234 protein-coding genes and 6 tRNA genes (2 of these 240 only partly in view) are annotated in these 218,078 nt (G+C 62.1%); 128 read left to right on the top strand and 112 right to left on the bottom strand.

Annotated elements, in window-relative coordinates:
* A protein-coding gene (locus tag MJ205_RS13495; protein WP_446715085.1) for a PA0069 family radical SAM protein crosses the window boundary here: on the top strand, window positions 1–580 show its final stretch. The gene continues 611 nt to the left of window position 1, outside the view; 580 of the gene's 1,191 nt are visible here — the last part of the coding sequence; its start codon lies beyond the left edge, outside the window; it ends in the stop codon at window positions 578–580.
* Here the strand turns inward: MJ205_RS13495 and MJ205_RS13490 are convergent.
* From MJ205_RS13490 to MJ205_RS13455, 8 genes are all read right to left on the bottom strand, one after another.
* Window positions 577–2,433: a phosphoethanolamine transferase gene (locus tag MJ205_RS13490; RefSeq protein WP_239808942.1), complete on the bottom strand. Its 1,857-nt coding sequence runs from the start codon at window positions 2,431–2,433 to the stop codon at window positions 577–579. The two genes, MJ205_RS13495 and MJ205_RS13490, sit on opposite strands and share 4 nt — an antisense overlap.
* Window positions 2,434–2,564: 131 nt before the next feature.
* Window positions 2,565–3,875, bottom strand: coding sequence for a citrate synthase (locus tag MJ205_RS13485; protein WP_239808941.1), 1,311 nt, complete (start codon window positions 3,873–3,875; stop codon window positions 2,565–2,567).
* Window positions 3,876–3,895: 20 nt separating this feature from the next.
* Window positions 3,896–4,189, bottom strand: a complete 294-nt coding sequence (locus MJ205_RS13480; RefSeq protein WP_239808940.1) for a succinate dehydrogenase assembly factor 2 — start codon at window positions 4,187–4,189, stop codon at window positions 3,896–3,898.
* A 15-nt stretch (window positions 4,190–4,204) separates the two neighbouring features.
* A complete protein-coding gene (locus MJ205_RS13475; protein WP_239808939.1) occupies window positions 4,205–4,909 on the bottom strand; it encodes a succinate dehydrogenase iron-sulfur subunit in 705 nt (234 codons plus the stop codon).
* A gap of 31 nt (window positions 4,910–4,940) precedes the next feature.
* Window positions 4,941–6,746: a succinate dehydrogenase flavoprotein subunit gene (gene sdhA, locus MJ205_RS13470; RefSeq protein WP_239808938.1), complete on the bottom strand. Its 1,806-nt coding sequence runs from the start codon at window positions 6,744–6,746 to the stop codon at window positions 4,941–4,943.
* Window positions 6,747–6,768: 22 nt separating this feature from the next.
* Entirely contained in the window at window positions 6,769–7,134 is a 366-nt protein-coding gene (sdhD, locus tag MJ205_RS13465) for a succinate dehydrogenase, hydrophobic membrane anchor protein (protein WP_239808937.1), read from the bottom strand.
* A gap of 42 nt (window positions 7,135–7,176) precedes the next feature.
* On the bottom strand, window positions 7,177–7,611 hold the full coding sequence (gene sdhC / locus MJ205_RS13460; RefSeq protein ID WP_239808936.1) for a succinate dehydrogenase, cytochrome b556 subunit: 435 nt from the start codon (window positions 7,609–7,611) through the stop codon (window positions 7,177–7,179).
* Between the two features lie 135 nt (window positions 7,612–7,746).
* On the bottom strand, window positions 7,747–8,541 hold the full coding sequence (locus MJ205_RS13455) for a GntR family transcriptional regulator (RefSeq protein WP_239808935.1): 795 nt from the start codon (window positions 8,539–8,541) through the stop codon (window positions 7,747–7,749).
* 277 nt (window positions 8,542–8,818) lie between these two features.
* Here MJ205_RS13455 and MJ205_RS13450 point away from each other — a divergent pair, with 277 nt between their 5' ends.
* From MJ205_RS13450 to MJ205_RS13425, 6 genes are all read left to right on the top strand, one after another.
* Window positions 8,819–9,805, top strand: coding sequence for a malate dehydrogenase (locus MJ205_RS13450; protein ID WP_230774505.1), 987 nt, complete (start codon window positions 8,819–8,821; stop codon window positions 9,803–9,805).
* A gap of 16 nt (window positions 9,806–9,821) precedes the next feature.
* Window positions 9,822–10,610 carry a trans-aconitate 2-methyltransferase gene (tam, locus tag MJ205_RS13445; protein ID WP_239808934.1) on the top strand — a complete coding sequence of 263 codons (789 nt, stop codon included), beginning with the start codon at window positions 9,822–9,824 and terminating at the stop codon, window positions 10,608–10,610.
* A gap of 12 nt (window positions 10,611–10,622) precedes the next feature.
* On the top strand, window positions 10,623–11,609 hold the full coding sequence (locus MJ205_RS13440; RefSeq protein ID WP_239808933.1) for an HpcH/HpaI aldolase/citrate lyase family protein: 987 nt from the start codon (window positions 10,623–10,625) through the stop codon (window positions 11,607–11,609).
* 53 nt (window positions 11,610–11,662) lie between these two features.
* Window positions 11,663–12,256, top strand: a complete 594-nt coding sequence (locus tag MJ205_RS13435) for a hypothetical protein (protein WP_239808932.1) — start codon at window positions 11,663–11,665, stop codon at window positions 12,254–12,256.
* Between the two features lie 70 nt (window positions 12,257–12,326).
* Window positions 12,327–14,912: a bifunctional aconitate hydratase 2/2-methylisocitrate dehydratase gene (gene acnB / locus MJ205_RS13430; protein ID WP_239808931.1), complete on the top strand. Its 2,586-nt coding sequence runs from the start codon at window positions 12,327–12,329 to the stop codon at window positions 14,910–14,912.
* Between the two features lie 226 nt (window positions 14,913–15,138).
* Window positions 15,139–15,588, top strand: a complete 450-nt coding sequence (locus MJ205_RS13425) for a hypothetical protein (protein ID WP_239808930.1) — start codon at window positions 15,139–15,141, stop codon at window positions 15,586–15,588.
* Window positions 15,589–15,663: 75 nt separating this feature from the next.
* On the opposite strand, the gene MJ205_RS13420 is transcribed toward MJ205_RS13425, so the two are convergent.
* Window positions 15,664–15,957 (bottom strand): hypothetical protein, encoded by a 294-nt coding sequence (locus MJ205_RS13420; protein ID WP_239808929.1) that lies wholly within the window; start codon window positions 15,955–15,957, stop codon window positions 15,664–15,666.
* A gap of 265 nt (window positions 15,958–16,222) precedes the next feature.
* Between MJ205_RS13420 and MJ205_RS13415 the strand changes: the two genes are divergently transcribed.
* A complete protein-coding gene (locus MJ205_RS13415) occupies window positions 16,223–16,900 on the top strand; it encodes a 7-cyano-7-deazaguanine/7-aminomethyl-7-deazaguanine transporter (protein ID WP_239808928.1) in 678 nt (225 codons plus the stop codon).
* A 109-nt stretch (window positions 16,901–17,009) separates the two neighbouring features.
* On the opposite strand, the gene bfr is transcribed toward MJ205_RS13415, so the two are convergent.
* Window positions 17,010–17,474 (bottom strand): bacterioferritin, encoded by a 465-nt coding sequence (gene bfr / locus MJ205_RS13410; protein WP_239808927.1) that lies wholly within the window; start codon window positions 17,472–17,474, stop codon window positions 17,010–17,012.
* Between the two features lie 210 nt (window positions 17,475–17,684).
* Between bfr and MJ205_RS13405 the strand changes: the two genes are divergently transcribed.
* Window positions 17,685–18,503, top strand: a complete 819-nt coding sequence (locus tag MJ205_RS13405) for a nucleotidyltransferase domain-containing protein (RefSeq protein ID WP_239808926.1) — start codon at window positions 17,685–17,687, stop codon at window positions 18,501–18,503.
* Here the strand turns inward: MJ205_RS13405 and MJ205_RS13400 are convergent, their stop codons facing one another.
* The gene (locus MJ205_RS13400) at window positions 18,504–19,403 is read right to left on the bottom strand and encodes a LysR family transcriptional regulator (protein WP_239808925.1); all 900 of its coding nucleotides are present in this window, start codon (window positions 19,401–19,403) and stop codon (window positions 18,504–18,506) included.
* A gap of 196 nt (window positions 19,404–19,599) precedes the next feature.
* Between MJ205_RS13400 and MJ205_RS13395 the strand changes: the two genes are divergently transcribed.
* From MJ205_RS13395 to MJ205_RS13385, 3 genes are all read left to right on the top strand, one after another.
* Window positions 19,600–21,306 (top strand): acyl-CoA dehydrogenase family protein, encoded by a 1,707-nt coding sequence (locus tag MJ205_RS13395; protein WP_239808924.1) that lies wholly within the window; start codon window positions 19,600–19,602, stop codon window positions 21,304–21,306.
* 150 nt (window positions 21,307–21,456) lie between these two features.
* Window positions 21,457–22,383 carry a Bug family tripartite tricarboxylate transporter substrate binding protein gene (locus tag MJ205_RS13390; protein ID WP_239812746.1) on the top strand — a complete coding sequence of 309 codons (927 nt, stop codon included), beginning with the start codon at window positions 21,457–21,459 and terminating at the stop codon, window positions 22,381–22,383.
* Between the two features lie 17 nt (window positions 22,384–22,400).
* Window positions 22,401–23,543 (top strand): CaiB/BaiF CoA transferase family protein, encoded by a 1,143-nt coding sequence (locus tag MJ205_RS13385; protein WP_239808923.1) that lies wholly within the window; start codon window positions 22,401–22,403, stop codon window positions 23,541–23,543.
* A 78-nt stretch (window positions 23,544–23,621) separates the two neighbouring features.
* Here MJ205_RS13385 and MJ205_RS13380 read toward each other — a convergent pair whose 3' ends face one another.
* A complete protein-coding gene (locus MJ205_RS13380) occupies window positions 23,622–24,332 on the bottom strand; it encodes a DNA/RNA non-specific endonuclease (RefSeq protein ID WP_312415103.1) in 711 nt (236 codons plus the stop codon).
* 107 nt (window positions 24,333–24,439) lie between these two features.
* Window positions 24,440–25,375, bottom strand: coding sequence for a LysR family transcriptional regulator (locus tag MJ205_RS13375; protein ID WP_239808922.1), 936 nt, complete (start codon window positions 25,373–25,375; stop codon window positions 24,440–24,442).
* 230 nt (window positions 25,376–25,605) lie between these two features.
* On the opposite strand from MJ205_RS13375, the gene MJ205_RS13370 reads away from it, so the two are divergent.
* Window positions 25,606–26,406 (top strand): IclR family transcriptional regulator, encoded by an 801-nt coding sequence (locus MJ205_RS13370; RefSeq protein ID WP_239808921.1) that lies wholly within the window; start codon window positions 25,606–25,608, stop codon window positions 26,404–26,406.
* A 44-nt stretch (window positions 26,407–26,450) separates the two neighbouring features.
* Here the strand turns inward: MJ205_RS13370 and MJ205_RS13365 are convergent, their stop codons facing one another.
* Window positions 26,451–27,275: a proteasome-type protease gene (locus MJ205_RS13365; RefSeq protein ID WP_239808920.1), complete on the bottom strand. Its 825-nt coding sequence runs from the start codon at window positions 27,273–27,275 to the stop codon at window positions 26,451–26,453.
* Window positions 27,272–29,863: a DNA mismatch repair protein MutS gene (gene mutS / locus MJ205_RS13360; protein WP_239808919.1), complete on the bottom strand. Its 2,592-nt coding sequence runs from the start codon at window positions 29,861–29,863 to the stop codon at window positions 27,272–27,274. The genes MJ205_RS13365 and mutS overlap by 4 nt, the downstream gene beginning before the upstream one ends.
* A 249-nt stretch (window positions 29,864–30,112) precedes the next feature.
* Here mutS and MJ205_RS13355 point away from each other — a divergent pair, with 249 nt between their 5' ends.
* Window positions 30,113–31,396 carry a tyrosine-type recombinase/integrase gene (locus MJ205_RS13355; protein ID WP_239808918.1) on the top strand — a complete coding sequence of 428 codons (1,284 nt, stop codon included), beginning with the start codon at window positions 30,113–30,115 and terminating at the stop codon, window positions 31,394–31,396.
* Here the strand turns inward: MJ205_RS13355 and MJ205_RS13350 are convergent.
* From MJ205_RS13350 to MJ205_RS13315, 8 genes are all read right to left on the bottom strand, one after another.
* Complete coding sequence (locus MJ205_RS13350) at window positions 31,353–31,625, bottom strand: helix-turn-helix transcriptional regulator (RefSeq protein WP_239808917.1); 273 nt, start codon at window positions 31,623–31,625, stop codon at window positions 31,353–31,355. The two genes, MJ205_RS13355 and MJ205_RS13350, sit on opposite strands and share 44 nt — an antisense overlap.
* A gap of 77 nt (window positions 31,626–31,702) precedes the next feature.
* Complete coding sequence (locus tag MJ205_RS13345; protein ID WP_239808916.1) at window positions 31,703–32,026, bottom strand: hypothetical protein; 324 nt, start codon at window positions 32,024–32,026, stop codon at window positions 31,703–31,705.
* Window positions 32,013–32,768, bottom strand: a complete 756-nt coding sequence (locus MJ205_RS13340; protein ID WP_239808915.1) for a hypothetical protein — start codon at window positions 32,766–32,768, stop codon at window positions 32,013–32,015. Before MJ205_RS13340 ends, MJ205_RS13345 begins: the two co-directional genes overlap by 14 nt.
* A complete protein-coding gene (locus tag MJ205_RS13335; RefSeq protein WP_239808914.1) occupies window positions 32,765–32,965 on the bottom strand; it encodes a hypothetical protein in 201 nt (66 codons plus the stop codon). Before MJ205_RS13335 ends, MJ205_RS13340 begins: the two co-directional genes overlap by 4 nt.
* Window positions 32,962–33,426 (bottom strand): class I SAM-dependent methyltransferase, encoded by a 465-nt coding sequence (locus MJ205_RS13330; RefSeq protein WP_239812745.1) that lies wholly within the window; start codon window positions 33,424–33,426, stop codon window positions 32,962–32,964. The genes MJ205_RS13335 and MJ205_RS13330 overlap by 4 nt, the downstream gene beginning before the upstream one ends.
* 274 nt (window positions 33,427–33,700) lie before the next feature.
* Window positions 33,701–33,910: a hypothetical protein gene (locus MJ205_RS13325; RefSeq protein WP_239808913.1), complete on the bottom strand. Its 210-nt coding sequence runs from the start codon at window positions 33,908–33,910 to the stop codon at window positions 33,701–33,703.
* A 2-nt stretch (window positions 33,911–33,912) separates the two neighbouring features.
* The gene (locus MJ205_RS13320) at window positions 33,913–34,248 is read right to left on the bottom strand and encodes a hypothetical protein (protein WP_239808912.1); all 336 of its coding nucleotides are present in this window, start codon (window positions 34,246–34,248) and stop codon (window positions 33,913–33,915) included.
* The gene (locus MJ205_RS13315) at window positions 34,245–35,072 is read right to left on the bottom strand and encodes a hypothetical protein (RefSeq protein ID WP_239808911.1); all 828 of its coding nucleotides are present in this window, start codon (window positions 35,070–35,072) and stop codon (window positions 34,245–34,247) included. Before MJ205_RS13315 ends, MJ205_RS13320 begins: the two co-directional genes overlap by 4 nt.
* A gap of 78 nt (window positions 35,073–35,150) precedes the next feature.
* On the opposite strand from MJ205_RS13315, the gene MJ205_RS13310 reads away from it, so the two are divergent.
* On the top strand, window positions 35,151–35,402 hold the full coding sequence (locus tag MJ205_RS13310; protein ID WP_239808910.1) for a hypothetical protein: 252 nt from the start codon (window positions 35,151–35,153) through the stop codon (window positions 35,400–35,402).
* A 659-nt stretch (window positions 35,403–36,061) separates the two neighbouring features.
* Here MJ205_RS13310 and MJ205_RS13305 read toward each other — a convergent pair.
* From MJ205_RS13305 to MJ205_RS13225, 17 genes are all read right to left on the bottom strand, one after another.
* Window positions 36,062–36,352 (bottom strand): hypothetical protein, encoded by a 291-nt coding sequence (locus MJ205_RS13305; protein ID WP_239808909.1) that lies wholly within the window; start codon window positions 36,350–36,352, stop codon window positions 36,062–36,064.
* 546 nt (window positions 36,353–36,898) lie between these two features.
* Window positions 36,899–37,438 (bottom strand): single-stranded DNA-binding protein, encoded by a 540-nt coding sequence (gene ssb / locus MJ205_RS13300; RefSeq protein ID WP_239808908.1) that lies wholly within the window; start codon window positions 37,436–37,438, stop codon window positions 36,899–36,901.
* Window positions 37,439–37,478: 40 nt separating this feature from the next.
* Window positions 37,479–38,099 carry a lambda exonuclease family protein gene (locus MJ205_RS13295; protein ID WP_239808907.1) on the bottom strand — a complete coding sequence of 207 codons (621 nt, stop codon included), beginning with the start codon at window positions 38,097–38,099 and terminating at the stop codon, window positions 37,479–37,481.
* On the bottom strand, window positions 38,065–38,835 hold the full coding sequence (bet, locus tag MJ205_RS13290) for a phage recombination protein Bet (RefSeq protein WP_116924404.1): 771 nt from the start codon (window positions 38,833–38,835) through the stop codon (window positions 38,065–38,067). The genes MJ205_RS13295 and bet overlap by 35 nt, the downstream gene beginning before the upstream one ends.
* A 103-nt stretch (window positions 38,836–38,938) precedes the next feature.
* Window positions 38,939–39,091 (bottom strand): hypothetical protein, encoded by a 153-nt coding sequence (locus tag MJ205_RS13285; protein ID WP_239808906.1) that lies wholly within the window; start codon window positions 39,089–39,091, stop codon window positions 38,939–38,941.
* Window positions 39,088–39,291 carry a hypothetical protein gene (locus tag MJ205_RS13280; RefSeq protein WP_239808905.1) on the bottom strand — a complete coding sequence of 68 codons (204 nt, stop codon included), beginning with the start codon at window positions 39,289–39,291 and terminating at the stop codon, window positions 39,088–39,090. Before MJ205_RS13280 ends, MJ205_RS13285 begins: the two co-directional genes overlap by 4 nt.
* 120 nt (window positions 39,292–39,411) lie before the next feature.
* Entirely contained in the window at window positions 39,412–39,756 is a 345-nt protein-coding gene (locus tag MJ205_RS13275; protein ID WP_239808904.1) for a hypothetical protein, read from the bottom strand.
* The gene (locus MJ205_RS13270) at window positions 39,746–40,006 is read right to left on the bottom strand and encodes a hypothetical protein (protein WP_239808903.1); all 261 of its coding nucleotides are present in this window, start codon (window positions 40,004–40,006) and stop codon (window positions 39,746–39,748) included. Before MJ205_RS13270 ends, MJ205_RS13275 begins: the two co-directional genes overlap by 11 nt.
* A 67-nt stretch (window positions 40,007–40,073) precedes the next feature.
* Window positions 40,074–40,150 (bottom strand) — tRNA-Arg (locus tag MJ205_RS13265).
* Between the two features lie 56 nt (window positions 40,151–40,206).
* Entirely contained in the window at window positions 40,207–40,647 is a 441-nt protein-coding gene (locus MJ205_RS13260) for a hypothetical protein (RefSeq protein WP_239808902.1), read from the bottom strand.
* Between the two features lie 276 nt (window positions 40,648–40,923).
* Window positions 40,924–41,205, bottom strand: a complete 282-nt coding sequence (locus MJ205_RS13255) for a hypothetical protein (RefSeq protein WP_239808901.1) — start codon at window positions 41,203–41,205, stop codon at window positions 40,924–40,926.
* A 60-nt stretch (window positions 41,206–41,265) separates the two neighbouring features.
* Window positions 41,266–41,469, bottom strand: a complete 204-nt coding sequence (locus MJ205_RS13250; protein ID WP_239808900.1) for a hypothetical protein — start codon at window positions 41,467–41,469, stop codon at window positions 41,266–41,268.
* Window positions 41,470–41,555: 86 nt separating this feature from the next.
* The gene (locus MJ205_RS13245; RefSeq protein WP_239808899.1) at window positions 41,556–41,846 is read right to left on the bottom strand and encodes a hypothetical protein; all 291 of its coding nucleotides are present in this window, start codon (window positions 41,844–41,846) and stop codon (window positions 41,556–41,558) included.
* A 311-nt stretch (window positions 41,847–42,157) separates the two neighbouring features.
* Window positions 42,158–42,382 carry a hypothetical protein gene (locus tag MJ205_RS13240; protein ID WP_239808898.1) on the bottom strand — a complete coding sequence of 75 codons (225 nt, stop codon included), beginning with the start codon at window positions 42,380–42,382 and terminating at the stop codon, window positions 42,158–42,160.
* Window positions 42,383–43,560: 1,178 nt separating this feature from the next.
* The gene (locus tag MJ205_RS13235; protein WP_239808897.1) at window positions 43,561–43,887 is read right to left on the bottom strand and encodes a hypothetical protein; all 327 of its coding nucleotides are present in this window, start codon (window positions 43,885–43,887) and stop codon (window positions 43,561–43,563) included.
* Between the two features lie 470 nt (window positions 43,888–44,357).
* Window positions 44,358–44,549, bottom strand: coding sequence for a hypothetical protein (locus MJ205_RS13230; protein WP_239808896.1), 192 nt, complete (start codon window positions 44,547–44,549; stop codon window positions 44,358–44,360).
* 131 nt (window positions 44,550–44,680) lie between these two features.
* A complete protein-coding gene (locus MJ205_RS13225; RefSeq protein WP_239808895.1) occupies window positions 44,681–45,352 on the bottom strand; it encodes a S24 family peptidase in 672 nt (223 codons plus the stop codon).
* Here MJ205_RS13225 and MJ205_RS13220 point away from each other — a divergent pair.
* From MJ205_RS13220 to MJ205_RS13150, 15 genes are all read left to right on the top strand, one after another.
* Window positions 45,351–45,680 carry a transcriptional regulator gene (locus MJ205_RS13220; RefSeq protein WP_239808894.1) on the top strand — a complete coding sequence of 110 codons (330 nt, stop codon included), beginning with the start codon at window positions 45,351–45,353 and terminating at the stop codon, window positions 45,678–45,680. The genes MJ205_RS13225 and MJ205_RS13220 overlap by 2 nt on opposite strands.
* Window positions 45,677–45,931 carry a hypothetical protein gene (locus MJ205_RS13215; RefSeq protein ID WP_239808893.1) on the top strand — a complete coding sequence of 85 codons (255 nt, stop codon included), beginning with the start codon at window positions 45,677–45,679 and terminating at the stop codon, window positions 45,929–45,931. Before MJ205_RS13220 ends, MJ205_RS13215 begins: the two co-directional genes overlap by 4 nt.
* 45 nt (window positions 45,932–45,976) lie before the next feature.
* On the top strand, window positions 45,977–46,183 hold the full coding sequence (locus MJ205_RS13210; RefSeq protein WP_116924389.1) for a hypothetical protein: 207 nt from the start codon (window positions 45,977–45,979) through the stop codon (window positions 46,181–46,183).
* An 18-nt stretch (window positions 46,184–46,201) separates the two neighbouring features.
* On the top strand, window positions 46,202–46,408 hold the full coding sequence (locus tag MJ205_RS13205; protein WP_133248025.1) for a hypothetical protein: 207 nt from the start codon (window positions 46,202–46,204) through the stop codon (window positions 46,406–46,408).
* Between the two features lie 10 nt (window positions 46,409–46,418).
* Window positions 46,419–46,592 (top strand): hypothetical protein, encoded by a 174-nt coding sequence (locus MJ205_RS13200; RefSeq protein ID WP_239808892.1) that lies wholly within the window; start codon window positions 46,419–46,421, stop codon window positions 46,590–46,592.
* Window positions 46,589–46,879 (top strand): winged helix-turn-helix domain-containing protein, encoded by a 291-nt coding sequence (locus tag MJ205_RS13195; protein ID WP_239808891.1) that lies wholly within the window; start codon window positions 46,589–46,591, stop codon window positions 46,877–46,879. The genes MJ205_RS13200 and MJ205_RS13195 overlap by 4 nt, the downstream gene beginning before the upstream one ends.
* Before the next feature lie 120 nt (window positions 46,880–46,999).
* Window positions 47,000–47,776 carry an HNH endonuclease gene (locus MJ205_RS13190; RefSeq protein WP_239808890.1) on the top strand — a complete coding sequence of 259 codons (777 nt, stop codon included), beginning with the start codon at window positions 47,000–47,002 and terminating at the stop codon, window positions 47,774–47,776.
* Window positions 47,777–47,888: 112 nt separating this feature from the next.
* Window positions 47,889–48,626: a hypothetical protein gene (locus tag MJ205_RS13185; protein WP_239808889.1), complete on the top strand. Its 738-nt coding sequence runs from the start codon at window positions 47,889–47,891 to the stop codon at window positions 48,624–48,626.
* Entirely contained in the window at window positions 48,623–49,279 is a 657-nt protein-coding gene (locus tag MJ205_RS13180; protein ID WP_239808888.1) for a DUF6475 domain-containing protein, read from the top strand. The genes MJ205_RS13185 and MJ205_RS13180 overlap by 4 nt, the downstream gene beginning before the upstream one ends.
* Before the next feature lie 214 nt (window positions 49,280–49,493).
* On the top strand, window positions 49,494–49,832 hold the full coding sequence (locus tag MJ205_RS13175; protein WP_239808887.1) for a hypothetical protein: 339 nt from the start codon (window positions 49,494–49,496) through the stop codon (window positions 49,830–49,832).
* The gene (locus tag MJ205_RS13170; protein ID WP_239808886.1) at window positions 49,829–50,152 is read left to right on the top strand and encodes a hypothetical protein; all 324 of its coding nucleotides are present in this window, start codon (window positions 49,829–49,831) and stop codon (window positions 50,150–50,152) included. Before MJ205_RS13175 ends, MJ205_RS13170 begins: the two co-directional genes overlap by 4 nt.
* Window positions 50,145–50,555, top strand: coding sequence for a recombination protein NinB (locus MJ205_RS13165; RefSeq protein ID WP_239808885.1), 411 nt, complete (start codon window positions 50,145–50,147; stop codon window positions 50,553–50,555). Before MJ205_RS13170 ends, MJ205_RS13165 begins: the two co-directional genes overlap by 8 nt.
* Window positions 50,552–51,136, top strand: a complete 585-nt coding sequence (locus MJ205_RS13160; RefSeq protein ID WP_239808884.1) for a recombination protein NinG — start codon at window positions 50,552–50,554, stop codon at window positions 51,134–51,136. The genes MJ205_RS13165 and MJ205_RS13160 overlap by 4 nt, the downstream gene beginning before the upstream one ends.
* Complete coding sequence (locus MJ205_RS13155; RefSeq protein WP_239808883.1) at window positions 51,136–51,579, top strand: hypothetical protein; 444 nt, start codon at window positions 51,136–51,138, stop codon at window positions 51,577–51,579. The genes MJ205_RS13160 and MJ205_RS13155 overlap by 1 nt, the downstream gene beginning before the upstream one ends.
* A 178-nt stretch (window positions 51,580–51,757) precedes the next feature.
* The gene (locus tag MJ205_RS13150) at window positions 51,758–52,246 is read left to right on the top strand and encodes an HNH endonuclease (RefSeq protein ID WP_239808882.1); all 489 of its coding nucleotides are present in this window, start codon (window positions 51,758–51,760) and stop codon (window positions 52,244–52,246) included.
* A 260-nt stretch (window positions 52,247–52,506) separates the two neighbouring features.
* Here MJ205_RS13150 and MJ205_RS13145 read toward each other — a convergent pair whose 3' ends face one another.
* Entirely contained in the window at window positions 52,507–53,151 is a 645-nt protein-coding gene (locus tag MJ205_RS13145) for a hypothetical protein (protein WP_239808881.1), read from the bottom strand.
* 211 nt (window positions 53,152–53,362) lie between these two features.
* Here MJ205_RS13145 and MJ205_RS13140 point away from each other — a divergent pair, with 211 nt between their 5' ends.
* From MJ205_RS13140 to MJ205_RS13100, 9 genes are all read left to right on the top strand, one after another.
* Window positions 53,363–53,605 carry a hypothetical protein gene (locus tag MJ205_RS13140; RefSeq protein WP_239808880.1) on the top strand — a complete coding sequence of 81 codons (243 nt, stop codon included), beginning with the start codon at window positions 53,363–53,365 and terminating at the stop codon, window positions 53,603–53,605.
* Window positions 53,602–53,988 carry a hypothetical protein gene (locus tag MJ205_RS13135; RefSeq protein WP_239808879.1) on the top strand — a complete coding sequence of 129 codons (387 nt, stop codon included), beginning with the start codon at window positions 53,602–53,604 and terminating at the stop codon, window positions 53,986–53,988. Before MJ205_RS13140 ends, MJ205_RS13135 begins: the two co-directional genes overlap by 4 nt.
* A gap of 505 nt (window positions 53,989–54,493) precedes the next feature.
* The gene (locus MJ205_RS13130) at window positions 54,494–54,988 is read left to right on the top strand and encodes a Rha family transcriptional regulator (RefSeq protein WP_239808878.1); all 495 of its coding nucleotides are present in this window, start codon (window positions 54,494–54,496) and stop codon (window positions 54,986–54,988) included.
* Between the two features lie 99 nt (window positions 54,989–55,087).
* Window positions 55,088–55,426, top strand: coding sequence for a hypothetical protein (locus MJ205_RS13125; protein WP_239808877.1), 339 nt, complete (start codon window positions 55,088–55,090; stop codon window positions 55,424–55,426).
* A gap of 15 nt (window positions 55,427–55,441) precedes the next feature.
* Entirely contained in the window at window positions 55,442–55,654 is a 213-nt protein-coding gene (locus tag MJ205_RS13120) for a hypothetical protein (RefSeq protein ID WP_239808876.1), read from the top strand.
* Between the two features lie 39 nt (window positions 55,655–55,693).
* Window positions 55,694–56,251, top strand: a complete 558-nt coding sequence (locus MJ205_RS13115) for a terminase small subunit-like protein (RefSeq protein ID WP_239808875.1) — start codon at window positions 55,694–55,696, stop codon at window positions 56,249–56,251.
* Window positions 56,202–57,476, top strand: coding sequence for a terminase large subunit domain-containing protein (locus MJ205_RS13110; protein ID WP_239808874.1), 1,275 nt, complete (start codon window positions 56,202–56,204; stop codon window positions 57,474–57,476). The genes MJ205_RS13115 and MJ205_RS13110 overlap by 50 nt, the downstream gene beginning before the upstream one ends.
* Before the next feature lie 7 nt (window positions 57,477–57,483).
* Window positions 57,484–58,863 carry a DUF4055 domain-containing protein gene (locus tag MJ205_RS13105; RefSeq protein WP_239808873.1) on the top strand — a complete coding sequence of 460 codons (1,380 nt, stop codon included), beginning with the start codon at window positions 57,484–57,486 and terminating at the stop codon, window positions 58,861–58,863.
* Window positions 58,847–59,956, top strand: coding sequence for a minor capsid protein (locus MJ205_RS13100; RefSeq protein ID WP_239808872.1), 1,110 nt, complete (start codon window positions 58,847–58,849; stop codon window positions 59,954–59,956). Before MJ205_RS13105 ends, MJ205_RS13100 begins: the two co-directional genes overlap by 17 nt.
* Window positions 59,957–60,311: 355 nt before the next feature.
* On the opposite strand, the gene MJ205_RS13095 is transcribed toward MJ205_RS13100, so the two are convergent.
* Window positions 60,312–60,656, bottom strand: coding sequence for a zinc ribbon domain-containing protein YjdM (locus MJ205_RS13095; protein WP_239808871.1), 345 nt, complete (start codon window positions 60,654–60,656; stop codon window positions 60,312–60,314).
* Between the two features lie 217 nt (window positions 60,657–60,873).
* Here MJ205_RS13095 and MJ205_RS13090 point away from each other — a divergent pair, with 217 nt between their 5' ends.
* Genes MJ205_RS13090 through MJ205_RS13080 form a run of 3 tightly spaced genes read left to right on the top strand, consistent with a single transcriptional unit; the run spans window position 60,874 to window position 62,866 of the window.
* Entirely contained in the window at window positions 60,874–61,659 is a 786-nt protein-coding gene (locus MJ205_RS13090) for a DUF6651 domain-containing protein (protein WP_239808870.1), read from the top strand.
* A 2-nt stretch (window positions 61,660–61,661) separates the two neighbouring features.
* Window positions 61,662–62,639, top strand: a complete 978-nt coding sequence (locus tag MJ205_RS13085; protein ID WP_239808869.1) for a major capsid protein — start codon at window positions 61,662–61,664, stop codon at window positions 62,637–62,639.
* A 38-nt stretch (window positions 62,640–62,677) separates the two neighbouring features.
* Window positions 62,678–62,866, top strand: a complete 189-nt coding sequence (locus MJ205_RS13080) for a hypothetical protein (RefSeq protein ID WP_239808868.1) — start codon at window positions 62,678–62,680, stop codon at window positions 62,864–62,866.
* Between the two features lie 7 nt (window positions 62,867–62,873).
* Here MJ205_RS13080 and MJ205_RS13075 read toward each other — a convergent pair whose 3' ends face one another.
* Together MJ205_RS13075 and MJ205_RS13070 are read right to left on the bottom strand one after the other, a co-directional pair.
* The gene (locus MJ205_RS13075) at window positions 62,874–63,299 is read right to left on the bottom strand and encodes a hypothetical protein (RefSeq protein ID WP_239808867.1); all 426 of its coding nucleotides are present in this window, start codon (window positions 63,297–63,299) and stop codon (window positions 62,874–62,876) included.
* The gene (locus MJ205_RS13070) at window positions 63,296–63,685 is read right to left on the bottom strand and encodes a hypothetical protein (RefSeq protein WP_239808866.1); all 390 of its coding nucleotides are present in this window, start codon (window positions 63,683–63,685) and stop codon (window positions 63,296–63,298) included. The genes MJ205_RS13075 and MJ205_RS13070 overlap by 4 nt, the downstream gene beginning before the upstream one ends.
* Before the next feature lie 28 nt (window positions 63,686–63,713).
* Here MJ205_RS13070 and MJ205_RS13065 point away from each other — a divergent pair, with 28 nt between their 5' ends.
* The 8 genes from MJ205_RS13065 (at window position 63,714) to MJ205_RS13030 (ending at window position 67,756) form a co-directional block, all read left to right on the top strand.
* Window positions 63,714–64,130 carry a DnaT-like ssDNA-binding protein gene (locus MJ205_RS13065; protein ID WP_239808865.1) on the top strand — a complete coding sequence of 139 codons (417 nt, stop codon included), beginning with the start codon at window positions 63,714–63,716 and terminating at the stop codon, window positions 64,128–64,130.
* Window positions 64,131–64,410: 280 nt separating this feature from the next.
* Complete coding sequence (locus tag MJ205_RS13060) at window positions 64,411–64,776, top strand: hypothetical protein (RefSeq protein WP_239808864.1); 366 nt, start codon at window positions 64,411–64,413, stop codon at window positions 64,774–64,776.
* Window positions 64,773–65,330 (top strand): hypothetical protein, encoded by a 558-nt coding sequence (locus tag MJ205_RS13055; protein ID WP_239808863.1) that lies wholly within the window; start codon window positions 64,773–64,775, stop codon window positions 65,328–65,330. Before MJ205_RS13060 ends, MJ205_RS13055 begins: the two co-directional genes overlap by 4 nt.
* Window positions 65,327–65,728, top strand: coding sequence for a phage tail terminator-like protein (locus tag MJ205_RS13050; RefSeq protein WP_239808862.1), 402 nt, complete (start codon window positions 65,327–65,329; stop codon window positions 65,726–65,728). Before MJ205_RS13055 ends, MJ205_RS13050 begins: the two co-directional genes overlap by 4 nt.
* 115 nt (window positions 65,729–65,843) lie before the next feature.
* On the top strand, window positions 65,844–66,491 hold the full coding sequence (locus MJ205_RS13045; protein WP_239808861.1) for a phage tail protein: 648 nt from the start codon (window positions 65,844–65,846) through the stop codon (window positions 66,489–66,491).
* 106 nt (window positions 66,492–66,597) lie between these two features.
* Window positions 66,598–67,011, top strand: a complete 414-nt coding sequence (locus tag MJ205_RS13040; protein ID WP_239808860.1) for a phage tail assembly chaperone — start codon at window positions 66,598–66,600, stop codon at window positions 67,009–67,011.
* Window positions 67,012–67,016: 5 nt separating this feature from the next.
* The gene (locus MJ205_RS13035) at window positions 67,017–67,352 is read left to right on the top strand and encodes a DUF1799 domain-containing protein (RefSeq protein WP_342395184.1); all 336 of its coding nucleotides are present in this window, start codon (window positions 67,017–67,019) and stop codon (window positions 67,350–67,352) included.
* 203 nt (window positions 67,353–67,555) lie between these two features.
* A complete protein-coding gene (locus MJ205_RS13030) occupies window positions 67,556–67,756 on the top strand; it encodes a hypothetical protein (RefSeq protein WP_239808859.1) in 201 nt (66 codons plus the stop codon).
* On the opposite strand, the gene MJ205_RS13025 is transcribed toward MJ205_RS13030, so the two are convergent.
* From MJ205_RS13025 to MJ205_RS12995, 7 genes are all read right to left on the bottom strand, one after another.
* Window positions 67,745–68,050: a hypothetical protein gene (locus tag MJ205_RS13025; RefSeq protein ID WP_239808858.1), complete on the bottom strand. Its 306-nt coding sequence runs from the start codon at window positions 68,048–68,050 to the stop codon at window positions 67,745–67,747. The genes MJ205_RS13030 and MJ205_RS13025 overlap by 12 nt on opposite strands.
* 328 nt (window positions 68,051–68,378) lie before the next feature.
* Entirely contained in the window at window positions 68,379–68,591 is a 213-nt protein-coding gene (locus MJ205_RS13020) for a hypothetical protein (protein ID WP_239808857.1), read from the bottom strand.
* A gap of 165 nt (window positions 68,592–68,756) precedes the next feature.
* Complete coding sequence (locus MJ205_RS13015; protein ID WP_239808856.1) at window positions 68,757–69,170, bottom strand: hypothetical protein; 414 nt, start codon at window positions 69,168–69,170, stop codon at window positions 68,757–68,759.
* Complete coding sequence (locus MJ205_RS13010) at window positions 69,167–69,382, bottom strand: hypothetical protein (RefSeq protein WP_239808855.1); 216 nt, start codon at window positions 69,380–69,382, stop codon at window positions 69,167–69,169. Before MJ205_RS13010 ends, MJ205_RS13015 begins: the two co-directional genes overlap by 4 nt.
* Before the next feature lie 410 nt (window positions 69,383–69,792).
* Window positions 69,793–70,254, bottom strand: coding sequence for a DNA-directed RNA polymerase subunit alpha C-terminal domain-containing protein (locus MJ205_RS13005; RefSeq protein WP_239808854.1), 462 nt, complete (start codon window positions 70,252–70,254; stop codon window positions 69,793–69,795).
* A gap of 35 nt (window positions 70,255–70,289) precedes the next feature.
* A complete protein-coding gene (locus MJ205_RS13000) occupies window positions 70,290–70,637 on the bottom strand; it encodes a hypothetical protein (protein WP_239808853.1) in 348 nt (115 codons plus the stop codon).
* Between the two features lie 129 nt (window positions 70,638–70,766).
* On the bottom strand, window positions 70,767–71,267 hold the full coding sequence (locus MJ205_RS12995) for an Arc family DNA-binding protein (protein WP_239808852.1): 501 nt from the start codon (window positions 71,265–71,267) through the stop codon (window positions 70,767–70,769).
* A 127-nt stretch (window positions 71,268–71,394) separates the two neighbouring features.
* On the opposite strand from MJ205_RS12995, the gene MJ205_RS12990 reads away from it, so the two are divergent.
* The 16 genes from MJ205_RS12990 (at window position 71,395) to MJ205_RS12915 (ending at window position 87,637) form a co-directional block, all read left to right on the top strand.
* Window positions 71,395–71,577, top strand: coding sequence for an Arc family DNA-binding protein (locus MJ205_RS12990; RefSeq protein ID WP_239808851.1), 183 nt, complete (start codon window positions 71,395–71,397; stop codon window positions 71,575–71,577).
* Entirely contained in the window at window positions 71,574–72,314 is a 741-nt protein-coding gene (locus MJ205_RS12985; protein WP_239808850.1) for a phage antirepressor KilAC domain-containing protein, read from the top strand. The genes MJ205_RS12990 and MJ205_RS12985 overlap by 4 nt, the downstream gene beginning before the upstream one ends.
* Before the next feature lie 82 nt (window positions 72,315–72,396).
* Complete coding sequence (locus MJ205_RS12980; RefSeq protein WP_239808849.1) at window positions 72,397–72,780, top strand: hypothetical protein; 384 nt, start codon at window positions 72,397–72,399, stop codon at window positions 72,778–72,780.
* A gap of 158 nt (window positions 72,781–72,938) precedes the next feature.
* Window positions 72,939–73,187, top strand: a complete 249-nt coding sequence (locus tag MJ205_RS12975; protein ID WP_239808848.1) for a hypothetical protein — start codon at window positions 72,939–72,941, stop codon at window positions 73,185–73,187.
* On the top strand, window positions 73,187–73,756 hold the full coding sequence (locus MJ205_RS12970) for a hypothetical protein (protein WP_239808847.1): 570 nt from the start codon (window positions 73,187–73,189) through the stop codon (window positions 73,754–73,756). The genes MJ205_RS12975 and MJ205_RS12970 overlap by 1 nt, the downstream gene beginning before the upstream one ends.
* Window positions 73,749–74,201, top strand: coding sequence for a hypothetical protein (locus MJ205_RS12965; protein ID WP_239808846.1), 453 nt, complete (start codon window positions 73,749–73,751; stop codon window positions 74,199–74,201). The genes MJ205_RS12970 and MJ205_RS12965 overlap by 8 nt, the downstream gene beginning before the upstream one ends.
* Window positions 74,202–75,130: 929 nt before the next feature.
* On the top strand, window positions 75,131–75,487 hold the full coding sequence (locus tag MJ205_RS12960) for a hypothetical protein (protein ID WP_239808845.1): 357 nt from the start codon (window positions 75,131–75,133) through the stop codon (window positions 75,485–75,487).
* 125 nt (window positions 75,488–75,612) lie between these two features.
* Window positions 75,613–81,654 (top strand): tape measure protein, encoded by a 6,042-nt coding sequence (locus MJ205_RS12955; RefSeq protein WP_239808844.1) that lies wholly within the window; start codon window positions 75,613–75,615, stop codon window positions 81,652–81,654.
* Between the two features lie 11 nt (window positions 81,655–81,665).
* Complete coding sequence (locus MJ205_RS12950; RefSeq protein ID WP_239808843.1) at window positions 81,666–82,598, top strand: hypothetical protein; 933 nt, start codon at window positions 81,666–81,668, stop codon at window positions 82,596–82,598.
* A 56-nt stretch (window positions 82,599–82,654) separates the two neighbouring features.
* On the top strand, window positions 82,655–83,743 hold the full coding sequence (locus tag MJ205_RS12945; RefSeq protein WP_239808842.1) for a hypothetical protein: 1,089 nt from the start codon (window positions 82,655–82,657) through the stop codon (window positions 83,741–83,743).
* Between the two features lie 232 nt (window positions 83,744–83,975).
* Complete coding sequence (locus MJ205_RS12940) at window positions 83,976–84,782, top strand: hypothetical protein (protein ID WP_239808841.1); 807 nt, start codon at window positions 83,976–83,978, stop codon at window positions 84,780–84,782.
* Window positions 84,783–84,791: 9 nt separating this feature from the next.
* Complete coding sequence (locus MJ205_RS12935; protein ID WP_239808840.1) at window positions 84,792–85,334, top strand: hypothetical protein; 543 nt, start codon at window positions 84,792–84,794, stop codon at window positions 85,332–85,334.
* Between the two features lie 62 nt (window positions 85,335–85,396).
* Window positions 85,397–85,699 carry a holin gene (locus MJ205_RS12930; RefSeq protein ID WP_239808839.1) on the top strand — a complete coding sequence of 101 codons (303 nt, stop codon included), beginning with the start codon at window positions 85,397–85,399 and terminating at the stop codon, window positions 85,697–85,699.
* Window positions 85,696–86,328 (top strand): lysozyme, encoded by a 633-nt coding sequence (locus MJ205_RS12925; RefSeq protein WP_239808838.1) that lies wholly within the window; start codon window positions 85,696–85,698, stop codon window positions 86,326–86,328. Before MJ205_RS12930 ends, MJ205_RS12925 begins: the two co-directional genes overlap by 4 nt.
* A complete protein-coding gene (locus MJ205_RS12920; RefSeq protein ID WP_239808837.1) occupies window positions 86,325–86,864 on the top strand; it encodes a hypothetical protein in 540 nt (179 codons plus the stop codon). Before MJ205_RS12925 ends, MJ205_RS12920 begins: the two co-directional genes overlap by 4 nt.
* Window positions 86,865–86,980: 116 nt before the next feature.
* Window positions 86,981–87,637 (top strand): SOS response-associated peptidase, encoded by a 657-nt coding sequence (locus MJ205_RS12915; protein ID WP_239808836.1) that lies wholly within the window; start codon window positions 86,981–86,983, stop codon window positions 87,635–87,637.
* Here MJ205_RS12915 and MJ205_RS12910 read toward each other — a convergent pair.
* On the bottom strand, window positions 87,634–87,834 hold the full coding sequence (locus MJ205_RS12910) for a hypothetical protein (protein WP_165841105.1): 201 nt from the start codon (window positions 87,832–87,834) through the stop codon (window positions 87,634–87,636). The two genes, MJ205_RS12915 and MJ205_RS12910, sit on opposite strands and share 4 nt — an antisense overlap.
* 47 nt (window positions 87,835–87,881) lie before the next feature.
* Between MJ205_RS12910 and MJ205_RS12905 the strand changes: the two genes are divergently transcribed.
* Both MJ205_RS12905 and MJ205_RS12900 read left to right on the top strand, forming a co-directional pair.
* Complete coding sequence (locus tag MJ205_RS12905) at window positions 87,882–88,376, top strand: hypothetical protein (RefSeq protein WP_239808835.1); 495 nt, start codon at window positions 87,882–87,884, stop codon at window positions 88,374–88,376.
* Between the two features lie 732 nt (window positions 88,377–89,108).
* Window positions 89,109–89,489: an RcnB family protein gene (locus MJ205_RS12900; protein ID WP_239808834.1), complete on the top strand. Its 381-nt coding sequence runs from the start codon at window positions 89,109–89,111 to the stop codon at window positions 89,487–89,489.
* 81 nt (window positions 89,490–89,570) lie between these two features.
* On the opposite strand, the gene MJ205_RS12895 is transcribed toward MJ205_RS12900, so the two are convergent.
* Window positions 89,571–90,482, bottom strand: a complete 912-nt coding sequence (locus MJ205_RS12895) for an inositol monophosphatase family protein (RefSeq protein WP_239808833.1) — start codon at window positions 90,480–90,482, stop codon at window positions 89,571–89,573.
* 162 nt (window positions 90,483–90,644) lie between these two features.
* Between MJ205_RS12895 and MJ205_RS12890 the strand changes: the two genes are divergently transcribed.
* Both MJ205_RS12890 and cysE read left to right on the top strand, forming a co-directional pair.
* Entirely contained in the window at window positions 90,645–91,469 is an 825-nt protein-coding gene (locus MJ205_RS12890; RefSeq protein WP_239808832.1) for an RNA methyltransferase, read from the top strand.
* A gap of 39 nt (window positions 91,470–91,508) precedes the next feature.
* Window positions 91,509–92,288: a serine O-acetyltransferase gene (gene cysE, locus MJ205_RS12885; RefSeq protein WP_239808831.1), complete on the top strand. Its 780-nt coding sequence runs from the start codon at window positions 91,509–91,511 to the stop codon at window positions 92,286–92,288.
* A gap of 80 nt (window positions 92,289–92,368) precedes the next feature.
* On the opposite strand, the gene MJ205_RS12880 is transcribed toward cysE, so the two are convergent.
* The 4 genes from MJ205_RS12880 to gdhA all read right to left on the bottom strand — a co-directional run bounded on the left by MJ205_RS12880 (window position 92,369) and on the right by gdhA (window position 96,631).
* Window positions 92,369–93,472, bottom strand: coding sequence for a PLP-dependent cysteine synthase family protein (locus MJ205_RS12880; protein ID WP_239808830.1), 1,104 nt, complete (start codon window positions 93,470–93,472; stop codon window positions 92,369–92,371).
* A 90-nt stretch (window positions 93,473–93,562) separates the two neighbouring features.
* Window positions 93,563–94,105 (bottom strand): DUF2867 domain-containing protein, encoded by a 543-nt coding sequence (locus tag MJ205_RS12875; RefSeq protein ID WP_239808829.1) that lies wholly within the window; start codon window positions 94,103–94,105, stop codon window positions 93,563–93,565.
* A gap of 18 nt (window positions 94,106–94,123) precedes the next feature.
* Complete coding sequence (gene miaA, locus MJ205_RS12870; RefSeq protein WP_239808828.1) at window positions 94,124–95,143, bottom strand: tRNA (adenosine(37)-N6)-dimethylallyltransferase MiaA; 1,020 nt, start codon at window positions 95,141–95,143, stop codon at window positions 94,124–94,126.
* Window positions 95,144–95,284: 141 nt separating this feature from the next.
* On the bottom strand, window positions 95,285–96,631 hold the full coding sequence (gdhA, locus tag MJ205_RS12865) for an NADP-specific glutamate dehydrogenase (RefSeq protein WP_239808827.1): 1,347 nt from the start codon (window positions 96,629–96,631) through the stop codon (window positions 95,285–95,287).
* 383 nt (window positions 96,632–97,014) lie between these two features.
* On the opposite strand from gdhA, the gene MJ205_RS12860 reads away from it, so the two are divergent.
* From MJ205_RS12860 to MJ205_RS12845, 4 genes are all read left to right on the top strand, one after another.
* Window positions 97,015–97,632, top strand: a complete 618-nt coding sequence (locus tag MJ205_RS12860) for a MarR family winged helix-turn-helix transcriptional regulator (protein ID WP_239808826.1) — start codon at window positions 97,015–97,017, stop codon at window positions 97,630–97,632.
* The gene (locus tag MJ205_RS12855; protein ID WP_239808825.1) at window positions 97,629–99,173 is read left to right on the top strand and encodes an efflux transporter outer membrane subunit; all 1,545 of its coding nucleotides are present in this window, start codon (window positions 97,629–97,631) and stop codon (window positions 99,171–99,173) included. The genes MJ205_RS12860 and MJ205_RS12855 overlap by 4 nt, the downstream gene beginning before the upstream one ends.
* Before the next feature lie 80 nt (window positions 99,174–99,253).
* Window positions 99,254–100,492, top strand: a complete 1,239-nt coding sequence (locus tag MJ205_RS12850) for an HlyD family secretion protein (RefSeq protein WP_239808824.1) — start codon at window positions 99,254–99,256, stop codon at window positions 100,490–100,492.
* A gap of 52 nt (window positions 100,493–100,544) precedes the next feature.
* On the top strand, window positions 100,545–102,113 hold the full coding sequence (locus tag MJ205_RS12845) for a DHA2 family efflux MFS transporter permease subunit (protein WP_239808823.1): 1,569 nt from the start codon (window positions 100,545–100,547) through the stop codon (window positions 102,111–102,113).
* 73 nt (window positions 102,114–102,186) lie between these two features.
* On the opposite strand, the gene mutL is transcribed toward MJ205_RS12845, so the two are convergent.
* Window positions 102,187–104,313: a DNA mismatch repair endonuclease MutL gene (gene mutL, locus MJ205_RS12840; RefSeq protein ID WP_239808822.1), complete on the bottom strand. Its 2,127-nt coding sequence runs from the start codon at window positions 104,311–104,313 to the stop codon at window positions 102,187–102,189.
* A gap of 185 nt (window positions 104,314–104,498) precedes the next feature.
* Between mutL and MJ205_RS12835 the strand changes: the two genes are divergently transcribed.
* On the top strand, window positions 104,499–105,143 hold the full coding sequence (locus MJ205_RS12835; RefSeq protein WP_239812743.1) for a VTT domain-containing protein: 645 nt from the start codon (window positions 104,499–104,501) through the stop codon (window positions 105,141–105,143).
* A 73-nt stretch (window positions 105,144–105,216) separates the two neighbouring features.
* On the opposite strand, the gene MJ205_RS12830 is transcribed toward MJ205_RS12835, so the two are convergent.
* Together MJ205_RS12830 and tsaE are read right to left on the bottom strand one after the other, a co-directional pair.
* A complete protein-coding gene (locus MJ205_RS12830; RefSeq protein WP_446715027.1) occupies window positions 105,217–106,818 on the bottom strand; it encodes an N-acetylmuramoyl-L-alanine amidase in 1,602 nt (533 codons plus the stop codon).
* Window positions 106,815–107,306 (bottom strand): tRNA (adenosine(37)-N6)-threonylcarbamoyltransferase complex ATPase subunit type 1 TsaE, encoded by a 492-nt coding sequence (gene tsaE / locus MJ205_RS12825; RefSeq protein ID WP_239808821.1) that lies wholly within the window; start codon window positions 107,304–107,306, stop codon window positions 106,815–106,817. The genes MJ205_RS12830 and tsaE overlap by 4 nt, the downstream gene beginning before the upstream one ends.
* Window positions 107,307–107,390: 84 nt before the next feature.
* Between tsaE and queG the strand changes: the two genes are divergently transcribed.
* Window positions 107,391–108,440 carry a tRNA epoxyqueuosine(34) reductase QueG gene (gene queG, locus MJ205_RS12820; protein ID WP_239812741.1) on the top strand — a complete coding sequence of 350 codons (1,050 nt, stop codon included), beginning with the start codon at window positions 107,391–107,393 and terminating at the stop codon, window positions 108,438–108,440.
* 15 nt (window positions 108,441–108,455) lie between these two features.
* On the opposite strand, the gene MJ205_RS12815 is transcribed toward queG, so the two are convergent.
* Both MJ205_RS12815 and MJ205_RS12810 read right to left on the bottom strand, forming a co-directional pair.
* Window positions 108,456–109,130, bottom strand: coding sequence for a DUF459 domain-containing protein (locus MJ205_RS12815; protein WP_239808820.1), 675 nt, complete (start codon window positions 109,128–109,130; stop codon window positions 108,456–108,458).
* A gap of 40 nt (window positions 109,131–109,170) precedes the next feature.
* Entirely contained in the window at window positions 109,171–110,100 is a 930-nt protein-coding gene (locus tag MJ205_RS12810; RefSeq protein ID WP_239808819.1) for an AEC family transporter, read from the bottom strand.
* Between the two features lie 259 nt (window positions 110,101–110,359).
* Between MJ205_RS12810 and MJ205_RS12805 the strand changes: the two genes are divergently transcribed.
* The 3 genes from MJ205_RS12805 to xerD all read left to right on the top strand — a co-directional run bounded on the left by MJ205_RS12805 (window position 110,360) and on the right by xerD (window position 113,522).
* Entirely contained in the window at window positions 110,360–111,325 is a 966-nt protein-coding gene (locus tag MJ205_RS12805) for a tripartite tricarboxylate transporter substrate binding protein BugE (RefSeq protein ID WP_239812740.1), read from the top strand.
* 204 nt (window positions 111,326–111,529) lie between these two features.
* A complete protein-coding gene (locus tag MJ205_RS12800) occupies window positions 111,530–112,510 on the top strand; it encodes a tripartite tricarboxylate transporter substrate binding protein BugE (RefSeq protein ID WP_027011016.1) in 981 nt (326 codons plus the stop codon).
* 67 nt (window positions 112,511–112,577) lie between these two features.
* Entirely contained in the window at window positions 112,578–113,522 is a 945-nt protein-coding gene (gene xerD, locus MJ205_RS12795; RefSeq protein ID WP_239808818.1) for a site-specific tyrosine recombinase XerD, read from the top strand.
* 18 nt (window positions 113,523–113,540) lie between these two features.
* On the opposite strand, the gene MJ205_RS12790 is transcribed toward xerD, so the two are convergent.
* The 4 genes from MJ205_RS12790 to mfd all read right to left on the bottom strand — a co-directional run bounded on the left by MJ205_RS12790 (window position 113,541) and on the right by mfd (window position 120,045).
* Window positions 113,541–114,329 (bottom strand): SOS response-associated peptidase, encoded by a 789-nt coding sequence (locus MJ205_RS12790; RefSeq protein ID WP_239808817.1) that lies wholly within the window; start codon window positions 114,327–114,329, stop codon window positions 113,541–113,543.
* Between the two features lie 127 nt (window positions 114,330–114,456).
* Window positions 114,457–115,608: an acetylornithine deacetylase gene (gene argE, locus MJ205_RS12785; protein WP_239808816.1), complete on the bottom strand. Its 1,152-nt coding sequence runs from the start codon at window positions 115,606–115,608 to the stop codon at window positions 114,457–114,459.
* A gap of 183 nt (window positions 115,609–115,791) precedes the next feature.
* On the bottom strand, window positions 115,792–116,505 hold the full coding sequence (gene serB / locus MJ205_RS12780; protein ID WP_239808815.1) for a phosphoserine phosphatase SerB: 714 nt from the start codon (window positions 116,503–116,505) through the stop codon (window positions 115,792–115,794).
* Window positions 116,506–116,565: 60 nt separating this feature from the next.
* Complete coding sequence (gene mfd / locus MJ205_RS12775) at window positions 116,566–120,045, bottom strand: transcription-repair coupling factor (RefSeq protein WP_239808814.1); 3,480 nt, start codon at window positions 120,043–120,045, stop codon at window positions 116,566–116,568.
* A 258-nt stretch (window positions 120,046–120,303) separates the two neighbouring features.
* Here mfd and MJ205_RS12770 point away from each other — a divergent pair, with 258 nt between their 5' ends.
* The gene (locus MJ205_RS12770) at window positions 120,304–121,200 is read left to right on the top strand and encodes an IspD/TarI family cytidylyltransferase (RefSeq protein ID WP_373450682.1); all 897 of its coding nucleotides are present in this window, start codon (window positions 120,304–120,306) and stop codon (window positions 121,198–121,200) included.
* An 85-nt stretch (window positions 121,201–121,285) separates the two neighbouring features.
* Window positions 121,286–121,789 (top strand): 2-C-methyl-D-erythritol 2,4-cyclodiphosphate synthase, encoded by a 504-nt coding sequence (gene ispF, locus MJ205_RS12765; protein ID WP_239808813.1) that lies wholly within the window; start codon window positions 121,286–121,288, stop codon window positions 121,787–121,789.
* 71 nt (window positions 121,790–121,860) lie between these two features.
* Here ispF and MJ205_RS12760 read toward each other — a convergent pair whose 3' ends face one another.
* The 4 genes from MJ205_RS12760 to MJ205_RS12745 all read right to left on the bottom strand — a co-directional run bounded on the left by MJ205_RS12760 (window position 121,861) and on the right by MJ205_RS12745 (window position 125,883).
* The gene (locus MJ205_RS12760; protein ID WP_256460932.1) at window positions 121,861–122,256 is read right to left on the bottom strand and encodes a GFA family protein; all 396 of its coding nucleotides are present in this window, start codon (window positions 122,254–122,256) and stop codon (window positions 121,861–121,863) included.
* Window positions 122,257–122,364: 108 nt separating this feature from the next.
* The gene (locus MJ205_RS12755) at window positions 122,365–123,882 is read right to left on the bottom strand and encodes a sensor histidine kinase (RefSeq protein ID WP_239808811.1); all 1,518 of its coding nucleotides are present in this window, start codon (window positions 123,880–123,882) and stop codon (window positions 122,365–122,367) included.
* Window positions 123,883–124,049: 167 nt separating this feature from the next.
* Entirely contained in the window at window positions 124,050–124,781 is a 732-nt protein-coding gene (gene ompR / locus MJ205_RS12750; RefSeq protein ID WP_021027409.1) for an osmolarity response regulator transcription factor OmpR, read from the bottom strand.
* A 313-nt stretch (window positions 124,782–125,094) separates the two neighbouring features.
* Window positions 125,095–125,883, bottom strand: coding sequence for a 3-hydroxybutyrate dehydrogenase (locus MJ205_RS12745; protein WP_239808810.1), 789 nt, complete (start codon window positions 125,881–125,883; stop codon window positions 125,095–125,097).
* A 113-nt stretch (window positions 125,884–125,996) separates the two neighbouring features.
* On the opposite strand from MJ205_RS12745, the gene MJ205_RS12740 reads away from it, so the two are divergent.
* The 4 genes from MJ205_RS12740 to MJ205_RS12725 all read left to right on the top strand — a co-directional run bounded on the left by MJ205_RS12740 (window position 125,997) and on the right by MJ205_RS12725 (window position 130,218).
* Window positions 125,997–126,932, top strand: a complete 936-nt coding sequence (locus MJ205_RS12740) for an alpha/beta fold hydrolase (protein ID WP_239808809.1) — start codon at window positions 125,997–125,999, stop codon at window positions 126,930–126,932.
* Between the two features lie 36 nt (window positions 126,933–126,968).
* On the top strand, window positions 126,969–129,209 hold the full coding sequence (locus tag MJ205_RS12735; protein WP_394680727.1) for a RelA/SpoT family protein: 2,241 nt from the start codon (window positions 126,969–126,971) through the stop codon (window positions 129,207–129,209).
* An 83-nt stretch (window positions 129,210–129,292) separates the two neighbouring features.
* Window positions 129,293–129,369, top strand: a tRNA-Val gene (locus tag MJ205_RS12730).
* A 621-nt stretch (window positions 129,370–129,990) separates the two neighbouring features.
* Window positions 129,991–130,218: a hypothetical protein gene (locus MJ205_RS12725; RefSeq protein WP_239808807.1), complete on the top strand. Its 228-nt coding sequence runs from the start codon at window positions 129,991–129,993 to the stop codon at window positions 130,216–130,218.
* Window positions 130,219–130,536: 318 nt separating this feature from the next.
* On the opposite strand, the gene MJ205_RS12720 is transcribed toward MJ205_RS12725, so the two are convergent.
* On the bottom strand, window positions 130,537–130,872 hold the full coding sequence (locus MJ205_RS12720; protein WP_239808806.1) for a Rap1a/Tai family immunity protein: 336 nt from the start codon (window positions 130,870–130,872) through the stop codon (window positions 130,537–130,539).
* A gap of 163 nt (window positions 130,873–131,035) precedes the next feature.
* Here MJ205_RS12720 and MJ205_RS12715 point away from each other — a divergent pair, with 163 nt between their 5' ends.
* Window positions 131,036–131,725 carry a hypothetical protein gene (locus MJ205_RS12715; RefSeq protein WP_239808805.1) on the top strand — a complete coding sequence of 230 codons (690 nt, stop codon included), beginning with the start codon at window positions 131,036–131,038 and terminating at the stop codon, window positions 131,723–131,725.
* Window positions 131,726–131,782: 57 nt separating this feature from the next.
* On the opposite strand, the gene MJ205_RS12710 is transcribed toward MJ205_RS12715, so the two are convergent.
* The 3 genes from MJ205_RS12710 to MJ205_RS12700 form a co-directional block, all read right to left on the bottom strand.
* Window positions 131,783–133,054: a serine hydrolase domain-containing protein gene (locus MJ205_RS12710; protein ID WP_239812738.1), complete on the bottom strand. Its 1,272-nt coding sequence runs from the start codon at window positions 133,052–133,054 to the stop codon at window positions 131,783–131,785.
* 280 nt (window positions 133,055–133,334) lie between these two features.
* On the bottom strand, window positions 133,335–133,631 hold the full coding sequence (locus MJ205_RS12705) for a DNA-directed RNA polymerase subunit alpha C-terminal domain-containing protein (RefSeq protein ID WP_239808804.1): 297 nt from the start codon (window positions 133,629–133,631) through the stop codon (window positions 133,335–133,337).
* A gap of 205 nt (window positions 133,632–133,836) precedes the next feature.
* Window positions 133,837–134,061: a hypothetical protein gene (locus tag MJ205_RS12700; RefSeq protein ID WP_239808803.1), complete on the bottom strand. Its 225-nt coding sequence runs from the start codon at window positions 134,059–134,061 to the stop codon at window positions 133,837–133,839.
* Window positions 134,062–134,339: 278 nt separating this feature from the next.
* Here MJ205_RS12700 and MJ205_RS12695 point away from each other — a divergent pair, with 278 nt between their 5' ends.
* From MJ205_RS12695 to MJ205_RS12675, 5 genes are all read left to right on the top strand, one after another.
* Entirely contained in the window at window positions 134,340–134,549 is a 210-nt protein-coding gene (locus tag MJ205_RS12695; protein WP_133859091.1) for a CsbD family protein, read from the top strand.
* A 103-nt stretch (window positions 134,550–134,652) separates the two neighbouring features.
* On the top strand, window positions 134,653–135,180 hold the full coding sequence (locus tag MJ205_RS12690) for an MgtC/SapB family protein (protein WP_239808802.1): 528 nt from the start codon (window positions 134,653–134,655) through the stop codon (window positions 135,178–135,180).
* A 124-nt stretch (window positions 135,181–135,304) separates the two neighbouring features.
* Window positions 135,305–135,910: a lipocalin family protein gene (locus tag MJ205_RS12685; RefSeq protein WP_239808801.1), complete on the top strand. Its 606-nt coding sequence runs from the start codon at window positions 135,305–135,307 to the stop codon at window positions 135,908–135,910.
* 243 nt (window positions 135,911–136,153) lie between these two features.
* Window positions 136,154–137,011, top strand: coding sequence for a siderophore-interacting protein (locus tag MJ205_RS12680; protein ID WP_239808800.1), 858 nt, complete (start codon window positions 136,154–136,156; stop codon window positions 137,009–137,011).
* A gap of 215 nt (window positions 137,012–137,226) precedes the next feature.
* A complete protein-coding gene (locus MJ205_RS12675) occupies window positions 137,227–137,874 on the top strand; it encodes a LysE family translocator (protein ID WP_239808799.1) in 648 nt (215 codons plus the stop codon).
* A 99-nt stretch (window positions 137,875–137,973) separates the two neighbouring features.
* Here MJ205_RS12675 and MJ205_RS12670 read toward each other — a convergent pair whose 3' ends face one another.
* The 4 genes from MJ205_RS12670 to MJ205_RS12655 form a co-directional block, all read right to left on the bottom strand.
* Window positions 137,974–138,894: a hypothetical protein gene (locus MJ205_RS12670; protein WP_239808798.1), complete on the bottom strand. Its 921-nt coding sequence runs from the start codon at window positions 138,892–138,894 to the stop codon at window positions 137,974–137,976.
* Window positions 138,891–139,451 (bottom strand): sigma-70 family RNA polymerase sigma factor, encoded by a 561-nt coding sequence (locus MJ205_RS12665; protein WP_239808797.1) that lies wholly within the window; start codon window positions 139,449–139,451, stop codon window positions 138,891–138,893. Before MJ205_RS12665 ends, MJ205_RS12670 begins: the two co-directional genes overlap by 4 nt.
* A gap of 103 nt (window positions 139,452–139,554) precedes the next feature.
* The gene (locus MJ205_RS12660) at window positions 139,555–140,490 is read right to left on the bottom strand and encodes a hypothetical protein (protein WP_239808796.1); all 936 of its coding nucleotides are present in this window, start codon (window positions 140,488–140,490) and stop codon (window positions 139,555–139,557) included.
* Window positions 140,491–140,629: 139 nt separating this feature from the next.
* A complete protein-coding gene (locus MJ205_RS12655) occupies window positions 140,630–141,841 on the bottom strand; it encodes an ABC transporter substrate-binding protein (RefSeq protein WP_239808795.1) in 1,212 nt (403 codons plus the stop codon).
* Between the two features lie 213 nt (window positions 141,842–142,054).
* Here MJ205_RS12655 and MJ205_RS12650 point away from each other — a divergent pair, with 213 nt between their 5' ends.
* Entirely contained in the window at window positions 142,055–142,333 is a 279-nt protein-coding gene (locus MJ205_RS12650) for a hypothetical protein (protein ID WP_239808794.1), read from the top strand.
* The gene (locus MJ205_RS12645) at window positions 142,317–144,353 is read left to right on the top strand and encodes a VC_2705 family sodium/solute symporter (RefSeq protein WP_239808793.1); all 2,037 of its coding nucleotides are present in this window, start codon (window positions 142,317–142,319) and stop codon (window positions 144,351–144,353) included. Before MJ205_RS12650 ends, MJ205_RS12645 begins: the two co-directional genes overlap by 17 nt.
* A 98-nt stretch (window positions 144,354–144,451) precedes the next feature.
* On the opposite strand, the gene MJ205_RS12640 is transcribed toward MJ205_RS12645, so the two are convergent.
* The 5 genes from MJ205_RS12640 to dnaG form a co-directional block, all read right to left on the bottom strand.
* Entirely contained in the window at window positions 144,452–144,805 is a 354-nt protein-coding gene (locus MJ205_RS12640; protein WP_133858562.1) for an FKBP-type peptidyl-prolyl cis-trans isomerase, read from the bottom strand.
* A 111-nt stretch (window positions 144,806–144,916) separates the two neighbouring features.
* Window positions 144,917–145,222, bottom strand: a complete 306-nt coding sequence (locus MJ205_RS12635) for a winged helix-turn-helix transcriptional regulator (protein WP_027010615.1) — start codon at window positions 145,220–145,222, stop codon at window positions 144,917–144,919.
* Window positions 145,223–145,508: 286 nt separating this feature from the next.
* Window positions 145,509–146,339, bottom strand: a complete 831-nt coding sequence (gene fdhD / locus MJ205_RS12630) for a formate dehydrogenase accessory sulfurtransferase FdhD (protein ID WP_239808792.1) — start codon at window positions 146,337–146,339, stop codon at window positions 145,509–145,511.
* A 117-nt stretch (window positions 146,340–146,456) separates the two neighbouring features.
* Window positions 146,457–148,925, bottom strand: a complete 2,469-nt coding sequence (gene rpoD / locus MJ205_RS12625; protein ID WP_239808791.1) for an RNA polymerase sigma factor RpoD — start codon at window positions 148,923–148,925, stop codon at window positions 146,457–146,459.
* 347 nt (window positions 148,926–149,272) lie between these two features.
* A complete protein-coding gene (dnaG, locus tag MJ205_RS12620; RefSeq protein WP_239808790.1) occupies window positions 149,273–151,336 on the bottom strand; it encodes a DNA primase in 2,064 nt (687 codons plus the stop codon).
* 134 nt (window positions 151,337–151,470) lie between these two features.
* Here dnaG and MJ205_RS12615 point away from each other — a divergent pair, with 134 nt between their 5' ends.
* A complete protein-coding gene (locus tag MJ205_RS12615) occupies window positions 151,471–153,117 on the top strand; it encodes an acyl-CoA synthetase (RefSeq protein ID WP_239808789.1) in 1,647 nt (548 codons plus the stop codon).
* 65 nt (window positions 153,118–153,182) lie between these two features.
* Here the strand turns inward: MJ205_RS12615 and MJ205_RS12610 are convergent, their stop codons facing one another.
* The gene (locus MJ205_RS12610; protein ID WP_239808788.1) at window positions 153,183–155,000 is read right to left on the bottom strand and encodes a glutamine--tRNA ligase/YqeY domain fusion protein; all 1,818 of its coding nucleotides are present in this window, start codon (window positions 154,998–155,000) and stop codon (window positions 153,183–153,185) included.
* A 207-nt stretch (window positions 155,001–155,207) separates the two neighbouring features.
* Here MJ205_RS12610 and MJ205_RS12605 point away from each other — a divergent pair, with 207 nt between their 5' ends.
* The 8 genes from MJ205_RS12605 to gsiD all read left to right on the top strand — a co-directional run bounded on the left by MJ205_RS12605 (window position 155,208) and on the right by gsiD (window position 163,888).
* A complete protein-coding gene (locus MJ205_RS12605; RefSeq protein WP_239808787.1) occupies window positions 155,208–155,555 on the top strand; it encodes a hypothetical protein in 348 nt (115 codons plus the stop codon).
* 157 nt (window positions 155,556–155,712) lie between these two features.
* Window positions 155,713–156,174, top strand: a complete 462-nt coding sequence (gene aroQ, locus MJ205_RS12600; RefSeq protein WP_239808786.1) for a type II 3-dehydroquinate dehydratase — start codon at window positions 155,713–155,715, stop codon at window positions 156,172–156,174.
* An 8-nt stretch (window positions 156,175–156,182) separates the two neighbouring features.
* A complete protein-coding gene (locus tag MJ205_RS12595) occupies window positions 156,183–157,064 on the top strand; it encodes an alpha/beta fold hydrolase (protein WP_239808785.1) in 882 nt (293 codons plus the stop codon).
* A gap of 52 nt (window positions 157,065–157,116) precedes the next feature.
* Complete coding sequence (locus MJ205_RS12590) at window positions 157,117–158,127, top strand: isoaspartyl peptidase/L-asparaginase family protein (RefSeq protein WP_239808784.1); 1,011 nt, start codon at window positions 157,117–157,119, stop codon at window positions 158,125–158,127.
* A gap of 321 nt (window positions 158,128–158,448) precedes the next feature.
* Entirely contained in the window at window positions 158,449–160,353 is a 1,905-nt protein-coding gene (locus MJ205_RS12585; RefSeq protein WP_239808783.1) for a dipeptide ABC transporter ATP-binding protein, read from the top strand.
* A 100-nt stretch (window positions 160,354–160,453) separates the two neighbouring features.
* Complete coding sequence (gsiB, locus tag MJ205_RS12580) at window positions 160,454–161,986, top strand: glutathione ABC transporter substrate-binding protein GsiB (protein ID WP_239808782.1); 1,533 nt, start codon at window positions 160,454–160,456, stop codon at window positions 161,984–161,986.
* A gap of 3 nt (window positions 161,987–161,989) precedes the next feature.
* Window positions 161,990–162,910, top strand: coding sequence for a glutathione ABC transporter permease GsiC (gene gsiC / locus MJ205_RS12575; protein ID WP_239808781.1), 921 nt, complete (start codon window positions 161,990–161,992; stop codon window positions 162,908–162,910).
* A 15-nt stretch (window positions 162,911–162,925) separates the two neighbouring features.
* Entirely contained in the window at window positions 162,926–163,888 is a 963-nt protein-coding gene (gene gsiD / locus MJ205_RS12570; RefSeq protein WP_256460931.1) for a glutathione ABC transporter permease GsiD, read from the top strand.
* A 92-nt stretch (window positions 163,889–163,980) separates the two neighbouring features.
* Here gsiD and MJ205_RS12565 read toward each other — a convergent pair whose 3' ends face one another.
* The 3 genes from MJ205_RS12565 to gloB all read right to left on the bottom strand — a co-directional run bounded on the left by MJ205_RS12565 (window position 163,981) and on the right by gloB (window position 166,749).
* Window positions 163,981–164,313, bottom strand: coding sequence for a tetratricopeptide repeat protein (locus MJ205_RS12565; protein WP_239808780.1), 333 nt, complete (start codon window positions 164,311–164,313; stop codon window positions 163,981–163,983).
* Between the two features lie 112 nt (window positions 164,314–164,425).
* On the bottom strand, window positions 164,426–165,976 hold the full coding sequence (locus tag MJ205_RS12560; RefSeq protein ID WP_239808779.1) for a transglycosylase SLT domain-containing protein: 1,551 nt from the start codon (window positions 165,974–165,976) through the stop codon (window positions 164,426–164,428).
* Complete coding sequence (gene gloB, locus MJ205_RS12555) at window positions 165,976–166,749, bottom strand: hydroxyacylglutathione hydrolase (RefSeq protein ID WP_239808778.1); 774 nt, start codon at window positions 166,747–166,749, stop codon at window positions 165,976–165,978. The genes MJ205_RS12560 and gloB overlap by 1 nt, the downstream gene beginning before the upstream one ends.
* Between gloB and MJ205_RS12550 the strand changes: the two genes are divergently transcribed.
* Entirely contained in the window at window positions 166,748–167,653 is a 906-nt protein-coding gene (locus MJ205_RS12550) for a class I SAM-dependent methyltransferase (protein ID WP_239808777.1), read from the top strand. The genes gloB and MJ205_RS12550 overlap by 2 nt on opposite strands.
* A gap of 97 nt (window positions 167,654–167,750) precedes the next feature.
* On the top strand, window positions 167,751–168,200 hold the full coding sequence (gene rnhA / locus MJ205_RS12545; protein ID WP_027010474.1) for a ribonuclease HI: 450 nt from the start codon (window positions 167,751–167,753) through the stop codon (window positions 168,198–168,200).
* A 187-nt stretch (window positions 168,201–168,387) separates the two neighbouring features.
* Here rnhA and MJ205_RS12540 read toward each other — a convergent pair whose 3' ends face one another.
* The 3 genes from MJ205_RS12540 to MJ205_RS12530 all read right to left on the bottom strand — a co-directional run bounded on the left by MJ205_RS12540 (window position 168,388) and on the right by MJ205_RS12530 (window position 171,271).
* Entirely contained in the window at window positions 168,388–169,101 is a 714-nt protein-coding gene (locus MJ205_RS12540; protein ID WP_021025131.1) for a Crp/Fnr family transcriptional regulator, read from the bottom strand.
* 321 nt (window positions 169,102–169,422) lie between these two features.
* Window positions 169,423–170,301: a DMT family transporter gene (locus MJ205_RS12535; RefSeq protein ID WP_239808776.1), complete on the bottom strand. Its 879-nt coding sequence runs from the start codon at window positions 170,299–170,301 to the stop codon at window positions 169,423–169,425.
* A 334-nt stretch (window positions 170,302–170,635) separates the two neighbouring features.
* A complete protein-coding gene (locus MJ205_RS12530; protein ID WP_239808775.1) occupies window positions 170,636–171,271 on the bottom strand; it encodes an FMN-dependent NADH-azoreductase in 636 nt (211 codons plus the stop codon).
* A 193-nt stretch (window positions 171,272–171,464) separates the two neighbouring features.
* Between MJ205_RS12530 and MJ205_RS12525 the strand changes: the two genes are divergently transcribed.
* Window positions 171,465–172,391: a LysR family transcriptional regulator gene (locus MJ205_RS12525; protein WP_239808774.1), complete on the top strand. Its 927-nt coding sequence runs from the start codon at window positions 171,465–171,467 to the stop codon at window positions 172,389–172,391.
* Between the two features lie 181 nt (window positions 172,392–172,572).
* The gene (locus MJ205_RS12520) at window positions 172,573–173,259 is read left to right on the top strand and encodes an RBBP9/YdeN family alpha/beta hydrolase (RefSeq protein ID WP_239808773.1); all 687 of its coding nucleotides are present in this window, start codon (window positions 172,573–172,575) and stop codon (window positions 173,257–173,259) included.
* Between the two features lie 251 nt (window positions 173,260–173,510).
* On the opposite strand, the gene MJ205_RS12515 is transcribed toward MJ205_RS12520, so the two are convergent.
* From MJ205_RS12515 to MJ205_RS12505, 3 genes are all read right to left on the bottom strand, one after another.
* Window positions 173,511–173,708 (bottom strand): CsbD family protein, encoded by a 198-nt coding sequence (locus tag MJ205_RS12515; RefSeq protein ID WP_239808772.1) that lies wholly within the window; start codon window positions 173,706–173,708, stop codon window positions 173,511–173,513.
* A gap of 173 nt (window positions 173,709–173,881) precedes the next feature.
* Window positions 173,882–175,099, bottom strand: coding sequence for a GNAT family N-acetyltransferase (locus MJ205_RS12510; protein WP_239808771.1), 1,218 nt, complete (start codon window positions 175,097–175,099; stop codon window positions 173,882–173,884).
* 43 nt (window positions 175,100–175,142) lie between these two features.
* A complete protein-coding gene (locus MJ205_RS12505) occupies window positions 175,143–176,216 on the bottom strand; it encodes a threonine aldolase family protein (protein WP_239808770.1) in 1,074 nt (357 codons plus the stop codon).
* Window positions 176,217–176,412: 196 nt separating this feature from the next.
* On the opposite strand from MJ205_RS12505, the gene MJ205_RS12500 reads away from it, so the two are divergent.
* The 4 genes from MJ205_RS12500 to glnK all read left to right on the top strand — a co-directional run bounded on the left by MJ205_RS12500 (window position 176,413) and on the right by glnK (window position 180,290).
* Window positions 176,413–178,068 (top strand): NAD+ synthase, encoded by a 1,656-nt coding sequence (locus MJ205_RS12500; protein WP_239808769.1) that lies wholly within the window; start codon window positions 176,413–176,415, stop codon window positions 178,066–178,068.
* Between the two features lie 29 nt (window positions 178,069–178,097).
* The gene (locus MJ205_RS12495) at window positions 178,098–178,244 is read left to right on the top strand and encodes a hypothetical protein (RefSeq protein WP_239808768.1); all 147 of its coding nucleotides are present in this window, start codon (window positions 178,098–178,100) and stop codon (window positions 178,242–178,244) included.
* A 117-nt stretch (window positions 178,245–178,361) separates the two neighbouring features.
* A complete protein-coding gene (locus tag MJ205_RS12490; RefSeq protein ID WP_239808767.1) occupies window positions 178,362–179,819 on the top strand; it encodes a SulP family inorganic anion transporter in 1,458 nt (485 codons plus the stop codon).
* Between the two features lie 132 nt (window positions 179,820–179,951).
* Window positions 179,952–180,290 carry a P-II family nitrogen regulator gene (gene glnK / locus MJ205_RS12485; protein ID WP_116925027.1) on the top strand — a complete coding sequence of 113 codons (339 nt, stop codon included), beginning with the start codon at window positions 179,952–179,954 and terminating at the stop codon, window positions 180,288–180,290.
* A gap of 85 nt (window positions 180,291–180,375) precedes the next feature.
* Here glnK and MJ205_RS12480 read toward each other — a convergent pair whose 3' ends face one another.
* Window positions 180,376–180,990: a helix-turn-helix domain-containing protein gene (locus MJ205_RS12480; RefSeq protein ID WP_239808766.1), complete on the bottom strand. Its 615-nt coding sequence runs from the start codon at window positions 180,988–180,990 to the stop codon at window positions 180,376–180,378.
* A 199-nt stretch (window positions 180,991–181,189) separates the two neighbouring features.
* Between MJ205_RS12480 and MJ205_RS12475 the strand changes: the two genes are divergently transcribed.
* Together MJ205_RS12475 and MJ205_RS12470 are read left to right on the top strand one after the other, a co-directional pair.
* Complete coding sequence (locus tag MJ205_RS12475; RefSeq protein WP_239808765.1) at window positions 181,190–182,140, top strand: ornithine cyclodeaminase family protein; 951 nt, start codon at window positions 181,190–181,192, stop codon at window positions 182,138–182,140.
* Between the two features lie 68 nt (window positions 182,141–182,208).
* Window positions 182,209–183,504, top strand: a complete 1,296-nt coding sequence (locus MJ205_RS12470; RefSeq protein WP_239808764.1) for an MFS transporter — start codon at window positions 182,209–182,211, stop codon at window positions 183,502–183,504.
* A 111-nt stretch (window positions 183,505–183,615) separates the two neighbouring features.
* Here the strand turns inward: MJ205_RS12470 and MJ205_RS12465 are convergent, their stop codons facing one another.
* The 6 genes from MJ205_RS12465 to MJ205_RS12440 all read right to left on the bottom strand — a co-directional run bounded on the left by MJ205_RS12465 (window position 183,616) and on the right by MJ205_RS12440 (window position 187,289).
* A complete protein-coding gene (locus MJ205_RS12465; protein ID WP_239808763.1) occupies window positions 183,616–184,212 on the bottom strand; it encodes an LOG family protein in 597 nt (198 codons plus the stop codon).
* A complete protein-coding gene (locus tag MJ205_RS12460) occupies window positions 184,209–184,655 on the bottom strand; it encodes a diacylglycerol kinase (protein ID WP_239808762.1) in 447 nt (148 codons plus the stop codon). Before MJ205_RS12460 ends, MJ205_RS12465 begins: the two co-directional genes overlap by 4 nt.
* Window positions 184,656–184,788: 133 nt before the next feature.
* On the bottom strand, window positions 184,789–185,358 hold the full coding sequence (locus MJ205_RS12455) for an RDD family protein (RefSeq protein ID WP_256460930.1): 570 nt from the start codon (window positions 185,356–185,358) through the stop codon (window positions 184,789–184,791).
* Window positions 185,359–185,368: 10 nt separating this feature from the next.
* Window positions 185,369–186,295 (bottom strand): DUF3106 domain-containing protein, encoded by a 927-nt coding sequence (locus MJ205_RS12450; protein WP_239808761.1) that lies wholly within the window; start codon window positions 186,293–186,295, stop codon window positions 185,369–185,371.
* On the bottom strand, window positions 186,292–186,729 hold the full coding sequence (locus tag MJ205_RS12445; protein ID WP_239808760.1) for a DUF3619 family protein: 438 nt from the start codon (window positions 186,727–186,729) through the stop codon (window positions 186,292–186,294). The genes MJ205_RS12450 and MJ205_RS12445 overlap by 4 nt, the downstream gene beginning before the upstream one ends.
* Window positions 186,726–187,289 carry an RNA polymerase sigma factor gene (locus tag MJ205_RS12440; RefSeq protein ID WP_239812735.1) on the bottom strand — a complete coding sequence of 188 codons (564 nt, stop codon included), beginning with the start codon at window positions 187,287–187,289 and terminating at the stop codon, window positions 186,726–186,728. The genes MJ205_RS12445 and MJ205_RS12440 overlap by 4 nt, the downstream gene beginning before the upstream one ends.
* Before the next feature lie 305 nt (window positions 187,290–187,594).
* Between MJ205_RS12440 and MJ205_RS12435 the strand changes: the two genes are divergently transcribed.
* The 7 genes from MJ205_RS12435 to MJ205_RS12405 all read left to right on the top strand — a co-directional run bounded on the left by MJ205_RS12435 (window position 187,595) and on the right by MJ205_RS12405 (window position 197,360).
* Window positions 187,595–189,385 (top strand): acetolactate synthase 3 catalytic subunit, encoded by a 1,791-nt coding sequence (locus tag MJ205_RS12435; protein ID WP_239808759.1) that lies wholly within the window; start codon window positions 187,595–187,597, stop codon window positions 189,383–189,385.
* A 143-nt stretch (window positions 189,386–189,528) separates the two neighbouring features.
* A complete protein-coding gene (ilvN, locus tag MJ205_RS12430) occupies window positions 189,529–190,020 on the top strand; it encodes an acetolactate synthase small subunit (protein ID WP_021024891.1) in 492 nt (163 codons plus the stop codon).
* 347 nt (window positions 190,021–190,367) lie between these two features.
* Window positions 190,368–191,384, top strand: a complete 1,017-nt coding sequence (ilvC, locus tag MJ205_RS12425) for a ketol-acid reductoisomerase (protein WP_230773062.1) — start codon at window positions 190,368–190,370, stop codon at window positions 191,382–191,384.
* A gap of 204 nt (window positions 191,385–191,588) precedes the next feature.
* Window positions 191,589–192,476, top strand: a complete 888-nt coding sequence (gene pssA / locus MJ205_RS12420) for a CDP-diacylglycerol--serine O-phosphatidyltransferase (protein ID WP_239808758.1) — start codon at window positions 191,589–191,591, stop codon at window positions 192,474–192,476.
* A gap of 221 nt (window positions 192,477–192,697) precedes the next feature.
* A complete protein-coding gene (gene leuA / locus MJ205_RS12415) occupies window positions 192,698–194,422 on the top strand; it encodes a 2-isopropylmalate synthase (protein WP_239808757.1) in 1,725 nt (574 codons plus the stop codon).
* Window positions 194,423–194,576: 154 nt separating this feature from the next.
* Window positions 194,577–196,115 carry a 2-isopropylmalate synthase gene (locus tag MJ205_RS12410; protein ID WP_239808756.1) on the top strand — a complete coding sequence of 513 codons (1,539 nt, stop codon included), beginning with the start codon at window positions 194,577–194,579 and terminating at the stop codon, window positions 196,113–196,115.
* Window positions 196,116–196,232: 117 nt separating this feature from the next.
* Entirely contained in the window at window positions 196,233–197,360 is a 1,128-nt protein-coding gene (locus MJ205_RS12405) for a serine hydrolase (protein ID WP_239808755.1), read from the top strand.
* Between the two features lie 72 nt (window positions 197,361–197,432).
* Here the strand turns inward: MJ205_RS12405 and MJ205_RS12400 are convergent, their stop codons facing one another.
* The 8 genes from MJ205_RS12400 to MJ205_RS12365 all read right to left on the bottom strand — a co-directional run bounded on the left by MJ205_RS12400 (window position 197,433) and on the right by MJ205_RS12365 (window position 200,954).
* The gene (locus MJ205_RS12400) at window positions 197,433–198,230 is read right to left on the bottom strand and encodes an IclR family transcriptional regulator (protein ID WP_239808754.1); all 798 of its coding nucleotides are present in this window, start codon (window positions 198,228–198,230) and stop codon (window positions 197,433–197,435) included.
* Between the two features lie 54 nt (window positions 198,231–198,284).
* Complete coding sequence (locus MJ205_RS12395; protein WP_239808753.1) at window positions 198,285–199,043, bottom strand: arginyltransferase; 759 nt, start codon at window positions 199,041–199,043, stop codon at window positions 198,285–198,287.
* A complete protein-coding gene (gene aat, locus MJ205_RS12390) occupies window positions 199,036–199,836 on the bottom strand; it encodes a leucyl/phenylalanyl-tRNA--protein transferase (protein ID WP_239808752.1) in 801 nt (266 codons plus the stop codon). Before aat ends, MJ205_RS12395 begins: the two co-directional genes overlap by 8 nt.
* 131 nt (window positions 199,837–199,967) lie before the next feature.
* A tRNA-Asn gene (locus MJ205_RS12385) sits at window positions 199,968–200,043 on the bottom strand.
* Between the two features lie 46 nt (window positions 200,044–200,089).
* A tRNA-Asn gene (locus MJ205_RS12380) sits at window positions 200,090–200,165 on the bottom strand.
* Between the two features lie 46 nt (window positions 200,166–200,211).
* A tRNA-Asn gene (locus MJ205_RS12375) sits at window positions 200,212–200,287 on the bottom strand.
* Between the two features lie 46 nt (window positions 200,288–200,333).
* Window positions 200,334–200,409: transfer RNA gene (locus MJ205_RS12370), tRNA-Asn, on the bottom strand.
* A gap of 101 nt (window positions 200,410–200,510) precedes the next feature.
* Complete coding sequence (locus tag MJ205_RS12365) at window positions 200,511–200,954, bottom strand: YbaN family protein (protein WP_239808751.1); 444 nt, start codon at window positions 200,952–200,954, stop codon at window positions 200,511–200,513.
* 127 nt (window positions 200,955–201,081) lie between these two features.
* On the opposite strand from MJ205_RS12365, the gene def reads away from it, so the two are divergent.
* A complete protein-coding gene (gene def / locus MJ205_RS12360) occupies window positions 201,082–201,621 on the top strand; it encodes a peptide deformylase (protein WP_239808750.1) in 540 nt (179 codons plus the stop codon).
* A 13-nt stretch (window positions 201,622–201,634) separates the two neighbouring features.
* Here def and MJ205_RS12355 read toward each other — a convergent pair whose 3' ends face one another.
* Window positions 201,635–204,253 (bottom strand): [protein-PII] uridylyltransferase, encoded by a 2,619-nt coding sequence (locus MJ205_RS12355; protein WP_239808749.1) that lies wholly within the window; start codon window positions 204,251–204,253, stop codon window positions 201,635–201,637.
* Window positions 204,254–204,469: 216 nt separating this feature from the next.
* On the bottom strand, window positions 204,470–205,285 hold the full coding sequence (gene map, locus MJ205_RS12350) for a type I methionyl aminopeptidase (protein WP_239808748.1): 816 nt from the start codon (window positions 205,283–205,285) through the stop codon (window positions 204,470–204,472).
* A 182-nt stretch (window positions 205,286–205,467) separates the two neighbouring features.
* Between map and purL the strand changes: the two genes are divergently transcribed.
* A complete protein-coding gene (gene purL / locus MJ205_RS12345; RefSeq protein WP_239808747.1) occupies window positions 205,468–209,478 on the top strand; it encodes a phosphoribosylformylglycinamidine synthase in 4,011 nt (1,336 codons plus the stop codon).
* 67 nt (window positions 209,479–209,545) lie between these two features.
* Here purL and MJ205_RS12340 read toward each other — a convergent pair whose 3' ends face one another.
* Both MJ205_RS12340 and MJ205_RS12335 read right to left on the bottom strand, forming a co-directional pair.
* On the bottom strand, window positions 209,546–210,247 hold the full coding sequence (locus MJ205_RS12340; RefSeq protein ID WP_239808746.1) for a glutathione S-transferase family protein: 702 nt from the start codon (window positions 210,245–210,247) through the stop codon (window positions 209,546–209,548).
* Between the two features lie 3 nt (window positions 210,248–210,250).
* The gene (locus MJ205_RS12335) at window positions 210,251–211,036 is read right to left on the bottom strand and encodes an SDR family NAD(P)-dependent oxidoreductase (protein ID WP_239808745.1); all 786 of its coding nucleotides are present in this window, start codon (window positions 211,034–211,036) and stop codon (window positions 210,251–210,253) included.
* A gap of 337 nt (window positions 211,037–211,373) precedes the next feature.
* On the opposite strand from MJ205_RS12335, the gene MJ205_RS12330 reads away from it, so the two are divergent.
* From MJ205_RS12330 to MJ205_RS12300, 7 genes are all read left to right on the top strand, one after another.
* Entirely contained in the window at window positions 211,374–211,949 is a 576-nt protein-coding gene (locus MJ205_RS12330) for a sigma-70 family RNA polymerase sigma factor (protein WP_239808744.1), read from the top strand.
* An 18-nt stretch (window positions 211,950–211,967) separates the two neighbouring features.
* On the top strand, window positions 211,968–212,768 hold the full coding sequence (locus tag MJ205_RS12325) for an anti-sigma factor (protein WP_239808743.1): 801 nt from the start codon (window positions 211,968–211,970) through the stop codon (window positions 212,766–212,768).
* 218 nt (window positions 212,769–212,986) lie between these two features.
* Complete coding sequence (locus MJ205_RS12320; RefSeq protein WP_239808742.1) at window positions 212,987–214,300, top strand: sigma-70 family RNA polymerase sigma factor; 1,314 nt, start codon at window positions 212,987–212,989, stop codon at window positions 214,298–214,300.
* Window positions 214,301–214,426: 126 nt separating this feature from the next.
* Window positions 214,427–216,772: a TonB-dependent receptor gene (locus tag MJ205_RS12315; protein ID WP_239808741.1), complete on the top strand. Its 2,346-nt coding sequence runs from the start codon at window positions 214,427–214,429 to the stop codon at window positions 216,770–216,772.
* A gap of 120 nt (window positions 216,773–216,892) precedes the next feature.
* Complete coding sequence (locus tag MJ205_RS12310) at window positions 216,893–217,618, top strand: cobalt ABC transporter substrate-binding protein (protein WP_409450127.1); 726 nt, start codon at window positions 216,893–216,895, stop codon at window positions 217,616–217,618.
* Window positions 217,615–217,941, top strand: a complete 327-nt coding sequence (locus MJ205_RS12305) for a DUF3649 domain-containing protein (protein ID WP_239808739.1) — start codon at window positions 217,615–217,617, stop codon at window positions 217,939–217,941. The genes MJ205_RS12310 and MJ205_RS12305 overlap by 4 nt, the downstream gene beginning before the upstream one ends.
* Window positions 217,938–218,078, top strand: partial view of a PepSY-associated TM helix domain-containing protein gene (locus MJ205_RS12300; RefSeq protein WP_239808738.1) — the 5' end (the start) only. Its footprint extends 1,566 nt past the window's final position; only the first 141 of its 1,707 coding nucleotides appear in the window; it begins with the start codon at window positions 217,938–217,940; its stop codon lies off the right edge, out of view. Before MJ205_RS12305 ends, MJ205_RS12300 begins: the two co-directional genes overlap by 4 nt.

Genomic DNA, 218,078 nt, shown 5'->3' with positions numbered 1-218,078 from the left:
GGTCTACATCACCATCACCAGCCTGGATCCGCAGCTCACCCGCCTGCTCGAGCCACGGGCAGCGGCCCCCCACCGGCGGCTGCGCACGATACGCCGGCTGACCGAGGCGGGCATCCCGGTGGGCGTGAGTGTGGCGCCGCACATTCCGTTTTTGACCGAGGACATGGAGGAGGTGCTGGCAGCGGCGCGCGAGGCCGGTGCCAGCACCGCCTTCTACACCGTGCTGCGCCTGCCCTGGGAGCTCAATGGCGTTTTCCAGCAGTGGCTGCAGGCCCACTACCCGCAGCGCGCCGCCCGGGTGATGCAGCGGGTGCGCGACCTGCACCAGATCAGCGAGGCCGACCGGCTGCGCGGCAAGAGCTATGACAGCCAGTCGTTCAGCCGCTTGAAGGGCCAGGGCCTGTGGGCCGACCTGGTGCGGCAGCGCTTTGTGCGTGCCTGCGTGCAGCTGGGCTATGGGCGCGAGCGGCTGGAGATGGATTGGCGCGGTTTTGAGGCCTGGCGGGCCCGGCAGTTGCTGGTGCCCCGGCAAGCGGGCGCCGCGCAGGCACCACACCCGGGGCAGGGAAACCTGTTTTAGCCGCGCTTTCGTGCAGCAGCGACATGGACTGGCTGCGCTGTCGCAAAGCTTGCAGGCGCAGAGGCTGACGCCAGGTGCGCGAGGGTCGCGGGCGGCGCAGAGCCCTTGCAGCTGGCAAAAATGTCCAGATCGGGCTGGTGCAGCGCGGTCTGCACATCGGTCAGGCCCAGCATCGAGTGGAACAGGTTGTCGTGGCTGATGCGGGCGGTGGCCACCGCTTGCTGCAGGCAGCTGGTGCGCATGCCCATGCGCTGCTGCATCGCGGGCGACAGCCAGGTGATCCATGGCACATGCTTTTGCACATCGGGCGCGACAGAGTAGGGCAGGCCATGCAGATAGAGGTTGTTCTCGCCCAGCGATTCGCCATGGTCGGCCACATACATCATCGCGGTGGGCTGGCGCTGGCCCTTGCTGGCGAGCCAGCCGATCAGGCTGCCCAGCATGCGGTCGGTGGCGACGACGCTGTTGTCATAGGCGTTGACCAGCGATGCGCGGTCGCAGGACTGCAGATTGACGTTATTGCACTCGGGGCTGAAGCGCTTGTCCTCGCCCAGCGAGCGCTTGAAGTAGGCTGGGCCATGGCTGCCCATCTGGTGCAGCACCAGGACGACGCCCTTGGCGCGTTGCTCGGCGGGCAGCGCATTGATGCGCTCGTCCAGTCCTTCTAGCAAGGCCATGTCCACGCACTCGCCGTCCTGGCAGAGCGCCTTGCGGGCGGCGGCAGGCAGGTCGGTCTCGGTGTTGGCGTTGTGCACGCGGGTGCAGACGCCCTTGCAGCCCGATTGGTTCTCCACCCACAGCACGGCCAGGCCGGCGCGCTGCAAGACATCGAGCAGGTTTTCATAGGACTTGTCGCTGTTCTGGCTGCTGCGCCCCAGGTGGGAGAACATGCAGGGCACCGACACGGCGGTGCTGGTGCCACAGGACCAGGCATTGGTGGCGACTGCCAGATCGTCGCGCGCAGACAGCAAAGGCGTGGTGGGCCGGTCATAGCCATTGACGGCAAAATTGCCCGCGCGCCCTGTCTCGCCGACCACCAGTGCATAGATCGGAAACGCGGTCTGGCCCGCATAGCTGGCGCCGAGCTTGGCGTCTTCGCCAATCGGGTAGAGGGTCGTGTCGCGGTGGTGGATTTGCTGGGCCACCAGGTTGCCTGCGGCATAGACGGTCGACAGCGGGTTCATCATGTAGCGCAGATTGGTGTGGTTGCGCATGGCCGACGAGATGGGTCTGAAGCCTGCCATCACGACGACGACCATCGCCAGCACGGCCAGCAGCACCATGCCCAGCTGCTGGAGCACCGGGCGCCAGCCATGGTGCCGGGGCAGGGTCTGGCGCCAGATCCACCAGGTGGGGGGAATGGCGATGGCGCCGACGGTCACAAACAGGCTCCAGTGCAGCAGGTCCGCCGCTTCCTTGACGTCGGTCTGCAGCACATTGGTGAGCATCGATGCATCAATGGCGATGCCATAGTTCAGCATGAAGCAGGCCGCAAAGGCGGAGATCCAGCACAGCGTGGCCATCACCGGCTTGGCCGCACGGCCCCAGCTGACCAGGGTCAGCAACGCCCAGCAGGCGCATGCAATGGCCAGGCCCAGACTCGTTCCCAATACCCACTGCTGGGCGCTGCTCAGGCCTTCGGCCTGCGATATCGCCTTCCACAAAGCCAGGTTGCCTACGCTGGCCAGCCACAGGCTGACGACCAGGCTCCACAGCCACACGGGCCGCGGCGGCTGGTGGGGGGTGGTGGTGGCCAGGTCAGCGCTGAAGGGCAGGTCGGCCGGATGGGGCGGGAATGCCGCCGTGCCGGCGGCCTTGCCTGTGGAAGTGATAAACCGGGCAAAGAAATTCATCCCGCCATCGTCGGCGCGCCAGCTTAACAAGCGATTAATGCGCAGCTGGCGTAAAAAAACCCGCCGTAGCGGGTTTTCAAAGAGTTGCGGCGCAGTGCCAGGCGGCGCATGGGCTGCCTGGCTGCGTCCCATCAACGCTGGGCGATAGGCTTGACGTCGCGCACCACCGAGCCGGTGTACAGCTGGCGTGGACGGCCAATCTTGTACTCGGGATCGGCCATCTGCTCGTTGAGCTGGGCGATCCAGCCGACGGTACGGGCCAGTGCGAAGATGCCGGTGAACAGCTTGACGGGGATGCCGATGGCGCGCTGCACGATGCCCGAGTAGAAGTCGACGTTCGGGTACAGCTTGCGCGAGACGAAGTAGTCGTCTTCCAGCGCGATCTTCTCGACCTGCTTGGCCAGTGCGAACAGCGGATCGTTTTCCAGGCCCAGCTCGGCCAGGATCTCGTTGCAGGTTTCCTGCATCAGCTTGGCACGTGGGTCGTAGTTCTTGTAGACGCGGTGGCCAAAGCCCATCAGCTTGACGCCGCTGGACTTGTCCTTGACCTGCTCCATGAACTCACCGACCTTGGCGATGCCGCCATTGGCCTGGATGCTTTCGAGCATGTTCAGACAGGCTTCGTTGGCGCCGCCGTGGGCAGGGCCCCACAGGCAGGCAACACCAGCGGAGATGGCGGCAAACGGGTTGGTGCCCGAGGAGCCGCACAGGCGCACGGTCGAAGTCGACGCGTTCTGCTCGTGGTCTGCGTGCAGGATGAAGATGCGGTCGAGCGCGCGCTCCACCACAGGGTTCACCACATAGTCTTCGCAAGGGTTGCCAAACATCATGCGCATGAAGTTGCCTGCATAGGACAGGTCGTTCTTCGGGTACATGTATGGCTGGCCCGTGCCGTACTTGTAGGCCATGGCCACCAGCGTGGGCAGCTTGGCGATCAGGCGGATCGCAGCGATGTTGCGGTGCTCAGGGTTGGTGATGTCGGTGCTGTCATGGTAGAAGGCCGACATGCCGCCCACCAGGCCCGTCAGAACGGCCATGGGGTGCGCATCGCGGCGGAAGCCACGCAAGAAGAACTGCATCTGCTCGTTGACCATCGTATGCTTGGTCACCGTGTCTTCGAACTCGGCCTTCTGCGTTGCATTGGGCAGTTCGCCGTACAGCAGCAGGTAGCAGGTTTCGAGGTAGTTGCAGTTCTTGGCCAGCTGCTCGATCGGGTAGCCGCGGTACAGCAGCTCGCCCTTGTCACCATCGATATAGGTGATGGCCGACTGGCAGGCAGCCGTCGAGAGGAAACCGGGGTCGTACGTGAACATGCCGGTCTGCGCGTACAGCTTGCGGATGTCGATGACATCCGGGCCGATCGAGCCCTGGTAGACGGGAAGGTCTACGCTTGCTGCGCCGTTGCTAAACGATAGCGTGGCTTTGTTGTCTGCTAGTTTCATAAAACTGGTTCCTTCTCGAGTTAGTCCGCAAGAGATGCGCGTGGTTTTCGGCTGCGCAGCATCTCCAGCACTTCATGAACATCTGGCGTGTCGAGGTCGCCTGTTGGTTCCTTGCGCTTGAGCAGCAAGTCCAGCAGGTCGTTGTCCGACAGGTTCATCAAAGTGGTCAGCCCTTGCGCCTGGCGGACATTCAGGCTTGCTCCGTATGTGCGGAAGAACTGCTCGACGAAGATGTCGTTCTCCACCAGCCCTCGGCGGCTGCGCCAGCGCAGCAGGTCGCGTTCACGTTCATCCAGCAGTTCGTTTTCCATCATTGCTCAATCTGGTTCTTACACCGCACGGCGAACCATCAGTTCCTTGATCTTGCCAATCGCCTTCGTGGGGTTGAGGTGCTTGGGGCACACGTCCACGCAGTTCATGATGGTGTGGCAGCGGAACAGACGGTAGGGGTCTTCCAGGTTGTCCAGGCGCTCACCGGTATGGTCATCGCGGCTGTCGGCGATGAAGCGGTAGGCCTGCAGCAGACCGGCAGGGCCCACGAACTTGTCGGGGTTCCACCAGAACGATGGGCAGCTGGTCGAGCAGCTGGCGCACAGAATGCACTCGTACAGGCCGTTGAGCTCTTCGCGCTCTTCGGGCGACTGCAGGCGCTCCTTCTCGTTGGCGACAAAGCTGTCGGCCATCAGGTAGGGCTTGATCGAGTGGTATTGCTTGAAGAACTGGGTCATGTCCACGATCAAGTCGCGGATGACCGGCAGACCGGGCAGAGGCTTCAAGACGATGTCACCCTTGAGGGTGTTCATGTTCGTCAGGCACGCCAGGCCGTTCTTGCCGTTGATGTTCATCGCGTCCGAACCGCAGACGCCTTCGCGGCAGGAGCGGCGGAAGGAGATCGACGGATCGAGTTCCTTGAGCTTGACCAGTGCGTCCAGCAGCATGCGCTCGTGACCGTCGAGTTCCACCTCCACGGACTGCATGTAGGGCTTGGCATCTTTATCGGGATCGTAGCGATAGATTTTGAAAGTACGCTTCATTTTGGGATGTTCTTTCGTGGGCTGCGTGGATTTAGAAGGTACGAACCTTGGGCGGTACCGACGGCACGGTCAGCGGCTTGAGTTGCACGGGCTTGTACTCGAGGCTGTTGGCGGCGCTGTACCACAGCGTGTGCTTGAGCCAGTCGATGTCATTGCGGCCCAGTGGGTACTTGGGATCATCGGCAGGGTGTTCGTAGTCGTCCACGGTGTGGGCGCCACGGCATTCCTTGCGGGCGGCGGCCGAGACCATCGTCGCTTGTGCCACTTCGATCAGGTTGGCCACTTCCAGTGCTTCCATGCGGGCGGTGTTCCAGACCTTGGACTTGTCCTTCAAGGTTACGCCACCAACGCGGGCGCGGATGTCGGCAATCTTCTTGACCCCTTCGTCCATGCTCTTTTGTGTACGGAACACGCCGGCGTGCAGTTGCATGCAGGCGCGGATGTCATTGGCCACGTCCTGCGCGTATTCACCGCTGCTCGACTCGTCGAGCTTGTTCAGGCGCGACAGCGAGAAGTCCGATGCGTTCTCAGGCATGGGCTTGAATTCGCCATAGCCGTTGACGTAGTTGACGATGTGCTTGCCGGCCGACTTGCCAAAGACCAGCAGGTCCAGCAGCGAGTTCGTGCCCAGGCGGTTGGCGCCGTGCACCGACACGCAGGAGCATTCACCCACCGCGTACAGGCCGTTGACAACCTTGTTTTCCTGACCGTCCCAGACAACGACCTGGCCGTTGATGTTCGTGGGGATGCCACCCATCTGGTAGTGGATCGTAGGCACCACAGGAATCGGTTCCTTGGTGATGTCCACGTTGGCGAAGTTGTGGCCGATCTCTTCCACCGACGGCAGGCGCTTGCGGATGGTTTCTGCACCCAGGTGGGTCATGTCCAGCAAGATGTAGTCCTTGTTCGGACCGCAGCCACGGCCTTCCTTGATTTCCTGGTCCATCGAGCGCGAGACGAAGTCGCGCGGGGCCAGGTCCTTCAAGGTGGGCGCATAGCGCTCCATGAAACGCTCGCCGTCGCTGTTGCGCAAAATGGCGCCTTCACCACGGCAGCCTTCGGTCAGCAGCACGCCCGCGCCGGCCACGCCGGTGGGGTGGAACTGCCAGAACTCCATGTCCTGCAGCGGGATGCCTGCACGTGCCGCCATGCCCAGGCCATCGCCGGTGTTGATGAAAGCGTTGGTCGATGCCTGGAAGATGCGGCCTGCACCGCCGGTGGCCAGCAGCACTGCCTTGGCGTGCAGCTCATACAGATCGCCGGTTTCCAGCTCCAGCGCGGTCACGCCAATGACGTCACCGGATTCGTCACGGATCAGGTCCAGTGCCATCCACTCGACGAAGAAGTTGGTCTTGGACTTGACGTTCTGCTGGTACAGCGTGTGCAGCATCGCGTGGCCGGTACGGTCAGCGGCAGCGCAGGCGCGTTGCACCGGCTTTTCGCCGTGGTTGGCGGTGTGGCCGCCAAACGGGCGCTGGTAGATGGTGCCGTCGGGGTTGCGGTCGAAAGGCATGCCGAAATGTTCCAGCTCGTACACCACCTTGGGTGCTTCGCGGCACATGAACTCGATCGCATCCTGGTCACCGAGCCAGTCCGAGCCCTTGATGGTGTCGTAGAAGTGCCATTCCCAGTTGTCGGGCGACATGTTGCCCAGCGAGGCAGACACGCCACCTTGCGCTGCCACGGTGTGCGAGCGGGTGGGGAAAACCTTGGACAAGGCGGCCACGGACAGGCCGGCCTTGGACAGTTCCAGCGCAGCGCGCAGGCCCGATCCGCCAGCGCCGATGATGACGACATCAAACTTGCGCTTGGTGATGTTCTCTTTTGTATAGCTCATTGTTCTCTTTCAATCGCGGGTATCACAGACGCCACAGAACCTGGAGGCCCCAGCCGAGGCAGCCGACCAGCCAGACCAGCACGAAAATCTGCATCACCAGGCGCAGGCCGACGGGTTGGATGTAGTCCATGAAGATTTCACGCATGCCGACCCAGGCGTGGTAGGCCAGCGCGACGAGCGTGCCCACGGTGATGAACTTCATCCACTGGTGGGCGAAGATGCCTGCCCACTGTTCGTAGCCGATGGGGCCTTTGATCATCAGCACCTGCACCAGCAGGGCCACGGTGAACAGGGCCATCAGCAGACCGGTCACGCGCTGGGCCAGCCAGTCGCGCAAACCGTAGTGGGCACCTGTCACGACACGTTTGGAGCCGTAATTGACGGACATGGGGAATCCTTTCTATTTATCAGTGAATGCAGTCGTGGGCGATCAGTACAGGCCAAACAGCTTGGCGCCCAGGATGGCCGTCAGCGCCAGGCTGACGACAAAGCAGGCGAGCGCCGAGTTCTTGCCGAATTCCTTGTTGACCGCCTTGTGCGAGACGTCCATCCAGATGTGGCGCAGGCCGGCGCAGAAGTGGTGCAGGTAGGACCAGATCAGCGCCAGCACGGCCAGCTTGATGAACCAGCCCGGGAAGATGCCAGCGCCGGTGTTGAAGGCGGCGGTGAAGCGGGCGTAGGAGAACTCGGAGGAGATCGAGGTGTCGAGCAGCCAGATCACGAAAGGCAGCAGGAAGAACATGACCAGACCACTGACGCGGTGCAGGATCGACAGCTTGCCGGCCAGCGGCAAGCGGTAGGTGGTGAGGTCCGACAAAGGGTTGATATTGCGAAACTCGGGCCGCTTCTTCGTGGTATCTGTCATGGTGTGAAAACTTTCGTGGATGTAACTGCTATGTAATCGCTAGGCGCAAACCTGCAAAATTTTATTGCAATGCAGCGCGCAGGTCTAAGGGTTTCTCTTTAACCCCGTGGTGACTACTCTGACTTGACCGGTGCATTAGCTCAGGGTATTGCTGTAATGGTGGGTGTCCGTCCGATAAAGACCTCGTCGTAATTCCATGGGAACATCGTTATAGGTGTAAGCAACGCGCTCCACGCTGAGCAATGGAGTGTGCGCATCGACATCGAGCAGTTGGGCCTGGGCGGCATCGGGCAGCACGGCGCGCAGCTTTTCCTGGGCGCGTACCATGCGCACGCCGTACTCCACCTCGAACATGGCATAGGTGGCGCCGGGGTAGTCGCGCATCTGCTCGGCCGACAGGCCCTTGAAGCTGCTGCTGGGCAGCCAGATGTCTTCGACAATCGTCGGAATGCCTGCGAACACGAGCACGCGCCGCACATGGATCAGCGATTCACCGGTGGGCACCTGCAGCAGCTTGCAGATCTCGCTGGGACCCTTGATGCTGCGGCAGGAGATGATGTTGCGCTGGGCAGGGCCTTCCTCATTGAGGTCGCCACTGTCGGGCAGGAGCCGCAGGAAACGGTACTGCACATTGCGCTCGGCATGGGTGGCCACAAAGGTGCCCTTGCCCTGGCGGCGCAGCAGCAGGTTCTCGGCGGCCAGCTCGTCGATGGCCTTGCGCACGGTGCCCTGGCTGACGCGGTAGCGGGCTGCCAGCTCCATCTCGCTGGGGATCATCTCGCCGGGTTTCCAGGCACCAGCCTCCAGGCTTTGCAGGATCAGGCCCTTGATCTGCTGGTAGAGCGGGCTGAAAGCAGGGGTCGCACCACCCACGCTGTCGCCAGCGGACGGGATGCCGGTGTCGTTTGCATTGGGGGTGGAAGATGTCATGCGCTTGTCTTGGGAGAGATTCAATCTCTCGGGTGTCACAGTGGATGTGACATCCAACGGTTCAAAATTACAGCGCGCATTGTATAGCGCATCAGAGGTCAATCATATCTTATATAAGACATAAGACAAATTGACTGAGTGATCTGTTCAAGAGTACACTTACGCGCTGTTTACAGACCTGCCATCGGGGCCTCCCGATCGCTGATTCCAGTCGTTTGACACGTTCTCCGATGCTGGCCTGCTTGGACACCTCATTTCTATTTTCTGGAGTTTTCCCATGAGCAAGAAGCCCGTACGTGTCGCCGTTACCGGTGCCGCTGGTCAAATCGGTTATGCCCTGTTGTTCCGCATCGCGTCGGGCGAAATGCTGGGCAAGGACCAGCCTGTCATCCTGCAACTGCTGGAAATTCCTGACGAAAAGGCACAGAACGCGCTCAAGGGCGTGATCATGGAGCTGGAAGACTGCGCTTTCCCTCTGCTGGCCGGTATCGAAGCCCACAGCGATCCGCTGCAAGCCTTCAAGGACACCGACTACGCACTGCTCGTGGGCGCCCGTCCTCGCGGCCCAGGCATGGAGCGCGCTGACCTGCTGGCTGCCAATGCCCAGATCTTCACCGCCCAAGGCAAGGCCCTGAACGCTGTCGCTTCGCGCAACGTCAAGGTGCTGGTGGTGGGCAACCCTGCCAACACCAATGCCTACATCGCGATGAAGTCGGCTCCGGACCTGCCCGCGAAGAACTTCACCGCCATGCTGCGCCTGGACCACAACCGCGCTGCTTCCCAGCTGGCTGCCAAGGGCGGCTTCAAGGTGGGCGACATCCGCAAGCTGACCGTCTGGGGCAACCACTCGCCAACGATGTACGCCGACTACCGTTTCGCCACCGTGGACGGCAAGTCGGTCAAGGAAGCGATCAACGACCAGACCTGGAACAAGGACGTGTTCCTGCCCACCGTGGGCAAGCGTGGCGCCGCCATCATTGCCGCTCGTGGCCTGTCGTCGGCAGCATCGGCTGCCAACGCCGCCATCGACCACATGCGTGACTGGGCCCTGGGCTCGGCGGGCGAATGGGTGACCATGGGCGTGCCTTCGAATGGCGAATACGGCATCCCTGCCGGCATCATCTTCGGCTTCCCCGTGACCACCGAAAACGGCGAATACAAGATCGTCGAAGGCCTGGAAATCGACGCATTCTCGCAAGAATGCATCGACAAGACCCTGGCTGAGCTGCAAGGCGAGCAGGACGGCGTCAAGCACCTGCTGTAATCCAAGGCCGACCCGCATGCTTGCATGGAATGCCCAGCTCTACAGCCGGTTCGAGGACGAGCGCACGCGCCCGGCCGCCGAGCTGCTGGCGCGCGTGGCGCTGCCCGACGATGCCGCCTATGTGGTGGATCTGGGCTGCGGGCCGGGCAATTCCACCGAGCTGCTGGCCCAGCGCTTCGTGCATGCACGGGTGCTGGGTGTCGACCAGTCGCAAGACATGCTGGCCGCTGCGCGCCAGCGTCTTGCGCATGTGCATTTTGAGCAGGGTGACATCGCCCATTGGCAGGCTCCACTGCACAACGGGCGTTTGCCCGACCTGATTTTTGCCAATGCGGCCCTGCAATGGGTGCCGGACCACGCGCAGCTGCTGCCCCGCTTGATGGGCATGCTGGCGCCCGGTGGCGTACTGGCCGTGCAGATGCCGGACAACCGCGATGAGCCCACCCACCGCCTGATGCGTGAGGTGGCAGCGCTGCAGCCCTGGGCTGCAGAGATCGGCGATCCGCATGCGTTGCGCACGGATTTGCTGTCTTTGAATGATTACTACGATGTGTTGGCCCGTGTTGCGCAGGTGGATGCCTGGCGTACGGCGTACCAGCACCCAATGGACAGTGCGGAGGCGATTGTCCAATGGGTTCGTGGCACCGGTCTGCGGCCGTTTCTCCAGCCTCTGCGTGCCGAGCTGCAAACCAGCTTTGTGGCCGAATACACGCGCCGCATCGATGCTGCCTACAGCCTGCGCAGCGATGGCCGGCGCCTGCTGGCCTTTCCCCGCTTGTTTTTGGTGGCCCGCCGCCCCATCTGACGATCAGTAGCCATGAGTGTTTCCGCCATCCATCCTGCACAGGTACTGCTCGGCGCCCAGTCCGGGGCCCTGGCATTGCCGGTCTGCGACCACTACAGCGGTGTTGAAGACCGCATGCGCAAGAGCCTGGCCTTGCAGGCGCAGATGATGGAAGAGTTTGGCCGCTGCGTGTTCGATGTGACCCTGGATTGTGAAGACGGCGCGGCCGTTGGCCAGGAAAAGGCCCATGCCCGGCTGGTCGCCTCGCTCGCCAGGAACGCCGCACCCGGCGCCCGTGTCGCGGCCCGCGTGCATGCGGCTGACCACGCGGCGCTGGCCGAGGACATCGCCACCATCGCCGGTGAGGCAGGCGAGCAGCTGTGCCACATCATGGTTCCCAAGGTCGAGTCGGCCGATGACATCGACAAGGTCGACCGCTTGCTGCAGGCGGCCACCAGCACCCCGGTGCCGCTGCATGCACTGATCGAGTCGCCCCAGGCGGTGCACCGCGCTTTCGAGATTGCGGCCCACCCCCGCGTGCAGAGCATCAGCTTTGGCCTGATGGATTTTGTCTCTGCCCATGGCGGCGCCATCCCTTCGAGCGCGATGGGTGTGCAAGGCCAGTTCACGCATCCGCTGGTGCTGCGGGCCAAGCTGGAGATCGCCGCCGCCTGCCACGCCTACGGCAAGGTGCCGTCGCACTGCGTGGTGACCGAGTTCAAGAATCCCGATGCGATGGAGCAGGCAGCCCGCCGCGCCTATGGCGAGCTGGGCTACACCCGCATATGGAGCATCCACCCCGCGCAGATCCGGCCCATCCTGCAGGCCTTCGCGCCGACGCAGAGCCAGGTCGATGAAGCGGCCCGCATCGTGCGGGCGGCGGCAGACGCGCAATGGGCGCCGATCAGCGTCGATGGGGTCTTGCATGACCGTGCAAGTTATCGTTACTTTTGGCAAATTTTGGAGCGTGCTGCGCAGACGGGTTGTCCGTTGCCGGGTACAGTGCGGGAGTGGCTGTAACCATCCGGGTCCAGCCCTTTTCCTGTTTCTTGCGTTGTATCGCGGGAGTTGTTATGAAAAATCGCGTGATTTCTTTGTTGGTCTTGGTTCCTGCATTGACTCTGGCCATGGGCAGTGTGCAGGCGCAAGAGAAAAAGGCTGCCAAGCCAGCGGCTGCCAAAACCACTGCGGCCAAGAAGGCACCGGCCAAAAAGGCCCCTGCCAAGCGTGCCGCCACTGCCAAAAAGGGTGCTGCGGTCGCCGCGGGCGCCGGCGCCGCCACTGCGGCCGCCGCCATTCCCGCCCAGCAGACCCTGACCCCTGCCGAACTGGCCATCGCCGAGCAGGTCTACCAGGGCCGCATCAACTGCGAGCTGGGCGCCTCGATCAATATCGCCAAGGACTCGGTCAACCCCGGCTACTTCTTCGTTGAAGGCAAGGGCTTCAAGTACCACATGGCACCGGTGTCCACCTCCACCGGCACCATCCGCCTGGAAGACCAGCACGCAGGCGCCATGTGGCTGCAGGTGGCCAACAAGTCCATGCTGATCAACCGCAAGCTCGGTCAGCGTCTGGCCGACGAGTGCATGAGCCCCGAGCAGAACCAGGTTGCCGAAGCCATCAAGAAAAACCCACCTGCCGCACTGTTTGAAGGCAACGGCCGCTGATAAGAACAGCGGCGCGGATGCCCGACGCCTTGCGAGCGCCCCACCATTGAAATAGAGAACCGGAGAACGTATGTTGAAAGCCTACCGCGACCATGTGACTGAGCGTGCCGCTCTGGGCATCCCCCCACTGCCGCTGGATGCCAAGCAGGTCGCTGACTTGATCGAGCTGATCAAGAACCCGCCTGCCGGTGAAGAAGCATTTCTGCTCGATCTGCTGACCCACCGCGTGCCGCCAGGCGTGGACGATGCCGCCAAGGTCAAGGCTTCCTTCCTGGCTGCCGTGGCACACGGCGACCTGAAAGTGGCGCTGATCTCCAAGGCCAAGGCCACCGAGCTGCTGGGCACGATGGTAGGTGGTTACAACGTTCATCCGCTGATCGAGCTGCTCGATGACGCAGACGTGGCAGCCGTGGCTGCCGATGCGCTCAAGAAGACGCTGCTGATGTTCGACTTCTTCAATGATGTCGCCGACAAGGCCAAGGCCGGCAATGCCAAGGCCAAGGAAGTGATGCAAAGCTGGGCCGATGCCGAGTGGTTCACGTCGCGCCCCGAAGTCGAGAAGAAGATCACCGTCACCGTGTTCAAGGTGCCCGGTGAGACCAACACCGACGACCTGTCGCCCGCACCGGATGCCTGGAGCCGTCCCGACATCCCGCTGCACTATCTGGCGATGCTGAAGAACACGCGCCCTGACGCGGCCTTCAAGCCCGAGGAAGATGGCAAGCGCGGCCCGATGCAGTTCATCGAAGAGCTCAAGAAGAAGGGCAACCTGGTTGCCTACGTCGGCGACGTGGTCGGCACCGGTTCTTCGCGCAAGTCCGCTACCAACTCCATCATCTGGGGCACGGGTGTGGACATTCCCTTTGTGCCCAACAAGCGCTTTGGTGGCGTGACCCTGGGTGGCAAGATCGCTCCGATCTTCTTCAACACACAGGAAGACTCCGGCGCGCTGCCGATCGAAGTGGACGTCTCCAAGCTGGAGATGGGCGATGTCATCGATGTGCTGCCCTACGACGGCAAGATCGTCAAGAACGGCGAGACCATCGCCGAGTTCTCGCTCAAGAGCGATGTACTGCTCGACGAAGTGCGTGCCGGCGGCCGTATCAACCTGATCATCGGCCGCTCGCTGACGGCCAAGGCGCGTGAAGCGCTGGGCCTGCCCGCGTCCACCGTGTTCCGTCTGCCCCAGGCGCCTGCCGAATCCAAGGCCGGCTTCACCCTGGCGCAAAAGATGGTCGGCCGTGCGGTCGGTCTGCCGGAAGGCCAGGGCGTGCGCCCTGGTACCTACTGCGAACCGCGCATGACCACCGTGGGCTCGCAAGACACCACCGGCCCGATGACCCGTGACGAGCTGAAGGACCTGGCCTGCCTGGGCTTCTCCGCCGACATGGTGATGCAGTCCTTCTGCCACACGGCGGCCTATCCCAAGCCGGTGGACGTCAAGACCCACCGCGAACTGCCCAACTTCATCAGCAACCGCGGCGGCGTGGCCCTGCGCCCTGGTGACGGCGTGATCCACAGCTGGCTCAACCGCCTGCTGCTGCCCGACACCGTCGGCACCGGCGGTGACTCGCACACCCGTTTCCCTATCGGTATCTCGTTCCCCGCAGGCTCGGGCCTGGTGGCCTTCGGTGCCGCGACCGGCGTGATGCCGCTGGACATGCCTGAATCGGTGCTGGTGCGCTTCAAGGGCGAAATGCAGCCGGGCGTGACCCTGCGCGATCTGGTGCACGCGATTCCGCTGTACGCGATCAAGGCCGGTCTGCTGACCGTCGCCAAGGCCGGCAAGATCAATGAGTTCTCCGGCCGCATCCTGGAAATCGAAGGCCTGCCCAACCTGAAGGTCGAGCAAGCGTTCGAGCTGTCCGACGCGTCGGCCGAGCGCTCTGCCGCTGGCTGCACGATCAAGCTCAACCCCGAGCCGATCAAGGAATACCTGACTTCGAACATCGTTCTGATGAAGAACATGATCGCCGACGGTTATGCCGATGCCAAGACCCTGCAGCGCCGTATCGAGAAAGTGGAAGCCTGGCTGGCCAAGCCCGATCTGCTCGAAGCCGACAAGGACGCCGAGTACGCGCACATCATCGAGATCGATCTGGCCGACATCAAGGAGCCTATCGTCTGCTGCCCCAACGATCCGGACGACGCCAAGTTCCTGTCCGAGGTGGCCGGCACCAAGATCGATGAGGCCTTCATCGGTTCGTGCATGACCAACATCGGCCACTTCCGCGCTGCAGCCAAGCTGCTGGGCGGCCAGCGTGACATCCCCGTCAAGCTGTGGGTGGCACCGCCCACCAAGATGGACCAGAGCGAACTGATCAAGGAAGGCCACTACGCCGCCTTTGGTACCGCGGGTGCCCGTACCGAAATGCCCGGCTGCTCGCTGTGCATGGGCAACCAGGCCCAGGTGCGTGAAGGCGCCACGGTGATCTCGACCTCGACCCGCAACTTCCCCAACCGTCTGGGCAAGAACACCAATGTGTTCCTGGGCTCGGCCGAGCTGGCCGCGATCGCATCGCGCATCGGCAAGCTGCCGACCAAGGAAGAGTACCTGAAGGAAATGGGCGTGATCGATGCCGACAAGGCTTCCGTCTACCGCTACATGAACTTCAACGAAATCTCGGAATACGCCGAGGTGGCCGAGAAGATCTAAGCCTTTTGGCCCAAGTGCAGGGGTTTGCAGCCTCTGCCCTTCCAACCCGCTTCGGCGGGTTTTTTTATGCCATGTATCTAGGTTTTGCGTGCGGCCCCGTGCAAAAAAAACGGAGGTATGCACAATGTTCGCTGGCCGCAGGCCGTGCCTGTGCGCCGGAGGGCCTGGCCATGGCCAGGCTTGCTTGCCCCATTTGTAGACATGCCCGACGGGAGAAATGAGTCCGATGAAGATGTGGAAATATGTGGTGGCGCTGCTGGTGCCTGGAGTGATGGCCAGTGCCAGCCTGGCGCAAGTGCAGGGTGGCGCCACGGACAGCGCCGCCTCTGCCGAGGTCACCAGCGCGCAGGCGACGCCCTGTGAGGGCGCCGTGATGTATGCACTGGACAACTGGTACCAGGTGCAGCGCTGCGAAAGCGCAGGCTTTTTGCGGGCCGATGAAACCGCCCAGAGCAGCGCCGATTTTCTGGCCGCGCACCAGGGCATCGAGCAGGATGTGCGCAGCCAGAGCCCGCGTGCGCAACAAGCGCTGGCCTTGGCCGGCACCAGTCCCTGGGACTGGAATGACCCGGGCAACCGCAGTACGCTGGAAAACCTCTGCCGCGACACCTTGCAGTCGCAAAAACGCATGGTGAGCGAGCCCAGCTGGCGCGAATCGCTCAGCTGCGCGCGCTGACATGGCGCGGCGGGCAGGGCGCATCAGCGCCCAGCCCAGGTGGGGATCCATTCACTGACGCCTTGCAGGGGGTTTCTAGCCCAGGCGCACGTCGAAGTACGCCTCTTCGACGCCAATCCCCTGAAAGCCTGCCTGCCGTGCCTTGTCGAAGGCCTTGAGCCAGGCGCGTGCCAGCACCTCTTGGCGGGCAGAGATCTCGCCGCCTTCGGCAGCATCGGTGTAGGCACTCAGCGCTTCCAGCATGTCTTGCTCATCGGGGAAAAACTTGCCGATCTCTCTGGCAAAGCGCGCTTCGGCGCGGTGCTTGAGGGCGGGATCAATGCCGTGGCAATCCTGCAGGCTGATGGCGATCGGGGTAGAGACTTCCATAGATTAGATGACTGTTTAAATAAACAGTGCTTAGTATCTCTGCTAACTGTTTATTTGTACAGGTTTTTATCATCGGCCTCTGCATGGGTGTGGCCGGGGACGGACGCGCGCATGCACTCGCGGTCTGGGATTGCACCCTCGCCGAAGCCGGTTTTGCACAGCACGGATACAATACGCCCCCCTGAGTCCAGGAACCTGCGTGGTTCTCGGGCCATTTTTTCGTAGCCATGGGTTCCCTCGCCCCCATTGACCAAAAAGGAATGTCATGAACTCCGCTCATGCCGTGCAGACCCCTGCATCTCGCGTGCCCTTCTATCTGTCCTTGCTGGTGGCCTTCCATATCGCCATCGTCATCGCCAGCAACTACCTGGTGCAGCTGCCCATCTCGCTGTTTGGTTTTCACAGCACCTGGGGGGCCTTCAGCTTTCCCTTCATCTTTCTGGCAACCGATCTGACCGTGCGTCTGATTGGCAAGGCCGAGGCGCGCCGCGTCATCACCCGGGCCATGCTGCCTGCGTTGCTGGTGTCCTATATCGTCGGCGTCATCTTCCATGAAGGGCGCTTCAACGGCTGGGAGGCCCTGCAGACCTTCAACAGCTTTGTGTTCCGCATTGCGCTGGCCAGCTTTGCCGCCTATGTGCTGGGCCAGCTGCTAGACATCCAGGTGTTTGACCGCATCCGCCAAAAGAGCCATGCCTGGTGGATGGCGCCCGCTGCCGCCTCGGTGTTTGGCCAGGCGCTCGATACCGCTGCCTTTTTCTCCATCGCCTTCTGGCGCAGTGCCGATCCCTTCATGGCCGCCAACTGGGTGGAGATCGCGCTGGTGGACTATGTCATCAAGCTGGCCGTGAGCCTGCTGCTGTTTGTGCCCGCCTATGGCGTGGTGCTGGCCGCGCTGGTGCGCTCGATGCGCATGCCGACGGCGCCTGCTGCGGCATCCTGAATGTCTTTGGCAGGTGCCAGCGCCTGAGGGGGCTCTGGGCGATATGCTGCAATAAAAAAGGCCGCCAGAATCAAATCTGGCGGCCTTTTTGCATGGGCGCGGCGTAGCTTCAGGTCTGGCTTTGCAGGTAGTTGGGCAGGCCCATCATGTTGATCAGGCCGAGCTGCTTTTCCAGCCAGTAGGCATGGTCCTCTTCGGTATCGCGCAGTTGGGCCAGCAGAATGTCGCGGCTCACATAGTCGCTGTGCTTCTCGCACAGTTCCATGCCCTGGCGCAGGCCGGCGCGCACTTCGTATTCGGTGTCCAGGTCCTTTTGCAGCATCTCGGGCACGGTGGCGCCGGGCGTGAATTCCTTGGGGCGCATATCGGGACGGCCACCCAGCATCAGGATGCGGCGCAGCAGCGCATCGGCGTGCTGGGTTTCTTCCTGCATCTCATGGTCCAGGCGGGTGAACAGCTTGGTGAAGCCCTGGTCTTCGTAAATGCGCGAGTGGGCAAAGTACTGGTCGCGTGCGGCCAACTCGCCACGCAGCAGGTCCTTGAGGTAATCGACGACGTCGGGATGGCCTTGCATGTTCTTGTTCTCGGTTAAAGTTTGCGAAGCCTGCAGTATCGCGTGTCTGTGTGGCCTTGGTTGCGACAGCAGCCAAATGCCCATGCACCACCGCTCTGGATGCGGGCCGTAAGCAGATGCATTCGCATTGCCTGTGCCGCCTGCGCGGACGATGCCCGGGGCTGGGACGCAGCGGTTCTGGCAAGATCAGGGGTTTTGAAGGGAGCGAGCATGAACCCATCCGACGCCTGGCAAGCGCAGGTCCACCCCATCGACCCGGCGGTGCGCGCCAGCATCGAGGCCAAACTGGCGCAGATCGAGATCGAGCACCAGGTGCGCATCCTGTTTGCCTGCGAGTCCGGCAGCCGGGGCTGGGGTTTTGCCTCGCCCGACAGTGACTACGATGTGCGCTTCATCTACGCGCCGCGCCTGCCCTGGTACCTGAGCGTCAGCGAGCAGCGCGATGTGATCGAGCTGCCGATCTCCGATGTGTTCGATGTCAACGGCTGGGAGCTGCGCAAGGCGCTGGGCCTGCTCAAAAAGGGCAATGCCACCTTGATCGAATGGTTTGATTCGCCGGTGGTCTACCAGGCCGATCCGCTGTTTGTCGCCGACATGCGTGCCGCCATCGAACGCGTGCACCTGCCTGAGCGCACGCATTACCACTACCTGCACATGGCGCGCAAGAACTACCGCGAATACCTGCAGGGCGAGACGGTGCGGCTCAAAAAGTACCTGTATGTGCTGCGCCCGCTGCTGGCCTGCCTGTGGGTGTCCGAAGGCCGGGGTGTGGCGCCGATGCGCTTTCAGGATCTGGTCGATGGCACGGTCGCCGATCCGGCGGTGCGCGACGCGATTGCGGCGCTGCTGGTGGTCAAGCGTGCGGCCAAGGAGTCCGAGCATGGCCCCGCAATGCCGGTGCTCAATGCCTTTATCGAGACCACGTTGGCGCAGCTGGAAGCCGCCCCGGCGCCGCAGACGCCGAGCGTGGACTTTGCGCCGCTTGATGACTTGCTGCTGCGCACCGTGCTCAGCGGCCACACGGGCTGATCAAGCGCCTTGCGCCACTGCCTGCACGGCCGATTGCAGGCTGAGCAGCAGCTTGTGCACCAAAGGGTTGTCGGGCTGGCTGCGCCAGACGGCCAGCAGCTCGGATTGCGGCTGCTCGCCCATCAGCGGGATGAACACCACATCGGGCATGCCCACACGCTGCAGCGCGGCCGGCACAATGGCCGAGCCCTGGCCCAGCGACACCAGCGACAGCACCGACAGCCAGTGCCGCACCTCATGCCGCACCTCGGGCGCAAAGCCATGGGCCATGCACATCTGGTAGATGCGCTGGTGGTAGAGCGGAGAGACGGCGCTGGAAAACAGCACCAGGCGCTCATGCCTGAGCTGTGCCAAATCCAGCACCGCATGGCCGGCCAGCGGATGCTGGCGCGGCAGGCAGGCCACAAAGGGCTCTTGCATCAGCAACTGGCTGTGCAGGCCTTCGGGCAGCATCACCGAATGCACCAGGCCCATGTCCAGCTCGGCCTGCTGCAGGCCCAGCAGCTGCTCGGCGCTGTTGAGCTCGCGCATGTCAATGCGCACCTGTGGATGCGCATTCTGAAAATGGGCCAGCGCCTGGGGCACGCCCCGGTACAGCGCCGAGCCCACAAAGCCCAGGCGCAGATGGCCGCTTACGCCCTGGCCCACATCCCGCGTCTCCTGCACCGCCTGCCCGGCCAGCGCCAGCAGCTGGCGTGCGCGTGGCAGCAGGTGGGCGCCGGCAGCGGTCAGGCGCACGCCCTTGCTGCTGCGCTCGAACAGCGCGGCGCCAATTTCTTCCTCCAGCTGGCGGATCGCGACCGACAGCGGCGGCTGCGAGATGGACAGGCGCTGGGCTGCACGGCTGAAGTGCAGCTCTTCGGCCAGGGTTGCGAAGTAGTTCAGCAGCCGCAGCTCCATGGGGTGCTCCTAACTATATTTAATACATATCGATAAAGATTTTAATAATATTTGACGCGAATAGCAGCGGCTGCTGAAATGGCGCAAAACCCCGCGACCAGAGCGCGAACCCTCGCATAAAACACGCGTAACCACGCGGACCGGCAGCGCACTCCGTCGAGCGCAGCGCCGCCAGTCCTGCCATCAGGAGACCCGCATGTCCGCACCGGACCCATCCCAGCGCAGCGCCATCGCGCAGGTGGCACACGCCCATGACCACCCCGTGCCCGATCGCCACGGCAGCAATTTCTACAGCACCGACCCGGCTTTGCAGCAGCTGCTGCAGCTCTACCTGCCCGCCGATCTGGTGGCCCATCTGCAGCCCTATCTGCAGCGCATGGGCGCGCTGGCCGGCGGCCGCATCGACGAGCTGGCCAGCATTGCCGACAAGAACCCGCCCACCCTGGAGCACCGCAGCCGCGCCGGGCAAGACCGCCAGCGCATCATCAAGCACCCGGCTTATGAAGAGCTGGAGCGCATCGCCTATGGCGAATTCGGGCTGCAGGCGATCTCGCACCGCGACGACATGCTGGGCTGGCAGGGCAAGATGCCGCCCATCGTCAAATATGCGCTGACCTACCTGTTCGTGCAGTCCGAGTTTGGCCTGTGCTGCCCCTTGTCGATGACCGACTCGCTGACCCGCACGTTGAAGAAATTCGGTGCGCCGGAGCTGGTCGCCAAGTACCTGCCGCAGCTGCTGTCGCTGGACTGGGACAGCCAGGCCCAGGGCGCCATGTTCATGACCGAGCAGGCCGCTGGCTCCGACATCTCCAATACCCAGACCCTGGCGCAACCGCAGGCCGACGGCAGCTGGCGGGTGACGGGCGACAAGTGGTTCTGCTCCAACCCCGATGCCGAGTTTGCGATGGTGCTGGCCCGTGTCGACGGCGCACCCGCTGGCATGAAGGGCATTTCGCTGTTCCTGCTGCCCCGCCAGCTCGATGACGGCAGCCAGAACCACTACCGCATCATCCGCCTCAAGGACAAGCTGGGCACCAAGTCAATGGCCAGCGGCGAGATCCGCATGGAAGGCGCGATGGCCTACCTGATTGGCGAGCAGGGCCGGGGCTTTGTGCAGATGGCCGACATGGTCAACAACTCGCGCCTGTCCAACGGCGTGCGCTCGGCCGGCATGATGCGCCGCGCTGTCGCCGAAGCCGAGTTTGTGGCCAGCGAGCGCGTGGCCTTTGGCAAGCGCCTGCAGGACATGCCGCTGATGCAGCGCCAGCTGGACAAGCTGCGCGTGCCCGCCGAGCAGGCGCGGTCGATGGTGTTCCAGACCGCGCAGACCCTGATGCGCTCGGACGCGGGCGACAAGGAGGCCTATGCGCTGCTGCGCATCCTGACGCCGATGATCAAGTTCCGCGCGTGCCGCGATGCGCGCAAGGTGACGGGTGACGCGATGGAAGTGCGCGGCGGCTGCGGCTACATCGAGGAATGGACGGATCCCCGTCTGGTGCGCGATGCGCACCTGGGCTCCATCTGGGAAGGCACCAGCAATATCGTTGCGCTCGATGTCGTGCGCGCCATCCAGCGTGAAGGCTCGCTGCCGGTGCTGCAGGCCTACCTGCAAGGCCTGCTGGCGGACTGCCGCCTCAGTGCCGGCTACCGCCAGGCGCTGGATGCCGCACTGGCCCGCGCCAGTGCGCTGGCCGAGCGTGCCGCGCAAGACGGCGGCGCGGTGCTGGCCCGCCAGGCCGCCACCGGTCTGTACAACTGCACCACCGCCATTGCGATGGCCTGGGAAGCCGGCCAGATCGCATCGGCCGAGCGCCTGCGCCTGTCGCAACTGGTGCTGCTGCACCGGGTGCTGCCGCGCGACCCGCTGGCCAGCGAGTCCATTCCGCAAGAGTGGCTGGCCTGATTCGCCTATCCGCAGACCGGCGCAGATGCCGAGATCAACACGCAGGCACCAGACCTGCATTCCTGAATCCATGGAGACAAAATGCAAAAATTTTCGTTGAACGCGGCCGCGCTCGCCCTCGCTTGCCTGGGTGGCCCGGGTGGCTTGGGTATGGCATCGGCGCAGGCCGCTGACAAGTTTCCCGACCGCCCGATCATGTTCACCGTGCCTTTCCCGCCCGGTGGCCCCACCGATGCGATGGCCCGCATTCTGGCGACGGAGCTGACGCGCGAGCTGGGCCAGAGCGTGGTGGTGGAAAACCGCGCGGGCGCGGGTGGCAATATCGGCGCCGAGTATGTGGCGCGCGCCAAGCCCGATGGCTACACCATCATGTTCGGCACCTCGGGCCCGCTGGCGATCAACAAGAGCCTGTACAAGTCGATCAGCTACGACCCGCGCACCAGCTACGCGCCCATCATCTATGTGGGCTACCTGCCCAATATCCTGGTTGTCAAGGCGAGCCTGCCGGCCGACAACGTGCAGGGCCTGATCGCGCTGGACAAGGCCCATCCGGGCAAGCTCAATTTCGCGTCGTCGGGCAATGGCGCTTCGTCGCACCTGGCCGGGGTCCTGTTCAACAACCTGGCCGGCACCAAGCTGCAGCACATCCCTTACAAGGGCACGGGCCCGGCGCTCAATGATTTGCTGGCGGGACAGGTCGACATGAGCTTTACGGATATCCTCACGGCCATGCCCTATATCAAGGCAGGCAAGGTCAAGCCGCTGGGCGTCGCCACCGCGCGCCGCTCCAGCGCCTTGCCCGACATTCCCACCGTGGCCGAGCAGGGCATGGCCGGGTATGACGTGAGTGTCTTCTTCGGTGTTGTGGCTCCCAAGGGCACGCCGCCCGAGCGTGTGCAGGTGCTCAACCAGGCCTTCTCCAGGGCGCTGGATTCGGACAGTGTGAAAAAGGCCTTTGCCGCGCAGGGCCTGGAGGCATCACCCGATCGCTCGCCTGCCTACCTGGGGCGCTTCATCGCCACCGAAGTGGACAAATGGCAGGCAGTGGTTCAGCAGTCGGGTGTGACGCTGGACTGACCCAACGGAAAACGGAGATGACAACAACACAGGCGGCCCATGGTGGCGCTTTGCAGGGCATCAAGGTGCTCGATCTCTCGCGTATTCTGGGCGGGCCGCTGTGCGGCCAGATCCTGGGTGACCATGGTGCCGATGTGCTCAAGGTCGAGCCTCCGCAAGGCGACGACACGCGCAGCTGGGGCCCGCCGTTCCGCGATGGCGTGGCCTCGTATTACCTGGGGCTGAACCGCAACAAGCGCGTGCAGTTCATGGACCTGGCCAGTGCCGAAGGCCAGGCCCAGGTGCGCGCCCTGATGGCACAGGCCGATGTGGTGGTCGAGAACTTCAAGACCGGCACGATGGAGAAATGGGGCATTGGCTACGAGCAGATGCAGCATGCGTTTCCGCACCTGGTTTGGTGCCGTGTCACCGGCTTTGGTGCCGATGGCCCGCTGGGCAGCCTGCCCGGTTATGACGCCGCCATCCAGGCCATGGCCGGGCTGATGAGCATCAACGGCGAGGCCGACCGCGACCCGCTGCGCGTGGGCCTGCCGGTGGTCGACATGGTCACCGGCCTCAATGCCGTCATCGGCGTGCTGCTGGCGCTGCATGAGCGCGGCCGCAGCGGCCTGGGCCAATTGGTCGATGCCTCGCTGTACGACGCCGGCATCTCGCTGCTGCACCCGCATGCTGCCAACTGGTTCATGAACGGCAAGATCCCTGGCCGCTCCGGCAATGCCCATCCCAACATCTACCCCTACGATGTTGTGAACACCGGCAAGGCGCCGATTTTTCTGGCCGTGGGCAACGACCGCCAGTTCCGCCTGATGTGCCAGCACCTGGGGCAGGAAGCCCTGGCCGACGACCCGCGCTTTGCCACCGCCGGCCAGCGCTCGGTCCACCGCGATGCGCTCAAGCCGCTGCTGGAACAAGCGTTTGCCACACATGACGGCGTGCAACTCGCCGAAGACCTGATGGCCATCGGCGTGCCCGCCGCGCCGGTGCTGAATGTGGAGCAGGCCTTGCAAGCCCCGCACACCGCGCACCGCGAGATGGTTGTGAAGATGGGCGACTACACCGGCCTGGGCGCTCCGGTCAAGCTGAGCCGCACGCCCGCGTCCTACCGCTTTGCGCCGCTGACCGAGGGTACGGCGTTCCTGGATGCCGCCAACGACCACTGATCTGCACCGTCAACCCGCAAAAAAGGCCCATGCCTGCGCACTGCAGCATGGGCCCTTTTGTGGGTGTGAGGGCGGTGCTCAGTCCAGCAGGCGAATGCCCGTGCGCTGCACAAACTCTTCGTAGCTCAGGGGCTTGCCGGCCTTGGCCGATGGCTGGTTGTCCTGCAGATGCACCCAGCGCTGGCCGGTGGCCGGGTCGTAGACCATCTTGAACACGGCGTCGGGCACCCAGACCTGGCCTTCGCCAATGGTGCGCCGCTGCTTGCCAAACACCGGGCCGGTGATGACAAACACATCGCCCTGGGCGCGGCGGATATAGCGGCGCGTGTCCTGCTCGATCTGCGACCAGGGCTTGCCGTTCTGGGTCGGGTCCTGCGGCACCATATTGGCCAGCGAGTAGCTTTGGGCCTTGCCGTACTTGGTGCTCATGTCACCAGCGGCAGCCATATGGCCACGGCTGAGGCCGGAGCGCCGGTAGTCCGACAGCTGGGCGCGTTCGCGCTCGGGCAGCCGCGCTTCGGGGTAGAACTTGTCGCTGCGCTTCAAGTCCTTGGCCTGCTCCAGCATGCGGGCGTTCAGGCGCTGGGCCACAAAGATGGGTGTCTTGGTCTGGCCCGAGTGCAGCACTGCGAACTCTTCAAAACACAGCGGGCGCAACTGGCCGTAGGCGCTGGTACTGGGCGGCTTGCCCGCAAAGAACTGGGGACAGTCATCAAAGCCTGCAGCCAGGGCAGGGGCGGCGGCGCACAGCAGCATGGGCGCCAGGTAAACAGAGAGGCGAGAAAACATAAGCGCGCAAGTGTTGCACAAGATCGGGGCGCCCGGCGCAAAGGCCGGGCAGGCCGTCGGCTATGCGGGGCTTGGCGGGGGCGCCTGCGGGTACCCGTTGCGGCTGGCTAGTGGGCGGCCTCTTGCAAAAACGTCCACAGCCGCAGCGCCTGGGGCGGCAGTTGCGCCGGGTCGCGGCAGGCCAGCACCAGCTGGCGCGCGGCCCAGTCGGCGCTCAGCGGCCGCAGGCGCAGCCGCGCCTGGGGCCAGCGCAGGGTGGCGCATTCTGCAGCAGTGCGTGGCACCAGTGCGGCGCCCAGGCCCATCGCGACCCAGTCGCACAGCGCTTCCAGGTGCGGGGCCAGGGCGCGGTAGCGCAGGGCCACACCCGCCTGCAGCGCCTGCGCGGCCATCAGCTGGTGCAGCGCATGCTGGGGCAGCAGGCCCAGCAGCGCAATGTCCTTGAGGTGGTTCAGCTGCACGTCCTGGGGCAGGGCGCTCAACAGGCGCGTCGTCCCCAGCAGCACCAGTGGGTCATCGCGCCAGACCTGGGTGTGCAGGCTGCCCGCAGGCACGGCGTTGGAGAGCACGCCCATGTCGGCTTCACCGGCCACCAGCGCACGGGCAATTGCATCGCTGGTGCATTCGCGCAGCTCCAGCCGCAGCTGCGGGTTGGCCTGCATGAAGGCGCCCAGCGGCGCAATCAGGTGTTCGCTGATCGCCGAGGTGTTGGCCAGCAGCTCGATGCGCGTGCCAAGGCCCTGGCCAAAGGCCTGCATGTCGCCGGCCAGCTGCTCCATCTGCAGCAGCATGCGGCGTGCATGGGGCAGCAGCACGGCCCCCGCTTCGGTGGCTGTTACACCGCGCTTGCTGCGGTGGAGCAGCGGCGCGCCAAGCACCGTCTCCATGCCCCGGATGCGCTCGCTGGCCGATGCCAACGTGATATGGCAGCGCTCGGCCCCCTGGGTGATGGTGCCGGACTCCAGCGTATGGACAAAAAGGCGCAGGTCTTGCAGGTCAAAGCGCATGGCGGACGAGGGCAGCGGAGCGTGGGGATGCGACATCGTAACGGGCCGCCGCCATCGTGGATACGGATTTTCCGGAGTCACTGTTCGGAGTGCATTGCTGCAAAAGGTGCTGCTCCGCATGCCTATGGAAAAAATGAAGGCTTCGGCCAGCGCAGGGCTGCGACGGCCGCAGGCATGCCGCCCTGCGCAAACCGTGCATCGCCTGCGGCTGGCGGCCGTGACCTGGCCTGCGCTGGGGTATGCTCTGCGCAGTATGGGATCCAAACATGGTTACTTCGTCTTCTGAAAGCAGTGTTGCCGGCACGGCAGCATTTTCCAAGTTCATGCGTGTGCTGCAACTGGTGGCCGACAGCAGCGAGCCCCTGGGCATTGCAGAAATAGCCAAGGCGACGGGCTTTCCGCGGCCCACAGTGCACCGCATCGTGGCGGCGCTGCAGGCCGAGCGCATGCTGGTGGAGGCCGGGTCGACGCGCTGCTGGACCCTGGGCCCGCGCCTGGTGCAACTGGCCAGCCGCAGCTGGAGCCGCTCGGGCCTGCGTCTGGCCGCTACACCGGCGCTGCGTGATTTGCGCGATGCGACACAGGAGACCATCCATTTCGCCGTGCCGTCGGGCCACAGCATGGTCTATATCGAAAAGCTCGAAAGCGACAGCGCTGTGCAGATGTCATCGCGCATTGGCACCAGCGTGAACCTGTACTCCACCGCCGTCGGCAAGGCCTATCTGGCCGCATTGCCGCAGCCCGAGGCCAGCGCATTGATGGCAGCGCTGAGCTATGCGCCGCTGACCGCGCAGACCGTGGGCGATGCCAAGGCGCTGCAGCAGCAGGTGGACGAGGTGCGCGAGCGCGGCTGGTCCACCGATGCGCAGGAGAATGAGGAGGGCATTTACTGCTTTGGCGCCGCCGTCTTGGGGCCGGACGGCAGCCCCGTGGCCGCCATCAGCGTCAGCACCTTGCTGTTCCGCCAGCGTGAGGATGTGCAGGCTGCCTACATCCAGCCGCTGCTGCGCACCTGCCGCGCGATTGCCCTGCAGCTGGCGCAGAACCCGAACCTGGTGCATGGCTGAGTGCCAGCGCTGGGGCCTTGCGAGCCCCGCGCTACCACATCCATTTAGAGCATCACGTTGGAGTTGGTGATCTTCTTTACCGGCCGAATCGCGCTGCTGTCCGGCTGGATGGACGCTGCATTGTCGCCACTGTCCCAGTGCGGGTCTTCGATGCTGTCAAAGGCCTGACGCAGCTTGTCGCCCCAGGTGTTACGCACCATGCGGAAGTACTGGTTGAACTCGTCGATGCAGGCGATGTTGTCGCAGGCGAGCGCGTCGGTTTCATAAACCACCAGGTCCAGCGGCAGACCCACCGACAGGTTGGATTTGAGCGTGCTGTCCATGGAGACCAGTGCACACTTGGCTGCTTCGTTGAGCGGCGTCGTAGGGGTCAGCACGCGGTCCAGCACGGGCTTGCCGTACTTGGCTTCGCCGATCTGGAAGTAGGGGGTCTCGGCCGTGGCCTCGATGAAGTTGCCAGCCGAGTAGACCTGGAACAGGCGCGGGCTCTCGCCGGCGATCTGGCCGCCAAACACGAGGCTGCAGTTGAAGTCCACGCCGGCGCGCTCCAGCGCCTTGCCGTCGCGCTCCTGGATATGGCGCACGGCGGCACCGAGCACGCGGGTGGCGTCGAACATGCTCTTGGCGTTCCAGATGGTGATGGGCGGGCCGCCGTTCTCGTCTTCGAGCTGCTGGGTCTGCAAAATCTCGCGCACCGATTGCGAGATCGACAGATTGCCGGCAGACAGCAGCACCATGAAGCGCTCGCCGCGCTTCTCATACACCATCATCTTGCGGAAGGTGCTGATATGGTCCAGGCCCGCATTGGTACGGGAGTCGGAGAGGAACACCAGGCCGGCGTTCAGCTTGATGGCTACACAATAGGTCATGACTTGTCAGCGAGTCGCTTGAGTGAATACAGTAGATCGAGTGCGTCGCGCGGTGTCAACGTGTCCGGTTGCAGCTCGCGCAGTTGCGCCTCGACGGCGCTGGGGGTCGGGGTCTCGGCCGAAGCCGGTTGGGCAAACAGGTCCACCTGGGAGTCGCCTGCCTGCTGGCGCGATTCGAGCGCGGCCAGCGCATGGCGGGCATGGCTGAGCACGGGCGCCGGCATGCCGGCGAGCTTGGCCACCTGCACGCCATAGCTGCGGCTGGCCGGGCCCGGTTGCAGCTCGTGCAAAAACACGATGTCGCTGCCCGCCTCGGTCGCGGCCACATGCATGTTGATCGCATGCTTGGCCTTGGCCGGCAGCTCGGTCAGCTCAAAGTAATGGGTGGCGAACAAGGCCAGCGCCTTGGTCTTGTCATGCAGGTGCGTCGCAATGCCGCTGGCCAGCGCCAGCCCGTCAAAGGTGCTGGTGCCCCGGCCAATCTCGTCCATCAGCACCAGGCTGAAGGGCGTGGCGCTGTGCAGAATTTGCGCGGCCTCGGTCATCTCCAGCATGAAGGTGGACTGGGCGTTCGCCAGGTCATCGGCCGCGCCGATGCGGGTGTGGATCGCGTCGATCGGCCCGAGCAGGCAGCGTGTGGCAGGCACATAGCTGCCCATGCTGGCCAGCAGCGCAATCAGCGCCACCTGGCGCATATAGGTCGATTTACCGCCCATGTTGGGGCCGGTGATGATCTGCAGGCGCTGCAGGCTCGACAGCCGTGTGTTGTTGGCGATGAACGAGGCGTTGGAGGTCTCGGCCAGGCGTGCTTCCACGACCGGGTGGCGGCCCGCATCGATGTCGATGCAGGGTTCGGGCACAAACTGGGGGGCGCACCAGTTCAAGGTCAGCGAGCGCTCGGCGAGTGCGCACAGCGCATCCAGCGATGCAATCGCTTGGCCGACGCGGCACAGCGCCGTCACCTGCGGCTGCAGCTGGTCCAGCACCTGCTCGTACAGCCATTTCTCGCGCTGCAGGGCGCGCTCCTGGGCCGACAGCGCCTTGTCCTCGAAGGTTTTCAGCTCGGGGGTGATGAACCGCTCGGCGTTCTTCAAGGTCTGGCGGCGGCGGTAGTCGTCGGGCACCTTGTCCTTGTGGCTGCTGGTGACTTCGATATAGAAGCCATGCACCTTGTTGAACTGCACGCGCAGGTTGCTGATGCCGGTGCGCGCTTTCTCGCGCGTCTCCAGGTCCAGCAAAAAGGCATCGCAGTTGGTCTGGATCGCGCGCAGCTCGTCCAGCTCGGCATCAAAGCCTTCGGCAATCACGCCGCCATCGCGCACCAGCGCCGCGGGCTCGGGCGCGATCGCGCGGATCAGCAGTTCCATCGCATCCAAAGGCGGCTGCAGCGCTTCAAAAATCTCGCCCAGCAAAGGCGCAGGTGCGGCGGCATTGCGCGCCAGCTGCTGCGCCTTTTGCAAGGTCAGGCCCAGCGCCACCAGCTCGCGCGGGCGCACCTGGCGCAGCGCGATGCGGGCGGTGATGCGCTCCACATCGGAGACGCCCTTGAGCTCGGTGCGCAGGATCTGCCACGGTGCGGCAGACAGCGTGTCGCTGTCGCCGCGCAGCACGCCGATGGCGCCCAGGCGCGCGCGCGCATCGCTTCGGTCGCGGCTGGGTTCGAGCAACCAGCTCTTGAGCAGGCGGCTGCCCATGCCGGTCTGGCAGGTATCGATCAGCGAGAACAAGGTGGGGCTGTCTTCACCGCGCAAGGTCTTGACCAGCTCCAGGTTGCGGCGCGTGGTCGCTGGCAGGTCGATCAGTGCATCGTCGCGCACGACATAGATGGTCTGCACATGGGGCAGGTTGCGGCCCTGGGTGTGCTCGGCATAGGTGAGCAGCGCGCCAGCGGCCGCATGGGCGGCATACAGGGTCTGCGCATTCCAGGCCTGCAGGCTGGCGGCGCCCAGCTGCTCCAGCAGCTTGCGCTCGCCCAGCTTTTCGTCGAACTGCCAGTCGGGGCGCAGCGCCAGCGGGCAGGTCAGCACGCCGCTGCTGCGCAGCTGGTACAGCGATTGTTCAAAGCGCTGCGAGGCACCGGCGCTGTAGGCCACTTCGCTGGGCGCGATGCGGGCAATCCAGGCGGGCAGCTCTTCATGGGTGCACTCGGCCAGGAAAATCTTGCCCTGGGTCACGCTCAGCCAGGCCAGGCCGCAGCGGGCGCGCTGGGCCTGGTGCACCACCAGCAGCATGGCCTCGGCCTTGTCGCTCATCAGCTCGCTGTCGGTCACCGTGCCCGGCGTGACGACGCGCACCACCTTGCGCTCCACCGGCCCCTTGCTGGCCCCCACTTCGCCCACCTGCTCGCAGATCGCTACCGATTCGCCGAGCTTGAGCAAACGGCCCAGGTAGTTCTCCAGCGCATGGAAGGGCACGCCCGCCATTGGAATCGGCTGGCCGGCCGACTGGCCGCGTTGGGTCAAGGTGATATTGAGCAGCTGCGCGGCCTTCTCGGCATCGCCATAAAACAGCTCGTAAAAGTCCCCCATGCGGTAGAACAGCAGGGTGTTGGGGTGATCCACTTTGGCAGCGTGGTACTGCTGCATCATGGGGGTATGCGATGAAAAATCAGCGTCTTTAAGTGCTTGATTTCCCATGTCTTGTGATCTCATCTATTTGTTTTGATTGGACAAAATCCAATCTTTGCCGTCTTCATTGAAAGGGTTTGCATCTGGTCTGCGAGGGTCTGCACTGGGTAGAATGGCGTAGGAAAAATGCACTTCCTAAAACCTTCCTACGCCACGGCTGCTGGAGCTTGAAAATTCCTACGCCTGGCTGCCAATAGCCAATGGTACGCCATGACATTTGATGCACGCGCAGCGAAGCTGCTGAAACCGGGTGAGCATATTACCGTAACCGATGCGCCGGGATTGCGCTTGACTGCGGGTAAAACGCGCCGATCTTGGATCTACAGATTCAAGTCCCCGCAGACCGGCTTGATGAAGCAGGTCGCAGTGGGCCAGTGGCCAGCCATGTCGTATGCAGCAGCTGTAGCGGCCTGGGAGGTATTACGGGATCAGCGTGGAGATGGACAAGCCGTTGTTTCGCCCGTCAAGGTCAAGGCGAAGGCGGCGCGGCCGCAGGCTCCCGGGCGAGGCGATACCGTGGCCGACATTGTGCAGATGTACATCACAGAGCATGTGGAAAAGCGCCGCAAGCCTAAGGGCCAAGAGGAAATGAAGCGGCTGTTCAGGAACCACGTAACACCAAAATTTGGGGCTATGCGTGTGTCCGATGTGAAGCGAGCAGATGCCTATGACTTGATCAGCGTGCTGGAAGAGACCCCAGTGCAGGCACGCATGCTGAAACAGGAGCTGGGGGCGGCCTGGGATCTCGCTATCGAGTCTGGGCGGGTGCCGGAAGAGACGCCTAATCACTGGCGTCAAATCTTCAAAGGTCGGCTGCGCAGCAAGGGAAAGGTGCGGCAGGGCAAGCAAGTCACGGCCAAGCGTGTTCTGAGCGACGAAGAAGTAGGCAAATTACTCCGCTGGTTGCCCAACTTCTCGCGGCAAGTGGCTGACGTGCTGCAGCTCTATTTATGGACGGCCATGCGCGGCTCCGAGATCTGCGCGTTGCGTGGGGAATGGGTGGTCGAGGAGGCAGATGGGTGGTGGGTGACTGTGCCAGTTGAGATGATCAAGATCGAGGGGCACGATGCCGCATACGATCATCGCGTGCCTCTGATAGGTCGGGCGCTAGAGATTGTGCTGCGCCGCAAGGATGAGAAGGGCGACGGATGGCTTTTCCCAAGAGTTCGTAAAGCGGAGCGCCATTTGCCCATGCCTCAAAAGTCGATTGCAACCCAAGTTTGGACTAAGCAGCCCTATGCCAATCATCCCAGTGAGTTGCACAGGGCAAAACTTCCTGTGACTGAATGGGCGCCTCATGATCTGCGCCGGACAACGCGGACACAGCTTTCGAAACTGGGTTGCCCGCGGGATGTGGCCGAGGCGGTAATCGGCCACATGCCTTCGGGCATCGTCGGGGTGTATGACCGGCACTCCTACGACAAGGAGCGCCGGGAGTGGCTTGCCGTCATCAGTGCTCACTATGAGGCTCTGGCTGCGAGCGCGGCCCCCTAGCGCGATTTTTGTGGGCAGTGTTGGGTGGCGGCAGCATGTCCGCTTGGGGGCGCGCTGCTGCCCAGCTGGCCAGTTCGGAGACAAGCCAGCCGACGCGACGGGCTGAAATTTCCCGGGCCTTGGGGAAAGTCTTGTCCTGTTTGAGCAGGTCATCAAAGGTGTCCTTGCCGATGGCGAGGAACTCCGCTGCATCTTGACGACGCAGCAGGGCGGGTGCTGTTGCGATCATTTATCAGTTCTCCAAAAAAGAACCCCGCTCATTGGCGGGGCTCGGGTTCGTCTTGTTCGGGGAGGGGTGCTCGTTTGTCACCCCATTGGCCAGGGTTTCCATTGCCCTGCCTTTTGGGCGATTAGCTTGAGCCGGCCAGCGATGGGCGACTGCTCGTTGACTTCGCCGCGCAGCGCCCGGTCGATGTCCAGGCCGATGCGGTTGCACTTCTCCTGGAGGGCGGCCACTTCCGTCTGGGCTTGACGCCGAGCCTCGTGGGCGCGTTGCAGTTCTTCTCGCAGATCTCGGGTGCCAGCTAGCCATCCCGCCAGAGCGCTGGTGTCATCAAGAGCACCCACCTCGTCCTCGTGGGTTCGCAACCATGCGTAGAAAGCCTCACGGCTTGGGTCAGGGGTTGTCATTGGTGGCTCCATGAGGTTTCACATGCTCCCAGCTCGAACCAGGCTGCCCTGGCGCGTTGCTGTTGGTGCAGGCGTTGTCGTGGTGGGTGGCTTTGGGGCATCGCTTGTTGCCGCAATCGGGGCAAAGAACCATCCGCATGTCGGATAGCGTGTTGGGCCGGCAGGTTTCACACCAGCAGGATGTGGCTGACTTCTTGACCAGCCCGGACAGGTCAAACGGCACATGGCGGCATTTGTTGCAGCGGTGGAAGGTGGAATAGCCATTCCAGTCGGCTTGATAGTGGCCCTCACTGCAGTGCATGCAGCTCTTGCCGATGCCTGCCTGAAAGGCTTCGTCCTGGTCCTTATTGCGCCGCACTTGCAGATTTTTGTAGGCAGCTTCGATCTGCTCATCCGTCAGCGGCTCCCGCTCAGGTGTGGAGAGGGCGGCTGAGAGGGCGGCGCGTGCTTCACGAACACAAGCCCATCCTTCCGCCCTGTCAGGATCGCCGCATAGCTCGTTGGCATGGTCGCGGTTCCACCCAATAATTCGCTCCAGCGCCGTACGCAGACGTTCATCCGGCGCAGCCTGCCGCGCTGATAGCTGGGCCTTGAGCTGCTGTATCTCGGCGTGCTGGCGGCGCAGTTCGGCGGCTGATTTCTTCACGTCGTTGATTGACGGTATAGCGTCTATTCGAATGCAATCCTCGAACTCGGCGGCCAGCCGCAGCGCTTCGGGCTGTGCTTCTGTCTTGTCGGTCATGGTGCTACCCATACTGCTTTTCCTCCAGTTGGCTCGAAGTCGCCAGATTTGAGGCGAATGTATTGCTGGCCATCAACGCCGGCCGATTGGACGTATCCCTGGATGCCCCAAGACTTAACCTCGGTGACTACAACCATGCAGGCGCCGAATGTCTCGCGGTCGGGATTGACTTGAACAATGTCGTTTACTTGGGTCATGGTGCTTCCTTGGGGGCGGGCTTGATGAATGCCAACCAGTGCGTCATTCCGGTTCGCCCGGACACTTGGCCGTAAAGGGGCTTGTGCGGGGTGCAGGCCAACACCTCTTTGACCTTGATGTGCGTTTCGTTCCACTTGAAAATCAGCGTGCCGTTGGGCTTGAGGACGCGAAAGCATTCAGTGAATCCAAGGCGCATGTCGTCGCGCCAATCGGCGCCCAGCTTGCCGTACTTGGCTGCCAGCCAGCTCCGAGGGCCAGCCCTCTGCAAATGAGGAGGATCGAAAGCCACATGCCAGAACGAGGCCTCCGGAAACGGTAGGGCGCGGAAGTCCATGAGCATGTCCGGCTCGATCACCAGAGTTCTTGTGCCGTCTTCTCGGTGGCTGCGATCAGTGACGACGATGGTTTCGCTGCGCTGATCGCCAAAAAGGCAGCGCTGGTCCGCTTTATCGAACCACATCATGCGGCCACCGCAGCATGGGTCTAAAACTGCAGCTGTCATTGGTTGCTGTCCTTCTGTGGTTGGGCCTGGGCCGATCTTTGCCCCGCGCGATGCGCAGATTGAAGGCCGTCCATCAGTTCCTTGTGTGTGAGCACATAGCAGCCCCCAGCCTGTTCGCACCTCGCAGCGACTGCGCCAGGTACGACGCGGCCAGTGAAGTGGTAAAACTTCTGCATGGTGATTGGCTGGCTGTATGCCGCGCCTGCGATAGCGATGAGGATTAGGGCTCGCATCACTGGCTCTCCCTCTGCTGGGCGCGCTGGGCAAGGTGCTTCTCTCGCACGCCGCGCGGGTCGAAGATCGCTCCGTCGTCTCGCTCCAGCCAGGCCACGGCCTCATGGTTGACGCGCGGGAATCCGGCGTCGGTGATGTCGGTCACTGTGCCGGCGCCTTGCGGGCTGTCCTTCACGGCATCGCCAATTTCAAGGTATTGACCTGCCATCACTAGCCCTCCCTCTGTTGGGCGCGTTGGTCGTTGCGGAGGGCGGCACGCGCTTCCCATGCCTCCCACGGATCCGCCGAATCGTCAGAATCGTCGTCGGCTGCAACCATGGCATCGCAGCAGGCCGCGCACCAGCGGTAGCGCATGAAGTCCCCGAACTTGGCAGCCATGCTGCGCACGCGCTCGCCCTTCTGTATCTCCTGCTCACAGTGAGAGCACGGCCCAGGCTTCCGGGCGGTCACCATCTTGTTGGCTAGGATGGAATCACCGGGCTCCCCGAAATCACCCTCGAAAGGGTCGAAGTCAAGGATTGCTTGCTCTTTGGTCTGGGTGCTCATGCTGCACCATCCTTTCCGGCTGCGGCATTGCCGCCTTCCTGGGCTGCAGCCATGGCGGCGTCGATAGATGCACGCAACTCTTTAGGCGATAGGTTCATATCGTCGTAGTCCTGCAGACCGCCAGCTTCGTCCGCATAAAAGCTTGATGGGCCAACATACCAACTGCTTTTGGCAAGCCATGCGAATCTCGACGCATCCAGCGCATCAGCGGGCTGGGCCTGGGCCTGGGGCAACGGGGAGTGCTTAGGCTTTGCTGCCTGCTTCGCACGGATGGCTTCCACCTTTGTCCACACGCGGGCCAGCTCCGTTTCGCCCGCCTGGTGCATGTCCAGGCCATTGGCCAGGCACAGCGCGGCCAAAGTGACCATCACTCCGCCCACCTCCTGCGCTGGCTCACCCACTGGGCGGCCAAACACATAGTCCACCAGCTGATGCGCTTCGCTCTGCGTGCAGCCGGTGGCTTGCACCAGTTCCAGCGCCTCTTCTAGAAAGCGGTGATTGCGCTCGATGCGGTCGGCCGCAATCTCGGCGCCGAAGCATTCCATCATCCAGGGCTGCACGCGCTGCTGGAAAGCGGGCTGGGCCTGGGGTGCTGCAAGCAGCTGATTTAAGCGAGCGATTAAAGCGCCGCCGTGATCGGCTTCAATGTTGCGGCCTTCATATCCGGGAGCGCTGTCTCCGGGAACGCTCTTAGCAAGGCGAGAGTCGTTATAGCCAGTGTCGTATGCGCTACGAATAGCATCCAAGATGACGCGCTGGGACAGATCGCCAAGCGCCATCCCCTCGGCAGTCTTGAGGGGAGCGGAAGAGTTGTTTTCAGCCATGTTGGGCTCCAGAAATGGAAATGCCCGCTCAAGGCGGGCTGTGAATAGGGGCCCACTGGGGGCGGTAGACTTGGCCCTATGACGCTTTACGACACCATGGTCAGTGCCATCCGCGCGCACTGGTCCCAACATGACAACGCCTACCCTCAGTGCATCGAGCTTGATGCCACGTCCCTGAAAGACTTCATAGAGACGCGCAAGATCGTGCGCAAAGGGCTGGGTAGCCCGCCATCGACTGAGGCGGTGCAGACGCTGTTGGGGGTGAAACTGGTGCCAGGCGATACAAACGCGCTGGTCGCTAAGGATGGGACTCGGGTGCCGCTGGGCTAGAGGTGACGCGCTAAGTCGAAGACCGATGTCGGAGAGCCGTTGTATTGGCTCTTCGGCTCTTCCTTCTGCCGTTGCAGCCACCTCTGGTAATGCGCCGCGTTGGAGGCCTTTCGATCCACTGGGCTCTGCTTTGGCCGGGGTGTATCCTCCCCCGGCCCCATGCGATAGACCCGCGTGCTTAGCTGGGTGGTTCTGCCACTAGGCAGCCAACCGGTGATGTGCACCTGCTTTCTTTGGTGCAAGACGCCTAGGTACTCGTTGACCGTCACCAGCTTGATGTCCAGCAAATTGGCTAGGCTTGGCCCGTCAAACTCATCCTCACCCAGGGATTGGATGTGCGCCAGAATCTGCGCTCGCTTCGTTTGTGGCATTGGCATTTTGTCTTGCCCTCCAGCTATAGGCCGCAGCTGCAGCGTTTCCCTCAGCGCGGTAGACCTCAATGAATTTCTCAGCGACCGGACCGGGCGCCTTGTGCTGGCAGTCCGTTGGGCACCGCTTGTCATTCCTGCCAGCGAGCTGGTCCAGGGAATGCCGGCAGTACCCGTAATTGATAGCCCAGGCCGCACCAGGCGCTTGCTTGGCCCGGCTGCATGGGTAGGGCGCGCCCCCGTTGCCATGCTTCGGGCTGGGCGCCTGGGTTAGGGTGTCGTCAGCAGGCATCAGGCTGCCCGTTTGAGCTTCTGCTCCTTGGCGAGCAGCCAGACGCGGCCACGGCCGTCCTTGGAGAAGCGGGTCATCGCCCGTACTTCCAGCTCAGTATCCTTACCGTTGTTCTGCAGCCATTTGCGCAGGGCAGTAGCCAATGGCGCAGATTCGTGCGGCTCGCATTTGAGGCACTGGCCTGGTCTGAGCGAGGAAAACTTTTCATCGTACTTCCCCTTGGGGCTGGAGCGCACGCCAACGTATGGGTCGTTGCAAATCTCGATCAGATCGGGGTCGATGTGCTTCATCGTGGCGTGCTTCTTGCGCACAACTTGGGGGAATGGGCTTGCTTTGTTCATGGCGTTAAAAAACCGCCTCTTGGGCGGTCCTGGGTTGGTTGGCTGCTTCCCGCGCTATGGCGTGGGCTGCTTTGTGGTGCTTGTCGCATAGCCAGACCACATCTAGTGGCCTGCTGTAGTCTGGGTGGTGGCCCTCTGGCTTTCCGCAGCATTCAGGCACGGCGCAAACAGGCCAAGGGATGACACGGCCATCTCGCACTGCGTTATCTAGCATGGTGTTTGCCCGGCGGCGCTCTGGGTGTTTCTCTGCCCATCGCTTGGCTGCTGCCTTGTGGCTCTCCGCATATGCAGCGGTCGTCCGATAGGCTTCCCTAGCAGCAACTCGATGAGGCATGGAAGCACGGGCCTTATCGAATGCGCGGTAGTGCTCAATGTTGGCAAGGCGATGCGCCCGGACATAGGCCTTTGTGCACTCTTTACATTTGCTTTTCTGTCCCTTGTAGAAGCCATCAACTGGCTTATCGGTGAGGCAGGTTTTGCAGAGCATGGGCCCTCCTAGAATGGGATCGAGTCATCGAGATCGTCAAAACCTCCAGGGGCCCGGGCGCGAGTCCCTTCATGTGGCGAGTTCTTGCCGTCGTGCTCGAACTGTTGCCGCGGAGCTTGGGTGGGGCGCTGGGCCTGTCGCGGTGCCGGCGGTGGTGCGGCTTGATGGTTTGATTGACCATAGCCCTCGTCGCCGGTTTGCCCCGATTCGCCGCGCTGGCCCAGCATCTGCATGCTGTCGGCGCGAATCTCAGTGGCATAGCGCTCCTGGCCGCTGGCCTGGTCGGTCCACTTGCGGGTGCGCAGGCTGCCTTCCACATAGACCTGGCTGCCCTTGCGCAGGTACTGGCCGACGATTTCAGCCAGACGGCCGTTGAACACGATGCGGTGCCACTCAGTGGCTTCCTTGTTCTCGCCGCTGTTCTTGTCTCGCCAGCGGTCAGTGGTGGCGATGGTGACGTTGGCTACCTGGTCGCCCGAGGGGAAGGTGCGGATTTCAGGGTCGCGGCCAAGGTTGCCGACGATGATGACTTTGTTGACGGATGCCATAGTTGCCTTTCGTCCCTCCGGCCTTCCCGGAGGGTGTTGGTTATGCCGCGTTCTTGTAGTTGCGGATCAGGTCGACTGTTCGATGCACCTCTTGGGAAAATTCCTCAATGGCGCGTTGAAGCTTCTCAATGAACGCTTCATCCCTTGGGATGCGTCGAACAATCAACCGTGCGTTCTCTGGGAAATCGGGGTGGTAGCTGACAAAGTCCCACCATTGGCGACCCGTGACCCACATGCACCCCTGAATCTGGGCTGTGTAGGCTGAGGGCTCGCGGGTCAGCTCTAGGTACTCGGCGTGGGTCTTGGCTTTCGGGCACTTGATCTCCACACCGCCGTCCTCGTCAATCAAGCCATCAGGCGAGACGCCGGCGGGGAGGGTGTCGTGCAGGCAGAAGCCCACTTCCTCCACGAAGTTGCCTGTCAGGGCCTCGTACTCGGCGCGGGCGATGGGCTCGCGCTCAGTGCCGATCTCCATGTCCTGGCTGGTGTACGTCTCGGTCGCCTTCCCTGAGATGATTTCTAGTGCTAGCTGGGTGGCGTAGGACTTTCTGGTCAGGCCCTTGCCCCCGGCCAGGACATCAGCAAATCGGCTGCCGGTGGCTTTGCCAAGCCGGGCCTCGTACCATTCAGGCGTTTTCTGTGCCGCTGTTATCGTCAGCATCGGTCACCTCCTTGGCTTGCACATCGGTCACCGTGCGCTCACGGTCCACTGACTCAGCAATCTTCTTGTACGCCGCGTGGTGCTTGGCCAAAAGCTTGCGCTCATCGGGCGTTGCTGTGGATTGCCAGTAGACCTTGTAGGCTTCAGTTCCAGCATTCGCCGCTTCTTCTGCCTGGTCCAGCAAATGCTGCGGGGCCTCCGGGGCCGGGGTAGTGGGCGCTGGCACTTCATTGATGCGCTCAGCCTCGTCCTGGTCATAGATGCCTGTGTAGCCAAAGGCCAGGCGGGCGCACTGGATCATCGCCTTGTGGCGCAGCATGCGCTTCGGATGTGATTGCCACGGGCCTTGGCCGGAACGCTTGCACTCGCTCAGCCACTCAGTGACCTTGATGGGGTGGGAGCGGTCCTTGCGGTAGATGATGCAAGTGCAGGATTCATCATCCTGCGCAAAGTCCATCCCATCAAACTGCGGGTTGCTATTGATGATCCGGCTCCAGCCGTCCACGCCGACCACTGGGACGATGCCGTTGTTTCGGTCCGGGAAGGCGTAGATTTCCTTGGTCCAGGGATTTAGGCCGTACTGGTTGGCTACCACCAAGAGGGCAGCCATCTGCGCGTCAGATACTTGGCCTTTAAAGGCTGTTGCCTTGAGGGTGGCTACCAGCTCTTGCGGGTCACCTTGAATGCTCAGCGCTTGCGCCAGGGTCTGGGCGTTGCTTACGACGATGTTGCTCATATGCCTCCTCAGCTAGCCACAGCGCCCAGGCAGAGCGCGAGCAAAAGAAAAGCCGCTACAAAGAGCGGCTTGGGGGCGTGGTGGATGTACTTGATGGGTGGCACTATTTCTTCTCCTGCATCGCCCGTAGGCGCCGGTACTTAGTAAAGGTCTTGCGGATGTCGGTTTCGAGCGCCGGCACGTAGCGGCTCTTCTTCTGGCCTCGCTCGGGGCACAGTGCTCGGGTTGGCATGGTCAGCATGGGGGTGGTGGTCATGGATCAATCCCTGCCTTTTCCTTGATTTCAGCCGCCTCATCTGCTGTAACCAGCAGCAAGCGCATTGGCTCATCAACCATGGTGTTGATGGCAGCCTCTAGCGCGGCCACGGTTGCGTAAATGCTGAACGCGCTAGCGTGCTGCTTAACAAGCTGGTCTGCCTGCACTAAAAACGCTCGGCGGATGGCGACTTCGTTCATGCTGGCCTCACCACAATCCCGCCCACGGGTCCAGAGAACAAAGAAAAAGCCGCATCAGTTGCGGCTTGGCGAGAGGGAAAAGGGAGGCTCACAACGGAGCCTAGCTTGTAGATGAACATCTCACACCTCCTTATGTTTGGCGAGAGCGGCGAATGCTTGGCTCCACGCGGATTTGTAGGTGTCAGGCACATAGCCTCCACACTGGTCGTAGATGGTTGCGAGGGCCTCGTGCAACTCCCGCACCGCCTCCAGCAGCTCCCGAGGGCTCAGGCCGCATTCGTGGAAAACGGTTCCAGCTTCGGCGATGAGGGTGGCATCAACTTCGTTCTGGCAAGCAAAGTAGCCATCCAGATTTTGGAGAAACAGATTCTCGGTGCCGTGCCGGCCTTCAAATGTGACGCAGTCACGCATCTCGCTGTGAACCGTCCAGGGCCCGGGCGTAGGTTTCAGCTTCTCACTCGTCATCTTCAATCCCCTCGATCTTGTTGCAAAGGCGCAGCATGCGATCCCCGGTGCAGCAGCGGATTCGGTTCGCGGTTTCGGCCAGGTCGCGGGCTTCTTCCAAAAGCTGGGTCAGCTGATCGCGCAGCGTGAAGTTTTCGTCTTGCAACTCCAGCTGGCTCTGCATGCGTGCTGGCGGGTCGAAGTCTGGTACTCTGCTGTCCCATGCCGCTTGCCCACGGGCCAGCGCGTGATAGTTGGACAAGTCAGTCATGGCGTCTCCCAAATAAAAAACCGCCCGAAGGCGGCAAATCCAGCGTGGTAGTGCTGGAGTGTGTTTGTGGTGCGTCATGAAGGATTTGAACCCTCAACCTACTGACTAGAATTCAGCTGCTCTATCCAGTTGAGCTAATGACGCGGTGTTTGTGAATAGATTGGCCAGGGTTGGCTACATCTATGAATAGGGGCAGTCTTCTACTGCTGCTCTGCATCTATGGCAGCTGCAATGTCTCGCATAAGTTGCTCGCGTGCACCCTGCATCTGGCTTGCATCGGTCACTGCAAATCGCTTGCTGCTTACTGAGAAGAATCTTCCATCAATGCTGACGTTGACTTTTATGCAGCGATCGCCCTTGTTTTTCTGGGTTCGCTCAACTGGAGCAGGCGGGGCGTAGCATCTGTTATCCGTCACCGACGGGCCGTCTCCGCTGAGGAGTTGCGACTTCAAATCTGCAAAGTCCTTGCCTCTCTCCCGCGTAGCCCGATTGAGCCAGGCGCCAGTGGTTGGCCAGAATTCAAACGGTGTGGGCACGTTGGTGGTGAGGAAGCTGACACCATCCTTTGTTGAGTATTCGACGCCGAAACCAGTCAACTCTTTGAGCCTGCTTTCTTTGTCCCGCTCCTTGCTTTTTCTCATGGGGACCATGTGCATTCCTTTGAATAGGGGATGGTGGCCGGGCGCGACATGCTTATCCCCGGACGCTTAGCAAGTCCACCATCGAGGGCAGAGACTGGCGAGAGGGGCTTCATACCCTCCAGTCCCCCGGCACCGTTGCACCGGTATCGGGCTTCTTTTTAGCCAGGCGTGCAAACCAGTCACGCGCCAATCTCTGCTCTTGATGGCCCTCTTTCGAGGATTACCCAACGCATCAAATCATCTGATCTGATGCTCTTGGGGTGCTTATGAATTGGTTCAGGGCTTGACCCAATCGTTGATGTCGTCGCCGGTGTCCTCGTCGCACCATTCGCACCAGTCCGGCTCGCCACCGTCAGCCTCGTAGACCTCCAGCCCCTGCGCATTGCAGTAGTCCGGCTTGATGTTGTTCTCAAACTGGAAGAGGTCATAGTTGGCCAGAAGATCAAGCACACGCTTTGCTTCCTCTGGGCTCTCAACTTGCACATGGAATGGCTCCCCAGGAATTTGGGGAATGTGCCAGACGCGCAGCGCACCGATCTTCGTTTCTTTCGCTTCCATCATCATCCTTCCGCGCCTGTGCGCATAAATTGAAAACGCCCTGAGTAGGGCGCTTGGGGGTTAGAGATAGCCCAGGACTGCACCCAGAGGCGCCAAGAACACACCGACCACCCGAGCGATGAGCAAGCCGGTGAACACATCAAAGCCGGTGTTGATGATCTTCACGATGTTCCAAATCCAGCCCACCACACCAGCAATGGCCAGGGTGGATAGCACCAGGGTTACGGCGCCTTTAACTGAGGTAAAGCCCTTCTGAAATTTCATGCTCACTCCTGTTGAAAAACGAAACCCTCCGATGGGAGGGCTTTGTTTTTCCCTCTGATGTCGCCCAGAGGGGAGCGCCGATGGCGTTAGATGCCGCGCCACAGGAATGCATCAGGTTTGGTTCTGGCGATGGACTTAAGTACCTCATCAAGCTGCTTGCGGGTCAGCTTGTGCTTCGCCATTAGCTCCTTGGCGCGCTCATCGGATAGCTCGGCAATCAGGGCCAAAGCCTTGGTCTTTTTGGCATCGAATTCAGCCTTCCGAGCGTCGAGCTCATTGCGCTTTGCGATTGCCTGCTCACGCTTGTAGCGGTCAATCTGGTTGTCGATGTTCCCGCGCTTGGACAGCGGAACATTCAGTACTCCGTGATCTAGCATTGCTACTCCTTAGAAAAACGAAACGCTCCCGATGGAGCGCTTTGGTTTTGCCCCTGATCTCGCTCAAGGGCGTGCGCCGATTGCTCGGTTACGAAAAGCGCCTCAATAGCGCTCTCTATAGTTAGCTACCATTCTGTTTTCCGCTTTTTACTGCGGGATCGATCATCCTTAGGTTGCTGCTTTTGAGGGCTTCGAACATTGGTCGCGGGTTGGAGTAATGGCTCAACGGGAGTTAAAAAGATGGCTCTCATGTCGCTCCAAAATTCCATTTTCCTTCTGTACATAAGAAGTGAAAACATAAAGACTCCAGTCTATTTTTCCCGTACGGGAAGATTTTGAAGCGCAGCTTGACGCATGAGGCGTGCAATTTTCTTGATCACAATAGAACCTTCCAATGGTTCTTTACCCTCGGCATCAGTGCCAAAGGGCTCATGAAAGACATAGTCGTCTTCCCATACGTTTCGGCTATCGATGTCTTTCGCGAGCGGTGGATTCCGCAAGCGTATATTGAAAACTGTTTTGTCAGTGAAAGTCATATAGACCTCCATGTGTTAGTTAAAAATCGCCGGAACCTGGAAATACTGTAGTCCTACGATCTCCATCGTTGACGGTTTTGGGTATTTTTTGACCTTGATCTTTGTCCGGGGTGAGTTCTGGCTTTTTAGGTGTGAATAGTGACTTCAACATTTGCCAGAAGGAATGCTTGGATGTTGGAAGTGGGTGCAGTAGCATATAGACCTCCGGTCTAGTGCGGTGGATCGAGATAGACCACCTAGACCCACACTACTCTCTTTAATCCCCTAAAACCGGATCGCACAAAGACTTACCAGAAAAACCAAAACTGACTGTCACTCGGCTTTGGTTTTGCCCCTCTCGCGAAGGGCCTGCAGCACGTCCTTGGCTATGTACAACCCGCGTCACTACTGCGGGCGTGTGCTGCTGCTGGCATCTGTCCAGCTTTCCTGATTGACCGCTCAGGCTGCGAGTGATGCTTTTTTGATCTAGCCCAGCAGGGCCTTGGGGCGCAGGTGTTGGTTCGTGCGCTCGCTGTCTTTTCGCTATTCGCTTCTGCCGACAGATCACAGGGGCAGGTCTTTCGACTGTTCATCCTTCGGTCTGATGTGATTGGGAGAGGCGGGCAGGGCCTGTGTTTCCCTGCGGCTATGGGTTGCCGAAGCTTGCTTTCCACCTGCCAGCGCACGTCGCCAAGAGCTACCTCTCACCGCCTCTCCAAATCACACCAGGAGAGCTACAGAGTGATGCGGGCAGGGCGCGACTCCTGCTGTGCGTAAGCCTTGCCCGAAGGGTGCATCCTCGCCAGAACACCATCCCCAGGAATCAAAGCTGCGTGTCTGCTTTCCACGCCGCCGCATCTCTCTGTAGCCCTCGTTTTTTAAAGAAGGGGAGTTAGCTCGATCACTTCACACCCATCGCGTTCTGCAACTAGCTGCGCTCCACTGGAGCTAGACCTTCCTCTTGCATCGAGTCGGTTCAGGGGCCGGATCGCTACCCCTTCGGTCGTTTCGCGTTCGTTGCTGCGATGGGTGTAATGTAGCAAATGCTACTGTTGATTGCAAGTAGCAATTGCTACTTGATCCTTTTTTTTTATTTTCGCCTGTAGCAATAGCACGTCAACCGGTCAGTCTGAGACATCACGCGGCTATACGTAGCCAATAAAAAACCGCCCGAAGGCGGTTTGACTGGCAGGTGGGATCTAATTCGTTTGTGTGGGAGAGGAGGCTGCGGGGACGTTAATGATGATGGGCGGGAGCTGTGGTGCGGGCTGAACAACAGCGGGTGTAGATGTCGGAGCAGATGTCGGCTTGCTAGCATTCCAGATGGCGCCGATGACCCCAATGATGCCAATGATTCCTACAGTCGCAATCCCGATCAACGCACCATGCGTCCACCGGTGGTTGTCTGCAATCGCCTTGTGCATGTCGGATTGTCCCTTCGCGATGTCCGCACGCAGCTCAGCAATGTCCACCTTGGTGGGTAGATCTTTGATGGCTGCCTCAAGTGCCGCGAGTCGAGCTTCCATGCCTCCATTATCGGGTGGTTCGGAAGATTTGTCAGGCGCCGGAGAGCGGCCACTTCCCTGTAGTTGGTATACGTCAGCCATTTATTCGTGTTCCCGATGTTGAATACTCACCGAGGGCGTCGTATCTACGAATTCTGTATAGCCGCAATGTGAACAAACATAGTAGTGGAAGGGGCCAAACTGGTTAGTAGCCATCGGTGATTGATCAGGTACGCTGAAAAACATCGAAAAGACTACTGGCTTCCCGCCGAACTTATCAATCAATGTCAGGGGTCCGTGTCCATAACGACACTCGCGAACCTGTTTCTCCGCTCCAGATTCAGGCGGGGTATCGAAAAATGAGGATGACATGTGATCGTAACTCTCTAAATAATCGTTGCGTCCCGGGACTGCTCAATCGCGTCGAATGTGCTATGGCGAAGTCAATCAGCAAGGTTTCCCAGAGCTGGTGCTACATACTCTCAGCAAATTTAGTGGCTGAAGAAGCTGACGGCAAAGAAAAGCACTCCCCCAATTAAGCCGACAATTCCAAGTAAGCCGATCAAGATTTCGAAAAGAGCTTTTCGGTCTTCCTTATCCTGCACCTGCTTATCCGCACGGCGCAGCAACTCCATGCTTTCCTGGTAGGTAGGTGGTCGCTTGAGGGGGTCAAACTTAGCCATAACAAACTCCTGCTACAAAGTAGCTATGCAATCAGTAGGACGTCAGAAAAATGTTCTAAGAGAAATCTTTGGATTTACGCATGGAAACGGATTTGAGAAGCGAGCAGCTCAAAGTAGACAGGCGCACCTTTTCATATTCGCTCGCTTTGCTTGTGAACTATTTCCCCCAGCAAGAACACGCCCTCATGGCATGCCTTTCGCGGATACAGTCTTTTATCTGGGTTATCGGAAGAAAGCCACCACTTCCCCTCATCGCGCACTAGTCGTTTGATGACAAGTTCTCCTTCGTAGTTAACAGCGAAGACGGTGCCATCAATGGGCTCCGTCTGCGCAGTATTCACTACCACGGTGTCACCGTCATAAAGGCCTGGTTCCATGCTTCCATTCACGACAGTTGTCGCAAAAAGCTTTTCAGGCCTGTAACCTTTGCTCTCGTACCAACTGCGCTGGAAGACGATGGGCGGTGCGGAGTCATCCAGGTATGACACGCTAAAACCCGAGGCGCCGGCCGACAGCTTGAATACCACTCGCCGGATTGCAGGGAAATCTGGGTTGTTTTCTAGCGCTATCAAAGTTGGTCTAACGGCGTCATCTTCGGTGTCGAACCATCCCGTATAGCCTGGGATGTTGTGGACCGCCATCACAGTCTTTTCACTGATGACGCGCTCCCCGCGCAACATCTGACCTACGTACGCGCCGTCTTTGTACCCAAGCCGACGCCCAAGCGCAGCGTTGCCACCTTCCCGCTGGGCAAGGTCTGCCAAACGCTTAATGCGCCACTCCTGAAGCTCATGTTCATCCATGAGCCAGACAGTAGCAGATGCTTCAGTAGCAAAAGCTTCTTGCGAAGCTGTAGCAAATGCTATAGACTTTGTTCTCATGAAGCTATCCGAGTATTTCTTGAAGCCAAACGCCCTCAGCGTTGGGGAGTTGCGTGCGCGCATTAGTGCGAAGAGTGATGCCCAGGTTCGCCAATGGCGGGATGGCTATCAAAACCGCCGGCCAAGTCCTGCCTACGCAGTAGCGATCGAGCAAGCAACTGGCGGGCAGGTCACTCGCAAAGACCTGTACCCAAGTGAGTGGGGCGCCATTTGGCCAGAACTCATCAAGAGCAAAAAGGAGGCTGCATGACTGCATCACACCTCCCACTGCCGATGGCATACGCAGACCCTGCATTTGATGCCTGCATCGCAGTGGCCCTGGACACCCCCGTGCTCATCACTGAATTCGACCGCCTCTATGGCGCAGACCTGATGAGCGGCAAGGCTGCCGAGGGCGATATGCGCGTCTTCGTGAACTTCGTCCACCGCTGCCTGTATCTGGCATTGCCCGACGAGTCGATCCATTCCATGCGCAGGGCGGCTATCGCTCTTGCTGCCTAACTGATTTCCAACCCCGTGTTTTTGTAGAGAGAGGAAGAACACACCATGTATGCAGACCCTGTCCACATTCGTTCCAAGCGCGTGAACCTGTCGCTGAACAGCACGGAGATGCGTGTTGTGGAAGCGATGGCTGAGCTGCACGGCGTACAGCCGTCCGTCTTCATCCGTGAATTGGCCATGGAGGCTTTGAAGCATTTGCATGGCTCCAAGTCTGCAACTGGTGCCGAGGAAAAGCGACACGCTTATGCGTAACCGTTCAGGAACTCACCAGTGCAACCAACCCATGACACCACATTTGCAGGCAATGACCTCTCCGCACTAGAAGCCGAAGCAGTTGAACAGGGCGTCACTGTTGACGAGCTAGTAACCGAACTGATCTCAGCAGAGATCCAGCGCAGATACCTGATCCCCAAGCTGTCTGCTGCTCCCGTTGTGCCGTTCCCGAAGCGGCGCACCCTCCCAAACACTTTTGCGTAACGGATTCGATATGAATGCCTTCTCCAAGCGTAACGAATCCCTCGCAACCCAGCTCACCAAGCCCCGAATCCTCAAGACAGTAGACCGCAACCCTCGCTACCACGGCTACTACATCGAAAGCGGGGCTCAGGCCCAGGCATCAACCCTCAAGACCCAACGAATTCTGAAAGGAGCCCTGCGATGAACAACGCCCGAGCAAGCGACCCAATTACCAGCGTCATCGCAGGCGAGCGCGCAGCCCTGTTTGCTGGCAATCACTACGACCGCATCCTGGCCGCGCTGGCCGATGATCTGAACCCGCCCGTCTGGGGCGGCATGACGGCTGGCGAGATGGCCCGGGCCACGGGGATGTCGGTAGAGCAGGTCTGCCGCCGTCTGCCTGAGCTGCAGGCCCGCGGCCAGGTGCAAGTTGTTCAGTTCGAAGGCGAGGACCTGCTGCGCAATGGATACCGAGTTTGGGAGGCTGTATGAGCCCCAAAGAGAAAACCCGCATCGGCGGCAACCGAGCGGGTTTGACTGTTTAACAACTTCTTCAAAAAGGTCGTTGGCGAGACTTTAACAGAGTGCTCGTCAACGCACAAGAGTGATTCCATGGCAACTACCAAACGCAAATCAATCAGCAAGAAGACTCGGTTCGAAGTCTTCAAGCGCGACTCATTCAAATGTCAGTACTGCGGCGCTTCTGCGCCAGAAGCCGTGTTGGAGGTCGATCACATCCAGCCAGTTAGCAAGTCCGGCTCGAATGATCTGATGAACTTCATCACAGCTTGCAAGGCGTGCAATGCAGGGAAAAGTGATCGGCTTCTTTCCGACAACACAGCGGTGTCGAAGCAAAAGACGCAGTTGGATGATCTGCAGATGCGCCGCGAGCAGTTGGAAATGATGCTCCAGTGGCGTGATGGCTTGAAGGAAATTGACGACGTTCAATGTGCTGCCGTCATGGACGCCTGGAATGAAGTTGCGCCTGGTTGGAGGCTCAACGAGAAAGGCCAGAAAGAGGCAAAAACCTACTTAAAGAAGTTTGGTCTGCAAACTGTTTTGGAAGCAATCGACAAGGCCGCAGCTGTCTACATCAGCCATGGGGAAGACGGGAAAGCGACCCAAGAGAGTGTCAGCGTTGCTTGGCCCAAGGTGGGCGGCATCCTGCGAGTGGGGGCGATGCCAGTTGAGATCCAGCGACTGCATTACGTCAAAGGCATTTTGCGTAAGCGACTGAGTTATGTCCCCTATGACGTGGTACGGCAACTAGAGGTTTGGGTAAAGGCAGGCATCCCGGTTGACGAAATGGTTGAAGAAGCGAAGTACACGAAGAACTGGACTTCGTACCTCGACTGGCTGTCTGACTGCGAAAGGGCAATGTATGGCTAGAGCACGCAATGTTAAGCCTGGGCTCTTCAAGAACGAGGTCCTGGGAGTTGCTGACCCTCTGTACACGCTCCTGTTTGAAGGATTGTGGGTATTGGCAGACAGAGAGGGTCGCATGGAGGATCGCCCCCTGCGCATCAAAGCTGAAGTCTTCCCATACAGGGATGGCCTGAACATGGATGAGATGCTCAACTGGCTGCAGTCGAATGGCTTCATCCAGCGCTACTCAGTGAGAGGCAAGCGGTACATCGTTGTATGTGAGTTCGTAAAACATCAGAACCCACATAAGAACGAGTCCGCCTCGGAAATACCTGGCCCCGAGGCTGGAAGTGCAGATACCGAGGAAATCGGAGCAGCTCCCGAATTGATCGGAAGCACTCGCGCTGATTCCCTTAACTCTGATTCTCTGATTCCTGATTCCCTTAACTCTGATTCCGCGCCTTCCGGCGCCGTGGATGTGATGGCTGCCAAGAACGTGAGCTCGAACTACTCAGCTGAGTTTGAGCAAGCGTGGAGCGAGTATCCAGCGCGCCCCGGTGCTTCGAAAGCAGACGCCTTCAAAGCTTGGAAAGCGAGATTGAAGGAGGGGGTCTCACCTGAGGACTTGATCGCTGGCACTCAACGGTATGCCGCGTACTGCCAAGCATGTCGAACGGAGCCGGCTTACATCAAGCAGCCATCGACGTTTTTTGGCCCAGGGCAGCACTACTCATCGGACTGGACGCCCACTGCGGGCAAGTCTGTTCCGGCCCAACAACTCAACAAGCAAGAGGCGTTGGAGGCGCGTAACCGAGCTGTCGGCGAGCAATGGGAAGCCCAGATGCGGGCGCAAATGAAGGGAGTACCAGCATGAAATTGGATCAAATGGGCGACTTCCGCACCTTGCTGACGGACGTGATGGCGTACTACGGCAAAGACTGCAGCAGCTTCACTCTGACCGTGTGGTGGGGCGCATGCCAGAACTTCGATTTTGAGCAGGTTTCCAAGGCGCTGCAGCGTCACGCAACCGACCCTGAGCGTGGTCAGTTTGCTCCAAAGGTGGCTGACATCGTCCGCGTCCTGCAGGGGACCAGCACAGACCGCGCAGCAATTGCCTGGGGCAAGGTGCATGGGGCGATGTCTTCGGTCGGCGCTTACACCGATGTCGTGTTCGACGACCCAGCAATCCATGCGGTCATCGAGGACCTGGGCGGCTGGCCAAAGATTTGCCGCATGGAGATTGCCGAGCTGTCTTACCTGCAGCACCGGTTTCAAGAAGCGCATCGGGCCTATACCGAGCGCGGTCAGTTTGAGTACATGCGCCGCCTGCCCGGCGACCGCTCGCCAGACCATGAATACACCAGCCGGGGAATCCCGCTGCCGCGCCCCGCATTGGTCGGGGTCAAGGAGAAGGCCATTGCGGTACTCCAGAACGGCAACGTGGGAAGCAAAACCCGGATCACGACTCTGCCGGCCGAAGCCATGCGCTTGCTGGCCAACACCGGCACCCAGCCGCAGATCGCTTAAGGAGGCCCAGTGACATGTGCAACCTGCAAACACTGGCAGCTAAAGGACTCGTCCGGCCAAACAACACCGATGGCAAAGCACCACATGGCGCCATGCGAGTTTGGCCCATCGTGGCGGTTCCTGCCACCACACCAAACATGCAACAGCCACCAGGCTGCACCGGTAAATGTGATCAAGGCCAGGGATGCCTGGCTCAACAGGAAGGGGTGAGGGGATGAACTATTGGATCAAAGCAATCGCATTCGACAGCCTGCTGGCATTGGCGCTGTATGCGTGGCTGGTGGCAGGTATGGACGGCGCCGGCCGCGTGGCCCTCTTTTTCCTGTGGTTCACAGCAGTGATGCGCATCTTGGTTGGCTTGTTGGGGAACAAAACTATGTTCAAGGAGATACGGCCGACGGGCTTCGGCGTTTACCACGCAGTCACTGATCTAGTGGTGGTGTGCCTGATCGTGTGGGTGGGGCACCTCTGGCTGGGCGCCATCTTGGCCATTGGCTACTTCCTGGTTGAAGCAGCCCGTCAGAAAGAGCCAATCGCGAAGGAGGCAGCATGAGCAACAACGAATACACAGGCGGCAGCGTGAGCTACTACACCGTTGAGGTGGAGAGCCCCACTTCTGGCGGCAGCGCATACGCGGCTGAGTGCAACGACATCATCGAGGCGCTTGGCATGAACTACGCCGAGGGCAATGCGTTCAAGGCTTTGTGGCGCCGGGCAGCTGCTCGCATGGGTAAGGCAAAGGCCGGTTACAAGGATGGGCTGTACGACGCCGAGAAGGTGGTCTTCTTTGGTCAGCGATTGGTGGCCCAAGAGGGCGGCAAGACGGACCTGCTCAAGCTGCCCGTTATCGACATGGGGGCTGGCCGTGACTGAGCGCCTCGAGTTCGAACTCCACAACCCCATGCAGGCTAAGTTGGCCCTCAAGGGCCAGTTGTTCCCATTCCTGGCCAATGTGCTGCAGGGCGGTGGCCGCTGGGTGCTGACCGTCACCCGCCGCAAGCGCACCCAGCCGCAGAACCGTCGCTATTGGGGGCAGGGCGTTCTCGCCCAGGTTGCAGCCCAAGCGGTGGTCAACGGGAAGCAGTTCAGCGCTGAGACCTGGCACGAGATGTTCAAGCGCATGTTCATTGGCGTGGATGAGCTGCCCAATGGGGAGTTGATCGGCAAGAGCTCTACCAAGCTGACCACGGCCGAGTTCAGCGAATTCTGCACCAAGGTGGAGGCATATGCCGCTACCGAGCTCGGGGTGACCTTCTACGACCTGGAGGGCCGATGACCTTCCGCCGTACCCGCTGCCCACACTGCAAGGCCAAGCTTGAGGCAGGCCAGCGAATCCACCCCGACTGCATCGAGCCATGGGCAGAGGCTCAAGCCGCCAAGAAGGAACGAGAGGAAGCCAAGCGCGTCCGGGCCGCGGCAAAGGTAGAGCGAGCCGAAACCAAGCGTCGCAAGGAGGCGACCAAGTCAATCAACGAGCTGACCAGAGAGGCTCAGAAGGAATTCAATGCATACATCCGCGTTCGAGACGAGCGACAACCTTGCATTTCGTGCGGCCAAGCGCTGGACAGTGGTGGGGTTGGTGGTGGGTTTGATTGCGGGCATTACCGCAGCACTGGTGCCGCCAAGCACCTTCGCTTCCATCCTGATAACGCTCACGGCCAGTGCAAGCACTGCAATCGTTGGTTATCAGGTCGGGTCGCAGATTACCGAATCGGCCTTTTGGGGCGTATTGGCGAAGAACGGCTACTCCAGCTCGAAGCCAACAACGAAGTCCACAAATGGACAAAAGACGAGTTGAGGGCCATCAAGGCTGAGTACAGAGCAAAGACCAACGAATTGAAGAAAGAGAGAGCCTGATGATTGAAGAACGCTACCTATCCGCATCCCTGGCCTCTTGCCTGACAGACGAGCCTCACAAGATTGGCCAGGTCGATGTCATCAAGGCCAGCGGCATGAGCCCTCGAAACATGGCTGCCCATTACCTGCGCCTGATCTCCAAGCCCACCAAGGAGGACATGACCCGGTTCTACGCCGCGCTCCTGCAGTACACGCAAGAGAAGAAGTTGGAAGGCGGGACAGAGGCAATCGTGGCGGCCATCGAGTGGCTGGTTGATCCGCGTTGCAAGGTCTGCCATGCGGCTGGTGTGGTGACCAAGGGTGACAAGGAGCACGTCTGCCCCAAGTGCAAGGGCGAGAAATACCGCAAGGAGCCGGCAAGCCGCGCAGCCCAGATGCTGATCGACCACGTACGCACCTGCCGCGCAGCCCACGGCGGAAGAATGTTCAGCCTGCTCAAATAAATCTTGTAACGCAGCGAGAATTGTGATAACGTTCGGACTGCGTTAGTTTGATGATGAATCAGTTTGGGCTGTGCTTAGGCCTCCCATGATTCAGATAAACCATCCCATGGATTCCATGGCAGGCCTTAGATGGCGGAGCTATGTAGGCTGGCGATCATTCATGAGCTAAGGAGTCTTCGTGATCGATTTGGATAAGTTGCGCGCGGTCATAGCTTATGACCCCGATACCGGTCATCTAACCTGGACACGAAATGCACCTGCTAAAGTGGCAGGCCGCCAGGCTGGCTGCTTGACGAATTGCGGCTACAGATATGTGCAAGTCAATAAGGTGGGTTACTACGCTCACAGGCTTGCTTTTATCCTTATGACTGGGAGAGAGCCTCCCGAGATGGTTGATCACATCAACCTGAATCGCGATGACAATCGATGGTCAAACCTCCGCTTGTGTAGCGGTTCTGAGAATCAGCAGAATATTCAGAAGGCGCGGCTAAGCAATAAATCTAGCGGGGTCCTGGGTGTGTACTGGAGCAAAACCAAAAAAAAGTGGCGCTCACAGATTCGTATAGATGGCCGCATTCGTCATCTTGGGTATTTTGATTCGATAGACGAATCGCACATTGCTTATGTCAATGCGAAGCGCGAGCACCACAAGTTTGGCGTTTTGTGATGTCGATTGGGGAACTAGTTCTACTCCATTCATCTGCCCCAGAATTTGGTCATCTTCTAAGCGGCGGCGTGGAAGGACACGCATCGCAGGACGGCGGCAGAGGGCAATGCGTCCCGAAGCGTGCAATAGCTGAGCAGGTGTCGAGCCCTGCACGCTTAGAAGATAACCAGCTCCCAATCACGCCAAGTGCGGGGCTGGGCGCTAGTTAACAGGATTCTCGCTTGTGCAATTCGTAATTGGTAGCGAGGTGTCGCAAGGGTTCAATTTGTGGCGCCCGCCTTCTTGCTCTTAGTCGCTGTAGGTTCCAGCGTTATCTGGCTAGTCTGTGGTTGCGCTGTCGCATCTTGCTCAAAATTGTCTGCAATTGACTCGTAGACTAAAAATGCCAATATCGCGGCGCATATGGCAAAAATCGCTGTGGCTATGCGCAAAGCCCATCTGTGAGTTGCTTCTCCCCGCCGAACTCGGTTCCATTCTTCCTTGAGTATTTTTCTTGTGGTCTCAAGAATTCTTTTATCTAAAGTCTCAGTGTTGACCTCTTCGCAGGGCTTATCTGAAGCAAATTGCTCATCTAGCTGATCCAGATGCTTTTCGAGTGTTTGGTGTAGGTGCTCGTTCGGGTTTAGTCTTAGCTTGATTTGACTCATAAGTGTGTCCGCTTGGGTTACAAGATCTTTGTGTTTTTCCCATAGTTCAGACTCAGACCTGTTGTCCTTCTTCCAAGCGATGACCATCTGATGAGCAACTGAATACGCCGCCAACAGGGCAGACACGTCGGCGCGCAATGCATCGATCCATTGCTGTCGGAACTCAGAAACTTTTTGTTCTTTGGTGATTACAACCACCAGCAATGAAATCAAGCCCGCTAAAGCAGCTGCTGCGACTGTAGCAATTCCATCTGTCATCTTCTACCCCCATAAAAAGAGGATGAGTTTGCCATCAATTCCAGCTGCAGCAAGCGCGGCCCGCACCCGAGCGGTATGAAGGTGCGGCATCTCCTACTGAGAGCTTCCCAGTGCTTGAAGAAGCGAACAGCAACCCCAGCCCATGAGGGTTGTCTGATGGGGTACGAATACCAAGGCCAGCCAAGTGCTGGCTTTTCTTTTGGAGCAAGCCATGATCTACAGCCCAGCTAACGTTGACCGAGCAGCGGTTTATGACGTGGACCGTAACGAGAAGTTTGAAATGCCGCTCTTGGTCAACACTGGAACGGGCTCAGTCGTGGTGGCCAAGCTTCCTCTGCGACTGAACCACAAGGGCAAGGTAGACCGGGAGACGATCCACTTTGATTCAATCCACCCTATCTATGGTGGCGGTATCAAGCCATGCTTGTTCCATTGCTACGGGAGGCGCCCATGAGCCTAAGACGAAAGATAGCCCTGTGGCTGTGCCCTGAGCTGTGGCATGAGACCAATGAGTCGTGGAGGTTCCGCGTCTACAGCGAAGACTACCAGCGTTGGCTTGGCGCGTTTCCAGAGGTCGCGCAGGTGCTCAAGAGCCTTCGCGCAACGGTTCTTGGTGGCGAGCCGATCAACGCCGGTACACCTGTAGGCGATGAGGTCTGCACCATTGGAGGGCTCCGCACTCAGTTGCTCAAGATGCAGCAGATGCACCCAGCCATTCATAAAGGCGAGCGGATCATCCCGGCCGCAGGCAACAAGGCTTGCATGGTCGTAGCAGGCTACCGACCCAGCGCCGAAGAGTTCGCAAAGAGCCCGCCAAACTATTCTGGTGGCCTTTGACTAGTCCCTGATAAGTGGGCGACTGGGTTTGGTAAGTTCGTTTTGGGGATCAGCTGCATGTTCTCAACCCTGTTGCGAATTAGTTGCTTCTGGTCCTCAGGGAGATCCTTGAATGTGGTGTTCATGGACCGCTCCAAGAGGGAAGTCGTCATCAACTGAAACTGGCCGTGATCTGGGTGAGATGAAACTAGAGCTGCAATTAGTAGCTCATGGACCTGGGCCAAGCACAGCAACATGTCTTTCTCGCGCTCTATGTGCGCACAGAACTTCGCCACCTCTTCAAGTGATTCAAATTTCATAAGCACCCTCTTGGTGATGGTTGTGTGAGAACTCCCATCGTAAGCCAAGAGGGTTTCTTTTACCGCAGGGCAGGCTCTCCGCACACGCGACCTACACACTTGGAGCCTAGCCCCTGCGACCCGACAACAACAGAGCTACTCAGTAGCCAACAAGCAAACCGCCCATCGAGGCGGTTTTTTCATTTGTGCATCATGAAAGGACAGTTATGCACGATTCCGAAGATCTGGTTGTCGTCGTTGATGGCGAATTGCTGACCAACACTGAGACAATTTGCACCGGCATGAAGGCGCAGCACGCCAGCACCATGAAGCTCTTGCGAAAGCATCTGAAGCAACTGCAGACATTTGGCGAAGTCAGATTTGAAATCCGACTTAACCCTCAGGGCAGCGACACTGAGTACGCCATGCTCAATGAGCAGCAGTCAGCGTTGTTGATTTCGCTGATGCGCAATAGGAAGGAAGTGGTTTCCTTCAAGGTGAAGTTGATTCGCGAGTTCTTCCGTATGCGCGACGCGCTCGGTCAGCGTGACATGACCTTGTGGCGTCAGCTCCAGGTAGCGATTGCGCAGGAGGTGGACTCTGCTGTCCGTGCTTCGTTTGGCTCACGCCTAATGTTGGATCGGAAGAAGGACAAGCCGATCTTGCAAAGCGAGATCCACCGGCTCGAATCTGAGATTCAGCCAGGACTCCTGTTGAACTGAATTACCACACTGTCCTTTCGTGGTTGCCGTCCTTGTGGCGGCTTTTTTTATTGAAGGTGCAGCTCGGCATGGTTTGGGCTGCCCAATGGAAGGAATGGCATGACACGCAAAGCAATGACAACTGGCGTAGCGGCATCAGCTGCTCTGGGCGTAGTCGCCGCAACAATCCTCGGTTTTGTCTGGGCGGCCGCCTGGTCAGGCTTCACACTTTCTGTACTCTGGGGCTGGTTTGTGGTCCCGGTGTTCAGCTTGCCAGCTCTGTCTGTAGCTCAGGCATATGGCATCGCCCTGGTAGTCCGTACCGCCAAGGGATGGGACACGCGGACTGATAAGAACGCTGATAGCTTCGGCACGTTGCTGGGGAGAGCCTTTATGGCGGCGCCTTTGGTCAGTGGTGTTTCGCTGTTGTTCGGCTGGGTGGCCAAGAGCTTTGTTTGACCTTGGGAGAACTCAATGCTGAAAGATCAAGTTCAAGCTGAAGCTGAGAAGGCAGCCCAGGCAATCCGAGCTGCAATGCTGGAGTTCAATCGGGTGACGGGCTTTGAGATGTCTGTTCGGGCCGCTTGGGAGAGGGATTTCCGCTTCAACCAGGCTGCCGGCGTATATATGAACGAATGTGACCTGAGGGTTTCAGTGGAGACGCTCAAAGTGGAATCCTCGGCTTAGCCAAGTATCAGGTAGGGCTAGTTCCGTAGCTTGGCGTAAATGGCGAAAAGCTTGCGGGAGCCTTATAAGGAGGGGCGAATGGCGAGGCCAACAAAATTCACCCTTGTCCTAGCTGACCAGATATGTGAACGGCTTGCAGATGGGGAGAGCCTCAGGAGCATCTGTCTCGGCGACAAGATGCCAGGCAAGGCGACAGTGTTTCGGTGGCTGAGAAGCCACGAGAAGTTCCGAGACCAATACGTGCGTGCGCGAGAGGCCCAGGCCGACGCGCTATTCGATGAAATCCTCGACATCGCAGATGAGGATTGCACGATGGTTCGAGCCGATAAGCATGGCAGTCGAGACGATGACGGCGAAGGCAACACAGAGGTGGTGTTTGACAACGTCGCAGTGCAGCGCAACCGGCTTCGGATTGACGCCCGCAAATGGATGGCCGGGAAGCTCAGGCCCAAGGTCTACGGCGACAAGCCAGACGAGGGCGGAGAGGGCGAGAACGCCCAACCCGTGCCAGTCAAGATCGAAGTGACAGTAAAGGACGCAAGAAAGCATGCCGAGCCTGAACATTCCGCAGGCTCGGTTCCTGGAGCTGCCTCATAAATACCGCGCATACGTCGCCGGGTTCGGTTCGGGCAAGACCTGGGCCGGCTGCGCATCAACGTGCCGCAATGCCTGGGAGTGGCCCAAAGTCAACCAGGGCTACTTTGCGCCGACCTATCCGCAGATCCGGGACATCTTCTTCCCCACGATTGACGAGGTTGCGTTTGACTGGGGCCTGAAGGCTGACATCAAAGAGGCGAACAAGGAAGTTCACCTGTTCAGCGGCTCGCAGTACCGCACGACGATCATCTGCCGGTCAATGGAGAAGCCTTCTAACATCGTGGGCTTCAAGATCGGGCATGCACTGGTTGATGAGCTGGACGTGATGCAGGCGGTCAAAGCGGAGCAGGCCTGGAACAAGATCATTGCCCGGATGCGCTATAAGGTGGACGGGCTGAAAAACGGGATCGATGTGACGACGACGCCTGAGGGCTTCAAGTTCGTCTATCAGCGGTTCCACAAGCAGCCACAAGAGCGCGCTGCGCTGGGCAAGCTGTATGGGATGGTTCAGGCCAGCACATTCGACAACGCGGCCAACCTTCCTGATGACTACATCCAGTCTCTCTATGAGAGCTATCCCAAGCAACTGATCGACGCCTATCTGCGCGGTCAGTTCACGAACCTGACGGCGGGCAGTGTCTATCCAGACTTTGACCGCCGGCTGAACCACTCCGATGCATCACTGCAAGCCGGTGAGCCTGTCATGATCGGGATGGACTTCAACCGCCTGGCGATGGCTGCGGTGGTCTATGTGTTGCGCGATGGCTGGCCGGTGGCGGTGGATGAGATCACGGACGGCCGCGATACGCCGTATATGGCGAAGCTGTTTAACGAGCGCTACAAGGCCAAGGGCCATGCGGTGCAGGTGTTCCCGGATGCCTCTGGGCAAAACGCGAGCAGCAAGAACGCGACCGAGTCAGACCTGAGCATCCTGAAGGCGCATGACCTGACAGTGCGTGTGAACTCAACCAATCCGGCTGTTGCGGACCGCGTGAATGCCGTGAATGCCCTGATCCTGAACGGAGAGGGTGAGCGGCGCTACCTGGTCAACACAGACCGATGCCCGAAGCTGACCGATGCGCTGGAGCAGCAGGCCTATGACAAGAACGGCGTGCCAGACAAATCAAGTGGCGTGGACCACGTTATCGATGCAGCTGGGTATGTGATAGCCAACAAGTGGCCGATTGTGAAGCGCACCGCCAAGGTAGAGACATTCCGCTGGTAAGGAAAACATGACAGCTATCAACCAACAAAACGAAACGGTCAAGCGGATGGCTGAAGCATGGGCGGTGATTGATCCTCTTATGGGGGGCACTCAGGCTATGCGGAAGGCAGGCAAGACCCTGCTGCCGCAGCAGCCCCGGGAAGATGACGAAGACTACGAGTACCGGCTGAAAACGTCCACATTGTTTCCTGCGTTGGGGCGCACAGTAGGCGTGATGACCGGCAAGCCGTTTGCGAAGGAATTGACTCTTGGCGAGGATGTTCCTCAGCGCATCAAAGACTTGTCTCAGGACATAGATGGCGAGGGGCGCAGCCTGCATGCATTCAGCTCTGACTTGATGAGTGAAGCGGTGGCATTTGGGTTTGGCGGCATTCTCGTTGACTACACCCGTACAGAGGGACAAGCACGCACACAAGCAGATGAAAAGGCGCTCGGCGCTCGGCCGTATTGGGTGCACGTGAAGCATCACCAGCTTCTGGGCTGGAAAACCGGTGTGGTGGACGGGAAGCCTGGACTGCTTCAGCTTCGAATTCTGGAAACCGCTGAAGTTGATGACGGCCCTTATGAAGTGAAGGTTGTAAACCGTGTCCGTGTGTTGACGCCAGGGCGCTGGGAGATCTGGCAGGAAGACACGGGTGGTTGGGCGCTGCTCGAACAGGGTACAACGACAATCAAGCGCATTCCTTTCGTGCCGATCTATGGCATCCGCAAGGGCTTCATGTGGGGCACTCCGCCGCTACTGGACCTGGCGCACCTAAACGTCAAACACTGGCAACAACAGTCTGATCAAGACGACTCTGCACGGTTTGCCCGAAAGCGCATGTTGGTGTTTACGGGAGTCAACGACGGTGAGCTTGCCTCTCCGTCAGCCGGATCTGCTTACGCACTGCGCTTTGAAAATCCGGAGGCAAAGGCTGAGGTGATTCAAGGCTCTGCCGAATCGGTGACGGTTGGACGCTCAGAGCTCGACTCACTTGAATCGCAGATGGTTCAAACTGGGGCCGAACTCCTAACAGCAAAGCCTGGCCAGCGCACTGCGACTGAAGCTGCAAATGATGCCGAGGCAAACAAGAGTGACCTCCAGCGCATAGTTGAATCGTTTGAGGACTCATTAGACCAAGCCTTGCAGTTCACTGCTGAATGGCTCGGCCTCCCACAAGGGGGTCATGTGTCACTGTTCAAGGACTTTGCAGCCGGCTCACTGTCTGAAGCCACTGCTCAGCTCATCTTGAGCTTCCAGCAAGGTGGACTCATTACGAAGCGGCAGGCTCTGTTGGAGGCCCAACGCATTGGCGTTGTGTCGCCAAACCTGGATCCAGAAGCGGAGATCGCTGCGGTCGAGGCTGAAGGGCCAAGCCTGGGGAACATGAATGGCGACGGTAAATGAACTGATTCGCGACGAGATGATCCGGCATGCGACTGCGTTGGATGGATACTCTAACAACGTCGTTGCTCGGATCATGGCGATTCTGAATCGCTCAAATGCGCGGATGGCTGCTGAACTCGCTGAGATCCTGACGGGCGTTGATGGACCGAACCTCCAGGCTGAGCGCTTGACTTCGATGCTTGCTAGCGTGCGATCGATGATCGCTGGCGGCAACGCTGAAATGGGCGAAAAGTTGCTGAACGAATTGAAGGTGTTCGTTGACTACGAGACGGCGTATCTGAATCAGATGCTGCTCAGCTTTACGCCGGCATCGGTCCACATTGCATCCGTGTCCACGGCCGCGGTCTACTCGGCCGCGATGTCCCGACCATTCCAAGGCGTGCTGCTAAGGGAAGTGTGGAAGGACCTGGCAGCGCAGACCTTCAAGCAGGTTCGGCAATCGATTGCTCAGGGCTTTCTTGAAGGCAAGACGACAGACCAGATCATTCGCGAGTTGCGCGGCACCAAGGCGAAGGGTTACGCTGATGGCTTGTTGCAGAAGTCACGGCGCGATGTCGAGGCTGTTGTGAGAACGGCGCTTGGCCATGTAGCTGGGAATGCCCACGACGCTTTCTACGCCAAGAACTCCGATGTGCTCAAGGGCTTGAAATGGTCTGCCACCCTGGACCTGCGGACAACGCCGGAATGCCGAATCCGCGACGGCAAGCTCTACACGCCCGAGACGCACAAGCCGATTGGGCACGAGATCCCCTGGGGCGCTGGGCCTGGAAGGTTGCACTGGCGCTGCCGCTCAGCGTCCATCCCTGTGGTGAAATCCAACAAGGAGTTGGGGATTGACCTGCCGGACCTGGAGATGCGCAACAAGAGTAGGGCGAGTATGGATGGCCAGGTGCCACCTGACACGAGCTATGGGGACTGGCTCAAGAAGCAGTCAGCCGCTCGCCAGGATGAGGTGCTAGGCCAAACGAGAGCGCGACTTATGCGTGACGGAAAACTTGATCTTGCGGACATGTACTCTCACAAGGGCGTGTTTCTAACCCTGGACGAGCTTCGGCAGCGGGACAAGCGGGCTTTTGAATTGGCTGGTCTTTGAGTAGACTTGGCCGGTGACCAAACTATCCATCGTTCCACCCCGAGAGCAGACGCCGGCAGAGAAGCTACAGCAAGTGGTTAAAAGCTTGCCGCTACCTGATGGTGTGCTCCAGTGCAAGAAATGCGGCGGGACGACCATGATGACGACCACCGTAGGCGCAAAGTTGGATGAGAAAGGCCACTATAAGCGCGGGACTGTTTGGCATGACCGGGTTTGCTACCAATGCCATATGCAGGGTATTCACTCCTTCATGTTGCCTGATGAGCCGCGTATAGTGAAGGAGCGGAAGCCGAGAACGCCGAAACCGAAGGCGGTCCACGCGAAGTAACTTAGCTTACCAAGGCTCAGTTGAGGGTCAAGCCTTCTTCACGAACGCGGATTTGAGCTGCATGCTGCTGATGCCGTCTATGCGGCAGTCAATATCATGATCGCCTCCGATCAGTTTGATGTTGCGAACTTTGGTTCCAACCTTGACGACCTGCGAGGAGCCCTTGATTTTCACGTCTTTGACGACTGTTACGGAGTCTCCGTCTTGCAACACATTGCCGACAGCGTCCTTAATAACAATAGCGGATTCTTCTGCTTCTTCATTGCCCTCGGATGACCACTCATGGGCGCAATCTGGGCAGTTCAACAAAGCGCCATCAGCGTAGACAAACTCTGACTTGCATTTGGGGCAAGGCGTCAATGTGGACGACATAGTTACTCCCGGAAAAACTTGAAGTCCAGCATTCTAGTTGCGACCCATCTGGATCCTTTAGTCACCATTCGGACCAAATAGGTCGATCACTTTTATTCAGCCGCCATGGAGCAATCCAATGCGGCTTTTTCATGCCCAAAACAAGGAAGTGGAGTAGGGCGTCCAGCCGAGGAATCGGCAACCGTACTGAGGCTGGAAAGCCAAGGAAACAGCAAAAATGAAACTGAAACTGAACGATCAAGGCAATGTAGTTGTGCAAGACGGCAAGCCCGTTTATCTGCATGACGATGGCAAGGAGGTCGCATTCGATGCGCCGGCTGCAGTGAGCAAGATCACTTCACTCAACGCTGAGGCGAAAACCCATCGCGAGGCCAAGGAGGCTGCGGAGGGCAAGCTGAAGGCGTTCGAGGGCATCGAGGACGGCGAAGCAGCGCGCAAAGCTCTGGAGACCATCAAGAACATTGATGAGGGCAAACTGATGGCAGCAGGCAAGGTCGAAGAGATCAAGTCCGCTGCTCAGAAAGCTGCCCAGGAGCAGGTCGCAGCTGCAAGCAAGGCGCACGCCGAGGAATTGGCTCGCACCAAGCAATCGCTCGACAAGATCACAGGCGACCTCTACGCAGAAAAGATCGGCGGTAGTTTCAACCGCTCCAAGCTCATCTCTGAGCGCTTCGCAATTCCCGCTGACCTGGTGCAAGCCCGGTTTGGCCAAGCCTTCAAGGTTGAGGAAGGAAAGATCGTTGCCTACGACCAAGCCGGTAACAAGATCTTCAGCCGCTCTCGGCCGGGAGAACTCGCAGAGTTTGACGAAGCGCTTGAGGCCCTGGTGGACCAGTACCCATACAAGGAGCAAATCCTCAAGGGCACAGGTGCATCTGGCGGCGGAGCAGGTAGCAGTAACAACGCTGGCGGACAAAACCAAGCAAAGGGCAATTTCGGCGGATCTCGCACAGAGCGGGCAGCCGCTATTGCCAACCGTTTCCCTGAACTCTCGAAAGGCTAAATATGTCTCTCTCCCAAATGCAGGTGTTTAACCAATACATCATGCCTGCCACCATCGAAACTCTCGCTCAGATGGTCCAGCAATTCAACCAGGCCAGCGCCGGTTCTATTCGCCTGACCACTGAAGGTTTCGATGGCGACTTCCTGCAGGAGTCCTTCTTCGCAGCTATCCACAGCGCGCAACGCCGCGTTGACCGCTATGCCACCAACGGCAACGCAACTCCTACCGATCTGACCCAGCTCAAGCACAGCTCGGTGAAGGTGGCTGGTGGCTTCGGTCCTATCCGCTTCGAGCCTTCGCAGCTGACCTGGCTCAATAAGCCAACAGCGGAGGGAATCGAGGTGGCCTCGCGCAACTTCGCTGAGGCACTGATGGCAGACCAGCTCAATACCGCCATCGCTGCTCTGGTAGCCGCGATCAGCAACAACACTGCGGTGAGGAACGATGTCTCTGCAACGGCTGGCATCAGCTATGTCGCGATCAACGAGGCCCATGGCAAGTTCGGTGATCACAGCGGCAACCTGGTTGCTCAGATCATGAACGGCGTCACCTATCACAAGCTGATTGGTGCCAACCTGACCAACACGCAGCAGCTGTTCCAGTCGCAGAACGTGCGCGTGGTGGACATTCTGGGCAAGGCGGTGGTGGTGACTGATGCTCCGGCACTTTCTGTTGCTGCTGCATCACCGGCTCCTGCCAAACTGAACGTGCTCTCGCTCACCGAGGGTGCTGCGACGGTCTCAGATGGCGGCGACCTGATCTCGAACATCGAGACAAGCAACGGCAAGGAGCGCATCGAGACCACCATGCAGGTTGACTACACGTTTGGCCTGGGCCTCAAGGGCTACACCTGGGATGAGGTGAACGGTGGCAAATCTCCGAGCGACGCTGAGATCGGCACAGGTGCTAACTGGGTCAAGAGTGCCACGAGCAACAAGCACACCGCTGGTGTTATCACCATTGGCGACGCAGCCAAGTAATTGAAGGGGGCTTCGGCCCCTTTCTCTTTGGAGAAACCATGACCGAAAAGATCGCATACGAGAAGCATCCTGTGTCGCCTGAACGCAAGGCCGAACTGCGCGCTCAGGGCTTCAAGATCATCGACGCTCAGTTCAAGCCTGCTCCGGCGCAGGAACAATCCACCGAGGCTGAGGGCGAGCAATCCGCTGCAAAGCGTGGCCGAAAGCCTGCCCCGGCGCAGGAGTGACGAGTCGTTAGCTGTCCAATTCCACAGTCAGCTGCGGGAGATTTTCCCAGTAATACCTATTCTTGAATGCCAGCTCTTCGTTGAGATAGGCGAGTTCACTAAGCGAAACCTTGACTAACTTGGCGACGTTGACTCGGCTTTTTTCATCAAGTTCTGGCGCGTTGCTCAGGCCTTCGATAAGCAGGGTGAGATCTGAAAAAGTTTGCTCTCGCAAAGTTTTCCTGTCTCCATGGAGAAAATCATTGATGCTGTTAATTCTTGCTTCAATCGATTCTTTTGACCCTGCTGCATTTTTCAATTCTACGCAGCGGATACGGAGCGCTGCATGAATTGGGTTCGCTAAGTGCCCATATAGGGCGTGTGCTGTATTGATGAGCCAAGGAGTCATTGCTGTGCGCATAGCATCTTGGCTACTTCCAGTCGCAGCCATCATTTCTTTTGTTCTTTGCACTTTATCGTACGCGCTCGCAACTCTGTACTGAGCACCTCCTCCGGTAGGTCGGTTGCTTTCAGCAACATGAACTCTATGAGACTGCTAGCAGTGGATGCCGCGAGACTCTTCATCTGAGCGAGGATCTTTTCCGCTTCATTAACCTTTTGATCTATTCGAGTCTTCGCTTCCACGCCAAGGCCCTTGAGCATCTCAAACTGATCAATCGTCGCACCGAACAGAAGCACCAGTCCTGCGCCTAGACCGGCTAATCCAGCGCTTGTATTCGCTTCGAACAACCAATAGCTTCCGAACGCGAGGGATGCCATGCCGGCTGCTGTTAGCGCTAGGCTGACAACGCCGCGATGGATTTTTGCAATGTCGCACATATTTTCTCCTTAGATCGGAGCTTACTTTATGCCGATGATTACCGCTCCTTTGGCAGGCTATGACAGCCTAGTGTCCCTGGCAGAAGCGAAGAGCTACATGGAGCGCATGGGCTACGACTGGCCGGCTGATGAGGCCAAGCAAGAGATTGCTCTGCGTCGCGGCACGCAGTATGTCGTGAGCATGTACAGCATCCGGCCTGAGTTCCTGGACCCCGTTGCCGATACCGTAAAGCACGCCACATGTGAAGCCGCGCTACGGGCAGCTGATGGCTCGCTGTTCTCCGATGTGGACGCCCAGGCTGTCACCGAAGAATCGGTGGGGCCGATCACTACCAAGTACGCACAGCCTGCAAACGGCGGTCAGAAGCGCTTCGGCGTGATTGATGCCTTGATGCGCGGCATGACGACTGGTGGAGTGGGGCAGGTCAAGTTTGTGAGGGCCTAGATGGCTGTCATTCCATTCAACCGCCCCATACCTGCCGTTCAGCACGGCGCAGGGCAGGCCTTTTGCTTAGGCTGTGGCCACGAGTGGACAGCAGTCGCTCCAACGGGCACAACTCAACTGGAGTGTCCCTCCTGCAAGGCGCACAAAGGTCGGTGGAAGTTTGAGTTTTCGCCAGCCGAAGGCCAGATGGTGAGGGAGTGCAACTGTGGCAACCAGCTTTTCTACCTGACGCCTGACGGCCATATGTGCGCCAACTGTGGGATTTATCAAGGGTACTGATATGGCCAAGTTTGACTACACCCGCCCAGCTGCGACTGCCAAGCGGCTGTTGGATCGCTTCGGCCAAGCAGGGGCGATCTCTCGCTCTACGCCTGGTGGCTATGACCCAGAAACGGGCCCGACCGATCCTGTGGAGCTGCAGTCACCATGCACGGTCGCGCTGCTGGAGTTCGACAACCGGCAGATCGACGGGGAGTTGGTCAGGATCGGCGACCGCCGTGCCTTGATCGCTCCAGATGCCGCGTTTGAACCTGATGCGGGTGATGTGCTGACTGTGGCCTCAGAAGTCGTGCAGGTGGTCCGAAATAGGCCGCTGAAGCCAGCCGGCGTCATCGTCCTGCACGACTGCATAGTGAGGGCCTCATGAGTTTTTCTGATGATCTTGCGAAGGTCTGTCTGCAGGCCGGCGAAAAGTGCGAGGAAGTTGCTCGCCGAACCGCTATCGAGTTGCAGTCAAACATGATTGAGAAGTCTCCTGTTGGCAATCCTGACCTGTGGAAGGCCAACAAGAGCGTCATGTATGCGCGTGAGACGCACAACCTGTGGGTTGGCGCAATCAATGCCGATCTTGCAAAAGGTGAAAAGAAGGTCGCGCGCATGGGTAAAAAGAAGCTCAAAGAGAACTACAAGCTCAAGGCAGGGCAGAACTACACAGGTGGGCGTTTCAAGTCCAACTGGCAGGTCGGGCTGGGTTCAATGAATGAGTCCGTGGACAGCGAGCCTCGTAGCGATGCATTGGGCCGTGCAAAGGTCGTGCTGGAAGGCTTCAAGCCTGGGCAGACGATCTTTCTTACGAACAATTTGCCGTATGCCAAGAAATTGGAGTACGGGCACTCTAAACAAGCGCCCGGTGGCATGGTGCGTCTGACCGTTCAAGACTTCGCCAAAGCAGTGAAGCGCGCAGTGGAATCTGTCAAATGACCCTCTCACAAATCAAAGCACTGCTTGAAGGAAAGCTGCTCGCCATGCCGGGCGTGCTGCCTACGGCCTTCGAGAACGTGCCATTTAAGCCGCCTGAAGGCCCATACCAAGCCTGCTATCACCTGGTGAATAGTCCGGTGGACCTGGGCATAGAGGGGACGCTGACGGAAGAGCGAGGCATCTTGCAGATCACGCTGCGCTACCCGGAAGGGAAGGGCCGACAGGTGACTGATGCTATGGCCGACCAGCTCAAGCAGCACTTCAAGCCTGCTCAGATCATTCAGGGCCCGGGCTTTCGCATCGAACTGAACAAGACGCCTACCGTTTCCTCCGGAACGCCCGATGAGGGCCGCTGGACCGTCCCTGTTTCCATCTTCTGGGAGGCGTACCCGTCATAGGGCGCTTCGCCAAAACCTAATGCCACCGTGAGGTGGTTTTTTTGTGCCCGATGAGGGCGAAACCTAGCCGCAAAGCATGTGCCGAGCGGCTTTTTTCATTTCTGAAAGGCTCAAAATGGCCCGTACTCCCACAGGTACTATTACCTCCGTTGCCACCGCGCTCTCCACCTCGAAAACGATCAGCGGCATCTCCAACGCAGCAGAAGCTGTTGTCAGCTCTGTCGGCCACGGCTTTGCCAATGGCGACATCGCGCTGATCCTCTCGGCCTGGGGTCGCATGAACTTCCGTGCTTTCCGCGTCAAGGGTGTGACGGCTGACAGCTACACTCTGGAACGCTGCGACACCACGAACACCGAATTCTTCACGCCTGGTCAGGGCGCAGGCTCGGCGCGCAAGGTCAGCACCTGGGTGGACCTGGACCGCACCATGAACCACGCCACCAGCGGCGGCGATGCCAAGACCGTGAACGTGAAGTTCATCGAGTCGGACAACGAAATCGTTCTGAACGACGGCTTCAACGCGGTGCAGCGTACCTTTGACATGGACGCCGACATGATCGGCTCGCCTGCTTACGAAGCGCTGCGCATGCTGTCCGACACCAACGCTGACACCGTGGTGCGTCAGCGTGCAAAGACCGGCGCTCTGTCACTGATCCCCGCCAAGGTGTCGTTCAACGAAGAAGAAACCCTGACCGAAGGCCAAGCCGTCGTGGTCAAGGGCACCTTCAACGCTCAGAACAAGTCCACGCGCTACCCAGCGTAATCCGGGCATTCCGTCCACAACCATTGCACCGACGCAGCCGCTTCGCTCCTTCAGCGGGGCGGGCGGTTGCGCACGGGCTTAACTTCTCCCGCTGAAAGACAAGACTATGGCAAAGCAAAAAACTGTACCTGTGACCAGCCTGAAACTGATGGCCGGCAAGTCGCCGACCTTCCCACTGACCGTGACCGTGAAGAACCTCGATGGCGACGAGTTCGATGTGGTGTTCACTGCCAAGGCTCAGAAAAAGAGCGAGTGGGCCGCAATCCGTGATGCACACCGCAAGACCGCAGACGGCGTCGAGCAGCCGGCCGAGAAGGCTGAATTCTCGTTCGAGGACTTGGTGAAGGACGGCATGCGGCAAGCGGCCGAGATCGTGGCCGGCGCCGTTGCGGGCTGGAACCTAGAAGACGAGTTCAGCGTTGACAGCCTGATCGTGCTGGAAGACCAGTGCGGCGGTTCGCTGGCCAAGGTGCTGGGTAAGTACGACGCAGCTCTGTTCACCGGCCAACTGGGAAACTAAAGCAGATAGCTCGATCCCTGTTTGAGCCTCCTGTCACAGAGGCAGAGGCTCAAGCTGCAGGGTTCGAGCTAGAGGACTACCCAGAGCCCGAGATCATCGAAGTCTGGCCCGACAACGAAGCCGCGCTGGACATCGCAATGATGATTGGCACCCGATGGGTCTACCCAGCTATGGGCGGGGTGCCACTGGGTGTTCGATGGGAGGCCATCTATCCACTGATGGACCGCAAGGCCACTGGGGAGGCCTGGGATGAACTGCACGAGTACTTGATGGTCATCGAGGCCGAGGCACTAGCGACACTGCGTGAGTTCGCACCGAAGGAAACTGCGCGCAGAAGCTAGTTAATACCACCAATACTTCCGCTGCAGTTTGTCGAGTTCTTGCAGTTCCGCTGGCGGTAGTCTCTTGCCGCCGAAGCGCCTCCTGTTCTTTAGGACCTGTAAGCGCTTCAGCTCCTCTTTGTCGTACAGACTAGCCCCGACTATGAGAAGAAGAACGATGACAGCAATGACTGCGCCAATCATTTTTTACCTTAGGTGTACAAATGCGAAATGAATACCGTGTCCTAGTAGAAACGGTGCTCTCTCATGAGGGCAAGTTGCGAGAGTTGGCATTGCGCAAAGCGGAGGCTGAAAAAAATCTCGCGAGCATCAATCAATGTATTGCCTTTAATGAAGATGCAATCAGAAGCGTTGAATGCCAAATTTCTGAGATTGAGCGTCGCGCAGGTCTCTCAGAAGCCTAAATTGCTGGTCAGAGTGCTCAAATACTTAACGTCTCCCTTTGTTGCTTTCTTTCGGGCATCAAGATCAATCACCACCATCATGTCCCAGATCGCATTGAATTCGCTCCCTAGGTAGAGACTGTCTCGTATCGAGTCAGCTGAGCCAGTAGCTTGAAAAGACAAAAACGAAGTAGTCTCTTCCCAGGTCTTTGGAGAGCCTCCAGCTAGTTCATATGCCTTTTTCATAAACGACTCGTAGCGGCTTTGATAGCTAGAGTTGCTCTCAATCCTAAATGTCACGATGAAATGTGCCACATGCTCTCCTGTTGAAATCGTTCATCCTAGGCGGTGATACATATTGTGACAAGCTGGTAATTTACACAGTGCGCAGCGTCTGATTTTTGTTCAGCTTTTAAACGCACAGGCTCGCTTCGGCGGGCCTTTTTCATGGGCTCACGCATTGGCGTGGGCCTTTTTTATTGGGCACGCCATATGACCGATGTAGCAGCCGTAGGCATTGCTTGGCGCAGGCCAAACTAGCCAATGTTGAAAGGCGTAGCCGCTGCTGCACTTCGCCTTCGACTGGAAGGCGTGGTATCAGGCCTAGGCAAAAAAACCGCCCGGAGGCGGTTGGGGGAGGGGTTTAGGCCCATGGCGTCAAAGGAGGGCGTGTGAAGAGGGGCGCCAGATGAGGATAGCGTTGCCAGGCCAAATTCTTCATCTTCTCAAATTCCCACTGGCGTACTTGCCCTTCACATGTGCCCAGCTCAATCGGCTCAGCCAAGCGGCCCTCCAGGAACAGCGTGTCGATGCGTTGTATCAAAAATCGCGTGCGAAAGCTCATGTCGATCTCCATAGTTCAGGAGCCTTCAGTCTGCGCTTATGGACGCGTAAGGTGTTGTGGGGTTTGGCCAACTTCGGCTTAGCTAGCCTTCGCTGCAGGAGCTGCTAACTTATGAGGTGTTGCAGGAGTTCGCTAGCTACAAGGCAAAAGAAAAGCCACCCGGAGGTGGCTTGAGGGTTAGCTGGGATCTGTTTCTTCTTGATCTGCAAGCGCAGTTGGCGGAGGAAGATAAAACGCTCCGCTGCTGGTGTGGTGGGCATATACGTCTACCAACCAGACAGTGGGCCCACGCTGCGGCCATTGGAAATGGAGCACCCAATCAGAAGTTCTATTCCATTGTTGCATTCCAGAATATTGCGGAATTCCAATGTGGTAGTGCCACAGGTGTCTCGAAAGCGTGTATTGGTAGTCTGGATGATTGGTGGGGAGGTTCATCCATGAAGGGGACACCCTTCCTTCGAACTTTGTCTGATCAGCCAGTCCGTGCTGCTGAAAAACAGAGGCGAATTTAGCAATTTTTAGAACTTGATCTTCTGGGAAATGATCGAAGTCCTTTAGAAATTGAATTGAGTACTTGACCGTATAGCTCATTTATGCAGGCGAGACATCTTACGGAAATGCGCAACGATTTCAGCCGGCGTGAGACCTTCGGGCAACGTAAAGAATGGCCCTGCAAGTGCACGATCCATCCGATCACGGTCAATGAATACGGGCCCCTCAACTCTCTTTGCTGCACTAGTTGCTTCTTCGGATTTCTGAGGTTTTTTGCTCTGATCTACGACAAAGGAGATGAAATTGGACATTGCAAACCTCCTTCCAAAGTGAATCTGAATGCCTAAAAATTTTGCAAAGCTTTGTATTTTAACAGAGAAATTATTGCTTTGTCAAGAGCTAAATTTTCTGCAAATGTTTCGGCTTCTGTTGAACAAACAATACGTCTTATTGCCTGTACCGTCAACAAGAATTTGACAGATGTTCGATAGTCGTCTACGTAGGACTACGTTGTCATACGGAGGTCACTACGACACTCCTCAACAGTGCCCTATGAAGCGTTGCACAGCAACATCACTCCGCAGAAGTCACTTTGCAATCGATTGCACGACAGCTCGCCCGCGCTCCACGCTCAAAGTGAGTCGAGAGGACTGAGGCGACTGGACCCGCTCGTCGGATACGCCATCGCCCTCATTTAGCCTGCCCAAACCCCATTCACAATTCAGGCAACGTCGTCCACTGCCGCCTGCTTCCTGACGCGCGGGATCTCGTACTGTTGGCCAGGGAAGAAGAGCCGCTCAATCTCCCTGAGCTTCACAAGTCCAAGGCCTCTGATCTTCAGTAGATCCTTCGGCTCCATCGCGCAGAGTTGTTCTGCAGTCATGATCCCGTCTCGAGCCAAGGCCTGTACGGTTTCAGGGGTGAGGAGGCCGTTAAGAGAAGAGCCTTTGATGTGACGTATGGGCCTGCGGGCCAGCACTGGCTCGAACGACTTGCCAGGGAAAAACGCTTTCTCAATTTGCTTGAACCTGAGCATTCCCATGCCCCGCAGCTTCAAAAGCTCGTGTGGGTAGGCTCTGCGCACTGCTTCCACGGTGTGAATGCCGTTCTTCGCGAGGACGTGAGTCACGTAGGCGGGCAGCAACTCGCCCAACGGGGTTTCGGATTGCTGATGTTCTTGCATATTGCACGCATCATAAATTTGAACGCGGAGTCATCCTAGCTCCTGTACCCAGCTTGTGCAGACTCCCTATCTGCCCTCTGGAGTTCCATGAGCAAGCGCCATAGAGCCGGTCGGTACTTAGATTTCCCATCAAGGGTATCGCTCTTCAGATCGTCCCGGAAGTCAGGCACATAGTACTGGCCAGGGAAAAGAAGGGCTTCAATCTTCCTGAACGCACGGGGGCCTATATCGGGCATTTGGAGCAGCTCCTCTGGGTATATCCGTCGTACCTCTTCCATGGTCTTCAGCCCGTTTCTTGCAAGGGCCCTCCAAAGTCTTGGAGGCAAAATTTCCTTCAGCGATACGCATTCTTGATCGTGTGTTTCGTCGGTCATCCAATTCATGAATAAGATCATACAAATCAGAACTGACGAACACTTACAAATCGATGTTTTTAGTTGCTTTCGCAACAGAATTGGAAAGAAGATGTGACAGATGCTCATGAAAAAGCCCTCCGAAGAGGGCTGAGTTGGCTACTTCTTGGATTTCCCCGGGTCACCCGCGAAGCGCTCTAAAAGCTCACGGTACTCAGGCCGGACCTTTTCTGGATCAACCCACTCGATCCACCTCTCCGTAAATTTGATGAGCGCTTCTGCCACGCCATCCAGTTCACCATGTGCTTCAGTGGGGTCGGCGCCAGGGGCAACTTGGCCGACCTTAAGAGTTGCCTCAAGCGTCTTGATAAGCAACTCGAACGAGTCAGCACTCTTTACGTCTGGCTTTTCGATAAGAACCAGTTTGGCGGCCGTGTCTGCCAACTGCACCCCTGAATTCACCATCTGGAATTGAGGCAGCAGGCCGGTCTGCACCTGAGGCTGCTGGGACAGGCTGGCTTCAAGGCGCGCAATGATCTCCGCGTTGAGAGTGCGCTTGTTGACCTTTCCAAGCTCTTTGAGTCGATCTCTCATGCCGTCAGGCATCCTCACTAGGACCTTGTCGGCGACATCGGAGGGATAGACAGGCTTATCTTCCATTTGGTTATGACTCCAGACGCAACTATGAAAAAAGAATATATCGAATCGCTAGCAAGTCTATTGCGGCATTGCTATCGAGTCGCTATATTTATGCCTATAGCAAGTCGCTATTTTAACGGAGTCGGGAATGACACACATCGAGCCAGCCAAGGACCAGGATCGAAAAGATCAGTTTGTTCTGCGGCTACCACAAGGAATGCGAAAGGGCATCAAAGCAAGTGCGGCTCTCAATGAGCGAAGCATGAATGCGGAGCTGATCTATCTCATCAAGCTTGGCCAACAAATTCAGGCGCGGGGAGCATCAACATGAACAGCATCGTGGCTACAGCCAACCATGGCGCCATCTCCATGACCAGCCTTGAAATGGTGGACTTCATCAACAGCCAGCGTCAGGAAGGTGAAGCGGAACTCCAGCATCGTGACTTCATGACAAAAGCGCCAAAAGTACTGGGCCAGGAGGTATGCGAAAAATTTCGCACACCCTACCGTCACCCACAAAACGGGCAGATTTACAGCATGCTCACACTACCGAAGCGCGAAGCCTGCCTTATGGCCATGAGCTACAGCTATGACCTGCAGGCCAAGGTGTTCGACCGGATGACCGAGCTTGAAGGCAAAGCAACGCAGGCGCTACCTCAGACCTTCGCACAAGCTCTGCGCCTGGCAGCCGAGCAGCAAGAAGAGATCGAGCGTCAACAGTTGGCACTTGAACAGGCGAAGCCGAAAGTGGTTTATGCAGACACCATGCTGAACGCTGAGGGCACTGTTCTAGTTCGCGACGCGGCTAAGACGCTGGGTGTGCCAGTGCGCAAGCTGGAAAGTGCTTTGCGAGATAAGGGTGTGATCCTGTCGAACAACGCTCCAGCTGCTGAGTACGTGAGCAAAGGCTACTTTAAAGAATCCCTGCATACGTACAAGACCAAGACCCGAGGCGATCAGATGAGCCGCGTTGCCCGAGTGACAGGCAAGGGCCTGGAATTCCTGCGTCGCTTCGCAGAACGTCATGCCGCATTGTTTGTGAAGGCGCCTCGGAAGGCCTCGCAATGACCCCCGCAAAGGCGAAAGCCCCGGCGACTCGAACTCGCAAGGGCTTTCTGGTGAATCAATCAAAGGGATCGAAGGACTCGCTATGAATGTTACAGCAACCACCAACGCGGCGCAAGCCAGGCCCACCTTAGATCAAGTGGCGACCATGTTCCTAGCGGTAGCGGCGAAGAAGCTGGAGTCGTTGGAGAGCATTCGTAATAAGGATACAGAATGGGTTGATGCGGATGTGAGTGTCGATATGGCCATCGAATTGGTCTCGGAGCGCGTTCGGGCTATGTCAGGGAAGATGTTCCCAAGTGCTGACGCTTTCTCCAGCGAGTGGTACAAGATTTCTTCTGTGGTCAATCTGTCGATGGCGTCATTTAGCCGCCCCTCCAGCTGGTATGGGCGCACCCTGCAAGATGCCGCTCAATTTTTTCAGCAAGTGCCTGACATCTTGCACCATGCGGAAGTAGGTGTGGCATGAGCGCAAAGCGCAGAACTACCCCTACGTCTAAACCTCTCAGCTTGCCTTCTCCAAGTCAGATTCAATTCTTGGCTTGCAAGATGCTTGAGGATCGATTGGAGAGCGCAATACAACACGCATGTGAGCCAGGCATCTGGAGAGACGAATGGCAAGCGCATGTGAACGCCGCTGATCTCGTCAGGGAGGGTGTGCAACGGCTTAAGGCCGCGCTGCCGTTGGATTTCGATGAATTTTCGTTCATGCACGCCCGCATCCAGTCAACTATCGCGCTTGTTGCTGCTGCCTTTCCGGATAAAGACACTGCTGCATGGCGCAACCTGCATGCAGCTGAAACAGGCTTCACTGAAGTTCTTGAGGCATTGGAGTTGGCTGAGCAGGTTGACGAAGGCGCGAGAGGGGATCAATGATGGAACAACTCAGAATCCGCATCACCGGCACTTCGCCGTTGATGATGCATGCGGACACGCTGGCCAACCCATTAAACCCCGCTACGAAGCTTCACAAAGAGATGACGGGGAAGCGAAAGAAAACTGAGGATGACCATCTAGCCATAGCGAAGAGCGAGTTCATCAGTGGTTGCTACTGGAGTCCTGAAAGTGGTTTCTACGTTCCCGGCGCGAACCTCGATGCGACGTTCCTTGGTGGCGCAAAGCTGCAGAAATTGGGCGTGCATTGGAAGCGTGGCGCCTTGGTGCTGGAGAACCATGTGAAGCTATTGCATGACGGTCCTGTAACGCCGGATGCGCTATGGGAGAGTCCAAGCAACGTGGACTGCAGGGGAGTGAAGGTCGGTAGTTCGAAGATCATGAGATATCGGCCTGTATTCATGAGTTGGGCCGCTGAGCTGACCGTCGCAATCAATGTTGATGTGCTCGACATGCAAGAGGCGCGCAAGGCCATTGAAGATGGAGGCGCACTCATCGGAACTTGCGAGTACCGCCCGCGCTTTGGCCGGTTTGAGGTTCGCTATGTCTGAAGTCAAGGTCAGCCCCAGTTGGCGGCAGGCAGTCCATGACTTCCTGGCTGAATTCAAGTACGGCGACATCGTCCCTCATAGTTGGTTGGTCGAGCGGTTTGGGTTGCCTGTACCGGATGAGCACATGTCGGCAGTTGCATTCCAGGCAAGGCAGTTCGCATGGCTCGCCAGCATTGAAGGGTTTAAGGCGGCTTTGCTCCATGACCATCAGGTACTTCTGCAGTCGGTGCGGGGCGAGGGCTATCGCTGGTGCCCGCCCGCCGATCAAACTCAAGCAACACTGCAGGAGTTTGAACGTGATGCCGGGAGATTGTTCAGACATGCTGGGTCCCGCCTAAAAAACGTTCGACATACAGAGCTGACTTACGACGAGCGTCGCGTCAACATGGATGCTCAGGCAAAGCTTTCGTTGCTACGGGGAACAGTCAGAAAGCAGCTCCGCTAACGTGGCTGCAAGCCTATTACAAAGTGGGCTTGCGGATGCGAAAGCATCGTTACCTTCGGCGAGGTCTGGTGAGGTGCGCTCTGGCGAGCTGAGCTCAGGTATGACATGGCCAGGTACGGTATGGGCTGTCAACAGCGGGAAGCATTTTCAGTAGAGAGTGTTTTCCGATGCGATCAGCATCGTTTGGTGCGCTGAGCTATGCAATGGCAAGGCAAGGTGGGCTAAGGCACGGTATGGGCCGAAAACGGCGGCAAGCGTCTTCGATAGAGGTTGCTTGTCGATGCTTTTGGCAAGTAGTGCTTGGAGGTGATTGACTGATTCAAGCGGATCACAGAAAGCGATTCTGCCCGCTTAGAGGGCTTGACAGGCATGAGACAATAAATTGGTACTCACCATAAATCTTTCAGACGAGGGGCAGTATGTGGAGATTTCTCGGTGGGGTGGTTATCGCGGCAACTGCGATAAGCGCATCTGCACAGCAACCGGTGACATTCACTTCACCTGGTGACGCCTTCAAACTCAATTCCACCGCAACTGGAACGGTCTCAAGGACGGGCCCGTTTCTCACAGTACGCCTTGATCGACATGTGATGTGGCAGGGCGATAAGCACGTTGAGCCAACGGACGTTATTGGCTTCAAAGTTTCTGTGGCTGGACGTAACGAGAAAGGGCAATGGGAGCCAGTTAGATCGTCTGGTTTGGTTTCTAGTGCACACGTGATCCGGCGTGGCGAGAGCAGGCAGTTGCCGCCTTCCACTGTTCTCATACCTATCGATAGCCTCAGTACGCTGAGCGATAAGTGGCTTGTCATAACCATGGTAATCAAGCATGGCGCAGGCGAAGGTTTCACGTATGCGCACTCTGACAAGCTCAGGGAGAAGTTGATGCGTTGACCTTTGCTAACATGTACTCTTCATTCTGGAGGGCACATGGCAGACGTAAAGATACATGCTGGCGATTTTCCAACGGGAAACGCAAAGCTCATGTTTTCAACCCTAACTTTCCCGTGGACGCCCGGCGATGGATTTCTTGGGAAGTCGATTCAACTTACAGAATTGGCGGAGGTCGCGATGGCAAGCGAAGAGTCGGTTAAAAAGATTGGTGGTACGGTCGGATGGGGTGTGGTGGGGGCGGCGGTGTTAGGCCCGGTGGGGTTGCTAGCCGGGCTCCTGGCTGGGGGACGAGGCAAAGAGGTCACGTTTGTGGCCAAAACGCATGATGGGAAGAAATTTCTTGCAACCACAGACGCTAAAACATTTACAAAACTACAGGCGGCCGTTTTTTGACCATCGCCACAAGAATATTTGAAGCAGTCAACACAGATGCTTCGTAGCTAAGACCTCTCGGTTATACGGGAGGTCTTTTTTATGAGCCCATGCTTTGCATGGGCTTTTTTGTTTGAGGCCTACGCATGGAAGAAGTCACTGCAATCGGCGTGAAGATGGCAACGGATGACATCGAGCGCGGCATCAAAAAACTTGATGATTTGTCCAAGCAAGGGCCCAAGGTCGAGCAATCGATGGCCGGCATCTCTGCGGAGAGCAAGAAGGTTGCGAAATCTCTGGCGGACCTGGGCTCTGGTGGCGGAGCAAGCGGCGGACTGAGGCGGGCTGGAGAGGCGGCGAAGCAGACTGCCGAAGGCTTGAAGCAGGCCAGTAATGCCACGCGCGAGGCCGTTACTGATAGCGCGAGCCTTGCTAGAGCAATGAATGGGCTCACTGCCGCCGAAGAGAATTTTCTCAAATCGCTGCGTGATCAAGCCGCTGCTATCAAGCTTACTCGCGGTGATTTTGCTGCCTACCAGGCAGCCCAGCAAGGCATGAGCATTGGTGCGCAGGAGACAGCGCGGGCCATCGGTAATCGCATTGATGCATTGAAGGCCGAGCAGAGAGAACTGGCGCAAGCTTCCCGCGAGGCCGATAAGTACGCGAAAGACATGCTGCGCGCTTCTGCGTCCAGCAGTGCGGCTGAAAAGTCGTTCCGCGCGCTGAACACTGCGGCGAACGCTGTGAGCGCAGCGCTGTCCATCATCGGCGTTGGGTTTGGTGCCCGCGAAATCATCACTCAGATCGATGGATACACCAAATTCACGGCGCAATTGAAGCTGGCGACAAAGGGTGCGTCCGACTATTCGGCTGCGATGGCATCTGTTCAACGTATCTCTACCGATGCTCAACAAGGTATTGGCGAGTTGGGGACGCTGTATGCGCGTATTGCGAACGGTACTGCGTCGCTCAACCTGAGCCAGCAGAAACTTTCGGACATCACTGAGACGGTCGCTCTGTCCCTCAAGGTGTCCGGCGCTACCGCGTCTGAGGCATCGTCGGCTATGTTGCAGTTGTCGCAAGCATTCGCTTCCGGCGTGCTGCGTGGCGAAGAATTCAACTCGGTGAACGAGGCCGCGCCACGACTGATGAAGGCCTTGGCTGATGGCTTGGGCGTACCAGTAGGCGCTCTGCGTAAGATGGCTGAGGCTGGGCAGCTCACCTCTGCCGTCCTGGCCGAGTCGCTTCCAAAGGCGCTGGGCAAACTCCGCGAAGAAGCAGAGTCGGTGCAGACCATCTCCGGCGCCTTCACGGTCTTGAAGAACAACATCATGCTGATGGTCGGCGCACAGGCTACTGCCAGTGGCGCTACCAAGGGCTTTGCCAACGGTATCAGCCTGCTGGCCAACAACCTGGACGTTCTGGCCACGGTGGGCGGTGCAGTGGCTTTGGTTCTGGGCGCTCGCTTCACCGCGTCAATTGCATCCACCGGGGTTGCATTTGCCGCTTCCACTATTCAGGCGGCGCGCTATCAGCTGACCTTGGCCAGCATGGCCGGCGTGAGCACAACTGCAGCCACTGGGCTTATCGCTATGGGTGGGGCAGCACGTGGGGCATCCGCAGCTATGGCGTTTCTGGGCGGGCCTCTGGGCGTGATCCTGACCGTCGCAGGAGCCGCCACGGCTGCGTTCTATACATTCCGGGATAGCTCTGAAAGCCTGGTCAAGAGCATCGGTGGCTTGAACCAGCCTCTAGACGAGCTGAAGAAGAAGCTGGACGCGTTGCCGCCGGAAAAACAGATCGTCATCAAGATGGCGATCCAAGATGAGCAGCAAAGGTCAGTCAAGCAAGCGCAGAAACTCACCGATGACTTGATTCAGTCGATTGCGGGTGCTGCAAACATTCGCATGCCGGCTGACCAGTTCGATCTCATGATTGATGCGCTTAAAGAGGCATCTAAGGAGGGCGGGAATCTCGCACCAGTGCTGCAGAACGCTGTAAGCGCGGGATATCTGCCTCAAGGCCGCGTTCAAGAGTGGTTGAATATGGCGGCTGCCCTGCGTGAACTTCAATCTGCAGCACGTGGCGCAGCTGAAGCTCAAAGCACAACCGTTCCCCTCGTATCTGCGGAAAACAACGTGTTCTTGCAGCGGGCTAGGGCGGCACTTGATGCGGCAAAGAGCTACAAGTCTCAGGCTGAAAGGATGCGCGAAGTTCAGGATGCTGGCAAGAAGCTGGCGGGAGAGCTCAAGAGCCTCCAAAACGCCCAGTTAGGCAATTCCAAAGAGGCGAAAGACCTGGAAGAGCGCATCAAAGGTGTCAATGAGCAATTGGCTTCCATGGCTAAGAAGGGCCGCGATACCTCTGGCGCAGCAGCGATCAAGAAGGAGCAATCGGAGTACGAGAAGCTCATCAGCGCCATTCAGTTGAAAATCGCCGAGAACGCTGAGGAGTTGCAATACGGGCACAAGCTGAGCGAGGCAGAAAAGCTACGCTTCCTCATTTCTGAGCAGGGAACAAAGAAGCTGACAGATGGGCATAAGTCGCTAGCAGAGGCTCGCTTGAAAGAGCTAGAGGATGGCGAAAAGCTGCTGAAACAAAAGAAGGCTCAAGCTGAGGCTGAGGAGGGCTATCGTAAGTTTCTGGATGGCATCTACAAGTCTGCCGAAGCTATTGGCAATCTGACCGAGCAACAGGACGCTGCGAACGCATCCTTCGGAAAATCGAAGGTCGCTATCGCCGAAATGGCAGCTGAGCAGGCCAAGTTGGTGCTTCTCAATGCCAAGGACATGGGGCCCTGGACGCCAGAGCATATTGCCGCACTGAAGGCGTTGACCGATCAGCATGAACGCTACGTGGAATCTCTGCGAAAGGGCGAATACATAGCCGCTGACCGCAAGTATGACGATGGCATCCGCGCGGCTCGGGACGAGCTTCAAATTCAGCAGTACAGCATGTCGCTGCTGGGTGAGCAGGAGCTGAAGCGCAACAAGATGATTGCCGTGCGAAGGTCGGAGATCAAATTGGCGCGTGAACTTGCCGAGATCGAAAAGACCTACATGGGGCGGACCGATGAGACTTCAGTCAAGCAACGCACTGATCTGGAGCGCAAAGCAAGAGTCCAGGCTGAAGAAGAGCTGCAAGTTGAACTGGGGCAGATCCAGAACCAGTATGTCAACGAGCAAGTGCAGAAGTACGACCAAATCTTCTCGCAGGGCTTCGCAGACATGCTCAACGGAAATGAAGGTAGCTGGAAGAGCTTCACCAAGAGCCTGACCACGACGTTCAAGACCCAAGTTGCGGACCAGATCTACCAGATGTTTGCGCGACCTATCGTTGTTCAGCTGGTTGGTTCGCTGCTCGGGATGACCGGCGGCGCTGGCGGCCTGCTGGGTGGCTTGCTTGGCGGAGGCTCAGGCGGTGGTGGTGGCGTCATGGGTCTGCTCAGCAATGGATCGAGCGCATACAGCCTTTACTCTGGCGAAGGGTTGCTGGGTCAAGGATCTCGCTACGTGGCCAACATGTTCGGCTTCGGGGGAGCAGCGCCATGGCAGGCTGCCGGGGCTCAAGCCTCTGGAGCAGTGACCATGCCAGTGACCGGGGGCTTAGGTGGGGCGGCACCTGGTAGCACCAGCTTCATGGGTCTCAATGGCGGCTATGCAGCAGCTGGCGTCATGATGATCCCCCTGATTGCCGCCTACCTGGGAGGCATGTTCAAGGAGGAAAGGCAGGTTGGTGCCGGTATCACGGGCGAGCTGGGCGGCGACCTCTATGGCTACCAGCTGATGCGCGAAAGCGGCAGCCTTTTCGGTGGGCCGAAGTACCGTTACTTGGTGGCGGAGAAGGAGATCGAGAAGTCCAACGCCGAGATCGAGCGCTTGAAGAAGGAGATTGCTGACAACCCCAATGACGCTCGCAACGGCTACCGTGAACGGCAGCTCCAGCAGCAGTACAGCCGCCTGGAGATGCTCTCGCAGTACGACGGCGCTATCGAGGCTTCCAAGGGCCCCATCAAGATCCTGCAGGATGCTTTTACGGCCATGCGTGAGGACACAGCAGCCCGGGCGGATAGCTTGAAGCTGGATGGTGATTCAATCCGCGCCATGAAAGTGACATTGGGCATTGATGAGATCCACCCAGACACAGGCGGCAAAGGGTTGGAGCTGACTGGACTGAGCCAAGAAGAGGCAGCAGCGAAGATCCAGGCTGCGTTGGCGCAAGCCAATGAGGAAATGGCTCGCTCTGTACTGGGCACTTGGCAGGAGCAGACCCGCGAAGTCACCCGCATGGTGTGGGACAACGTGGAGCTGCCTTCTGACGGCGACACCCAGCAATACGGCATGGTGGGACGCGAGGTGACAGAGACGATCACCGAGCAGGTATTCGTTATGAGCGAGTACGTGCGTGCAGGTGAAACGGCTGTACAGGCGCTTACTCGCCTATCTGACTCGCTCTTTAGCGTGAACTCCGTCTTCGACATGCTTGGGCTCACCCTCATGGATACGTCGCTGGCCGGTGCTGATATGGCCTCGGACATCATCGATGCCTTTGGGGGCGCGGATAAGTTCTCTGCAGCGACCGGCAACTACTACGACAAGTTCTACACCGACCAAGAGAAGGTGAAGAACCAGACGCGACTGCTCAACGACCAGCTCAAAAAGCTGGGCATTGAGACCATGCCGGCAAGCCGCGAGGCGCTCAAGGAATACATCAACGGGATCGACAAGAGCACGGAAGAGGGCCAAAAGCTCTTTGCCAGCCTGCTGGGGCTCGTGGATGTGTTCGACATGATCTACACCTCTGCCGAGAACATCGCCAGCCTCAAGCAGGACCTGAATCTGCAGCTGCTGCGCGCCCAAGGCAACGATGCGGAAGCGCAGCGCCTGGAGCGCGAGAAGCAGATCAAGGAGCTGGAGAAGTACAACGATCCGGAACTTGTGCGCATGCAGCGTGAAGTGTGGGCGGCCGAGGACAAGAAGAAGGCAGAAGAAGAGGCAAAGCAGGCGCTGGAGTCCGCGAAGTCGCTGGCAATGAACAATCTGCAGGCGGCGATCGGACGGGAGAAGGAGCACTGGAACACGTTTGCAAAGACGGCCCAGGAGAAGCTCACGCAGGCCGCCAGCTACTTCGACATGTTCACGGGCGCAGCCAAGAGCCTACGCGGCAGTGTTGAGGATGTGGCCACCTACCAAGCAGCTGCTGGCATGGTGTACATCGAGCAGGCGCTGGCCAACGCTCGTAGAGGCCTGGGCCTCGGCGACTATGACCAGGCAAAAACTGCAGTTGAAGCCGCGAGCAGCGGCCTTGTCATGAGCAACTACGCCACCCAGGCGGAACTTGACTATGACAAGAAGGTGCTCGCGGCCCAGCTGGAGGAGCTTGGCGAGTTCGCCGGCGTGGCCAAGTCGGATGCTCAAAAGCAGATCGACCTGGCCAACGACCAGATCAAGCGCCTAGACGACACGCTTTCCTACTGGAAGGACTACGGCCAGGATCAGATCGATGCAACGCTGAGCGTTACCGATGCTGTGAACGCACTGTTCAAGCTGCTGGACCCCAAGGAGCAGGAGCGGATCAAGAAGGAAGAAGCGGCCAAGGCTGGATTGGGCGGTGGTAGCACCCCTGCCACAACTGGCAAGGCCGGCAGCGGCGCAACCCTTGGCGGCACGGTGTCCGGCACTGCGGGGCGTTACGTCGTCGGCTTCACGGCTGACGGCCGCGCCAAGTGGTCGGATGGCACTGTCGAAAAGTACGCCGCAGGGCAGTACCAGTACGACGGCCACCTGTTGGTTGGATCGGGCAACCTGACCGCCGACCAGTGGGCAGCAATGCAGGCCGGCCAAAGCGTTTATGGAAGCGGCTGGTACTTTGATGAGAAGCAAGGCCTGTGGATGAAGCGCAAGTCATTTGCCGTGGGCACGAACTATGTGCCTTACGACATGACGGCGAACATACACCAGGGTGAGCGAATCATTCCTGCGGCCGACAACCGGGCGTTGATGGCTGCTTTGAACACCCAAGGGGGTGGCAATGCAGAGCTGATCACGGCGGTCAAGAAGCTTGAGGAACGTCTGGCATCCATCGACCACAACACGGCCGATGTCGCTGTTACCAACCGGCGCCTGGACGCGAACATCGACCAAGTGTCTGAGGGTGGCAACGGCCTGCGTGTCGTCAACCCTGGTTAAAAGGGAAATCTATGTACGTGTTAGTCCCCAAGCAGATTGGGGACAGCTCGATGCTGGCCGGGTCCATCCCCGCTGTCGATACGGCAGCCGGGGAGGTGGCCTGGACGGCAGGCGCAGCTGTCGCCAAAGATGCAGAGCGGGTTTACGGGCAGCGCGTATACAAATGCGCAGTTGTCCCGCCCAATCTCAATATCCCACCGGACCAAGACACCAATAGCTGGAATGACATGCGCCCGTCAAACCGGTGGGCGCCCTTCGACCCATACGTGCAGACAACCCAGGTCAATCGCCTGGGCTCGCTCACGTATGTGATGAAGGTGCCATTCATCACCGGTATGGCCCTTCACGGACTTACCGGCAAACGGCTGCAGATCAGGGTGACGGATGGGGTAGGCGGGGCGGATCTGATCACTCCCGTCGATACCGGGCTGAACCTTCCGCGTGTCGGCTGGTGGAACTACTTCTTCGGTGAACGGACGGCCATCAAGTCGTTCCGCATCGAGAGCATCCCCAGCAAGTCGTCCACCGTCATAACGGTGACGGTGTCGGCCGACCCGAGCCAACCGGTTGGGATCGGCTGGATGTCGATCGGCACCTGGACGGCTTTCGGTATGACCCGTGTCGGGATGCCTTCGGGCACCCAGTATGGGGCGAATGCCGAGATCCAGAACTACAGCTACCGCAAGGACTTTGAGGACGGCACCTTCCGTGTTGTACCCCGAGGCTCGGCGGTGAATCTGACCCTGCCCGTGATCATCGATGCAGAGGATGCCAACCGGCTGTTCTCGCTCATTGAGCGGCTCAAGGACACGCCGGTATCGGTGTATGCCAGCTCCATTGGCAAGTACCGCTATCTCGCAACAGTGGGCTTTATCAGCATCGGCTGGCAGCCGCACACCACGGTCAGCACATCAATAAACGTGAATGTTAAGGGGGTTGTCTAATGCCAATCGTTCCAGTACCACCAATCCGGGACCTTGGCACCGTCCCGAACAACAACATGGACGAGGCTACGTTCAACGTGACCGCCGAGACCTTCACAACGAACATGCCTCCATGGGGGGCTGATGTGAAAGCGGTGGCTGAGTCGGCCAAGACCAACGCAGAGTACTCCAACCAGCGCGCGAACGACTCCAACACATCTGCGGAGGCGGCAGCCGCACGCCTGGTCGATGTGCAAACGGCAGCAAATGGCGCCTTTGCAGCAGCGAACTACAAAGGGGAGTGGTCCACTCTCTCGGGAGCGCTGAACGTGCCAGCCACAGTCACCCACCAGGGGCGCCTGTGGTATCTCAAGCTGAACCTGGCCAACGTGACCACACAGGCCCCGGCCCTGGGGTCCACCTATTGGGGCGAGGTGAGCCGCAACGATTTCACGGTGCTGCCTTGCCCTGCTGGGACGACAAATGCGGCGGACCGTGGCTTGTATCGGATGACTTCCAGCACTTCGGTGCTGCTGCTTCCTGCTGCGCCTTGGCACGGGATGGTTGTGGCGGCCGCGAATGTCTCTGGAACGTTGACGCCGGTGATCTCGCGCAATGGCAAAACCATCTGCGGTGATGCTGAAAACTTCACGATGAATGTTCTGGGTTTCCAGATCGTGTTGCAGTACGACTCCATATCCGGAGATTGGATGCGGGTTTCTGGCCTGACGGCATTTACAGCCGCGCAGCCCGCTATCGGAACCTCCAATATCTGGACAGCCTCCCAAAACTTTACGGGCGGGCTGAATATGAATGGCATCCCGATTGTCGAGAGGGGAAGTAATACGGATGGTGAGTATGTGAGGTATGCAGACGGAACGCAATTCTGCTCGAAAATCCTGACCATAAATACAGCAATTTCCAACAGCGATGGAGGTGGGGTCCTCTACAGCCCCGCCGTTAATCTTGGCGCTTTCCCCAAAACTTTCTCGCCACAAGCCCCGTCCGTAAATTTGACCGTCTCTGGCGGCGCTGGAGCTTTTATAACTAGCGGCTCGATGCCTCAGACGACTACAAGTTGGGGAAATTGCTTTGTGTCCTCTGGCGCGTCTCGTGCTGCGACCAACTATTACATATCGTGCCTTGCAAAAGGCAATTGGTTTTGATTAGGGGATGACATGGCTAATGCGGCACAACTTGCTCAAACAACCCTTGCAGCGCCTTTTACAGGCGGAGTTTGTGATCTGTCTAAGAGGACCTACTTTGCTGACACAGTATCAGGTGCAATTGTTTTCTCATTTGTGAACAGACCGGCCGACTGCATGATGTTTGAAGTGGAGGCAAATCTGGTTTCTGGAACAATGACCTGGCCTGCAAATGTGAGATGGGTATGGGGTGGTGGGCTTCCTCAAAATCTCCAGACTGGGAAGATTCATCTTTTCCAGTTCAGGCGGCCCCAATCCACTGGAACCGATCAATGGCTCGGGTCCTATCAGGGGAACTATTGAAATGGCTCATAGACCATTCCTTCTAAAAGGCCCGGTGTACATCACCATTACAGCCAGCGTCAGGAGCCCGGACATCCGAGCTCTTGCTATTTCTGCGGGTTGGGTTGGCTACGAACCGCTGTATTGCACCATCAACGCGGGAGTGGATGTAGCGGCGCTCAGCATTGCAAATATCCCAAGCGGCCTGCTCACCATCATCAATCGCGGGCGAATTGGCGCAATGGTGGGTGGCGCCTTTGGGCTCTACACCCGAACCTTGATCAATATCGACAATGCGGGCGGCACGATCTTCGGCGCGGGTGGCACAGGTGGGGCCGGCGGATCATTGCGCATTCAAAATCCTAATTCACCATCGTTTTACGCCGCAGGTGACGGGGGTGCCGGTGGTGCAGGCGCTGGCTTTAGCACCATTAGCACACTGACTTTGCAGCCTGCGAGCAACGGCGATCCTGGTCGATCCGAGACGCTTGGGGGGTCTTCGGTCGGGGGCATTGGCGTCTCAACTGGGGGGCGGGGCGGCAATGGCGGGCCCATTGGCCAGTCTGGCGCAAGTGGCGAATCCGGTACTGCATCTGGCAACTACAACCTGATTCAAGTCTTCTCACCAGGTGCAGGGCAGCCCGCAGGCAACTATGTGGATGGCAACGCCTATATCAACTGGCTAGCTACGGGCACGCGCCTGGGCAATGCAATCTAAAGGGTCAACATGTACATCGATAAAGAAACAGGCGACTACCCGCTGAGCCCGGCGGACATCATCTCCAGGCACGCCCACAACATGTCTTTTCCCGTGCCCTTTGAGGCGCCGGAGCAGTATGCCCTGGTAGCGCCGGCAAGCCCGCCCGCGTTCGTTCAGACCACCCACAAAGCAGTGGAGCTGGCCCCACTGGAGACAGAGGAAGGCTATCTGCAGCAGTGGGAAGTCGTGCCACTGAGCGCTGAGGAACTGGCACAACGGGAAGCCGAGCGCTTGGCAGCCGAGCAGGCCGCCCGGGATGCTGCACGGGTGACCGTGACCAAGCGCCAGGCGTTGCTTGCGCTGTTCGACATGAAGGGCATCAAGAACGAGGACATCGAGGGGCAGATCAATCTGATTCCTGATGAGTTCGACCGATACCGGGCCCTAGTGGACTGGCAGGGCTCGGCGGCCATCGAGTCGGACAGTCCCACCATGCTTAAGCTGGCGGCAGGCCTGAACCTGACCGAGGCCGATTTGCACGAGCTGTTCGGGTACGCCGAGACCCTGTAGCCCTCGCCACAACACACAACACAACCCGCTTAGGCGGGTTTTCTTATTTAAGGGGCCAGAGGATGAGCAATTCAATGGAAAGCGCAGGAATCGTCGCCGGGAAAACAGCAGTTTATGGAGGGGCAGCTACTGCAGTTGCCAGCGGAATGTCTCTGTCTGAAATGGGTATTGTGGTCGGCGCCGTTGTGGGCCTATTGGGTCTGATCTTCGGCCAGTATTGGGCTTGGCGCCGGGATGAGCGACAGCGCGCCGAAGTGATCGAGAGAAAGGCAGAGCGAGAACTGCGCATGTCTTTGATGCGCGCATCTGGTCGGCCGATCTACCACCAAGATACCGACCTCGGGAAGTTGGAGGCGGAGCAATGAGCAAGATCCCAGACGCGCTGCGTTCTGGCTTGATGGCCCTGGCCATCCTGACGGCCGGCGCCGGCGGCTACATGGTCTCCGAGCGCGAGCAGGCCGCAGCCCAGGCCATGGCCGAGCAGAGTCAGTACATCCAGGCCGTGGCCGCTGACCCTGGCACATCCCAGGCAGTCAAGATCGCCATGGTGATGGGCAGCTACTACGAGAGCAGCTACCGCCACATCGGAACACCCTACGTGGACAAGCTGGGCAAAGGCCAACCGCTGACGGTCTGCAACGGCATCACGGGCCGAGCCGTGGTGGCCGGACGGTACTACACGCCGTCCGACTGCTACGCACTGGAGCGCAGCCGATACCTAGCTGCCGAGCGCACGGCCATGGGCATGTTCCGGCTCTGGACCACCTACACCCCGCTGCAGCAAGCAGTGTTCATCGACTTCATCCACAACAAGGGCGAGGGTGCGCTGTACGCCTCGACCCTACTGCGCAAGGCCAATGCGGGTGATGTGGTGGGTGCATGCCGAGAGAACCCGCGCTGGAACCGGGGCACGGTCAACGGCGTATCTGTGGTGCTGCCAGGCCTGCAGGCCCGGGGCGATGCCAACGGCGAGATCTGCGAGGCAGGCTTATGACCCTGCAGATCAAACTCATCCTGGCCGCCGTCATCGCTGCACTGGCCTTCTCCACAGGATGGGTGGTCAAAGGCTGGCAGGCCAGCAAGACCATCGCCGAGCTGCGCACCGGGCAGGCCCGGGACAAAGCCACCCGCGCCGAAGCTGCCAGAACCGTTGAAACCCAAACCGCAATCAGGGAGAGCAAGCATGCCGAAGACACGATCTACAACGCCGATCGACTGGCGAACCTCAAGACTGGCATTGATGTGGATGTGCGCACTGAGCTTGCCCGCGCTGAGCGCCTGCACCGCGACACAGACAGCCGAGCCGCCACTTATCGTGCGCAAGCCCAGGCCGACGCCGCTGCCCGCCGCGATCTTGCAGATAAGGCCGCAGCCCTCGACCGCCAGCTTGCACAAGGCATCGGCGTGGTCGCAAGCCTCGGCGGAGATCTTAGACGACGGGATGCCGAAGTAGCAGCGCTATGCGACCAGGTGAACATCGAGCGCCGGCTGAGCGGTGACGACAGCGATCAGGCCTGCAGCCAGAAATAGAAAGAGCCTCCCCGGCGCCACTACGGCACTGGGGAGGCTGTTTTTTCGTTTCAGATAGGGTTTCGGATGACACCATCCGGATGCGTGCCCCTGTACCTTGGCGCCAGGAGGCTCCAATGTGCAATCGCTACCACTCCCCTGATGAAGGCTACATCCAGCAGTACTGGCGGCTGAACCCCCGGCAATTGGGGCTGGGTGCCCGCGACGTATTCCCGCGCTCGCCTGGCGGGTTCATCCGGCGCGCCGTGGATGATCCTGGCTACAGCAAGGAGCTGGCCGTGGGACGATGGGGCCTGATCCCCTGGTTCAGCAAGACGCCGGACATCAAGTACAGCACCAACAATGCCCGGGCCGAGGAGATCGCGGACAAGGCCAGCTTCAAAGACCCGTGGAAGCGCGGCCAGCGCTGCATCATCCCGGCGACGACTTTTGATGAGCCCAACTGGGAGAGCGGGAAGAACGTGTGGTGGAGGTTTGCCCGGGCCGACGGCGACCTGTGGGGCCTGGCGGGGCTGTGGAACGCCTGGAAGGATCCAGCGACAGGCGAGCTGATCGAGAGCTACACCATGCTCACGCTCAACGCAGATGCGCACCCGCTGATGAACCGCATGCACAAGCCGGACCCGAAGCTCGCAGCTGACAAGCAGGACAAGCGAAGTGTGATCCCCATTGAGCTGGCCGACGTGGACCAATGGCTGGAAGGGTCGATCAAGGACGCTCAGGCGCTGCTGAGGCTGGCACCGGTCGAAGTGTTCGCGGCCGGGCCAGCCTAAAACGGAATATCGGGGGCGAGGCTGTCGTACAGATCCTTGTCCACCGCAACCGTGACGGTGTGCAGCACCATAGTGCCCAGGACCGGCATCGCCTCCGGCCGATCCAGCTTGATGCCATCCCAGCGCTCATGTTCCTTGGTCTCGGACCAATCATCACCATCCTTGATGTGCCACCGCCAGTATCTTGATTGAAACATAGACACCTCCAAAAGACTGTATATTTATACAGTAAATGGAGCGAGCAATGGAAGCAGTCAGGAAATTTGAGCCGGAGGACCTGCCGGGCTGGTACATGAGCGCTGTCAGCCCTGGCAGCTGCTTCGATCTTGAGGCGCGTCAACGGGTCGGCGTGGATCTGTACGTGCTGCAACTGCAGTTTTGCGGCGCGTACTTGTGCTCTCCTTTTCTGGCCGGCAGGGCGCCAATATTGGGCATGGTCATCTCATCGACTACGCCATTCAACGGCAACCAGACCGGGATTTACCGGCGTGCCGAGCCCATGAAGCTCATGACCTACCCACTGGAGCAAGTCGAGGTTTGGAAGAAGCGAGAGGACGGAACCATGCTGCTGCGGGGGGAGCAGTGGGATGAGGGGGAGTTCAGCCGTTGGCCGCAGACTTGGATATGTGGGCGCAATCCATCTGCAGTAGCTGCAGCACTGCGCGGTATGTCGGCCTGGCTGGATAGGGAGTACGCGAAGGTCAAGCGGCCGCCCTATGCGAATGACCGGCCGAGGTAAGGGGCAGCCGCAAGAGTGCAAATGAAATGCGCGGACCGGGGAAGGGATGCAAGAATAATTGCGCCGATGCTGGATGTGGCGGCCAAACATAGCAGTTAAAAATGTGGCTCATCCAGGCGTAGCAAAAGGCGTAGTATTTAATGTTCTGTCGCCTGATTAGCTATAGAAACACCCCGCTGCATCATGGGGGTATGCGATGAAAAATCGGCTTTGGTAAGCGTTGGATTTTCCATGGGGTTTGAACTCATCTATGGTTGGTCGGGTGGGGAAGAAGCCAGCCCGGGATGGCAGGGGTAAAGAGGGTCGGTAGGGGCCTTGTCGAGGCGGCTTGACCAGCAGCGCACCCGGGGGCGGGGCGCCTGCGCCGGTCTGCCTGTGGCCGCAATGCGCATCATACAAGGCTGGCCGGAGGCCCAGGGGCCGAGCGGGGTGTGCATATTACCGTATCGGCGGGAGCAAGTTGGCATCCACTCGCTGATGGAGCGCGGATTTCCCAGGCGTTCACGCGAGGCACAGGCCTTATCCGCCCAGGCGTAAACCGCCGGCCTACCCGCCCCCTTTTTGAAGAGGTTTAACACCCCGATGCGAATGTAAAGCCCGCTGCACGGCCTCGAAAATTCCGGTAAAGCTGGCAGATTCCTACCTATTTGCGGTGCTGCTTGCGCCATCATGGACTGCAAGCGAGGCGACGGTGCCTTGCGTCAAGTACAGGAGGTCCCGATGAAAAACGCAATGACAACTTGGATGAACCGCGCAGCCGCTGCCGCGCTGGTCGCGACCTTGGGTGCGGGTGCCGTCAGCGTGCAAGCCCAGCCGCGCCCTGCGCAGGACTCCCACCGCTACGACAACCGGGGCCATGCGCAGCCCGATCGCCGCCATGATTCGCACCGGCCCGATGCGCGCAACCACCGGGGTGCGGGCCCGGACCACCGCTGGGTCAAGGGCTCGCGCGTGCCGCCGCAGTACCGGGCGCACGGCTATGTCGTCAACGACTGGCGTGGCCACCGCTTGAGCGCACCGCCACGCGGCTACCACTGGATCCAGAATGGCGGTGACTACCTGCTAGTGGCCATTGCCTCCGGCGTGATTGCCCAGATCGTGTTTGGCAACTGACAGCCAGGCGATCTGCTGATCGGCCAAAGACAAAGCCCACAGGCATGGCGTGTGGGCTTTGTTGTGTATGCGCGCGGAGGTTTACTCGGCTTGCCCGGCGTCCGGCTCCGCCGGGGTGTCTGCAGCGGGCACGGCGCCGTCGTCGTTCAGCGCCTGGCGCACGCCGGCCTTGTCACCAGCGCTGGCGAACTTGCTGTACTTGGCAAGGATGGGCACCAGCTGGCCGTAGATGCGGGGCGTGCCGGCCAGCACTTCGCGTTGTTCCAGGAAATCAGCTTCACCGGTGAAGTTGCCGACCAGGCCACCGGCCTCGGTCACCAGCAGCGAGCCGGCTGCCACGTCCCAGATGCTCAGACCCGTTTCAAAGAAACCATCGCTGAAACCGGCGGCCACATAGGCCAGGTCCAGTGCCGCTGCGCCAGGGCGGCGCACGCCGCTGGTGCGCTGCATCACATCGCCCAGCATGGCCATGTACTGCTTGAAGTTGTCGCCCGGACGGAAGGGGAAGCCGGTGGTGATCAGGGTGTCGCGCAGCAGGGTGCGCTTGGACACGCGGATGCGGCGCTCGTTCAGGAACGCGCCACGGCCACGGGTGGCGGTGAACAGGTCGTTGCGGGTGGGGTCGTAGACGACGGCTTGCTCGATGCGGCCGTTCACGGCCAGCGCGATGCTGACGCAGTAGACGGGGAAGCCGTGGATGAAGTTGGTAGTGCCGTCCAGCGGATCGATGATCCAGATGTGGTTGGAGCGGGGGTTGCCGTATTCGTTGCCCGATTCTTCGGCGAGGATGCCGTGGTCAGGGTAGGCGGTCAGCAGGGTCTCGATGATCGCTTGCTCGGAGGCCTGGTCCACTTCGGTCACAAAGTCGTTCACCTGTTTGGTCGAAACCCGCACCGATTCCACGTCAAGCGCGGCACGGTTGATGATGGCGCCAGCAGCGCGAGCGGCCTTAATGGCCATGTTGAGCATGGGGTGCAGGGAGGAGGACGACATAAATTGTGTGGGCGTAAGTGGGGCAGCAAAAACGCTGCGAAACGCTGGGGCAAGAGCGGCTGTTAGATCGCGGCCGGCGATGCGGCAGCGACAATAGGGGCTAGATTGTACCTGCGCTCGATTTTTTTCGCTGGTACATGCCCCTTTTTGCCCGACCTGTCTATGAAAACCCGTTTTGTTCTGATCGAAACCAGCCATGCCGGCAATGTGGGCGCCGCCGCCCGTGCCATCAAGACCATGGGTTTCGATGACCTGGTGCTGGTGCGCCCGCGCTGGAGCAATGTGCTGCGCAAGGAAGAAACCATCCAACGTGCCAGCGGCGCACTCGATGTGCTGGCCAACTGCCGCATTGTGCAGTCGGTGGACGAGGCCCTGGATGGTATAAGCCACCTGTGCGCCACCGCGATGACCCCGCGTGATTTTGGCCCGCCCGCCCGCACGCCGCGCGAGCACTTTGCGCTGCTGCTGCAGGGCGCGCTGGCGGCACAGCCTGGGCCGGTTCCGCTGAATGAAGACACCAGCCCTGCAGCCACCCCCGCAGCCAGCGACGCCACAGCCGCCCACCCCAGCGGCGAGACCGGCGTGGCCTTCTTGTTTGGCTGCGAGCGCTATGGCATGGCCAATGAGGATGTGTACCGCTGCCATGTGGCGCTGTCGATTCCGACCAATCCGGATTTTGGCTCGCTGAACCTGGCCTCGGCGGTGCAGGTGGTGGCCTATGACTGGCGCCAGGCGCTGGGCGGTTATGGCGTGAGCGATGCCGCAGCCCGGGGCGAGCGCGCCGATGCGCAGCAGGTGGCAGGCATGCTGGCGCACTGGCAGCAGGCGCTGTCCGAGATCGGCTTTCTGGATCTCGAGGCCCCCAAGAAGCTGATGCCCCGGCTCAACCAGATGTTCAACCGCGCGCAACTGACCCAGGAGGAAATCCACATACTGAGAGGTGTTGCCAAGGCTATGCTGCGCACGGCCGAGGCCGCAAAACGATAGACTGGCGGACCCTCGAATATTTATATAACCATTGTTTCCATGTTTGACCGCCTGCGCTCCGATATTCAGTGCATCCTGGACCGCGACCCCGCTGCCCGCAGCCGTTGGGAGGTTGTCACCTGTTATCCCGGTCTGCATGCGATCTGGATGCAGCGCCCTGCGCACTGGTGCTGGAACCATGGATTCAAATGGACGGGCCGTTTCATCTCGCACATGGCCCGCTGGCTGACCGGCATCGAGATCCACCCCGGCGCGCAGATTGGCCGCAATGTCTTCATCGACCACGGCATGGGTGTCGTGATCGGTGAGACGGCTGTCGTCGGCGACGGCTGCACCATCTACCACGGCGTCACGCTCGGTGGCACCACGCTCTACAAGGGCGCCAAGCGCCATCCCACTTTGGGCAGGAACGTGGTGGTGGCAGCGGGCGCCAAGGTGCTCGGCGGTTTTGAGGTGGGTGATGGCGCCAAGATCGGTAGCAATGCGGTGGTCATCAAGCCCGTGCCTGCCGGTGCCACGGCCGTGGGCATTCCGGCCCGCATCATTGCCTCGCGCCAGGGTGCCAGTGCCGATGTGACCGAAGCCCCGGCAGAGCAGAAGTTTGCCGCCTACGGCGTGACGCAAGAGGACGACCCGCTGTCCAAGGCCATGCGCGGCATCATCGACAGCGCTGCCGGCCACGAGCAGCAGATCACCATGCTCTGGGCGGCCATCGAGAAGCTGTCGGTGCAGAGCAAGGTGGGCGATTGCGTGCCTTGCGATGCGCAGCGCGAAGCCGAGTTTGAAGCCCAGAAGCTGAGCGACCTGGTTGGCAAGTAAGCCGGGCTCGGTCGCCAGCGGCACCGCGCTGCTGTTTTGCCGGGCGAGCCGCAACTGGATGCGTGGTTACCTGATGGGGCTCAGTGCCGGCCGTGCAGCAAAGTCTGCAGTGCCTGCTGCGTGGCATCGCAGTCGCCAAAATGGGTGCTGACCCATTCGCGGTGGTAGTAAGTGGGCAGGTAGCGCTCGCCAGCGTCGCACAGCAGGCTGAGCAGCGAGCCGGTTTCGCCCCGCTGGCGCATGCCATCGGCCAGGCGCAGCATGGCCACCATGTTGGTGCCGGTAGAAGGCCCCACCTTGCGGCCGAGCACATCGCCCAGCAGCGCCATGGCCGTGACCGATTCGCGGTTGCTGACGACCTCCATATGGTCCACCACGCCACGGATGAAGCTGGGCTCCACGCGCGGGCGGCCGATGCCCTCGATGCGCGAGCCAGGCGCTGTCAGGCTGGCGTCGCCGCTGCGCCAGTAGGCATGGAACACGCTGCCTTCCGGGTCCGCCACGCAGACCTGGCTGTTGTAGCGCATGTAGCGCACAAAGCGGCCAATGGTGGCGCTGGTGCCCCCGGTGCCTGCGCCCACCACGATCCAGCGCGGAACGGGGTGGCGCTCCATGCGCATCTGCTGGAACATGCTCTGCGCGATGTTGTTGTTGCCGCGCCAGTCGGTGGCGCGTTCGGCATAGGTGAACTGGTCCATGTAGTGGCCGCCGGTGCGCTGGGCCAGCGCACGGGCGGCATCATAGACTTCGCCGGCATGGCCGACAAAGTGGCAGCGCCCGCCGAGAAATTCAATCTGCGCAACCTTCTCGGGCGAGGTGGACTGCGGCATCACCGCGACAAAGGGCAGGCTCAGCAGGCGCGCAAAATAGGCCTCGCTCACGGCCGTGGAGCCGCTGGAGGCCTCGACAATCGTTGTGCCCTCATGCACCCAGCCATTGCACAGCGCGTAGAGAAACAGCGAACGCGCCAGCCGGTGCTTGAGGCTGCCGGTGGGGTGGGTGGATTCGTCCTTGAGGTAGAGATCAATCCCCGCCTGCGCATAGCAGGGCAGGTTCAGCGGAATCAGGTGGGTGTCGGCACTGCGCTGGTAATCAGCGTCGATCTTGGCAATGGCCTGGTCACGCCATCCGTGGTGGTTGTTGACCTCGTGCGCGCTGGTGGTGGGGGTGTCGTGGAGCTGCATGGCTATGGATTATGACGCCATGACAAAAAATGGCTATCCAGGCAGAGCTGCCTGCACTGCCGTGGCAAGCGCAATGGCTGCTTCCGTCGTTCAGGCGCGTGCAGGCTGTGCGCGCCCCAGGGTGGCCAGCACCGCAGGCGCAATGCGCCGGTGCATAGGCGCCACTGGCAGCATGTACAAATGGCCGAGCAGGTTGTGGACATGCACCACCGTCGTGACGGTGATGGCGACCTGGTCCTCGCGGCCGGCCACAGGCGCGCGGTGGACGCTGAGCACCACGTTCAGATGCTTGTCGCTGTCGCCGATCAGCGCTTCATCGGCGCGGTTCTCCAGCACGGTAAATACGCCCACGCGCTCGCCTGGCTGGTAGGCGCTGGCGGGGCGCTGCGGGTCGATCTGGGAGAGGGTGCCCAGGTCCTTGAGCCCGACGATGTGACCGACCCGGTTGCGGGCCTGCATGCACCACTCAATCCAGCGCGGCGTGCGCGCGACGGCGGCCAGAAAATAGGCCAGCGCGGGCGCGCCGGTCTGCGCAGTGTGGATGCACCAGGCATCCTGAAAATGCGCGCCGGCCAGGCGTTGGGCGATGCGGCTGCCCGCAGGCGGAGGGGTCTCTTGCGGTTGACTTGGCATGGTGTGGATGAGCGCTAATCAGTGGGCCGCGGCCAGGCGTGCGCCGGCGGCCTGCAGCCATTGGTCCAGCGCACCGGGCGCATCGCAGGCAATGGCCTGGCGGGCAGGCATGCTGCGCAGCCAGGTGATCTGGCGCTTGGCCAGCTGGCGGGTAGCGGCAATGCCCTTGTCGCGCATCTCTGCCCACAACGCGGGCGGTACATCGCTTTCGGTCTGCACGGCAATGCCTTGCTGGGCACAGCTGTCGAGCATCTCCCACATCTGGCGGTAGCCCACGCAGCGCATCGATGGCAGGTTCAGATCCAGATCGCCGCGCGCACGCAACTGCAGCACCTCGGCCAAAAAGCCCTGGGCCAGCATCTGGTCGTAGCGCAGTGCAATGCGCGCATGCAGCCAGGCACGGTCGCTGGGCTCCAGGCTGAAAAGCTGAAAACCGGGTGCCAGCTGCAGCAATGGCGACGGGCGCTTTGGCTGCGCATGGAAATACGACAGCGGCTGGCCGCTGAGCCGCCAGACCTCCAGCGCACGCTGCACCCGCTGGCTGTCGCCGGGCGCCAGGCGCTGCGCAGTGACCGGATCAACCTGCGCCAGCAGCCCATGCATATGCGGCCAGCCATGGACGGCCGCCTCGGCATCGAGCTGGGCGCGCACCGCCGGGTCGGCGGCAGGCATGTCGTCAATGCCATCCATCAGCGCCTTGAAATACAGCATGGTGCCGCCCACCAGCAAGCTGATGCCGCCCCGCGCATGGATTTGCGCCACCAGCGCCAGCGCGTCGTGCACAAACTCTGCTGCGCTGTAGGCGTCCAAGGGGTCGCGGATATCGAGCAGATGGTGCGCTATGCCGGCCTGCTCCTGCAGGCTGGGCTTGGCCGAACCAATGTCCATGCCGCGGTAGATCAGGGCCGAATCCACGCTGATGATCTCAACCGGCCGCACCGCGCTCAGTTGCTGCGCCAGCGCAATGGCAGCGCCGGTCTTGCCGGAGGCGGTGGGGCCTGCCAGGCCCAGGCAGAGAGGGGTATCAACAGCGTGCACGTCGGGAAGCTTGTCAGGGCAGCGGCAGCCGGCACCAAACGGCGGCTGCTGCGGCGGAACGGGGGAGAGGCGCGCGCCTGCGGACCCATGAAAAAAGGAGCCTTGCGGCTCCTTGGGGTGGGGCAATCAGGCGCAGGCCGATTACAGCACACCTTGGGCCAGCATGGCGTCGGCCACCTTCACAAAGCCGGCGATGTTGGCGCCATCGATGTAGCTCACCGTGCCGTCGTCGCGCTGGCCGTACTTGACGCAGGCCGAGTGGATGCCTTCCATGATCTCGAACAGGCGCTGGTCAACTTCGGCAGCAGGCCAGCTCAGGCGCAGCGCGTTCTGGCTCATCTCCAGGCCCGAGGTAGCGACGCCGCCGGCGTTCGATGCCTTGCCGGGTGCGTAGAGCACACCGGCCTTTTCAAAGGCCTTGGCCGCTTCGATGGTGCAAGGCATGTTGGCACCTTCGGCCACGCAGAGCACGCCGTTGGCGATCAGGGTCTGGGCGTCGGACAGTTCCAGCTCGTTCTGGGTCGCGCAGGGCAGCGCCACATCGGCCTTGATGAACCACGGGGTCTTGCCTTCGTAGTACTCCACGCCGGGCACTTGCTTGGCGTAGTCGCTGACGCGGCCGTATTGCTTGTTCTTGATGTCCATCAGCTTGACCAGCTTGTCGCCGTCAAAACCGGCAGCGTCGTAGATGGTGCCCGAGGAGTCGGAGGCCGACACCACCTTGGCGCCCAGCGCCATGGCCTTGTCGATGGCGAACTGCGCCACGTTGCCCGAACCCGAGACCGAGACCGTCAGGCCATCGAAGCTCTTGCCACGGGTCTTGAGCATTTCCTGCGCGAAGTAGACGGTGCCAAAGCCGGTGGCTTCGGGGCGGATCAGCGAGCCGCCAAAGGCCAGGCCCTTGCCGGTGAACACGCAATCGGCGCGGTTGGCCAGCTTCTTGTACATGCCGGCCATGAAGGCCACTTCCCGGCCGCCCACGCCGATATCGCCGGCTGGCACGTCGGTGTCCGAGCCCACATGGCGGAACAGTTCGGAGATGAAGGCCTGGCAGAAGCGCATTACTTCTGCATCGCTCTTGCCCTTGGGGTCGAAGTCCGAGCCGCCCTTGCCGCCGCCCATCGGCAACGTGGTCAGCGCGTTCTTGAAGGTCTGCTCAAACGCGAGGAACTTGAGCACCGACAGGTTGACCGACGGGTGGAAGCGCAGACCGCCCTTGTAAGGGCCGATGGCCATGCTGTGCTGGATGCGGTAGCCACGGTTGACCTGGACCACGCCCTTGTCATCCACCCAGCTGACGCGGAAGCTCACCACGCGCTCGGGCTCCACCAGGCGTTCGAGCAGGCTGTGCTGGGCGTAGCGGGGGTTCTTCTCGATGAAGGGCCAGAGGCTTTCCATGACTTCGGTCACGGCCTGCAAGAACTCGGGCTGGCCGGGGTTGCGCTGTTCGACATAAGCGAGAAACTGGGCCAGGGATTGGTGTTGCATGGACAAACTTTCAAGGTCTAGGGCCGGCTTGCACAGAAGTTGTGCGCAGGCTCCGGTGTGCACAGCGATGGTGCGCCATCGCGCCGAAAACCGACATTATGCCGAATCTGCATGCGTTAATGCATAAAACCCACATGGGATGATCCTGATAAGCCAGTCCATTGCACTGCTTTGGTGCTTTGGGAAGCTGCTGACGGGGCTGCGGACCTGCTGCAATGCCCTGAAATGGGGCTGTGCAGCGGAGCGGGCCTGCTGTCACCCAGAGCACTGCAGTGCAACAAATCTGTGTGCCGGTTGTGGTCTTTTCCTTTTCAACAATTGCCTAGGCAATGAATGATTGGATAATCATTGCCTTGTAAACAATTTCAGAGAGGCCCTGCGGCATGACCGATTCGCACCAGGAAAACACCGCGTCTGCTGGCGAGGACCGAGAAGCGCTGGCAGGCGGATATCCTGAGATTGAAGCCATTCGGCCGGTGGATTTCCCCTGCTGGTTGATGCGCATCATCTCCACCGTGGTCCGTGCCGAGGTGGACCGCCGCATGGAGCCGCTGGGCCTGACGCAGGCGCAGTGGATTCCGGTGTTGCATCTGGCCAGCGGCAAGGCCCATACCTCGGCGGACCTGGCCCGCCGTACCCTGCAGACCCCGGGCGCAATGACGCGCCTGGTCGACCGCCTGGTCGACAAGGGCATCATCGAGCGCGAGCGCTCCACCGACGACCGCCGCGTGGTCAGCCTGCGCCTGACCGAAGAGGGCCTGGCCGCAGCGAGGCAGGTGCCCGACATCGTCAAGGGCGTTAACAGCGCCGCGCTCAGCCCCTTGTCGCCCGATGAATTGACCCAGTTCCACGGTTACCTGCGCCGCATCTACGAGGCCATGCCCAACACCTTGTCGGTGGACATGTGCCTGCCCCCGGATGGCTGCGCCGGTGACCCCACAGACCACTCCGACAACTCCGACAACTCCGCACTCCAGCCCGGCAAGGAGAGGGCACTATGACCAGCAGTTTTTCATTTGTGGGCGCCGATCGTCGGCTGGCCCTGTCAGCCATTGCGCTGGCTGCCACCACGTTCATCGCCGGATGCGCCGATATGCGCGGCATCGATACCCATGCGCAGCTGCGCTCGCCGCAGTCCGTAGGCCTGCTCACCGAGCCGTCAGCGGCGGACCAGGCCGCGGCCGTGGCCCCGGTCGATGCGCAGTGGTGGAAGGGCCTGGGCGACGCCCAGCTCAACGCGCTGATCGACACTGCGCTGGCGGACAGCCCCAACCTGCAATCAGCGCAGGCGCGCATCCGCAAGGCCTGGTCGCTGGCGCAGGTCAGTGAATCGGCCCTGGGCCCGCAGGTCAACGGCCAGGCCAGTGCCACGCGCAACCATGCGCCGGCCAACGGCTTGGTTCCGCCGCCGCTGGCGGGCAACAACTACAGCACGGCCGAGGCGCGCATCAACAGCAGCTGGTCGCTGGACCTGTTTGGCAAGCACCGCGCAGCGCTGGATGCTGCCGTGGGCTCGGCCCGTGCCGCCCAGGCCGACATGGACGCCGCCCGCGTGCTGCTGACCAGCAACATGGTGCTGGCCTATGTGCAGCTGTCACGCCTGCAGGCGCAGGAAGAGGTGGCCGTGCGCGCCATCGACCAGCGCGCCCACACCTTGCAACTGGTGCGTGACCGCTATGACGCGGGCCTGGACACCACGTTGGAGGTGCGCCAAAGCGAGAGCGGTGTGCCCCAGGCCAAGGTGCAGCTGCTGCAAGTGCGTGAGCAAAAGCAGCTGGCGCAGAACGCGCTGGCTGCGCTGATGGGCCAGCCGGCACGGGCCCAGGAACTGGTGGCGTCTCCCATTGCGCAGCTGAGCCTGCCGCGCTTTCCGGTGCAGCTGTCGTCCAACCTGCTGGGGCGCCGGGCCGATATCGTGGCCGCGCGCTGGCGGGTCGAGGCCGCCGAGCAAGGCATTCGCCAGGCCAAGGCCGAGTTCTATCCCGATATCGACCTGACTGCCTTCCTGGGTCTGTCGAGCATCGGCTTCAACAACTTTGCCAAGGGCAGTGCGCGCGAATGGGGCGTGGGCCCGGCGCTGAGCCTGCCGATCTTTGATTCGGGCCGTCTGCGTGCGAACCTGAGCGGCAAATCGGCCGACTATGAGCTGGCCGTGCAGGCCTACAACCAGGCGGTGATCACGGCGGTGCATGACGTGGCCGACCAGGTCGCCAGTGCCCGCTCTGCCCATGCACAGCTGCCCGAGCAGCGCCGCGCCGCCGATGCCGCACAAAGCGCGCTCGATATTGCCAACCAGCGCTATGCCGCAGGCCTGGGCACCTACCTGAATGTGCTGGCGGCCGAGACCAATGTGCTGACCCAGCGCCAGCAGATGGTGGATGTCGAGGCCCGCATTCTGTCGAGCAATGCCGCCCTGGCCCAGGCTTTGGGTGGCGGCTACCAGGAGCAGACCCACAGCAGTGACAGCAGCGACAGCCTCGCCATCCCGGACAGCAACGCCTCCACCCAGACCAACACCCCGATGGACAGCGCCAAGAGCTGACCTGCCCACCTCGCGTGCAACACACATAAGCAAGACCTTGAAGGCCAGGCCTCTCGTCATATAACTCGCTACGCAACACCATGTCGAACAACAACACCTCCGTTTCTCCCTCCGCTGCGCCTGCTGCCCCTGAGGCGCCCGCTGCCCAGCCCCGCAAAAAATGGCTGCTGCGCCTGACCGGCCTCGTCGTCGTGCTGGGCGCCGCCTATGGCATCTACGACTGGATGGTCAACAGCCACTTCGAAGAAACCGACAACGCCTATGTGCAGGGCAATCTGGTGCAGATCGCGCCGCAGACCGCCGGCACCGTGCAGTCCATCCTGGCCGATGACACCGACTATGTGAAGGAAGGCCAGGCGCTGGTGCGCCTCGATCCCGCCGACGCCAAGGTGGCTTTCGAACAGGCCAAGGCGAACCTGGCCCAGGCCGTGCGCCAGGTGCGCACCTTGTATGTGAACAATGGCTCCTACACTGCACAGATCGCGCAGCGCCAGGCCGAAGTGGCCAAGGCCAAGAATGACCTGGTCCGTGCGCAAAGCGACTTCAAGCGCCGCCAGGCACTGACCGGCAATGGCGCAGTATCGAAGGAAGAGCTGAGCCATGCGCAAAGCCAGGTGGATGCCGCGCAGGCGGCCGTCAACGCTGCGCAGGCCGCCGTCAACACGGCCCGCGAGCAGCTGGCCAGCAACCAGTCGCTGACCGAAGGCATCAGCGTGAACGACCACCCCAATGTGCAGGCCGCTGCAGCCAAGGTGCGCGAGGCCTACCTGGCCATGCAGCGCAATGAGCTGGTCTCGCCCGTCTCGGGCGTGGTGGGCAAGCGCTCGGTGCAGGTCGGCCAGCGCGTGGCTCCCGGCACGCCGCTGATGACCGTGGTGCCGATGAACCAGCTCTGGGTGGAGGCCAACTTCAAGGAAAACCAGCTGCGCAACCTGCGCCTGGGCCAGCCCGTCAAGATGACGGCCGACCTCTACGGCAAGAAGATCGAGTACAGCGGCACCGTCGAAGGGCTGGGTGTGGGTACGGGCTCGGCTTTCTCGCTGCTGCCCGCGCAAAACGCCACCGGCAACTGGATCAAGGTGGTGCAGCGCGTGCCGGTGCGCATAGCGCTCGATCCCCAGCAGGTGCAAGCGCATCCGCTGCGCGTAGGCCTGTCGATGCTGGTGGATGTGGACATCCAGAACCAGGACGGCAAGCTGCTGGCCGATGTGCCGCGCAAGGAGCCGCTGGTGCAAACCAATGTGTATGACGTGCAGGACGAAGGCGCCGATGCAGTGATTGCACAAGTGATCGCCAGCAATGCCGGCAAGAAGCTGTAAGCGCCCCTTGTTTTGACCAGGGCCTGCCCACCGGGCGGCCCAAGGATGCGTTATGGCAACTTCCAATCCTCCGTTACCCCACCCGCCGCTCGAAGGATCGGCGCGCCTCATCGGCACCCTGGCGCTCTCGGCTGCGGTGTTCATGAATGTGCTGGACACGTCGATCGCGAACGTGTCGCTGCCGGCCATTGCCGGTGACCTGGGCGTCAGCGCCAACCAGGGCACCTGGGTGATCACCAGCTTTGCCGTGGCCAATGCGATCTCGGTGCCGCTGACCGGCTGGCTGTCGATGCGCTTTGGCCAGGTGCGGCTGTTCATGCTCAGCGTGACCTTGTTCGTGATCTCGTCGTGGCTCTGCGGCCTGGCGCCGAACATGACAACCTTGATCGCCTTCCGCATCCTGCAGGGCTTTGTCGCCGGGCCGATGATTCCGCTGTCGCAGTCGTTGCTGCTGGCCAGTTACCCGCGCGCGATGGCGGGCACGGCGATGGCCTTCTGGTCGATGACGACCTTGATCGCGCCGGTGATGGGCCCGTTGCTCGGCGGCTGGATCACCGACAACATGTCCTGGCCGTGGATCTTCTACATCAATGTGCCCGTCGGCATGCTGTCCGTGGGCGCCACCTGGGCGATCTTCCGCAACCGGGATTCGGCCCGCAAGGCCTTGCCTATCGATGCGATTGGGCTGGGGCTGCTGGTGGTCTGGGTCTCGGCGATGCAGATCATGCTGGACATCGGCAAGGAGCATGACTGGTTCCAGTCGCCGATGGTGGTCGCCTGTGCGGTGATTGCGGTCGTCGGCCTCTTGTACTTCCTGATCTGGGAGCTGGGCGACAAGCACCCGGTGGTGGACCTGCGCCTGTTCAAGAACCGCAATTTCTGGGCCGGCACCCTGGCCATCTCGGTGGGCTATGGCCTGTTCTTTGGCAACGTGGTGCTGCTGCCGTTGTGGCTGCAGCAGTTCATGGGCTATACCGCCACCGATGCCGGTCTGGTGCTGGCGCCGGTGGGTTTGCTGGCGCTGGTGCTCTCGCCGGTGGTGGGCAAGACCATCCACAAGGTCGATCCCCGGCGCTATGCGACGGCCTCGTTCATCGTGTTCGGTCTGGTGATGTGGATGCGCTCGCGCTTCAACACCCAGGTGGACCTGACGACGATCATGATCCCGACCATCGTGCAGGGCGCGGCCATGGCTGGCTTTTTCATCCCGCTGATGACCATCACCTTGAGCGACATCCCGCCCGAGAAAATGCCCAGCGCGTCGGGCCTGTCGAACTTTGTGCGGATCACCGCCGGTGCGGTGGGTACCTCGGTCGCCACCACCTTGTGGGAGCGCCGCGCGACCTTGCACCATGCGCAACTGGTCGAGCACATCAGCCTGGGCGACGGCCCCACTGCGCAGGTGGTGCAAGGCCTGCAGGCTTCGGGGCTGACTTTGCAGCAGGCGTTGGCCCGGGTCGACCAGCTGGTCAACCAGCAGGCCTTCATGCTGGCGGCCAATGATATTTTCTGGGCCTCGTCGATGCTGTTCCTGCTGCTGATCCCGCTGGTCTGGCTGGCCAAGGGCCCCAAGAAGGGCCAGGGCGGTGGCGGATCGGAGGCGGCATCGGCGGCGCACTGATCTGACACCGCTGCATCCATAAAAAAAGGAAGCCTCGGCTTCCTTTTTGTCGTTTGCAGCGCTGCGGTATGGTTTATCGGCCGCGCAAGAACAACGCGTCCAGCTCCTTCATGCTGAGCTGCCGCCACGTGGGGCGGCCATGGTTGCACTGGTCGGAGCGTTCGGTGTGTTCCATATCGCGCAGCAATGCGTTCATCTCGTCGATGGTCAGTTGCCGGTTGGCGCGCACGGCGCCGTGGCAGGCCATCGTCCCCAGGATCTCGTTGCGGGCGCGCTGTACCACGGTGCTGGCATCGTGCTGCGCGAGCTCGGCCAGCACGCTGCGCGCCAGCTCCACCGGGTTGCCCTGGGCCAATGTGGTGGGCGTCGCGCGCACGGCCAGGGTCTTGGGCGAGAAGGGCACCACCTCCAGGCCCAACTGGGCCAGCGTTTCGCTGTGGTCTTCGGCCGTGGCGACCTCTTCCGGCGTGGCCGAGAAGGTCGCGGGAATCAGCAGCGGCTGGCTGGCAATGGCGCTGCTGGCATCGCCATCGTCCAACTGGCTTTTGAGGCGTTCATAGACGATGCGCTCATGCGCTGCATGCATGTCGACAATGACCATGCCCTGGGCGTTTTCCGCCAGGATGTAGACGCCATGGATTTGCGCCACGGCGCGGCCCAGCGGCCAGGGGTTGTCGGCAGACTCCGGAGGCAGGGTGGGCACCAGCGGGGCGCCGGCGGCCATCGCGCCAGCGGCCGGTTGCGGGTTCCAGCGTGGGCTGGCTTCCTGCACCTGCCAGGGCGTGGCATCGATGCTGGTGGGCGTGCTGGTCGCTGTGCTGCCGGCCAATGCATTATCCGCTGCTGCCGTGCCGCCAGCCTGGCCCCAGAGTGCAGCCGTTTGCTGCAACGCCTGCAGGCCGTTGACACGGGGTGGGGCCTCAAAGCGCATGGCAGTCTGCGCCTGGGGTGCGGGCGCATAGGCCTGGCCGGGCAACGCGGTCGGCTGGCCTGCAGCAGCGGCTGTGGGTGTGGGTGTGGGTGTGGGTGTGGCGGCTGCAGCATCCAGCAGCTGCTGCGCGCGTGGCGCGGCGAGCGCGTTCTCCACGCCATGCAGCACCGCCTGGTGCACCTCGCGGCTATCGCGAAAGCGCACCTCGATCTTGGTCGGGTGCACGTTCACATCGACCCGCATCGGATCGAGGCTGATGTAGAGCGCATAGACGGGCTGGCGGTGGCCGTGCAGCACGTCTTCATAGGCGGCGCGCGCCGCGTGGGTGAGCACCTTGTCGCGCACAAAGCGGCCGTTGACGTAGCAGAACTGCTGGTCGGCACGCGAGCGCGCCGCATCGGGCAGGCCGGCGCGGCCGCGCACCTGCACATGGCCGGCCTGGTAGTTCACGACAATCGACTGTTCGAGAAAATCGGGGCCCAGCACATCGGCCAGGCGCTTGTCCATCGCCCGCTGCTCCAACTGCTGCCAGGCGGCTTCGTCGTGCTGGTCTTCATCGCTGCGGGGCGGCAGGGTGGCGCGCCACTGCTCCACCAGCTTGCCCTCATGCCATATCGCAAAGCCCACGCCCGGGCGGGTGAGCGCATGGCGGCGCACGGCTTCCACACAATGGGCCAGCTCGGTGGCATCGGTCTTCAAGAACTTGCGCCGCGCAGGCGTGCTGAAGAACAGTTCCTTGACCTCCATTGTGGTGCCGGGGTTGCGGGCGGCGGGGCGCAGCTCGCCACTGCGGGCATCGAGCAGGTAGGCGCTCTCCTGCTGGGCGGGGCGCGAGAGCACGCTCATCTCCGACACCGACGCAATGGCCGCCAGCGCCTCGCCCCGGAATCCCATCGTCGCTACCGACTCCAGGTCATGCAGGTTGCGGATCTTGCTGGTGGCATGGCGGCGCAGCGCAATGGGCAGCTCCTCGCGCGGAATGCCGCAGCCATCGTCTTCGACGGTAATCAGCCGCACGCCACCGGCGAGCAGGCGCACCGTGATGCTGGTCGCCCCGGCATCGAGCGCGTTGTCAACCAGCTCACGCACCACGGAGGCGGGCCGTTCCACCACCTCGCCGGCCGCAATCTGGCTGACCAGTTCATCGGGCAGATCCTGGATGGGACGGCGCGCAGGCGCGGCCCGTTCTGCACTGTGGGCTGCAGGCGTCAAAGCGTCGTCGGTGGCGTCTGCCGGGTCAAGGGTGGCGGGTGCGGTATCTGCGGTCATGCAGGGATTTTAGGCAAAGCCGCCTGGCATTCGGGGTAAAGTGTTCAATGGCCACTTGGGGACTGCAGTGCCCAGCACAGCGCAGGTGGCAACAACATGGTTTGCCGCAGGGTCTCCAGGCCGCTGCGGTTTTTCTGTAGAGAGGTTGTGTTTTGGAATTTTTCAGCTGGTTCATCGATGCAGGCATGCATCTGATCGACTTCATCCTGCATGTCGACAAGTACCTGGAAGCCTTTGTGACGACCTATGGCATGTGGGTCTATGCGCTGCTGTTTCTGATCGTCTTTGTCGAGACGGGTGTCGTGGTGATGCCCTTTCTGCCTGGCGATTCGCTGCTGTTCATCGTCGGCGCGATGTGCGGTGCCGGCTTGATGAGCTTTCCGCTGGCGACTGCGCTGCTGTTTGCGGCGGCCTTCCTCGGCGACCAGTGCAATTACCAGATCGGCCACCATTTAGGGCCCAAGGTCTTCAAGTGGGAGAACTCGCGCTGGTTCAACCGCAAGGCCTTTGACAAGGCCCATGCGTTTTACGAGCGTTACGGCGGCATCACCATCATCCTGGCGCGCTTCATGCCTTTCATCCGCACCTTTGCGCCGTTTGTGGCCGGGGTCGCGAACATGAACCGCACCAAGTTCGTCATCTACAACCTGGTGGGCGCGGCGATCTGGGTGTTTGGCATTTGTGCTGCAGGCTATTTCTTTGGCAACCTGCCGTGGGTCAAGGCCAACCTGGAAAAGATCATCTGGGGCCTGATCCTCGTGCCCGGCCTGCTGGCCATCTTTGGCGCCTGGCGCGCCGGCAAGAACGAGAAGGCTGCCGGCCCCGTTTGATCCGCGATTGCACAATGACGAAGGGACCGCCGAGGCGGTCCCTTTTTTTGTGCTGGAAAAGCGGGAGCGACGGTCAGACCGTGCGGTTGCGCGCCAGCGGCGGGTTCTTCGCGAAGTACGCCTGGATGCCGCGCATGATGGCATCGGCCAGCTGGTTTTGGTAGGCGGTGCTGCGCAGCTTGGCTTCTTCCTCGGGGTTGCTGATGAAGGCGGTCTCGACCAGCACGCTGGGGATGTCAGGCGCCTTCAATACCGCAAAACCGGCTTGCTCCACACGGGGCTTGTGCAAGCGCGCAAACTGGCCCAGCTGGCCCAGCACATGGGTGCCGAGCTTGAGGCTGTCGTTGATCTGGGCGGTGGTGCTCATGTCGAGCAGCGCGCGCTGCACATGGGCATCGCTGTTGCCCACACCGGCCACGTTCAGGCCACCGACCATGTCGGCCTGGTTTTCCTTGTTGGCCAGCCAGCGCGCGGCCGAGCTGGTGGCGCCGCGCTCGCTCAGTGCAAACACGCTCGCACCATTGGCCGACGGCTTGGTAAACGCATCGGCATGGATGCTGATGAACAGATCGGCCTGCACGCGGCGGGCCTTTTCGACCCGGGTGTTGAGGGGCACAAAAAAGTCGGCGTCGCGCGTCATGAACGCACGCATCGGGTTGCCGCCGACGCTGCTGTTGTTGATGCGCTCGCGCAGCATGTGCCCAATCTTGAGCACGATGTCTTTTTCGCGGGTGCCGCTGGGGCCGGTAGCGCCCGGGTCTTCACCACCGTGGCCGGGATCGAGCGCCACGATGATCAGGCGGTCGGTTCGCGAGGCGGGCCGGCCGCGTGCCGGCGGTGGACTGGGTGGCGGCGGTGCAGGGGGCGGTGGAGGCGGAGCAGCAGCCACGACCGTGGGCGGCGGCGCGACCGGGGCGGGTGGGGCGACGGGGCGGTTGCCGCTCTTGGCAATCAGCTCGGCCAGGGGGTCGGCGGTCTGGGCCGTGGCGGCTACCGATGGGGCGGCCGCCACCACGGTGCCCAGCGCGGCGGGTGCCGGCGGGTCGCCGGCAATCGCAGCGGCCACCGAGGGCGGCAGGCTGCTGCCGGCAGCCGGTGGGGGCACCGGTGCCGGTGCGGCGGCCACGGCGCTGTGGCTGTTTTCCATCATGCGCTCGGTGATCAGGCTCTCGAGCGGATCGGTGGGCCGGGCGGGGTAGAGGTCAAGCACCAGGCGGTGCTGGTAGGGGGCGACCGGCTTCAACGTAAAGACCTGGGGCTTGGCTTCCTGCTTGAGGTCGATCACCAGCCGCACGACATTGGGCGAGTTCTGGCCGACGCGGATGCCGGCGATATTGGGATCGTCCGAGCGGACCTTGGCCACCAGCTCGCGCAGGGCCGGGTTGAGGTCGATGCCCTCGATATCGACGGCCAGGCGCGGCGGCTCGGGCACAAAGCGCTGCTCGGTCTTGAGCGGCGTGTCCGACTCGATCGTGACGCGGGTGTAGTCCTTCGAGGGCCAGAGGCGAACTGCGACGATGCTGGCACCAAAGGCCAGATGGCTGCTGCCCAGCAGCAGCACCAGACTGCCACCGCGCAGCACATCGCGGCGCGACAGACCGGGGTGGCTGGCGGACGCGCCGTCAGCAGGGGTGAAGGGGGCAGAGGCGGGGAGATATTTCGGGGTGTCGCTCACGCTGAAAACCCTTGGACGATGGAGGCACCTGCCGGGGTGAAGGCCTGCAGATGCACCTGGCGTTCTGATTCGTTGATTGCTTCAATACTGATAGCTACATCGGCAATAGGTGTTACCGCTGCAGCCTTCTGCGGCCATTCTGCCACTTTCAGGCCGGGGCTGGCAAAAATATCCCGGAAGCCGGCGTCTTCCCACTCGCGCGGATCATCGAAACGGTAGAAGTCAAAGTGCCAGATGGGGAAATCGCGTCCCTCATGCGGTTCGACCACCGCGTAGGTGGGGCTCTTGATGCGGCCCTGCACGCCCAGGGCGCGCAGCAGGTGACGCACCAGGGTGGTTTTTCCCGCGCCCAGATCGCCATGCAAAGTTAGGTAAACATTGGACAGTGCTGGCTGCGCAGCCAGGCGAGCGGCAAAGGCTTCCGTATCGCGCTCGTCTTTCCAGACACCTTGGAGCGAAGGATAGGAGGGGCTGGCAGTAGCGTTCAAAATGTCGTTCCCGGGCCGCGCGGGCCCTCAGGTTTTTTACAATGGCAGTACATGGACGCCGCTGATCCCACCTTTATCCAACAGATCAACGACTGGGCGCTGGAGCTGGGATTTTCCCAGATCGGCGTGGCAGGCGTGGATCTGTCGACGGCGGAAACTGGATTGATGCAGTGGCTGGAAAAAGGTTTCCATGGCGAGATGCATTACATGCAGGCCCATGGCCTCAAGCGTGCCCGGCCGGCGGAGCTGGTGCCCGGCACGCTCAGCGTGATTACAGCACGCATGGATTATCTGCCGCAAAACACCCCTGCCGACTGGCAGCGGCTGGAGTGGGAGCGCCATGCCAGGCCTGGCGAGGGCCTGGTCAGCATCTATGCCCGGGGGCGCGATTACCACAAGGTGCTGCGCAACCGGCTGCAAAAGCTGGCCGAGCGTATTGATGCGGCGCTGGGCGGGCACCAGCTGGCGCACCGCGCGTTCACCGATTCAGCCCCCGTACTGGAGGCCGAGCTGGCCAGCCGCAGCGGCCAGGGCTGGCGCGGCAAGCACACGTTGGTGCTGAGCCGCGATGCCGGTTCGATGTTTTTTCTCGGCGAGATCTTTGTCAACATCGCCTTGCCCGCCACCGCACCGGTGACGGCGCACTGCGGCCAGTGCACGTCCTGCATCGATGCCTGCCCGACGGCGGCCATCATTGCCCCGCACTCCATCGACGCGCGGCGCTGTATCTCTTACCTGACGATCGAGCTCGATGGCGCCATTCCGGAGGCGTTCCGCGCGCCCATGGGCAACCGCATCTATGGCTGCGACGACTGCCAGTTGGCCTGCCCCTGGAACAAGTTTGCCCAGCGTGCGGTGCTGCCCGATTTTGATGCGCGCGGCGCGCTGATGGACCAGCAGCTGCCCCATCTGTTTGCGTGGGACGAGGCCACGTTCCTGCGCATCACCGAAGGCAGCCCCATACGCCGTATCGGCCATGAGCGCTGGCTGCGCAATATCGCCGTGGCCCTGGGCAATGCCTGGCGCGAGACCGGCGATGCGCGCTACGCCCAGGCGCTGCACAGCCGTGCGGACCACGACAGCGCCGTGGTGCGCGAACATGTGGCCTGGGGGCTGGGCCAGCGTAACGCCTGAGGGCGGGCTCCATGATCAGCCGTTGAAAAAGCCCGAAGCCTTGAGCTGCGCGACCAGCAATTCGGTAAAGCGCGCATAGCCTGCGGCATTGGCATGCACCTGGTCGGCGCGCATGGCGTCATTGGCCAGCACCTCGCTCCAGGCCTTGGCGAGCAGCGGCACCTGCTCCTCCTTGGCCAGCGCTTCATAAATGGGGTGGTCCTGCACGCGGCCCGTCAATGCTGCGGCCATGTTGAACTCGGGCACGGCGACCAGCAACACCGGAATGTTCTGCGCCTTGCACTGCTGCAGCATGCTGGCGATCTGTGCCTGGGCCGCTTGCGCGCTTTGGCGGCGCAGCCAGTCATTGCCGCCGGCGCAAACAATCACCAGCGCCGGTTGGTGGGCCCGCAGCAACTGCGGCAGGCGCTGCGCAATCTGGCTGCTGGTCTCGCCGGAGATGCCGGCATTGATGACATTCCAGCCGGTACGCTCGGCCAGCAACTGCGGATAGGACTGGGCGGCGCTGGCGCCCACGCCCTGGGTCAGCGAATCGCCCAGCGCCAGCACGGTGGCTCCGGCGGGCAGCGCGGTAGCGAGCGGGGCTTTCTTGCTGCAGGCGGCCAGCCCGGCAGTGGTCAGGCCCCAAAGGGGGAGGAGGGCCAGGCGCCGGAGGCTATGGCGGCGGGCGGTGTCACAGGTTTTCTGCATAGCCGCCGAGCTTAACCGATGGCCCTCGCTGAACGCGTTGTTAAACCGGCCAGGCATCCAGCAGGCTGAGCGCAAACGGCAGACTGGCCACGCCGCAGAGGGTCGACAGGGTGACGAGTCCGGCCACATAGGCGCCGTTGTAGCCCATGCGGGCGGCCAGCACATAGCAGGTGGATGCGGTGGGCAGCGCCGAGAAGACCAGCAAGATGGCGGCCTGCTGGGCCGACAGCGCCAGCCAGTGCGCCATGCACAGCGCCATCAGCGGCGTGACAAAGTGGCGGATGGCCAGCACCGAGGCGCTGAGCAGCTTGCCGCGCGCCAGCAGCCCCAGCTGCATGCCGGCGCCTGCCGACATCAGGCCCAGCACGATCGAAGCCTGGCCGATGCGGGCCACCGTGGGCTCGACGATGGCGGGCAGGCGCAGACCCAGCAGATTGCAGACCAGTGCGGTGAGCGTGGCAACGATCAGCGGGTTGCGCAGCAGCTCGCGCATGAAGCCATGCTGGGAGCCCCGGGCCATCGGGTAGACGGCGGCAATATTGAACATGGGCACACAGACGCCGATCAGCACCGAGATCAGCTGCAGACCTGGGGGGCCGGCCAGCCGGTCGGCCAGCGCCAGGCCGATGAAGGAGTTGAAGCGAAAGGCGATCTGCGCGCTGGCGGCGGCATCGCGGTGGTCCACCCGCTTGCCCAGCCAGGGCCAGTGCGGCAGGGTGTAGGTCATCGCGATGGCAACCAGGCCGGTGGCCACGCCGGCCAGCATCAGGCTGGAGGTGCCTTGCCAGTCGATCGGGCTGCGGATGATCGAATAGAACAGCAAGGTGGGGAAGAGGAAGTAGTACACCAGGCTTTCCACCGGCTGCCAGATGGCCCGGTTCAGTGCCGTGTAGCGGCAGACCAGGTAGCCAATCAGGATCAGCGAGAAATCGGGGAAAAGCAGTTGGGCGTAGTTCACCGGCGCAAGCATAGCGGAAGGGCGAGCGCGGCGGCGCTGTGGCTGTCGCCACCGTGAGAAGGTCCTGCGCATGCCGGGGTGCAAGCCCTGCCAAAGCAGTTGCCGATTGCGCTATCTGCGGCCCCGATGCGGGAAAACACGGGCCATCGGCCGCGCGCTTTGGGGCAGAACAGCCGGCCAACACCGCTAGCATGGAGGCTACATACATGCCGTCGCTGTGGGCGTTCCTGGCCTGCACACACACATTAGATCCGAGGAGAGCTCCACGATGATGAACCGCCGACTGTGCCTGGCCCTGGCACTGGCACTGGGCAGCAGCGCTGCCCTGGCCGCTGACCCCTATCCGAACAAGCCCATCCGCCTGATCGTGCCCTTTGCCGCAGGTGGCACCACCGATATCGTGGCGCGGGTCATCTCCGAGCCGCTGTCCAAGGCGCTGGGCCAGCCGGTGGTGGTGGACAACAAGAGCGGTGGTGGTGGCACCGTGGGCGCAGCCGAAGCCGCACGTGCCCAGCCCGACGGTTACACCCTGAGCATTGCGACGGTATCGACGACAGCCACCAACCCGGCCGTCAACCCCAAGATGCCCTACAACGTGCAGCGCGATTTCACGCCCATCATCAATGTGGCGGCCACGCCCAATGTGATTGCCGTGCACCCCAGCTTTCCGGCCACCAACTACCAGGAGTTCATTGCCGAGCTCAAGAAGAACCCCGGCAAGTACTCGTATGCCACCCCCGGCACGGGCAGCATTGCCCATTTGCTGATGGAAATGCTCAAGTCCGAAACCGGTGTGAATGTGGTGCACATTCCCTACCGGGGCGGCGGCCCGGCCTTGAACGACACGGTCGCCGGCCAGGTCAACATGATTTTTGACAACCTGCCCTCGGCCTACCCCTTTATCCGCGACAAGCGCCTGCGCGCCATCGTCGTGGCGGCGCCCAAACGCGTAGCGGGCCTGGAATCCATCCCCACGTTTACTGAAGTGGGCGCGCCTGTCGTCAACCGCAGTGCCTATTACGGCATCGTCGGCCCCAAGAACCTGCCCAAGGAGATTGTGGACAAGGTCAACGCGGCCACCAAAAAGGCGCTGGAAGACCCGAACGTGCAAAAGCGCATCGCAGAGACTGGCTCGGACATCCTGGGCACCACGCCTGAAGTGTTTGCCCAGCAGATGAAAGACGAATACGCCGCCTACAAGGCAGTGGTGGACAAGCAGGGCATCCAGCTGGATTGATCCGCCATTCCTGGTCTGTTCTGCCTCAAGGCGCGTGTTCTCACTAGGGAAATCACGCGCCTTTTGTGCGGTTGCAGCACGGTGGCGGCCGTATTAATCCGGTATAAACGCGCTGTGCTGAAAAAGCATTCAGTGGCCGTGCGCCATGCGGGTGACCCCGGCAGGCGAACCACGGCCACACCATTTCTAATGAGGAGATTCATCATGCAACGTCGCTCTCTCGTGGGCCTGACCTTGATCGCTGCTGCCGCAGCCACCTTGAGCACTGGCGCTCTGGCCGATACAAAATACCCTAACAAGCCCATTCGCCTGATCGTTCCTTTTGCAGCTGGCGGCACCACCGATATCATTGCGCGCGTGATCGCCGACCCCCTGGGCAAGGAGCTGGGCCAGCCCGTGGTGGTGGACAACAAGGGTGGTGCTGGCGGCACCATCGGCGCGGTGGAAACGGTGCGCGCTGCGGCCGATGGCTACACGCTGGGCATTGCCACCGTCTCGACGGTGGCAACCAACCCCGCGATCAACCCCAAGATCTCCTACGACCCGATCAAGGACTTCACGCCCATCATCAATGTGGCGGCCACGCCCAACATCATTGCGGTGAACCCGAAGTTCCCGGCCAAGGACTACAAGGAGTTCGAGGCCGAACTCAAGAAGAACCCCAACAAGTACGCCTACTCGTCCTCGGGCACCGGCGGCATCCAGCACATGCTGATGGAGCTGTACAAGAGCCTTACCGGCATCCAGATGACCCACATCGCCTACCGTGGTGCGGGCCCTGCGCTCAATGACACGGTGGCCGGCCAGGTCAACATGATCCTGGATAACCTGCCCTCGACCCTGCCTTTCGTCAAGGACAACCGCCTGGTGCCCATCGTCGTCGCCGCGCCTGAGCGCCTGGCCGTACTGCCCAATGTGCCGACCTTCAAGGAAGTGGGCCTGGAGCCGGTGAACCGCATGGCTTTCTACGGCATCCTCGCGCCCAAGGGCGTCTCCAAGGATGTGGTGGACCGCATCAATGCCGCCACCAAGAAGGTGCTGGCTGACCCTGCGGTGAAAAAGCGCATCGAGGACACCGGCTCGCTGGTGGTGGGCAACACGCCCGAGCAGTTCGCCGAGCAGATCAAGGCCGAGTTCGACGTCTACAAGGACGTCGTGAAGAAGCAGGACCTGAAGCTGGACTGACCGCCGCTTCCCAAGTCCCCAGCCGCCCGCGCAAGCCGGCGGCTTTTTTCATGCCATGATGCCGGGCATGGCTCGCTCTCCCCGCTCTGCATCCACCCCCTCTGCCACGCCCGGCGGCGCCGCTGCGGCGCAGCCGGTGATCGACCGCTTCATCGATGCGGTGTGGCTGGAAGACGGCCTGGCGCGCAACACCTTGGCGGCCTACCGGCGCGACCTGGTGCTGTACGGCCAGTGGCTCGCGCAGGAGCACCCAGGCCAGGCGCTGGAGCGCAGCGATGAGGCCCAGCTGCAGGCCTTTTTTGCCACCCGCATGGGTGACAAGTCCAGCACGGCCAACCGGCGCCTGACGGTGCTGCGGCGCTTCTTCCATTGGGCGCTGCGCGAGTCGCTGATCAGCGCCGATCCCACCCTGCGCATGCTGGCGGCGCGCCAGCCGCTGCGGGTGCCCAAGACGATGACCTCGGCCATGGTCGATGCCCTGCTGGAAGCGCCCGACGCCGGCAACCCGCTGGGCCTGCGCGACCGCGCGATGCTGGAGCTGATGTATGCCAGCGGCCTGCGCGTGTCCGAATTGGTCGAGCTGCAAAGCGTGCAGCTGAGCCTGGCCGATGGCATCGTGCGCGTGGTGGGCAAAGGCAGCAAGGAGCGGCTGGTGCCCTTTGGCCAGGTGGCCCAGCAGTGGCTGGAGCAGTACCTGGCCGAGAGCCGGCCTGCCATTCTGGCCGGGCGGCAAAGCGCGGACCTGTTTGTGACCCAGCGCGGCAGCGGCATGACGCGGGTCGCCTTCTGGATGATCGTGAAGAAATATGCGCAGCGCGCCGGCATCACCGCGCCGCTGTCACCCCACACCTTGCGCCACGCCTTTGCCACGCATTTGCTCAACCATGGCGCCGATTTGCGGGTGGTGCAGCTGCTGCTGGGCCATGCCGATATCTCCACCACCACCATCTACACCCATGTGGCGCGCGAGCGCCTCAAGGTGCTGCACAGCCAGCACCATCCGCGTGGCTAGCGCGGCGGGCAGCGGCAATCAGATGCCCAGCGGGTTCTTGCGGCCCTTCTCGACCGGGTTGGCCAGCAGCTTTTGCGCGGGGTAGGCGCGCAGAAATTCCTTGGCCTTGTAGGCCGATGAACGCAGCCAGGCGTCATAGGCGCCTTCGTTCAGGATGGCGGGCATGGTCTTGTCGTTGCCGGGCTGCTGGTAGCGGTTCATCAGCGCATGGGCATTGGCGTTGACGGTGATGATCGCATAGCTCAGCAGCTCGGTGCCGTCGTCATCGGTCCAGCGGGACCAGATGCCGGCGACGCCCATCGGCAGGCCATCGACCCGGGCAATGCGCGTGGGCTTGGCCTTGCCGGTGCGGTAGTCGTCGGTGACAAACGCCATCATCGGCACGATGCAGCGCTGGTTGTTCAGCCAGGCATCGCGAAAGGCGGTGCTGGTCGATGCATTGTCGGATTTCACGTTCACCAGTTTGGTGGCGCGCAGCTGGCCATCGGAGGCGGACTTGACCCAGTGCGGCACCAGGCCCCATTGCGCGGGCACCAGCAGGCGGGCTGTGGCCGCCGGCGCAGCGGCGGGTGCGGGCTCGGTAGCAGCGAGGGCGCCGCCCGCTGCTGCCTCTGCAGCGGCCTGCTCGGCCACTGCCGCCTTGCGCGCCGCGTTCTCGGCATCGGTGGCGCCCGTCAGGCTGTTGGTGATGAAGAAGCCGGGCCGGCGCGGCGTCATCTTGCGCTCGCCCATCTCTGCAGGCGGCTCCACCTGGAAGGCGCTGAGGTACAGCTCGGGGGCTTTGAGGGCTTCGTATTGGGTGCTCATGGGCGCAATGGTACGTGAAGGCTGCAGCGGTGCCCGCTGGCGCCGGTTTCTGGCAGAAGATAAAAAGCCCACCCTGGGGCAGGGTGGGCTCGGTGGCAGGCCTTGCGGCCGCAGTGCGTATTTTAAATCAGAGCGACTGGCCCAGCTTGCGCAGAAAGCGCTCGCAGGCCTCGAGCTGGCTGATCTCGACAAACTCATTGGGCTTGTGGGCCTGCTCGATATTGCCCGGGCCGCAGACCACGGTGGGGATGCCCAGGTTCTGGAACAGGCCGGCTTCGGTGCCATAGGCCACCTTGCGCGTGGCCTGGTCGGCAGTCAGCGCACGCACCAGCGCGGTGATGGCAGCTTGCTCGCTGGCTTCCAGCGCCGGGGCGGCAGGGCCGGTTTCGATGTCGATGCGGGCATCGGCAAACTCGCGGCGCATGCGTGGCAGCAGCTCGCCGGTGACATAGCTTTGCACCTTGGCCTGGATGCTCTCGGCCGTCATGCCGGGCAGGTTGCGGAACTCGTAGTTGAACTCGCACAGCTCGGGGATGGTGTTGACCGCGATACCGCCCGAGATCTGGTTGGTCGTCATGGTCGTGAACGGCACATCGTAGAACTCGTCGTAGGGGCCATTGGCCTTGAACTGGTCGGCCACATCGCGGATGTGGCAGATCAGGCGCGCGGCGTATTCAATGGCATTGCAGCCCTTGGGGGTCAGCGACGAATGCGCTGCCTTGCCGTGCACCTTGCAGCGGTACAGGTTGATGCCCTTGTGCGCGACCACCACCTGCATGCTGGTGGGCTCGCCCACCACGCAGCCATCGGCCTGCTGGCCGCGTGCCTTCAAGGCGCGCAGCATCACCGGGGCGCCGGCGCAGCCCACTTCCTCGTCATAGGACAAGGCCAGGTGGATCGGCTTCTTGCGCGGCATCGCGATGAACTCGGGCACCAGCGCGATCGATGCGGCGATATAGCCCTTCATGTCGGCACTGCCACGGCCGTACAGACGGCCTTCTTTTTCAGTCAGCGTGAACGGATCGCTGTCCCAGTTCTGGCCATCGACCGGCACCACATCGGTGTGGCCCGACAGCACGATGCCCCCCTGGGTGCTGCCGTCATCGGCCGGCAGGGTGGCGAACAGGTTGGCCTTGTCGCCCTCGGGGGAGTGGATCAGCTCGACCTTCAGACCCTGGTGGGCCAGTGCATCACGCACGGTTTCGATAAGGGCGAGGTTGGAGTTGCGGCTGGTGGTGTCGAATGCGACCAGCTTTTCCAGCCAGGAGCGGGTGTTCATAGCGCTTCACTTGGTGTTACATGCAAGGGACCGAGTGTAGGGCGCTTGCGCCTTCGCGGCAGCGCGCGCTGCCTAAGCTGGGGTTGGGTGTTGGGGTTTTAGGTGGGTTGGCCCAGTGGCTGGGGCGGAAAGAAAAACGGGAGCATCTGGCTCCCGTTGTGATCCCGGTGGCTCGGAAGGCCATCAGCCCAGCACTTCGAGCAGGCGGTCCAGCCCGCCGGTGTTGATCGCCACCTTGGCCTCGGCGCGCACGCGCGGCTTGGCGTGGAACGCGACCGACAGGCCCACGGCACGCATCATCGGCAGGTCATTGCTGCCATCGCCCACGGCAATCACCTGCTCGGGCTCGATGCCCATCAGCGACGCCAGGCCCAGCACGGTGTTGCGCTTTTCCTCGCCGTCGCAGATATCGCCCCAGCTCTGGTCGATGAGGCTGCCGGTCAGCTGGCCGTCCTTGACCTCGAAGCGGTTGGCACGCACAAAGTCGATGCCCAGCAGGCTTTTGACATGGTCGGCAAAGAAGGTGAAGCCGCCCGAGACCAGCAGCACCTTGAGGCCGGCAGCATGCGCCGCATCGACCAGGGTCTTGGCGCCGGGAGTCAGGGTCAGGCGCTCTTGCAGCACCCGCTCGATCGAGGCCATGGGCACGCCCTGCAGCAAGGCCATGCGCTGGCGCAGGCTGTCCTTGTAGTCGGTGATCTCGCCGCGCATCGCCGCTTCGGTGATCGCCGCGACCTCGGCCTTCTTGCCGGTGATGTCGGCGATCTCGTCAATGCACTCGATGGTGATCAGGGTCGAGTCCATGTCGAACGCGATCAGCTTGTAGTCAGACAGCTTTTGCGGCGTGGCCAGGTTCTGGAGGGTCAGGCCGGGGGCGAATTCGGTGGAGGCACTCATGGGAGCTTTACAGGGGTGAGAGTAGGGGGAATGATAAACGGGCGGGTTCAGACAGGCCGCTCAGGCCGTAGCCGCAGCGGCTGCCGCCACCGGCTTGCCCAGGCTGCGCACCACATCGCGCACCATCTGCACGCGGTCCTTGACCTCGGGCAGGGCGCGCTCGATGCGCAGCTTGTCGTTGCCGGCCAGCTTGATGGCCTTGTTCTTCTGGATCAGGCTGATGATGGTCATCGGCTCGATCGGCGGGTTAGGGTAGAAGGTGATATTGATCACGCCGGGCGCGGCATCGACCTTCTGCACACCAAAGGGCTCGCAGAGCACGCGCAGGCGGTGCACATCGACCAAGGTCTGGGCCTGCGGCGGCAGCTTGCCGAAGCGGTCCACGATCTCTTCGAGCAGGTTGTCGATCTGGTCGCTGGTCTTGGCGGTGGCCAGCTTTTTGTAGAACGACAGGCGCAGGTGCACATCGCCGCAGTAGTCGTTGGGCAGCAGCGCGGGGGCGTGCAGGTTGATGTCGGTGGCGGCAGACAGGGGGCTGAGCAGGTCGGGCTCCTTGCCTTCCTTCAGGCTGCGCACGGCCTCGGACAGCATCTCGTTGTAGAGCTGGTAGCCGATCTCCATCATGTTGCCGCTCTGGTTGTCGCCCAGCACTTCGCCGGCGCCCCGGATTTCCAGGTCATGCATGGCCAGGTAAAAGCCGCTGCCCAGCTCCTCCATCTGCTGGATGGCTTCGAGGCGTTGCGCGGCCTGCTTGGTCAGGCCGTCCAGGTCGGGCACCATCAGATAGGCATAGGCCTGGTGGTAGCTGCGGCCCACGCGGCCGCGCAGCTGGTGCAGCTGCGCCAGACCAAACTTGTCGGCGCGGCTGATGATGATGGTGTTGGCGCTGGGCACGTCGATGCCGGTCTCGATGATGGTCGAGCACAGCAGGATGTTGTAGCGCTGGGCCACAAAGTCGCGCATCACGCGTTCGAGCTCACGCTCGGGCATCTGGCCGTGGGCGACGGCAATGCGGGCCTCGGGCAGGATCTCTTCGAGCTTCTGGCGGCGGTTCTCGATGGTCTCGACCTCGTTGTGCAGAAAGTAGCACTGGCCGCCCCGCTTGAGCTCGCGCAGCACGGCTTCGCGGATCACGCCGGTGCCTTCGCTGCGCACAAAGGTCTTGATCGCAAGGCGGCGCTGCGGCGCGGTGGCGATCACCGACAGATCGCGCAGGCCATCGAGCGCCATGCCCATGGTGCGCGGGATCGGGGTGGCCGTGAGCGTAAGCACATCGACCTCGGCACGCATGGCCTTCATCGCCTCTTTGTGGCGCACGCCAAAGCGGTGCTCTTCATCGATGATCAGCAGGCCCAGGTTCTTGAACTGGGTTTTTTCAGACAGCAGCTTGTGGGTGCCGACGACGATGTCGACGGTGCCGTCGTCCAGGCCCTTGATGGTCGTGCTGACCTCCTTGCCCGAGCGAAAGCGCGACACCAGCGCCACCTTGATCGGCCACTTGGAGAAGCGGTCGGCCAGGGTCTGGTAGTGCTGCTCGGCCAGCAAGGTGGTGGGGGCGAGCAGGGCCACCTGCTTGCCACCGGTGACCGCCACAAAGGCGGCCCGCAAGGCGACTTCGGTCTTGCCAAAGCCCACATCGCCGCAGACCAGGCGGTCCATGGGCTGGGGCGAGATCATGTCCTGGATCACCGCATGGATGGCGGCGCGCTGGTCGGCGGTTTCCTCAAAGCCGAAGTCATTGGCGAACTGTTCATAGTCCTGCGGGCTGTAGCGGAAGGCATGGCCTTCGCGGGCCGCGCGGCGCGCGTAGATGTTGAGCAGCTCGGCAGCAGTGTCGCGTACCTGCTCGGCGGCCTTGCGGCGCGCTTTTTCCCACTGGCCGCTGCCCAGCTTGTGCAGCGGGGCCTCTTCGGCCGATACGCCGGTGTAGCGGCTGATCTGTGCGAGCTGGCTGACCGGCACATAGAGCACGGCCTTGTCGGCATATTCCAGGTGCAGGAACTCCTGCAGCGCCGGTGTGCCATCGGGGTTCTTCTGGCCCACATCCATGTTGATCAGGCCATGGTAGCGGCCGATGCCGTGCTGGGCATGGACGACCGGGTCGCCCACCTTCAGCTCGGACAAGTCCTTGATCAGTGCCTCGACATCGCTGGCCTGCTCTTGGCGGCGCTTGCGGCGGGCACCGCCGGTGGCGGCAAACAGCTCGGTCTCGGTGACAAAGTCAATGCCTTGCTCGGCCCAGCGAAAGCCCTTGGCCAGCGCCGCAGTGGCGATGCCGACGGGCTCGTCGGTGGTCTGCTGGAACTCGGCCAGCGAGTCAAAGGCCGGCGGGTTGAGGCCGCTGGCACGGAAGAAGTCGAGCAGGCTCTCGCGCCGGCCATCGCTTTCGGCCAGCAGCAAGGTACGGGCCTGGCGCTGGGCAATGTGCTGCTGCAGCTTGGCCAGCGGGTCTTCGGCGCCGCGCACCACGGCCAGATCGCCCAGCTTCTGGAAGATGGCGCTGTGCTCCACATCTTCCAATTGCGGGCGCAGCGACAGCTGGGCCATCTGCTTGGCGGTGGCGTAGAACTGGTCGGGGCTCAGGAACAGGCTGTCGGGCGGCAGCACCGGGCGCTCCGGGTCGCCCTGCACCAGGCGGTAGCGGTCGCGCGTATCTTGCCAAAAGCGCTGGAAGGCCGGCTCGATATCGCCATGCAGCACCACGGTGGCCTGGCTGCCCAGGTAGTCGAACACGGTCGCGGTCTCGTCAAAGAACAGCGGCAGGTAGTACTCGATGCCGGCCGTGGCCACGCCGTTGCCCATGTCTTTGTAGATGCGGCTCTTGGTGGGGTCGCCTTCGAGCATCTCGCGCCACTTGTTGCGAAAGCGCGCGCGGGCCTCGTCGTCCATCGGGAACTCACGCCCGGGCAGCAGGCGCACATCCTTGACCGGGTAGAGGCTGCGCTGGGTGTCGGGGTCAAAGGTGCGGATCGAGTCGATCTCGTCATCGAACAGATCAACCCGGTAGGGCACGAGCGAGCCCATCGGGTAGAGATCGATCAGGCCGCCGCGCACCGAGTATTCGCCATGGCTCACCACCTGGGAGACATGGTTGTAGCCCGCCAGCGTGAGCTGGGCCTTGAGGCGTGCCTCGTCCAACTTTTGCCCGGCCTTGAACGCAAAGGTGTAGCCCGCCAGGAAGGACGGGGGGGCGAGGCGGTACAGCGCCGTGGTGGCGGGGATCAGCACCACATCGGCCTCGCCCTGGCTGATGCGCCACAGTGCCGCCAGCCGCTCGCTGATCAGGTCCTGGTGCGGCGAGAAGGTGTCATAGGGCAGGGTTTCCCAGTCGGGAAAGAGTGCGACGCGCAGCTCAGGTGCGAAAAAAGCCAGTTCGTCCTGCAGACGGTGGGCATCGCCCGCATCGGCGGTGATGATCGCGGTGACGCGCTGGCCGGCCGCCTCCCGCGTGGCCAAGGTGGCGAGCAGCAAGGCATCGGCGCTGCCGGGGGGCATGGGCAGCTGAAAACGTTTTCCGGCGGTGAGTTTGGGGAGTTCCATAGGGGGTCTACAACCAGTCCATAGACGGACTACAGCCCAGGGCGGCATGCCGCGCCTGGGCCTATCAAAGCCAAGCGCGCCCAATGGGCGCACCTGACCACACCAAGTTCTAAAAATTTCCAGGGTTCTGCTGCTGAATCCACGCCCCAAACCAGGGGTGCGGACCGGGTGGAGGCGCAAGGCCTCTTTTGCAGCGGAACCCTCCATCACGGGTCTGGCTGACAGCCCCATGCGACCTCTGCATTCTAAAATACCCCCATGAACCAGACCGTCCGCAACGAATTGATCCCTGCTGTACCCAGGGCCGCACCCGACGTGGCTGCGCCGCTGACGGTGCCCGCAACGGTGCCGCCTGCCGACCCGGGCGCCCAGACCCAGGCGCTGGGCCAGATGCGGCAGGAGGTGGTGGCCAGGTTCTGGGCCTTTTTGCCCTGTGCCGGCGTGGGTGCCCGGGCGGTGGATGCCAACCGACCGGCCCATGTGCCCAAGCAATACCAGGAGGTGGCAGGTTGGCCGCTGGTGTTGCACACCCTGGCCGCCTTCATTGCGGCCAAGCCGCTGTCGGGCGTGCTGGTGGGTGTCAGCCCCGGCGATGACTTTTTGCAGCGTTACCAGCGGCCAGGCTTTGCGATCAGCCCCTGCGGTGGCCCCAGCCGGGCCGATACGGTAGCCGGCGGCCTGCGCAGCTTGCTGGGTGACTCGGGCCTGGGTGCCCAGCCCCATGACTGGGTGCTGGTGCATGATGCGGCGCGCTGCCTGATCAAGCCCGGCCAGATCGAACAGCTGATGCAGGAATGTGCGGCCGATGAGGTGGGTGGCCTGCTGGCACTGCCATTGCCCGATACACTCAAGGCAGCGGCCACCGATGTCCATGGCCAAAGCCGGGTCAGCAGCACCTTGCCACGGGTGGACAAATGGCTGGCGCAGACGCCGCAGATGTTCCGCATCGGTACGCTGCTCGAAGCGCTGGAGCGTTGCAACGATGTGACCGATGAGGCCAGTGCCATCGAGGCGCTGGGCTTGCAGCCCCGCCTGGTGCCGGGCAGCAGTTTCAACTTCAAGGTCACCTTTCCGGATGACTTTGCGCTGGCCGAAGCCTTGCTGCTGCAGCGCATGGCCAGCGGGGACAGCCAGGTGGCCGCACTGTTTGAGTGATTCCCCGGTGATGCGTTGCCAAACCCCGCGTGAGGGTTTGGCAGTGGCTTGCACCGCGGGGTGATGTAGATGGACGAGATAAGGGATGCAAATGCTGCAAATGCGCATTGGTGAGGGTTGGGATATTCATGCGCTGGTGCCCGGGCGTGACTTAGTTTTGGGTGGCATCAAGGTGCCGCACACCACGGGCCTGCTGGGCCACTCGGATGCCGATGTGCTGCTGCATGCGATCACCGATGCCTTGGTGGGAGCCGCTGGCATGGGGGATATCGGATCGCATTTTCCCGATACCGATGCCGCTTTCCGGGGTGCCGATTCGGCCGTGCTGCTGGCTGAGGCCATGCGCCGCGTGGCCGCCAAGGGCTGGCAGGTCAACAATGTCGACAGCACCGTGATCGCCCAGGCGCCCAAGCTGGCGCCGCACATACCGGCGATGCGCGCCAATATTGCGAAGACCTTGGGTATTGATGAGTCCCAGGTCAATGTGAAAGCCAAGACGGCCGAAAAGATGGGCCCGGTGGGCCAGGGCGCGGCCATGGAGGCACGTGCGGTGGTGCTGCTGGTGCGTGCGGCTGGCGAGCAGGGCTGAGCAAACGGCTGTCTTGAAGGGATGAACGGCCTGCCAGAGGCGGTCATCGTGGCCGCTGTGAAGGCGCCTTCTCAGCTCTCTTCGTACTGCGCCAGGACTTGCGCCCCGGTGAGCTTGGGCGTGTCGTTGGCCAGGTCGTAATAGGCCGGTTTTTCGTCGATGAAAATCTGCGCCGACAGCTGCAGGCCTTCCTCATCCTGGAACAGGCCGGCCGACAGAAAATGTTCGTTGGTGGCCAGCAGGCGGTAGAACAGGTGCGTGCCGCAATGGCTGCAAAAGGCACGCTCGGCCCAGGGAGACGAGGCATAGCGGGCAACGGGACCGGTCAGCTCCACCTCGGTGCCGCCATGCAGCGTAAAGGCGGGGCCCTCACCCCAGCGTCTGCACATGCTGCAATGGCATACATGGACATCTTGTACGGTCGGTGCGGTCACATGGACTGCACCGCAAAGGCACTGGGCTTGCATGTCAACTCCTTGGGCAGGCATTGAGGTGCCAGCATTCTATGCACAGACATCGCTTTGTGCCAGCGCTGCGTGCCCGCCGGCATGCGAAGCCATGCCGGCGGGCGCTTCTTACTGCAGATCTGCCAGATTGGTCGGCGCGCCTGGCAGATGCCGCTTGATCTGCGGGCGCAGCAGGCGGCGCTTGGGCTCCTTACCGATCGCCTGGTCGGGCGCGCGGCGCAGGTAGATGCTGGTGACCAGGCCCGTGCTGCCGTCCGAGGCATTGACCATGCTCAAGCGTCCGCCCATGCGTTGCACGGTTTTCTCGACGATCGACAGGCCCAGCCCTGCGCCTGCCGCCGCGGTGCGCGCGGTGTCGCCGCGGTAAAACGGCTTGGTCAGGCTGCTCAACTGGTCCTTGGAGACGCCCGGGCCATGGTCCCGCATGCGGATGGTGACCGTGCTTTCGCTGAACTTGACGGTGATGTCCACCCGGGTGTGCGAGGCACCCGGTGTCTTGCCATAGCGGCGTGCGTTTTCCAGGACGTTGGAGAGCACACGCGAGAGCTCGATCTCATCGGCGTTGACCATCAGCTCTTCGGGCACCTTCATGTGCACCTGCAGCTCCTGGTGGTCCTGCACCGCGTAGACGCAAGAGGACACGACGCCATAGACATTGACGGGGGCGAGCTTGGCAGCGTGGTCGGGGCGGGCGTAGTCGAGGAACTTGTCGATGGTGGCATCGAGCTGCACGATGTCGGCCACCATGTGCTCGCGCGCGACCTGGTCGAACACGCTCATCTCGGTCTCCAGCCGCAGCCGGGCCAGCGGGGTGCGCAGGTCGTGCGAGATGCCGGCGAGCATCACCGCGCGGTCTTGTTCCAGCTTGGACAGGCGCTCACTCATGCGGTTGAAGCCGATGTTCACCTCGCGGATCTCGCTGGTGACCGCGTCTTCATCGAGCTGCGCTGCAAAATCGCCTTCGCGCAGCCGGTTGGTGGCGCTGGAGAGCTGCTTGAGCGGCCGGTTGATGAGGCCGGCAATCACCGCGGCTCCAGCCAACGACAGCGCCGCAGCGGTCAGCACCCACACCAGCCAGGTCTTGCCGCCGGCCGGGTTGAAGCGCGAAGGCTCGATCAGAAACCAGTTTTGGTCGCCATCGATGGTGAAGCCCACCCACAGGCCTTCTTCGCCGTTGACGCTGCTGGCCACGATGGTGCTGGGGCCCAGGCGCTTGGTGACTTCCTGCGTCAGGCGCGCGCCCAGCGGGGTGGAGTTGTCGATGGATTCATATACGTCCTTGGGCTCACGCGGGACGATGCGCACCCCTTCCTGGTCCGCCATGGTCTTGACCAGGGAGACGCGGGCGATGGCATCGGAGTGCATCAGTGCGGCACGGCTGAGGTTGACCAGCGAGGCGATCTGCTGGGCTGTCTGGATGGCGCGCGGTTCCGTCTCCAGCGAGCGCAGGGTCTGCACCCAGGCCAGGATGCTGCCCGTCAGCAGGATGGCGAGCAGAAAGAAGGTGCGCCAGAAGAGATTGAGGCCGACGCGGGTGCGCTTGTTGCTGTGCGCGGCCGCTGTGGTGCTGCCTTCCAGCGGGGCCAGGCCGGATTGGTCGGGATCGTTGACGGGGGTAGGAGCCATGGGCCGTGTGCGTGTAGAAGAGTCGGATCAATAAAGACCGGGATTGCCTGGTATTTTCGCTGTAAAGCGGGTGGGGCACCATGCCGTGCCCGAGCGTGGGGGTATCTCCCAAAAAAAACCGCCTCTCAGCCAGGCTGGGGCGGTTTTTGGGGGGTGACGGTCAAGAATCAGTTGGCGCCATCGGGTACGAAGACATAGCCCACGCCCCAGACGGTCTGGATATAGCGCGGTGCGGCGGGGTCGACCTCGACCAGCTTGCGCAGACGCGATACCTGTACGTCCAGGCTGCGGTCAAAGGGCTCGAACTCACGGCCACGCGCCAGCAACGCGAGCTTTTCACGCGACAGCGGCTGGCGCGGGTGGCGCACCAGGGTCTTGAGCATCGCGAACTCGCCGGTGGTCAGCGGCAGCTCTTCGCCGTCCTTGGTCAGCACGCGGGTGCTCATGTCGAACGTGAAGGGGCCAAAGTTCACCACTTCGTTTTCGCCCGAGGGGGCGCCAGGCGCTTCCTGCGGTGGGCGGCGGCGCAGCACCGCATGGATACGGGCCAGCAATTCACGCGGGTTGAAGGGCTTGCCGATGTAGTCATCGGCGCCGACTTCCAGACCCACGATGCGGTCGACATCCTCACCCTTGGCGGTCAGCATGATGATCGGGGTGCGGTCATTGCTGGCGCGCAGGCGGCGGCAGATGGACAGGCCGTCTTCTCCAGGCATCATCAAATCGAGCACGATCAGATCCACCGTCTCGCGCAGCAAGATGCGTTGCAGGCCTTTGCCATCTTCGGCAATCATGACTTCAAAGCCTTCGTGCGACAGGTAGCGGCGCAGCAGATCGCGGATACGTGCGTCGTCATCAACGACCAAGATTTTGTCGACGCGATTGGTGGCAGTAACCATGGGCGGAGTCCTCCGGTTGATATGTAATATTTACATTTTGACCGGTTTTTGTGAAAAGTGCGCAATCCAGCACGTTTTTTTGACCCAAAGTTACAAAATTTGCGTTACATATGCAGTCTGGGAGATGCATTCTTACGCAATAAATCGACTTTTTCCTGCATTTTTTAAGGAATTTGCTGATTTTAAAGAACCGGGTACGACAGATTTCAAAAATGTTTCATAACTATGCGTTTGGTGCATGGATGGCGCTAGACCAGAAAAAAGGCGCCTTCGCGCCTGGGTGAGGGGGCTCGCGCCCCGACCGGATCCTGCTTTATTGCGCGACCCAGCCTCCATCCATGTTCCAGGCCACGCCGCGCACATTGTTGGCAGCGGGCGAGCAGAAGAACACAGCCAGCTCCCCGAGTTCTTCAGGTGTGGTGAACTGCATCGACGGTTCTTTTTCTCCGAGCAGCAGCTTTTTGGCCTCTTCATTGCTGACACCCATCTGGGCAGCCTTGGCATCGACCTGCTTTTGCACCAGCGGCGTGAGTACCCAGCCCGGGCAGATGGCGTTGCAGGTGATGCCGCTGGCGGCATTCTCCAAAGCGGTGACCTTGGTGAGCCCGACAATGCCATGCTTGGCGGCCACATAGGCCGATTTGCCGGCCGAGCCCACGAGGCCATGAACCGAGGCGATATTGATGATGCGGCCCCAGCCCGACTTCTGCATCGTGGGCAGCGCCAACCGGCTCGTGTGGAAGGCGCTGGTGAGGTTGATGGCGATGATGGCATCCCAGCGCTCGACCGGGAAATCCTGCACATTCGCCACATGCTGGATGCCGGCGTTGTTGACGAGGATATCCACCTGGCCGAAGGCCTCGGTGGCGTAGGCGAACATGGCCTCGATGTCGGCGGCCTTGCTCATGTCAGCGCCGTGGTAGCCGACCCGCGCGCCCGAGCCGCTGCTGGCGATGACGTCTTGTACTTCCTGGATGGGGCCTTCTGAATCCCCAAAGCCATTCAAGATGATGTTGGCACCCTGGCGCGCCAACGCCTTGGCAATCCCCAGTCCGATACCGCTCGTCGATCCGGTGACGAGCGCTGTTTTTGCTTTCAACATCCAATATCTCCAGTTACTCGGTTAGTATTCATGCAAACGCTTGCATCCATCCTAAGGCAAACCCCAGCCACGGTTTGCCTGGTAGCGCTGCGTTCATCCATATAAGAGGGACCATGTACCAAGATCCACGCTTGCAGTATGTCACCTGTGCGGTGGCGGGGAATACGGACACGGGTCGCCAGAGTGCCACGCACCGCATGGCCTATTGGGAGTGGAACGACACCGGGGATCTGAACCACCCGCATGTGATCATCTGCGCCCATGGCCTGACCCGGCAGGGGCGTGATTTTGATGTGCTGGCGCGGCAACTGGCGCTGCAGGCGCGGGTGATCTGCCCGGATGTCGTGGGCCGGGGCTACAGCGATTGGCTGGAGGACCCTGCCGGCTACCAGGTGCCCTTGTATGTGGCCGACATGCTGGCGATGCTGCAGCAGGTGCACCGCGCGGCACCCATTGGCAAGCTCGATTGGGTCGGCACCAGCATGGGGGGCCTCATCGGCATCGGCCTGGCGGGCGAGCCGAGCATCCGGCTGCTGATGCCTGCACCCATCCGCCGCCTGGTACTGAATGATGTCGGGCCGACCATCGAGCCCTCGGCACTGGCGCGCATTGGCAGCTATGTGGGCCAGCATATGCTGTATGCCTCCGAGCAGGAAGCCGTGGCGGCCATGGGCCAGCTGTCCAAAGGTTTTGGCCCGCACAGCGATGAGGAGTGGCTGGCGTTGTCGCGCCCGATGCTTCGGCCCGAAGGCGCAGGCGCGGTACGGCTGCATTACGACCCGGCCATTGCACAGCCCATGCAGGCGATGACGCCGGAGATGGCTGCCGCCGGCGAGCAGCTGCTGTGGCGTTTGTACGAGCAGATCGATGCCGTCACCCTGGTGCTGCGTGGCGCAGATTCCGACTTGCTTTCTGCCCAAACGGCCCAATCTATGGCGCAACGTGGCCCCCGGGCACGGGTGGTGGAGTTTGCCGGTGTCGGCCATGCTCCCACCTTGGTATCTTTTGATCAAACGGCTGCAGTGCTGGCTTTTTTATGCGGTGCGTAGCGCACGTCCCTGTCAGGGCGTGATGGTGGTGACAACATGAAAAGTCTTACAGCAGTCGCTCAGCCCGCGCCCGGCGCGGAACATCTCCCCCCAGAACCCGTCTCGCCATTGGTGGCGGCCACTGCCAACGCCCTGCCGATGCAAGACAACGTTCTGGCGCGGGCCCGGGCCTTCTCTGTTCCGCTGATTGCAGAAGAGACGCTGGACACGGGCGAGAACGCGCTGCAGCACGCCGATGCCGTGGCTGCCATCCTCAAACATATTGGCGGCTCCGAAGCCATGCAGGCCGCTGCCTACCTGGTGCACACCAGCGAGCAGCTCAACAAGCCGCGCGAAGTCATCGGCAAGGCTTTTGGTGAAAGCTATGCGGTGCTGGCCGTAGAAACCGTGGCGCTGATGAAGGTGCAGGCCCAGGCGCGCCAGGCCGATGCCGGCCATCTGGTCGATGATCCGGCCACGCAGACCGAGAACATCCGCAAGATGCTGCTGGCATTCTCGCGCGACTTGCGTGTGGTAATGCTGCGCCTGACATCCCGCCTGCAGACCTTGCGCTGGTATGCGGCCACCAAGGGGCCAGTGTCGCCTGCAGTGGCGCGCGAGAGCCTGCAGGTCTTTGCGCCGCTGGCCAACCGCCTGGGTATCTGGCAGATCAAGTGGGAGCTGGAGGACCTGGCTTTCCGCTTTCTGGAGCCTGACACCTACAAGAAGATCGCCAAGCTGCTGGACGAGACGCGGGTGGAGCGCGAGCTCTATATGGTGGGCCTACGCGAGCGGCTCGAATCCGACCTGCGCGCGCACAGCATCAGCGCTACCGTGGCCGGCCGCCCCAAGCATATCTACAGCATCATCAAGAAGATGCGCGGCAAGTCGCTGGGCTTTGACCAGCTTTTCGATATCCGCGCGCTGCGCGTCGTCGTGCCCACGGTCAAGGACTGCTATGCGGCGCTGTCCTTTGTGCACGAGGCCTTCAGCCCGGTGGAGTCGGAGTTTGACGACTACATTGCCAAGCCCAAACCCAATGGCTACCAATCGCTGCACACGGTAGTGCGGGACGAGCATGGCAAGGCCATCGAGATTCAGATCCGCACCCAGGCCATGCACGACCATGCGGAAAACGGTGTGGCCGCCCATTGGGCCTATAAAGAAGCGGGCACCAAGGGTTATGCCGGTGTATCTGCTACCAGTGACTATGACGCCAAGATTGCGGTGCTGCGCCAGCTGCTGGCCTGGCGCAAGGACATGGTCGGGCAGACCCAGGACAGTGGCCTGTTTGACGACCATATCTATGTGCTGACGCCCAACGCTGCAGTGATCGAGCTGCCCCAGGGCGCCACCCCGGTGGACTTTGCCTATTCGGTCCACACCGATCTGGGCCACCGCTGCCGGGGTGCCAAGGTCGATGGCCAGATGGTGCCGCTCAACACGCCACTGCAAAACGGGCAGACGGTGGAGATCGTTTCCGTCAAGGAAGGGCGGCCATCGCGCGACTGGCTCAATGCCGAGCTGGGCTACCTGGTCAGCTCCCGCGCCAAGGCCAAGGTGCGTGCCTGGTTCAATGCCCAGGTGATGCACGAGACAGTGAGCCGTGGCCGTGAGCTGGTCGAGAAGCTGCTGCAGCGCGAAGGCAAGACGGCTCTCAAGCACGACGACCTGGCAGACCAGCTGGGCTTCAAGACGGCAGAGGCGCTGTTCGAGGTGGTGGGCAAGGATGAGCTGTCGCTGCGCACTATTGAGAACATTCTGCGTCCCCCCGAGCCGGTGCAGGCCGATGATGACCTGGTGCTGAGCCGCCCGCGCAAGGCGACGGAAGGCTCGGGCAAGGGTGGGGTGCTGGTCGTGGGCGTCGATTCGCTGATGACCCAGCTGGCCAAGTGCTGCAAGCCTGCGCCGCCCGATCGCATCGGCGGCTTCGTCACGCGCGGCAAAGGGGTCAGCGTGCACCGCCACGATTGCAGCAACTTCCGCGAGATGTGCGCGCGCAACCCCGAGCGCAGTATCGATGTGGAATGGGGACAGCCCACCAGCGGCCAACGCTCGGCCGAAGCGGTCTACCCGGTGGATGTGGCGGTGGAGGCCCACGACCGCCAGGGCCTGCTGCGTGATATCTCCGAGTTGTTCGCGCGGGACAAGACCAATGTGATCGGTGTGCAGACCCAGTCCGTCAAGGGCACGGCCTGGATGACGTTCACCGTGGAGGTCTCGGATTCGGGCAAGCTGGCCAAGGTGCTGGCCTCTGTGGCGACGGTATCGGGCGTCCGTTCGGTGCGCCGGAAATAGGGTCGAAAAGCACTATTTTCAAAAAAAGCCGCAACTTTCCATTTGGGCCGTTTTTTCTGGCTATAATTTGAGTCTTCAACGACAGGCGCGTAGCTCAGCTGGTTAGAGCACCACCTTGACATGGTGGGGGTCGTTGGTTCGAGTCCAATCGCGCCTACCAAATTGTCCCTCTGAAGAGAACCAGACTTCAGGACAACAGGGATTTGGTAAGAAACCTCTCCAAGGTTTCTATTTTGAACAAACCGCCTTCTGGGCGGTTTTTTCATTTCTGCGCTGCTTTTCAAGCTTTGGCTTATCCTGCGCCCGATCTGAGCCGTCAATCCCATTGGGGCGGCCGGTGAAAGCATCTTTGTTGCGTTCTTGTGTCCCATCTGCCTGGCGATGCAGGTCAGGTTCACGCCGGCGCGCAGGGCGTTGGTCGCGTAGGTGTGCCGCGTCTGCTACCCATGCAATGCGTCCTTGCGTTATGTGCAGTATTTGCAGAAGGCCTTGTGATTAGATCGGGTTGCCATCGCAGTGCGCGGCACAGCTGCGGCTAGGCTATCGCAGGGCTGAAAGCTTCATGCGCCAGGCGTGCATGCATCTTATGCATGCTTGGCCAGTGGTGCTGGCTCTGCGCTTCTTGGAATGCCGAGCAATGCCGGATTTTTGCGCTGAGCGTGCTCTCGGCGCTGGCTTGGATGAAGGGACGTCGGCCCACATCCAGCGGGACGGGCTGAGAGAGTAGGCTTCGTTGATTCCATCCAGAGTGACTCATGCGTTAGAGCCTGCACATTGAGAAATGTGCACCCGGTCGGTACTGGCCCGGTTCAAGAATGCGCATTCTGAAGCCCTGATTTTCACCCGTGACGCGATCAGGGATACGGCCCAGGCGTTGCCCAAGTCCTTCGCCTTCCACGCCTGGTATGAGTATGTGCGCATGGGCACCACGCCCGTCCTGCATATGTCGCATGATCCAGAAATCCTGGCGTTGCGGGTGAAACTGTTGCACCGGCAGTTTTGGGGTTGATGTAGTTAAAACTTGCTTTGAGAAAGTTCAATTCTCAAGAAGGTCTTCTTGAAGTATCGGCAGCTCTATCGTTGTATGCTGGAAAGAATGAAGTGCACGTCCATCTGGAAGCGCTGCGGGTGATAGAAATCCAAAATAAAAATTTTCATTCGGTATGAGGAAGAAGATATTATGCGTTTTATTTCTAAAATTTATTATCTGTCATAATGCTTTGAACTAGAGCGCCAGGCCCAAAGCTGGCGGTCTTAACGCGAGGGTAATCTCGGTTGTGGTGATACCATTCGGATTAATAAATGCAGAAATGTGAATTCTAAAAGACTACTTCTTGCAAGGAAAGTTCACTGTAAGGGCTATATAAACGAGAAGCGCCGCCTGCGCATCTCTCTTTTCGGGGTTTCCTTCCAAATACTTCTGCACCGCTGTGCTAATTTGTCCATTTTTTATGTTCTTGGGATAGCATACGGCCTCAGATTGGATCAGCATGTCACTCGCACCCATGATATATCCCATTCCAACCCCGTCGTGCAATGCGTTGCCAGGTGTAAGACCATTGCGCTTGGTACTTGTGAGGTCGTTAAGAAGGTCGTTGCCGGAGTATGCGTTTGCGTTGGCGGCAGCTACGAGGCAGAGCGCGGAAATCAGATGGCGAATCAATTCAATCTCCTAAGCAAATGAGCGGGATCTTACAGTGCCGAGCGTGGCAGGGAACAACGCACGACCATCGATCTCCGGATCGCGGGGATGCTGTAGATAAACTGAGCACCACATTGCGGCATCGCTGCTATGCTCAAGGAATCGACTTCAGAAATTGGCTTCTATGCGTTACGTCCTGATTCCCGCTTTGCTTTTTTCACTGTCTGCTTGTACCACCATCCAAGTACAGAAGGCGCCAAGTGTTGAGCCAACCATCGGCACAGATCCGAGTATCGGAAGTACCTCCACTGCCACTGTTGGCTCTGCCGTGCTGTCGCAATACAAAGTCTGGAAGAAATCCGGCATGCAGCTTGCCGAACCGTATTCTGGAAGGATTGGGGGCGCTCCCGTAGACGTCTCCCAGACTGACTATTTGGTCAAGGCAGTAGCAGACTCGAAAGAGGCCTACTGCACAGAGCGTATGACAATGCGCAATCTGCTCGGTGTGGCCATCAAACCCACATGCTTTTCTGGTCTCACGGCGGATGGCCATGTGACGGAGGTCATGGTACCGGCGGACTCCGTATGGTGGCACAAAGACTTGCCTCGCCCCATTGCGATTAGAGCGGTAGAAGAGTCCATTCTTCGGCCTGAGGCCTTTCGCAATGAGTTGGTATTTTTGGGTTCTGCGGGCAAGACACTGAGGCTGCTGTACCGCGAGTACGCCGGTGACTTTGTACGCCCGGCGTTTTCTCAGGATGTGGCCTACGACGTCGAGGCACTCCCCATGGAGATCCAATTCCGGACGGCACGTATCCAAGTGCTTGAGTTGCCGGGAAGCTCCATCAAGTACAGGGTTCTTTCATCCTTTTAACGGCCATCGAAAAAACCTGCGTAGGCACTTGGCTGGCGATGTTTTCGCTGGCCTGCATCAGCGCCGAGCCCGCATCAAATACCGCGCCAGCGCCTCAAACGCCGGCAATGAGGTTGGGTCATTTGCCGCATTCCCAGCCACCGGGTGCGATCCATAGCGGGCAATGACCATTTCCGCTTTCGGATCGATATAGAGCGCCTGGCCATGCACGCCGCGTGCGGCAAAGGCACCGTGGTCGTTGTGCGTGATCCACCACATATTGCGGTAGCTCCAGCCGGGCAAGAGGGTGTAGCCGGCTTTGGCGAAATCGGCTGGCTTGCCGCCTTGGCGGATATCTGCGATGGCTGCAGCGGGAATGATCTGCTGTCCGTTGAAAAAGCCGTTGTTGCGGACCATTTCGCCAAAGCGCGCAAGGTCTCGCAGGCCTGTGTTCAGGCCCCCGCCGGCAAACGGGGTGCCGGTTGCGTCTACCGACATATACGCATCCTGCTCGGCGCCCAGGCGGCTCCAGATCCGGCTGGACAAGAGCTGCGCGACGGACTGGCCGCTGACCCGCGCGATGATCCAACCGAGCGCATCGGTATTGGCGGTGCGGTAGCCAAAGGCCTCGCCGTGCTGGCCTTGTGGTTGTACGGTCTGCAGAAACTCGTAGTAGCTGCGGGGGCCGTTGAAGTCTTTGGGTTTGGGCAAGGGATTGCCTGCGGCCGCATGGGCCCAGACCTCTGCGTTGGGATCGGCGTAGTCTTCGCTGAACCGGATGCCGGTGGTCATGTCCATCACCTGGCGCACGGTGGCGCTGCCAAAGGCTGATTTGGAGAGTTCCGGCACATAGTCCGCCACCTTGCGCTCAGGGTCGAGCTTTCCTTCCGCGACCAGCATCGCTGCCAAGGTACCGATAAAGGACTTGGTGACCGACATCGCTGCATGCTGGCCATCGGGCTGGAGTGCGCCGGCATAGCGTTCGTAAACGATGCGGCCTTGGTGCAGCACGACAATGCCGTCGGTGTAGTTGGCGGCCAGCGCGTCACGCCAACGCATGGTTTCTCCGGTATCCAGGCGCTTGAATTCCAAGCCGTCGATATCGTCACGCAAAGCCCTCAGCAATGGGGCGGGAGGCCGCAGGCCGCGTGAAACATTCACCGTCGGCATCAACTCGCGAAAGTGCGCCACACTCCAGCGCATCGCGGGAAATTGGAAATAGGAGCCGTCTTCAAACCGCAGAATGCGGTTCGCAGGCGGCGGCGATCCGACCATCCAGCCCAGTTTGACGGGATCGCTGTCTGCGGCATCGGGGTATGCAGATGCGCGCACCGCTTGCGCTGCAGCCATATGGCAGACCAGCAAAAGCGATGCTGCGCCCAGGCCCGGTGCGCGTTTCAACCACTGCGTTACTGCCATCTGTAGCTCCATTCATGCATGCTCTTCGCAGTATCTTATAGAGCCCAAAAGCATGCTGCCTTCATCTGCCGCAAACAGTGTGGATGGGTGACGGGAATCATCGCGTTTTGCACGGTCTTCGCATCGAGGCGCTCGCTGTACGGGAGCGCACCAAGGTGGGCGGGGGGACCGGCGCGTACCGGTTTGTCTTGCGTGGCGGTTGAGCCTGTATTCAGGCGGTTGAAGCCAGTCCTAATCCTGCAGGCGCTGCAATATGCATTTTCTTCGAGGGGCGTTGGCCATCTTTGAGGTCAGCCAGATAGCACTGGCCGGGGAAGAACACCGCTTCGACCTCTCGCAGCGACTGCAGGCCAAAACCGGCCAGTTTGAGCAGCCGCTCGGGGTAGGCCGCAATGACTGCTTCCACGGTCGTGATGTTGTGGCGGGCCAGGGCGTTGAATGCGCGGTTGGAGAGCTTTCCTGCAAGCGGGGTGGCGTGCGCAAATGGCGCATCGTTCAGCGGAGACATCAGATAGAGACAGGGTTATGTTGCGAGCCTTGATGCTAGCACCCGAGTCCTAATACAAGCTTACAACCCAGGGGCGCAGTGCGAGATGCGGCGCCTGCCCCCTGCGCGCATGAAAAAGCCCTCTGCAGAGGGCTGTTGGACAGAGAAATGGATGCATCTGCCAGCACCCATGGAGGGCCATGCTTGCTTGCACACTTGGAGGCACTCAGGAGGGGGTGCTGGGGCTCGCGCTACTGCCCAGGGTCACGATGGTCTTGGGCTTCTGGCCGCGGTAGCTGAGTTCATTGCCTTTGTATTCTGGCCTTTCTATCCAGGTAATACGGGAGTCGGGAACACCATCGGGATAGGAAATTCGGTCCCTTTCATAACGGGCTTGAATCTCTTCCTGGCTCAGTGCCTGAGCCGGAAGGGGTTTGGATGCATATGTCATGGCTTTCAACTCCTTGAATATCGCTGGAATGCCGGTTCTATGCGAGGCCGCTCCTCGTCGCCACCGCCAGTATGCGCTGCGGCGCATGTACTGGGTATCGAATTCCCATAGAAAAAGCTTTGGTCTGACGTGACTTAGGCACAAATCGTCCGTTCTGCGATGGCTGTGGGAGAGCCCTTACGGCCATGCAGCTTGCACGACTGCAATACCGGACTGGTGATGGTGTGACACTGGTTGCACGCCAATCTTTTAACCCTCAAACCATCAAGGAGTGACTGATGAACGAAGACACGATCAAGGGCAACTGGAAGCAGTTCAAAGGCAAGGTGCAGGAGCAATGGGGCAAATTGACCAATGATGATCTGGATGTTGTCGATGGCCAGCGTGAACAGTTGGTGGGGCGCATCCAGGAGCGCGAAGGCATTGCCAAGGATGCAGCCGAGCAGCAGGTGAAGGACTGGGAAACCAAGAACAACTACCGCTGGTAATCAAGGCGGCCTCTCCGGTTCACACCGGGGAGGTTTTTAATGTGTTGGCGAGCGGCCCTGAATGCATGGCCGCTTTGCTGCGTGATGCACCAAGGCTTGTGCGATGAATTCTTCTGACTCTGCTTTCCAGACCATTGTCAATACCGTGGCTGGTGAACTGTCCGACCTCACGGATCTGGCCCAGGCCACACGCATTATTTTCAAGTTGTTGCTGGCCGCATTGCTGGGCGGCATGCTGGGCTATGAACGAGAAGCCAGCGGCAAGGCCGCAGGTTTGCGCACCCATATGCTGGTGGCGATGGGTTCTGCCACTTTCCTTGCGGTGGCGCAGCTGATGGGCATGACGCCTATGGATTCGAGCCGCGTGATCCAGGGGCTGGTGGCCGGTGTCGGCTTTCTGGGCGCCGGTGCAATTCTGAAGCCGGCCAAGGAGAGCACCGAGGATGTGAAAGGCTTGACGACCGCTGCGGGGATCTGGTTCACTGCGGCGATCGGCATGGCTGTGGGCGCAGGGGAGGAGGCAGCTGCCATTCTCTGCGCCTTGTTTGCGCTGTTCGTGTTGATGGTGCTACCCAAGAATGTGGTGCCGCGCAAGGATGGCTCTCCGGCGGAGCAGCGCCAGCCCGAGTGAGGGCGGGCCGCGTCCTGCTTCCGGCGCGGCATTGTCAGAATCCACCTAGACCCTCGCATTGGCCGGGCCTACGCCGCTGCCACGGCATGCGCGGTACAAAAGGGTTTTGTTCAAAGGAGCCCCAATGCGCAGTACCCCTCGGGCGGCGGCCACCGCCAAAACCTCGTCATTTCCGCTGGCCATGGTGTTGACAGCCGCCGTCTCGGCGCTGTGGTATGCCGGCCAGCGGGTACGGGTGCCTCAGAACGTGCGCCCCGTGCAGGACTTTGATGCGGAGCAGTACATGGGCCACTGGTATGAGCTGGCCCGAATCGACTATGTGTTTGAGAGGGGTCTGACCTCCTGCACCGCCGACTATGTGTTGCAAAGCGACGGCACGGTACAGGTGACCAATCGCGGATTCGATCCGGCGAACGGGCGGTGGAAATCCGCAACAGCGGTCGCCAAGCTGCTGGCAGGGCCGGAAGTTGGCTCGTTGAAAGTTTCTTTCTTTCGTCCTTTTTATGCGGGCTACCATGTGGTCTACGTCGATCACGATGCAGGCCATGCGGTGGTGGTGGGCGACGGGGCGAAATACGCATGGATTCTCTCGCGTACGCCCAGCATCGATGACGCCGCCTATACGCGTTTGGTAGCGATTGCCGTGAGCAACGGCGTCGATGCGAGCCGCCTGGTGCGCGTGCCGCATGGCGCCGCGCTGGAAATGGTGGAAAGCTCCAAGGCGGCTTGAAAGCGGGACAAAGGCTGCGTGCGCGGCATGGGTATTAAATGATATTCATTCTCAACTGATTTATCATCAGCCCATCGAGAGATGCAGCTACAGCGCAGCTCTCGGCATCTGTTTCATCGTGGGGCGACCCGGGACCTCAGCGTCTCCAAGGTCGTTTTTGCTAGCCACCGGTCGGCCTCAAGGGCTTGCCAGCCAGCCAAGCTCTTTTCCACGCTATCGATGGCCCGCGCGGTCTGTATGTCGATGTCCCATGCTTCCCACCCTTCCCAGCCCTCTAGCAGCCAAGCGGCCCCCGATGTGCGCCGTGACACCGAGCACCAACGCGGACTGCATCTGCTCGATGCCACGATCATTTCGCTCAAGCGCCCGTCACCGCATACCTTGCGGGTCGGCATGCATCTGGGTGACGTCGGCAACGACCCGGTGTGGGACGGCGTGAACGTCGCCTTCCGGGTCTATCCTGATCCGCAATGGCCTGCCATCTCGCGTGTCTACACCGTCAGAAGCTTTGCACCGCATACGCGCTGCGCGGAGTTCGATGTGGTGATGCATGGAGGTGACAGCCCGATGATGCGCTGGGCCGCACAGGCGGCCATTGGCCAGCAAGTGCGGCTGACAGGCCCCCGTGGCAATATCGTGCTGCCCCGGGGCGAAGGACGCCCGGTGGCGTTGTTCTGTGATGACTCGGGACTGCCTGCGCTCTACGCGATCCTGCGCCGCTGGCCCGCAGGGGTTCAAGGCGTGGGCTGGATCGCCAGTGATGATGTTCATGGGATCGGGGAATTGCCGACAGTGCCTGGCCTGCAGTTGCAGCGGCTGCCAGCGCATGGCACCGACCTGTTGCTGCAACAGGCGCGCCAGTTGCAGTCCCCTGCGCAGCATCTGATTTGGGGTGCGGGCGAGCGCGACGAAATGCGCGCTATCCGCAAGTATTTTCAAACCGAGCTCGGCATGGACAAGGCGGATGTGTCCATCGCCGGATACTGGAAGCGCGGCGCAAGCAATACCGACATTGATGCCGAGCGCCAAAGTGCCTACCAAAAGTTCAGCGCCGCCGGCGGCAAGCTGGCCGATTGGGACGACTTGGGCATTGCGCTGTAGGCGCACGGCACGCGGCAGAACGCTTAGGGGCCACCTGCTGGTAATCACGTGCGCGCGTGGTGCCGCTTCGCCGGGCTTCAGCGGTCGGGGCGGTCGGGACGGTCGCAATAGCGTTCACCACAGCTGCCGTGCATTGATTGACGCGGGGCTTGGCGGCACAATCGTTCGCTTTGGCCTGCGCCGCAGGCACGCACTATCTCCCCAGTTCGCAGCCCATGTCTGATCTCAATCTATCGCTGGTTTTTCTGTTCGCGCTGTCGGTCATTACCTTGCTGGTCACCCCGGGCCCGGTGACCTTGCTGGTGGCCCGTGCCGGGCTGGTGGGTGGCATGCGCCGGGCGTTTGCCACTATTTGCGGCACCAACCTGGCCTCGCTGGTGCTGATTTTCCTGTCGGCGCTGTTGATCAAGGGCTTGCTGGTCATCGATGAATCCGCGTTCAAGCTGGTGCGCCTGGCGGGCTGCCTCTACATCGTCTGGATCGCCTGGGGCATGGTCGGCGATGCCTGGGCCATGGATGCCCAAACTGGCACTGCCATGTCTGCAGAACCTGCCACGGGCAGCAAGCAGGGCGGCTTCAGCCAGGGCTTTATCCTCGGTGTCTCCAACCCCAAGGACATCATTTTCTTTGCGTCATTTCTGCCCCAGTTCATCGGCGTGCTGCCTGCGCCTGACCACAGCCTGGCGGTGCTCACCGTCATCTGGGTGGTGCTGGATTTCAGCATGCTCGGGCTGATTGCGCTGCTGGTACGCCGCTTGATTTCTCCCGCCCGCGAAAAGCGCATCTTGCTGGTGTCCTCCTGCCTGCTGCTGGCCATCGGTGTTGCCGGTTTTGGCTATGGGCTCTACGACCTGGTGGCGTAGTGCGGCGTCAACCCTGCGCTGCTTCTTCGCTGGTACAACGCCAACAGGCCTGCCCTATGCAGGCCTGTTTTTTATGCACACGCGCCGTTGGGCGGCGCCTCAGCGGCTGTCAACCGGCTGTGCAGGCGCTGCCTCATGGGCGGGCGCTGGGCGGCACAATGGCGCCGGCTCAGGCACGGGCAGGCCAGCGGCCAATGCCTGGTCATAGACCTGGATGCGGCGGCGCTGTTCGGCCAGCGCCTTGGCATCCAGATCGGGACCGCATGAGGGCAGGGTGGGTGCCGCGGCAAGTGGGGCGCTGGCTTCTGAGGCTGCCGGTGCAGCGGCCATGGGGGGGGCTGGCCGCTCGGCTGCGCGACTTGCTTCGGCTGCCTGCTTTCTGGCAGCGGGTGGGGCCGCAGGGTATGCGGGTGCCACGGCGGCTGTAGCGGGTGAGGCAGGTGCAACAGGTGCGGGCAGGGGCGGGGCAACAGGCGCAGGTGTGGATGCAGGTGCCGGGAGCGTGCGGCGCTCTGCCTGCGGCGCGGGTGCGCGGGCAGGCGCGGGGCTGGTGTTGGCGCTGCCCGCGCCTGCGTTAGCGGCAGAGGCGGGCGCAGGCGCGGGCGCGGGCGCCGCTGCGCTGTCTGCGGCGGCAGGTGCCGGGGGCGCGCCAGGTGGCGGAGGCGGTGCCGATGCTGCGCTGGGCGCGCTGTCCATCTGGGGGGCTTCCAACTGCGGCGCGCCGGGTTCATGCAGCTGCTGCAGCGCCAGCCAGCTGACCAGGCCAATGGCGGCCAGGCTGCCCAGTGCCTGCAGCCACCAGCGGCGGTCGTTGGCGGCCTCGCCACCGAAGTGCTGGCCTTGTTGGCCGGCGCCGTCCAGATCGCCAGGCGCAGCGGCGGGGTTCTGTGCTGCTTTCGCACGCGCATGGGCCAGGATGCGCGCGGTGCTGGCATCGCTGGGGCCGGCATCCTGCGCGCTGGCCTCACGGTAGAGGTCGACCAGCGTATCGGGCCGCTTAGGATCTTGCGGGGCGTTCATGCGGTCACCTCGATGGCCTGGCGCAGTTTGGCGCGGGCATAGCGCAAGCGGCTTTTGGCCGTTTCCTGGGTCACCTGTGTGGCCGCCGCGATCTCGGCCAAGGACATATCGGCCTCGGCCTGCAACAAAAATGTCTCGCGCTGTTCGGGGGGCAACTGGGCCAGGGCGTCGAGCAGCGCGCGCGCCAGGTCCTTGCGGCCCTGCAGCCGCTCGGGGTCAAAGCCGGAGTTGGCAAACAAGGTCTCGGCCAGGCGCATGCCTTCGCTGTCCTCTTCATCCAGGCTGCGGTGGGCCTTGTGGCGGCGCCAGTGGTCCACCAGCTTGTGGTGGGCCAAGGTGAAGGCCCAGGTAGTGAACTGTGCCTGCGGCTGGTAGCGGGCGGCGCCATCGACCACGGCAAACCAGGTCTCCTGCGCCAGGTCATCGGCCAGCGCGGCATTGCCGGTATTGCGGAAAAAATAACGCCACAAGCGCTGGCTGTGGCGCTGGTAGAGCTGCTCGAACGCCGCCACCTGACCGCTGGCGTAGGCCAGCATCAGCGCTTGGTCGTCTGGCATCTCGGCTTGCATGCGGCAGATTATGCAAAAGCCTGTGCTTGCGGGTGGAGACTGTGGAGAAAATCGCACGCCGCCGCACGGCCTTGCCCGCGCATGCAGGCCGTCAATAGGCAGGCGGATCAGGTACATAGCCCGACGGCGATGCCGGAAAAGGGCGGGGCGCCGGCTGCGCAGCGGACTGCGGCGCGCGGATGATGCCCTGGGCCACCAGGTTGGCATGGCTGTCATAGCGGATGTGGATGATTTGCGCCGGGCTGCTGCTGGCGCTGTGGAACTCGGTGGTCCGCGTCACAGAGCGCTCCAGTGCACCATGGCCGGTGCCCAGGCGCGGCGCCACCGGTGCCGGGGCAGCGGGTGCGGTGGCCTGGCGGGATTCTGCAGCGACCGGGGCACTGGGCGCGGCGGAGGCGGCGGGGCTGGCGGGTGGCGGCATCGCTGGCACTGCGCTGTCGGCGCTGCTGGCCTCGGCGGCCGGTGCCGAGCTTTTTTGCGCCTCGCGGTTGCGCAGGATGGGTGGCTGGGGCTGGGGTTCGCGCTCGCGGAACACCGCGACCCCGATCACCCCGATGTCGCGGGGCCGGCCGGTGCGTGCGGCATAAGAATCGTCGCTGTGCGAGAAGTAGAAGGCGGCGACCTGCTGGTCGCTCTTGCGCCAGCCGGAGATGGCCCACTGCTGGCGGCCGCCCAGCACATAGCCATCGTCGGGCACGGCAGCCGCTGCCTGGCCGCTGATGGCGTTGATGCCGTCAATGCTGAGCACTGCGAGGATGCGGCCTCGGCTGCGGTTCTTGATATCGACGGCATAGCTGCTGCCCGGCTGGCCTGCCACCCAGTACTCGCCCTGGTGGTAGTACAGAGGCAGGCGTTGGCCACTGCTGCGGTCGATGATCTGCACATCGGCCAGCTGGCTGGCCTGCGCGGGCAGGCCGCCCACCAGGCTGCCAGCAAGCAGGGCGAGTGACGCCAGGGCTTTGATGCCGAGGCGCTGGTGTAGGCAAGCGGAGAAGAACGCAGAAACCGGGGCAGAGGGGGCGTGCATGGCAGGGCTTTGCAGAAGTGGTGGTCTGCCCTGAATCGCGCCATCCGCCCGCAAGGGGTTAAAGGGCGCTGCACCCAATCGTATTTATTTGTAAGCCTCGCGGGCAGGCCGTTGCAGCGGGCCTGCCCGAAAGCCGCGCTTACTTCTGCGTCACCAGCGAGCAGGTGCTCTTGGACAGTGGCTGGAAAGCCTGCTCGCCCGGGATGGTGTCCAGGATCTTGTAGTAGTCCCAGGGGCCCTTGGATTCCTTGGGTGTCTTCATCTGCACCAGGAACATGTCATGCACCATGCGGCCGTCTTCGCGCACATAGCCGTTTTGCGAGAACATGTCGCTGATCTTCATGGTCTTGAGCTGCTTGGTCACCGCCAGGCCATCGTCGGTGCCAGCCGCCTCGATGGCCTTGAGATACTGGGTGACGGCCGAGTAGACGCTGGCCTGGTTCATCGAGGGCATTTTCTTCATGCGGGCTTGGTATTTTTTGGACCACTCGCGCGAGGCATCGTTGCGGTCCCAATAGAACGCGGTCGCAAAGGTCAGGCCCTGGCCCAGCTCCAGCCCCATCGCATGGGCATCGTTGATGTAGATGAGCTGGGGCACAAAGGTCAGGTTCTTGGTCATGCCGAACTCGCGCGCCGTCTTGATGGAGTTGACGGTGTCCTGCGTGGCGTTGGCCAGTGCGATCACCTGGGCCTTGCTGGCCTGGGCCTGCATCATGAAGGACGAGAAATCGCTGGCATTGAAGGGGTGGTAGACGGTGCCCAGCACCTTGCCGCCGCCTTCCTTGACGAAGTCGGTGACGGTGGCGGCCGTCACCTTGCCATAGGCGTAATCGACGGCCACGATGTACCAGTCCTTCTTGCCCTGGGCCAGGATACTCTGTACCGCAGACTTGCCCAGCGAGTACGAATCCACCGTGTAGTGGATCGATGTCGGGCCGCAGAACTCATTGGTCAGCCCGGTGGACAGCGCGCCCGTGCTGATGGCGACCTTGCCACGCTCCTTGGCCATCGTGAACACCGCACCGGCAATGGCCGAGTTGTTGATGTCGACGATCATGTCCACCCCTTCGGCATCCCACCACTGGCGCGCCTTGGTGCCGCCGATATCGGCCTTGTTCTGGTGGTCGGCAAACACCACTTCCACCGGCTTGCCCAGCACCTTGGCGCCAAAGTCTTCGACTGCCATCTTGGCCGCTTCTACCGAGCCCTTGCCGCCCGAGTCTGCGTACTGGCCCGACATGTCGCTGAGCACACCGATCTTGACCTTGTCATCGGAGATGCCGGCGGCCTGGACGGCCAGGGTGGCGCATGCCAGCAAGCTGGCAGCAGCGGTGGATGTGCGAAGGGTCATTGCTTATCTCCTGTCTGTTGTTGTCGTCACCGGCGGGTCCTGGCCTGGCTGCAGCGTGACCACCGGCCTTCGCAGGAATTATCAAAAGCGTTGCGGCAGCCCATTACGGTGCTTCCCCTAGGACGCTGGGCAAACCAGTCCCATCTGCGACAAAATGCAAGAATGCTGGCTGCACCCTGCTGCTGTCTCAGTCATATGGCTTGAAAGGCCCCGATGGATCCCTCGCACACCCACCCCGCCCCCTTTGAGACCATGCCGCTCAACGCGATGAAGCTGCTGGTCTTGCTGGTGCTGGTGCTCAGCACTTTTGGCGGCCTGTACTGGGCGCCGGAGATCGATGCCCTCTGGGGCAATGGCACCGCCTATCTGTACGGCGCATCGGTGCTGCCGGTGCTGTATGTGCTGCTGGTTGGCGGCTACGCCTTGTACATGCACCGCCACCCGGAGAAGGATGTGCAGGTTGCCCGCAATGACCATGGCACGAAACCATAAGTTCTTTGTGCTGTACCTGCTGGGCCTGGGCTGCTTCATCGGCCTGGTCGCCTGGGCCGAGCGCGCCGGTCTGTCGCGCCAGTGGATTGGTCCGCTGTTCCTGTTTGTCCCGGTGATGATGTATGCGGCCATTGGCGTCTGGGGGCGCACGGCCGATTCGGAGGAGTACTACGTGGCCGGGCGCCGCATACCGCCGGTCTACAACGGCATGGCCACGGCGGCCGACTGGATGAGCGCGGCCTCCTTCTTGTCGCTGTCGGGCGCGCTGTACCTGCAGGGCTTTGCCGGCACCAGCCAGCAAGCGGGGGGCCTGGCCTATCTGCTGGGCTGGAGTGGCGGCTTTGTATTGGTGGCGCTGCTGATTGCGCCGCAGCTGCGGGCGCTCAATCTCTACACCTTGCCCGATTTCTTTCAGCTGCGCTATGGCGGGCGCTGGCCGCGCGTGATTGCTGCGGTGGCAGCGGTGATGTGCTCGTTTTCCTATGTGGTGGCGCAGATCTATGCGGTGGGCCTGATCGCCTCGCGGCTCACCGGCGTGCAGTTCGAGATCGGCATCATGCTGGGCTTGGGCGGTGTGCTGGTGTGCTCCTTTCTGGGCGGCATGCGGGCCATCACCTGGACCCAGGTCGCGCAGTACGTGATGATCCTGCTGGCCTTCCTCATCCCGGTGTCGTGGCTGGCCTACCAGCGCCTGGGCAACCCGGTCGCCGCCGTAGCCTACACCCAGGACCTGGGCAAGATCGCCGACCTGGAAAAGCAGCTGCTGAGCGACCCGGCCGAGCGCGATGTGGAACTGGTCTATCTGCAAAAGGGCATGCTGTATGAATCGCGGCTGCGCAACATCCCCGCTGCGCTGGAGGCGGAGCGCACGCGCCTGCACGAGAAAGTGCAGCAGTTGCGCATCAGCAATGCGGACCTGAGCCAGGTGCTGGCCGCAGGACGCGAGCTGGCCGCCTTGCCGCAGGACGTGGCCAGCGCCCGTGAGCTGTGGACGGCAGCCATGCGCGAGAACTATGCCCGTGCCCAGCCGCTGGGCGGCATGCCGCAGCACACCTTGCCCTATGCGCCGATGCTGGGCACCGAACAAAGCGCGCAGGAGCAGGAGAGCCTGTCGCGCCGTAACTTCATGGCGCTGATGTTCTGCCTGATGCTGGGCACGGCCGGTCTGCCGCATCTGCTCACCCGCTTCTACACCCTGCCCAGTCCGGCGGCTGCGCGCAGCTCGGTGGTCTGGACCTTGTTCTTCGTGGTGCTGCTCTACACCAGTGCGCCGGCGCTCGCTGCGCTGGTCAAGCTGGAGGTGATGCAAAGCCTGGTCGGTAGCCATTTCGATGCGTTGCCGGCCTGGATCGCGCAGTGGACGCGGATGGACAATGCCTTGCTGTCGATCGAGGATGCGAATGGCGATGGCATCGTGCAATGGGGCGAAATCCACCTTGGTGCGGACCTGATCATGCTGGCCACGCCGGAGTTGGGGGGGCTGCCCTTTGTGGTCTCGGGCCTCGTGGCGGCCGGTGGGCTGGCCGCTGCGCTGTCCACCGCCGATGGCCTGCTGCTGACCATCAGCAACGCGCTGGTGCGTGACCTCTACCTGGTCGAGCGCGGCAAGTCGGTCACGCCGCAGCAGCGCGTGATTCTGTCCAAGTTCACATTGCTGATGGTGGCGCTCGCTGCGGCCGCAGTGGCGTCGGTGCGCAGCTCGGGCATTCTGGTGCTGGTGTCCGCTTCATTCTCGATTGCCGCTGCCGCCTTTGTGCCGGCCATGCTGCTGGGCCTGTACTGGCGCGGTGCCACGCGGCGCGGGGCCGTGTGCGGCATGGCGGCCGGCCTGGGAATTACGCTGTACTACATGGTCGTCAACATGCCGATCACCAGCCTCGTGCCCGGCGCCCAGGCCTCTGCGCATCTGTGGTGGGGCATTCAGCCCACATTGGCAGCGGTGTTTGGTGTGCCGCTGGGCATCTTCGTGACCTGGGCGGTCAGCTGCTGCACCCGGCAGTCCTTGCCCCGCGCCCCATAGCGCAGGCCAGGCTGGCCCGGACATAAAAAAACTGCACAGGCTGGGCGCCATGTGCAGCTCTTATGGGGGTGGTTCAGAGGCCCGCAGGCATGTGGGTCTTAGACCTTCAGAAGTTCCACGTCGAACTTGAGTGTGGCGTTTGGAGGAATCACGCCGCCTGCGCCGCGTGCACCATAGCCCAGCTCCGCAGGGATGATCAGGGTGCGCTTGCCGCCCACCTTCATGCCTTGCACGCCTTCGTCCCAGCCCTTGATGACCATGCCGGCGCCCAGCGGGAACACGAAGGGGTCGTTGCGGTCCTTGCTGGAGTCGAACTTGGCGCCTTGCTCACCATTGTTGTAGAGCCAGCCGGTGTAGTGCACGGTGACTTGCTTGCCCTTGGCCGCTTCGGCGCCGGTGCCAACTTCCGTATCTTCGTACTGCAGGCCGGATGGGGTGGTGACGGTGGTCATGTGATTCCTTTGTGAGTGCTTTGCTACCAGCTGCGATCATACCCGCCCACAAACGCAGAGCCCGCACAAGGCGGGCTCTGCAGGACAAAAATGGCCTCGGTGCGCGGGAATTTACTTCTTGGTCTGGGCTGCCACCCAGCGTGTCGCGAAGGCCTGCACATCGGACAGGCGCTTGAGCAGGTCCTGGCCGGAGGGGGTGACGGTGTAGCCATCGCTGTTGTGGTCGAGGAAACCGGCCTCGCGCAACTCCTTGATGCGGGTGTTGAGCGTGTTGGGCGTAATGCCGCCCACACTGTCCTGCAGCAAGCGGAAGGTCTGGGGATGCCCGTCACGCAAGGCCCAGAGCACACGCAAAGCGTAGCGGCATTCCAACCGCTCGAAGAGCTGGTTGATGGCGGTGTTTTCCTTGGCGCTCATGTAAGGGTCTCCTTGCGCTGTGTTGAGGAGCGAGGTCCAGGCCTTCGCATGCAAATCCACTGAGAGGGTGCGATCGGCGTCGCGGCAACATCTGCTACAAGTTTAATAGCTCTTCATCGGCGGTGTATAGGCGCAGCTGCCGAATGGGCCTAGGCGGCATCCTAAGTGTTGTTCAATTGCTACGGTTTTTGAGTGTGCAAAGGCCGCCCAGAAGGCGCTGCAGCGCAGAAGTGGCCCTCTCGCACGCCCGGGCCCGTGCCCTGGTCTGCAGGGGGGAGCGAGCCGGTCAATGGGCGCTGTAGCGCACCATGCGCGGACCCCGGCACAGGCCAAACAGGCGCATGCCGGCCTGGTTGGCTACCTGGATGGCGAGGCTGGTGGGGGCGGAGATGGTGGCCAGCACCGGCAGACCCATGCGGGCGCATTTGCGCACCAGCTCATAGCTGGCACGGCTGGTCATCACCACAAAGCCGGGTTGGGCCAGCATCTGTTGCTGCGCCATGTGGCCCAGCAGCTTGTCCAACGCATTGTGGCGGCCCACATCCTCCAGTGCGGCCTGCAATTGGCCATCGGGGGTGGCCCAGCCAGCCGCATGAACGGCGCCGGCCTGCTGGTTGAGCTGCTGCAGCCCGGGCAGCTGAGAAAATGCCGTCTGCAACGCAGCCAGGTCCAGCTGGCTGGCCCAATCCGCCAGCGCTGGCAGAGGCTCGGGCACCAGGTCCAGCGCGTCCATCGAATCAATGCCGCAGATGCCGCAGCCGGTGCGGCCGGTGAGGGCGCGGCGCCGCTCCTTCAGGCGCATAAAGCAGCGGCTGGCGATCTGCATCTCCACGCTGATGCCCGGTGCTTCCGGGTCCGTGCCGCAAGGCGCCAGCGGCTGCACCTCGATGCCATAGCAGTCGGCCACCTGGTCGATGATGCCTTCGGACAGCGCAAAGCCCAGTGCAAACACCTCCAGGTCCTGGGGGCTGCACATCATCACCGCATGCGAGATGCCGTTGAACACCAGGGCCACCGGCACTTCGGCCGCAACCGCATCCAGGCGCGAGACCGATGCCTCAGGCGTGATCACGGTGGCGGGCAGTTGCTGGACGGCGCGGGGCAGATCGGAAGACATGGCGCTGATTGTGACGCAAAGCGAATGCCGGCACTCGGGCCGTGGGCAGGCGTGCAAAAAAGCAAACCCCGCCGAGGCGGGGTTTGCGGACAAGACCGGGATCGGTCTTGAGGACGTTCAGATGAAGCTGCGCAGCTTGTCCGAGCGGCTGGGGTGCTTGAGCTTGCGCAGCGCCTTCGCTTCGATCTGGCGGATGCGCTCGCGCGTCACATCAAACTGCTTGCCCACTTCTTCCAACGTGTGGTCGGTGGACATTTCAATACCGAAGCGCATGCGCAGCACCTTGGCTTCGCGGGGGGTCAGGCCATCGAGGATGTCCTTGACCACATCGCGCAGGCCGGCCTGCATCGCGGCATCGACCGGCGCAGTGTTGGCGCTGTCTTCGATGAAGTCACCCAGGTGGCTGTCGTCATCGTCACCGATCGGCGTTTCCATCGAGATCGGCTCTTTGGCGATCTTCATGATCTTGCGGATCTTGTCTTCCGGGATCTCCATCTTCTCGGCCAGGATGGAGGCATCCGGCTCGAAGCCGAACTCCTGCAAGTGCTGGCGGCTGATGCGGTTCATCTTGTTGATGGTCTCGATCATGTGCACCGGAATGCGGATGGTACGAGCCTGGTCCGCAATGGAGCGCGTGATCGCCTGGCGAATCCACCAGGTTGCATAGGTCGAGAACTTGTAGCCGCGGCGGTATTCGAACTTGTCCACGGCCTTCATCAGGCCGATGTTGCCTTCCTGGATCAGATCGAGGAACTGCAGACCACGGTTCGTGTACTTCTTGGCAATCGAGATCACCAGGCGCAAGTTGGCCTCGATCATTTCCTTCTTGGCATTGCGCGAGGCGCGCTCACCATCGTTCATGCGCTTGTTGATGAGCTTGAGCTCATCGAGCGGCACGACGACGCGGGCTTGCAGGTCGATCAGGTTCTGCTGCAGCTCCTGCACCGGCGGGATATTGCGGCCCATGATGGCGCTCCAGCTGTTGCCCGCTTGCGCTTCCTTCTCGATCCATTGCAGGTTGAGCAGGTTGGCCGGGAACAGCTGGATGAACTTTTCTTGGGGCAGACCGCATTTCTCGACAATGATCTTGCGCAGTGCTCGCTCTTTCTGGCGCACGCTGTCGACTTGCTCGCGCAGCATGTCGCAGAGCTTTTCAATGGTCTTGGCGGTAAAGCGGATGGTCATCAGCTCGGCCGACAACTGGTCCTGCACCTTGGTGTACTGCGGCGAGCCGTAGCCGCTCTTGTCATAGGCGGCGTGCAATTGCTCGAACAGCGACTGCAGCTTGGCAAAGCGCGACAGCGCTTCGTTCTTCAGCTCTTCGAGCTTCTTGGTCAGCGCCTTGGAGCCGCCCTTGCCGTCGTCGTCGTCTTCCTCGTCGTACTCGTCGAAGTCTTCTTCAGCGACGTAGTCGTCGTTTTCGTCGGCGTCGGAGAAGCCGTCCACCACGGTGGAGATGACGACCTTGCCTTCGCGGATCTCTTCGCCCATCGCCAGAATCTCGGCAATGGTCGCGGGCGATGCGCTGATGGCCAGCATCATGTCCTGCAGGCCGCCTTCGATGCGCTTGGCGATTTCAATTTCGCCTTCGCGGGTCAGCAGCTCGACAGTACCCATTTCACGCATGTACATGCGGACCGGGTCGGTGGTGCGGCCGAACTCGGAATCCACCGTTGACAAAGCTGCTTCGGCTTCTTCTTCGGCTTCTTCTTCGGTGGTCGCGGACTGGCCGGTGTTGTTCAGCAGCAGGGTTTCTGCGTCGGGCGTCTGCTCGTAGACGGCCACCCCCATGTCGTTCAACATGGAGATCACCACTTCCAGCGTCTCGGCATCGACCAGCTTGTCGGGCAGGTGGTCGGAGATTTCGGCATTGGTCAGGTAGCCGCGGGTCTTGCCCAGCTTGATCAGGGCCTTCAGGCGCTGACGGCGGGTGGACATTTCCTCTTCGGTCAGCACGGCTTCGTCGAGGCCGAACTCCTTCATCAACGCGCGTTCCTTGGCCTTGGAGACCTTCATGCGCAGCGGCTTGACCTTCTCGGTCGGCGCATCAGGGGAGGAGGTCGAGGCCTCTACCACCTCTTCGCTGTCGCCGGCGATGTCTTCTTCGATGTCCGAGAAGTCGGTATCGTCGATATCTTCATCGCCCTTGTCCTTGGCTTTGGCCTTGGTCTTGGCGGCAGCCGTCTTGCGAGGCGCCTTGGGCTTGTCGTCTTCGGCCTTGGCCGTCTTGGCCTTGGCTGCAGTCTTGGTGGCGGCCTTGGCCTTCACCGGGGTCTCTTCATCGGCGGCTTCGCTTTTCTTGGCGGCGCGCTTTTTGGGGGCACCTGCGTTGAGCAGGGCATCGGCTGCCTTGAGCAGTTCGGCCTGGGACAGGCGTTGTTTTTCGGACACGGAGCTAACCTTCTTCGTCGCTGCCTTGGCTGGGGTGGGCGCAGCACTGGCTTTTACGGTTTTGCCTGCTGCAGCAGTAGCACGCTTGGCCGCCGGTTTGGCGGCAGGGCTGGCTGCTGTAGCTTTGGCACTTTTGGCCGCGCTGGTGTTGGTGGACGACTTGACGGACGACTTCGCGGACTTTGTAGCTGGCATGGACACCCTCAGAGCAAAGAGAACACACAAAGAAAACTGGCAAGCGCCATCACCGGCGCATGGGAACTGCAGCGGTCAATCGCAACAAGTGCGGCGAACAACGCGGCTGCACGAGGCGCTAAGCCTCAAGGCAAGATGTGGGGGCGATCATTTGGAATGCAGTCCTTGCGGTATTTTGGGCACTTGCGCTGGTGGCAAATCGCATGATCCTTCATGCGGGCCCGGTCCGGAGGTGCTGCTGTCGCTCTTGCCGATGTGTCAAATATTATACCTTTTTGCCCAATGTCAAGGGCCTGTACGGCCATCGGGCCAAATATTTTTGCAGGCCCTCCCGGTGAGGGCCGGGCTTACTTGTTGACCTGGCGCTTGAGCAGGCCGATGCGGTGGAAGTTGCTCTGGTAGCGGCGCAGCGCCTGCGGATCGGAAGCCTGGGTGACCAGATGGCGGTTTTGCTCTTCGAGCTGGTCCAGCACGATGCGGCTGAGGGAGTCGCGCAACTCGGCGCGGATCTCGTCGAGCGGGCCGTCAATCTGCGCATGCTGGCCTTGCATCAGCACCGTTGCGAAGGCCTCGACCGGGTGACCGCGCATATGCTCGCGCAGTACCGCCCAGGATTGGGCGCCATGGGCGAGAAACTGCTGCTCCACCCAGGCAAAGAGCGGGCCATGGGGACTCGGCAGCTGGGCCAAGGTGGCGGCGTCTTCGGGTGAGAAGTTCTCCAGAAACGCCATGTGCGACAGCAGCAGACGGGCGGCCTGGTCCTCGCGGGTGACCGCCACGCTGGGCATCGGCGGCTGTGGTTCGGGCCGGGGCTGCCAACCCCCTTTGCGGCCCCCCTGACCGGGGCGCCACTCGCCACTGCGCTTGGTGTAGCCGTTGCCGCCGCCATGGGGGCTGCGTGGCTCTCCGTAGTGCTCGTTGCGCTGGCCGGGGTAGCGGTCCATCGTGGTGTCGCTGCCCCAGGGGGGCGCATCGCCATAGGCAGGCATGCTGTCGGCACCCGTTTGCGGGGCATCCCAGGCGGAGGCATGGCGCGGGCCGCTGCTGGCGGCCACCTGGCTGCCGCCGCTTTGGCGTGCCAGCTCTTGTGCGGTGGTCTTTTGCCACAGATTTTCCAGCTCGGCAGCGGGCAGCTGGGCCTTGTCGGCTATCTCGCCCAGCAATTGGCGCTTGAGCGCGCCATCGGGCAGCAGGTTCCACAGCGGGCGCGCGTTGCTGGACATGCGCGCGCGGCCTTCGGCCTGGCCCAGGTCACACATTTCGCTGGCCACTTCGAGCAAGAAGCGTGACAGCGGCGTGGCGTCATGCACATGGCGGGCAAAGGCGTCCGCGCCGTACTCGCGCACAAAGCTGTCCGGGTCGTGCTCGGCCGGTAGAAACAGAAACTTGATGCTGCGCGTGTCGCTGGCATAGGGCAGTGCGCCGTCCAGTGCCTTGCGCGCGGCGCGGCGGCCGGCGGCATCGCCGTCAAAGCTGAAGACCACGGTATCGGTAAAGCGGAACAGCTTGTGCACATGGTCAGGTGTGCAGGCGGTGCCCAAGGTGGCGACCGCATTCGGAAAGCCCAGTTGGGCCAGCGCCACCACATCCATGTAGCCTTCGGTCACCAGCACATAGCCATGCTCGCGAATGGCCGTGCGGGCCTCGAACAGCCCATAGAGTTCGCGCCCCTTGTGAAAGACCGGGGTTTCCGGCGAGTTCAGGTATTTGGGCTTTTCATCGCCAAACACCCGGCCGCCAAAGCCGATGCACTCGCCCTTGACGTTGCGGATGGGGAACATCACCCGGTCCCGAAATCGGTCGTAGCGTTTGCCTTCGCCGTCGTCCGATTCGATCACCAGGCCGCATTCGACCAGCTTGGCATCGTCATAGGCAGGGAAGATGCTGGCCAGGCTGCGCCAGCCCTCGGGCGCATAGCCCAGGCCAAAGCGCTTGGCGGTGATGCCGCTGACGCCCCGGCCCTTGAGGTAGGCAATGGCCTTGGGCGATTGCGACAGCTGCTTGCGGTAGGCGTCTCCGGCTTTTTCGAGCAGATCGGTGAGCGAGGCCTGTTTTTCGCGCGCCTGCGCGGCGCGCTCGCGCTGCTGGGGCGATACATCGTCCTCGGGCACCGGCAGGCCCACGCTCTGGGCCAGGTCGGTCACCGCTTCGCGAAAGCCCATGCCGGTATGGTCCATCAGAAAACCAATGGCATTGCCGTTTTTGCCGCAGCCAAAGCAGTGGTAGAACTGCTTGGAGGGGCTGACGCTGAAGGAGGGCGATTTCTCGCCATGGAAGGGGCACAGCCCCATGAGGTTGGCGCCGCCTTTTTTCAGCTGCACATAGCGGCCGACCACGTCGACCACGTCGACGCGGGACAGCAGCTCCTGGATAAATGACTGGGGAATGGACACCCGGCTATTGTCGCGCATGCCGGGCTGCGCTGCCGCGCCGCCACCCCAATCCGCCCGTGGTCGGTGGCCATTGCCGGCTATCGAAAGCGTGACAGCGCGCAATCTTCGCGTCAGCAGCCTGTGGCACAGTGCTGCCCAGGAGACCAACCGCCATGAGCAGCATTTTTGACACCGGGCTCGCCCGCAATGGGGCCAACCATACGCCGATGACACCGCTGGGCTTTATCGCCCGCACCGCCGAGGTCTACCCGGAGCGGCTGGCCATCATCCACGGCGAGCTGCGCCAGACCTGGGCGCAGACCTACGCGCGCTGCCGGCAACTGGCCAGCGCCTTGCAGCAGCATGGCATTGGCAAGAACGACACGGTGGCGGTGATGCTGCCCAACACCCCGCCGATGGTGGAGGCGCATTTTGGCGTGCCGATGGCGGGCGCGGTGCTCAATACGCTCAACACCCGGCTCGATCCACAGACCATTGCCTTCATGCTGGACCATGGCGAGGCCAAGGCGCTGATCGTGGACCCGGAATACGCCAGCGTCGTGGCCAAGGCCTTAGCGCTGCGCCAATCGCAGACGCCCATCCTGCTGGTGGATGTGGAAGACGCGCTCTACGGCGAGGCCAGCGAACGGCTGGGCAGCCTGAGCTACGAGGCCTTGCTGGCCCAGGGCGATGCCGGTTTTGACTGGCAGCTGCCTGGCGATGAATGGGATGCGATTGCGCTGAACTACACCAGCGGCACCACCGGCAACCCCAAGGGCGTTGTCTACCACCACCGGGGCGCGGCCGTGAATGCCATCAGCAACGTGCTGGAATGGGACATGCCCAAGTTCGCGGTGTACCTGTGGACCTTGCCGATGTTCCACTGCAACGGCTGGTGCTTTCCCTGGACGGTGGCGCTGCGCGCCGGCGTCAATGTTTGCCTGCGCCGGGTCGATGCGCAGGCCATTTTTGCGGCGATCAAGCAGCATGGCGTCAGCCACTACTGCGGCGCGCCGATTGTGCACAGCCTGCTGGTCAACGCGCCTGCGGCGTTGAAGGAGGGCGTGCCTGCCGGCGTCAAATGCATGGTGGCCGGTGCTGCGCCGCCGGCAGCGATGATCGAGGGCATGGAGCAACTGGGCTTTGACCTGACCCATGTCTATGGGCTGACCGAGGTCTATGGCCCGGTGATGGTCTGCGCGCAGCAGGCCGACTGGCAGACCATGGACGTGGGCGAGCGCGCCCGCCTCAATGCCCGCCAGGGCGTGCGCTACCACCTGCAGCGCGATGCGCAGGTGCGCGATCCGGAGACCCTGGCGCCAGTGCCCTGGGACGGCCAGACCATGGGCGAGATCATGCTGCGGGGCAATATCGCGATGAAGGGCTACCTGAAAAATCCCGAGGCGACGCAGGAGGCGTTTCGCGGTGGCTGGTTCCACACCGGTGACCTGGCGGTGCAGGACCCGGATGGCTATATCAAGATCAAGGACCGCAGCAAGGACATCATCATCTCGGGCGGGGAGAACATCTCGTCGATCGAGGTTGAGGACGTGCTCTACCGCCACCCCGCCGTGCTTGCAGCGGCCGTGGTGGCCAAGCCCGATGCCCGCTGGGGCGAGACGCCCTGCGCCTTTGTCGAGCTCAAGCCAGGGGCGCAGGTAAGCGCGGAGGACATCATGGCCCACTGCAAAAAGCACCTGGCTGGCTTCAAGATTCCGCGTGCAGTGGTGTTTGGCGAGCTGCCCAAGACCAGCACCGGCAAGATCCAGAAGTTCGAGCTGCGCAAGCAGGCGGGGTCTGCGGATGCCATAGACAGTTGATGCGCATGAAAAAACCCGCCGCAGCAAGCTGGGCGGGTTGGGATCGGCTCGCTGGGAACTGACCTTTACTTGCCCCAGGAATCCTTCAGGCCGGTGATCTTGTTGAACACCGGCTTGTCGCTGCGGTGGTCGTGGCGGTCGGCCACAAAGTAGCCAAAGCGCTCGAACTGGAACTTGTCATCGGGCTGCGCCGTCTTCAGCGATGGCTCGACATAGGCGGTCACGACCTTGAGGCTTTCGGGGTTGAGCAGGGCCAGGAAGTCCTTGCCGCCGGCATCGGGCTGCGGATCGGTGAACAAACGGTCGTAGAGCCGCACTTCGGCTTGCACGCCATCGGCCACGCCCACCCAGGTGATAGCGGCCTTGACCTTGACGCTGTCCGCACCAGGCGTGCCGCTCTTGGTGTCGGGCACCACGGTGGCCAGCACCTTGGTGATCACGCCATCGGCATCCTTCTCGCAGCCCGTGCACTCGATCACATAGCCGCCCTTGAGGCGAACCTTGTTACCGGGGAACAGGCGCTTGTAGCCCTTGGGAGGCACTTCGGCAAAGTCTTCGCGCTCGATCCAGACCTCGCGGCCCAGCGTGAAGTGGCGCTCGGGGGCGACCTGGCCTTCTGCCGGGTGGGGCAGGGCGGGCAGGCTGCAGGCTTCCAGGTGGTCGGCACTGCCGAACACCTCGGCCCAGTTGCTCAGCTCCAGCTTGACCGGGTCCAGCACCACCATCGCGCGGTGGGCCTGGTTTTCCAGGTCTTCGCGCAGGCAGCCGTCCAACGTGGCGTAGTCGATCCAGGCGTAGTCCTTGGTGACACCGATGCGCTCGCAGAAATTGCGGATGGACGCGGGGGTGTAGCCACGGCGGCGCAGGCCGACGACGGTGGGCATGCGTGGGTCGTCCCAGCCGCTGACCAGTTGGTTGTCCACCAGGTGCTTGAGCTTGCGCTTGCTGGTGATCACATAGGTCAGGTTCAGGCGCGAGAACTCGTACTGGCGCGGCTGGGGCGCATCGATCAGGCCACCGGCACGCAGGTGGTCCAGCAACCAGTCATAGAAGGGGCGCTGGTCCTCGAACTCCAACGTGCAGATCGAATGGGTGATGTGCTCGTAGGCATCCTCGATCGGGTGCGCAAAGGTGTACATCGGGTAGATGCACCATTGGTTGCCGGTGTTGTGGTGCTCGGCATGGCGCACCCGGTAGATCGCAGGATCGCGCAGGTTGATGTTGGGCGCCGTCATGTCGATCTTGGCGCGCAGCACGGCAGCGCCATCGGGCAGCTTGCCCTCCTTCATGTCGGCAAAGCGCTGCAGGTTCTCGGCCACGCTGCGGTCGCGGAACGGGCTGTTGACGCCCGGGCGCGTGAAGTCGCCCCGGTTGGCCTTCATCTCTTCGGCAGACTGCTCGTCCACATAGGCCAGTCCCTGCTCGATCAGGTAGACAGCGCAGCGGTGCATGAAGTCGAAGTAGTTGCTGGCGTAGTACAGGTTCTGCTCGCCGCTCGGGTCCTTCCAGTCAAAGCCCAGCCAGCGCACGGCATCGATGATGCCGTCCACATACTCCTGGTCTTCCTTTTCCGGGTTGGTGTCGTCAAAGCGCAGGTGGCAGACGCCGCCGAAGTCGCGCGCGAGACCAAAGTTCAGGCAAATGGCCTTGGCATGGCCCACATGCAGGTAGCCGTTGGGCTCGGGCGGGAAGCGGGTGCGGATCTTGGCCTGGTCGACGGGGCCTTGCTGGTGGTGCTGGGCATCGCCAGGCGAGCCACCCCAGTGGCGCTGGGCATAGCTGCCTTTGTCGAGGTCGGCCTCGATGATTTGTCGCAGGAAATTGGTGGGTTTGACCACTTCGTCACTACCGTTGTGCGAAGCGCTCGGGGCAGGTGCATTCATAGAGGTGTATTCTAAGGGAGTACCCTGATGGCTGGAACGGATTGCGGTTTATGGGGCTCTGACCCTGCATAAGGCATGTCATTTACGCTTTGCAACAGGATAGCTGTTCTTGAAACCATAATTTGCAGAGCGTTTGGTATCTTTCTGCCTGCTTGCCGCGTTGAAAGTTCAATGACATTTTTCAGGGATTCTCGCAAGGAGATCAATATGCGCAACTCGATGCTGAAACAAGGCTCTCGCTGGGCCGCTGCCGCTGTGCTGACTGGCTTGGCGCTGATGAGCGCTGGCGCCCATGCCAGCCGGGTGTCCTGGTCGGTGGGTATCAATGTGCCAGCCCCGGTGTATGTCGCTCCTGCGCCGGTGTATGCACCGCAGCCGGTGTATGTGGCACCGCCCCCTGTGTATGCGCCCCAGCCGGTCTATGTGGCACCTCCACCTCCCGCCGTGGTCTACCGCCCCGCACCGGTCTACCGCCCGGCGCCGGTGTATTACGGCCCACCTCCCGGCCGCTACCACCGCCACCATCGCCACGACCGCGATTACTACCGCTATTGAGGCAGCAGCCCTGCCCAAGCAGCCCACGCCCTGGCCCGCCAGGGCTTTTTTTATGGGCGCCTGGCAGCGCGCCAGCCGCTCGGCTGTCGCTTGGCTGATGCAGCAACGGTTGGAATGCTCGGATAATCCACAGCTGTTGTCCGTTGTGGAAGCTGAGATGAAAACTGTTTTTGTACTGAACGGCCCAAACCTGAACCTGCTGGGTCTGCGCGAGCCCGCCATCTATGGTGCCCACACCTTGGCCGACGTCGAGCAGCTCTGCGCCCAGGCGGCCGCGCGCAACCAGCTGGCCTTGCGTTTTCACCAGAGCAACCATGAGGGCGCGCTGATCGACTGGCTGCACGAAGCGGGCCAGCTGCAGCGTGAAGGCCAACTGGCCGGCGTGGTGCTCAATGCCGCCGCCTATACCCATACCAGCGTGGCCCTGATGGATGCGATCAAGGGGGCGGCGCTGCCGGTGATCGAGCTGCACATCAGCAATGTGCATGCCCGCGAGTCCTTCCGCCACCATTCCTATATCGCCCCCGTCGCCAAGGCAGTCATCTGTGGCCTGGGCGTGCAGGGCTACAGCATTGCGATCGATGCGGTAGCGCAGGTGCTGCTGTCGCCTGCGGCCTGAAGGTTGCGATGTCGGATGTTCCAGACACCGGCGCGGCGGGCTTGCTGCCCTTGCCGGCGCTGTACCAGCGTTTGCTGGCCCAGGCCACACGGCACACCACGATTTTTGAAGGCCGGACCCTGGTCTGGCATACCTGGGGCGGGCGCCGCCCTGGCAGGCTGCCCCTGGTGATTCTGCATGGCGGCAGCGGCAGCTGGACCCACTGGATCCGCAATATCGATGCGCTGCTCGCCCAAGGCTACGAGCTCTGGCTGCCCGATCTGCCGGGTTTTGGCGATTCCGACCCGCCAGCGCTGGGCGCCGATGCCGATGCGATGCTGGCGCCTTTGCATGCCGGCATGGCGCAGCTGGATCTGCTGCCTTGCCAGTTGATGGGTTTCTCGTTTGGCGGCATGACGGCGGCCATGCTGACCGCCGCCTACCCGCAGGCGGCCGAGCGCCTGGTGCTGGTCGGTGCTCCGGCGATGGGTGTCGTGCCGGAGAAGCAGTTCAGCCTCAAGGGCTGGCGCCATCTGAGCGACCCGGCCGAGCAGCTGGAGATGCACCGCTACAACTTGGGCGCGCTGATGCTCTGGGATGCTGCGAAGATCGACGACCAGGCGCTGGCCTTGCACCAGCGCAATGTGCTGCGCGATCGCCTGCCGCGCCGGCGCCTGGCCAACACCGATATCCTGGCGCAGTCGCTGCCGCAGATCGCCTGCCCGGTCGCTGCGATCTATGGCGCTTATGACGCCCTGTACAAAAGCTATATGCCCGCGCTGGAGCACCAATACCGTGCGGTCACCCCCCATCTGCAGGCCTTTGTGCGGTTGCCGGACAGCGGCCATTGGGTGCAGTACGAGCAGCCCGAGGCTTTCATGGCGGCACTGCTGCCGCTGCTTTCTTCCTGATTGATTCACCTGGAACCGGCTGGCAGCGCAAGAGGCGACCGGCCCTACAACTATGACGACCTCCACCACCTTCCGTCCCGTGATCGCCATCCATGGCGGCGCCGGCACCATCACCCGTGCCTCCATCACCCCTGCGCAACAGCAGGCCTACCGCGACGCCTTGTGCGATGTGCTGCAAGGCGCGCAGCAAAAACTGGCGGCCGGTGCGCCTGCCGAAGAAGTGGCCGTGGAGGCCGTGCGCCTGCTCGAGGAATGCCCCCTGTTCAACGCCGGGCGCGGCGCCGTGTTCACGGCCGATGCCACGCATGAGATGGATGCCTGTGTCATGCGCGGGCGCGATCTGGCCTGCGGATCGCTGGCCGGTGTCAGCACCGTGCGCAACCCGGTGCGTGCGGCCTTGGCGTTGATGGAGGCGGGCGGTCCAGTGTTCATGATTGGCGAGGCCGCCGAGCGCTTTGCCCAGGCCCAGGGCTGCGAGATGGTGGCGCGCGACTGGTTCTCGACCGAGCAGCGCCTGACCCAGCTGCGTACCGTGCAGGCGGCGGCGCTGGCATCGGGCCGCGAGCAGGTGGCGCTGGACCACACCGCCCAAAGCCAGACCCAGGCCGCGCCGCTGGATGAGCGCAAGAAGATGGGCACCGTCGGCGCGGTGGTGCTGGATGTGCAGGGCCAACTGGCCGCTGCCACCTCGACCGGCGGTCTGACCAACAAGAAGCCCGGCCGTGTCGGCGACTCGCCCGTGGTGGGCGCGGGCACCTATGCCAAGCATGGCGTCGTGGCCGTCTCCTGCACGGGCGTGGGCGAGGCCTTCATCCGGGGCTCGGCCGCCCACACGGTGGCGGCGCGCATCGAACTGCTGGGTGAGTCGGTGGCCAAGGCGACGGCCGAGGTCATCCACCGCGTGCTGCCCCCGCTGGGTGGCGATGGCGGCCTGATTGCGGTGGGCGCCGACGGGGAGGTCTCGCTGTGCTTCAACTCCGAAGGTATGTACCGGGGGCAGATCGGCATCGACGGCGAGGCGCTGGTGGCCATTTATGCCAACGACGCGTTGGCGCCGGCCTGATGGCGCATCGCTGAGCCAGGGGGCAGCAGCTATACCCGACCCCCGCCCCGGTGAAGTGGCTTGCCTGCAACGGGCAAGCCACGCAATGCGGTGGTGCGCACTACTGCGGATATTGCGTAGGTGAAAACCATAGGAGGTTTTGCATCCAAACCCCATCCCCGGCTTTCTACAATTGCTAGCACTGTCACCCAGGTGAATGTGTAAGCCCCAGTGTTCTTGCTATCACGGGGATTTTTCTCAAGGATTTGTCCCAACCCGGGTGCCTGTCCTGCATTACGGCTCGTGCCTTCTTTCCGAAGTCCCGCACTGCCCCTTCTACCTATGTCCAACCCCAGTTCTACTCCCGTGCACGATGACCTGACGCCGCCCGTTTTGCAGGTGCGGGATCTGTCCGTGAGCTTCAAGACCGAGCAGGGGCGGGTGCAGGTGGTCAAGAACCTGAACCTCGATGTCTATGCCGGCCAGACCCTCGCGGTGGTGGGCGAATCGGGCTCGGGCAAGTCGGTCACATCGCTGGCGCTAATGCGGCTGGTGGAAACCGGTGGCGGCCAGATCGACAGCGGCTCGATGCTGCTGCGCGGCCGCCATGCCGGCACGATCGACCTGGCCAAGGCCACGCCAGCGCAGATGCGCCAGGTGCGCGGGGCCGATATGGCGATGGTGTTCCAGGAACCGATGACCTCGCTGAACCCGGTGTTCACCGTCGGTGAGCAGATTGCCGAATCGATTCGTTTGCACCAGGGCAAGTCCAACAGCGCCGCAATGGCCGAGGCGCTGCGCATGATGGAGCTGGTGCGCATTCCGGAGGCGCGCAATGTGCTCACGCGCCACCCTCACCAGCTGTCGGGCGGCATGCGCCAGCGCGTGATGATTGCGATGGCGCTGTCGTGCAAGCCCTCGCTGCTGATTGCCGATGAACCGACGACGGCGCTGGATGTGACCATCCAGGCCCAGATTCTGGCGCTGGTGCAGGAGCTGCAGCGCGAGATGTCGATGGGCGTGATCTTCATCACCCACGACATGGGCGTGGTGGCCGAGGTAGCCGACCGCGTGCTGGTGATGTACCGCGGCGACAAGGTGGAAGAGCAGGACTGCGTGCAGTTGTTTGCCAACCCGCAGCAGACCTACACCCGCAACCTGCTGGCCGCCGTGCCGCAGCTGGGCGCCATGCGCGGCAAGGATCTGCCCGAGCGCTTCAGCCTGCTGGGCCAGAGCACGCAAGCCGAGGCGCCCGCAGCCCAGCCATCGACCGTGCAGGCGGGCGAGCCGGTGCTGAAGGTCAACAAGCTGGTCACGCGCTTCCCGATCAAGGAAGGCCTGTTTGGCGGCGTCAAGCGCCAGGTCTATGCAGTCGAGCAGGTGAGCCTGAGCCTGCAGCCGGGCGAGACCCTGGCGGTGGTCGGCGAATCCGGTTGCGGCAAGTCCACCACGGGCCGTGCGCTGGCCCGTTTGATCGATTTCCAGTCCGGCGATGTGCAGGTGGCCGGGCGCGATATTGCCAAGCTGCAGGGCGCGCAGCTGCAGGCGCTGCGCCGCGATATCCAGTTCATTTTCCAGGACCCGTTTGCCTCGCTCGACCCTCGGCTGACCGTGGGCTACAGCATTCTGGAGCCCATGCTGATCCACCAGCTGCTGCCGCGCGAGCAGGCCGAGAAAAAGGTGGAGTGGCTGCTGGAGAAGGTGGGCCTGCCGCCGGCTGCCGCCAACCGCTACCCGCATGAGTTCTCGGGTGGCCAGCGCCAGCGCATTGCCATTGCCCGTGCACTGGCGCTGAACCCCAAGGTGGTGATTGCCGACGAGGCGGTCTCGGCCCTTGATGTGTCGATCCGCGCGCAGATCATCAACCTGATGATGGACCTGCAGCAGGAGTTCGGCATTGCCTTTCTGTTCATCTCGCATGACATGGCCGTGGTGGAGCGTGTCAGCCACCGCGTGGCCGTCATGTACCTGGGCCAGATCGTCGAGATCGGCCCGCGCCGCGCGGTGTTCGAGAACCCGCAGCACCCCTATACCAAGCGCCTGATGGCGGCTGTGCCGATTGCCGACCCGACGCAGCGCCGCAAGCACACCTTGAATGTGGCCGAGATCCCCAGCCCCGTGCGTGGCGTGGATGACCCGCCACGCGTGTTGCCGATGCGCGAGGTGGGCCCGGGCCACTGGGTGGCGCAGGAGATGCCCCAGCCTGCGGTGCCAGCGGGCGAAGTGCAGGATCTGCAGCCGGCATGAGCCTGCGCAGTGTGCCAAGGTGCGTAATGCCAAGAATGTAGTGGGTCTGGTCGCCGCCGTGGTGGGCCAGCCGATGCAAAACCTGAAGAGGAGAGTTGATATGCAACGACGTTTGACTTCGATCGCCGCAGCCATGCTGCTGGCGGGCTCGGCTTTGCCGGCGTTTGCCGCCAAGGATGTGACGGTGGCGGTGTACTCGTCTTTCACGACGACGGACCCCTATGACGCCAATGACACCCTGTCGCAAGCGATGGCCAAGTCCTTCTACGAAGGCTTGTACAGCTTCGACAAGGACATGAAGATGATCCCGGTGCTGGCCACCGGCTACGACGTGAGCAAGGACGGTCTGGTCTACACCTTCAAGCTGCGCAGCGGCGTGAAGTTCCATGACGGCACCCCTTTCAACGCCGAAGCGGTGAAGGCCAACTTTGACCGCGTGACCAACCCGGACAACAAGCTCAAGCGCTACAACCTGTACAAGAACATTGCCAAGACCGAGGCGGTGGACGAGCACACGGTCAAGTTCACGCTCAAGGAACAGTTCGCACCTTTCGTCAACTCGCTCGCCCATCCCTCGGGCGTGATCATCTCGCCCGCTGCGCTCAAGCAGTATGGCAAGGACATTGCGCAGCATCCCGTGGGCACCGGCCCCTTCAAGTTCGTCGAGTGGAAGCCCTCGGACTATGTCAAGGTCAGCAAGTTTGATGGCTACTGGCAGTCCGGCCTGCCCAAGGTGGATTCGATCACCTGGCGCCCCGTGGTGGACAACAACACCCGCTCGTCGATGATGCAGACCGGTGAGGCGCAGTTCGCTTTCAGCGTGCCGCCCGAAGCAGTTGAAAACCTCAAGAAAAATGCCAACCTTGACATCGTCGTGGCGCCTTCGATCATTGCGCGCTACATCTCGCTGAACACCACGCAAAAGCCTTTCGACAACCCCAAGGTGCGTGAGGCGCTGAACTACGCGATCAACAAGGAAGCACTGGCCAAGGTGGCGTTTGCCGGCTATGCCATCCCGTCCGAAGGCGTGCTGCCCAAGGGTGTGGAATTTGCCACCAAGCTGGGCCCCTGGCCCTACGATCCTGCCAAGGCCAAGGCCTTGCTGAAGGAAGCCGGTTACCCCAATGGCTTTGAGAGCACGCTGTGGTCGGCCTACAACCACTCGACGGCCCAAAAGGTCATCCAGTTTGCGCAGCAGCAACTGGCCCAGGTGGGAGTGAAGGTGACCGTGCGCGCATTGGAAGCAGGCCAGCGCGTGGCGGAAGTGGAATCGGTGCAGGACGCGAGCAAGGCCGCCGTGCGCATGTACTACGTGGGCTGGTCCTCGTCCACCGGCGAAGCCGACTGGGCGATGCGCCCACTGCTGGCCGGTGAGAGCCAGCCTCCACGCGGCTTCAACACTGCGTACTACAACAACGCCGAAGTCAATGCCGGCATTGCCAAGGCGCTGGTGACCACCGATGCGGCCGAGCGCGGCAAGATCTATGCCGATGCACAGCAAAAGATCTGGAAGGACGCGCCCTGGATTTTCCTGAACACCGAGCAATTGGTGTCTGCCAAGTCCAAGAAGCTGTCGGGCTTTTACGTGATCCCGGACGGCAACTTCAATTTCACCGATGTCGACCTGAAGTAATCCATGTATCGCTACCTGCTCAAACGCTTGCTGGGGCTGATACCGACACTGCTCATCGTGGCGGTGCTGGTCTTTGGTTTTGTGCACATGCTGCCCGGTGACCCCGCGCGCCTGGCGGCTGGCCCCGAAGCCGGCCCGGAGACGATCGAACTGGTCCGCAAGGACCTGGGGCTGGACCTGCCCCTGCACCAGCAGTTCGTCCGTTTCTTCAGCAATGCGTTGCAGGGCGATTTTGGAAAATCCATCCGGACCAAGCGCCCGGTCTCGCAAGAGATTGCCGAGCGCTTTGGCCCGACCTTCTGGCTCACCGTCGTGGCGATGGCCTGGTCGGTGGTGCTGGGCATGTTCCTGGGCATTGTCTCGGCCGTCTGGCGCAACCAGTGGCCCGATCGCCTGGGCATGACCCTGGCGGTGTCGGGCATCTCGTTCCCGTCGTTTGCGCTGGGCATGCTGCTGATGCAGTATTTCTCGGTCAAGCTCGGCTGGCTGCCCACCGTGGGCGCCGACAGCTGGAAGCACTATGTGTTGCCGTCGCTGACCCTGGGCGCGGCTGTGGCCGCGGTGATGGCGCGCTTTACCCGCAGCTCCTTCATCGACATCCTCAAAGAGGACTATGTGCGCACCGCGCGCGCCAAGGGCTTGAAGGAGACCGTGGTTGTTATCAAGCATGGCCTGCGCAATGCGATGATTCCGGTGGTGACGATGATGGGCCTGCAGTTTGGCTTCTTGCTGGGCGGCTCCATCGTTGTCGAGGTGGTATTCAACTGGCCGGGCATGGGCCGCTTGCTGGTCGATGCGGTCGAAATGCGCGACTACCCGATCATCCAGGCCCTCGTGCTGCTGTTCTCGCTGGAATTCATCCTGATCAATCTGGTGGTCGATCTGCTCTATGCCTGGATCAACCCCACCATCCGTTACCGCTAAGCAGGTGCTTTGGCCATGAATACTCCGAACGCTCCTGAATCTGCCGACCGCGCCGTGGCGGCGGCCACCACCGTACCTGCCACCAGCGTCGCCACGCCGTCTCTGCCTGCCAACCTGGCCGCATCGACGCGCATGCGCACGCCGATGGCCGAGTTCTGGCGCAAGTTCAAGCGCCAGAAGCTGGCCTTGTTCGCTGGCGTCTTCATCATCGCACTGGTGCTGGTGGCCATCCTGGCGCCCTGGATCGTGCCCTATGATGCCGAGAACTTTTTTGACTACGACGCGCTGAACTCACCCCCCACCGCCAAGCACTGGTTTGGCGTCGATTCGCTGGGCCGTGACATCTTCAGCCGCATCCTCGTGGGTGCGCGCATCTCGCTGGCAGCCGGCTTTGTGTCGGTGGCCATTGGCGCGGTGATCGGTGCGATCCTGGGCCTGCTGGCAGGCTACTACGAGGGCTGGTGGGACCGCTGCGTGATGCGCATGTCCGATGTGCTGTTTGCCTTCCCTGGCATCTTGCTGGCCATCGGCATCGTCGCCATTCTGGGCAACGGCATGATCAATGTGATCATGGCGGTGGCCGTGTTCAGCGTGCCGGCCTTTGCCCGCCTGGTGCGCGGCAATGTACTGGCACTCAAGCAGCAGACCTACATCGAGGCGGTGCGCTCCATTGGCGCGCCCGACCGGGTCATCATGCTGCGCCACCTGCTGCCGGGCACCGTGTCGTCCGTGGTGGTCTACCTGACGATGCGTATCGGCACCTCGATCATCACCGCTGCCAGCCTGTCCTTTCTGGGCATGGGCGCGCAGCCGCCGACGCCGGAGTGGGGCGCCATGCTGAACGAGGCGCGCAGTGACATGCTCAATGCCCCGCATGTGGCCCTGTTCCCGAGCCTGGCGATCTTTGTGACGGTGCTGGCCTTCAACCTGCTGGGCGACGGCCTGCGCGACGCGCTGGACCCCAAGCTGGACAACTGATCATCGGCAGCTGGCAGTTGCTGGCCAGCTGCCATCCAGAAACGGCAAGCGCCTTCCGGGCCTTGCCTTTTTTTATCGGCGATCAGCGCCGCTCAAGCAGCTCCGCCAGCGGCTTTGTGCAGGCGTTTGAGGAACACCGTGATCTCCTTGACCGTCTGCGTGTCCCCGTGCTGCTCTGCCACCTGCAGGCCTTGCTGCCAGCTGGCCTGGGCTTGCGTGCGGGCATCCGCTGCACCCGACTCCAGCTGGGCCTTGCCCAGCAGCTTCCAGGCGGCGGAGTACTGCGGATTCTGCTTGACGGCCTGCGCCAGGTGCAGCGCTGCGGCCGCATAGTCCTCTTCCTTCAAGCAGGCCTGGCCCAGGCCAAAGCGCAGAACAGCGCTGTCCTGTCCCTTGGCCAGCAGTTTTTCCAATCCTTCGCGCATGCGGTCTCCTCGGTGTTGCGCCCAGCATAGTGCGAGGCCTTTGTCCGCAGAGTCTGTGCGCATAAAAAAGACGCTCCAGGGAGCGTCTTGTGGTGGGGATTTAGGGGCTTGCTCAGCGCTTTTTCTTCGTGGTGCTGGTGCTGCGCTTGGAGGGGGCCTTCTGGGTCGCTGTCTGGCGCACCGCCGGCCGTTTGGCCGTGCTGCTGCGGCTGCCGCGCGCAGCCTGGCTGCCGCGTGCTGCCGGTGCAGCACCTACGCGCACGGGCATGTACAGCACGACCTGGTGGCCCACCTTGAAGGCGCTCTTGACGCCGACATCATTCCAATCGGCGACCTGTGCGGCGGTGACCCGGTAGCGCTGGGCCACGCGGGCGACGGTATCGCCCTTGCGCGCCTTGACAGTCGTGCGGCGGGTGACGACTTCCGGGGTCAGCGCGATGTGGGCGTTGTCGGCGAGGTGGCTGGAGACATCCTGCTTGACGGCGGCCGAGCGCGGCACCATCAGCGCCGAGCCGCCCTTGACCATCATGCGTGGCGGAATGTTGTTGACCGCGCGCAGGTCGTTCTCGCTCATGCCGACCATGCCGGCGGCAGTGGCCACCGTCATCGTACTGGGCACGGTCCAGACGGTCCAGCTCGCGTACTGGCCTTTTTCATGCGCCTGCAGGTTGCGGCGGAAGACATTCGCATTGTCCCAGGGCAGCAGCACCTGCGGTGTGCCGGCCTTGAAGATCACGGGGCGGTTGAACGAGGGGTTGAGCGACTTGAGCTCATCCATCGTGACGCCGGCCATCTCGGCCACCTGGGCGGTGTCGATGTCGCGGTCCAGGGTCACGGCCTGGAAGTAGGGGTGGTTCTCGATCAGCGGCAACTCAGCCTGGAAGCGCTCGGGATGGGCGATGATGTTCTTGACCGCCTGCAGCTTGGGGACGTAGTTGCGTGTCTCGTCGGGCATGCTCAGGTCGGTGTAGGTACCTCCCAGCCCTTGCTTCTGGTTGCGCGCTAGCGCGCGGCCCACGCTGCCTTCCCCCCAGTTGTAGGCTGCCAGTGCCAGGTGCCAGTCGCCAAACATGTTGTAGAGCTTTTGCAGGTAGTCCAGCGCTGCGCGGGTCGAGGCCAGCACATCGCGCCGGTCGTCGCGGAACATGTTCTGCTTCAGATCGAAATAGGTGCCGGTGGCGGGCATGAACTGCCACATGCCGGCCGCCTTCGCACTGGAGACTGCCTGCGGGTTGTAGGCACTCTCGATGTAGGGCAGCAGTGCCAGCTCGGTCGGCATGCCCCGGCGTTCCAGTTCCTCGACGATGTGGAACATGTACTTGGACGAGCGCGCGGTCATGCGCTGGATGTAATCGGGGCGGCTGGCGTACCACTGCTCCTGGTTGCTGACCAGGTCGTTTTCCAGATCGGGCATCGCAAAGCCGCGCCGGATGCGATCCCAGAGATCTTCTGGCACCGCCAGGCTGGTGACGGCGCCATTGCCTTGGAGGTTGGCCGCACTGATGGGGCTGAGGGGGCCGCTGGGGTAGCTGGGGGTGTGCGGCGCCGAACTGGTCTTCGGGGTGTCACCTGCTGCCGGGGTATTCGGGCCGCCGGTCTCGGTGGTGGCGCAGCCGGTCAGGGCGAGTAGGGCGCTCAGGCTCCACAGGTACAGATGCTTCATCAAAATTGGTTCTTCCAGCGACGCAGCGCGGCAAAAACGGCGACCGGGTCGCTGCTAGGGGTGGAGGGATCGAACTGCTGGGCAGCGCGGGCCACAGGGGCCAGGCTGCTGCGCAGGAATGGGTTGATGCGCAGCTCGTTGCCAAGCTGCGCCGGCAGGGTCGGCTCGCCGCGTTCACGCAACTGCTCGCAGTGCGCCAGATAGCGGGCGACGTCCTGGTTGTCGGGCTCAACCGCCTGCGCAAAGCGCAGGTTGGAGAGTGTGTACTCATGGGCAGCGCAGACCTGCGTATCTGCGGGCAGCGCAGCCAGTGCCGACAGCGAGGCATGCATCTGCGCAGGCGTGCCTTCAAACAGGCGGCCGCAGCCGCCTGAGAACAAGGTATCGCCACAGAACAGCACCGGTTGTCCTGCCACATCGGCGCAGTAATAGGCAATATGCCCGGCGGTATGGCCGGGCACATCGATCACCTGCCACTGCAGACCCAGCAGCACCAGCCCATCGCCGCCCCGCAGGGGCTCGCAGGGCTGGGGGATGTCCTCGGTGGCGGGGCCGTAGACCCGGGCGCCGGTGGCCTCGCGCAGCTCGGCCACGCCGCCGGTGTGGTCGCCGTGGTGGTGGGTCACTACAATGGCTTGCAGCTGCAGATCAAGGCGGCGCAGCGCCGCAAGCGCGGGCGCAGCCTGGCCTGGGTCGACGACCAGCGCGTGCTGTCCGTTGTGCAGCAGCCAGATGTAGTTGTCGTTGAAAGCGGGCAGAGGTAACAGATGCATGAATGACCAAATTATAGGCACGCAAAATTGGTGGCAGACGCCGCTGGGCAGCTACATGCTGTCCTGGGAGCAAACATGTTACGACGATGCGGTGGCCGATATTTTTGGCTTCCATAGCCTGCAGATGGGACTTTTCCCGCTGCAGGGGCTGCGCAACAATCGCACGCCCCACCGCTGGCTCGCGCTGGAGTCGAACGAACAGATGGCGCAGTGGCAGCAGAGCAGACTGGCAGATGTAAAGCGCTTTGCGCCGCCTTTACAAAGTGATGTGGGCCTGCCTGCAACGCCCGCTGAGGCCGTGACGGCCGGCTTGCTGTGTGACGCCCATGCGCTGCCGTTTGGCGCCGATACCTTGGACCTGGTGCTGCTGCCCCATACGCTCGAGCTCAGTGCCGACCCGCATGCGGTGTTGCGCGAGGTGGCCCGTGTGATGGTGCCCGAGGGCCGCGTGCTGATCAGCGGCATCAACCCGGCCAGTCTCTGGGGCATGCACACCTGGAGCCGCCGCATTCCCGGTTTGCAGAAGCTGCCGCCGATGCCCGATGACCACAACCTGATCGGTTATGGCCGCTTGCGTGACTGGCTCAAGCTGTTGGATCTGGAGCTGCAAAGCGCCAGCTTTGGCTGTTTCCGGCCGGCGATGCGCAGCGATGCCTGGCTGGCGCGTTGGGAATGGATGGACCGTCTGGGGCCAGCGGCTTGGCCGATACTTGGCGGCGTGTATTTTGTCGAAGCGGTCAAAAAGGTCGCGGGTGTGCGCAAGCTGCCAGTGCCTTGGAAGCCTGCGGTCCCCAGCCCGGCAGCCCGGCCAGCGGTGGCCGTGCGCGAAGGGCTCACGGAAACCCATCGCCGCGGCGATGGAGCGCCCGCGCACGACCCCCCGGCGGGTACGCCCACGGTTTGAACGGGGGCTGCCACAGCCCTGCAAACAGGCTGCAGAGGGGTTGCAAATGCGCTTATAGTGGCCCCCTGTAATCGTGGCTGTGTGCCAAGGAGTGGGTGTGAACCAAGTGGTGATTTATACGGACGGTGCCTGCAAGGGCAACCCTGGCCCAGGCGGCTGGGGCGCTTTGCTGAGCGCTGGCACAGCGCAGAAGGAGCTGTTCGGGGGTGAATTGGGCACCACCAACAACCGCATGGAGCTGATGGCGGTGATCCAGGCGCTCGAAGCCTTGAAGCGCCCCTGCGACGTGCAGCTGTACCTGGACAGCCAGTACGTTCGCAAAGGCATCACCGAATGGATCACCGGCTGGAAGGCCAAGGGCTGGCGCACGGCGAGCAAGGAGCCCGTCAAGAATGTGGACCTCTGGCAGCGCCTCGATGCGTTGGTGCATGGCGGCGAGCACCGCATCACCTGGCATTGGGTCAAGGGCCACGCGGGTGACCCGGGCAATGAGCGGGCCGATGCGCTGGCCAACCGGGGTGTCGCGATGGCGCTGGGCCGGGGCTGAGCCCTTTTAGCAATACAAATAGGGGAGAGCGAGCGATGGGACGCATCATGCGCATTCTGGCCGTTGTCGGTGTGCTGGCCGCATTGTATGTGGCCTACCGCTACGGCGTCTTCTAGACACGCCGTTCGGCACGGGCCCACCGCGATGCGAAGCGGGTGGGCCGGAGTGCCGAGTAGCTGGCGCGAACTTATTCCGACGCCGCAATGCGGCGCAGCGCATTGCTGTCACGCACCGTCAGGCCCGAGGGCTCGATGCGGATCGAAGACTCGCGTTCCATCGACTTGAGCTCCTGGTTCACCCGCTGGCGCGAGGCGCCCAGCAGCTGGGCCAGCTCTTCCTGGGCCAGTTGCAGGCCGATACGGGTTTCGCTGCTTTCCTTGCCGGGCACGCCATAGCTGCGCGAGAGGTGCAGCAGCTGCTTGGCCAGGCGTGCGCGCAGCGGCAGCGTGTTGAGGTCTTCCACCATGCCGTAGAGGCTGCGGATGCGGCGCGCATGCATGCGCGCCAGCGCCTGGTAGAACTCCACATGGGTCTGCAGGATGCGTTGAAAATCTGCCTTGCTGACGCAGACCAGCGTGGTCTCGCCATGGGCGTAGACGTCATGGGTGCGGCTGTCGTCATCGAACAGGCCCACGTCGCCAAACCAGGTGCCTGGCTCGACATAGGTCAACGTGATCTGTTTGCCGGTGAGCGACGCCGAGCTGACGCGGGCCGAGCCCCGGGCCACGGAGACCCACTCTTCGGGCTCATCGCCGCGCGAGAAGATCAATCCGCCGTCCTTGAAGCGCTTGACATAAGCGCAGCGCAGAATGTCGTGGCGCAAAGTCGGCGAGAGGGTGCTGAACCAGCGCCCTGTGTTGATGGCTTCGCGCTCTTCGGGGGTCAGGATGGGGTCGTCCATGGCATGTCGTCTCGGTGACTGGAATTATGAATTTTGTCGCTTGTGCGACGGTCATCACCGAATGTATAGCATCGCCGCCAAATTGTTAATTGTCACCCCGGCCTCTCAGCGGCACGGCAATCCAAGTTGACCGGTTTTGCAACCTGTGCGTCTGCAACGAATGGGCCTGATCCGTCCATTGGGTTTGCGTATATAGCTATCAATTTGATATTTGGGTTTCCCCGGTGTGCGCGATTGGCGAAGGGGTACTTCTTCAATGGTGAAGCTGGTCTTAAACGCTGGGGTATTGGGCGGCGCTTCAGCGCTTTCCCTCTTGTGTGCTCAGGCAGAGAGGCGCTTGCGCAAGCGCTGTTGCCAGACTTCGACCAGCACCACGCCCAGGCCCGCGCAGCAGATCAATGCCATGCCGGCAGCGGTTGCCGCGTCGGGCAACTGGCCAAAAATCAACCAGCCCAGCGTGGTGGCAGAGACGATCTGTAGGTAGTTGAACGGTGCCAGCAAGGTGGCGCTGGTCTTGCTGTATGCAGTGATCTGCAACCAGTGGCCGACGAAGCCGGACAGCCCGGTGGAGGCCAGCAGCAGCCATTGCCAGACCGTCAGATCCAGCTGCTGCCAGAAAAAGGGCAGCAAGGCACTGAGCACCAACGCGCCAAACAGCCCGCCGTAGAGATTGCTGGTCAGCGGGTCGTCCGCAGCGACGCGGCGTGTGCTGATCTGGAACAGCGCAAAGGTGCTGGCCGTCACCACGCCCCAGATCGCGCCCTCGGTGGACAACTGCCCGCCCGGGCGGATGACCACCAGCATGCCGACAAAGCCCAGCACCACGCCCGCCCAGCGGTGCCAGCCAGGGCGCTCGCCCAGCAGCCAGGGCGCCAAGGCCATCACCAACAGCGGCGCCATGAAATTCATCGCCGTGCCCTCGGCCAGCGGCACCATGCCCAGCACATGGAAAAACAGCAAGGTGGTGGCAATCATCAGCACCGAGCGCTGGATCTGGCGCGAGAGCGACTGCGTGCGGAACAGACCCATGCCGCGCCTGGGCAGCACCAGCACACCCATCAGCACCACATGGCCGACATAGCGGAACCAGGCCACCATCAGCACCGGCACGCCCGCGACGACCAGCAGCTTGCCGCTGGCATCGAGGCTGGAGAGAATCCACAGCCCGCACACGTGCAGGACGATACCGAGTTGGCTCATGAAAAGGCAGTTTTAGCGCAGCAGAGGCGGCCGATTGTAACCACGGGTTGACAATTTTTCTGTCACCGCATCAATAGGCTGATTCAGCGGCCTAGCTTGTCATGCAGGCGCAAAAAAAGCCGATCGGAAGGCTTCTTCAGATCGGCAATAGGGATCCCTCTGCAAAACGCTCTGCTGTGGTCTAAGCGCGGTCTCGGCGATCCGCGTCCATCCCGCTTGGCGAGGGTTCTGCAAAGGATCCCTGGGCCCGTGACACTGGGTGGCAGGTGCCGGGCCCCAGTCGGAGAACGGGCGCGCTGGGCGCCCAGCCTCCGGCTGTTCAAGCGCCAGGCACTCAGGCCGCTACGGTCTGCTGCAGCGGCGTGGCCACGGCCTGGGCAATCTCTGCCTGGGCCTTGCTGATGGCAGCGGCGCGGGCTTCAGGGCCCATGGCCAGGCCTTCGGCGCGGGCGAAATGCACATCGGTGATGCCGATGAAGCCGAAGATGGTTTGCAGGTAGCTTTCCTGGTGCTCCATCGCGCGGCCGCCTTCGCTGGTGGAGTAGATGCCGCCGCGCGATTCGACCACGATCACCTTCTTGCCGCCGGCCAGGCCTTCAGGGCCGTTGGCGGTGTAGCGGAAGGTGCGGCCGCCTTGCAGCACACGGTCGATCCAGCTGCGCAGCTGGGTGGGGATGCTGAAGTTGTAGAAAGGCGCGCCAATGACCAGCACATCCGCTTCGAGCAACTGGCTCACCAGGGTTTCGGAGATGGCATTTTGCGCACGCTCTGCTTCGGTCTTGGCCTCCTGGCCGGTGCGAAAGCCCAGCGCATCGCCGCTCAAATGGGGTGGTGTGTTGACGGCCAGGTCCAGGTATTGAACCTGGGTGTTGGGATGCACGGCCACCCAGGCCTTGACGGCTTCGGCGCTCAGCTGGCGGGAGACGGAGTTGGCGCCCAGGATGGACGAATCGATATGCAGCAGTTTCATGGTCGGTCCTTCAAGCAGGTCATGGCTTTTGCTGCACTCGCAGCATTTTTGCCAGTGGATGAATTCTGTCACTCTGCGCGGGCCGGATTAAGGGGCGGAAGTGGGTTGGATTGTTCTATTTTTAGAACTATGATGGGCGAACTTTTTTGCCGTCTATCCGCCTGCGCAGACCGCGCTCACGCTGCCTCTCACGATGAAATACGACCTCAACGACATGTACTACTTTGCCGAAGTGGTCGAGCGCGGCGGCTTTGCTGCGGCTGGCCGCGCGCTGGGGGTGCCCAAGTCGCGGCTGTCGCGCCGCATTGCCGATCTGGAGGCACAGCTGGGCGTGCGGCTGCTGCAGCGCACGACGCGCCGGCTGTCCTTGACCGATGCGGGAGAGACCTTTTTGCGCCATGCCCAGACCGCCCGGGAGGCGGCGCAGAATGCCCAGGCCGAGATGGAACAGACCCAGCGCGAGCCCTCGGGCACGGTGCGGGTGTCCTGCCCGGTGACCCTGGCCCAGGGCGCGGTGGGCAAACTGCTGCCGGCGTTTTTGCGCACCTATGCCAAGGTGCGCATCGAGATGCTGGTGACCAACCGCACCATCAACCTGATCGAGGAGGGCATCGATGTGGCGCTGCGGGTGCGCGCCAACCTCAACGACAGCGGCAGCCTGGTGGTCAAGCGCCTGGGCATGACGCGCCAGCGCCTGGTGGCCAGCCCCGAGCTGCTGGCCGTGCACGGTGTGCCGCAAACCCCGCAGGACCTGGGCAGCAAGATCCCGACCATGTCGCTGACCAGTGCCGATGGCAACAGCACCTTGCAGCTGGTAGGCCCCGAAGGCGAGCATGTGACCATCCACCACCAGGCGCGCTATGTGGCCGATGACCTGGTGACCTTGAAGTACGCGGTGCTCGACGGCATCGGCGCCTGCTGGATGCCCGCAGCGATGGTGCGCGATGAGGTAGCCAATGGCGACCTGGTCGAATTGCTTGCGGGCTGGAGCATCCCCGAAGGCATTCTGCATGCGGCCTTCGTCTCGCGCCGCAATATGGCGCCAGCGCAGCGCGCGTTTCTGGACTTCATGGGCGAGAACCTGCCACTGCAGCGCATTGGCCAGGTCGATGGCACCTGAGGGCGCGGGTTCGGCACGTCCTGCCGTGGGCTGAACCCGTTCGGCGACGGCTGCAATACGTCTGCTGCGCTGGGGTCGGTCCATCGCCTTCCGGCGGAGGCGGGTTGGATATGATTTTTTGAAATAACAATACTCAAAAATAGTCGTTGTTGATCTAAGGTGCTGCTTTGACAATGCATCCATGTCTGGTGCCTGTCTTGTCACGCTCAACCCCTCCACTCCGCCCCGCCATGCGGCCATTGCGGCCGCCCACCTCAATGGCCAGCACCTTGTGCAGCCAGGCTGGCGCGGCGAAGCAGAGACGGGGGCTCCCGTCTCGGTGGTGATCGTGCCGGGTTGGCGCAACTCCGGCCCGGGCCACTGGCAAAGCCTATGGGCCGCGCGCATTGCGGGCGCCGTCCGAGTGGAGCAGGAGGACTGGCTGCAACCCCATCGCAGCCCCTGGGTTGCCAGTGTGGAGGAGGCCATTGCGGCCGCGCCGCACCCGGTCATCCTGGTGGCCCATTCGCTCGGCTGTATTGCCAGCGTGCATGCGGTGGAGCAACTGCGCAGCAAGCCGGCAGGGAGCATTGCCGGTGCCTTGTTTGTGGCGCCGGCCGATCCGGAGCGCCGTGCGCTGTTTGAGGACTTCACACCCGTGCCGGCCAACCCGCTGCCCTTCGCCAGCATTGTGGCTGCCAGCAGCAACGACCCTTATTGCCCGATCCGCATGGCCAGCGCCTATGCCAAGAGCTGGGGCAGTACCTTTGTCCGCGTGCCCTCGGCCGGCCATATCAATGTGGAGTCCGGCCATGGCGAATGGCCACTGGGCTGGGCCTTGCTGGGCGCGCTGGCGGCCCTGGCGCCGGTGCAGGCGCATTCGGCCTGATTCGTCGCTGCCAGACCCCCTTTTTTTGCGTTGATGCCCGGCATGCCTCAGGGGCAGGCGCGGGCGCTGTTTGCGCTGCCTGCACTTGTGCTGCAGGCAAAAAAAATGCCAGCAATGAATGCTGGCCAAGGAGGGGTTCGGTTGAATCAATAGGCTTATATTGCCTTAATTTGGACGCCCCGATGTCGGTAATTTGTATGAGTTAGTGACGTTCATCAAGGCCGTTGTTACACCCCGATGCGCGATGAGGCTCAGAGGCGCTTCTTGGCCGCGTCCGCGGCATCCTTCAAAGTCTCCTTCACATCACCGGCTTTCTTCTGGATTTCGCCTTCTGCTTCCAGTGCCTTGCCCTTGGCAATCTGACTGGGGCTGTTGATGGCCTTGCCGACACCCGCTTGTGCTTCGCCTGCGAGGTCCTTGATCTTGCCTACGACTTGGTCCTTGTTCATGGTGTCACTCCTTGCTTGGTTGAGGTGTAGCCATTGTGCGCAGCCGCTGTGCCAGGCCTTGTCAGTGCAGCCTTGTGCTTGCTGTGCGGTATCGCCGACAACCGCAACGCACAGCTGACGGGCGACAAAATTAATTACAACTTGGGCAGGGTCCAATGGCGCCGGGGCCGGCCTTATTGCGGATGCTTGAGCGGGCTGTGCTCCTGCAGCGCGCGCTGGTATTCCGCCATGCCCTGTGATTCGCGCGCCAGGTAGCGCTCGACCGCCTGGGCAAAACCGGCATGGGCCAGCCAGTGGGCGCTGGGGGTGCGTACCGGCATTAGCGCACGGGCCATCTTGTGCTCGCCTTGCGCGCCGCCTTCAAAGCATTGCAGGCCCTGGCGTATGCACCATTCAATCGGCTGGTAGTAGCAGGCTTCAAAGTGCAGGCAGTCCACCCGCTCGATGGCTCCCCAGTAGCGGCCATAGGCGTGGCGCGGCCCCGTGCCTGGCGCGTCGATGGCGATCAGGCTGGCAGCGATGGGGCGGCCCTCGCGCTCGGCGATGAAGAGCAGCCAGTTCTCGGGCATCTGCGTGCGCATTGCGGCGAAAAAAGCCGGGGTCAGGTAGGGCGCGTTGCCATGCTCCAGATAGGTGCGCTCATAGCACTGGTAGAAGAAGTCCCAATCCGCTTCGCGGATCTGCGTGCCGCAGGCATGGCGAAACGTCACGCCGGCCGCCTGCACCTTGCGCCGCTCCTGGCGAATCTTCTTGCGCTTGTCCTGCTGCAGCCCGGCCAGAAAATCATCGAAGTCGGCGTAGGGCCCGGCATCGCCGGCCTGGACATCGCGGTTGTGCCAGTGGAACTGCACGTTCTCGCGCTGCATCAGCGCAATGTCCTGCGCCGCCTGCAGATCGGTCGCAGCGCCAAACAGCAGGTGCACCGACGAGATCTCCTGCTCCCCGCAAAACTGGGTGGCGGCATGCAGCAGCGGGGCGCGCAAGCTGTCATCGGCCACCAGCAGGCGGCTGCCGGGCACAGGTGTGAAGGGCACCGCGATGACCGCCTTGGGAAAGTAGTCCAGGCCATGTTCGGCATAGGCCCGCGCCCAGGCAAAGTCAAACACATACTCGCCGTAGGAATGGCTTTTGAGGTACATCGGGCAGGCGCCCACCAGCGCGCCGCCCTGCCACAGGCTCAGGTGGCAAGGCTGCCAGCCACTCTCTGCAGTAGCGCTGCCGCTGACCTCCAGCGCCTGCAGATAGGCGTGGCGCATGAACGGGGTGGGGCGCTGCTGCATGGCCAGCAGCCCATCCCAGGCGGAGGCATTGAAATCTGCCATGCTGGGCAGAATGCGCAGCTCCAGGCTGGGGTGGGGTGCGGGCGTGGGGTCAGCGGGCAGCGAGGTCATGGTCCGATTGTGGTCTGCCTGCCGCGCCACTGCACAGCGCAGGTTATGCGGCTTGGCGCTGGTGGCTGTGCACCAGGTCCATCAGCGCGGCGATCTCCTCGTCGGTGCTGGACCAGGCGCTGACAAAGCGCACCACCACCTCACCCGCCTGCAGCTGGGTACCTGCCGGCACGCTGCTGGCGTACCAGTCGGTGCAGCGCACGCCCTGGGCGCGCAGCTGTTCATACAGCGCGATGGGCATCAGCACAAACACTTCGTTGGCCTGGGTGGGCCAGCTCAGGCGCACGCCGGGCGTTGCGGCCAGCGCGGCAGACAGTTTGGACGCCATCGCATTGGCGTGGCGGGCCAGCTCCAGCCAGTGGCCGCCTTCCAGCCAGGCGCAGAACTGCGCGCCGATGGTGCGGCTCTTGGAGACCAGCTGGCCACTGCGCTTGATGCGCAGCGAGAAGTTCTGGGCCAGCGCCTGGTCGAAGAACACGACCGCCTCGGCCATCAGCGCGCCATTCTTGGAGGCACCCAGGCTCAGCACATCGACTCCGGCGCGCCAGGTGATATCGCCGGGGTGGCACTGGAGCGCAGCGACGGCATTGGCCAGGCGCGCGCCATCCATGTGCACGCGCAGGCCAAGGGCATGCGCCTGGGTGGCCAGCGCGGCCATCTCCTGCGGCTGGTAGACGAGGCCGTTCTCGGTCACCTGGGAGATGCTCAGCGCGCTGATCACCATGTTATGGGGGGCGTCATGGGGGGTGCGCGCCACAAAGGCGGCCAGGTCTTCGGCGCTGATCTTGCCGTTGTCCGTGGCCATCGGCAGCAGGCTGGCGCCGCCGGTGAACAGGGCGGGGGCGCTGTTCTCGTCGACCGCGATATGGGCCATGTGGTGGCAGACCACGGCGTTCCAGGGCTGGGCAATGGTGGACAGCGCCAGGCAGTTGGCCGCTGTGCCGGTGGTGACGAAGAACACTTTCACCGGGGTGCCAAAGGCCTCGCCCAGCATGTGCTCGGCGCGCTGGCTCCACTCGTCGTTGCCGTAGGCGGACTGGATGCCGCTGGCGGCCTCGACCAGGGTGTGCAGGATGCGGGGGGAGACGCCGGCTTGGTTGTCGCTGCCAAAGTTCATGGGACGCTGCAGGTAGTGGTGCAAAAGCCTGATTCTGCCCGCAAACTCCGGGACAGCGGTGCCGGATTGGCGGGTTTTGCGCGCCGCTGCGCAGGCCTTGTGGTTTGTAGGCTAGACTCTTTGGCTGCACCAGGCGCGGGCCTTGCCCACTCTCGTTGTGGCTCTGGTGCGCTGCCCCCTTGCCATCGAGTCATCCATGTCCCATTTTTCCATCGCAAGCGCCCAGCTGAACTTTGTTGTGGGTGATATGCCGGGCAATGCCCGCAAGATCATTGATGCAGCGGCCCAGGCTGCCGCCCAGGGGGTGCAGCTGTTGCTGACGCCCGAGCTGGGCATTTGCGGCTATGCCGCCGAAGACCTGTTCCAGCGCCCCTCGTTCCTGGCGGCCTGCGATGCGGCGGTGGCCCAGGTGGTGCAGGCCAGCACGCAATGGCCGGATCTGACGGTGGTGCTGGGCCACCCGCAGGCAGCGCAGCATGCGGCCCACGGCCGCTGCTACAACGCCGCCAGCGTCGTGCGTGCCGGCCAGGTGGTCGCCAGCTACCGCAAGCAGCTGCTGCCCAACTACCGGGAATTTGACGAGACGCGCTACTTTGTCGAAGGCTCGCAGACCTGCGTCTTCGAGGTCGCAGACCATCGCATTGGCCTGCTGATCTGCGAAGACGCCTGGGCCAGCCAGCCCGCGCGTGCGGCCAAGGCGGCGGGCGCGCAGTTGCTGGCTGTCATCAATGCCTCGCCGTTCCAGATGGACAAGCCCGGCCACCGCGAGGCCTTGCTGGCCGAGCGCTGCCGCGAAACCGGCTTGCCGCTGGTCTATGCCCACCTGGTGGGCGGGCAGGACGAGCTGGTGTTCGATGGCCATTCCTTCGCGCTGAATGCCGATGGGCAGGTGGCTGCCCGCGCGCCGGGTTTTGACGAACATCTGCTGTCGGTGCAGGTGCAGGCCACGGCCACCGGTCTGCAACTGTCCGGCCCCGTCGCCGCGCCTGGTGATACCAACCAGCAGCTGTGGCAAGCCTTGGTGGTGGCGGTGCGCGACTACCTGGGCAAGACCGGCTTCCCCGGTGCGGTGCTGGGCCTGTCCGGCGGTATCGATTCAGCGCTGGTGCTGGCGATTGCGGTCGATGCGCTGGGGGCCGACAAGGTCCGCACCGTGATGATGCCGTCGCCGTACACGGCCGACATCAGCTGGATCGATGCGCGCGAGATGGCCGAGCGCCTGTCGGTGGCTTATGAGGAGATTTCGATTGCGCCGCAGTTCGAGGCCTTCAAGGCCGCATTGGCGCATGATTTTGCCGGCTGTGCCGAAGACACCACCGAGGAAAACCTGCAGGCCCGCATCCGTGGCACCTTGCTGATGGCGCTGTCGAACAAGTTTGGCTCCATCGTGCTGACCACCGGCAACAAGAGCGAGATGGCCACCGGCTACTGCACCTTGTACGGCGACATGGCGGGCGGCTTTGCGGTGCTGCGCGATGTGCCCAAGACCCGTGTGTTCGAGCTGGCGCGCTGGCGCAATGCCCATGACCCCTATGGCACCGGCCGCAACCCCATCCCCGAGCGCATCATCACCCGCCCGCCCAGTGCCGAGCTGCGCCCGGACCAGAAGGACCAGGACAGCCTGCCGCCCTATGAGGTGCTCGATGCGATCATCGAGCGCTACATGGAGCAGGATGCCGATATCGACAGCATCGTGGCCGCCGGCTACCCCCGCGCCGATGTGGAGCGGGTGGTGCGCCTGATCCGCATCAACGAATACAAGCGCCGCCAGGCCGCCGTGGGCCCGCGCCTGTCGGCCCGGGGTTTTGGCCGCGACTGGCGCTACCCCATCACCAACGGTTTCCGGGGCTGAGCGGCCAGGCTGCGTCCCACGCCTCGCCCATGCCCTTGATGCGCTGTGCCTGCCCAGCCCTTGCGCTTGCTGCGGGGCAGCTGGGGGCTGCGCGCTTTCAGAGCTTTGTGCGCGCGCGCATCGCACGCCTGGTGGCCACGCGCCAGTCGGGCTTCTCGCGGCGCCATCCGCCATAGCGCGGCGCGCCATCCTTCGCTTTCGTTGATCGCGGCATTGCGCAGCCTGCCTGTGCTGCCGCCATTCCTCCGTCTTTTTTGGAGCGGTACCCGGCGCTGCCGGGTGCGCGCGTTGCCATGTCCCCTTTTCTTCATTATTTCCGCGCCCAGTGGGCGCCGAGTGTGCCGCGCGAGCTGATGGCCGGCGCAGTCGCCACGTTTGCGCTGATCCCCGAGGTCATCGCCTTTTCCTTTGTCGCCGGTGTCGATCCGTCGGTGGGGCTGTTTGCTTCCTTTGTCATCAGCATCGTGATTGCCTTTGCGGGTGGACGGCCGGCGATGGTGTCGGCGGCTGCGGGCTCGGTGGCCCTGGTGGCCGCACCGCTGGTGCAGGCCCATGGCGTGCAGTACCTGTTTGCCGCCGGCCTGTTGGCCGGTGCCATGCAGATGCTGTTTGGCTGGCTGCGCCTGGGGGTGCTGCTGCGCTTTGTCTCGGGCTCGGTGCGCACCGGCTTTGTCAATGCAATGGCCATTCTTATTTTTGCGGCCCAGCTGCCGCATCTGGTGGGTGCGAATGGCGCCACCTGGGCCATGCTGGCGCTGGGCCTGGCCGTCATCTATGGCCTGCCGCGCATCAGCACGGCCATTCCGTCGCCGCTGATCTGCATCCTGGTGCTGACGGGCGTGGCCCATGCGCTGGACCTGCCGCTCAAGACCGTGGCGGACCTGGGCCACTTGCCCGATACCTTGCCCCGCTGGGCGCTGCCCGATGTGCCGCTGTCCTGGCAGACCCTGCAGCTGATTGCGCTGCCGGCGCTGGCCATCGCAATGGTGGGCCTGCTCGAATCCTTGATGACGGCCAGCGTGGTCGATGAGCAGACCGACACGCCCAGCGCCAAGAACCGCGAATGCAGCGGGCTGGGCCTGGCCAACGTGGCGGCCAGCTGCTTTGGCGGCATTGCGGGCTGCGGCATGATCGGCCAGAGCGTGAGCAATGTGCGCTATGGCGGGCGTGGCCGGCTGTCCACCTTGTTTGCCGGTGCCTTTCTGCTGGGTTTGATGGTGCTGCTCAAGCCCTGGGTGGCGCAGGTGCCGGTGGTGGCGCTGGTCGCGGTCATGGTCATGGTGTCAGCCTCGACCCTGGACTGGGGATCGGCCCGCGCGCTGCTGAGGCATCCCAAGCTGTCGAGCCTCGTCATGCTGGCCACCGTGGTGGTCACCATTGCCACCCACAACCTGGCTGCCGGTGTGGCCGTGGGCGTGCTGCTCAGCGGGGTGTTCTTCATGTTCAAGGTGTCCGGGCTGCTGCAGGTGCAGCGCAGCGGCGAGGCCGGACTGGTCTATGCCGTGCGCGGCCAGGTGTTCTTTGCATCGGCCGATCTGCTCGTCGATGCCTTTGATGTGCGCGAGATCGAGGCCCGGCCGGTGCGCATCGACATGGTCCAGGCGCATCTCTGGGACATCACCGCAGTGCAGGCGCTCAGCAAGGTATGCGCGCGGCTGCGCAAGCATGGCAGCGTGGTGCAGGTGACGGGCCTCAATCCCCAGAGCCAGGCGCTGGCTGCCCGGCTGGATCTGCGCCTGGACGGGGCATAGCCAGCGCGCCATGCGACTGCTGCCGGAGATTTGGCCCTGGAGGTGCCGGCGGCGGAATCTTGACGCACAATAGCCCCAGTTGCTGCGCGCGTTGCCAGCGCAGCGTGTATATGCCCATCCCAGGAGAGCCTTATGAAAATGATTACCGCCGTTATCAAACCTTTCAAGATGGACGAGGTGCGTGAAGCTCTGGCGGATGTGGGCGTGACCGGTCTGACGGTCAGCGAAGTCAAGGGCTTTGGCCGCCAGAAGGGCCACACCGAGCTGTACCGGGGCGCCGAATATGTCGTGGACTTTCTGCCCAAGGTGAAGATCGAAGTCGCCGTGAAGGACGAGGACGTGGACCGCTGTGTGGACGCGATCGTCAATGCGGCCCGTACCGGCAAGATCGGTGACGGCAAGATTTTCGTCACTGAGATCGAGCGTGTGATCCGTATCCGTACCGGTGATCTGGACGAAGCGGCGGTCTGATCCCAACAGCACCTGCATTCGCAAAAGCGCCTTGGGCCACCCAGGCGCTTTTTTCATGTCTGCTGCCGGCCGCTGGGCAGCGGGTTCAAGGCTTGATCGTGATGTGCGAGCAGATCCACAGCACCTGCGCATCCTCATCGCCGCCCGAGATGCAGGCATGGCCCATGACGCTGTCGAAATAGCAGGAGTCACCAGCGGCCAGCTCCAGCGGCGCATAGCTGTCGGTATGCACGACGACCGTGCCGCGCATCACGTAGAGCATCTCTTCGCCATCGTGGCTCAGCAACTGGGGAAAGGCGCTGCGCTCATGGGCCTTGATCGTGGTCAGCAACGGAATAAAGCGCTTGTCGGCCAGGTCGGCGTGCAGCAGCTCGTAGACGTACTGCGGCGTGGCATGCACCAGGCCTGCGCCGCTGCGGGTGACGCTGCGCCGGGCGCGCAGGCCCGTTTGTTGCAGCGGGCTGAACAGCTCGCCCACATCGACATCCAGCCCGCGCGCGAGCGCCGCAATCTTTTCATAGGTGGGGGAGAGCTGGCCGTGCTCGATCTTGGACAGTGCCGAGGCCGAGATGCCGCAGCGCTGGCTCAGCTGCTGCAAGGTCAGATCGGCGTTGCGCCGCAGCAGGCGCAATTTGGTGGCCAGCACATCGGTGGTGGCATCGGTGCCGGCGTTGTGGTGGGACAGGGGGGCGTGGGGCATGGCAGGCTCTTGTGGTGCTCGCCAGTGTAGGGGTGCGTGCGCTGGCCCGTGGGGCAGCGCAGCCGTGGCGGCCGCGTTTTAGGCCCAATTCTCGGGTAAACCCTAGATGAAAAGAGCTATTTCAAGAAATTTATTGTCTCAAACTGCATTAAATTTCGTATACGAAAATTAATCCTCTTTAGTAAATTTATCGCGCCGCATGCAAATCCTTGACTTCAGCCACACCACCCAGCATTTGCCGATGGCAGCCTTGATCGACAGTCTCGAACAGATGTTCATCGCGGGCTGCGAAGTGCCACTGCGCCACAACCACGCCATCGCGGGCGAGACCCGTACGGAAGACGGCATCATGCTGCTGATGCCGGCGTGGCAGACCGGCAAGCGCATTGGGGTCAAGACGGTATCGATCTTCCCCGGCAACCAGGCGCGCGGCCTGCCCGGTCTGCACTCGGTCTTCATCCTCTATGACGCAGCCACCGGTGCCCCGCTGGCGGTGCTGGATGGCGATGCCATCACCTCGCGCCGCACCGCTGCGGCATCGGCGCTGGCGGCGCGCTGGCTCAGCCGCCCTGATGCCCGCCGCTTGCTGGTGGCAGGCGCCGGCCGCGTGGCCAGCCTGTTGCCCGATGCCTACCGCTGCGTGCGCGATATCCAGGAAGTGCAGGTCTGGGACATCCGCCCCGAGGCTGCGCAAGCGATGGTGGAACGCCTGCAGGGGCAGGGCCTGCAGGCCTCGGTCGCCACCGACCTGGAGCAGGCGGCGCGCCAGGCCGACATCATCAGCTGCGCCACGTTGTCCACGGCACCGCTGGTGCGCGGCGAATGGCTGCAGCCCGGTGCCCATCTGGACCTGATCGGCAGCTTTACACCGGCGATGCGCGAGAGCGATGACGCCTGCTTTGCCCGCGCCACGGTCTTTGTCGATACCCCGGAAGCGCTGATGAAAGCCGGGGACATCCTCGATCCGATTGCCAGCGGCGCCTGGGAGCCGGGCCGCCTGGCCGCTACGTTGGAGCAGTTGTGCCGTGGCCAGCATGCGGGCCGCCGCAGCGCCGATGAGATCACCCTGTTCAAGGCGGTGGGCACGGCCCTGGAGGACCTGGCTGCCGCATCGCTGGCCTTTGACGCCTTTAGCGCCGCAGCCGCTTGATACCCTGGCCCGGGCCCTGTGCGGGCCGGGCTGCCCTTCATTTTTTTGCTATCTGATTCATTCCTTCCATGCGCACATCTTCGACCGGGCCCGCGGCGTCTGCGGCCACCAACAAGCGAGTACTGATTGCCAGTCTGATGGGAAGCTCCATCGAGTGGTTCGACTATTTTCTCTATGCGACCACGGCGGCGCTGGTGTTCGGGAAGGTGTTCTTCCCGACCTCGGACCCGGTCGTGGGACTGATGCTGTCGTATCTGACCTTCTCGTTGACCTTTTTCATCCGGCCGCTGGGCGGCTTTATCTTCTCGCACATCGGAGACCGCATCGGGCGCAAGAAGACCTTGGTGATCACCTTGTCTCTGATGGGTGGCGCCACCGTGCTGATCGGCCTGCTGCCGGGCTATGAACAGATTGGGATATGGGCGCCGATTCTGCTGATCGTGTTGCGCCTGGTGCAAGGCCTGGGCATTGGTGGCGAGTGGGGCGGCGCGCTGCTGCTGGCCTACGAGTACGCACCCAAGAACCGCAAGGGCCTGTTTGGCAGCGTGCCGCAGATGGGCGTGACCATTGGCATGGTGCTGGCGACCCTGGCCATTACCGTGATGAGCACCTTGCCCGATGACCAGTTCCTGGCCTGGGGTTGGCGCGTGCCTTTCCTGTTGAGCGCGATCCTGGTGTTCCTGGGTCTGTGGATCCGCAAGGGCATTGATGAGACCCCCGCGTTCAAGCAGGCCAAGGCCAGCGGCAATGTGGCCAAGATCCCGCTGGTCGAAACCCTGCGCTACCACTGGCGCGCGGTGCTGGTGGCCGTCGCCATCAAGTTCGTGGAGACGGCGCCGTTCTATATCTTCTCGACCTTCATCGTCAGCTACGCGACGGCCACCTTGGGCTTTGAGCGGATCTCCGTGCTCAATGCGGTGACCATCGCGACCTTGGTCACGACGCTGATGATTCCGCTGATGGGTCGCCTGTCGGACAGCATGGGCCGCAAGCGCATGTTTGTGGCCGGCACCCTGGTGATGGCCGCCTTCACCTTTCCGTACTTCATGCTGCTCGAGCAGCGCACGATGACCAGCCTGGTCATCGCCACCGTCGTCGGCCTGGGGCTCGTCTGGGCACCCATTACCGCCGTGCTGGGCACCTTGTTCTCGGAGATTTTCTCGACCCGCGTGCGCTACACCGGCATCACCCTGGGCTACCAGATTGGCGCGGCGCTGGCTGGCGGCACTGCGCCCTTGCTGGCCACCTGGCTGCTCAATACCTACAACGGCTCCTGGGTGCCGGTGGCCTGGTACATCGTCGGCACGGCGGTGATCTCGCTGATCGGTATCGCGTTTGCGAAGACGGTGGCAGACAACGACTAAGCGCTGCGCGACAAGCACTGCTGCCGCTCCATTCCACAGCGGTGGCGCTGCCCCGTAAAAGCAATCGGCCCGCTCCACGGGCCGATTGCTTTTGTGTCTGCTGGGCGCTGCTTAGATCACTTCGCGCAGCGCATCGCTTTGCTGCGCCAGGCCGGCTTCTTCGACCAGCTCGGCCAGCAGTGCGGCATGGTTGTCGCCGCTCTTGATCAGGCCCATCTGCCACTCGTCCATGAAACCCTGGCCCACACACTGCTGCAGGAACTGCAGCATGCCGTCGTAATAGCCGTGGGCGTTGAGGATGCCGATGGGCTTGTCGTGGTAGCCCAGCTGGCGCCAGGTCCAGATCTCGTAGAGTTCTTCAAAGGTGCCGATGCCGCCGGGGATGGCGATGAAGGCATTGCTGCGCTCGGCCATCATGGCCTTGCGTTCATGCATGGTGGTGACCACATGCAGCTCGTCGCAGAGCTCATTGGCCAGTTCGCGGTCGACCAAGGCCTTGGGGATCACGCCCACCACCCGGCCGCCGGCCTCGCGCGTCGCGCGGGCCACCGTGCCCATCAGGCCGGATTTGCCGCCGCCGTAAACCAGCTGGCCGCCATGGCTGCCAATCCAGTGGCCGACCGCCTGGGCAGCCTCGCCAAAGGCTTCGAGCTTGCCGGGGCGCGAGCCGCAGTAAACGCACATCGAAAAGGAAGGGGAGTGGGTCATTTCAACAATCTTTCATACAACGCAGGCAGCCACACCGCCGCGCACAGCACCAGGGCCAGGAACACGGCGGCACTGCCCATGTCCTTGGCCTTCTTGGCCAGCACATGCCACTCAGGGCCAAAGCGGTCCATCGCCATTTCAATGCCGGTGTTGAGCAGCTCGGCGATCAGCACCAAAAAAACCGGAGTGATCAGCAAGGCCCAATCGCGCCAGTCCCGCGCCAGCCAAACGGACACGGGCAGCAGCACCAGGGCCAGTATCGCCTCCAGCCGGAACGCTTTTTCTCCCCAGCCCGCGCGCAGTCCTTGCAGCGAGTAACCGGCGGCATGCCAGACGCGGCGCAGGCCCGTGCGGCTTTTTTGCGGGTTGGCTGCATGGGTGTCGGCCAGGCTGTACGGCGGCTGGGCAGGTTCTGCAGGGGGGCGGGGTTCGGGCAGGTTCATCGGATCAGGTCCAGGCGCTACAACAGATGGCGCACGGTCACGCTTATTATTGCACTGCAGCATTTGAATGCGGGCATCGCCTGCGATCCTGATGGTGCATCGCGGCCAATCGCAGTGCCCCTGGGGCAGCCGTCTATACCGACGGGCCCGGAGCGGGCAGGGCCGAGGCTGTGCGATCGGCACCGACCAGACAGGTACCCGCCAGCGCATCGTGCCAGAACTGGCCCTGCGGGTGCAAGCGGCTGGCCAGTCCCCAGACGGCGATCCAGCCGGTCAGCAGTACCAGGGTTTCAGACACCGGCAGCCCAAAGGGCATGCTGACCACCAGGGGCGGCAAGAACCACAACCAGCTGCAGACATAGCGCAGCAGCGCACGGCCTTGCGACAGCGGCTGACCGCTGCGGCTGACGATGCGGATATGCCAGGTCTTCATCGCCAGCGTCTGGCCCTTGTGCCAGAACCAGGTGAAGTAGATGCCAAAGACGATGAACAGGAACAGCTGCAGACCATGGCGATTGTCCAGCCCATGGCGGGTCTGGCTGAGCGCACTGTAGAGGTAACCTGCGATGAACACGACGCCGAACATCAGCATGCCTTCGTACAACCAGCAGGCCATGCGCCGCGCCAGGCGTGGCGCGCGCAACAGCGAAGGGGTGGCGGGCAAGCCAGGGTCTGGCGCTGTTGTGCGGGTGGAGGGCTGCATGCTGCCAGTATCAGGTCGGCGGGTGCACAGGGCTGTCGCTGCTGCGCGATTGTGATTCGCCCGCGCGGGGGCGGGTCTGGTTGTCAAGCGGCGGCAGCGGTGAAGGGGTTACCGTGGCAGGCATTTGCACCGGCGCAGTCTCTACCGCAGGCGGAAGTGGCACCGCAGCGGGGGCGGGCGGCAGCGCAGGCGCCGCAGGCGTGTTGCCGGGAGCCGGTGCCGGGCTGCTCAGCGGGCCGACCTCCACCGGGGTCACCATGCCGCGCGATTGCACGCGGATCTCGGGCGGTGGCAGGATCTTGGGCGGATTGGCGCGGTTGGGGTTGATAGCCGCCGCCGGCACCTTGACCAGCCGGCCGGTACTGCGTGCAGAGGGGCGCGGCGCCAGCGCCACACCACCGTGGTAGAGCACACCGCCCTGGGCGAGGCGCTTGCGCTCGCGGGCGCTGAGCGCTTGGTAATCTTCCCAGAGCTTGCGCTTTTCCTCGGCGGACAGGTTGCTGATGTTGGAATAGTTGAGGCGCGCCTGGCTTTGGTCGGACAGGCTGAACTTGGCCCATTCCTTCATGTGTTCGGCAATGCGCAACTGCTCCTGCGGCGAAAAATCATCGAAGCTGTCGGCGATCATCGTCCAGCGGGTTTTCTGCTGCGTGGTCAGCCAGTTCCACTGCTCTTCGAGCGGGGCCAGCACCGTGCGCTGGTCGTCATCGAGTGCATCCCAGTTGGGGCCCTCGTTGCGCGGGCTTGTGGAGCGGGTGACGCTGTTGGCGCTCACCAGGTCGCTGGCGGCGCTGCCATAGATGTTGGCGGCCTGGTTGCCGGCATAGATGCCTACAACAGCAAAAGCAGCCAGCAAAATACTGGCTGCTATCGCAGAAAGGGTCGAACGGGCGGGCGTGCTGCCGGCTACCTCGTCGTTGTCGTAATCGTGTCTCAACGCTTGTCAGTGGGCTGCTTTTGCGCAGCAGTCTTCAGAAACTGGGTAAATCCAGGATCAGTATAGGCGCTTGGCGGCAACTCGTCAGCCAGCAAGGTGGCATCGTACTCAGCCATTTCGCTGGCGCCTTCGTCTGCCTGCACGCCGTTGAAGAACGCCAGACCGGCAACCATTGCGCTCAGCGGCACAGCCGACACCACGGCGCGCCACCAGTTGCGTTTGCCGGAGGGCGCAGCCGCCTCTTGCTGGGGCTGACGCGCGATGGCGGGCACCGCCACCACCTTGCGGCGCGACAGGGCGCGCTCCCTGGCCGCTCGCAAACGTTCGCTGATGTCGTAGTCGAGATCAGCCTCGGCTTCGCTCAGCCGAGCGGTGACGCGGCGGGCAAAAATTTCAGCATGGACAACGGTTTGGGCGGTGTTTGGGCGGTTCATAGCACGATTCCTTTGGCCTTAAGCACTTTACTCAAGGTTTGGATGGCGCGAAAGCAGTGGGTTTTTACACTTCCCTCTGAGCAACCCATGGCTGCTGCAGTCTCTGCAATGTCCATCTCTTCCCAATAACGCATCAGAAACGCTTCGCGTTGACGCGCTGGCAACTGTTGTATCTCTTTTTCTATTAATGCAAGGGTTTGTTTGCGGTCCGTATGGTCCTCGGCGCTCTGCTCGGCATCTCCATTGTCGGCGTTGTAGATGTCCAGAAGGTTGAATTCCCCCTCGTCATCCGGGCCTTCGAAGTCGCTCATCGTCGTGAAGAGCGCATTGCGCGTCTTCTGCCTGCGGAACCAGTCGAGCGTGCTGTTGGACAGGATGCGCTGGAACAGCATGGGCAGCTCCTGCGCAGGCTTGTCGCCATAGTGCTCGGCCAGCTTCATCATGCTGTCCTGGACGATGTCGAGCGCGGCTTCCTGGTCGCGCACATGAAAAAGCGAGCGCTTGAAAGCTCGCTTTTCAACGCTTTTCAGAAAGTCGGACAGTTCTCGTTCTGTGGCCAAATCGTACCCAACACCGTGGTTAATCAGAGATTTCTCGCTTTTCACCCGGGTATAACAACCAAGTGTGGCAAAAAACACCGCATCAAGCCTCTGATTATCGCATCCTATCGAAAAAAAATCCGTAGCTTGTCGCAAAGCAATGCTGCAGTGCGATAATGTATAAGCATCAAAAAGCAAAAGGGTCACGGTCCGGCGTCGCAAGCATCTCGCCCATGTCCGTTGGCCTCAAGTTCCAAGCAGGCTCCACAAGAGCTGGGCGAGGAGCACCAGAGGTTTTTCGTTAGAGAAATTCACAAAGGTTGATCATGGAAATGTCCAAGGCCGAGCAGAACTCGGCACAAGCGGCGCATCAGTCCGCGCAGAAATCCCAAGAACTCATGGGCGCTGAAGTGCTGGTCAAGGCACTGCAGGCCGAAGGCGTCAAGCAGCTGTGGGGCTACCCCGGCGGCGCAGTTCTCTACATCTACGACGCGCTCTACAAACAAGACACCATCAACCATGTGCTGGTTCGCCATGAACAGGCAGCAGTGCATGCAGCAGACGGCTTTGCCCGCGCCACCGGTGAGGTGGGCGTGGCATTGGTCACCTCGGGTCCGGGCCTGACCAATGCAGTCACCGGTATTGCCACTGCTTACACGGACAGCATCCCCATCGTCGTGATCTCCGGTCAGACCTCGACGACCGCCATTGGCTCGGATGCCTTCCAGGAATGCGATACCGTCGGTATCACGCGCCCCATCGTCAAGCACAACTTCCTCGTCAAGGATGTGCGCGATCTGGCGCTGACGATGAAAAAGGCTTTCCATATCGCACGCACCGGCCGTCCCGGCCCCGTCGTGATCGATATTCCCAAGGACGTTTCCTTCAAGAAGGTGGCCTACACCGGCTATCCCTCGACCGTGGAAATGCGCTCCTACAACCCGGTCAAGAAGGGCCACAGCGGCCAGATCCGCAAGGCGCTGCAGCTGCTGCTGGCGGCCAAGCGCCCCTATATCTATACCGGCGGCGGTGTACTGCTGAGCGGTGCAGAGCAAGAGTTGCGCACCCTGGTGGACCTGCTGGGCTACCCGGTGACCCACACCCTGCTGGGCCTGGGCGCCTACCCGGCGAGCAATCCCAAGTACCTGGGCATGCTCGGCATGCACGGCACGATCGAGGCCAACAACGCGATGCAGAACTGCGATGTGCTGCTGGCCGTGGGCGCGCGCTTTGACGACCGGGTGATTGGCAACCCCAAGCACTTCATGTCGGTGGACCGCAAGATCATCCATGTCGACATCGACCCTTCGTCAATTTCCAAGCGCGTCAAGGTGGATGTGCCCATCGTTGGCGACTGCAAGGAAGTGCTTTCCGAGCTGATTGCGATGGTCCGCGAGAGCGTGGCCAGCCCGGATGCCGATGCGCTGCAGAACTGGTGGAAGACCATCGAAGGCTGGCGCAGCCGCGACTGCCTGCGCTACGACCGCGAGAACAAGGAAGTCATCAAGCCGCAGTTTGTCGTCGAGACCCTGTGGCAGATGACCCGCGATGCGGACTGCTATGTGACCTCGGACGTGGGCCAGCACCAGATGTGGGCTGCGCAGTACTACCGCTTTGAGGAATCGCGCCGCTGGATCAACTCGGGCGGCCTGGGCACGATGGGTGTCGGCATTCCGTATGCGATGGGCATCAAGCTGGCCAAGCCCGATGCCGAGGTGTTCTGCATCACCGGCGAAGGTTCGGTGCAGATGAACATCCAGGAGCTGGCCACCTGCCGCCAGTACGAGACGCCGATCATCATCTGCGCGCTCAACAACCGCTTCCTGGGCATGGTGCGCCAGTGGCAGGAGATCGAATACTCGGGCCGCTACAGCCACAGCTACATGGATTCGCTGCCTGACTTCGTCAAGCTGGCCGAAGCCTATGGCCATGCGGGCATTCTGATCGAGAAGCCCGAGGACGTGGAGCCGGCGCTGCGCGAAGCGCGGCGCATTGCCCGCGAAGAGCGCAAGAGCGTGTTCCTCGACTTCCGCACCGACCCGACCGAGAACGTCTTCCCGATGGTCCAGGCCGGCAAGGGCATCACCGAGATGCTGCTGGGCGCGGACGATCTGTAAACGCCATCCCCGGTAGGCGCGTCCTGCTGCAGGCACGCGTCCACCTCTTTCTTCGGCTTTTCCCTTTCTGACGAATCTATTGTCTACCGAGCCCAGCGCTTACCGGCGTTGGGGGAGGGTAGCGAAAAGAGGAATCTGTTCTTATGAAACACATCATTGCGGTTCTCCTGGAGAACGAACCAGGCGCATTGTCGCGCGTGGTGGGCCTGTTCTCGGCCCGTGGCTACAACATCGAGTCGCTCACCGTGGCGCCCACCGAGGATGCCTCGCTGTCGCGCATGACCATCACCACCACCGGCTCGGACGACGTCATCGAGCAGATCACCAAGCACCTCAACCGCCTCATTGAAGTGGTCAAGGTGGTGGATCTGACCGAGGGCGCCTACACCGAGCGCGAGCTGATGATGATCAAGGTGCGGGCGGTCGGCAAGGAGCGCGAGGAGATGAAGCGCATGGCCGACATCTTCCGTGGCCGCATCATCGATGTGACCGAGAAGAGCTACACCATCGAGGTGACCGGCGACCAGGCCAAGAACGATGCGTTCCTCAGTGCGATCGATCGTTCGGCCATCCTCGAGACCGTGCGTACCGGTGCCAGTGGCATCGGTCGCGGTGAACGAATCTTGCGCGTGTAATGCGCTGGTGTCACCGGCTGCGACGCCATGCCCGCCAGGCGGTGGGGGTGGTGCTGCTGCTGGTGGGGCTTGTGCTGGTGGAGTCCTCGCTACAGCAAGATGATCCGGAATGCTCCTGGGAACAGGACGGCTGGACCCAGATTCGCCAATGCGATCCACTGCTTTCACAGGCCGATGCCTTTGCTACCCCTGGCTCCCAGTTGTGGTTGTCCCTCATAGTAGGATTGGGCGCTTTTGTAGCGGGGGCTTATTTGCTGGCGTCAGGAAACACCGCAAGGCCCCCTGACGATACAGATTCTTGAACAAGTGTTTGTTTGCATTTTTGACTGATACCAACGGAGCGAAGCATGAAAGTTTTTTACGACAAGGACTGTGATCTGTCCCTCATCAAAGGCAAGACCGTCGCCATCATCGGCTACGGCTCGCAAGGCCATGCGCACGCGCAAAACCTGAACGACAGTGGCGTGAAGGTCATTGTCGGTCTGCGCAAGTCGGGCGCTTCCTGGCCCAAGGCCGAGAAGGCTGGTCTGACCGTGATGGAAGTCAACGACGCCGTGAAGGCCGCCGACGTGGTCATGATCCTGTTGCCTGACGAAGACATCGCCAAGGTGTACAACGACAACGTCAAGGACAACATCAAGCAAGGCGCTTCGCTGGTGTTCGCACACGGCTTCAACGTGCACTACAACCAGGTCGTGCCCCGCGCCGATCTGGACGTGTGGATGGTTGCGCCCAAGGCCCCTGGCCACACCGTGCGCAACACCTACAGCCAAGGCGGCGGCGTGCCCCACCTGATCGCTGTGCACCAGGACAAGTCCGGCAAGGCCCGTGACCTGGCCCTGTCGTACGCGATGGCCAATGGTGGCGGCAAGGCTGGCATCATCGAGACCAACTTCAAGGAAGAAACCGAGACCGACCTGTTCGGCGAGCAAGCCGTTCTGTGCGGCGGCGCTGTCGAGCTGATCAAGATGGGCTTCGAGACCCTGGTGGAAGCCGGCTACGCACCTGAAATGGCCTATTTCGAGTGCCTGCACGAGCTCAAGCTGATCGTGGACCTGATCTACGAAGGCGGCATTGCCAACATGAACTACTCGATCTCGAACAATGCCGAATACGGCGAGTACGTGACCGGCCCTGAGGTGATCAACGAAGAGTCGCGCAAGGCCATGCGCAATGCGCTCAAGCGCATCCAGAACGGCGACTACGCGAAGATGTTCATCCAGGAAGGCCGTCTGAGCTACCCATCGATGACCGCCCGCCGCCGCAATACGGCCGATCACCAGATCGAGCAAGTGGGTGGTCAGCTGCGCGCCATGATGCCCTGGATCGCCAAGAACAAGCTGGTCGACCAGACCCGCAACTAAATCACATTGGCCGCCGCTGCCTGCAGCGGCGCCGTGCTGATTCGCAAAGGACTGCCGAGGCAGTCCTTTTTTCATGGGCATCCCCGGTGGGCCCATAGTGGCAAAAGCTACACTGTAGGCCATGCCCGGCCGGGCCCGAGCCCGCCGGAAACTATAAAATATGTAGCTGATTGCGCAGATATGGCTGGCGCTGGAGTGGATTGAATGCTGGACGATAACGAAACCAAGCCCAAGGCTGCAGCGCCTGCGCTGGTGCCTGCGCAGCGCAAATGGCGCAAGGGCATTTATGTACTGCCCAACTCGTTTACGTTGGCCGCCTTGTTTGGCGGCTTTTACTCGATCGTGATGGCCATGAACGGCCGTTTCGAGGCTGCCGCCGTGGGCGTGTTCTGCGCGATGGTGCTCGACAGCCTGGACGGGCGTGTGGCCCGCATGACCAACACGCAAAGCGCCTTTGGCGAGCAGATGGACTCGCTGTCGGACATGGTGTCGTTTGGCGCTGCTCCGGCGCTGATTGCCTATGAATGGGCGTTGCGCCCATTGGGCCGCTGGGGCTGGATTGCCGCCTTCGTCTACTGCTCCTGTGCGGCGCTGCGCCTGGCGCGGTTCAACGTGAACACCGGCGTGGTCGACAAGCGCTATTTCCAGGGCATGCCGTCTCCCGCTGCTGCAGCTCTGGTGGCGGGTTTTATCTGGCTGACCAGCGCACTCCTGGTATCGCACCGTGATGTACCGATTTTTGGCCAGGTGATTGCGCTGTTCGGCGGCTATCCGGCCAGCCGCGATGACCTGTCGTGGATCATGTTCTCCATCACCTTGCTGGCAGGCCTGACGATGGTCACCAACATTCCCTACTACAGCTTCAAGGATGCAGGGGCTGCCAAGAGCGTGCCTTTCTTCTCGCTGGTGGTCGTGGTGCTGCTGCTGGCGGTGGTGAGCATTGAGCCGGCCACGATGCTGTTCCTCATTTTTGTGGCCTATTTGCTCTCGGGCTATGTGATCTATGCCTGGCGCCGCTTCAAGGGCCAGCATGTGTCGATCGTGGCGACCTCGACCGACGAGCCCGAAGAGCGCGGCTTGCACCACGATTGAATTTTTTGCGGACTTTCGTCAAAACCTGTGTTAGAGTGAACGCCATGCAAAACCTGTCCCTAGCTCTACTACTAGCATGTCCAACGGGCAGGTAGAGTAGCGCGCAGTTTTTCACCCCTACACCTCGGCCCGTTTGCACCAGCAACGGGCCGATTCTGTTTTAGCAGGTTGCTGGTTTCCAACCCCGAACTTTTTGTTCCGATGAGAAAGACCAGCCAACCATGTTGACCCAACCTTCCAGCAAGTACCGCGCTTTTCCAGCCATTGCGTTGCGTGACCGCACCTGGCCTGATGCCCAGATCACCCAGGCACCCATCTGGCTGTCGACCGATCTGCGCGACGGCAACCAGGCGCTGATCGAGCCGATGGACCTGGCGCGCAAGCTGCGTATGTTCGACATGCTGGTCAAGATTGGCTTCAAGGAAATCGAAGTCGGTTTTCCCGCTTCCTCGCAGATCGAATTCGACTTTGTGCGCCAGTTGATCGAGGAAAAGCGCATCCCTGCCGACGTCACCATCCAGGTGATGACCCCCGCCCGCCCAGAGCTGATCACGCGCACGGTCGAGGCCCTGCAAGGCGCGCCGCGCGCCATCGTCCACATCTACAACGCGGTGGCCCCTGTCTGGCGCAAGGTCGTGTTCGGCATGAGCGTGCCCGAAGTGATGGCCTTGGTCAAAGACCAGGTCACCCACCTCAAGGCCTTGACCGATGCCCAGCCGGGCACCGAGTGGGTGTTGCAGTATTCGCCCGAAACCTTCTCGCTGGCCGAGCTCGATGTGTCCTTGCAGGCTTGCGAGACCGCGATTGCCGCCTGGGGCGCTGGCCGTGACATCATTCTGAACCTGCCCACCACGGTGGAAAACGCCACCCCGAACGTGTTTGCCGACCAGATTGAGTGGATGGTGCGCAAGTTCGCTGGCCGCCCTGAAGTGGTCGTGTCGGTGCACCCGCACAACGACCGCGGTACCGGCACGGCCAGCGCCGAGCTGGCCTTGATGGCCGGCGCCCACCGCGTCGAAGGCTGCCTGTTCGGCAATGGCGAGCGCACTGGCAACCTCGACATCGTCAATGTGGCCTTGAACATGTATGTGCAGGGCGTATCGCCCCAACTGGATTTCTCGGACATCGATGCCATCCGTGCCGAAGTCGAGTACTGCAACCAGTTGCCGGTGCCTGCCCGCCACCCCTATGCCGGCGACCTCGTCTACACCTCGTTTTCTGGCTCGCACCAGGACGCCATCAAGAAGGCCTTTGCGGCCCGCCAGGATGCCGATATCTGGGAGATTCCCTACCTGCCGATCGACCCCAAGGACCTGGGCCGCAGCTACGAAGCGGTGATCCGCGTCAACAGCCAGTCGGGCAAGGGCGGTATCTCCTACCTGCTCGAAGAAGCCTATGGCCTGGCGATGCCACGCCGCTTGCAGATCGAGTTCAGCCAAGTGGTGCAGCGCGCGATGGACACCGCGGGCACCGAGTTCACCGCCAAGGATTTGTGGAAAATTTTCGAGCGCGAGTACCAACTCAGCGCCAACCATGCACTGGCCCAGTACCGCGTGGAATCGGGCGACAGCGATGATGTGCGCATCAGCGGCAAGCTGCAATGGGCCGGTCAGGCTGTCAGCATTGCCGGCCAGGGCAATGGCCCGATCGATGCCTTTGTGCAGGCGGTCAGCAGTGCCATTGGTATTCCTGTGCGCCTGCTCGACTACAGCGAGCATGCCGTTGCCGCCAGCGATGCGCGCGGCGACAAGGGCGCCAATGCCACAGCAGCCGCCTACATCGAGCTGCGCGTCGGCGACAGCCAGAGCCTGTACGGCGTGGGCATGGACAGCAACAGCACCCAGGCGGCTTTCCGCGCGGTGATGAGCGCGGTGGCACGTAGCGGTGCTGTCGCCAGCGTGCAAACGGCAGTGCCACAAGCAGTGCCACAGGCGGCTGTCGTCTAACCACAGACGAAGCAAAGCACGTAAACTGTAGCGCGGTTGACGCAGGCTGCAGGAGAGCGGGCAGACCGCTTTCCTGCAGCCTGTTGTAGAGATTCCACTTACCCACAGTGGCAGCACGGCGGCAGCGCATGACCCATGCCATGGAGAACACACGATGAGCGACCAACTGATTATTTTTGATACCACCTTGCGCGATGGCGAACAGTCGCCCGGCGCGTCGATGACCAAGGACGAGAAGCTGCGCATTGCGCGCCAGCTCGAGCGCCTCAAGGTGGACGTCATCGAGGCTGGCTTTGCCGCCAGCTCCAACGGAGATTTCGATTGTGTGCAGAGCATCGCCTCCATCATCAAGGACTCGACCATCTGTTCGCTGGCACGCGCCAATGACCGTGACATTGCCCGCGCTGCCGAAGCCTTGAAGCCTGCCAACCGGGCACGCATTCACACCTTCATTGCGACCAGCCCGCTGCACATGGAGAAAAAACTCCGCATGTCGCCCGATGAGGTGTTCGAGCAGGCCAAGATGTCGGTGCGTTTTGCCCGCAATCTGGTGGGCGATATCGAATTCAGTCCCGAAGACGGCTACCGCAGCGACCCGGATTTTCTCTGCCGCGTGATCGAGGCGGTGATCGCCGAAGGCGCCACCACCATCAATGTGCCCGACACCGTCGGCTACGCGATCCCCGAGCTCTATGGCCAGTTCATTCTGAACCTGCGCGAGCGCATTCCCAACAGTGACAAGGCCATCTGGTCGGTGCATTGCCACAACGACCTGGGCATGGCCGTCGCCAACTCGCTGGCCGGCGTCAAGATCGGTGGTGCGCGCCAGGTGGAGTGCACGATCAACGGCCTGGGTGAGCGCGCGGGTAACTGCTCACTGGAGGAAGTCGTCATGGCCGTCAAGACGCGCCGCGATTACTTTGGCCTCGATGTCAACATCGACGCCCAGCACATTGTGGCCGCCAGCCGCCTGGTCAGCCAGACCACCGGCTTTGTGGTGCAGCCCAACAAGGCCGTGGTGGGCGCCAATGCGTTTGCCCATGCCTCGGGCATCCACCAGGATGGCGTGCTCAAGGCCCGCGACACCTACGAGATCATGCGGGCCGAGGATGTGGGCTGGAGCGCCAACAAGATCGTGCTGGGCAAGCTCTCGGGCCGCAACGCCTTCAAGCAGCGCCTGCAGGAGCTGGGTGTGGTGATGGACAGCGAAAGCGACATCAATGCCGCCTTCGCCCGTTTCAAGGACCTGGCTGACCGCAAGAGTGAAATCTTTGACGAGGACATCCTGGCATTGGTGCACATGGAAGGCGCGGAAGCCCAGGCTGAGACCTACCGCTTCGTGTCGCTGTCGCAAGCCAGCGAAACGGGCGAGCAGCCCAAGGCCAGTGTGGTGCTGATTGCCCACGGCCAGGAAGTGCGCGGCGAGTCCACCGGCAACGGGCCTGTCGATGCATCGATGAAGGCCATCGAATCCCAGGCGCGCAGCGGCGCCGAGATGGTGCTGTATGCGGTCAATGCGATCAGCGGCTCCACCGAGAGCCAGGGTGAGGTGACCGTACGCTTGCAGCAAGGTGGCCGCATCGTCAACGGTGTAGGTGCAGACCCCGATATCGTCGTGGCGTCAGCGAAGGCTTACATCGCTGCACTGAACAAGTTACAAAATCCTACGGAGCGAGTAGCTGCACAAGGTTGAGACTTCGGAATATAATTTCACTTAAATAATTGAAGAATCGCGTAAGTTCATGAATTTGCGCGATTTTTTGAATCCAAATTTCCGCTGTCAGCTATCGTATTTGTAGGGAGCAGAATAATGGCGCTACGTCATCGCAGTGTTTTGCGTCGTTTTTCACATTTGTTTGCAATTTGTACGTTGGCCTTTGGTTTGGCGGCGCCTGCCGCCCATGCCAGCGCCAAGAACAAGCCCGCTGCGAAGGCCCATGTGCAGGCCAAGGCAGGCAAGAAGCAGGCGGCCGTGGCCTCCAAGGGTGAGCGCAACGGGCGCCAGAAGCAGGCAGCTGCAGCGCCCGCGTCCAAAAAGCTCGCAGGCAAGGCTGCGAAGGGCAAGACCACCGTCGCCAAGGTGGGCCGCCATGCCGGTCGTGCTGCGGTCGCCTCGGCCGTAATCATTCCCGAGCGCCAATCCTTCGGCCAGCTCGCCGGTCTGCATGATGTGACCGATCCGCTGGCCCTCAAGTCCAGCGTGGCGCTGGTGCTGGACCAGGACACGCATGAGGTGCTGCTGTCCAAGAATGACCATGCGGTGCTGCCCATCGCCTCGCTCACCAAGCTGATGACCGGCCTCATCATCTCGCAGGCCCAGCTGCCGATGGACGAGATGATAACCATCACCCAGGACGATGTGGACACCGAAAAGCACAGCAGCTCGCGTCTGCGTGTCGGCACCACATTGATGCGTGGCGAGTTGCTGCACCTGGCGCTGATGTCCAGCGAAAACCGCGCAGCGCATGCGCTGGGCCGCACCTATCCGGGTGGCATGCAGACCTTTGTCGGCCTGATGAACATGAAAGCCAAGATGCTGGGCATGGCCGATACCCGCTATGTCGAGCCCACCGGCCTGTCGAGCTCCAACCAGTCCAGCGCCTTCGACCTGGCGACCTTGGTCAACGTGGCGCACTCCGATCCGCTGATGCGCGATCTGACCACCTCGCCGTCCTACCAGGTGGAAGTGGGTGAGCGTACCGTCCAGTTCAACAACACCAACCGCCTGGTGCACAACCCGGAGTGGAACATCGGCCTGCAAAAGACCGGCTATATCTCCGAAGCCGGGCGCTGCCTGGTGATGCAGACCCAGGTCGCGGGCCGCAAGCTGATCATGGTGTTCCTGGATTCGGCTGGCAAGTTTGGCCGTCTGGCAGACGCCGAACGGGTGCGCCATTGGGTGGAAGGCTCCGCTACGCACCTGCTGGCCAAACACTGACGCCAGGCACCCAACAAAAAACCTGCCTCGGCAGGTTTTTTTGCGTCTGCGAGTGTGCAGGGCGGACTGGCGTCAGCGTGCGTTGGGCTGGCGGTGTTCGTCAAATCCCAGCGCCGATGAGATCTCGCTCGCCGTGGCCTGCAGGCGCGTGGTCCAGGCGTCCTCCAGCCGGTCAGCGGGGGCGGAGACGGACAGCCCTGCCACCAGGCGCCCCTGGTCGTCATAGATGCCTGCGGCCATGCAGCGCACGCCCAGCTCCAGCTCTTCATTGTCGCGTGCCACGCCGTACTGGCGTGTCTTGGACAGCTCGCGCTCGAGCACCGCCAGGTTGGTGATGCTGTTCTTGGTATTGCCGGCCAGGCCCGTGCGCATAGCGTAGGCGCGCACGCGCTCGGGTTCATCATCGGCCAGGAAGAGCTTGCCGGTGGAGGTCAGATGCAAGGGCGCATGCCCGCCGATCGCACGCACCACCTGCATGCCCGAACGTTCGCTGAAGCTGCGCTCCACGTAGACGATCTCGTCGCCCTGGCGCATGCTCAGATTGATGGCCTGCTGGGTCGCCAGGTGCAGGCGGCGCATCGGCAGCAACGCCACTTCGCGCACATTGATGCGTGCCTTGACCAGGTTGCCCAGCTCCAGCAGGCGCATGCCCAGGCGGTAGCTGCCCGATTCGGGGCGGTCCACGAAGCGGCCGATGGTCAGGTCATTCAAGATGCGGTGCGTCGTCGACGGGTGCAGGCCCGTGATTTCGCTGAGCTCTTTCAGTGACACCGCTTCCTCGCGCGTGGCCAGGACGTCCAGCAGCGTGAACATGCGCTCTAGCACTTGTACGCTGGGCTTGGTGACGGTGTCATGTGTTGTTTTGGTCATGCGTAGACTGGCGCTCAGATAACAAAGATAGGGGTGGCCGCTTGATCGCAGCGATCAGTCGGCGCAATGGTTGGCGAGCTGGCCCGGCTGCCAGCGCTGGTCGATGTAGACCTCATAGGGCTGGTAGTCGGCCTTGTACTGCATCTTGGGGCTGGCGGCAATCCAGTAGCCCAGGTACAGGTAGGGTAGGCCCATCGCACGGCACTGCTCAATCTGCCAGAGCACGTTGTAGGTGCCGTAGCTGGTGTGGGCCTCGGGCTCGTAAAAGGTGTAGACGGCGGACAGGCCGTCGTTGAGGATATCGATGATCGAGACCATCTTCAAGGCGCCGGGCTGTGTGCCCTGTGCCGGTTCGCGGAACTCCACCAGGCGGCTGTTGACCCGGCTTTGCAGCATGAACTGCGAATACTGCTCGACACTGTCCTCATCCATGCCGCCGCCGGTGTGGCGGGCAGATTGGTAGCGCAGGTAGAGCGCGTAGTGCTCGCGCAGAAAGCCCAGCGGCAGCACGCGCACTTCCAGGGCTTCATGCTGTTTGCGCGCGCGGCGCTGGTGGCGCTTGGGTTTGAAGTCCTGCACATGCACGCGCAGGGGCACGCAGGCCTGGCAGCCATCGCAATAGGGGCGGTAGGTGAACAGGCCGCTGCGGCGAAATCCCTGCTGGATCAGCTCGGAATAGACATCGTTCTGTATGGCGTGGCTGGGCGTGGCTACCTGAGAGCGCGCCATGCGCGCTTCAAGATAGCTGCATGGGTAGGGCGCTGTCGCATAAAACTGCAAGCTGTGCAGCGGTAGTTCGTTCAGCCTACTCATCCGGATGCGGAGATGTCATTTCAGATAGTGGGATTATGTCAGTCCAATCGCGAGATGCAAACTCCCAACGCATCGGGGGCAGCGCTATTTGCGTGCGCACATGGGCCACAAACCGGCTGCGCGGTATCTCTGCTGCACCCATGAAGGCCAGATGCCCGGTGTTTTGCTGGCAATCGATCATCGGCGCCTGCTCACGGCGGCAGATCTGCACCAGTGCGGCCAGCGCAATCTTGGAGCCATTGGGGACCGTGGTGAACATCGATTCACCAAACACCGCGCGGCCGATGGCCACACAGTACAGCCCGGCCACCAACCGGCCGCGCTGCCACAGCTCCACACTGTGGGCAAAGCCATCGCGGTGCAGCTGCGTGTAGGCGGCCTGGATATCGTCGACGATCCAGGTGCCATCCTGCCCCGGGCGGGCCTGCTGGCTGCAGGCTGCAATCACGGCGGCAAAGTCGCTGTCGATGCGCAGCTCGCTGTGCGGGTCCTGTTCAAACTTGCGGATCGCCTGCTTGAGCGAGCGGTGGAGCCTGAAATCGGCCGGTTGCAGCACCATGCGCGGATCGGTGGACCACCACAGGATCGGCGAGCCTTCGCTGAACCACGGGAAGATGCCCTGGCGGTAGGCCTGCTGCAGATGGGCGCTGTCGAGCACGCCGCCGGCGGCGAGCAGGCCGGGGTGGGGCGTGTCGGGTCCCCAGGCCCGGTCGACCGGCGGAAAGTCGTCATCGGGCTGCAGCCAGGCAAGCGGAGGGGTGTGGTGGTTGGCGCTCATGGTGTCTGTTGCCATGGTAGCGGCCAAATGGCAGGCTGCCGGCCCCCAAGGCGGCGCGGGGGTGATAAATACTGCAGTTCTGCCGCTGCTGCGGGGCTGGGCCTGCAAAAACAAAAAAGCCTGCACATGTGTGCAGGCTTTTGAAGTGGCTCCTCAACCTGGGCTCGAACCAGGGACCTACGGATTAACAGTCCGGCGCTCTACCAACTGAGCTATTGAGGAATAAACGGTGAACAGGCTCTGTGCGATTGCAAAGCCCAAAAAGCTTTGGCTCCTCAACCTGGGCTCGAACCAGGGACCTACGGATTAACAGTCCGGCGCTCTACCAACTGAGCTATTGAGGAACAAATTTTGGTCAATGCCCTGAACGATTGCAGGGCAGATAAGTGATGGCTCCTCAACCTGGGCTCGAACCAGGGACCTACGGATTAACAGTCCGGCGCTCTACCGACTGAGCTATTGAGGAATATCGGTCAACAGGCTTTGTTCGATTGCAAAGCCAAAAAATTCTGTGGCTCCTCAACCTGGGCTCGAACCAGGGACCTACGGATTAACAGTCCGGCGCTCTACCAACTGAGCTATTGAGGAACAAGACTGCGATTATAGAACGAATTTTTGACCCGAAAAACGGACCAGGTCATTTTTTGCCGCCGGGGGCCGTACGCGAGGCTGTCCGCCAGGCGGAACGCTCAGCGGGGTGCGGGCGGTTCGGGCCGGCACCATAGCCAGGCCAGCACGCAGGCCATGCAGCTGATCGACAACAGCTTGGCCCAGCCGGGCGCTGGCACCAGCAGCATGATGACTGCACACACCGCCATCGTGATGCTGGCGCTCCACTTGGCCTTGCGGCTGACAAAGCCGCCTGCCGCCCAGTTGCGCAGCATGCCGCCAAACAGGCGGTGGCGCCACAGCCAGCCATGCAGCCGCGCCGAGCTGCGCGCGGCGCAGGCCCCGGCCATCAGGATGAAGACCGTCGTGGGCAGGCCCGGCACAAAGATGCCGATGATGCCCATTGCGAGGCAGGCCACGGCCGCCAGCAGCAGCAGCCAGCGCAGCACCGGGCTGCGGATGGGGCAGTAGGCCGGTGTCTGCACTTCCTGCAGCGCAGTGGAGGAGGCTCCGGGCTCGTTCATGGTCATGCATTGTGCATCGCGCCGCATAACAGTGTCTTGATGCTGGGCAAGCCAGGCATTCTGAATCGCGCTGCTTTGGGTGGCAAAAGGCGCCAGACCGCATGCCCTGCTGCGCTACCATCCCGGTATGGCGATCTATCCAATCCTGAAAATGGGCGATGCCCGTTTGCTGCGCACTGCGCAGCCCGTGACCGAGTTTGACACCGATACGCTGCACCAGCTGGTGCAGGACCTGCTCGACACCATGCGCGATGCCCATGGCGCGGGCTTGGCGGCGCCGCAGATCGGCGTGGATCTGCAGGTGGTGTTCTTCGGCTCGCCCGATCGCAACCCGCGCTACCCGGATCGTCCGCTGGTGCCGCCCACGGTGCTGGTCAACCCGGTGATCACGCCGTTGTCGGACGAGGAAGAGGATGACTGGGAAGGTTGTCTGTCGGTGCCGGGCCTGCGCGGCATGGTGCCGCGCTGGCGCAAGATTCGCTACACCGGTTTCGACCAGTATGGCGATCCGATCGACCGCGTGGCCGAAGGCTTCCATGCCCGGGTGGTACAGCATGAATGCGACCACCTCTGGGGCAAGCTCTACCCGATGCGGGTGCGCGATTTCAGCCAGTTCGGCTTCACCGAAGTGCTGTTCCCCGGCATCAGCGCGGCTGAGGACGACTGAGCCGGCCCCCGAATCAACCGGCGGCGCCGCTGCCGGTCGCGGCCAGCGCCCACAGCAGCTCGGTCTCGATCGCGATCTGGCTCACATTGTTCTGCAGCTCCGGGCCCTGCAGCAAAAAGCTGTCTTCCACCCGCTCGCCCAAGGTGCTGATCTTGGCCAGCTCCACGCTCAGCTGGTGGCGGGCAAGGATGCGCGCTACCGTGTAGAGCAGGCCTGCGCGGTCTGCCGCTGAAATGGACAGCAGCCAGCGCTGGCCCTTGTCATCGGGGCGCAGCAGCACGCGCGGCGCCACCGGAAAGCTCTTGACCCGGCGCGATACCCGGCGCTGCGCCGGCTCGGGCAGTGGCTGGGCGGCCACCAGCACGCGCGTCAGCTCGCTCTCGACCAGGTTGATCAACTCGCGGTAGCTTTGCGGTGCATCGGTGGCCACCACCTGGAAGGTATCGAGCGCATAGCGGTTGAGGGCGGTATGCACCCTCGCGTCCAGGATCGAGAAACCCGCCTGGTCAAAATAGCTGCAGATGCGGGCAAACAGATCGGGCTGGTCGGGCGCGTACACCATCACCTGCAGGCCCTCGCCGGCCAGCGACTGGCGGGCGCGCACCAACGTGGCCTTGCTGCCCACCGAACGGGACAGGTGGCGCGTGTGCCAGGCAATGTCGGCGGCCTCGTGGCGCAGAAAATAGTCCAGGCCCAAGGTGTCCCACAGCGCTTTTTGCGATTCATGGGGCTGGGCCGACAGCGCCAGCAGCACCAAGGCCTCGCGCTTGCGGATTTCCACCTGGGCAGCCACATCGGGGGCCCGTCCGCCCAGCACGCGCAGGGTGGCGCGGTACAGGTCTTCGAGCAGCTTGCCTTTCCAGGCATTCCAGACCTTGGGGCTGGTGCCGCGGATATCCGCCACCGTGAGCAGGTAGAGGGCGGTGAGCCTGCGCTCATTGCCCATGCGCTGGGCAAAGGCGGTGATCACCTCGGGGTCCGATGTGTCCTGCTTTTGCGCGACCTGGCTCATCGTCAGGTGCTCACGCACCAGAAACTCGACCAGCTGCCGGTCGTCCTTGGCAATCTGGTGGTCGCGGCAAAAGCGCTTGACCTCCAGCGCACCGATCTCCGAATGGTCACCGCCCCGGCCCTTGCCGATATCGTGGAAGAGGGCGGCGAGGTACAGAATCCAGGGCTTGTCCCAGCCTGCGGCCAGCTGCGAGCAGAACGGGTACTCGTGCGCATGCTCGGCCATGAAGAAGCGCCGCACATTGCGCAGCACCATCAGGATGTGCTGGTCCACCGTGTAGACGTGGAACAGGTCATGCTGCATCTGGCCGACGATGCGGCGGAACGGCCAGAGGTAGCGGCCGAGCACCGAGGTCTGGTTGAGCAGCCGCATCGCATGGGTGATGCCATGGGGCTGCTGCAGGATCTGCATGAAGGTGGCGCGGTTGACCGGGTCGCGCCGGAACTGCGCATCCATCAGCTGGCGTGCATGGTAGAGCGCGCGGAAGGTGCGGGCCGACAGGTCCTTCAGGCCCGGCTCGGTCTCGTAGAGCAGGAAGGTGCGCAAGATCGCATGCGGGTTGCGCTGGTAGACCTCGTCGTCGGCCACCTCGATGAGGCCGGCCTTGTCGTAGAACTCGTCATCGATGCGGCGCAGGGTGTGGTTGCCCGGGTGCAGGCGCTCGTCCATGTTCAGCATCAGGATCTGTGTGAGCTGGGCCACGGCCTTGGCGGCCCAGTAGTAGCGCTTCATCAGCTCCTCGCTGGCGCGCTTGGGAAAGCGTTGGCCGGCAGGGGTCACCGTCTTGAAACCAAAGGACTCGGCCACCGGCGTTTGCAGGTCGAAGACCAGCCGGTCCTCGCGGCGCCGCGCCACAATGTGCAACCGCGCGCGGATGAGGCAAATCAGGTCCTCGTTGCGCTGCAGGTTGCGCACCTCGTAGACGGTCGCCAGGCCCTTGTCGGCCAGCTCCTTCCAGCGGCTGCCCAGGCCCGTGGCGCGGCCCAGCCACAGGATCAGCTGCAGATCGCGCAGGCCGCCGGGCGATTCCTTGCAATTGGGCTCCAGCGCATAGACGGTGTTTTCGTATTTGTTGTGGCGCTGCTGCATCTCCAGCACCTTGGCCACGACAAAGGCATCGGGCTGGATGGACTGGGCCAGCGCTGCCTGGAACAGGTGGTAGAGGCGTGGCGAGCCGATGATGCGGCGCGACTCCAGCAGCGCCGTCTGCACCGTCACATCGGCCTGGGCCTCGCTGATGCACTGGCTGAGGGTGCGCACGCTCGAGCCGATCTCCAGCCCCGCATCCCAGCAGGAGCCGATGAACTGCTCGATCGCGCTGCGCAATTCGCTGTCCTGCTCGGGGTCCGTGCCCTCGGGCAGCAGCAGCAGCACATCGATATCGGAATACGGGAAGAGCTTGCCCCGGCCAAAACCGCCCACCCCTACCAGGTTCAGGCGGCCGGGCAGGCCGGCCAGATGCCACAGCTCACGCAGCAAACCATCGGCCAGCTGCGACAGCTTGCGCAATTGCGTCTGTATGCCCCGGGTGCTGCTGCCCCCGGCCATGATGTCGTCAAACAGGGCGCTGCGTTGGGCCTGGTACTGCTCGCGCAGCTGCGGAATGCGAGGATCGTTCATGGTGCTCTATTCTGCTGTCGCTGGCAGTGTGCCATAGCATTCAACAGCGGATGCGAATAAGCACATTCCATGCCACGGCGCACCAAATGAGGGCGTGGCGGGGATCGGCCACCCGAAACGACAAAGGCGGCACGCTTGTCGCGATGCCGCCTTGGGTACCGGGACCGCCGACCGCCGCCGGCCCGGTGCAGAGGGGTGGGCCGGATCAGCGCGCCATCAGCACTTGATCGTGGTCACAAAGCTTGGCGGCGTGGGCGAGCCTTCCGACCAGGTCAGCACTTCATAGCCGGTGTCGGTCACCAGCACTTCGACTTCCCATTGGGCCGACAGGCTGTGGTCCTTGGTGATGACGGTCCAGCCGTCATTGCCCAGGTCCTTGATGTCCTTCTTACCCAGGTTGAGCATCGGCTCGATCGTGAAGATCATGCCGGTCTTGAGTTCCACCCCGGTGCCCGGGCGGCCATAGTGCAGCACCTGGGGCTCGTCGTGGAACACCTTGCCGATGCCGTGGCCGCAGTACTCGCGCACGACCGACAGGCCATGGCCTTCGGCGAACTTCTGGATCGCATGGCCGATATCGCCCAGATGGGCGCCATTCTTGACCTGCACGATGCCATGCCACATCGCTTCAAAGGTCAGCTGGCACAGGCGCTTGCCGGCAATCGTGCCTTCGCCGATCACGAACATGCGGCTGTTGTCGCCGAAGTAGCCTTCGGGCGTGATGATGGTCACGTCCACATTGACGACATCGCCCTTCTTGAGCGGCTTGTCATTGGGAATGCCGTGGCAGACCACGTGGTTGACCGAGGTGCAGACATAGGCCGGGTAGGGCGTCATGCCCGGAGGCTGGTAGCCCAGGCAGGCCGATTTGGTGCCTTGCTTTTCCATCGCCTCGGCGCACAGCAGATCGATCTGCTTGGTCGTGATGCCCGGTTGGATGTGGGGGGTGATGTAGTCCAGGACCTCCGAGGCCAGACGGCCTGCGATCCGCATCTGCGCAATATCTTCTTCGGTATTGATTTTGATGGTCATAGCCCATGATTATCCCACCGCCGCCATTGGCCTGTTGTCCATGCGGCTACGTGTCCTGGCGGGGCACAGTAGAATCCCGGGTTATCCCGCCCTTGTCATGGTGCTGCCACGGTCCACCCGTCGCAGTGGGCAAGGCGCATGCGTGCTTTCTTCCCATCCTCCTAGTCCACATAGGCTGCCACGTGACACTGCACCTGACTCAGCTACCAGGCGGCAACGCCCTCAGCTCCTTCCGCGCCCAACAACTGCAGACCGCATTGACGGCGATCCATCCAAAGATAACGGGCATTGCTGCCCGTTTTGTGCATCTGGTCGCCACCGAGCAGCCGCTGGCCGGCGCGCAGGCCGAGCGCGTCGCAGCCCTGCTGACCTATGGCGACCCCTATGAAGGCGGCAGCGACGGCCAGGCCTTCATCGTCACGCCGCGCATGGGCACGATCTCGCCCTGGGCCTCCAAGGCCACCGACATCGCCCGCAACTGCGGCCTGGCGGTGTTCCGCATCGAGCGCCTGACCGAGTACCGCATCGAGCTCAAGGCTGGCCTGCTGGGCGGCAAGCCTGAGCTGAGCGCCGAGCAGACCGCGCAGATCGCTGCGCTGCTGCACGACCGCATGACCGAGTCGGTGTTTGGCACCCGCGCCGAGGCCGAGCAGCTGTTCTCCGCACTGCAAGCCCAGCCGATGGAGTTTGTCGATGTGCTGGGCGGTGGCCGCAGCGCGCTGGAAAAAGCCAACAAGCAATGGGGCCTGGCACTGGCCGAGGACGAGATCGAGTACCTGGAAAACGCCTTCAAGGGCCTGGCGCGCAACCCCAGCGATGTCGAGCTGATGATGTTTGCCCAGGCGAACTCCGAGCACTGCCGCCACAAGATCTTCAACGCCCACTTCACCATCGACGGGGTGGCCCAGGACAAGAGCCTGTTCGGCATGATCCGCCACACCGAGGCGGTATCGCCCCAGCACACCGTGGTGGCGTACTCGGACAATGCCTCCATCATGGAAGGCCACCAGGTCGAGCGCTTTGTGGCGCCGTTCAACACCCAGGCCGATGCCGTGACGGCGCCCAGCTACCAGAAGCAGGCGGCCACCAGCCATGTGCTGATGAAGGTCGAGACCCACAACCACCCGACGGCCATCTCGCCTTTCCCCGGTGCCTCCACCGGCGCGGGCGGTGAGATCCGTGACGAAGGCGCAACCGGCCGGGGCTCCAAGCCCAAGGCCGGCCTGACCGGTTTCACCGTCTCCAAGCTCTGGGGCAGCGAGGTTGGCAAGCCCGAGCACATCGCCAGCCCGCTGCAGATCATGATCGAAGGCCCGCTGGGCGGCGCCGCGTTCAACAACGAATTCGGCCGTCCCAACCTGACCGGCTACTTCCGCGAGTACGAGCAGCAAGTCGGTGATATCACCCGCGGCTACCACAAGCCCATCATGATCGCCGGTGGCCTGGGCGTGATCGATGCCGAGCAGACCCGGAAGATCCTGTTCCCCGCCGGCACCTTGCTGATCCAGCTGGGCGGCCCGGGCATGCGCATCGGCATGGGCGGCGGTGCGGCCAGCTCGATGGCCAGTGGCACCAATGCAGCCGAGCTGGACTTTGACTCGGTGCAGCGCGGCAACCCCGAGATCGAGCGCCGTGCGCAGGAAGTCATCAACCACTGCTGGCAGCAGGGCGCGGCCAACCCCATCCTGGCGATCCACGATGTGGGCGCCGGTGGCCTGTCCAACGCCTTCCCCGAGCTGACCAATGACGCCGGCCGTGGCGCCCGCTTTGACCTGCGCAAGGTCAACCTCGAAGAATCGGGCCTGGCGCCCAAGGAAATCTGGTCCAACGAAAGCCAGGAACGCTATGTGATGGCGATTGCGCCCGAGTCGCTGGCACAGTTCACCGCCTTTTGCGAGCGCGAGCGCTGCCCGTTTGCCGTCATCGGCACGGCCACCGAAGAGCGCCAGCTGGTGCTCGAAGACCCGGCTGCGACCGCTGACGACCAGAAATTCCCGGTCGATATGCCGATGGACGTGCTGCTGGGCAAACCGCCCAAGATGCACAAGGATGTGCAGACCGTGGCGCGCAGCCTGCCCGCCATCGACCTGACCGGCGTGCCGCTGGAAAAGGCCGTGATCGACGTGCTGGCCCACCCAACGGTGGCCTCCAAGCGCTTCCTGGTCACCATTGGTGACCGCGCTGTGGGCGGCCTGACCCACCGCGACCAGATGGTGGGCCCCTGGCAGGTGCCGGTGGCCGACGTGGCCGTGACCCTGGCCGATTTCCAGGGCTTCAAGGGTGAAGCGATGGCCATGGGCGAGCGCACCCCGCTGGCAGCGATCAATGCACCCGCCTCGGGCCGCATGGCGGTTGCCGAAGCCATCACCAATATGCTGGCCGCGCCGATTGCGCTGTCCAAGGTGAAGATGTCGGCCAACTGGATGGCCGCTTGCGGCGAGCCCGGTGAAGACGCGGATCTGTACGCCACCGTCAAGGCCGTCGGCATGGAGCTGTGCCCGCAGCTGAACATCTCCATCCCCGTGGGCAAGGACAGCCTGTCGATGCGCACGCAGTGGAGCGAAGGCGGCGAGACCAAGAAGGTCACCTCGCCGGTCAGCCTGATCATCACCGGCTTTGCCTCGATCGATGATGTGCGCGGCACGCTCACGCCCCAGCTGGATGCCAGCGAGCCTGACACCACCTTGGTGCTGGTCGATCTCTCGCGCGGCAAGATGCGCATGGGCGGCTCCATCCTGGGCCAGGTGCTGGGCCAAAGCGGCAATGAAACGCCAGACCTCGACGAGGCTAAGGACCTGATCGCACTGGTCGATGCCGTCAACGTGCTGCGCGCCCAGGGCAAGATCCTCGCCTACCACGACAAGGGCGACGGCGGCCTGCTGGCCACCGTGGCAGAAATGGCCTTTGCCGGCCATGTCGGCGTGGCACTGAATGTGGACATGCTGATCACCGAAGGTGATGGCATCTCCGACAGCCGCATGGACAGCGGCGAAGGCAAGAACTGGGGCGCCCAGGTATCGGGCCGCCGCGAGGACCTGACCTTGCGTGCGCTGTTCAACGAAGAGCTGGGCGTCGTGCTGCAAGTCAAGACCAGCGACAGCGCCGAGGTGCTGGAGATCCTGCGCGCGCATGGCCTGTCCACCTGCAGCCACATCGTGGGCAAGACCCGTCCGGCCTCGTCCAGCATGGACATGGGCAAGGGCGAGCTGCAAGTCTGGCGCGATGCCAAGAAGGTGTTTGGCGCCAGCCTGAGCGATCTGCACCAGGTCTGGGATGCCGTGAGCTGGAAGATTGCCCAGCAGCGTGACAACCCCGCCTGCGCCGACAGCGAGCACGCCTCGGTCGGTGTGCCGTCCGACCCCGGCATGCATGTGCACCTGACCTTCGATCCGCAGGAAGCGCTGTCTGCGCCTTTCGTCAATGTGGCGACCAAGCCCCGCGTGGCGGTGCTGCGCGAGCAGGGCGTGAACTCCCACGTAGAAATGGCCTATGCCTTTGGCGAAGCCGGCTTTGAAGCGGTGGACGTGCACATGACCGACCTGCAGACGGGCCGTGCCCAGCTGCGTGACTTTGCCGGTATCGTCGCCTGCGGCGGCTTCAGCTACGGTGACACGCTGGGCGCCGGCATTGGCTGGGCCCGCTCGATCACCTTCAACGAGCCGCTGTCCGAGCAGTTCCAGGCCTTCTTCAGCCGCAAGGACACTTTCGGCCTGGGCGTCTGCAATGGCTGCCAGATGTTTGCCGAGCTGGCCGACATCATCCCCGGTGCGCAAGACTGGCCGCGCTTCACGCAAAACCAGAGCAACCGCTTCGAGGCGCGTCTGTCGATGGTCGAGGTGCTGGAGTCGCCCAGCCTGTTCCTGCAAGGCATGGCTGGCTCGCGCCTGCCGATCGCCGTGGCGCACGGTGAGGGCTATGCCAACTTCCGCTTCCGCGGCAATGCCGAGACGGTGATCGCCGCGATGCGCTATGTGGACAACCACGGCCAGGCCACCGAGCAGTACCCGTTCAACCCGAACGGCTCGGCCGGCGGTCTGACGGCTGTGACCACGGCCGATGGCCGCTTCACCGCGATGATGCCGCACCCCGAGCGCGTGTTCCGCAACGTGCAGATGAGCTGGACCGACGGCGACCGCTCGGCCCTCAGCCCCTGGATGCGCGTCTGGCGCAATGCCCGCCACTGGCTGGGCTGATCTGCGCAACCACCCATGACGAAGGCCCTGCACTGCAGGGCCTTTTTACAGGGCAGGTGTCGAGCGCTCAGAGCTTCATCACCACCGGCCCGCCTTTGGCAATGGCCCGCTGGTAGGCCTCGCGGGCCTGCATGCGCTGGCGGTAGGCATGCAGATGGGGCCAATCGGCTGCATTGGCGCAGCGGGCCAATGCCGCCTCCACCGCAAAGCCCATCTGGAAGTCGGCCATCGTCAGGTGTTCCCCGGCAAACCAGGGCTGGTGGGCCAGGTGGTTGTTGATATAGGCCATCGCTGCTTCCATGTGGGGGCTGATCAGCTGTTTGTGCACCTGCTGGCGCAGGGTGCGCAGCACCGGTCCCACAACGGGGCGCACCAGCAGCGGCAAAGGCTTGGCCGCGATGCTGTCGAACACCAGCTGCAGCAGCAGCCAGTTCATCAGCGAGCCCTCGGCAAAGTGCATCCAGTAGCGGCACTGCAGATGCTCGGGACTGCCGCGCGGGGGCTCCAGGTAGGCCATGTCCGGGGGCGCCCAGGCGCCATAGCGCTCGGCCAGGTACTCGATGATGGCGCCGGATTCGGCGATCACCAGCCCCCGGTCGCAGAGGATGGGCGACAGGCCCAGCGGGTGGATGCGTTTGAGCGCCGGCGGCGCCAGGCGGGTCTTGGCATCGCGCGGGTAGGTTTGCAGTGCATAGGGCAGGTTCAGCTCTTCGAGCAGCCACAGCACGCGCTGCGAGCGCGAGGTTTCCAGATGGTGCAGCGTCAGCATGGTTCAGTTCCTCTGCAAGCGGCGCACCCAGGCGAACAGGCCGGATGCCGGGGAGGTGAACCCTGGGCGCCAGCTCAGCCTGGAGCGCCACGGCGCACCCAGCAAAAAGTGGCCGTGGGCCCAGCCTTTGAGCATGGCCTCGGCCGCCTGTGCCGGGTGCTGCCAGACCGGCAGGCTGGCAGGATGGGGTTCGGTCAACGAGGTCGCGGTCAGCGCGGGCTTGACGACGGCCAGGCTGACGCCCACACCTTGCGCCGGCAACTCCAGCTGCAAGGTCTGGGCCAGGTTGATGAGTGCCGCCTGGCTGGGTCCATAGGCCAGGTTGCCCTGCAGGCCACGCAGACCGGCGACGCTGGCCACCAGGCTGAGATGGGGTTGTCGCCCGTCGCGTGCCGCTGCCAGCAGGTGGGGGGTGACGGCCGTGATCACATGCAGCGCGCCAGTCAGATTGACCTCCCGGTGCAGCATGCGGTTGAGGTCCAGATCATCGGCCCTCATCGTCTGCCGCTGGCCTGCGCAGTAGCACACCATGTCCAGAGGCCCGTCCTCCAGCAGCTGGTGTACGGCGCTGACGACGGCATCGCGGTCGCTGACATCCAGCGGCAGGGGCAGACAGCCGGGGTGCTGCTCGGCGAAGGCGTCCAGCACCTCCTGCCGGCGCGCCGACACGATAATGCGGGCCCCTGCGGCATGCAGTTGCTCTGCCAGAGCCAGGCCGATGCCCGAGCTGGCGCCGATCAGCCAGACACGCAAGCCGTACCAGCGCTCGATGGGGGTGTTCAGCGGCATGGTGGCCTCCGGGCGGGCGCGCAGGGGCCCGAGGGTATGGCAACTGCGGTGGTGGCTGTTTTCATAGGGTGCTCCGTTTTCCGACCCTGTCTGGGCAAGGTCTACGTTCTTCACTACGCATCAGCAGCTGGTTTGGATTCAGGGCTGCCGATTATTTTTTTGCATCGTTTTTGCATCCAGTGGGCCGTTTGCTGCGTATAGCGGCCAGATACCTGAAAGTTTTGGGGGTGTGCGAGTACTTACCTGTGGGCGATTGCTGATCGGGCTGCGCCGCTTGTTGCTTGGCAGCAATACAACGGATGCACCGGCCACCCGGCCTTCGCCCCACAATGCTTGCATGCGCACACCTACCACTGACACTGAACTGATGCTCTTGTTAGACCGCATTGCCGCCCGCGACGAAAAAGCGCTGCGGCTGTTGTACGACGATACCGCCTCGCGGCTGTATGGCCTGGCGCTGCGCATTCTGGGCAACAAGGCCTGGGCTGAAGACGTGCTGCAGGACAGTTTTGTCGCCATCTGGCGCCATGCCGGCAGTTACCGCGATTCGCTCAGCCCGCCGCTGGCCTGGATGGGTCTGCTGGTGCGCAGCCGGGCGCTGGATTTTCTGCGCCGGCGCAAGGCCGAGCGGCTCGACCAGCATGCGGTGGTGGACGACATGGATGACCTGCCGCAGGGCGACGACGCACAAAGCCCGATGCAGTCGGTGGAAGCGAGTGAGCAGGCGACGGTCTTGCAGCAGTGCATGGAGCGCCTGCAGCAGGCCCAGCGCCAGGTGGTGAGCCTGGCCTATTTGCGAGATTTGAGCCACAGCGAGCTGGCCAGCCATTTCCAGCTGCCGCTGGGCACCGTCAAAACCTGGATGCGCCGCAGTCTGGAGCAACTGCGCAAGTGCATGGACCGCCACGTGTAGGCGCAAAGGAGCGCTCTGATGAACCTGGTACAACACCCCGAACTGCTCGACCGTCTGGCCGCCGCCTATGCGCTGGGCACCTTGCGCGCAGGCGCCCGCCGCCGCTTTGAGCAGATGGCCCGCGCGCATCCGCAGGTGCGCTCGGCCGCACTGCTGTGGCAGGGCCGCTGGTCGGCGCTGTCCGAGCTGCAGTCGCCGGTGCAGCCCGATGCCGCCGTCTGGACCCGTATCCAGAACATGGTCGATGCCGACAAAGCTGGCTTGGCCCTTGAGCAGCAGCGCAGTGCTGCCAACGCCCGCAGCCCCAAGGCGCTGGCCTGGTGGCGTTCGCTGGCGCTGACGGGGGCCGTGGCCACCGTCGCTGCGGTGGCCATTGGCCTGTATGCGCAGCAAAGCCTGCAACGCAACACCGGCCAGCAGCTGGCCGCCTTGCAAACCGAGCTGCAAAAGACCCAGACCGCATTGCAGGCCGCCCCTCAGGTCCAGTACGTGGCCGTACTGGCCGATGGCAAGGCCCAGGCCTCGATGCTGGTGACCTTCGATGCCCGCCAGGGCCGGCTGGTGCTGCAGCGCGTCGGTGGCTACCAGGAGGCGGCCGACCGGTCACTGCAGCTGTGGGCCTTGCCGGCGCAGGGCGCGCCGCAGTCGCTCGGCGTCGTGGGGGAGGGGCGGCTGGAGCAACTGCAGGCGCAACTGGCCCAGGTGCAGGCGGTCCCGGCACTGGCGGTCAGCCTGGAGCCCAAGGGCGGCGTGCCCAGCGAGACGGGGCCCACCGGGCCGGTCTTGTTCAGCGGGGCTTTGATCAAGCGCGATCTGTAAGCGGTTTTGCCCGCCCCCACGCCCTGCGGCTGGCGCTGCAGGGCGTTTTAGCGCTTATTCCACAGCGGAAAAACAGTTGTACAGGCACCAGTACCCGCCTTCCCGGGCGGGCGATTTAAGCCCCTGTTTTAAAAGAAAATTTATATAACAAATGAGATTTATTCTCATTCGTAATATACTGGCGCGCCTCGTCATTTTTACTGCCCGCCCGTTCCGCCATGTCCGCCCTCCCGTTGGAAGCCTTTCGCGATAGCTATCGCGAGCTGATTGCCTTTGTCGCACGCCGTACCGGCAGCCGCCAATCGGCGCAGGACATCGTGCATGACGCCTGGCTGCGCGTGGTGGAAGCGGGGCCCCTGGCGCAGAGCCCGCACCCGGCGCCGCGCGCCTACCTGTACACGGTGGCCGAGCATCTGGTGATTGACCACCTGCGCCGGGCCGCGCGCACCTCCGAGCGCTTTGACAGCCGCTTCGATGACGGCAGCGCCGGTGTGCAGGCGCTGGGCCAGGATGTGGCTGAGGCCAGCCTGCGGCGCGAAGCGCTGGCAGCCGTCGATGCCGCGATTGCCGCCTTGCCCGAGCGCTGCCGCAGCATGTTGCTGGCCGACCGGCTCGACGGCGAATCGCAGGCGTCGATTGCCGCAGCGCACGGCGTCTCGGTCAAGACGGTGGAGCGCGAGATCATGCGCGCCATGGATGCGATCGAGGCCGCTTTGCACGCATGGCGTGGTGATGGCGTTGTGCCGGCGCTGCCGCGCAAGGGGCGGCGCCGTGCGCTGTCGGCCTTGCTCGGCGTCGCAGGGTTGGGTGCCAGCGGCAGCCTGGCCTGGTGCATCTACCAAAGCCAGGTGGTGACATGGCAGATCCAGCTGGCCACGGCCACCGGCCGCCAGCTCAACCAGGCCCTGCCCGATGGCAGCAGCATTGCGCTGGATGCGCAGACCCGGCTGGAGGTGCGCTACTACGGCAACCGCCGCCATGTGCAGCTGCACGAAGGCGTGGCCTTCTTCCAGGTGGCACGCCAGGCCGATGCGCCTTTCATCGTCGATGCTGGCCCGGCCCGTATCACCGTGCTGGGCACCCGGTTTGAAGTCGCAGTCGATGCCCAGGGCGGGCTGCGCGTGGCGGTTGAAGAGGGCCGGGTGCGCGTGCAGCAGCGGGGCAGCGATGGTGATCTGGCCGATGCGGGTGATGGCTGGGAGCTGACGGGCAGCCAGACCCTGGACTGGCAGCCAGGACAACCGCCCCGGCGCGATACCAGCGCGGGCGAGGTGGCGGCCTGGCGCAATGGCTGGCTGGACTTCCGCCACGAGCCGCTGGGCCTGGCGGTGCAGCGCCTGGCCCGTTATTGCGACGTGCCCCTGCAGGTGGCGCCCGATGCCGAACATATGGCGATTTTTGGCCGGGTGCGCATTGCCGATGCCCGCGCCTGGCTGCAGCTGCTGCCGCGCAGCGTGCCGGTCGTGGTGCGCGAAGAAGGCCAGGGCGCTGCGCGGCGCATCACGATTGCACGGCGCAGAGCGCAGAGTTGAGCGATGGCGTGCAAGCACTATGGGCCGCTGAACGGCCATTCAAAAATACTTGCGCAAGCGCTGAGGGAAAACTGCGTCTCGTTCGTATTACCTCGTGTGAACCACATGAGGAAAGTACCCACTGCTATGTCGCATCCCTGCAAACGCCACCTGATGGCCCTGGCGATGGCCGCCTTGGCCGGCGCGGCCTCGGCCGCTGATTTTGATATTTCTGCCCAGCCGCTCGACAGCGCGCTGGCCCAGCTGGCCCGCCAGGCCGGGCTGCAGTTGATGGCACCTCCTGCACTGGTGCAGGGCCGCCCCGGCGCCGCCGTCAAGGGCAGCATGAGCGCGCAGGACGCCGTACGCCAGCTGCTGCGCAACACCAACCTGGTGGCGCGCATCGAGGGCACGACTTTGGTCATCGACAACGGCCAGACCGCCGGTGAAGTGGCACTGAACCCGGTGGTGGTGACGGCCCCGGCGACCCGCGCCGGCGACCGCCCCGAAGCCTATGCCGGTGGCAAGCAGGCGCGCGGCAGCCGCATTGGCATGCTGGGCGACCAGGATGTGATGGACACGCCGTTTTCCACCGTGGCCTATACCGCAGAAGCGGTGGCCGACCAGCAGGCACGCACCTTGGGTGAGGTGCTGGCCAATGACGCGTCGGTGCGCCTGACCACCGCCTCGCAGGGCTTCAGCGAAGACATCCAGGTGCGCGGCTTTGGCATCAGCGGTGGCGATGTGGGCCTCAATGGCCTCTATGGCCTGACCTCTGCCAGCCGGGTGCCGGCCGAGATTCTGGAACGTGCCGAGCTGCTCAAGGGCCCGGGCGCGATGGTGGGCGGCATGCCGCCGGGCGGCAGCATTGGCGGCGCGATCAATGTGCAGACCAAGCGTGCGGGCGATGCGCCGCTGAACCGCGTCGGCCTGCAGTACCTGGGCCGTGCGCAGTTCGGCACCAGTGTCGATATCTCGCGCCGCTTTGGCGAGAACAAGGAATGGGGCGTGCGCGTCAATGGCGCAGCGCGCGGTGGCGAGGCCAGCATCCGCGGTGGCGACCAGAAGCTGGGCGTGGGCGCGATCGCGGTGGACTACCGGGGCAGCAATCTGCGCTGGTCGCTCGACGCCTATGCGCAGCGCGAAGAGATGGAAGATTTCCGCCCGCAGATCGGCTTCAACCCGGCGCTGACGTCGTTGCCCAAGCCGCCCAACGCGCGCAGCAACTGGTTTCCCGATACCGATCTGTCGCTGGACGACAAGGTCATCGCCTCGCGCCTGGAAGTGGATCTGAACGACCAGGTCACGGCGTTTGCGGGCATTGGCTACCGCAAGGGCAAGGCCCAGCAGATTTTCCCGACCACGACGACGTCGATGAATGCGGCCGGCGACTTCACGGTGCGCAGCAGCTTCTACGATTCGTACACCGAGACCAGCAGCGCCGATGCGGGGCTGCGGGCCAAGTTCGCGACCGGCGGTGTCAAGCACTCGCTGGTGGTCAGCGCTTCCGATTTGCGCCAGGAATCCGGCAATGCCTATGTGGCCGGCCTGACCACGTCGCCATCGAACATCTACCACCCCGCGCCACTGCCACCGGTGGAAGGTGCGCGCACCGCGCCCAACAAGGCCTCCAAGGCGCACAACTACGGCATTGCGGTGACGGACACCCTCGCCCTGGCCGATGACCGCCTGCTGCTGACCCTGGGCCTGCGCCGCCAGACCGTGGACCTGCGCAACTTCAGCACCGCTACCGGCGCGCAGACCAGCAGCTACGCCAAGAGCGCGACCACGCCGCTGGTCGGCCTGGTGGTCAAGGCCAATGACCAGGTCTCCGTCTACGGCAACTACACGGCCGGTCTCTCGCGTGGTGGCACCGCGCCCAACACGGCCGTCAATGCCGGCGAGGTGTTTCCGCCATTCAAGTCCAAGCAGTACGAAGCAGGTGTGAAGGTGGATTGGGGCAGCGTCATGACGACGGCCAGCCTGTTCCAGATCAGCCGCCCCAGCAGCATGACCGACCCGGCCACCAACATCTACAGCTTTGATGGTGAGCAGCGCAACCGGGGCCTGGAGCTGACCGCCTATGGTGAGCTGCAGCGCGGTCTGCGTTGGATGGGGGGCCTCACCTTCAACCGTGCCAAGGTCACCAAGGCGGCGCAGTACCAGGGCAACGATGCCTACGGCGTGCCCAAGATCAATGCCAACCTGGGCGCCGACTGGGATGTGCCCGGCGTGCAGGGCCTGTCCGTCAACGGCCGGGTGATCCGCACCGGCTCGGCCTGGGCCAGCAATGCCAACACCCTCAAGCTCTCGGGATGGACCCGCTTGGATGTGGGCGCGCGCTACCGCACCCAGGTCAGCGGCAAGGCGGTGGTGCTGCGCGCCAATGTCGAAAACCTGACGGGCAAGAACGTCTGGTTGATCAGTGGCAACAACTACCTGACCCTGAGCGCGCCGCGTACCGTGGTGCTGTCGGCGACGGTTGATTTTTGAGAACCTGCGGGTGGTCTCCGCGCAGTTGCGTAGAGACCGCCCACCGGTTCTGGGGAGTGGGCTGCGGGAGCGCGCAAGGCGCCGGCAGCATGTTTATCAAAAAAGGAGAGAGAGCATATGTTGAAGAAATCCCTGTCTGCGCTGAGTCTGGCCGTGCTGGCCCTGTCCGCCCAGGCCCACCAGGTCTGGCTGGAGCCTGCCGGTGCCGACCAGGCCGTGGTGCTGCGCTTTGGTGAGTTTGGCGACAACCTGCGCGAAGCGTCTCCTGGCCTGCTGGACCACTTTGGCAAGCCCCAGGGCGTGCTGATCGGCGCCAACGGCGAAGAAAAGGCCGCTGCCGGCAACAAGACCGCCCATGGCTTCACCTTGCCGTTCAGCATCCAGGATGGGGTCTCCATCGTCGCTGAAGATGCCAACTACCCGCTGTCCAAGTTCAAGCGCGATGGCAAGGATGTCACCAACTGGTACCACCCTGCTGCACGCCTGGTCACCGGCTTTGCCGCGCAAAAGCCCAAGCTGGCGCTGGACCTGACCCCGACCGGCAAGGACGGCGAGTTCAAGGCGACCTTCAAGGGCCAGCCGCTGGCCAAGACCCAGGTCGCGCTGGTCACCCAATCGGGCTGGATGAAGGAAGGCCACACTGACGCGCAAGGCCTGGTGCAGTTCGACCTGCCCTGGCAAGGCCAGTACGTGGCCGAGATCAAGCACAACGACCGCACGCCCGGCGAACGCGCTGGCGAAAAGTACGACGGCGTGAGCTATGTGACGTCGGTCACCTATGTGAAGCCACAAGGCCTGGCCCCGCTGGCGGCCGGACCGGTTGCCACGCCTAATCCGGCCAAATGACCAGCCCAGCGCTGAGCGGCGCGTTGCGCGCCGCGCTGGCCAAGGCTTGCCAGGTCGGGCCGCTGCTCTCGCGCATCGTCGCCGCCATCGGCGGCGGCTATGCGCTGGCGGCGGTGGCCAGTGTTGCCGCGCTGGCCCTGCCGATGGACAAGCCCCAGGCCGTGCTGGCTGGCACGATGGCCAGCTTTCTGGTCTACACCGGCGCGGTGGTCTGGGTGTTCGCCGTGCGCTCGGCCACCCGCGCCTGGCTGGGGCTGCTGCTGGCAGCGATACCGCTGCTGCTGGCCGCCTGGCCGGTATGGAATGGAGTGACTCCGGCATGACTGCCAACGATAAAAAACATAGCAAACCCGCCAAGCCCGCCGCACGCGGCATTCGCCAGACCATGTCCGACCTGCACATCTGGGCCGGCCTGCTGGTGGGCTGGATTCTGTATGCGATGTTTCTCACCGGTACGGTG

Origin of the sequence: Comamonas sp. B21-038, assembly GCF_022387135.1 — a bacterium.
GTDB classification, from domain to species: domain Bacteria; phylum Pseudomonadota; class Gammaproteobacteria; order Burkholderiales; family Burkholderiaceae_C; genus Comamonas; species Comamonas sediminis.
This window is presented reverse-complemented; position numbering and strand designations above follow the sequence as displayed.

Excerpts from the sequence above, each read along its gene's own strand:
- MJ205_RS12790 (WP_239808817.1), bottom strand. The coding sequence starts at position 114,329 with ATGAGCACCCAATACGAAGCCCTCAAAGCCCCCGAGCTGTACCTCAGC.
- MJ205_RS13390 (WP_239812746.1), top strand. The coding sequence starts at position 21,457 with ATGGCATCGGCGCAGGCCGCTGACAAGTTTCCCGACCGCCCGATCATG.
- MJ205_RS13490 (WP_239808942.1), bottom strand. The coding sequence starts at position 2,433 with ATGAATTTCTTTGCCCGGTTTATCACTTCCACAGGCAAGGCCGCCGGC.
- MJ205_RS13340 (WP_239808915.1), bottom strand. The coding sequence starts at position 32,768 with ATGACCGACAAGACAGAAGCACAGCCCGAAGCGCTGCGGCTGGCCGCC.
- tam (WP_239808934.1), top strand. The coding sequence starts at position 9,822 with ATGCTTGCATGGAATGCCCAGCTCTACAGCCGGTTCGAGGACGAGCGC.
- map (WP_239808748.1), bottom strand. The coding sequence starts at position 205,285 with ATGACCATCAAAATCAATACCGAAGAAGATATTGCGCAGATGCGGATC.
- MJ205_RS13230 (WP_239808896.1), bottom strand. The coding sequence starts at position 44,549 with ATGGCTAAGTTTGACCCCCTCAAGCGACCACCTACCTACCAGGAAAGC.
- MJ205_RS12880 (WP_239808830.1), bottom strand. The coding sequence starts at position 93,472 with ATGCAGCTCCACGACACCCCCACCACCAGCGCGCACGAGGTCAACAAC.
- aat (WP_239808752.1), bottom strand. The coding sequence starts at position 199,836 with ATGGCAACAGACACCATGAGCGCCAACCACCACACCCCTCCGCTTGCC.
- MJ205_RS13050 (WP_239808862.1), top strand. The coding sequence starts at position 65,327 with ATGACCCTCTCACAAATCAAAGCACTGCTTGAAGGAAAGCTGCTCGCC.
- mutL (WP_239808822.1), bottom strand. The coding sequence starts at position 104,313 with ATGACCGCAGATACCGCACCCGCCACCCTTGACCCGGCAGACGCCACC.
- MJ205_RS13455 (WP_239808935.1), bottom strand. The coding sequence starts at position 8,541 with ATGACATCTTCCACCCCCAATGCAAACGACACCGGCATCCCGTCCGCT.
- MJ205_RS12635 (WP_027010615.1), bottom strand. The coding sequence starts at position 145,222 with ATGAGCGCCAAGGAAAACACCGCCATCAACCAGCTCTTCGAGCGGTTG.
- mfd (WP_239808814.1), bottom strand. The coding sequence starts at position 120,045 with ATGGAACTCCCCAAACTCACCGCCGGAAAACGTTTTCAGCTGCCCATG.
- MJ205_RS12995 (WP_239808852.1), bottom strand. The coding sequence starts at position 71,267 with ATGGAAGATAAGCCTGTCTATCCCTCCGATGTCGCCGACAAGGTCCTA.
- MJ205_RS12530 (WP_239808775.1), bottom strand. The coding sequence starts at position 171,271 with ATGAAACTGCTGCATATCGATTCGTCCATCCTGGGCGCCAACTCCGTC.
- MJ205_RS13045 (WP_239808861.1), top strand. The coding sequence starts at position 65,844 with ATGGCCCGTACTCCCACAGGTACTATTACCTCCGTTGCCACCGCGCTC.
- MJ205_RS13240 (WP_239808898.1), bottom strand. The coding sequence starts at position 42,382 with ATGACTTTCACTGACAAAACAGTTTTCAATATACGCTTGCGGAATCCA.
- argE (WP_239808816.1), bottom strand. The coding sequence starts at position 115,608 with ATGAACACCCGCTCCTGGCTGGAAAAGCTGGTCGCATTCGACACCACC.
- MJ205_RS12875 (WP_239808829.1), bottom strand. The coding sequence starts at position 94,105 with ATGCCAAGTCAACCGCAAGAGACCCCTCCGCCTGCGGGCAGCCGCATC.
- MJ205_RS13110 (WP_239808874.1), top strand. The coding sequence starts at position 56,202 with ATGCCGAGCCTGAACATTCCGCAGGCTCGGTTCCTGGAGCTGCCTCAT.
- MJ205_RS13100 (WP_239808872.1), top strand. The coding sequence starts at position 58,847 with ATGGCGACGGTAAATGAACTGATTCGCGACGAGATGATCCGGCATGCG.
- MJ205_RS12460 (WP_239808762.1), bottom strand. The coding sequence starts at position 184,655 with ATGAACCTGCCCGAACCCCGCCCCCCTGCAGAACCTGCCCAGCCGCCG.
- MJ205_RS12365 (WP_239808751.1), bottom strand. The coding sequence starts at position 200,954 with ATGAACGAGCCCGGAGCCTCCTCCACTGCGCTGCAGGAAGTGCAGACA.
- MJ205_RS12980 (WP_239808849.1), top strand. The coding sequence starts at position 72,397 with ATGAATGTTACAGCAACCACCAACGCGGCGCAAGCCAGGCCCACCTTA.
- MJ205_RS12615 (WP_239808789.1), top strand. The coding sequence starts at position 151,471 with ATGAGCAGCATTTTTGACACCGGGCTCGCCCGCAATGGGGCCAACCAT.
- MJ205_RS12850 (WP_239808824.1), top strand. The coding sequence starts at position 99,254 with ATGTCGAACAACAACACCTCCGTTTCTCCCTCCGCTGCGCCTGCTGCC.
- MJ205_RS12525 (WP_239808774.1), top strand. The coding sequence starts at position 171,465 with ATGAAATACGACCTCAACGACATGTACTACTTTGCCGAAGTGGTCGAG.
- MJ205_RS12660 (WP_239808796.1), bottom strand. The coding sequence starts at position 140,490 with ATGCACGCCCCCTCTGCCCCGGTTTCTGCGTTCTTCTCCGCTTGCCTA.
- MJ205_RS13135 (WP_239808879.1), top strand. The coding sequence starts at position 53,602 with ATGAGCCTAAGACGAAAGATAGCCCTGTGGCTGTGCCCTGAGCTGTGG.
- MJ205_RS12335 (WP_239808745.1), bottom strand. The coding sequence starts at position 211,036 with ATGCCGCTGAACACCCCCATCGAGCGCTGGTACGGCTTGCGTGTCTGG.
- MJ205_RS13095 (WP_239808871.1), bottom strand. The coding sequence starts at position 60,656 with ATGTCGTCCACATTGACGCCTTGCCCCAAATGCAAGTCAGAGTTTGTC.
- MJ205_RS13435 (WP_239808932.1), top strand. The coding sequence starts at position 11,663 with ATGAAAAATCGCGTGATTTCTTTGTTGGTCTTGGTTCCTGCATTGACT.
- MJ205_RS12680 (WP_239808800.1), top strand. The coding sequence starts at position 136,154 with ATGTCCCATGCTTCCCACCCTTCCCAGCCCTCTAGCAGCCAAGCGGCC.
- MJ205_RS12665 (WP_239808797.1), bottom strand. The coding sequence starts at position 139,451 with ATGCCAGACGACCAAGCGCTGATGCTGGCCTACGCCAGCGGTCAGGTG.
- MJ205_RS13305 (WP_239808909.1), bottom strand. The coding sequence starts at position 36,352 with ATGAAGCACATCGACCCCGATCTGATCGAGATTTGCAACGACCCATAC.
- MJ205_RS12955 (WP_239808844.1), top strand. The coding sequence starts at position 75,613 with ATGGAAGAAGTCACTGCAATCGGCGTGAAGATGGCAACGGATGACATC.
- MJ205_RS12320 (WP_239808742.1), top strand. The coding sequence starts at position 212,987 with ATGTCCGCCCTCCCGTTGGAAGCCTTTCGCGATAGCTATCGCGAGCTG.
- sdhA (WP_239808938.1), bottom strand. The coding sequence starts at position 6,746 with ATGAGCTATACAAAAGAGAACATCACCAAGCGCAAGTTTGATGTCGTC.
- MJ205_RS12800 (WP_027011016.1), top strand. The coding sequence starts at position 111,530 with ATGCAACGTCGCTCTCTCGTGGGCCTGACCTTGATCGCTGCTGCCGCA.
- MJ205_RS13080 (WP_239808868.1), top strand. The coding sequence starts at position 62,678 with ATGACCGAAAAGATCGCATACGAGAAGCATCCTGTGTCGCCTGAACGC.
- MJ205_RS13220 (WP_239808894.1), top strand. The coding sequence starts at position 45,351 with ATGAGCCAGACAGTAGCAGATGCTTCAGTAGCAAAAGCTTCTTGCGAA.
- MJ205_RS12700 (WP_239808803.1), bottom strand. The coding sequence starts at position 134,061 with ATGACATATGCATCCAAACCCCTTCCGGCTCAGGCACTGAGCCAGGAA.
- MJ205_RS12740 (WP_239808809.1), top strand. The coding sequence starts at position 125,997 with ATGTACCAAGATCCACGCTTGCAGTATGTCACCTGTGCGGTGGCGGGG.
- MJ205_RS13310 (WP_239808910.1), top strand. The coding sequence starts at position 35,151 with ATGACGCTTTACGACACCATGGTCAGTGCCATCCGCGCGCACTGGTCC.
- MJ205_RS13320 (WP_239808912.1), bottom strand. The coding sequence starts at position 34,248 with ATGAGCACCCAGACCAAAGAGCAAGCAATCCTTGACTTCGACCCTTTC.
- MJ205_RS13375 (WP_239808922.1), bottom strand. The coding sequence starts at position 25,375 with ATGTCGCATCCCCACGCTCCGCTGCCCTCGTCCGCCATGCGCTTTGAC.
- MJ205_RS12705 (WP_239808804.1), bottom strand. The coding sequence starts at position 133,631 with ATGTCTCCGCTGAACGATGCGCCATTTGCGCACGCCACCCCGCTTGCA.
- MJ205_RS12560 (WP_239808779.1), bottom strand. The coding sequence starts at position 165,976 with ATGAAGCATCTGTACCTGTGGAGCCTGAGCGCCCTACTCGCCCTGACC.
- MJ205_RS13145 (WP_239808881.1), bottom strand. The coding sequence starts at position 53,151 with ATGACAGATGGAATTGCTACAGTCGCAGCAGCTGCTTTAGCGGGCTTG.
- MJ205_RS13040 (WP_239808860.1), top strand. The coding sequence starts at position 66,598 with ATGGCAAAGCAAAAAACTGTACCTGTGACCAGCCTGAAACTGATGGCC.
- MJ205_RS13380 (WP_312415103.1), bottom strand. The coding sequence starts at position 24,332 with ATGTTTTCTCGCCTCTCTGTTTACCTGGCGCCCATGCTGCTGTGCGCC.
- MJ205_RS12965 (WP_239808846.1), top strand. The coding sequence starts at position 73,749 with ATGTCTGAAGTCAAGGTCAGCCCCAGTTGGCGGCAGGCAGTCCATGAC.
- sdhD (WP_239808937.1), bottom strand. The coding sequence starts at position 7,134 with ATGTCCGTCAATTACGGCTCCAAACGTGTCGTGACAGGTGCCCACTAC.
- MJ205_RS13415 (WP_239808928.1), top strand. The coding sequence starts at position 16,223 with ATGAACTCCGCTCATGCCGTGCAGACCCCTGCATCTCGCGTGCCCTTC.
- glnK (WP_116925027.1), top strand. The coding sequence starts at position 179,952 with ATGAAAATGATTACCGCCGTTATCAAACCTTTCAAGATGGACGAGGTG.
- bet (WP_116924404.1), bottom strand. The coding sequence starts at position 38,835 with ATGAGCAACATCGTCGTAAGCAACGCCCAGACCCTGGCGCAAGCGCTG.
- leuA (WP_239808757.1), top strand. The coding sequence starts at position 192,698 with ATGTTGACCCAACCTTCCAGCAAGTACCGCGCTTTTCCAGCCATTGCG.
- MJ205_RS12835 (WP_239812743.1), top strand. The coding sequence starts at position 104,499 with ATGCATCTGATCGACTTCATCCTGCATGTCGACAAGTACCTGGAAGCC.
- MJ205_RS13245 (WP_239808899.1), bottom strand. The coding sequence starts at position 41,846 with ATGCTAGATCACGGAGTACTGAATGTTCCGCTGTCCAAGCGCGGGAAC.
- ilvN (WP_021024891.1), top strand. The coding sequence starts at position 189,529 with ATGAAACACATCATTGCGGTTCTCCTGGAGAACGAACCAGGCGCATTG.
- MJ205_RS13255 (WP_239808901.1), bottom strand. The coding sequence starts at position 41,205 with ATGGAAGCGAAAGAAACGAAGATCGGTGCGCTGCGCGTCTGGCACATT.
- MJ205_RS13175 (WP_239808887.1), top strand. The coding sequence starts at position 49,494 with ATGAACTATTGGATCAAAGCAATCGCATTCGACAGCCTGCTGGCATTG.
- MJ205_RS12910 (WP_165841105.1), bottom strand. The coding sequence starts at position 87,834 with ATGTTTCAATCAAGATACTGGCGGTGGCACATCAAGGATGGTGATGAT.
- MJ205_RS12715 (WP_239808805.1), top strand. The coding sequence starts at position 131,036 with ATGCGTTACGTCCTGATTCCCGCTTTGCTTTTTTCACTGTCTGCTTGT.
- MJ205_RS12475 (WP_239808765.1), top strand. The coding sequence starts at position 181,190 with ATGCAAATCCTTGACTTCAGCCACACCACCCAGCATTTGCCGATGGCA.
- MJ205_RS12860 (WP_239808826.1), top strand. The coding sequence starts at position 97,015 with ATGACCGATTCGCACCAGGAAAACACCGCGTCTGCTGGCGAGGACCGA.
- MJ205_RS12935 (WP_239808840.1), top strand. The coding sequence starts at position 84,792 with ATGTACATCGATAAAGAAACAGGCGACTACCCGCTGAGCCCGGCGGAC.
- MJ205_RS12325 (WP_239808743.1), top strand. The coding sequence starts at position 211,968 with ATGAACCTGGTACAACACCCCGAACTGCTCGACCGTCTGGCCGCCGCC.
- MJ205_RS12895 (WP_239808833.1), bottom strand. The coding sequence starts at position 90,482 with ATGTCGTCCTCCTCCCTGCACCCCATGCTCAACATGGCCATTAAGGCC.
- MJ205_RS13185 (WP_239808889.1), top strand. The coding sequence starts at position 47,889 with ATGGAGGATCGCCCCCTGCGCATCAAAGCTGAAGTCTTCCCATACAGG.
- serB (WP_239808815.1), bottom strand. The coding sequence starts at position 116,505 with ATGAGTGCCTCCACCGAATTCGCCCCCGGCCTGACCCTCCAGAACCTG.
- MJ205_RS12755 (WP_239808811.1), bottom strand. The coding sequence starts at position 123,882 with ATGGCTCCTACCCCCGTCAACGATCCCGACCAATCCGGCCTGGCCCCG.
- MJ205_RS12550 (WP_239808777.1), top strand. The coding sequence starts at position 166,748 with ATGAATGACCAAATTATAGGCACGCAAAATTGGTGGCAGACGCCGCTG.
- MJ205_RS12315 (WP_239808741.1), top strand. The coding sequence starts at position 214,427 with ATGTCGCATCCCTGCAAACGCCACCTGATGGCCCTGGCGATGGCCGCC.
- MJ205_RS13370 (WP_239808921.1), top strand. The coding sequence starts at position 25,606 with ATGGTTACTTCGTCTTCTGAAAGCAGTGTTGCCGGCACGGCAGCATTT.
- MJ205_RS13440 (WP_239808933.1), top strand. The coding sequence starts at position 10,623 with ATGAGTGTTTCCGCCATCCATCCTGCACAGGTACTGCTCGGCGCCCAG.
- MJ205_RS13285 (WP_239808906.1), bottom strand. The coding sequence starts at position 39,091 with ATGACCACCACCCCCATGCTGACCATGCCAACCCGAGCACTGTGCCCC.
- MJ205_RS12410 (WP_239808756.1), top strand. The coding sequence starts at position 194,577 with ATGAGCGACCAACTGATTATTTTTGATACCACCTTGCGCGATGGCGAA.
- MJ205_RS13420 (WP_239808929.1), bottom strand. The coding sequence starts at position 15,957 with ATGGAAGTCTCTACCCCGATCGCCATCAGCCTGCAGGATTGCCACGGC.
- MJ205_RS13335 (WP_239808914.1), bottom strand. The coding sequence starts at position 32,965 with ATGACCCAAGTAAACGACATTGTTCAAGTCAATCCCGACCGCGAGACA.
- MJ205_RS13485 (WP_239808941.1), bottom strand. The coding sequence starts at position 3,875 with ATGAAACTAGCAGACAACAAAGCCACGCTATCGTTTAGCAACGGCGCA.
- MJ205_RS12470 (WP_239808764.1), top strand. The coding sequence starts at position 182,209 with ATGCGCACATCTTCGACCGGGCCCGCGGCGTCTGCGGCCACCAACAAG.
- MJ205_RS13075 (WP_239808867.1), bottom strand. The coding sequence starts at position 63,299 with ATGATGGCTGCGACTGGAAGTAGCCAAGATGCTATGCGCACAGCAATG.
- MJ205_RS12805 (WP_239812740.1), top strand. The coding sequence starts at position 110,360 with ATGAACCGCCGACTGTGCCTGGCCCTGGCACTGGCACTGGGCAGCAGC.
- ompR (WP_021027409.1), bottom strand. The coding sequence starts at position 124,781 with ATGGTTACTGCCACCAATCGCGTCGACAAAATCTTGGTCGTTGATGAC.
- MJ205_RS12925 (WP_239808838.1), top strand. The coding sequence starts at position 85,696 with ATGAGCAAGATCCCAGACGCGCTGCGTTCTGGCTTGATGGCCCTGGCC.
- MJ205_RS12355 (WP_239808749.1), bottom strand. The coding sequence starts at position 204,253 with ATGAACGATCCTCGCATTCCGCAGCTGCGCGAGCAGTACCAGGCCCAA.
- MJ205_RS12990 (WP_239808851.1), top strand. The coding sequence starts at position 71,395 with ATGACACACATCGAGCCAGCCAAGGACCAGGATCGAAAAGATCAGTTT.
- MJ205_RS12810 (WP_239808819.1), bottom strand. The coding sequence starts at position 110,100 with ATGCTTGCGCCGGTGAACTACGCCCAACTGCTTTTCCCCGATTTCTCG.
- MJ205_RS12960 (WP_239808845.1), top strand. The coding sequence starts at position 75,131 with ATGGCAGACGTAAAGATACATGCTGGCGATTTTCCAACGGGAAACGCA.
- MJ205_RS12305 (WP_239808739.1), top strand. The coding sequence starts at position 217,615 with ATGACCAGCCCAGCGCTGAGCGGCGCGTTGCGCGCCGCGCTGGCCAAG.
- MJ205_RS13355 (WP_239808918.1), top strand. The coding sequence starts at position 30,113 with ATGACATTTGATGCACGCGCAGCGAAGCTGCTGAAACCGGGTGAGCAT.
- MJ205_RS12695 (WP_133859091.1), top strand. The coding sequence starts at position 134,340 with ATGAACGAAGACACGATCAAGGGCAACTGGAAGCAGTTCAAAGGCAAG.
- mutS (WP_239808919.1), bottom strand. The coding sequence starts at position 29,863 with ATGATGCAGCAGTACCACGCTGCCAAAGTGGATCACCCCAACACCCTG.
- MJ205_RS13055 (WP_239808863.1), top strand. The coding sequence starts at position 64,773 with ATGAGTTTTTCTGATGATCTTGCGAAGGTCTGTCTGCAGGCCGGCGAA.
- MJ205_RS13315 (WP_239808911.1), bottom strand. The coding sequence starts at position 35,072 with ATGGCTGAAAACAACTCTTCCGCTCCCCTCAAGACTGCCGAGGGGATG.
- MJ205_RS12945 (WP_239808842.1), top strand. The coding sequence starts at position 82,655 with ATGGACGAGGCTACGTTCAACGTGACCGCCGAGACCTTCACAACGAAC.
- MJ205_RS12330 (WP_239808744.1), top strand. The coding sequence starts at position 211,374 with ATGCGCACACCTACCACTGACACTGAACTGATGCTCTTGTTAGACCGC.
- MJ205_RS13030 (WP_239808859.1), top strand. The coding sequence starts at position 67,556 with ATGCGAAATGAATACCGTGTCCTAGTAGAAACGGTGCTCTCTCATGAG.
- MJ205_RS13475 (WP_239808939.1), bottom strand. The coding sequence starts at position 4,909 with ATGAAGCGTACTTTCAAAATCTATCGCTACGATCCCGATAAAGATGCC.
- MJ205_RS13105 (WP_239808873.1), top strand. The coding sequence starts at position 57,484 with ATGACAGCTATCAACCAACAAAACGAAACGGTCAAGCGGATGGCTGAA.
- MJ205_RS12735 (WP_394680727.1), top strand. The coding sequence starts at position 126,969 with ATGAAAAGTCTTACAGCAGTCGCTCAGCCCGCGCCCGGCGCGGAACAT.
- MJ205_RS13395 (WP_239808924.1), top strand. The coding sequence starts at position 19,600 with ATGTCCGCACCGGACCCATCCCAGCGCAGCGCCATCGCGCAGGTGGCA.
- MJ205_RS12605 (WP_239808787.1), top strand. The coding sequence starts at position 155,208 with ATGCGCAACTCGATGCTGAAACAAGGCTCTCGCTGGGCCGCTGCCGCT.
- MJ205_RS12520 (WP_239808773.1), top strand. The coding sequence starts at position 172,573 with ATGTCTGGTGCCTGTCTTGTCACGCTCAACCCCTCCACTCCGCCCCGC.
- MJ205_RS13365 (WP_239808920.1), bottom strand. The coding sequence starts at position 27,275 with ATGACCTATTGTGTAGCCATCAAGCTGAACGCCGGCCTGGTGTTCCTC.
- MJ205_RS13250 (WP_239808900.1), bottom strand. The coding sequence starts at position 41,469 with ATGAAATTTCAGAAGGGCTTTACCTCAGTTAAAGGCGCCGTAACCCTG.
- MJ205_RS12645 (WP_239808793.1), top strand. The coding sequence starts at position 142,317 with ATGGCACGAAACCATAAGTTCTTTGTGCTGTACCTGCTGGGCCTGGGC.
- MJ205_RS13210 (WP_116924389.1), top strand. The coding sequence starts at position 45,977 with ATGTATGCAGACCCTGTCCACATTCGTTCCAAGCGCGTGAACCTGTCG.
- MJ205_RS12685 (WP_239808801.1), top strand. The coding sequence starts at position 135,305 with ATGCGCAGTACCCCTCGGGCGGCGGCCACCGCCAAAACCTCGTCATTT.
- MJ205_RS12400 (WP_239808754.1), bottom strand. The coding sequence starts at position 198,230 with ATGACCAAAACAACACATGACACCGTCACCAAGCCCAGCGTACAAGTG.
- MJ205_RS13015 (WP_239808856.1), bottom strand. The coding sequence starts at position 69,170 with ATGAGCTATACGGTCAAGTACTCAATTCAATTTCTAAAGGACTTCGAT.
- MJ205_RS12655 (WP_239808795.1), bottom strand. The coding sequence starts at position 141,841 with ATGACCCTTCGCACATCCACCGCTGCTGCCAGCTTGCTGGCATGCGCC.
- MJ205_RS13130 (WP_239808878.1), top strand. The coding sequence starts at position 54,494 with ATGCACGATTCCGAAGATCTGGTTGTCGTCGTTGATGGCGAATTGCTG.
- MJ205_RS12725 (WP_239808807.1), top strand. The coding sequence starts at position 129,991 with ATGTGCACCCGGTCGGTACTGGCCCGGTTCAAGAATGCGCATTCTGAA.
- ilvC (WP_230773062.1), top strand. The coding sequence starts at position 190,368 with ATGAAAGTTTTTTACGACAAGGACTGTGATCTGTCCCTCATCAAAGGC.
- MJ205_RS13235 (WP_239808897.1), bottom strand. The coding sequence starts at position 43,887 with ATGGAAGCTCGACTCGCGGCACTTGAGGCAGCCATCAAAGATCTACCC.
- dnaG (WP_239808790.1), bottom strand. The coding sequence starts at position 151,336 with ATGCGCGACAATAGCCGGGTGTCCATTCCCCAGTCATTTATCCAGGAG.
- MJ205_RS13140 (WP_239808880.1), top strand. The coding sequence starts at position 53,363 with ATGATCTACAGCCCAGCTAACGTTGACCGAGCAGCGGTTTATGACGTG.
- gsiB (WP_239808782.1), top strand. The coding sequence starts at position 160,454 with ATGCAACGACGTTTGACTTCGATCGCCGCAGCCATGCTGCTGGCGGGC.
- MJ205_RS12595 (WP_239808785.1), top strand. The coding sequence starts at position 156,183 with ATGTCGGATGTTCCAGACACCGGCGCGGCGGGCTTGCTGCCCTTGCCG.
- ssb (WP_239808908.1), bottom strand. The coding sequence starts at position 37,438 with ATGGCATCCGTCAACAAAGTCATCATCGTCGGCAACCTTGGCCGCGAC.
- MJ205_RS13195 (WP_239808891.1), top strand. The coding sequence starts at position 46,589 with ATGAACAACGCCCGAGCAAGCGACCCAATTACCAGCGTCATCGCAGGC.
- MJ205_RS13060 (WP_239808864.1), top strand. The coding sequence starts at position 64,411 with ATGGCCAAGTTTGACTACACCCGCCCAGCTGCGACTGCCAAGCGGCTG.
- MJ205_RS12455 (WP_256460930.1), bottom strand. The coding sequence starts at position 185,358 with ATGCAGCCCTCCACCCGCACAACAGCGCCAGACCCTGGCTTGCCCGCC.
- pssA (WP_239808758.1), top strand. The coding sequence starts at position 191,589 with ATGCTGGACGATAACGAAACCAAGCCCAAGGCTGCAGCGCCTGCGCTG.
- MJ205_RS13125 (WP_239808877.1), top strand. The coding sequence starts at position 55,088 with ATGACACGCAAAGCAATGACAACTGGCGTAGCGGCATCAGCTGCTCTG.
- def (WP_239808750.1), top strand. The coding sequence starts at position 201,082 with ATGGCGATCTATCCAATCCTGAAAATGGGCGATGCCCGTTTGCTGCGC.
- MJ205_RS13020 (WP_239808857.1), bottom strand. The coding sequence starts at position 68,591 with ATGGAGATCGACATGAGCTTTCGCACGCGATTTTTGATACAACGCATC.
- MJ205_RS13325 (WP_239808913.1), bottom strand. The coding sequence starts at position 33,910 with ATGGCAGGTCAATACCTTGAAATTGGCGATGCCGTGAAGGACAGCCCG.
- MJ205_RS12395 (WP_239808753.1), bottom strand. The coding sequence starts at position 199,043 with ATGAGTAGGCTGAACGAACTACCGCTGCACAGCTTGCAGTTTTATGCG.
- bfr (WP_239808927.1), bottom strand. The coding sequence starts at position 17,474 with ATGCAAGGCCATCCCGACGTCGTCGATTACCTCAAGGACCTGCTGCGT.
- gdhA (WP_239808827.1), bottom strand. The coding sequence starts at position 96,631 with ATGCAACACCAATCCCTGGCCCAGTTTCTCGCTTATGTCGAACAGCGC.
- MJ205_RS12510 (WP_239808771.1), bottom strand. The coding sequence starts at position 175,099 with ATGACCTCGCTGCCCGCTGACCCCACGCCCGCACCCCACCCCAGCCTG.
- MJ205_RS13180 (WP_239808888.1), top strand. The coding sequence starts at position 48,623 with ATGAAATTGGATCAAATGGGCGACTTCCGCACCTTGCTGACGGACGTG.
- MJ205_RS13225 (WP_239808895.1), bottom strand. The coding sequence starts at position 45,352 with ATGGATGAACATGAGCTTCAGGAGTGGCGCATTAAGCGTTTGGCAGAC.
- MJ205_RS12770 (WP_373450682.1), top strand. The coding sequence starts at position 120,304 with ATGAACCAGACCGTCCGCAACGAATTGATCCCTGCTGTACCCAGGGCC.
- sdhC (WP_239808936.1), bottom strand. The coding sequence starts at position 7,611 with ATGACAGATACCACGAAGAAGCGGCCCGAGTTTCGCAATATCAACCCT.
- MJ205_RS12445 (WP_239808760.1), bottom strand. The coding sequence starts at position 186,729 with ATGAACCGCCCAAACACCGCCCAAACCGTTGTCCATGCTGAAATTTTT.
- MJ205_RS13065 (WP_239808865.1), top strand. The coding sequence starts at position 63,714 with ATGCCGATGATTACCGCTCCTTTGGCAGGCTATGACAGCCTAGTGTCC.
- fdhD (WP_239808792.1), bottom strand. The coding sequence starts at position 146,339 with ATGTCTTCCGATCTGCCCCGCGCCGTCCAGCAACTGCCCGCCACCGTG.
- MJ205_RS13215 (WP_239808893.1), top strand. The coding sequence starts at position 45,677 with ATGACTGCATCACACCTCCCACTGCCGATGGCATACGCAGACCCTGCA.
- MJ205_RS12950 (WP_239808843.1), top strand. The coding sequence starts at position 81,666 with ATGTACGTGTTAGTCCCCAAGCAGATTGGGGACAGCTCGATGCTGGCC.
- MJ205_RS12590 (WP_239808784.1), top strand. The coding sequence starts at position 157,117 with ATGACGACCTCCACCACCTTCCGTCCCGTGATCGCCATCCATGGCGGC.
- MJ205_RS13480 (WP_239808940.1), bottom strand. The coding sequence starts at position 4,189 with ATGATGGAAAACGAACTGCTGGATGAACGTGAACGCGACCTGCTGCGC.
- MJ205_RS12915 (WP_239808836.1), top strand. The coding sequence starts at position 86,981 with ATGTGCAATCGCTACCACTCCCCTGATGAAGGCTACATCCAGCAGTAC.
- MJ205_RS12890 (WP_239808832.1), top strand. The coding sequence starts at position 90,645 with ATGAAAACCCGTTTTGTTCTGATCGAAACCAGCCATGCCGGCAATGTG.
- MJ205_RS13270 (WP_239808903.1), bottom strand. The coding sequence starts at position 40,006 with ATGACTGACTTGTCCAACTATCACGCGCTGGCCCGTGGGCAAGCGGCA.
- MJ205_RS12340 (WP_239808746.1), bottom strand. The coding sequence starts at position 210,247 with ATGCTGACGCTGCACCATCTGGAAACCTCGCGCTCGCAGCGCGTGCTG.
- MJ205_RS12970 (WP_239808847.1), top strand. The coding sequence starts at position 73,187 with ATGGAACAACTCAGAATCCGCATCACCGGCACTTCGCCGTTGATGATG.
- MJ205_RS13405 (WP_239808926.1), top strand. The coding sequence starts at position 17,685 with ATGAACCCATCCGACGCCTGGCAAGCGCAGGTCCACCCCATCGACCCG.
- MJ205_RS12920 (WP_239808837.1), top strand. The coding sequence starts at position 86,325 with ATGACCCTGCAGATCAAACTCATCCTGGCCGCCGTCATCGCTGCACTG.
- MJ205_RS13160 (WP_239808884.1), top strand. The coding sequence starts at position 50,552 with ATGACCTTCCGCCGTACCCGCTGCCCACACTGCAAGGCCAAGCTTGAG.
- MJ205_RS12985 (WP_239808850.1), top strand. The coding sequence starts at position 71,574 with ATGAACAGCATCGTGGCTACAGCCAACCATGGCGCCATCTCCATGACC.
- MJ205_RS13450 (WP_230774505.1), top strand. The coding sequence starts at position 8,819 with ATGAGCAAGAAGCCCGTACGTGTCGCCGTTACCGGTGCCGCTGGTCAA.
- MJ205_RS13385 (WP_239808923.1), top strand. The coding sequence starts at position 22,401 with ATGACAACAACACAGGCGGCCCATGGTGGCGCTTTGCAGGGCATCAAG.
- MJ205_RS12465 (WP_239808763.1), bottom strand. The coding sequence starts at position 184,212 with ATGACCCACTCCCCTTCCTTTTCGATGTGCGTTTACTGCGGCTCGCGC.
- MJ205_RS13345 (WP_239808916.1), bottom strand. The coding sequence starts at position 32,026 with ATGACAACCCCTGACCCAAGCCGTGAGGCTTTCTACGCATGGTTGCGA.
- MJ205_RS12905 (WP_239808835.1), top strand. The coding sequence starts at position 87,882 with ATGGAAGCAGTCAGGAAATTTGAGCCGGAGGACCTGCCGGGCTGGTAC.
- MJ205_RS13120 (WP_239808876.1), top strand. The coding sequence starts at position 55,442 with ATGCTGAAAGATCAAGTTCAAGCTGAAGCTGAGAAGGCAGCCCAGGCA.
- MJ205_RS12650 (WP_239808794.1), top strand. The coding sequence starts at position 142,055 with ATGGATCCCTCGCACACCCACCCCGCCCCCTTTGAGACCATGCCGCTC.
- MJ205_RS12610 (WP_239808788.1), bottom strand. The coding sequence starts at position 155,000 with ATGAATGCACCTGCCCCGAGCGCTTCGCACAACGGTAGTGACGAAGTG.
- MJ205_RS12760 (WP_256460932.1), bottom strand. The coding sequence starts at position 122,256 with ATGCAAGCCCAGTGCCTTTGCGGTGCAGTCCATGTGACCGCACCGACC.
- MJ205_RS13190 (WP_239808890.1), top strand. The coding sequence starts at position 47,000 with ATGGCAACTACCAAACGCAAATCAATCAGCAAGAAGACTCGGTTCGAA.
- MJ205_RS13010 (WP_239808855.1), bottom strand. The coding sequence starts at position 69,382 with ATGTCCAATTTCATCTCCTTTGTCGTAGATCAGAGCAAAAAACCTCAG.
- MJ205_RS12690 (WP_239808802.1), top strand. The coding sequence starts at position 134,653 with ATGAATTCTTCTGACTCTGCTTTCCAGACCATTGTCAATACCGTGGCT.
- MJ205_RS13260 (WP_239808902.1), bottom strand. The coding sequence starts at position 40,647 with ATGAGAAAAAGCAAGGAGCGGGACAAAGAAAGCAGGCTCAAAGAGTTG.
- MJ205_RS13295 (WP_239808907.1), bottom strand. The coding sequence starts at position 38,099 with ATGCTGACGATAACAGCGGCACAGAAAACGCCTGAATGGTACGAGGCC.
- MJ205_RS12585 (WP_239808783.1), top strand. The coding sequence starts at position 158,449 with ATGTCCAACCCCAGTTCTACTCCCGTGCACGATGACCTGACGCCGCCC.
- MJ205_RS13425 (WP_239808930.1), top strand. The coding sequence starts at position 15,139 with ATGAAGATGTGGAAATATGTGGTGGCGCTGCTGGTGCCTGGAGTGATG.
- gsiC (WP_239808781.1), top strand. The coding sequence starts at position 161,990 with ATGTATCGCTACCTGCTCAAACGCTTGCTGGGGCTGATACCGACACTG.
- MJ205_RS12815 (WP_239808820.1), bottom strand. The coding sequence starts at position 109,130 with ATGCAGAAAACCTGTGACACCGCCCGCCGCCATAGCCTCCGGCGCCTG.
- MJ205_RS13200 (WP_239808892.1), top strand. The coding sequence starts at position 46,419 with ATGAATGCCTTCTCCAAGCGTAACGAATCCCTCGCAACCCAGCTCACC.
- MJ205_RS13400 (WP_239808925.1), bottom strand. The coding sequence starts at position 19,403 with ATGGAGCTGCGGCTGCTGAACTACTTCGCAACCCTGGCCGAAGAGCTG.
- MJ205_RS12900 (WP_239808834.1), top strand. The coding sequence starts at position 89,109 with ATGACAACTTGGATGAACCGCGCAGCCGCTGCCGCGCTGGTCGCGACC.
- MJ205_RS12640 (WP_133858562.1), bottom strand. The coding sequence starts at position 144,805 with ATGACCACCGTCACCACCCCATCCGGCCTGCAGTACGAAGATACGGAA.
- MJ205_RS12565 (WP_239808780.1), bottom strand. The coding sequence starts at position 164,313 with ATGCGCGAAGGATTGGAAAAACTGCTGGCCAAGGGACAGGACAGCGCT.
- MJ205_RS12405 (WP_239808755.1), top strand. The coding sequence starts at position 196,233 with ATGGCGCTACGTCATCGCAGTGTTTTGCGTCGTTTTTCACATTTGTTT.
- acnB (WP_239808931.1), top strand. The coding sequence starts at position 12,327 with ATGTTGAAAGCCTACCGCGACCATGTGACTGAGCGTGCCGCTCTGGGC.
- MJ205_RS12675 (WP_239808799.1), top strand. The coding sequence starts at position 137,227 with ATGTCTGATCTCAATCTATCGCTGGTTTTTCTGTTCGCGCTGTCGGTC.
- MJ205_RS13115 (WP_239808875.1), top strand. The coding sequence starts at position 55,694 with ATGGCGAAAAGCTTGCGGGAGCCTTATAAGGAGGGGCGAATGGCGAGG.
- MJ205_RS12515 (WP_239808772.1), bottom strand. The coding sequence starts at position 173,708 with ATGAACAAGGACCAAGTCGTAGGCAAGATCAAGGACCTCGCAGGCGAA.
- MJ205_RS13155 (WP_239808883.1), top strand. The coding sequence starts at position 51,136 with ATGATTGAAGAACGCTACCTATCCGCATCCCTGGCCTCTTGCCTGACA.
- aroQ (WP_239808786.1), top strand. The coding sequence starts at position 155,713 with ATGAAAACTGTTTTTGTACTGAACGGCCCAAACCTGAACCTGCTGGGT.
- MJ205_RS13085 (WP_239808869.1), top strand. The coding sequence starts at position 61,662 with ATGTCTCTCTCCCAAATGCAGGTGTTTAACCAATACATCATGCCTGCC.
- MJ205_RS12505 (WP_239808770.1), bottom strand. The coding sequence starts at position 176,216 with ATGAACTTTGGCAGCGACAACCAAGCCGGCGTCTCCCCCCGCATCCTG.
- MJ205_RS12490 (WP_239808767.1), top strand. The coding sequence starts at position 178,362 with ATGTCCCCTTTTCTTCATTATTTCCGCGCCCAGTGGGCGCCGAGTGTG.
- gloB (WP_239808778.1), bottom strand. The coding sequence starts at position 166,749 with ATGCATCTGTTACCTCTGCCCGCTTTCAACGACAACTACATCTGGCTG.
- MJ205_RS12435 (WP_239808759.1), top strand. The coding sequence starts at position 187,595 with ATGGAAATGTCCAAGGCCGAGCAGAACTCGGCACAAGCGGCGCATCAG.
- MJ205_RS12540 (WP_021025131.1), bottom strand. The coding sequence starts at position 169,101 with ATGGACGACCCCATCCTGACCCCCGAAGAGCGCGAAGCCATCAACACA.
- MJ205_RS12670 (WP_239808798.1), bottom strand. The coding sequence starts at position 138,894 with ATGAACGCCCCGCAAGATCCTAAGCGGCCCGATACGCTGGTCGACCTC.
- gsiD (WP_256460931.1), top strand. The coding sequence starts at position 162,926 with ATGAATACTCCGAACGCTCCTGAATCTGCCGACCGCGCCGTGGCGGCG.
- MJ205_RS13170 (WP_239808886.1), top strand. The coding sequence starts at position 49,829 with ATGAGCAACAACGAATACACAGGCGGCAGCGTGAGCTACTACACCGTT.
- MJ205_RS13090 (WP_239808870.1), top strand. The coding sequence starts at position 60,874 with ATGAAACTGAAACTGAACGATCAAGGCAATGTAGTTGTGCAAGACGGC.
- xerD (WP_239808818.1), top strand. The coding sequence starts at position 112,578 with ATGGCTCGCTCTCCCCGCTCTGCATCCACCCCCTCTGCCACGCCCGGC.
- MJ205_RS12500 (WP_239808769.1), top strand. The coding sequence starts at position 176,413 with ATGTCCCATTTTTCCATCGCAAGCGCCCAGCTGAACTTTGTTGTGGGT.
- MJ205_RS12495 (WP_239808768.1), top strand. The coding sequence starts at position 178,098 with ATGCCCTTGATGCGCTGTGCCTGCCCAGCCCTTGCGCTTGCTGCGGGG.
- MJ205_RS12480 (WP_239808766.1), bottom strand. The coding sequence starts at position 180,990 with ATGCCCCACGCCCCCCTGTCCCACCACAACGCCGGCACCGATGCCACC.
- MJ205_RS13005 (WP_239808854.1), bottom strand. The coding sequence starts at position 70,254 with ATGCAAGAACATCAGCAATCCGAAACCCCGTTGGGCGAGTTGCTGCCC.
- MJ205_RS12930 (WP_239808839.1), top strand. The coding sequence starts at position 85,397 with ATGAGCAATTCAATGGAAAGCGCAGGAATCGTCGCCGGGAAAACAGCA.
- MJ205_RS12535 (WP_239808776.1), bottom strand. The coding sequence starts at position 170,301 with ATGAGCCAACTCGGTATCGTCCTGCACGTGTGCGGGCTGTGGATTCTC.
- rpoD (WP_239808791.1), bottom strand. The coding sequence starts at position 148,925 with ATGCCAGCTACAAAGTCCGCGAAGTCGTCCGTCAAGTCGTCCACCAAC.
- cysE (WP_239808831.1), top strand. The coding sequence starts at position 91,509 with ATGTTTGACCGCCTGCGCTCCGATATTCAGTGCATCCTGGACCGCGAC.
- MJ205_RS13070 (WP_239808866.1), bottom strand. The coding sequence starts at position 63,685 with ATGTGCGACATTGCAAAAATCCATCGCGGCGTTGTCAGCCTAGCGCTA.
- MJ205_RS13350 (WP_239808917.1), bottom strand. The coding sequence starts at position 31,625 with ATGATCGCAACAGCACCCGCCCTGCTGCGTCGTCAAGATGCAGCGGAG.
- MJ205_RS13275 (WP_239808904.1), bottom strand. The coding sequence starts at position 39,756 with ATGACGAGTGAGAAGCTGAAACCTACGCCCGGGCCCTGGACGGTTCAC.
- MJ205_RS13330 (WP_239812745.1), bottom strand. The coding sequence starts at position 33,426 with ATGTGGTTCGATAAAGCGGACCAGCGCTGCCTTTTTGGCGATCAGCGC.
- MJ205_RS12845 (WP_239808823.1), top strand. The coding sequence starts at position 100,545 with ATGGCAACTTCCAATCCTCCGTTACCCCACCCGCCGCTCGAAGGATCG.
- MJ205_RS13000 (WP_239808853.1), bottom strand. The coding sequence starts at position 70,637 with ATGAATTGGATGACCGACGAAACACACGATCAAGAATGCGTATCGCTG.
- MJ205_RS12855 (WP_239808825.1), top strand. The coding sequence starts at position 97,629 with ATGACCAGCAGTTTTTCATTTGTGGGCGCCGATCGTCGGCTGGCCCTG.
- MJ205_RS13280 (WP_239808905.1), bottom strand. The coding sequence starts at position 39,291 with ATGAACGAAGTCGCCATCCGCCGAGCGTTTTTAGTGCAGGCAGACCAG.
- MJ205_RS12745 (WP_239808810.1), bottom strand. The coding sequence starts at position 125,883 with ATGTTGAAAGCAAAAACAGCGCTCGTCACCGGATCGACGAGCGGTATC.
- ispF (WP_239808813.1), top strand. The coding sequence starts at position 121,286 with ATGCAAATGCTGCAAATGCGCATTGGTGAGGGTTGGGATATTCATGCG.
- MJ205_RS12710 (WP_239812738.1), bottom strand. The coding sequence starts at position 133,054 with ATGGCTGCAGCGCAAGCGGTGCGCGCATCTGCATACCCCGATGCCGCA.